The sequence below is a fragment of the Thalassospira sp. MCCC 1A01428 genome (assembly GCF_002115825.1).
Lineage (GTDB): Bacteria > Pseudomonadota > Alphaproteobacteria > Rhodospirillales > Thalassospiraceae > Thalassospira.
On the sequence record NZ_JFJZ01000003.1, the window covers coordinates 115,344 to 291,738 of the forward strand.

The following is a 176,395-nucleotide window of genomic DNA, read 5'->3' on the forward strand; positions in this document are numbered from 1 at the left end:
ATGACCGGGCAATGCCAGGTTTTGGCACAGGCCATGCCCAAAATGCCCGATCCACAGCCCATATCCAGCGCATTGCGGCGCGGGCCATATTTTGCCAGCCAGTCAATCGCGGCCAGGCACCCCTTGGTGGTTTGATGTTCACCCGAACCAAAAGCCAGCCCGGCATCAACCTGAAGGGCGGTTTTTGCCAGCGGCAAATCGCCTTCCCAATGTGATCCATGCACATAAAACCGGCCCACCGAAATCGGTTTGAAGCTGCGCAGATTGTCGCTGACCCAATCCTTGGGTTCGTAAATGCCAAATTCAACGTCCGGCGTTTCAGCACCCAATGCACTTGCCATTAAGGAAACAGCGGTTTCCACAGCAACTTTGTCAATCGCTTCACCGGCAAACCCTTCAACCCGCCAATCGGTATCGGGGTCGTTGGTTAGTTCGGAATGCGACAAGGCATCGCAATAGTCCGACAGGGCCTCGGCAAAGGCATCGACATGCGCACCTTTGGCAATGAAAGAAAAATTATAGCAGCGCACAGTTTCGGTCATTTTGCTTCTCGCTTGTCACAGTTGTGCGGCGGCACAACCGGTTTAAAAGTCGCGCCTCTGCGCGCCAGATTGAAATCTTGCCCCCGGCTTTAACCCGGCAAAATAAAGCTGTCGACCACCTTTTTGGTGCCGACCTCGTCGAAATGAATTTCCAGCTTGTTGCCATCAACAGACCGCACGGTTCCGGGGCCAAATTTGCGATGGCGCACCTGATCGCCGACCTTGTATTTCGACGACCCGCCGCGCGATGTAAAAACGGCTTCGCCGTCAGGTTTCACATCAATCACGTTTTTACGCACCCGGTCCTGCCAGCCCGAACTGGCAAATTTACGGTCGGAAAAATCGCGTTTTTGCGACTTGTAACCGCCATTATTATCGCCGTCATTGGCCCAACTGGGCGGCTTCATCCAGTCATCTGCCCCCCAGGCGCCGGGCGAAACATTGCCCTTGCCCTGCGACAGGCCGGTGTCACTGCTACGGTCAATATGGTCGGCTGGCAATTCGTCAACAAAACGCGATGGCAAGGCACTTTGCCACTGGTTATAAATGCGCCGGTTGGCGGCATAACACACCGTGGCGCGCTTACGCGCCCGGGTAATGCCGACATAGGCCAAACGACGCTCTTCTTCCAGCCCCTTAACCCCGCTTTCATCCATGGCGCGCTGATGGGGGAAAACGCCTTCTTCCCAGCCGGGCAAAAAGACATAATCAAATTCCAGCCCTTTGGCCGCGTGCAAGGTCATGATGGTGACCTTTTCGCGGTCATCGGACTGGTCATTTTCCATCACCAGCGACACATGTTCTAAAAATGTGGTCAGGTTTTCAAATTCGCCAATCGCGGAAACCAGTTCTTTCAGGTTTTCCAGGCGGCCTGGTGCATCGATTTCTTTCGATGCCCGCCACATATCTGTATAGCCGCTTTCATCAAGAACAATTTCCAAAACCTCGACATGGCTTTTTTCACCCAAAAGAGCCCGCCAGCGGTCAAAATCGGCCATAAAGCTGGCCAGATCCTTGCGCAGTTTCGGCTTTAATTCTTCGGTGTCGATCAATTCGCGGGTCGCCATAGGCAGCGATACAGATTGATCGCGCGAATATTGATGCAAGGTTTGCAAGGCCACCTTGCCGACCCCGCGTTTGGGCACATTAACAATGCGTTCAAAGGCCAAACTATCATCGGGCTGGGCAATCAGGCGGATATAGGCCAGGGCATCGCGAATTTCCTGGCGTTCATAAAATCGCGCCCCGCCCACAACCCGATAGGGCACGCCAAGCGTTATCAACCGTTCTTCGAATTCACGGGTTTGAAAACCGGCACGCACCAGAATGGCCATTTGCGAGGCCCCGATGCCGCGTGTTTGCAGGGTTTCGATGTCTTCGCCAATCAAGCGGGCTTCGGATTCTCCATCCCATACGCCCTTGACCTGCACTTTTTCGCCGGTATCAATTTCGGTCCAAAGTTCCTTGCCCAAACGGCCGGAATTATGGGCAATCAATTGTGAAGCGGCCGCCAGAATATGCGGAGTAGAACGGTAATTTTGTTCCAGTCGCACCACATGGGCACCGGGAAAATCGGTTTCAAAACGCAGAATATTGCCAACCTCGGCCCCGCGCCAGCTATAGATCGCCTGGTCATCATCGCCAACACAGCAAATATTACGATGCACCATCGCCATGGCGCGCAGCCACAAATATTGGGCTACGTTGGTATCCTGATATTCATCAACCAGAATATAGCGAAATGTTTGCTGATACTGGCGTAACACCTCGGGGTGTTTTTGAAAAATCGTCAGGCAATGCAGCAATAAATCGCCAAAATCGGCGGCGTTCAGAACCGTCAATCGTTGCTGATAAATCCGGTAGAGCTGCTGGGCACGGCCATTGGCAAAATCCATGCCTTCGGTGGCGCGATCCGGCGTCAGCCCTTTGTCCTTCCAGCGCTGAATAATCCCCATCAACTGCTTGGCGGGCCATTTTTTAACGTCGATCTGCTCGGCATCCATGATCTGCTTTAGCAAGCGCACCTGATCGTCGGTATCAAGGATGGTGAAGTTTGATTTCAACCCGACCAGTTCGGCATGGCGACGCAACAACCGGGCCGCCAATGAATGGAACGTGCCCAGCCACCAGCCTTCGACCGGGCGCCCCAGGGTGGCGGCAACCCGTTCCTGCATTTCCCGCGCGGCACGGTTGGTAAAGGTCACGGTCAGAATTTGCTGGGGGTGCAAATATTCCGGCGCGCCGCTTTTGGTTTCCAGCAAATGGGCCAAGCGGGTGGTCAGCACCCGGGTTTTGCCCGTTCCAGCCCCGGCCAGCACCAATAACGGCCCATCCAGCGTCGCAACCGCGTCACGCTGTTCGGTATTCAGGGTGGTCAGGTATCCCGGCTCGGGGCCATCTTCCAGGCGCATATCCGGGGCAGAGCTGTATTCGTCGATTTCAAAGGGATCATCAGTCATGGCGACCTATATAACATGCCTGCGCGTATGAACCAGTGGGCGATTGTATTTTTGACAAACAAATCATGAACACAGAACAGGTTTAAGCGCCTGGACGACACAGGTAAAGCCCTGCCTTGGCACAACACGCCCGGGCGGCAAAATTGGCCTGCCACAGCAAAAACAAAGTGCCGGATTCCGCACAGTATTTGGCGGATTGGTTTTGCAGGCACTGCACCATGCCGCATGTCGGCCCCTGTCGACCATTGGCCCCAAAATTGCTTGAATAATCAATGCCTAACCCAATTGTTACCGGCACCCGGCAAAACATGCCGCCCTTTGGCATGCGGATGTGGAAAACGGTTGGATATGGCAGTGTTTCCCTTGTCAAACGGGAGATTTAAATGACGAGTGGCATAAGTGGTCTTGGACTCGGCGGGCAGATATTCTCCAGCCGCAGTGCAGACAAAACGGCTGCCCTTGGTGCTATCGAAGATATCGCAGGTTTTAGCGCAGGAAGCGCGTCAACCGAGGACACAAAAACAGGCAACAGTACGTCTTTGGACAATCTGTTGAAATATACCCCGCAACTTTCCGACAGCCTTCAGGGCTTTATGGTTGGTTTGCAGGAAACGACCCAAAGTTCGCAATCAAATGGTGCGGTGAAAGCCAGCCAGATGTTTGCCGACCTCGACAGCAATGGTGACGGTGCGCTGAGCAAGGAAGAATTCCTGGCTGGCAAACCCGATGATGTGAGTGACGATCAGGCCGAAAATCTGTGGAACCGGATTTCCGGGGGCAGCAGCGACGCTGTAAGCCAGGATGATTTTGTCACGGCCATGCAGTCGGCTGCCGCAGCGCAGCCCGCCGGTAGTGGCGGTGGTGGATCGAGCGATGATAGCGAACAAAACTATGATGCCCGTGACACCAACAAGGATGGTGTTGTCAGCCTTCAGGAACTGATGGCGGCAAGTTCAGGGGCTGATTCCGTTTCGGATGACGACCTTGCCAACCTGATCAACGCTGACAGTGATGGTTCTGCTGTCAGTAATACCTCAAACACGACCGGCAACCTGTTTGCCAGTACGTTTGGGACCACAGGATCGAATGTGAATTTTGACAATCGCGTTCTGGCACAAATGATGACCGGCAACTCTGCCAGCTATCAGGCCGGTGCGGGTCTTGCCTAGGCAAACGTCATAATACCTGTTGATTTTCATCACAAAGGGCGCGTTTTTCGCGCCCTTTGTGCTTTATAAACCATATTCATACACCACGCCCCCTCAATCGGCGGGGGGCTTCGCAAATGCCCTTGCCTTTTGCGGCACTGGCCGCGCGGCGCCGTTACACCCGTCCACGTATCGATCCGTTCCTCGCATCGACGACCGGTCTTAAAACAGCTTGGGGGGCGCATCCCCACGGTCTTCGCTATGCAATTCCAAAAGACCGCGATTATAGGCCATCATGGCATCCTTTTCATGAACAAAGCCAATCATCAGCCGGTCATCATCACTGGCGACCACCGGCAAATGTTCATCGCCGGTTTGCTCCATTAACCGGATGGCATGTTCGATGCTGTCTTCGCGGCACACCACAGGCGGCTCGACCCGGGCCAGTTGAATTGCGGTTACGTCATCGCCAATATCGGGGTCAAAGGCCGCATGGCGCAAATCGGCCAAAGTAATGGTGCCAACCAGTTTGCCCTCGACATCCAGCACAAACAATTCACCATAGGGCGCATTGATCAGTTTTTCGCGCAATCGGCTAAGGGGTTCATCAGGCAGGACGGTGGCAAACTGCTTTGACATCACATCAACCACCTTAAGACTGCGCAGCAAATTAACCTCGCGGCCCCAACGATGGCTTAACCCGCGCTGGCGCAATTGCCAGCCAAAAAACGACCCGCCCTGGGCATGATCTGCAATCATGGAGGCAATCACCGATGCCACCATGACGGCAATGGTCAGTTCATAATCGCCGGTCAGTTCGAAAATGATCAGGGTTGTTGAAATCGGCGCACCCAGCATGGCCGCGGCCACCGCCCCCATCCCCACCAGGGTATAGGCCCCGTGCCCCGATGAAAGATGCGGCAACAGAGCCGTGGCGGTAAGGCCGAACGCCCCGCCCAGCATGGCCCCTAAAAACAAAGCCGGGCTAAACACCCCGCCACCAAAGCCCAGACCAAGGCACAGCACAACCAGCACCGCCTTGACCACCAAAAGCTGGCTTAACAGCGACCAGGAATAGACTTCATAAAGGGCGTCGTTAATCGCACCATAACCAACACCGACAATTTGCGGATACCCCACCGCCATTACCCCCACCGCCAGCCCCGCCAGTGCCGGTCGCGCCCACAATGGAAGCCTGGTTGAACCAATAAACTTTTGCGTAAGCCCGACAGAGCGCACAACCAGAATGCTGAGAATACCGGCACACACACCAAGCAATGCAAAGGCAGGAAATTCCAGAAAGGATGCTATTTCGTGGGCCGGGATCAGAAATGAAACATCATGACCAAAATACAGCCGGGTTAAAATGGTGCCACTCACCGATGCCAGCACAATTGGCGCAAAAGCCGTCAGCGCATAATGGCCCAATGCCACTTCGTGCGCAAAAAGGGCACCGGCCAGCGGCGCATTAAACGATGCGGCCACCGCCGATGCCACCCCGCAGCCCAGCAAGGTACGTGCGGCACTGCGGCGCAAATGCAAAACCCGGGTTAGCCACGATCCTATCGTTGCGCCCATATGCACAACCGGCCCTTCCCGGCCCAATGATGCGCCACAGCCCAGCGACACAACATTAACCAGTGCCGCCTTAAGGCCACCGGTAACCGACATGCGGCCATCATGAAAGGCTGCGGCATCGATCACGTCGGCCACGCCCAGCACCCGGCGTTCGGGCATAAACCTATAAACAAACAGCCCGATCACCAGTCCGCCCAGTGTTGGCACCACAATCAAATGCCAGGCAGGAAGGTTTTGCAAAAAATAATGCACCGCCTCGTCGGACGAACCAAAACCCAGTTTCTGGATAAAAAGCAGGGCTTCGCGAAATACAATTGCCACGGCCCCCACCAGGGACCCCACCACCAGCGCAAGCAGCGACAAAATCAGCTGTTCGCCTTTTAACGCCCGGCGCAAACCCGTAAAAATGCGCCGATTTCGCAACCTGATATTTGCCAATATCCTGTGTCCCTGCCCCGCTTTTGATGTGGCTTGTCATTTTCGCCCATCACAACCCCGGCGATTATATCGCACCCCGCCATTATTATGGTCAAACCTTCAATCATCTTTTCAACCACCGCTCAATGCAGGTGGCGGGCTTTTTCGGCCTTTTTGCCCTCTGCTGACATGTCATGGCGTAAATTAAAAAAACGATCATTGATCTTTGGCGCTGCGATGCCCCATTCTTACAACCAAATCAGATGCATATAATATGCACCCTATAATTCGTTTCAGGACATTTAATTAATGACCAGCAGTCAACCGGCGGACACGTCTTTGTCCCGGCCCATACCGCCTTTTGCCGAATTTGTCGCCCTTATGGCCCTGACCATGGGCATGGTGGCCCTTTCGATTGATAACCTGTTACCGGCCTTTGGCCCGATTGCCCGTGATTATAGCCTGACCGATCCCAATGAAATCCAGTTGCTGGTTTTCATTTTCATGGTCGGCTTTGCCCTGATGCAAATTGTTTATGGACCGCTGGCCGATGTCTATGGCCGCAAACGCACCCTGATGATGGGCCTGGTCATTTATACCATCGGCACCGTCATGGCATTTTTTGCCGACAGCTTTGAACATTTGCTGATTGCCCGTTTTGTTCAGGGGCTGGGGGGCGGCGGCCCCGCGCGTTCTGACCCTGACCATCATTCGCGACTGTTTTAATGGTCGCGATATGGCGCGCGTGATGTCGCTGGTGATGATGGTGTTTATTATTGTGCCGGTCTTTGCCCCGGCCAGTGGCGGGTTGATCCTGTCGTTTGGCAGCTGGCATCTTATTTTCGGCTTCATGCTGCTTCTCGCCGTCGTGGTCGCCCTTTGGTACAAGCTGCGCATGCCCGAAACCCTGCACCCGGAATACCGGCATAAACTATCGATCCGGCGCATTTTTCGCGATTTTGGCGTTACCGCCACCACCCGCCAGACAGTGGGCTATGCCAGTGCGATGGGCCTGTGTTTTGGCTGTCTGATGTCCTATATCGGATCGGCAGAACAAATATTCGATTCATCGATCTATGGGCTGGGCACCATGTTTCCGGTGGTTTTTGGCCTGATTGCGGCCGCCATGAGTGTCGCATCCCTGGTCAATGCCCGGCTGGTACGCAAAATCGGCATGCATAAATTATCGCATTTTGGCCTGTGCGTTTTCATTGCCATCAGCGCGGTTAACCTGGTTGTCGCATTGTCCTATGATGGTGTGCCACCGCTTTGGCTGTTTGGTGTCGGCCTGACGATTGCGCATTTTGCCTTCATGCTGACCATGCCGAATTTTAACTCGCTGGCGATGGAACCGGTTGGTGCCATTGCGGGTACGGCATCGTCACTGATCGGGTTTTATACCACCCTGATCGGGGTTATTTGCGGCACGATAGTCGGGCAAAACTTTAACGGTACCGTTATTCCGCTGGTGGGCGGTTATCTGACACTGGGCGTTGTTTGCCTGATCATTGTGCTGACAACCGAGCGGGGCAAACTGTTTCATGCGACCCACGGGTCGTAAATACCCCAACAGTTGGCAATATCCACCCCAAACATATGAAATCCCCCGCCAGAAATATCTGACGGGGGATTAATTTTGCGCACCAAACCAGAAACCGGTATTGCCAAAAAAGCAGGATCACCCCCGCAGCGGGCGCGGATCATAGTTCAGGTTCGGGGCCAGCCAACGTTCGGCAACGGCGAGGTCCATGCCTTTACGATTGGCATAGTCTTCGACCTGATCGCGTTCAATTTTACCAAGGCCAAAATATTTGGCATCGGGGTTGGCGAAATAAAAACCGCTGACCGAAGCCGTTGGCGTCATGGCAAAGCTTTCGGTTAGTGAAACACCGGTGTTTTCTTCGGCATTCAGCAACTTCCAAAGCGTGCCTTTTTCGGTATGATCCGGGCAGGCCGGATAACCCGGTGCCGGGCGTATGCCCTGATATTTTTCACCAATCAAATCGTCATTGGTAAGGTCTTCGTCACGGGCATAAGCCCAAATCTCGCGACGGACCTTTTCATGCATGGTTTCGGCAAAGGCTTCGGCAAACCGGTCCCCCAACGCCTTGACCAGAATGGCGTTATAATCGTCATTCTCGGCTTCGAGACGCTTGGCAATGGTTTCCACTTCCGGCCCGGCGGTAACGGCAAAGGCACCGATATAGTCGGTTTTACCGCTTTCTTTGGGCGCGATATAATCGGCAAGGGCGCGATTGGGGCGCTTGTTGTTTTCGCGAAACATTTGCTGACGCAAGGTATGAATAACCACCGGTTCGTTGCCATCAGGGGCCGGAGTAATTTCAATATCGTCCCCAACACTGTTGGCTGGCCAAATGCCAACCACGGCGCGCGGCGTAAACCATTTTTCTTCGACAATGCGTTTTAACATCGCCTGGGCATCGGCAAACAGGTTACGTGCCGTTTCACCGACAACTTCGTCATCAAGAATGGCCGGGAAACGACCATGCAATTCCCAGGTTTCAAAAAACGGTTTCCAGTCAAACCGGGCCAGCAAATCTGCCAGGTCAAAGTCGTCAAACACCGTCAAGCCCGGTTTCGCCGGGGCAACTGGTGTATAATTTTCCCAGTCAAGCTGCGCCTTGTTCGCACGGGCATCGGTCAGGGCAAAGCGTTTTTTCTGTAATTGCTGGGCGGCATGGCGTTCGGCCATTGCCACATATTCATCGTGCAATTCCTTGACAAACACATCGCGGCGGGTTTCAGACACCAGATTGCTGGCAACCCCCACCGCGCGCGACGCATCAATAACGTAAACCACCGCCTTGTTATAATTTGGCGCGATTTTAACCGCTGTATGCACCTTTGACGTGGTCGCCCCGCCAATCAGCAACGGAATATTCAACCCTTCGCGCTGCATCTCGGCCGCAACATAGGTCATTTCTTCCAGCGACGGCGTAATCAGGCCGGAAAGGCCGATAATATCGACTTTTTCCGCCTTTGCCGTTTCAATGATTTTTTGCGTTGGCACCATCACGCCAAGGTCCAGCACCTCGAAATTGTTACATTGCAGAACAACGCCGACAATGTTTTTACCAATATCGTGAACATCACCCTTAACGGTAGCAAGCAGGATTTTACCGTTGGTTTCGCGCTTGCCCTGCTTTTCTTCCTCGATAAACGGGATCAGATAGGCAACGGCCTTTTTCATCACCCGGGCCGATTTCACCACCTGGGGCAAAAACATTTTACCGGCGCCAAACAGGTCGCCCACAATGTTCATACCATCCATCAGTGGCCCTTCAATTACATGAAGGGGTTTGTCGGCCTGCAGCCGGGCTTCTTCGGTATCTTCTTCAACAAATTCGGTAATGCCGTTAATCAGGGCATGGGCCAGGCGCTCGTTAACCGGCTTTTTGCGCCATTCCTGGTCAACTTTCTTTTCCGGGCCGCCGGTCCCCTTGTATTTATCGGCAATTTCCAGCAACCGGTCGGTCGCATCGGACCGGCGGTTCAAAATCACATCTTCGACACGTTCGCGCAGTTCCGCCGGGATTTCTTCGTAAACCACCAGCTGGCCGGCATTCACAATCCCCATATCCATGCCGGCTTTGACGGCGTGGTATAAAAACACCGAATGCATGGCTTCGCGGACCGGGTTATTCCCCCGGAACGAAAAGGACACGTTGGAAACACCGCCGGAAATTTTGGCGTAAGGCAGGCGTTCCTTGATCAGCTTGCAGGCTTCGATAAAATCGACCGCGTAATTGTCGTGCTCCTCGATCCCGGTGGCGACGGCAAAAATATTGGGATCGAAAATAATGTCTTCCGGCGGGAAACCCACCTGGTCAACCAACACGCGATAGCTGCGTTCGCAAATTTCGATTTTGCGCTTTACCGTATCGGCCTGGCCTTTTTCATCAAACGCCATCACCACCACAGCGGCCCCGTAACGGCGCAACAGGTTGGCCTGACGAATAAACGGTTCGTCGCCTTCCTTAAGGCTGATCGAATTGACGATACCCTTGCCTTGCAGGCATTTCAAACCGGCTTCAATCACGTTCCATTTGGAACTGTCCACCATGATCGGCACACGGGCAATGTCGGGTTCGGCTGCGACCAGATTGATGAAATTAACCATCGCCGTTTCGGCATCCAGCATCGCATCATCCATGTTGATGTCGATGATCTGGGCACCGTTTTCGACCTGCTCGCGGGCAACATCAAGGGCTGCTTCGTAGTTTTCCTCGACGATCAGCTTTTTGAATTTTATCGAACCTGCGACGTTGGTACGCTCGCCGATATTGATGAATCTGGATATTTGGGTCATCGTTTTTTCGATCTCTCTCGGCTTACTTAGGCGGCATCAAACGGTTCAAGCCCGGACAAACGCATTTTCGGCGTCAATTTAGGGGCCTTACGCGGCGCACAGCCCTTAACGGCATCCGTAATCGCCCGGATATGAGGCGGCGTTGTTCCACAGCAGCCCCCCAGCAGGTTGATCAGGCCGCTTTCGGCCCATTCGCGCACCAGGGCCGCCATTTCGCTGTCGGTCTGGTCATATTCGCCAAATTCGTTGGGCAGGCCCGCATTGGGATAAACCGAAACACGGCATTCGGCAACACGTGAAAGTTCAACCACATACGGGCGAAGCTGGGCTGCACCCAATGCGCAATTAAGACCAATGGAAAACGGCTTGGCATGGCGGACCGAATTATAAAAGGCTTCGGTGGTTTGGCCCGAAAGGGTTCGGCCCGACGCATCGGTGATGGTCCCCGAAATCATGATCGGCACATCTTCACCACGTTCTTCCAGAACTTCGGATATGGCAAACAGGGCCGCCTTGGCATTTAACGTATCAAAAATGGTTTCCACCAGCAGCGTATCCGCCCCGCCGTCCAGCAAGCCATTGGCAGCTTCCTTATAGGCCGTGCAAAGCTGGTCAAAGGTCACACCGCGATAACCGGGGTTGTTGACATCTGGCGAAATCGATGCGGTACGGTTGGTCGGCCCGATAGCACCATTGACAAAACGCACATCACCGGGGTGGGCAGCTTCCCATTCATCACAGGCCTGGCGCGCCAGTTTGGCACTTTCGTAATTGATTTCATATGCCAGGCTTTCCATGCCGTAATCGGCCTGGGCAATGGTGGTGGCACTAAAGGTATTGGTGCCATTCAAATCGGCCCCGGCCGCTATATATTGCAGATGGATATCCTTGATGATGTCCGGGCGGGTCAGCGACAAAAGGTCGTTATTGCCTTTAATGTCCTGTTTCCAGTTGGCAAACCGTTCGCCACGATAATCTTCTTCTTCGAGTTTGTGTTTCTGGATCATGGTGCCCATTGCGCCATCCAGAATCAGGATCTGTTTTTCGGCGCGCTGTTTAAGCAGGGCAATACGTTGCTTGCGATCAGTCATGATGTTTATCCTGTTCCTAAAGGCCTGGTTTCTCGCGGCGCGACAAGCACCTTATATCGGATCGTTAGGCAATGGCGGCAACCGGTGTTGCTCGGATACCCAACGCATGGCAAATGGCATAGGTCAGTTCGGCGCGGTTCAGGGTGTAAAAATGGAAATCGGTTACCCCTTCGGCCATCAGGCCCTGAACCTGGGAAATGGATTCGTGAAACGCCACCATACGGCGGGTGTCGGGGTCTTCATCCAGCCCGTCAAAGCTGTGATGCAGGCGCTGTGGCACATTTGCCCCGCACATCCCGGCAAATTTCAGCAACGCGCCAAAATTGGTAACCGGCAAAATACCCGGCACGATGGGGGCGGTAATACCGGCCTTGTCGCATTTGTCGCGAAAGCGCAAAAACACGTCGTTGTCAAAAAAGAACTGGGTAATGGCCCGGTCGGCCCCGGCATCAAACTTGCGTTTCAGATAATCAATTTCAAAATCGGCATTCGGTGCATCGGGGTGGGTTTCGGGATAGGCCGATACCGAAATATCAAAATCCTCGATCTTTTTCAGCCCCGCAACCAGATCAACGGCATAGTCATACCCGCCCGGGGTTGGCACATAGGTATCACCGGCATCGGGCAAATCGCCGCGCAGGGCCACAATGGAACGAATACCTTCATTCCAATAGGTGTGCGCAATACGTTCAATTTCATCGCGGGTATGACCAACACAGGTTAAATGGGCGGCGGCCGGAATGCCGGTTTCGCGTTGAATACGGGTGACACTGGCATGGGTGCGGTCCCGGGTGGAGCCACCAGCCCCATACGTTACCGACACAAAAGATGGTGCCAAAGGTGCCAGACGGTGGATCGAACGCCACATGGTTTCTTCCATTTTTTCCGTTTTAGGCGGAAAAAATTCAAAGGAAACCCGCAAATCACGCCCGACAGGGGCGGTTTTTTGTGTGTTCTGGTGTTGAACCGTCATCATCGTCTACCTTGTGTTCTGTCGCCCCTGGCGGGCACTACGCGTTCTTGTTACCGGGTTGGCACCGGTAAATTGGCGCCCATCCCGGAAAATTCCATTCAAGCCATCAGATCGAATAATTTGACTGATGGCAGGTTTCGATTAAATTCGGACTTCATTCTGCGGCCTCGCCCGCTGCATTTTCGCGAGCCTTACCCGTCACAACAGCGGGCTTTTCCGCCCCGGCATGACCACACCACAACCGCACGGTCAGGGGTTTGCCAGGTAAATTCACTACGTTATCCATGTTAAGATGCGATTTTACAAACCAGTCCTTCATCGCCGCATCATCAAAGCCCAAACGGCGATGGGCGTGCTGTTCGCGCAATTCTTCCTGATCATGGGTGGCAAAATCAACCACCAGCAATATCCCCTCCGGTGCCAGCAAACGCGCGGCTTCGGCGATGGCAGTTTCGGGTTTTTCGGCATAGTGCAAAACCTGATGCAATGTAATCACATCAAACGTCCCGTCCGGGTAAGGCAACTGATACATATCAGCCTGGCGCACCAGGCAATTTGCCAGCTCGGCCCGTTGCAGGCGCGCGCGCGCCACGGCCAGCATCTCGCGCGACATATCAACACCAACGCCTTCGGCAGCCGTCTTGCCCAGCAATTCCAGCACCCGCCCGGTGCCAGTGCCAATATCAAGAATGCGTTTCCCCGCAAGGTCGCCCAGTGCCGACAAAAGGGCGGTTTCAACTTCGGCCTCATCAATATGCAAGGACCGAATCGTATCCCAGTCGGCAGCGTTGGCACGGAAATATTCGGTCGCCACCTGTTCGCGCTGCTTTTTCACCTGATCAAGGCGGGTTCGATCCAATGACAGGGTTTCGTCATTTTCGGGCAACAGCCGCAGCACCGGCGTTACCAGTTCCGCCCCCGGACCACTGTGCGGGGTTCGATAAAACACCCATGTACCTTCGCGAAACCGCACCAAAAGCCCGGCTTCACATAATAACTTCAAATGGCGCGAAACCCGCGGCTGGCTTTGGCCTATGATCTGGGTAATTTCGCTAACGGTAAGTTCGCATTCGGCGCAAATGGCCAGCAGCCGCAATCGCGTGGCTTCTGCCGCTGCGCGCAATCCTGCCAATACCTGATCCATAACGCCCTCCTGCTTCCTCATGCAGATATAAAGATATGTTTATGTCTTATCAAGAGATAAATCACCCCTAACCTAAAGAAGTGTGACTTAAATGCCATAGCCCGGAGGATAGTCTGCTACAGTTTTTTTTGATGTATGGTGTTTAAAGGCTCCATATGCTAACCACATGATATACGGGGCATATGCGGTATCGCAGGATGCAGATTTACAGGGGCCGGGGTTGCAAGAGCAACAACCTCGCTTAAATCAGTATCCGGGGATACAGCCGGGGGCCTTCAAATTGGTATTGTAAACCGTTGGCGAAAAGAATGAATCTGAAAAGCATACGGGCACTTTGTGTTGGGGCATCGCTGTCCGTTTTGACGGCGTGCGCGTCCACCCAACCGGCGCAAGACCAGACGGTATTTGATCCGATCGAGCCGGTTAACCGCGTCGTTCATAACCTTAATGGTGCTGTCGATTTCCTGATCCTGTATCCGGCAGCAATGTGGTATGGCGATATTGCACCACAACCTGTTAAAAATTCCGTCCGAAGTTTCGCCAATAACCTTGGCGAACCGATTAATGCTGTTAACGCATTGTTCCAGGGCGACCCGGACCAGGCAGTAGCCTCGTTGCAGCGTTTCATCGTGAACTCGACGATCGGGCTTCTGGGCTTTAACGACGTTGCCACCGAATTTGGCATTCCCTATCGCGACGAAGATTTCGGCCAGACACTGGCCCATTACGGTGTCGGGGCTGGCCCCTATATTGTATTGCCGCTGTTTGGTCCGTCCAACCTGCGCGATACCACAGGCCTTGTCACCGATTACCTGATGAACCCGTTCACCTATGGCGCAGATAACAGCGACAAGATTGCTGTTGGCTATTATGGTGGTATGGTTGGTGGCGCCATTGATTCGCGTTACCGTAACAACGAAAATATCGAACAGCTGAAGCAATCTTCGCTGGATTATTATGCGGCCCTGCGCAGCCTGTACCGTCAACACCGGAACAGCGTTATTCGCAATGGTGGCCCCGTCATGAATGACGATCAAAATAATGCCATGAATGCCTCGTTTGATTTCGATGACTCAGACGCCCCGGCAGGAGACAAATGAAACACATACATGGACGAATTCTGGTCGCTGGCCTGATGATGGCTTCGGCAGCGGTTTGCATTCCTTTTGGGCAAACCGCCCAGGCAACCGCTTCGCAGCCCGCAGGCACCCAGAACATTCTGGAAGTTGCAGCAACCCAGGACCCCAGCGATTTTATTCGCGGGCTGGGTGACGAAGCCATTTCAGAACTGGCAGGCGACAAGGTTGACGATAGCAGCCGTCAGGACCGCTTTATCAACCTGATGGACAAATATTTCAAAATGGACCAGGTGGCCCGTTTTGTCCTTGGCCGTTACTGGCGCAATCTTTCTGAACAGGAACTGGGCGAATTTGCCAGCCTGCTTCAGAAATATCTGGCCCTGAACTATGCCAGCAAGTTTAAGGATTTCGACGGCGAAAAATTTGTCGTTGGCGATTCCAGCCAGAACAAAAAAGACATTTTCGTCAATTCGCAGGTCGTGCGCCCCGACGGGCCGCCCGTCAAAATCGTTTGGCGCCTGCGCGAATTTGACGGCAATCTGCGCATCATAGATGTGTCGATTGAAGGCATTAGCATGGGCATCACCCAACGCGACGAGTTCGCCTCGGTGATCCAGCAAAATGGCGGCAAGGTTCAGGCCCTGACCGACCTTTTAAAAGAAAAGACCGGCAGCAATTAATCCTGTTGCAGGCTGCTTTCGGCCCGCGCGTGATAATTTTCTGTGGTTTCGATCAAAAGGCTCGCCCGCTTTCATGCTGGCGGGCCTTTTTCACAGGCGACGGCTAAAACGTCGTCCGCGCACATTTGACAAGGCACTGGCCGGACGGCAAACTGTGTGGGCAGAAGGCTTAGGTTACTACGAATATTGCGGTTTTAGCTGGCGGTTAATATTCCCATGGCACGGGCATATTTCGACGACAGACGTTGCGCTTCTACAGGGTTTACGGCGCGCAAGGCGTCAAGTTTTGCCATATTGTGGCGCATATCCGCGACTTTAACGATTCTGGCCAAATCATTTTTCTGCACACGCGGCAAATAATCATCGAAATAATCTTCACCCTTGCGCCGCGTCATTCCTTCAACCCCGCCGCGGATAGTCGAACCAAACGTTTCTTCAATCTGCTCAAGCGTAACAGAAGTATCCTCAACAATATCATGAAGCCACGCAACGATTTCAGCTTCTGTTCCATGGCTGCTGGCGCGTTTTGCCACATCAGAAACATGGTCGATATAAGCGCGCCCCAGTTTGTCGACCTGCCCTTCATGGTGGCGTATCGCCCATTCCCGCGCCACTGCGACCAGATTATCGGCCGAAAGCATATTTAGCCTCCTTTCCACAAAAAGATATTTCCGTGCGGCCCTTGATACCAAAGCACGTTGATCAAAACCGATCAACGTGGCCCTCGTTCGGCACGCGGTACCGGTATGCCCGATATCTCAACAAGTTATTGGCTTAGAATACCCCGTAAATACAGGCACCCTTATCACCATTCATCTTGCATAACCTTCGGTTAGGGCAAATTGATGGTCAATCCCCCCTCCCCAAAAGCCGTCCGGCACATTCCCCAAACAAAAAGGCCACCCGGTGATTTCCGGGTGGCCTTTAAAGCGTAATACCGTTTGAAACGGAATTAACCTCGCGTCAGCGGCTTGTATTTAATGCGGTGCGGGCGGGTGGCCTCTTCACCATAACGGCGTTTGTAATCGGCTTCGTATTCCTGATAGTTGCCTTCGAACCATTCGACATGCGAATTGCCTTCGTAAGCCAGGATGTGGGTTGCAATACGGTCAAGGAAGAACCGGTCATGCGAGATAACCACAGCGCAACCGGCAAATTCCAGCAAGGCTTCTTCAAGCGCACGCAAGGTATCAACGTCAAGATCGTTGGTCGGTTCGTCAAGCAGCAGGACATTCGCGCCAGTCTTGAGCATCTTGGCAAGGTGAACACGGTTACGTTCACCCCCTGAAAGCTGACCGACTTTTTTCTGCTGGTCGGCCCCTTTAAAGGCAAACTGCGAGACATACGCCCGCGAGTTCATCGGGCGTTTGCCCAGCAAAATTTCGTCAAGCCCGTCGGAAACTTCCTGCCAAACGGTTTTGTCGGGGTCCAGCGCATCACGCGACTGGTCAACATAACCAAGTTTAACGGTTTCACCGATTTTCAACGTTCCGGCATCCGGGGTTTCTGCCCCGGTGATCATTTTAAACAGGGTGGTTTTACCCGCCCCGTTCGGGCCAATCACCCCAACGATACCACCCGGCGGCAGGCGGAAATCAAGGCCTTCAAACAACAGTTTGTCTTCAAACGCCTTGCTTACGCCCTCGGCTGTAATAACTTCATTGCCCAGACGTTCAGAAATCGGAATGGCGATTTTGGCCGAATCCGGTGCCGCATTGGCCGCCTGTGCAACCAGTTCGTCATAAGCACGGACACGGGCCTTGGATTTCGCCTGACGCCCTTTGGGGTTCTGACGGATCCAGTCCAGTTCCTCGGCCAGCTGTTTCTGGCGGTTCCCTTCCTGGCGGCTTTCCTGCGCCATGCGCTTCTGTTTTTGTTCCAGCCACGAAGAATAGTTGCCTTCGTAAGGAATGCCCTGCCCGCGATCAAGCTCAAGGATCCAGCCCGTGACGTTATCAAGGAAGTAACGATCGTGGGTGACCAGCACAACAGTGCCTTCGTAATCTTCAAGGTGACGTTCCAGCCACGCAACAGATTCGGCGTCCAGATGGTTGGTCGGTTCGTCAAGCAGCAGCATGTCAGGCTTGGAAAGCAACAAGCGACACAGCGCAACACGGCGACGTTCCCCCCCCGAAAGCAGGCTGACATCGGAATCCTTGGGCGGGCAGCGCAGCGCATCCATGGCAATTTCCAGGGTCCGTTCCAGATCCCAGCCATTGGCGGCATCGATACGTTCCTGAAGTTCACCCTGCTCGGCCAGCAGGTTGTTCATTTCGTCATCGTCCATCGGCTCGGCGAACCTGGCGCTGATTTCATTGAACCGCGCCAGATCGTCAACAATCTGGCCGCAACCTTCCATCACATTGCCCAGCACATCCTTGTCCGGGTTCAGATGGGGTTCCTGTTCCAGGTAGCCAACGCGCACGCCATCGGCAGCCCAGGCTTCACCGCCATATTCTTTTTCAATGCCGCCCATGATCTTGAGCAGGGTGGATTTACCGGCACCGTTGTTACCCAAAACGCCAATTTTGACGCCTGGCAGGAAGGACAGCGTGATGCCCTTGAACAATTCACGCCCGGCAGGAAGGACTTTGGTCAGGTCCTTCATGACGAAGATATACTGATAGGATGCCATTAAATTCCCCATCCAAAATGAACCGCGCCCCACACGGGTGGGGCAAATATCGTGCGCCGTTTGTAACCGAGCTGCCATCGACAAACAACGGCAAAGAAGCAAAACCGCCCTTTTGCGCCCCCATAGCAGACATGTGCGGCGACAAAAGACCGATTCCCGAACACATCAGGCCACAAAACTATGCCTGATCTGGTATTTAAGGGCCAATGCGCAACCATACTGGCCATAAATTGCCCGAACCGCCCCTGCGCGGCCCCCTTCCCCCACCAGACTTTGGTCGCATATCCATCCCTGCCTGGCACATCCTGTATCAGCGCAAACCGCATAATTCCGCCGCTTTTACCCAGCCTGCGCGCCCGGTACCGGCAGTTAACCCGGGTTATTCGACTAAGGGTTATCTTATGAGGGCGACACAAAGCTGATAGGAAAATTTCGTGGCACGTCGCGCAACCTGCGCGATTGCCCCGACAAATTTCAAAAAGTCCGGGTGCGCAAAATTTGCGGCCAAACCCGGCGCGGGAAGGTTCACATCCGAGGAAGGAGACGCGCAATGGACGACAAATCCGGCGCAGAATACTGGAGACGCAACGTCAAACTGGTTCTGACCCTGCTGGTCATCTGGTTTGTGGTCTCTTACGGTTTTGGCATTCTGTTTGTTGATGCCCTCAATACCATCACGTTCGCAGGTTTTCAGCTTGGTTTCTGGTTTGCCCAACAAGGATCGATCTATGTGTTTGCGATTCTGATCTTCGTCTATGTCCGGCAAATGAACAAACTGGACCGGGAATTCAACGTTCGAGAAGACGAATAGGCCCATATCGGCTGTTTGTATTGGGGAGCTTTCAAATGGATCTTACGACCCTGACATATATTGCCGTGGGGCTTAGCTTTGCGCTTTATATTGGTATTGCCATCTGGGCAAAGGCCAGCACCACGGGCGAATTTTACGTGGCCGGTTCCGGGGTAAACCCGGTTGTGAACGGCATGGCCACCGCAGCCGACTGGATGTCGGCGGCATCGTTTATTTCAATGGCGGGCCTGATTGCGTTTCTGGGCTATGGCGGATCGGTTTATCTGATGGGCTGGACAGGCGGCTATTGCCTGCTGGCAATGTTGCTGGCGCCCTATTTGCGCAAATACGGCAAATTCACCGTGCCGGAATTTATTGGCGACCGGTTTTATTCCAGAACCGCCCGTATCGTTGCCGTGGTTTGCCTGATCTTTATTTCCTTCACCTACGTTGCCGGGCAAATGCGCGGCGTCGGTATTGTGTTTTCCCGCTTCCTTGAAGTCGACATCCTGACCGGCCTGATCATTGGTATGGGCATTGTCTTTATCTATGCCGTTCTGGGCGGGATGAAGGGCGTAACCTATACCCAGGTCGCGCAATATTGCGTGCTGATCGTGGCCTATACTGTTCCGGCAATTTTCATTGCCTTTCAGCTGACCGGCAACCCGATCCCGCAATTGGCATTTGGTTCTACCGTTAATGGCACCGGCGATTTCATGCTGGAACGTTTAAACCAGGTCGTTACCGAACTGGGCTTTCTGGAATATACAACCACCAGCAAATCCACGATCGACATTTTTGCCATTACCCTGGCATTGATGGTGGGTACAGCCGGTTTGCCGCACGTTATTGTTCGCTTCTTTACCGTACCAAAAGTGCGCGATGCCCGGTCATCCGCCGGTTGGGCGCTGGTTTTCATTGCCATTTTGTACACCACCGCCCCGGCAGTTGGCGCAATGGCCCGCCTGAACCTGACGCAAACCGTGCAAACCGGCCCGGTTGGTGCGGAAGACGGCAACCTTGTTTTCGAACAACGCCCGGACTGGATGAAACGCTGGGAATCCACCGGTCTTTTGTCCTTTGAAGACAAAAACGGCGATGGCAAAATTCAGTATTACAACGATGCCAATGCCGAATTTGCCGCCAAAGCCGAACAATATGGCTGGAAAGGCAATGAGTTAAAGGTCGATAACGACATTATGGTGCTGGCCAACCCGGAAATTGCGCAGTTGCCCAACTGGGTGATTGCCCTGGTGGCAGCCGGTGGTATTGCCGCCGCCCTGTCAACCGCAGCCGGGTTGTTATTGGTGATTTCATCCAGCATTTCGCATGACTTGCTTAAAAGCACCTTCACCCCCGATATGACCGAAAAACAGGAACTGTTAACCGGCCGTATTGCCGCCGCCGTTGCCATCGGCATTGCCGGGTATCTTGGCTATAACCCGCCCGGCTTTGTGGCCCAGGTGGTCGCCTTTGCCTTTGGTCTGGCCGCTGCTTCGCTGTTCCCGGTTATCATCATGGGGATTTTCTCGAAGAAAATTAACCGTGAAGGTGCCATTGCCGGGATGCTGACCGGGCTTGTTTTCACCATGGGGTATATCATTACCTATAAGGGTGTTTTCATTGCCCCGATCCTGCCCAATACCGCTGAATACTGGCTGCTTGGCATTTCGCCCGAAGGTATCGGCGCGGTTGGCATGGTGCTTAACTTTGCCGTGGCCTTTGCGGTATCAAAAGTAACCGCCGAACCGCCGCAACGCATTCAGGATATGGTCGAACATATCCGCGTTCCCAAAGGGGCCGGTGCCGCAATCGACCATTAATCTGACTGGCTGAAATTTTTTAACCAGATCCATCAGGACCCCCGGCATGTCAAAGACGGCCGGGGGTCTTTTACATTAGGGTTTAACGGAACAATCTGGCATCCTTGCCAAACCGTTTTGCAACCGGGGAATGACATGAGCCTTGAACTTAAAGATATCCGCGATTTTCTGGCCGCCCATCACCCGTTCGATCTGCTGCCTGATGCCGACCTGGACCAGATTCCGGCCCGGTTGACTGCGCGGTATTTTCGCAAGGGATCTGTCATTTTACAGCCCGATATTACCTGCCTGCATTTACACATTGTGCGTACAGGCGCGGTTGAAACGCAGTCCCCCGACGGGCATTTGCTAGCCCGGTTGTCAGAAGGCGAATGTTTTGGCGTACGCGCCATGTTTCGCGGCGGCAAGGCGGCCAACCGCATTACCGCGATTGAAGACACGCTAGTTTACCAGTTGCCCGAAAGCGATTTCCACGAACTGGCGCGCAAACACCCGCAATTTGCCTATTTCTTTGAATTGATGGGCGGCGCACGGTTGCGTGGCGGCATGCAAATGGCCGAGGACCGCGACGAAGACCAGCTAAAACTGATGAGCCTTCAAGTCAGCGACCTGATTGCCCGCGATGTTGTCAGCCTGCCGCAAAGTGCAACCCTGCGCGAAGTTGGCCAGCATATGAGCAAGGAACGGGTTTCCTGCCTGCTTTTAACCGATGATAGCGGCAAAATTGCCGGGATCATCACCGATCGCGATTTGCGCAACCGCGTGGTTGCGCTGGGCATGGATTATGCCACTCCTGCCGCCGATATCATGACCCGCGACCCGATTTCAATTACCCCCGATGCCTATGCCTTTGATGCATTACTGACCATGACGCGGCATAACATTCGCCATTTACCGGTGGTTGCTGCCGGGGGCGACACCCCGGTTGGCGTTATTACCACCACCAACCTGTTAATGCGCCAATCCCTGTCTGCCGTTTATATGGCCGGGCAAATCAGCAAAATGGATACCGCCGATGACATGGCAGGTGTTATTGCGCAAATCCCCGAATTACTGCGCCAGTTAATTGATGCCGGGGCAACATCGCAAAATGCCGGGCATATCGTGACCACCCTGGCCGATACAGTAACGTCACGCCTTCTGGAACTAGCCGAAAAGAAATTTGGCCCCCCGCCTGTTCCCTATGTTTGGCTGGCGGGTGGATCACAAGGGCGACAGGAACAAACAGCAATATCGGATCAGGATAACTGCCTGATACTTGATGATTCGTACGATGCCGGGCGTCATGGCGATTATTTCCGAGATCTGGCCAATTTTGTCTGCGATGGGCTTAACACCGCAGGTTACGTTTACTGCCCCGGCGAGATGATGGCAAAAACCGACAAGTGGCGCCAGCCGGCGGCAACATGGCACCAGTATTTCACCAACTGGATCCAAACCCCCGAACCCAAAGCCCTGATGTTATGTTCGGTCTGGTTTGATTTGCGCCCGATCTATGGCAAGGCGTCGCTTTACGAACAGTTACACCGCCAGGTTGTACCAATGGCATCGGGCAACCGCATTTTTCTGGCTTTCATGGTTGGCAACGCCCAAAGCCATCAGGTGCCGTTGGGGTTTTTCCGCAATTTTGTCATGATCCGGGGTGGCGAACATGACCGGACGTTGGACATGAAACACAGTGGTGTGGTGCCAATTGTTGATATTGCCCGCATTCATGCGTTGGGCAATGGCATTGCGGCAGTTAACACCAGCAGCCGGTTACAGGCTGCCATTCATACCTCCTCGATCAGTGCGCAAGGGGCGCGCGATTTGATGGATGCCTATGAATTTATCAGCATCACGCGGTTAAAACATCAGGTTGCGCAAATTCGCTCTGGCGACCGGCCCGATAATTTTTTGCGCCCCGAAAGCCTGTCGGCGTTCGAGCGAAGCCACCTGAAGGATGCCTTTAACGTGATAAAAACGCTGCAAACTGCCCTTGAAAGCAGCTTTGGCAAAAGTGGCACCTGACAAGCAGCGCAAAGCACACAGGATACAATATGGGTCTGCACGAAAAGATACTCGACAGTCAGGTTTATCGCCGCTGGAACCGCAAGCGCGCAACCGGCCCGCTGGCGCAATTTTACGATATTGCCCCGGTCGCACCGGAACGACGAATTTCCGATATTGAATTTGTCGCGCTGGATCTGGAAACCACCGGGCTGAACCCGAAACGCGATGAAATTATCAGTGTTGGCTGGGTATTGATCCGCAATCGCGGGGTTGATTTTTCAAGCGCGCAGCATTTTCTGGTGCGCCCGACCAAAGATGTGACCGAAAGTTCTGCTGTTATTCATGGTATTCTTGACAGTCACCTTGCCGATGCCCCCGACATTGAAACCGTGCTGCGCCAGCTGTTGCCGGTTTTGGCCGGGCGCGTATTGCTGGCCCACCACGCCCCCATTGAACTTGGTTTTCTGGGGCGGGCCTGCAAAAAACTGTATGGGGCATCGCTGCAATTACCAACGGTGGATACACTGGTATTGGCGCTACGCGATATTCACCGCCAGGGCATCCCGTTTAAAAGCGGGGCGTTAAAGCTGCAAAACCTGCGCAAATTGCACAATTTACCGCCCTATCGCGCCCACAATGCCCTGACCGATGCCATCGCCACCGCCGAGCTTTTTTTGGCCCAGATCAACAAGCGTGATGCTAAAGGCGAACTTGAGCTGGACCGTGTCCTGAGATAACCCATAAGGACAAATTCACCCTAGCACCAAAGGGCGCGGCATTATGTTTGTCTTTATCTTTACCACCATTGTGGTTGGCTTTGCCTGTGCCGGTTTTATCATGCTGGGGTTTCGTCTGGGCGGGCGCAAGGCGCCAAAATACCTGATCCCGCTGACTGCGGCCCTGGGTATGTTTGGCTATATGATTTGGGATGATTACAGCTGGTTTGACCGGGTGTCATCGCGCCTGCCGCAACAGGTGGAAATCACCCAAACCTATGTCACCACCGCACCTTACAAACCCTGGACCTTGCTGGTCGCGCCGGTAAACCGGTTTAGTGCCATTGACGGTGATAAAACCATTACCAACCCGGCCAATACCGCCCAAAAACAAATCACTACAATTTATCTGCAAAAAGGCCACCTTACCAGGGCCACCACCCGCCTGATCGATTGCGATAGCGGACTGGCAAGCTTTATCACCCGCGACACAGCACTTGATAGCAATGGCTTTCCAACACAGATTGACGATGCAAAACCGTTGGAAAGCAACGACCCCGCCCTGATTTATACCTGCCAGTAATGGACGCGAATGTTATATCCCAACCCGATTTTATGGCATCTCAATCACGATCTTGCCAAACGCCCCCTGGTTCAGCCGGTCCAGGGCGGCGGGTAAATCGTCAAGCTGGTAACGTTGATCTATGACCGGTTTGATTTTTGCCTGATCGACCGCGCGGACAAGTTTTTCCAGGGCAAGTCGATGCCCCGTGCCGATCCCGTGGACCGTCAGGTCTTTTAGCAAAATCGGCATAAGGGGCGAAGAAATCTCGAACCCCTCCAGCGCGCCGATCTGATAAATATGCCCGCCAACCGCTGCCAGTTCAACAGCACAGCCAAGGTGCGATCCACCTACCATTTCCAGCACATGGTCTGCGCCATAATCGCCGGTAATGTTCAAAACGGCCTCAACCAGATCGTCGTTATGCCGGTCAATAACATGGTCGGCCCCCAATGCCTGTGCGCGGGCAAGTTTGCCCGCACTGCCCGAAACAATGACATTCGCCCCGTGCAATTTGGCGATTTGAATACCAAACAGTGCCACCCCGCCCGTTCCTTCAACCAGAACAATATCGCCTGGCTTTACACAGCCCCGACACGTTAGCGCAAACCACGCCGTAAGTCCGGCGCAGGGCAAGGTGCTGGCCTGTGCCGCGTCAAGGCTGGCAGGTGCTGCCACAAACCAGTCCGCCGGAAGCGCAATATATTGTGCCAGCACACCGGGATAATACCCGCCCAGCGTTTTATAGGATGGTGTCCGGGCATTGCCACTGCGCGTGCCATCTTTCCAGTCCGGGGTGAAGGTGGAAATAACGGCATCGCCCACATCAAAGCGGTCAACATCCTGCCCCACCGCAACGACGCTTCCGGCCATATCGGACCCCGGCGTAAACGGAAAAGAAAGCGGCAACCCGCGGCCATTTTCCATCACCATTTTATCGCGATAGTTCAGTGAAACCGCTTTCACTTTTACCAGAACCTCGCCACGCGCCGGTTGCGGAACCGGAACATCGCGCAGTTCCAAAAACTGCCGCCCGATCTCGTCCATTTCCCAGCGCTTCATTGTTTCTGCCATCAGGTGCTCCATGTTCATAATCACTGAAATGCTGTTGTGTTGCGGCGACAACAGCAGGGACCGAACAATTTTGCACAATTGATTATAGGCGATAATCCGTTATAATTTTTACTATTTACTGAGCAGGATTCATCAATATGAAAGGCACCGAATTTGCGGAACTGAACGCCTTTATGGCCGTTACCCGCGAAAGAAGTTTTCGCAAGGCAGCACAGTTGCTTGGTCTGACGCCCTCTGCGTTAAGCCATACCATTCGGTCGCTGGAGGAACGCCTTGGTGCAAGGCTGTTAAACCGGACAACCCGCAGCGTCGCCCCGACACAGGCCGGTCAAACCCTGTTTGAGCGACTGGGCCCCGCCTTTCAGGACATTGAAGGGGCGGTTAAAGACGTAGGGGCGTTTCAAACACAGCCCCGTGGCACAGTTCGTCTTAACCTGCCCCGGTTGGCGGTTCATCGTGTTATCACCCCTATATTGGGCGATTTTACAACTGCGTATCCTGATATTCAGCTTGATTTGGTGATTGATGACAACATCACAGATGTGGTGGCAAAGGGGTTTGATGCGGGCATTCGATCCGGCGAGCTTATATCGCAAGATATGATCGCGGTTAAACTGACACCGGATTTACGCATGGCCGTTGTCGGATCAGCGCACTATTTTCAAAAGCACGCTATTCCGCAAAAACCGGCCGACCTTAACAATCATTCCTGTGTCAGCTATCGCTGGAACGAAACCGGCACCCTTTATCCGTGGCGATTTAACAACAAAGAACAATCTGTTGACGTTAAGGTTTCGCAATCGGTTACCGTGAATGACATTGACATTTTATGTGAAGCGGCCCTACAGGGTGTCGGCCTTGCCCTGCTTCCTGAAAGTTTTGTTCAACCCCACATTAACAATGGCAACCTTGTCAGAGTCCTTGAGGACTGGTGCCAGCCCTTTGCCGGTTTTTACCTTTATTATCCCGACAAACCGCACATGCCGGCTGCCCTGCGGGCTTTTATTGATTTTGTAAAATTATCGCGCCGCCTGGATAAACCCGCCTGACACATCGTCATGGAAAAATATGAACCGCGACAATGATGGCTTACCGGTTTTAGGTTCTTGACGCATCGTTATATTCAATGAAATATAGCGATGCGTTTTTATAGTGGAGTTATCCGATGTCGTCGTATCTGCCCCGTTTCATCGTACGCGTTACCGCCGCCATCGGCCTTTTGACGTTACCTGGCATGGCCCAGGCCGAAGATATTACCGTATTCGCCGCCGCCATCGGCCTTTTGACGTTACCTGGCATGGCCCAGGCCGAAGATATTACCGTATTCGCCGCCGCCAGCCTTACAGATGCGATGGGCGAAGTTGCCAAAGCCTATGAAAAACAACACCAGAACGACCATGTGAGGCTGTCATTTGCCAGTTCTTCCACACTGGCCCGCCAGATTTCAGCAGGAGGACCGGCTGAGATTTTTATCTCGGCCAATGAAAAATGGATGGACTGGTTATCGGACCAGGACATGATCGAAGCAAACACCCGTCGCGACCTGTTGGGGAACTCGCTGGTGCTGATCGCCCCAACTGATGGCGACACAAGTGACGTGACCCTTGAAAACGGCAGCGACCTGACATCGTTGATCGGCCCGGATGACCGCATTGCCATTGGCGACCCGGACCATGTACCAGCCGGAATTTATGGCAAACAGGCCCTGGTGCATTTGGGGATGTGGGACAAAACCGAACCCCGCCTGGCGCGCGCCGACAATGTGCGTGCAGCCCTGGCCCTGGTGGAACGCGGCGAAGCGCCGCTGGGCATTGTTTACGGCACCGATGCCGCGATCAGCAAGGGCGTGAAAGTCATTGCGACTTTCCCGGCAAACAGCCATCCTGCCATTACATATCCGGTTGCAATAACAAAAGACATGGAAAGCCCGGCTTCTACCCGCCTGATGGCATTTTTAAAATCATCAACGGCAAGCACCATTTTTGCCAATTACGGCTTCACCTTGCCAAAGAAATAACACACAGGCCCATGACGACCATGATGCTGTCGCCTGCCGAAATTGATGCCTTGATGCTAAGCCTGAAAATTGCAGCGGTCGCAGTGACGGGGGCGTTACCTCTTGCCATTGCGGCGGCCTGTCTTTTGACATTCGGGCGCTTTCCCGGCCGTTTTTTAATTGATGCAATTGTGCATTTACCCCTTATTTTACCGCCCGTGGTAATGGGGTATTTGCTGCTTATCAGTTTTGGTACTCGCGCGCCAATCGGCGCATGGTTGTTGCATAACTTTGACATTCGCCTTGTTTTTAGCTGGACGGGCGCAGCATTGGCCGCCGGAATTGTCAGCTTTCCCTTTCAGGTCCGCGCCATTCGCATTGCCCTGGAAAACATCGATCCCGGCCTGCATCAGGCCGCTGAAACACTGGGGGCCGGGCCGGTTGACCGGTTTATCAATTTAACACTGCCCCTTGCCCTGCCCGGCATTATCGCCGGCGCCATTACGGCTTTTAGTGCCAGTCTGGGCGAATTTGGCGCCATTATTACCTTTGTATCCAACATTCCAGGCGAAACCCGCACATTACCCCTGGCAATTTATACCGCCATTCAAACGCCGGGGGGTGAATTGGCGGCTGCACGGCTGGCGGCCCTATCCATCGGCCTGGCATTATGCGGGTTGATCATTTCGGAAATGATGATGCGGGGCATTCGCCAGAAACTGATGGGCCTGGCCCGGCCATGACACTGCAAATCGATATTCGCCACAAAATTGGCGCGCTGCACCTTGATGCCTGTTTTAATGTGGATCGCCCCGGCATTACCGCCCTGTTTGGACCATCGGGCAGCGGTAAAACAACGCTGATCAACGCTATTGCAGGGCTGATCCGCCCCGATCACGGCACCATAACCCTTAATGACAACGCGGTTTTTGACCGTAAAAACAACATTCATTTACCGCCACGCAAACGCCGCGTCGGATATGTGTTTCAGGATGCACGGCTGTTTCCCCATTTATCGGTGCGCAAAAACCTTTATTTCGCCCATCGTCGATCGCCCAGCCCGCTGCCCGATAGCGAAATAGACGCGATTATAACCATGCTGGGTATTGGCGGGTTATTGTCACGACGGCCGGCAAAACTGTCTGGCGGGGAAAAACAGCGCATATCACTCGGTCGGGCCTTGTTGGGAAACCCCGATATTCTGTTGCTTGACGAACCATTATCGGCGCTGGATCAGGCCCGCAAAAACGAAATCCTGCCTTATCTTGAAGCGCTTCGCGATCAGCGCCGCCTGCCAATTTTATATGTCAGTCACGCAATTGATGAAGTCGCCCGGCTGGCCGACAATATGGTGGTCATGGAAAATGGGCAGGTGCGTGCAAGCGGATCTGTGTTTGATATTCTCGCACGTACCGACCTTACCGCGCTGACCGGACAATTTGATACAGGTGCCGTTATTCCCGCAACTGTCACCGGGCATAACAAACAAGGCGGTATTTCCTATCTCGGATGTGCGGGGCACCAGTTGATTGTGCCGTTATTGCCCCCGTCCCCGCTGGATCGGGATGCGGCACCGGACATGATTGCAAATCTGCCGCCCCGACAAACCCGGCTGCACATCCGCGCGCGCGACGTGATGATTGCCACAACCATCCCCGACGCGATAAGCGCCAATAATATTTTGCCAACCACCATTTTCGCCCTCACCCCGGTTACCCCTGACGGCATTGATGTGGCCTTGCGCCTTGGCCATAATCACAGCAATACAGAAAAACCCCTGACATCCCCTGTCATTCATGCCCGCATTACAGCATGGTCGGCACAAAGGCTGGATTTACAGTTAGGCCAGCAGGTTTATGCCATTATCAAATCGGTAACGGTTGATGGCAAAATGCGCGAAACCGACGCCTGAATATTTAAAGCACTTTTCCTTTCCAGGCGGCAGACTGCGCTGACAAAATCGATCATATTAAAGGAAAAGTGTTTTAGTCCCGCCGTGGTTGGCTCAACCCGGTTTGATGGTGCCAGATGGCACATCTTCATGACTGCTGTCCGGCCCGCAGGCAAGGCAACCGGCCAGTTCTGAAAGGCTGTCGGCAAGGGCCTGTTCGGCCTTTTTTTCCGCGGCAAGATAAATCGCAATAACCGTTTCGCCCATTACCGTCAGGGTTGCACCGCCATGCGCCTTGCCGCCAATGCGGGTTTCGATAACCGGGCTGGAAAAACTTTTGTTCAACTCGTCAATCAACAGCCATGCCCGGCGATAAGACATGCCCATCGCCCGTGCTGCTGCCGAAATCGACGCCTCCCTTGCGACAGCACGCAAAAGATCGACCTTGCCGTAACCAAGGCGCACGCCCCCCGGAAGGTCAATTTTGAGGCGAATTTTCAAGTCATCAGCGCTTTTCATACGCACAGATTACCCGATCAACAAACCATATGCCAGATGGCAAAAGGGGCCGGTTTCCCGGCCCGCCAACGTTAGTTCACCGGGGTTATCAGGGACTTGCCGGCAAAAAACGCGATCAGGTTATCGACAACAAGCTGCCCCATCGCATCGCGGGTTTCGACCGTACCGCTGGCATGATGCGGATAAATCACAACGTTATCAAGCTCGGCAAAGGCCGGGTTCATGTGGGGTTCGTTATGGAAAACATCCAGCCCCGCGCCACCAACGATACCATCGCGTAACGCCGTGATCAGGGCGGGTTCGTCGATCACGCTGCCGCGCGCGATATTAACAACATAACCTGTCGCCCCCAAAGCGGTTAACACATTCATATCAATCAGGTTACGGGTTGCATCCCCGCCCGGGCATGCCACCACCAGCACATCGGCCCATTCTGCCAACGCCAGCAAATCATTAAAATACTGATAGCCAACATCACCTTGCTGACTGCGGCCGAAATAACCCAGTTCAACACCAAACGGTTCGGCCCGGCTGGCGATGGCCTTGCCGATACGCCCCAAGCCGACAATGCCAACCTTTTTGCTGTGCAAGGTTGTGGTTAACGGCATGGCACCGTTTTTTGACCAGTTGCCGCTGCGTGCCCAACGGTCACCAACCACAAGGCGGCGCAAGGTCGCCAGCATCAGCATGATGGCAGTATCGGCAACATCGTCGTTCAAAACATCCGGGGTATTGGTTACCTTAATGCCACGTGCTGTGCAGGCCGGAATATCGATTGAATCATATCCGACGCCAAAACTGGTAATGACTTCAAGGTTTGGCAATTGATCAATCAAACCGGCAGGAATCCCCACCCCCGCCGTCGTCATCACCAGCCGGATTTTATCGGCAACAGATGCAACCAGCCCTGAACGGTCATCACTTTGGTCATAACGGTGCAAAGTATATTCCTGCGCCAGCTTTTCCATCTGGTGCGGGCGCGCGGGTGAAACGACAAGAACGTCACGGGGGGCAGACATATGATGACTCTCCTGGAAATGGCAGCCAAACAGCCAGAGCGGCTGAATTGCACAATATTATTGGTATTACCAATAATGCACTTATCCGGGGCCAAGATGCAATGGCTGTAAGGACTTTTCATAGTTCTTTGTGCTGGTGCGTATTCTGTCCACCCTGAAACACGCCACCGCAAACATGGAAACTCCTGCACATGAATCCTCACAGCCTATCTTTACCGGCAAATTTATACAGATGCCGACTTATCGCCGCTCAAGGGTCAAAGAACCAACCATGGCGGAAGATTATGTGTAAGTGGAACCGATTAAATATCCTTCAAAAGCCGGAGCGCGTCGTAAATCGCGGCATGGGTATTGCGTGCCGAAACCGCATCCCCGATGCGGAACAACTGAAACGCCCCGTGAGGGTTCCGTACAACAGATTGCCCCTGCCCCGACAACAGCTGATCATGAGACATTTCGCCGTGATTTGACGATAAGGGTTTAAGATCAAAATAGATGTCATCAAGCGGAATGGTACCGTGATTGACAACCACCTGATCAACCACCCGCTGTTGGCTCACCCCTCCATAATCGCTTCCGATATGCGCCACCAGCTCGTTCCCCTTCCTTTCCACGGCATCAAGCCGGAACGTCACGGTAAATGTCGCATCGCGCTTTTGCAGCGAACGCATATAGGGAACAAGGTTCATCGCCATGACTTCGGGTGCAAATGCCCGGTCCGGCGTCATGATTTCCACCCTGGCCCCGGATTGCGCAATCACCTCGGCCGCCTGAAGGCCGGCATGATCCCCCGCATCGTCATAAACAAGCACGTTGGAACCGGGCTTAACATCGCCCGATATAATATCCCAGGACGACACAACCAGGTCGTTCCCCTGTGACAGCACATCCGTATGGGGCATGCCCCCGGTTGCAATAATCACAACATCCGGGTTTTCGGCAGTGATCATGTCTGCCTCGGCCCAGCTGTTGAAATGAAATTTAACACCAAGCTTCGCGCACTGATCGGCCCGCCATTCAATAATGCTGATCATTTCCCGGCGACGTTCGTTTTGCGCAGTTAGCAAAATTTGTCCGCCTGCTTTTGCCGCCGCTTCATACACAACCACCTCATGGCCGCGCTCCCCGGCAACACGGGCGGCCTCCATCCCGGCGGGCCCCGCGCCAACAATCACCACCTTTTTGCGTTGGGCGGCCTTTTCAATGATTTGCGGCATCGAAAGTTCACGCCCCGTCGCCGCGTTATGAATGCAATAGGCCGCCCCGCCCTGATAAATCCGGTCAAGGCAGTAATTTGCCCCAACACACGGGCGAATATCATTTTCGCGTTTCTCGATAATTTTGCGCACAATATGCGGGTCGGTCATATGGGCGCGGGTCATGCCCACCATATCGACCTTGCCCGAGGCAATGGCATGGCGCGCCGTCGCCACATCGGGAATTTTGGCGGCATGAAATGTTGGGAAACGGGTGGCTGCGCGAATTTCACCGGTGAAATCCAGATGCGGTGAATTGGCCATGCCCTGAATGGGGATCACATCGGTCAGGCCTGCATCGGTATCGATATGCCCGCGAATGACATTTAAAAAATCAACCATGCCGCTGTCTTTAAGGCGCTGCGAAATGGTCAGTCCATCATCCCGGGTCAATCCGCCGTCCAGTTGCTCGTCAGCGGTATAACGCACGCCAACGATGAAATCATCACCGACCCTTTTGCGAATTTCACGCAGCACATCAAAGGTGAATTTCAGGCGGTTATCCATACTGCCCCCATAAGGGCCATCAAGTTCATTGGTCAGAGGGGACCAGAACTGGTCCATCAAATGCCCATAGGCCTGCAATTCAATCCCGTCCATCCCGGCTGCCTTCATGCGTTCAGCGGCATCGGCATAATCGGTGATGATCCGTTCAATATCCCAGTCTTCCATTTTCTTGGGAAAGGCCCGGTGGGCTGCCTCTCGCTTATGCGAGGGCGATACCACCGGCAGCCAGAATGCCTTGTCCCATCGTGTGCGACGGCCCAGATGGGTCAACTGGATCATGACAGCAGCACCCTGTTCATGCACCGCATCGGTCAAATCTTTCATCCACGGCACAACTTCGTCTTTATAGACCAGAAGGTTATTGAAAACAGGCGGACTATCCTTTGATACCGCTGCCGACCCTGCCGTCATGGTCAGAGCCACCCCGCCTTTCGCCCGTTCGACATGATAAGCGCGATAACGATCCTTTGGCATCCCGTCTTCGGGATAGGCCGGTTCGTGCGACGTCATCATGATGCGATTACGCAGTGTGAGATGTTTAAGTTGGTAGGGCTGAAGCAGCGGATCATTGGACATTTGCGGGACTCCTGATCAGGTGTTTGAAAAACGGTACCGGAAAATGTACATAACTGTCAATTTTAAGTTCATTGATGTATATTTTGAAAACATGACTGTACATAACGCTTGTCCGCCCGGGGCCGGTTTGCTAAGGACAGAAGCATGGAACAACAAACGCAAAATGGTGGCTGGCGCGGATCACCCGACATATGGCTGAACGCGGCCTATGATGCGCTGCTGGAAACGGGCGTGGATGGTGTGAAAATCCAGCCACTTGCCAAGCGGCTCGATTTATCAAGAACCAGTTTCTATTGGTTTTTCAAAGACAGGCAGGAATTGCTGAATGCGCTGATTGCGCGCTGGCGGCAAAAAAACACCGGCAACCTTATCGCCCAAACCGAAAGCTATGCCGAGACAGTGACCGAGGCGATGCTGAATGTGTTTGATTGCTGGTTAAAGCCGGACCTGTTTGACGCCCCGTTTGAATTCGCCATTCGAAGCTGGGCCGTGCAATCGCCCAACGTTTTAGCTGAAATCCAGACGGCCGACCAACAGCGCCTTGACGCCCTTAAACAGATGTTCTTGCGTTTTGGCCAGAATGAGAAACTGGCCGATGTGCGCGCACGAACGATCTATCTGGTTCAAATTGGCTATATTTCGATGCAAACACAGGAAGCGTTGGCAGACCGCCTGCAACGCATTCCTGAATATGTCGAAATTTTCACCGGGCAACCGCCAGAACAGCGCGAGCTTGACCGCTTCTTTGCCCGCCATTCCTGAGACGACCAAAGGACACAACCATGCCTGCTGCGCCATTGAAAATCGGCATTATCGGGGCTGCAGGCTGGCTGGGGAGCAGCTTTGCCAGCGCGTTACTTGATAGCAGGATAACCAATCTCGAAAATCTGACGCTTAGCTATCGAACGGCCCGCCCTGAAATTTTGCCAAAAGCGAATTGGACAACGGATAATCAGGCGCTGGTGGATGACAGCGATATCATTATCGTATCTGTGCGCCCCGCAGACTTGTCGGCTCTACGCATCCGCATTCAGGAAAAACTTATCATTTCTGTTCTGGCCGGCCCTAACCTTCAGACCCTTAAAACGCATTTTGGCACAAACAAAATGATACGCGCCATGCCAAATGCCGGTGCAGAAATAGGTCGATCCTATACCCCTTGGATAGCCACCTCTGACATTCACGAAGCAGATCGCACCGCCGTTCGCCAAATCCTTCAGACCTTCGGTATCGAGGATGAAGTACAAGATGAAACACTCATGGATTATCTGGGTGGCCTTACTGGCACCGGCCCGGCTCTGCCGGCATTATTGCGGGCTGCAATGATCAAAGATGCAATTGCGTCCGGCGTCCCCGGTGACATTGCCAAACGGGCTGTAAATCAGGTGCTGATTGGCGCGGGATACCTGACCGAACAGCATAACGACGATGCCGAGGCCACCATCGCGACATTCATGGAATATCGTGGCGTAACCGCCGCAGCCCTAAAAACCCTGAGGAAAGCCGGTTTTGATCAGCTTGTCGCCAGGGGATTAGGTGCCGCCCGGGACAAATCGCGCGAGATGGGCAACGACCTGGCGCGATAGAATGGTGCATGAAAGCAAGCGAGTCTCAGAACCGCTAGCTGCCAATATAAACGGCCAGCTCATCGGGCGTTCCATCAGGGAATGCCTGCTTTAGAAAATCCAGAAAAGCCGACACGCGCGCACTTAGCAAACGTCGGGACGGGTAAAGCGCCCACAGGGCTATGTCGGATCCCTCGATATCGCCCCAATGCTGCAATGTACCGTCTGCCAGATCGTGGCTTACCAGCGATATTGGTAAACATGCCGCACCAACCCCGGCGCGCACGGCATCCCGAACCATAATAAGTGACGACAGGGCAAGGATTGGCTCGATACTAATCGCCAAAGGCCCGTTAGCGGTCATCACATCCCAAACCTGCCGATGGCCAGCCCCGCGCACAACCCCGGGCACAGCAACGTCTACCGCCGGGGCGGGAAGATCGGGGCTTGCGACAACAACCAGACGATCATGAAGAAAGGCCCGACCAACAAGACTTTCATCCGGATCCGGATTAACCCGGATCACCAGATCGTAACCTTCCTCGATCATATCAACGGGCCGATCCTCGGTGGTAATTTCCAGCCTGACGTCCGGGTGTTTCAGGGCAAAACCCGCCGCGATCCTGCCCATAGCCGTCTGCGAAAAAAGCAACGGTGCGCTAATCTTCAATCGCCCGCGTGGTTTCTCGGCACCCGAAGCAATCATGGCGGCTGTTTCATCAAGTTCCGTCAAAAGAACAGATGTCCGTTCGTGAAGCGCACCTCCTTCCTCCGTCAGTTTCAGGTTACGTCCGCCACGTTCAAAAAGCCGAAGCGCAAGACTTGCCTCTAACTCCGCCACCCGCCGCGACAAGGTCGCCTTGGGGCGGCCGGTCGCCCGTGCCGCTTTGCCAAAGCCGCCATGACGGGCAACAAGATTAAAATCAGCAAGCGCCAGAAGATCCATAATCGTTCCAAATATGAGACAGTTTGTCTAAATTAACAGGCTATTGGATCATGATTGGGTCAGACATATTCGGGTTGTCAAGTAAAACCAACCGGAGATACCCCAATGACCATTCTCGTTACCGGCGCCACAGGCAATATTGGCAGCCAAGTCATCGACCATCTTGTCAAGCGCGGCGCTGATGTTCGCGCTCTTGTTCGCGATCCCGCCAAAGCAAACTTCCCTGCAGGTGTTTCTGTCGTGAAAGGCGACTTTCTGGATGTAGCTTCCCTGCGCAGTGCCTTTGAGGATGTGTCCACCCTTTTCCTGTTAAACGCCGTCGTGGCCGACGAATTCACACAGGCCCTGATCGCGCTTAATGTTGCGCGCGCAGCGGGCATCGAACGGATTGTTTATCTGTCGGTCATTCATCCCGATATTTATGTGAATGTGCCACACTTTGCCGGCAAATTTGGCGTCGAGCGAATGATCGAACAGATGGGCATGCATGCCACCATCCTTCGCCCGGCTTACTTCATCCAGAACGATCTGACGATCAAGGATGCCATCACCGGCTATGGTGTCTATCCGATGCCTGTTGGCGACAAGGGGCTGGCTATGATCGACAGTCGCGATATCGCGGAAATTGCAGCCCTTGAGCTGCTGCGCCGCGAACAGGCGGCCCAACCGCTGCCAATCACCCGCCTTAACCTGGTTGGCCCCGATACTTTAACGGGAACGGCAATTGCCGCCATCTGGTCAGATGTGCTGGCGCGCCAGATTAATTATGGCGGCGGCGATATCGACGCCTTCGAACAAAACCTCGCACAGTTCATGCCCGCATGGATGGCCTACGACATGCGCATGATGGGTGAACGCTTCCTGACCGATGGCATGTTGCCTGACAGCGGCGATGTTAAATATCTGACGGCACTTCTGGGCCGCCCGCTCCGCTCCTATCGCGACTTCGCCTCGGAAACGGTTGCTTCTGCCTGAAGCAGCCACCCCATAGCCCAAAGACCAGGGACATTTATCATGATCTATTCAACCGCCACGGTGCCGGTAAACCCGGAAAACGAAACCAGACTTACAAGAGAGCAGGTCTGGAAAGGACTGGAGCTAAAGGCGCGTGATGCGCGCCTGTTCCTCCCGCCGGGACTGTGTACCCGCTGTGACGTTACAGAGGAAAGCAAGACCCACTTTGTACGTGACGCCACCATTGCCGGTGCTGACCTTCGCGAGATCATCACCCTTGAGCCACAAAGCAAAGTCACCTTTTTCCAAGCCAGCGGCCCCCGCGAAGGTGCCATCGTCAACGAATTGTTCGAGGATGACGACGGTATGCTACAGCTTCGGTTCTACTGCTATATTGGTCTGCGTGGACAGAAGCCGAACGGCCCCGAAGAACAAGCCGAACAGGCCCGGTTCGACAGCGACACAGGCTACAAATCAGCCCTTCTGTCGACGCTGAAACGGACCCGTGAACTGCTTGCGGCAGGACAATTGTAATCAATCTCGGCACCACGGGAAATTGTCAGGCGCAACGAATGCCAGATAAGTTGACATCGATTGGCACAAAACCTGACATTTCCCGACATGCCGATTTCTAACAACTGTAACTTCACACCAGCAAAACAAGACGACAAACACGCAAACAAAGCACAGGACACATATCGACATCCTGAACATCTAAACCGGATCAGGCGATGGCCTGATATCCCCGTCGGGACGTGTTCCGTTTAATATCCAAAAAGACTGAATATATCGGGATAATTATATTTCCAGTGGTATCGGTGCCTATCATATCCTGAACTTCGGATCGGAATGAGCAAGGAAATCGCCATGTCTTACAATCGAAGGTCAAAGACGATAACCGACGGAATAGAGCGGTCCCCGAACCGCGCCATGTTCTATGCCCTGGGATACAAGGAAGAGGATTTTGGCAAACCGATGATCGGGGTTGCCAACGGCCAATCGACCATCACGCCATGCAATGCCGGGCTTCAACCGCTTGCCGATGCCGCCATTGCCGCCATAAAGACCGCAGGGGCCAATGCGCAGACATTCGGTGTTCCGACGATTTCAGATGGCATGTCGATGGGCACCGAAGGCATGAAATATTCCCTTGTCTCGCGCGAGGTGATTGCCGATTGCATCGAAACGACCGTTCAGGGCCAGTGGATGGACGGGGTCCTGGTCATTGGCGGTTGCGACAAAAACAAGCCCGGCGGCATGATCGGCATCGCACGGGCAAATATTCCGGCCATTTACGTTTATGGCGGCACGATCAAACCGGGCCGTTGGAAGGGTCAGGACCTGTCGATCACTTCCGCGTTCGAGGCCGTCGGCGCCTTTCGCGCCGGACATATGAGCGAGGAAGATTTCACAGGAATTGAGAAAAATGCCTGCCCGACAACAGGGTCCTGTGGGGGAATGTATACCGCCAACACAATGAGTTCATCCTTTGAGGCACTGGGCATGTCGTTGCTTGGTTCTTCGACAATGGCGAACCCGGATGCGGAAAAGACCGTTTCAGCCGCAGACTCCGCACGCGTTTTGGTCGAAGCCGTTAAGAAAAATATCCGCCCGTCTGACATTATCACCCGCGAAAGTGTGGAGAACGCCATTTCCCTGATCATGGCGACCGGCGGCTCGACCAACGCCGTTCTACATTATCTGGCGATCTGCGATGCGGCCGGTATCGAATGGACGCTCGATGATTTTGAACGGATCAGACGAAAGGTGCCCGTATTCTGCGATCTGAAACCGTCGGGAAAATATATGGCAGTGGACCTGCACCGCCAGGGCGGCGTGCCACAGGTGCTCAAACAATTGCTCAATGCCGGGCTGCTCAACCCTGACTGCCTGACCATCACCGGCCGAACAATCGGAGACGAACTCGCCAAAGTACCGAACCTCCCCCCGGCCGGGCAGGACGTGATACGAACGGTCTCCGATCCCCTTTACGCGGAGGGACATCTTGCCATCTTGCGAGGAAATCTTGCCGAAGACGGGGCGGTTGCGAAAATCACCGGCCTGAAATCCACTGCCATCACCGGCCCGGCCCGCGTTTTTAATGATGAACAATCGGCATTAAATGCCATTCTGTCGGGCGGAATAAAAGCAGGCGACGTTCTGGTATTGCGTTATCTCGGTCCAAAGGGCGGCCCGGGAATGCCGGAAATGCTCGCGCCAACGTCGGCAATTGTCGGCCAAGGTTTAAGCGACAAGGTCGGCCTGATCACCGATGGACGGTTTTCCGGTGGTTCGTGGGGATTACTGGTCGGGCATGTGACGCCCGAAGCTTTCGAGGGCGGCACCATCGCTCTTGTTAAGGAAGGCGACATCATTACCATTGATGCCCCTGCTGGTCTTCTTGAACTCAAAGTCGACCTTGACGAGATAGAACGGCGACGCGAAAAGTGGCGTCAGCCTGCCCCGCGCTATACGCGCGGCGTCCTGGCGAAATTCGCCCGTCTCGCCCGCCCTGCCAGCAAGGGGGCTGGAACCGGTTAAAGCCGCTTGCTTGGCACGTTTTGAACCAAAGCAAGACTCAATCGTCGGAACTTCCGAGGCGCACACAATGCCCATAGAAGATGATGAGGCAAGCATGCTTGCTGCTCTGGCAATATATATCGTCGCAGTCGCCGAATTGTCTTCGGTCCTAATTGTCAGTCCCTCAGCTATGCACCGGATCGACCTTCCCGGTGGCCTCTATCTACTATGGCTGACAGTCAGACCGTTTCCTGAACCTCATTACCGGCAATCGCCAACGGTTTTGCCAGATCGATCAGGCGTTCAACGGCGGGGGACGCATCTTCCCGCCGCCAGACAAGGCCCGTTTCAATGATCGGCGGCTTTCCTTCAAGCGGGATATAGCACGTACCGGTACGATCCAGATTGCGCAGCGCTTCAGGGACAAGGGCAATCCCCAATCCGCTTGAAACCAGACTGACGATGGTCTGCATCTGGATTGCTTCCTGACCGATCTCGAGCTGATAGCCAGACTGCGCAAAATATTGGGTGATGGTATCATAAAAAGCCGGGGCGATGCGGCGCGGAAAGATAATGAGGGGATGTTTCGCAATCTCCGCCAGAGGGAGTTTTCCGTTCACACAGGTAATGTTTCCGTTCTCAAGCCAGGTCTTGGGAACCGTTGCCACCAGTTGCTCCCGCAACATCGGCAGATAGCCCAAAGAACAGTCAAACGTTCCATGTGGAATGATCAGGCCGGCATCGATTTCGCCTTGCAGGATAGCCTCTGCCTGCACATCACTGGTCATTTCCGCAAGTTCGAGTTTCACATCGGGAAAATTCAGCCGAAAATCGGCAACCAAGCTGGGTAAAAGACTATAAGCTGCCGTCGAGACGAACCCGAACTTCAAAACACCGATTTCACCATCCGCAATCTGCCGAGCCAAAAGCGGCAATTGCTCGGCATTGTCCAGAACCTTGCGCACGCATTCAAGCCAATGCTCCCCAACAGGGGTGAGTTCGACATGTCTTTTTGTGCGATTGAACAGGGTAACGCCCAGCTCCTGCTCAAGCGCAATGATCGCCTGGCTGAAGGGCGGCTGCGTCATATTCATGCGTTCGGCAGCGCGACTGAAATGCAGTTCTTCTGCCAATGTGACGAAATAACGAAGTTGTCGTAAATTCACTGCCAACCTCTGCCACTAAACACAGACAATCCTGCCCCACAGATGCGGCAACGATAACGCAGCTCAAGATTGTTGTCTATCTACAGCAATATCACGCGCCAATTTCATTTATTCTGGCACAACTTTCGCTTTCTCTGGCGAAAATGTCATCTTTTGTGGCACGGGACAATTTTGGAAAAGTGGTAGGCCCGGAGGGACTTGAACCCCCAACCAGACCGTTATGAGCGGTCGGCTCTAACCAATTGAGCTACGGGCCCCCGAGGGGAAATAGAAAAGACCGCGCCAATGTTTGGCGCGGTCCCGAAAACTAGCGATTTTGACGCAAAGGTCAAGCCCCGTATCGCGGCTATCCCTGCTATTTTTCTTAATAATCCAGGAACGACCGCAACTTGCGCGAACGCGACGGATGTTTAAGCTTGCGCAATGCTTTTGCTTCGATCTGACGGATACGTTCACGGGTCACCGAAAACTGCTGACCGACTTCTTCCAGCGTATGGTCGGTATTCATGCCGATACCAAAACGCATGCGCAAAACACGTTCTTCACGCGGCGTCAGCGATGCCAGAACCCGGGTGGTGGTTTCACGCAGGTTGGCCTGGATCGCCGCATCAAGTGGCTGAACGGCGTTCTTGTCCTCGATGAAGTCACCAAGATGGCTGTCTTCCTCGTCCCCGATCGGGGTTTCAAGAGAGATTGGTTCCTTGGCGATCTTGAGAACCTTGCGCACTTTTTCAAGCGGCATTTGCAGTTTTTCGGCCAGTTCTTCCGGGGTCGGTTCGCGACCAATTTCATGCAACATCTGGCGCGACGTCCGAACCAGTTTGTTGATGGTTTCGATCATGTGAACCGGAATACGGATCGTACGGGCCTGGTCGGCAATAGAGCGCGTAATCGCCTGACGAATCCACCAGGTGGCATAGGTCGAGAATTTGTAACCACGGCGATATTCAAACTTATCCACGGCCTTCATCAGGCCGATATTGCCTTCCTGGATAAGGTCAAGGAACTGCAAACCACGGTTGGTATATTTTTTGGCAATTGAAATCACGAGACGCAGGTTGGCCTCGATCATTTCTTTTTTCGCACGGCCCGCTTCACGTTCGCCCTTGTTGACCACACCGTAAACACGGCGGAATTCGCCAATCGGCAAGCCGACTTCGGCTGAAACGCCACCAATGTTTTCGCGCAACTGGGCAATTTCATCGGGATACCGTTCAATAAACAGTTTCCAGCCCTTGCCTGGCAAAGCCCCAACCCGTTCCATCCAGTTCGGATCAAGTTCGTTGCCCTGGTAATGCTTGACGAAATCAGGCCGTTTAATTTTGCAACGATCGGCAAAACGCAGAAGTTTACCTTCAAGGCCGAGCAGCCGGTTATTGAGGCCGGTCAGATGATCAAGCAATTCTTCGATGCGGAAGTTGTTCAAATGAACATCTTCCATCAAATCGACCATTTCCTGTTTCAGCTTGCCATAACGTTTTTCGGTGGCCGCCGGAACAGATTCACCCTTGTTCATGGCCGACAGGCGCTGTTCCTGCGCCTTATGCAGCTTTTCATAGGTTTTGGCGATTTTTTCGAATTTTTCCAGAACCTGCTCGGTCAGTTCCTCTTCCATTTTGGAAAGGGAAACGTTGACCTGCTCGTTCTCGTCGTCTTCGTCATCATCATCGTCACTTGAACGGCGAACTTCGCCGTCTTCATCTTCGTCGTCGGTATCTTTTGCTTCGGCGTCCTTGCCTTCTTCGCCGTCGTCATCTTCAACATCGACGTTACGCTCGCGCGAAGGAGAGGCAATAACAGGCTGAACCGGTGCTTCAACTTCTTTTTCGTCGTCTTCGTCATCATCATCAGACGTGACAGGCGGCGTCAGGTCACCGTCAACTTCTTCCTCGGCATCGTCTTCAACCTCTGCGCCAATGGCCGCAGCATCGGGGCCGCCACCATAAGTCGTTTCAAGGTCGATCACATCACGAAGCAGAAGTTTGCCTTCCTGCAACTGGTCGTGCCAGTTCACAATGGCCTGAATGGTCAGCGGGCTTTCGCAAATCCCGCCAATCATCATTTCACGGCCAGCCTCGATACGCTTGGCAATGGCGATTTCGCCTTCGCGCGACAACAGCTCGACACTACCCATTTCGCGAAGATACATGCGCACCGGATCATCGGTACGTCCAACGTCATCTTCGGAAATGTTGCCCTTGGGGTCGGCCTCGGCATCATCATTCGACTCGTTGTCGTCGCCTTCCTCGTTCTCGACAACATTGATGCCCATCTCATTGAGATTGGTCATCACGTCCTCGATCTGCTCGGAGGAGAAATGCTCGGACGGCAGGGCCGCATTGAGCTCGTCAACGGTGATGTGACCCTGCTCCTTGCCCTTGGCAATTAGCTTCTTGATCGCTGTTTTATATGTATCGAGAAGAGGTCCGTCTGCGTTTTCAGAAGAGGTCTTTTTCTCTTCAGCGCTCGAAGTCTTAGACGACATCTATTCCCCGTTTCCCGCTTTGGCACCTGAGGCACCAGTTTATCCCGCACGCTACACATGGTAACGCAAATCACAAATAGCCCGAACACTGATCCCGCGAAACCGCATCGATCAGTCGTCGAGCTTGAACACATTTTCCCGGCGCCGGGCCAGATCATCGCGGCGATGCGAAAATCTTTCCCATTCTTCATCGCTGACATCTGCTGCCAACTGTCGGACGGCATATTTCGCCTCTTCGTCCGCCAGGGAGCTTACAGCCATCGAAAAAACCTGTTCCCAACCCGCAAGGGCCCGCGTAAGCGGCGTTTCGGGTCTGGCGAAAGCAGCGTGAGCCATAACATCGCTCTCTACCGCCCGCAAAACTGTTTCAGACAGCCCGTCGCGCTTCAAGTGGCCCTTAAGTGTTTCAGAGTCAAGTCCAGGATCACCATCAAGCAGCTTTAAGACTGCGCGCCGCAGAATGTCAAGGTCCGAGTCATCGCAAACATAAACACCAAGCCTTTCGCCGATATCATCGAGCAAGGCCGGATGATTGATCAGGGTCGCAATCAGGATGCCATCCTGAAGGTGACGACGGTTTCCCGTTGCAGGCCGCGCCATACCCGGCACCGCTTTACCGGCCGGTTCCCAAACATAGTTTTTATTTCCGCGTTTGCCATAGGAACCGGATTTTTTATTTCCACCGCCACTTTTTTGCCAGTTCGACCGCGCCGGGCGTGCTGCATCATCCCGAGTCCCGCGAAACAGTTTCCACACCCGGTCCTTGAACATGGTCTGATATTGGTGACGTACGGCCTCGTCGCCAATCGCACCAATGCGCGCATGAATGGCAGCTTCCAGGGCAGCACGGCGTTCCGGTGTATCGGTGGGCTTGCCAGCTGTATCAAGCCGCCAGACCAATTCAGCCAAAGGTACTGCCTGATCAAGAAGTTTACGAAACCGCGTCATGCCATCCGCCGCCGCCATCAGGCTGTCCGGGTCATCACCTTCGGGTAAGATGGAAAACAGCAATGATTTCCCCGGGCGCAAAATGGGCATGGCCCGCTCGGCCGCGCGCACTGCTGCGCGCTTGCCCGCCGCATCGCCATCAAGGCACAGGATCGGTTCATTGGCCATTTTCCACAATTCGCCAATTTGTTCTTCGGTCACCGCGGTACCCAACGGCGCAACGGCACCGCGATACCCCGCACGGTGTAACGCGATCACATCCATATAACCTTCGGTCACAATAATTTCGGCACCATGTTGCGATGCCTCTCGCGCCTGCGGCAGGCCATATAGCAACTGCCCCTTGTGAAACAGGGGGGTATCCGGGCTATTTAAATATTTGGGTTTCCCATCGCCCATAACGCGGCCACCGAAAGCCACCACACGTCCGCGTCGGTCCAGAATGGGAAACATCACCCGGCCGCGAAAACGGTCATAGCTTTGCCGATTTTGATCTTCGGGTTCGATCAACAAACCAGCCTCGATCATGGTGCGCTCGTCGATATCTTCGCGTTTCAGGGCTGCCTTCAGCGCGGCCCGGTTATCAGGCGCATATCCCAGGCGAAAATCGGCAATGGTTTTGTCATCCAGCCCACGGGCATGAAAATAATCCAACCCTTCGCGGCCCTCAGGCATCCGCAGATTGCGTTCAAAAAAGACACAAGCCACTTCCATCACGTCATAAAGGGTTTTGGCCTTTTTTTCGCGCTCCTGGGCTTCGCGAGATGGTTTGGGCACATCCATACCGACCTGGTTTGCCAGCACCTCGACGGCCTCGACAAAGGTCAGCCCACGGGTATTCATGACAAAACTGATAACATCGCCATGCGCGCCGCAGCCAAAGCAATGATAAAAACCCTTTTGCTCGTTCACGGTGAAAGATGGCGATTTTTCATTATGAAACGGGCACAGTCCGGAATATTCCCGACCGCGTTTGATCAGCTTTACCGATGACCCGACAACGTCAGCCAGATCAACGCGTGCCCGCAGGTCGTCAAGAAACGACTGGGGAAAGCTCATAATATGCCCATCCGTGAAATGTGAAGATCAGAAGACAGCTTAAACCAGCATAACAGATTATGCATGACAAAAGCCGGACGCAAGGCATCCGGCTTTTTATTCTCGTGTCGGGTTCTGTATCTTAACCCAGCAGCCTTTTCGCAACCAGACCGGCTTTGCCAAAATCCATGCAGCCGCTGTATTTTTCGCGCAGGGTTGCCATTGTCCTGCCCATGTCTTTCAGGCAGGTCGCCCCCATGTCCGAAACAGTGCCCTTAACAGCCACTTCAATTTCAGAATCGCTCATCTGGCGGGGCAGGAATCGCTCGATCACTACGATTTCCGAGGCTTCCTGGGCAGCAAGCTCCGGGCGATTGCCCTTGGAATACATCTCGATGCTTTCGCGGCGCTGTTTGACCATTGCCTGAAGCAGCCCCTGAATCTCATCGTCAGAAATACCATCGGTATTGCCTTCCCCGCGCGCAGCAATGTCGCGCTCCTTCAAAGCAGCCAGGATGAGGCGGATGGTAGTCACCGAAACGGTATCTTTTGAAAGGACGGCTTTTTTCAAAGCATCTGTAAGCTGCGGTCGCAGCATGGCGCATCTCTGATTCTATGGAAGAAAGGAGTGAACATACCCCAAAAGTACAGTGAGCGCAAAGAAAACATATCCGAATAACCCATTGAAAACAAACAACGAATAAAAGTTTTGATCGGTTCTTGACAGCGGCATCCCCTTCCCGTAGACATCCGCCAATTTGCCTGTCGGGACATATGTAAATCATTCTTTTCGCATAAAATGCTGATGCCGGATTGGTATTTGCGCATTTATGCGGGGTGCTACATGTGTCTGCATGGCTGCCATGATGGCAGTTTGGGCTGTTTTTATCGGCTTGCCGGTAATTTTATATATTATAAAGACTCCGTGTCTCACCGTGGATAGATCGAAAGGACATTCGCCAATGTCAGCGCCCACGCACACCCCGCCCCCTGGTGCCACTGCCGTTCTGGTTCTTGCCGATGGTTCAGTTTTCTGGGGACGCGGTATTGGCGCCCGAGGCGAGGTGGTTGGTGAAGTATGCTTCAACACCTCGATCACCGGTTATCAGGAAATCATGACTGACCCGTCTTATGCCGGGCAAATGATTACTTTCACCTTCCCCCATATCGGCAATGTCGGCGTCAATGACGAAGACATCGAAAACACCAGCCCCGTTGCCCTTGGCTGCATCTTGCGCCAGGACATAACCGAGCCGTCAAATTACCGGTCCACGGGCCATTATGGCGACTGGCTGGCCAAACATGGCCGTGTGGGTATTGCCGGGGTTGATACCCGCCGCCTGACCAAACGCATTCGCGATGAAGGGGCGCCGAACGGGGTAATTTGCCATAACCCTGACGGAACCTTCGATATTGATGCCCTGATTGCCAAGGCCAACGCATGGCCCGGCCTTGAAGGCATGGACCTGGCAAAAGAACTTAGCTGCACCGAAGGCTATGAATGGGATGAAACCCTGTGGTCGATCAAGGGTGGATACGGCAAGCTGGGTAATGCCAAACACCATGTTGTCGCGATTGATTACGGCATCAAACGTAACATTCTGCGCAATCTGGCATCGCTGGAATGCAAGGTATCGGTGGTACCGGCAAACACATCGGCCGAAGAAATTCTGGCGATGGCGCCCGATGGTATTTTCCTGTCCAACGGCCCTGGCGACCCGGCTGCAACCGGCGAATATGCCGTGCCCACCATTAAAAAGCTGATCGATACCGGCAAGCCTGTTTTTGGCATTTGCCTGGGTCATCAGATGATGGCACTGGCACTGGGGGCGAAAACCCGCAAAATGGAAGTCGGCCATCGCGGGGCCAACCACCCGGTCAAGGATGTGACAACCGGTGTTGTTGAAATCACCAGCCAAAACCATGGCTTTGTGGTCGACAAGGATACCCTGCCTGAAAATGTTGAAGCGACCCATTTCTCGTTGTTTGACGGATCGCTGGCAGGTCTGCGCGCCAAGGACAAACCGGCCTTTGCGGTGCAATATCACCCCGAAGCATCGCCCGGCCCGCATGACAGCCATTATTTGTTCAAACGTTTCGTTACTTTGATCGAAGACGCGAAATCCTGATCATTGCTGGCAACAGCGACCCTTCATGATGCTGGCGGCACCCCTAACGTGCCGCCGCCACGCCAAAAGCGGAAAAAGACATGCCGAAACGTACAGACATCAAATCGATCCTTATCATCGGTGCCGGCCCGATTGTCATTGGTCAGGCTTGCGAATTTGACTATTCCGGCGCCCAGGCCTGCAAGGCTTTGAAGGAAGAGGGTTACCGCGTTATTCTGGTCAATTCAAACCCGGCCACGATCATGACGGACCCGGACCTGGCCGATGCCACCTATATCGAGCCGATCACCCCGGAAATGGTCGCCAAGATCATTGAAAAAGAACGCCCCGACGTGCTGCTGCCGACCATGGGCGGGCAAACGGCGCTGAACACTGCGTTGTCCCTGTCGGATGATGGCACGCTGGAAAAATACGGCGTTGAAATGATCGGCGCGAAAAAAGACGTGATCCGCAAAGCTGAAGACCGGCTTTTGTTTCGCGACGCCATGGACAAGATCGGCCTGGAAAGTGCCCGTTCGGCCATGGTGCGCACCTATGAAGAAGCGCTTGAAGCGGTTAGCCATACCGGCCTTCCCGCCATTATTCGCCCCAGCTATACCCTGGGCGGCGAAGGCGGCGGCATTGCCTATAACCGCGAAGAATTTGAACAGATTGTTCGCAACGGCCTGGCGATTTCACCCAGCCACGAAGTGCTGATTGAAGAAAGCATTCTGGGTTGGAAAGAATATGAAATGGAAGTTGTTCGCGACCATGCGGATAACTGCATTATCATTTGTGCGATTGAAAACGTCGATCCGATGGGCATTCATACCGGCGATTCCATTACCGTCGCCCCGGCCCTGACCCTGACAGACAAGGAATACCAGATCATGCGCGACGCATCGCTTGCGGTGCTGCGCGAAATTGGTGTTGATACCGGCGGATCGAACGTGCAGTTCGCGGTTAACCCCGAGGACGGCCGCCTGATTGTCATTGAAATGAACCCGCGTGTGTCGCGGTCCTCGGCACTGGCATCAAAGGCAACCGGTTTCCCGATTGCCAAAATTGCCGCCAAACTCGCCGTTGGCTATACGCTTGACGAACTTGATAACGACATTACCGGTGTTACCCCGGCCTCGTTCGAGCCGACCATCGATTACGTCGTAACCAAGATCCCGCGCTTTACCTTTGAAAAATTCCCCGGCGCACAGGCCCTTTTGGGCACCGCGATGAAATCGGTTGGCGAAGCCATGTCGATTGGCGGTTCCTTTGCCGAAAGCCTGCAAAAAGGCCTGCGGTCGATGGAAACCGGCCTGACCGGCCTCAATGAAGTTAAAATCGAAGGCGCACCGGACAAAGCTGCGATCCGCGCAAAGCTGACCCAGCCTGTGCCGTTCCGCATTCTTTATGCCGCACAGGCCTTTCGTCATGGCCTGACGCTGGAAGAAATCCAGTCGGCAACCAAATTTGACCCGTGGTATCTGCGCCAGCTGGAAATGCTGGTAGACGAAGAAGAAAAAATTCGTGCAAACGGCATCCCGCGCGACAAACACGCATTGCTGCGCCTTAAAAAACTTGGCTTTTCCGATGCCCGCATGGCCGAACTGGCCGGTATGGAAGAAGAAGAGGTTCGCGCCATTCGCCATGGCCTGAATTTACGTCCGGTTTACAAGCGCATTGATACCTGTGCTGCCGAGTTCCCGTCACGCACGTCATATATGTATTCGATGTATGAAGGTGATGGCTTCTTTGATGCGGAAAACGAAGCCGAAGTGACCGACCGTAAAAAGGTCATCATTCTTGGTGGTGGCCCGAACCGGATCGGCCAGGGTATCGAGTTTGATTATTGCTGCGTTCACGCCGCCTATGCCCTGCGCGAAGTTGGCATCGAAGCGATCATGGTTAACTGTAACCCCGAAACGGTTTCAACCGACTATGACACCTCCGACCGCCTGTATTTCGAACCGTTAACCGCCGAAGACGTGATCGAGCTGTGCCAGCTTGAACAAAGCAAAGGCGAGCTGATGGGCGTAATTGTGCAGTATGGCGGGCAAACCCCGCTGAAACTCTCGGCTGCGCTTGAAACAGCAGGCATCCCGATTTTGGGCACCAGCCCCGACAGCATCGACCTTGCCGAAGACCGTGACCGGTTCCAGGAACTGATCAACAAGCTGGGCTTAAAACAGCCTGCCAACGGCATTGCCCGGTCGGTTGACCAGGCCATCGCGATTGCCGAAAATATCGGTTATCCGGTTGTCATCCGCCCCAGCTATGTTTTGGGGGGCCGGGCAATGGAAATTGTTCATACCACCGAAGATTTGCTGCGTTACATGGCCGAAGCCGTGCAGGTTTCGGGCAAAAGCCCGGTTCTGATCGACAGCTTCCTTCAGGATGCCATCGAAATTGATGCCGATGCGGTTTCTGACGGCGAAAACGTTTTTGTCGCCGGGATCATGCAGCATATTGAAGAAGCCGGTATCCATTCAGGGGATTCGGCCTGCTCACTGCCGCCCTATTCGCTGGGGCAGGACATGATTGACCGGCTAAAAGCCCAGACGGTTCAACTGGCAAAGGCCCTGAACGTTGTGGGTCTGATGAATGTTCAGTATGCAATCAAGGGCGACGTGATTTACCTGATCGAGGTAAACCCGCGGGCCTCGCGTACCGTACCGTTTGTTGCCAAGGCCACTGGCAATCCGATTGCCAAAATCGGCGCGCGGATCATGGCGGGCGAAAAACTGGGGGATTTCAAACTCAACCCCGGCCCGTTCAAGCATATCGCGGTTAAAGAAGCGGTCCTGCCGTTTAACCGTTTCCCCGGCGTTGACACCCTGCTTGGGCCGGAAATGCGTTCAACCGGTGAAGTCATGGGGCTTGATACCGATTTTGGCCGTGCCTTTGCAAAGGCGCAGATGGCTGCGGGCCACGACCTGCCGCTGTCAGGTAAAATCTTTATCTCGGTCAAGAACCACGACAAACCCGCTGTGGTTGAGCTGGCACGCGAAGCCATTGCCCTGGGCTTTTCGATTGTGGCCACACGCGGTACCGCCGATACACTTGAAAAAGAAGGGCTGGACGTTACCCCGGTCAATAAGGTACAGGAAGGTCGTCCCCATATTGTGGATATGATGAAGAACGGCGATATCAACCTGGTGTTTAACACCACGGAAAGCAAACAGGCTGTGGTCGACAGTTTTTCGATCCGTCGCACAGCGCTGACCAATGATATCCCTTACTACACCACCATTGCCGGTGCCCGTGCAACCTTGCGGGCCATCGACAACCTGAAACGCGGAGCGCTTGCAGTGCAGCCCGTTCAGGCTTATCTTGGGGATGAATACTAAGGTTTACGGCAAAAACCGTAACCGGCAGTAAACGAGTTTAAACCGCCCGGCGGTCCAGGCCGGGCGGTTGATTTTGTAATGTCGACTTGTAACGAATAGGCTGTGAGCGCGATGGAAAAAGTACCAATGACCCCGCAAGGGCATCAGCGCCTCGAAGAAGAACTGAGACACCGTAAATCGGTTGAACGCCTTGAAATCATCAAGGCGATTGCCGAAGCACGCGAACATGGCGATTTGTCGGAAAATGCCGAATATCATGCGGCACGCGAACGCCAGAGCTTCTCCGAAGGGCGCATTGCCGAACTTGAAGATGTTCTGAGCCGCGCCGAAGTCATCGACGTGCCGTCGCTGGCCGGGTCGATTGTCAAATTCGGGGCGACTGTTCGCCTGGTTGATGAAGATACCGATGGTGAAACGACCTATCAGATTGTTGGCCCGATTGAGGCTGACATCAATAAAGGCCGTATTTCAACCACGTCACCAATTGGCCGTGCGCTGATTGGCAAGGCTGTTGGTGATTCAATCGAAGTCAGTGTTCCTGGCGGCACCAAATCTTACGAAATCCTTGCGGTCAATTTTGCCTGATACCTTTTATTGAGCCAAATCGGACCCGGCGCTTGGATCATCAGAAACTTTTAAGTTTGAGTCCTTGCGCCGGGCCGATACTTTGCTTTCGATTGGGAACGCCTAATGAGTAAAACGATTGCATCCTTCTTGGTGCACCTCGTACGTGGATCAACATTTTTCATGACGGCATCCCGCAAAGTCATGACCCATGGCAAGGTGATGGAATTTCTTGATCCAACCCTCACCGTCAACTGTCCCAATAGCTCGCTCCACTTTAGCTGCCCAACAGCGCGTGCGGCACACGATCCTGATCATTTATTTAATGGCGAGCCCGAAACCATACGATGGATAAATTCCATTCCTCGCGACGAGGTTTTATGGGACATAGGTGCCAATGTCGGCACTTATGCAATTTATGCCGCCGTAGAACGCAAATTGAATGTCGTGGCCTTCGAACCTAATGCCGCAACTTATGCAGTTCTGGCGCGTAACATTGAAATGAATAAATGCGGCCATCTTGTTTCGGCCTTTCCGATTGCCCTTTCAGAGCACACATGTGTTGATCATTTATATATGGCCAATAGTGCGGCAGGACACTCCATGCATGCATTTGGCACGAGTGAAAATGCTTTGGGACATATCGAAAATGCAATAAAACAATCTGTTCTCGGATATTCGATTGACGATTTCATCCGGACGTTTGATATCCTCAAACCCGATCACATCAAACTGGATGTCGACAGCATTGAAGACCTAATCATCAAAGGTGGGGAAAAAACCCTCTCTGAAAATGTTAAAAGCATCCTGATCGAGGTCATAGGTAACGATTTGTCGGCACGAGAAAAGATGCTGGCCAACCATATCGAATCCCTTGGCTTGAAACACGACCCGGAATTCTCAGCTCCCGGTGACACACGCAATATTCTGTTCCGTCGTTTTGATTAAGGTGCCGAGGAGACAAGAGGCGTTAGCAATTCTCTTGGTTGAATGATGCTTGTGCATCATCTTTCTATGGATACCCTCAATCGTTTAACTTCGACGAGCCATGTGCGTTCTGAATTGAAGGATAAATTTTGATTTTTCAATTTTTTTGCAAGTCAAAGCTGAATGGCCCGGTGTTTTGCATCGGGCCATTTTTCGTTTATAGGACCTGATAATTCCATGACTGAAATGTTTGATATCCGCCTGGCGACATTAACGGACTGTGCCAGTGTTGCCGACATGTCAAATAAGCTGCATGTCGAACTCGACTACGACAACCCGCCGCACAGCCCCCACAGCATCGAACAAATGATGTTTGGCCCCCGCCCCCTGATCGAAAGCCTGATCGCCTTTGACGGGGAACATCCGGTCGGACAAGCCATTTTTCAACCGTTCTACAACCCGGACCATTCCCTGCCGGGTTTATGGATGACCGAGCTGTATGTTGTGCCAGACTTTCGATCTGCCAAAGTCGGCAAACAGCTTATGGCCGCGCTGGCGACACTGGCGCTGGAACGCGGTTATGTTTCGATCTGGTGGAGTGTTTTGCTTGGCAACGAGGCCGCTTGCCGGTTTTATCAGCGCCTTGGTGCGCGTAATTCCGGCGCTGTGCAATATGAAATCGATGGCGAGGTTCTGACCGCGCTGGCCCATGGCATCGACCTTGAAACATCGTCAGATCTGGTATCTTAAAACAACAGCAGACAAAACAAACCCCGTCAGTTCATTTCCTGACGGGGTACACACGGGGCAATGTCTGTTCAAAACACCCCTTATTGGTCTTCGACGTCCACATCAATCGGCACGCCGGGCTGGCTTTTGGCGGTACGAATCGACAAGGCTGATTTCACGTGGTTTACATTTTCAGCCACAGTGAGTTCGGTCGTCAAAAATTTCTGATATTCATCCCAGCTGTGCGAGACGATTTTCAACAGAAAATCCATATCACCCGCCACCATGTGGCATTCGCGCACTTCGGGCCAGTCAGTGGCGCGTTTTTCAAATGCGCGCAAATCATGCTCGGCCTGGCTGGAAAGACCAACCAGCGCAAACACCGTCACATTATAGCCCAGCGCCTGTGCATCGACATCGGCGTGGTAACCCTGGATGAACCCGGCTTCCTCAAGCGCACGCACGCGGCGCAAACAGGGAGGCGCCGAAATACCGGCACGGCGCGCCAGCTCAACATTGGTCATCCGGCCATCTTCCTGTAGATCGCGCAAAATTCTGCGGTCGATCCTGTCGAGTTTGACCCGTTGCATCTATTCCTCGATTCTGTGCGCTGATACCACCCCGAACGAAACAATATTACAGCGGGGCCAAAGGCTGGCAATAATATATTCGGGCAAATTTTGCAACTTTCCGCAAACGTAAAGCAGCTGTCACGCACGAAAATAATAACGTTTTGGTGGAAAAAAAAACCTGCGGCACACTTTTGGGCTGAAGGCTCACTATGAATGCATGTCTGCCATTCTCGTTATTGTACTGAAAAATGGTCAACTGGCGTGTTCCGCCTGTTGCACAACTCCGCCTTCATCCATATGTTCGTTCCCCAATCCCGATTATTGTTTCACAACATCTGGCAATGGCGAATCTCATATGGCCCAGGAACACCACGTTAACGTCCTTATCATCGGGTCCGGCCCGGCTGGCTATACCGCTGCAATTTATGCTGCACGCGCCAATCTTGCACCCATGATGGTAATGGGCCTGCAACCCGGCGGTCAGCTTACCATTACCACCGATGTTGAAAACTACCCCGGCTTTGCCGACGTCATTCAGGGCCCTTGGCTGATGGACCAAATGAAAGCCCAGGCTGAACATGTTGGCACAACGATGGTCCACGACCTGATCACCAACGTTGATTTTTCCAAGCGTCCCTTTGTCTGCAAGGGCGATTCCGGTGCCACCTATATCGCCGATAGCGTTATCATATCGACCGGGGCACAGGCACGCTGGCTGGGCCTGCCGGGCGAGGAAAAATTCAACGGGCGCGGCGTTTCGGCCTGTGCCACCTGCGATGGTTTCTTTTATCGCAACAAACCGGTCACGGTGGTCGGGGGCGGTAACACTGCCGTCGAAGAAGCCCTGTATCTGGCCGGTATTTGCAGCAAGGTCACCCTGATCCATCGCCGCGGTGAATTGCGCGCCGAAAAAATGTTGCAGGACCGCCTGTTCAAACACGAAAAGATCGAAGTGGTCTGGGACAGCGTGATCGAGGATATCCTCGGCGGTGACGGCCCGATGGATGGGGTTGAAGCCGTCAAGGTTCGCAATGTCAAATCGGGCGAAACCCTTGATATCCCGTGTGACGGTTTCTTTGTTGCCATTGGCCATGACCCGGCAACCAAGGTGTTCCAGGGCCAAATCGATATGGATGACGAAAACTATGTGCTGGTTCAGCCCGGCACCACGCGCACCAATATTGCCGGTGTCTATGCCGCAGGCGATGTGACCGACAAAATTTACCGTCAGGCGGTAACGGCGGCGGGCATGGGCTGCATGGCCGCCCTTGAAGCAGAAAAATTTCTGGCCGAACAAGGCGAATAATCGTCCCCTGTTGTGGACAGGATCACAACAGGCGCACTTTAATTAAAAGGCCAAGGACGGGAAACTGTCTTTGGCCTTTTTTGCGTTGCAATGCGCTAACGCCCCGAAAACCGGCAAAAATGGCATGATTACATGCAATTTGACGATAAATATCACGGTATTTTCATCAATGCGGGCCGCGATAAAATGCTGCAAACGTGAATGCTTGCTTGCACTCCCTACACAAGCCCTCATATTACTTTGATGACGGCCTTGTAAAAGCAACAAATAGTTTCGGTTAACCAGCTGGAAACCAAATGCTTTTAAAAACGGAATGCAATCAGGGGACCATTGTGCCGACCAAACGATGGTGACAAAGGAGCAGGTCAATGGATTGGGACAAGCTGCGTGTCTTTCACGCTGTGGCCGAGGCAGGAAGTTTTACACACGCAGGTGAAAACCTGAATCTAAGCCAGTCTGCGGTTAGCAGGCAAATCAGCGCACTTGAAGAAAGTGTGAAGGTGCCGCTATTTCACCGCCATGCGCGCGGTCTTATTTTAACCGAACAGGGTGAATTGCTGTATCGCACGGCACATGATGTGTTTGCGAAACTGTCAATGGCCGAAGCGCGGATTCGCGAATCGAAAGAACGCCCGTCTGGCCCCCTTAAAATTACCACGACCGTTGCCTTCGGGTCGATCTGGCTAACACCACGGATCAATGAATTTCTGGAGCGTTACCCGGAAATTGAATTGTCGATGGTTTTGAATGATGAAGAACTCGACCTTGCCATGCGCGAGGCCGATGTTGCCATTCGTATGCAGCCGCCCCGCCAGGCCGATCTGGTTCAGCGCCAGTTGATGACATTGCGCTATCATATCTTTGCCTCGCCCGACTATATCAAGGCGCACGGCATGCCCAAAAAACCCGAAGACCTTAAAGATCATCGCCTGATCATTTATGGCGAAGACGCAAGGCCGCCGGTGTCGAACGTTAACTGGATGATGAACGCCGCGCTGCAATTCAAACCCGACATGCGGCCAATTTTGAAACTGAACAATATTTATGGCATCTACCGGGCTACCGAATCGGGCCTGGGGATTTCGGCCCTGCCAGATTATCTGGTGCCGGCAGATAGCACACTGGTCCGAATCCTTCCCGAACTTGAAGGGCCAAGTTTTGATGCCTATTTCGTGTATCCCGAAGAATTGCGCCATAGCAAACGAATCGGTGTTTTCCGCGACTTCCTGATCGACAAAATCAGCGAAGTAAAGGCACGGCTGGCGGCCAACGCCTGAAGCAACGCGCCACAGGCGACATTTTGCACCAAAACCTTATGCCCCCGTCAAACCTGTTTGGCGGGGGTTGTTTTATAGCTGCAAAACAACACCGGGTTTATCTGCCAGGTTTTGACAAAAGCCGGATTATCGGATTTGCAATGCGAACACCCCGCCGCACTGCACACAACATCATCTCGCCGCGTCATAATAGCTTCATTTTACTGACACTTTTTTGCCATGCGCCCTACGCATGGTTGAATTGTATCTTTTCTATTTTTAAACGAAAAATCAGATGCCTATATTTGCATTTATGGTTGTTGTTAATCACAACACCGATGCTTTTTTTCATCTTTTTCGATCCCCGTTTCGGGGCGTCTGACCAAAACGTCATTTGGTCTGGATTCCTAGTGATTCCGCGTCTCCCAGACGTAAAAGCCTCCCTGTTGAGACTCCCGGCAGCCCCCAAAGGCTGCCGTTTTTTTTGTTTCGGTAATGGACACAAATGCGTGATGCCACTGGAACTTTTGAAACATTATCGGAAAGTCAGCACCCAACCCCATAAGTTTTATTTACTTTCAATGACTTGAACTATTTCGGGAACCTATACAAGAAATATGCGTTTTACGCATGGCAGAAAAAGCAATTTGACAGTGGTATTCGCCCGGTAAATCGCTATTTTCTCAATCGAACCGCAGCGGTGAACGCCGCACCGCGGTACAGAGTTTTCTCCCTGACCGTTTTTCGGTCTTAGCCGGGCGCCCTGCCCGGCTTACCCAGGGCCCCGAGAGGGGTCCTACGTCTCCCAGACGTGAAGCCTCCCTGATAAACTTGCCGGATACCCTGTGTATCCGGCTTTTTTTTGCCTTGTTACTGCCTCTGGGGACTAGCTGGGGACTAATTTGCAGAAACTCGGTATGGTTTCCGAGGCAATCGCACAGGCCGCTTAATGCTACGCTGGCAACCGTCCCGCTCTCTCACATACGATGTCGGAAAACCCTTCCGGCCCGGATTGTCGCCCCTTTTTTACGGATACGAAAAATTCCCCCGCAAACCGGATAACCGCCCTTTTTTTCGGTTAATCGAAATTATCTGCTCCCCTGTCGCTCGCATGTGACTATGGAAAAATCTTCTCCCCCCTTTTTACGGCTTCCGAAAATTCGACGTTTCAACCGCCCCGCCCTTGCGTACCGCTTCTAAAAATTCGGCGCGTCCCCACATGGTAAACTATATGTGTCGCAACAGGTGATACCGTCAAAGCAGCAGTTTCGCGGTTTCAGTATTAAACATTAAGACCGTAAGGGCCGATTTGCGGGGAGAGATAATACCGGCTGTCTCAACAGGTGATACCGACAGTATTAAAATTTGATACCGTGTCTTAATTTTCCGGTCGCCATCTTGCGTACTCTTTGGTTGGCAATTCATCCCCCAATGGCTGATTAGTCAGAATCCATGTTGTCGCGTGACGGTTTTTGCGCGTGAATGTGCCTTTGACGGCTGCCTTGATCCAGCCAAGTCGTTCCAGTTCCTTAATCGCCTTGTGTGCCGTATTGATCGAACAATTCAGACGCCCGGCAAGTTCCCGGACGGAGAAACTGATTTCGCCATTATTTCCGCCATCGTATCGGCGGCGAAATTCCATTAATGACACTTTCCCCGCAAGGGACATTTCGCGATAGGCGGGGCAGTTCATCTCGAAATGCTCCAGCTTCACAAAACGGCCTTGCTGATTGCGGCCATTAGGCAAAAGCTTCCGGCGTGTCCTGCTACCCATTCTGCCACCCTCCAGCATGACCGGAAAGGTGGCGGGGGCAATCACGCCCCCACCGCCAGACAATCATTCCACGACCTCGATACGGGATTTCAGGACGTACCGGGCATGTGTGCCGGGATAAGGTCCGCCGTGCGGCTCATTCACCGTCTCGATATCAAGACCATATTCGGTCCTAAGGGTGAATATGTAGGCAGACCAGCGGGGGCCAGGATTGTCTATCGGCGTAACCCCGCGCTTTCCAGCCCTTAGCAACTCCGCAAGTGCCCATGCCACCCGGCCATTGGCAACACACGCCCAGCCTGCACCGGGCAAGCGAAAGCGGATAGTTTGCTTTGGATGTCTCATTTCACACCCTCCAGCATTGCCCCGGCTATATCCGCCAGCGGAAACAGGAATTGTGCAAACGGGTAAGCTGCGTTAAACTGAGATTGTCTGATAGTTGAAAGACCCGTAGCCCGGATATCGCCCGCCAGCGATACCGGGCTTTTAATTTGAATCGCCATTAGCTGCCCTCCTGATTTTCAGAAAGGCCTGCAAGCGCATACACCGATTGGCGTTTGATCAGGGTGCGACAGCCAATCTTGACCGCCTCCAGCTTCCCAGACTGAATTAGAAGATATGCTGTCGTACGACCGATAGATAGCAGCCGACATGTATCTGGAATTGAATATAACAACGTCATCTCGTTACCTCATGTTTGAACGCATCATTGCGTGAACAAGAGGACTTTGACGGATTCAATTCGCAGCAAAAACTTGGGAAAAAGGGATTAATTAAATAATTTCGGGATTAATTATTTGAGTAATTTTCCCCTCATTTCCCTTGCCGCTTTTATCAGCTCATCAACCCCGTAATCTCTTCGGATAGTGTCTTCCCTGAGAGGCATTCCTGCATCACTCAAATCTTCGGCAATAACGCTATAAATCGCTTTGTCACGTCTTGGCTCGTCGAGGTGCTCGTCAAGCCTTCCCGACATTGCTAATATAATAATCCGCTTATAGACAGGTGTTTTATCTTTTTTAGGGCGACCGATTTTCGACACCTCAGACACCTCCGACACTCCACAGTATTGATAGATATCGTTCTCGGCACCGACACAATCTCTATGAACGCGGCTACTGATCGGAAACATTGCAATCACAGCATCTGTTTTGAACTGGACATGCCCATACCAACCGCAAAAACCAAAATTTACTCGGCTGTATGGTTGCTGATAGCTCCACCCTTCGAACAACTCCCAAAATGTTTGGTCAATATCAATCAAGTCTTTTTCTGAAGGCCCCCACTCACCGTCACATGCAATGTCGGCATCATCTAATCCACGTGCGCCCAGCCTTCCCATAACAAGCGCTTTTTTCAATTCTGCTTCTTCATCGTAGAACATTTTGACAGTTGCCAATTCAGGAATCGGACCCGCTTTTTCTTCCCGACAGGCAAGAACATCATCATAACGAAACATGTCTTCCAACGCTGGCGTTTTTAGAGGCGGCAACCCAAAAGCAATCCAGCGCAAGGCCTCATATATATTCATTGTCGGCTTAATAAAATTCTCTGCACTGGTTTCGTCGTAAAGAAAATTACTACCAGCTTGCGTATCATTCGTCATTTGATGTCCCAATCAAACACTTGCCCCAGAACGTAACGGCACAACATTGTCCGATCCGCCCTCAAGCATCATCGACAGCCGATCCGCCCACCGCTGCAAGGCATCGCGTTTTTCCGGCCAGTATTCATGGGTGTTATAGGTGCCTTCCAGTGACGGGGTGGCATGGTTCAACACCCGTTCGGCCACCTCTCTTGATACCCCCAGTATGGCAAAATTTGTCCGCACCGTCCGGCGGATATCGTGAAACACCCAGCCGGTCACACCACTTTCGCGGTCTATGATTTCCTTAAGCCGCCGGGTTCCCGCATAGGGCTTTTGTCCGTTGGAAGTAAAGACCGGGGCGGTGGGTGCATCGGACAGGCGCGGCAAGTCTGCCAGAAGGCTTTCAAACAGGCCGGAAACCGGCACGATATGGTCGCGCTTGGATTTATTGCGTTCGCCGGGGATAACCCATGCCATGCCACCCGCCGCTTGTGCCCCGTCCCGGCATCCTGCAAGTGCTGCATGACGGATTTCGTCCCATGTCATGCACCGGACTTCATCACGACGCTGCCCGGTCAGCATAAGCGTTTTCAGATAAGGCCCGGACGGATAGGGCAATCTGTCCGCCGCCTGCCAGATTGCAATCAGTTCGGCGTCCGAAAGGGTCCGGTTGCGCGGCTTTTCAATCTTGCGCCGTTTCACCGCCGCCGCCGGATTGGCATCAAGATATTCCCGTTCAATCGCCCAGTTGAACGCGGCAATCAGATTGCTACGTACCCGGTTCACTTGTGCGGTAAAGCCCTTGTCATTTTGCAAATGGTCCAGAAGAGCGACAATATCGGCACGGCGCAAATCCGAAAGCGGCAATCGCCCGATTATCGGGTAAACATGATTTTCAAACATGCGTTCGGTTTCAAGCCATTTGCGCTGGTTTTGCTTGCAATAGGCATCGACATAGCGACGCAAGAGGGACTCGACCGTCTGGGGGCGCTTGGCGGCTTGTTCGGCCTCTGCCCGCTGGCGGGCTTCCTTATCGGGCAGGTCGGTGCCTTCCTTGGCGCTTGCGGTGATTTCCGCCGCCTTTTTCCGGGCACTGGCAAGGGTCATGCCGATTTTGGGGTCTGCCTGCACATAGCGGCCCAGTGTGACGCGCTTTTGATTTCCGGCAATGGAATAGCGTACCGCCCACGAACAGGCCCCGTCACTCGACATTCGGAATACCAACCCCGCCCCGGAATCGTCGGTGACTTCCAGACGCCCTTTGGGCGGTGGTTTCAGGGTCGCAAGGAAACGGTCGGTAAGGCGCTTTCGCATGGCCGGTCACTCCTGCCCCGTCTCCGGGGACTAGCTGGGGACTAATTTGCATCCGTTTCGCGACAATTGCATACAATTTCTGGCGAACGATAACGAACACTAAAGCCATGATATATTTATTTAAAACCGAACAAAAGCGAATTTTGACGTGAAGCCTCGAACGTTATATTTCATCACTCCCAGACGTGAAGCCTCCCTGATAAACTTGCCGGGCACATTTGTTGCCCGGCTTTTTTTTGTCCGGATTTTACTTACCTTCCTAATAGCCCTTTTATCCAGCGCTTCCCATGATCCGCCATGTTTTGCCCCGCACCTTATGACACGTAAGCGTGACCGTCTGTGTAAATGTCTGACTTGGCAGGCGCAGCAAGACCGATCACTATGGCGTCGCACATGGACAGGGCACAATTATGAAGCATAACATTGGCGAATTCCTGTTTGGCAGGGCACCGGAAAGCAGCTTGCCCGAACGGGTCAGCGACGCCATTACGCGCCAGCAACGCGACAGCGAACAGTTGATTGGCTGGGTACAGCTTTTACTGGTGACGATATTTGGTACACTTTATGCCGTCGCCCCGAAAACAGCCATGAGCGACGGTTTCCACCCTGTACCGTGGGCGTTGGCACTCTATTTCCTGTTTACGTTTACCCGCCTTGCCCTGTCTTACCGTATTTTGTTGCCTGCCCCGGTTTTAACCCTGTCGGTGGTTGCCGATATCAGTTTGCTGATGGTGCTGATCTGGAGCTTTCATATCCAGTATATGCAACCTGCCAGCTTTTATCTGAAGGCACCGACAATGATGTATGTGTTCATCTTCATTGCCTTGCGCACCCTGCGGTTTGACCCGCGCTATATTTTACTGGCGGGCGCGACAGCCGCCATTGGCTGGCTGGTACTGGTTTTATATGTGCTGTGGAGCGAGGGCGGCCACAGCATGATCACCCGTAATTACGTCACCTATCTGACATCCAATTCAATTTTGATCGGGGCCGAGATCGACAAGATCATTTCCATTGTGATGGTTTCGGGGGTATTGGCGATTGCGGTTTTGCGGGCACAACGGTCGTTTAAGCGCGCCGTAAGCGAAGAAATCGCCGCACAGGATCTATCACGGTTTGTATCGCGCGAGGTCGCAGACAGAATAACCCATTCCGAACATCAAATTCGCCCGGGCGACGGGGAAGCGGTAAATGCCACGGTCATGTTTACCGATATCGAAGGTTTTTCAACCGTATCAGAAACCCTGAGCCCAACCGAACTTGCCCATATGCTTAACGATTATTTCGGCGCCACCAGTGCCGTGATTGAAAAGTTTGGCGGGGTGATCACCCAGTTTCAGGGCGACGCCATGCTAATTACATTTAACGCGGTCAAACCCGATGCCGATCATGGACAAAACGCCATTAATACAGCCCTTGAAATTCAACGCCTGTGCGAAACCACAACCTTTTGCCATGGCGGCAAACTTAAAACCCGCTGCGGCATTAATACCGGCGACATTATTGTCGGTGCCATCGGATCGGAAAACAGGCTGACATTCACGGTTCACGGCGACACGGTAAATATTGCTGCCCGGCTGGAACCGCTAAACAAACAGTTTGGCACCTATATCCTTGCGACCGAAGCGACACTGGCCCATTGCGGCAATAATGCATCAAGCAATACGCGCTGGAGCCAGCGCGGCGACGTTACGGTCAGGGGGCGCAGCCAGCCCACACCAATTTTCAGCACCGATTACCGTGAATATGGTGATGTTTTCGCCCCAAATCTGTCCGGCGTTACCACATCATAAATCCCATAGCCTTGCATACCAGGTCACTTACCTGATGATGCAACGGCCAAACGGCCCTACATCACCGTGCAAAATTTGAACAGGCACTGGCGATCTGGCATCTCCGTACCCCCCGCCGCCCAATCCTTCCGCTCGGCTATCCTGTGTCAGGCTGAAACGAACCCGACATAGCAACAGGGGCGACGTCATCGCCCCATACATGCTGTGGCGGTGTTGATTTTTCCCGGCATACCGTGATTTGCACCTGTGGGCACATAGCCCTGCACATTTGTATCAATGTCAGACTTGGCACGACGTACAAGACCAATCACTATGTGCCGATATTTCAGGTGGGATGGAATGGGATGGGAATATAATATGACGAACAACATCGCCGAATTTCTATTTGGCAAGACATCAAAAAACAGCCTGCCAGAACGGGTCAGCAATGCGATTGCCCGCCAGCAAAGCGATAGTGAACAGCTGATTGGCTGGGTGCAGCTTTTACTGGTAACGATATTTGGCACACTATATGTCGTGGCCCCCAAAACAAACCTGCATGAAGGCATACAGCCCCTGCCCTGGGCCCTGGCGCTATATTTCCTGTTTACCTTTATCCGCCTTGCCCTGTCTTATCGCGTTCGTCTGCCCGCCGCGGTACTGACCCTTTCGGTCATCGCGGATATTACCTTGCTGATGATATTGATCTGGAGTTCACACATCCAGAATGATCAGCCTGCCAGCTTTTATCTGAAGGCACCGACGATAATGTATGTGTTCATCTTTATCGCGTTGCGCGCGCTGCGGTTTGATCCACGCTATATTTTGCTTGCAGGTGCCGGTGCCGCAACCGGCTGGCTGGTACTGGTTTTGTATGCCGTGCAAAGCAAGGGTGGCCAAAGCATGATCACACGCGATTACGTCACCTATCTTACATCCAATTCGATTTTGATCGGGGCCGAGATCGACAAGATCATTTCCATTGTGATGGTTTCCGGGGTATTGGCGATCGCGGTTTTGCGCGCACAACGGTCGTTTAAGCGCGCCGTAAGCGAAGAAATCGCCGCACAGGACCTGTCACGGTTTGTATCGCGCGAGGTTGCAGACAGAATAACCCTTTCTGAACATCAAATTCGCCCGGGCGATGGGGAAGCGGTAAATGCCACGGTCATGTTTACCGATATCGAAGGTTTTTCAACCGTATCCGAATCCCTGAACCCTGCCGAACTTGCCCATATGCTTATCGATTATTTCGGCGCCACCAGTGCCGTGATTGAAAAGTTTGGCGGTGTGATCACCCAGTTTCAGGGCGACGCCATGCTGATCACATTTAACGCGGTCAAACCCGATGCCGATCATGGACAAAATGCTGTCAAAACAGCCCTTGAAATTCAACGCCTGTGCGAAACCACAACCTTTTGCCATGGCGGTAAACTTAAAACCCGTTGTGGCATTAATACCGGCGACATCAATGTCGGTGCCATCGGATCGGAAAACAGGCTGACATTCACGGTTCACGGCGACACAGTAAATATCGCCGCCCGGCTGGAACCCCTGAACAAGCAGTTTGGCACCTATATCCTTGTATCCGAGACGACAATGGCCTGCTGCCAAACAACACCCGATGCGCCTCGCTGGACCCCGCGTGGTGACGTAACTGTGCGGGGCCGCAGCCAGCCCACACCAATTTTTAGCACCGATTACCGCAGCCTTGATGTCGCGTTTCACCCTGTCCCGTCGGGAATAACCACATCATAAACAAAGCGGGTTTCATCTGGCCCTTGTAACCCGGTTCCGGCACTGCCTGTTCCTGTACAAATCGCGATTTCGCCACAAAAGCACAAAAAAGAAAACGGGGTGGGTCGGGGGAACCCACCCCGTCAGGGGACAGATGGTCTTGGGGAGACCGGTCAGCACGCTTTACGATCTGCCAGAATGAAAACCGTTGGGGGAACGGCTGATTGGGCAGATGCCGATTGATGGTGAGGGAGGGGCACCACATCGGCCATGCGTTGCTGACAGGTATGAATATGCCGGCAAAATGGGGCGGGAAATTTATCGCCAAAAGGCCATTTCGCGTCATTTTCAGCCCAAAGCTGCCACATTCCAGACCATTGAAAAATATGTGATTTTGGCAAAGAAAACGGGGTGGGTCAGGGGAACCCACCCCGTTGGGGGACAGATGGTCTTGGGGAGACCAATATCGAACACGGAAATAACCGTGGGGGTGAATACCATCAGGGGGGTGGTATTCCGGTTCCGGTGGTTGGTGAGGGAGGGCACCGCACCGGTACATCGTGTTCGATAAAGATGAATATGCCCTGTGAATACGGCAGGAAAACCGGGCGCTTTGGGCCATTTCATGCCCTTTTGCGGCAACTTTGTGCCCCATTTGAAATTTGGCTTATCGCAATTATCCCCAAGGATATGTTTTCAGTTTAAATCTATCGTGAAACATTCCTGTTTGGCTGTCCCTGGCCGATATGTCGGTAACAGGGCAAGTTGTGCATAGCACGACACGACATAAACGCGCGCCAAACGCAAGGACTCCAGCATTCCCCCGCAACGTTATGCGCTTTGACCAAAACAGGCGTCCCTTGCCGATGCAAAATCATTTCAGCCCTGGAAAGCCGTCATCCCCCTTTTCCCGACGAACCTGCATAACGCCCCCGCGTAAAAGAAAAGGCGAAGCAGGTGGGGGACCTGCTTCGCCTTTTCTTGGGGACAGATGGTCTTGGGGAGACCATGCGAACGCGGAATTTTTGACCTTGGGAGCGATGTTGTTGGGGGAACAAACATCAGGTCACCGGTGGTTGGTGAGGGAGGCACCGCACCGGATGTCATCGCGTCCGACAAGTAGGAATATGCCGACAGATTGCGGCAGGAAATTCGGCCAGTCGGGGCCATTTCGTGTCAATTTAAGTCGAAATTATGTCACATCACCAATCAGCCTACAGGTGACCGGAAAACAAAAAACGAGACAGGTCGGGGGAACCTGGCTCGCTTTTTTGGGGGACAGATGGCCTTGGGGAGACCAGTCGAACGCGATATGCAGGGGCCTGTGGGGTGCAGAGCGTTGTTGGGGACAACGATGTCAGGCCTTGGCGAATTACGAGGGAGGGGCGCATCGCCAATTGATGCTGCGTTCGACAAGTAAAAATATGCCGCTCAAATACGGCATGAAAACCTGCCACATAAGGCAATTTCAGGGCAGATTAAGGCATTATGAACAAAATTCAAATTGTTATGAAACCCCGTCATTACCTCAAAAAAAAGAGGGCGGGGAATGCCCGCCCCCATTTTGGGGTCTAATGGTCTTGGGGAGACCTTTGTCAGCTTTTGGCATTCAGGCTCTCGTACGGGGGGACGAAGAGAGCAAGCCGGAGACGATTGAGGGGGGACAGAATGTTCCGACCATTTGCCGCTGACAATGTTGAAACTGACAGATGATTAAGGCTGGAAAGCAGGCCGGTTATGGCAATTCCAAGGCGAATTAAGGCTTTAATATGGCATTCGCCCGCAAAGCTAAAAATGGAAATGCTGCTGCTTTTGTATTACCATAACATAACAAAACCGGTGATTAAAAGCCCCTTTGACCTGCAGTATCACCTGATCACCGTCAACACCGCCATGCTCCTGTCTTTATAACCGACCCGGCGGATAAAACACATGTCAGGCGCTGCCCCCTGCCAGCTTTGTACCATCCTTTTGTGGCTTCACCTGACTTTCGGCATGAAACAGAAATCACCTGATGCGAACCCGCAAAAAGGAGAAGCCCGTGCCCCCGTCATCCCAAACCACCCCCCCGAACAGCCCTGACAAACCAAGCCCGGAGGGGGCCCAACCGCCCCACCTTCATGCGCCAAGATGTGCTGCCATTGTCGGCCCTTATTCATCGGGTAAAAGCAGCCTGCTGGAAAGTTTGCTGCTGGCAACCGGCAGCTTGCATCGCAAAGGGTCGATCCGCGATGGCACCACCGTTGCCGACAGCAGCGTTGATGCCCGCAACCATCAGATGAGCACGGAACCAACCATCGTTAAAGCCAGCTATTTACAGGAAGAATGGCACTTTATCGATTGTCCCGGATCGGTTGATTTTGCCCAGGACAGCCGGGACGCGGTAATGGTGTGCGATGTTGCCATTGTCGTGGTGGAAGCGGCCCCCGATAAAATGATAACGGCAGCGCCAATCCTGCAATTTCTGGACTATAATCGCATTCCACATCTGATTTTTATTAACAAAACAGACACTGCCAACAGCCGTATTCGCAACAGTTTAAACGCCCTGCAAGACCTGACAACCCGCCCTCTGGTCTTGCGCGAAATACCGATCCGCGACGATGCCGATAATGATACGATTACCGGCTTTGTCGATCTGGTATCCGAACGGGCCTATGAATATCACGATGATGGCACGCCATCTCGCCTGATCGCCCTGCCCGGCCCTGCTAAAACCGACGAAAACACCGCCCGCGATGCCCTGCTTGAACAACTGGCCGATTTTGACGACACCTTGCTGGAACAAATTCTGGAAGACCAAACGCCGGCTAACAGCGAAATTTATGCCAGCCTGGGCCGGGATCTGGCCAACGACCTGATTGTACCGGTGTTTTTCGGCGCCGCCGAACGCGACAGGGGAATTCGTCGCCTGCTAAAAGCCCTGCGCCACGAAGCACCCGCACCCGATATTGCGGCGTATCGACTGGGAATTGACCCAACCCGGGATAGCCCCTCCATCCAGATTTTCAAGACATTTCATCTGCCTCATGAAGGGCGGTTTTGCGTGGGTCGGGTTTTGTCAGGTATGCTCAGGAACGGCGAGTCGTTATTAAACGATCATGCCAACGGCATTTGCACCCTTTTTGGCAACCGCCACGACAAAATCGACAGCGCCCCCACCGGCAGCATTGTGGGTTTACCCCGCATGAACCACGCCCGTACGGGAATGCTGCTTGGCAACCACGACAGCACCCCCGCCGATTTATGGCCCGCCCCGTTACCGCCCCTTTACCAACTGGCACTGGTCGTAAACAAACCCGGTGATGATGTAAAACTGACCGAGGCCCTGCGCTATATCTGCGAACAGGACCGATCCCTGTCGGTTTACCATCACGACCGCACCGGCCAGGTTATTTTACAAGGCCAGGGTGACATCCATTTGCAAATGGTTTTAGGCCAGCTTGGCGAACGCTATCATCTTGATATTGGCACCACCGCCGTTGCCACCGGCTTTGAAGAAACAATCCGGTCGGGTTTTAATGCTCATGGGCGATACAAAAAACAAAGTGGCGGGCACGGCCAGTTTGGCGACGTTAAAATTTCGGTCCGCCCGCTTCCCCGTGGCAGCGGGTTTGACTTTACCGATGCCATTGTTGGCGGGGCAATTCCCCGACAATATATTAATGCAATACAAAAAGGCATTCTCGATGGATTACGCACCGGCCCCCTGGGGTTTCCGGTAACCGATTTGCACGTGACCGTAACCGACGGGGCGTTTCATGCCGTGGATAGTTCCGATCAGGCATTTCAAATGGCCGGACGCCTTGCCATTAGCGATGGCTTAAAACAGGCTGGCACCTTGTTGCTTGAACCTGTTGACGAGGTAACCTTTGTCGTACCAAGCGAATGCACATCAAGGACCCAGCGCCTGATCAGCACCCGCCGGGGCCAGATTTTAGGCTTTAACCCCCGGCCGGGCTGGCAGGGATGGGATGAAATACAGGCGCGGATGCCCAGTTGCGAAACCCGCGATATGATTTTGGAATTACGATCCGTCAGCCAGGGAACCGGTTTTTTCACCCGGCAATTTTCACATATGCAGGAACTTTCAGGCAAAGCCGCTGAAACGGCAATTCAGGCATGACCCGCCCCGCACCAGTAATAGATTTGATCTATCTTCAAACATTAAACTACTGATTGGCATTATCTTTTGTTCTGAAGGATAATGACGCCATCAACAGACAACATCGTTGGCGCAAGCCAGATTTTAGTGCCAGGAGAGCATCATGCAAATTGACATTGGTATTAACGAACAGAACCGTACTGACATTGCATCGGGGCTTGGCCGTGTTTTGGCTGATTCCTATGCGTTGTATCTGAAAACCCATAACTTTCACTGGAACGTGACCGGGCCGATGTTTCAGACCCTGCACACCATGTTCGAGCAGCAATATACCGAACTGGCGATGGCAGTTGATGAACTGGCTGAACGTATCCGGTCGCTGGGGGCTTTTGCGCCGGGCAGCTTTTCGGCCTATTCCGAACTTAGCTCCATTCCCGAGGAAAAAGGCGTTCCCGCCGCCAAGGAAATGATCAAGCAGCTGGTTGAAGGCCACGAAACCGTAATTAAAACCGCACGCGCCCTTTATCCGCTGTGCGACGAAGCCGACGACGATGCCACCGCCGACCTTTTGACCCAACGCATTCAAATCCACGAAAAAACCGCATGGATGTTGCGTTCCTTGCTTGAAGGCTGAGTTCAGCGTTCCTGCGGACCAAAACCGAACCGATATGTGCCAGACGGCCCTGTATGTGCAGGGCCGTTTTTGGTGATCGGACATATGTTTTTTTGCGTATCAGACAAGGTAAAAACAAATCCATCACCACCCCCTCACCGAGGCGTGACTTGCCCAAATCGGTTTTTGGCGGAATTCTAGAACACACACGGCGCACGCCATTCGTAGTGAACAGGAGAAAACCACATGCTGATCAAACGCAAGCGCGGCTGGGAATTACCGGAAAGCGCGGCGACGCCGGAATCCATTTATCGCAACCGCCGCAATTTCATCAAAGGCATTGCCACAGGTACCCTTGGTGCTGCCGCCGCAACCCTGCCGGTTGGGCGCGCCTTTGCCCAGGCTGCTGGCCCCAATGCCGACCTGTACCCGGCCAAACATAACGATGCCTATACCGTGGACCGCGCCATAACCCCCAAGGCCAAGGCGACCACTTATAATAACTTCTACGAATTCGGATCGCACAAATTCATTTCCGATGCCGCCCAGGCGATGAAGATTACCCCCTGGACTGTCAAAATTGATGGCATGGTTGAAAAACCGATGGAAATGGATTTTGACGATCTGATCCGTAAAATGCCGCTGGAAGAACGGGTTTACCGGTTCCGTTGTGTGGAAGCCTGGGCGATGACCGTGCCCTGGACCGGTTTTCCGATGAAGGCCCTGGTCGCTTTTGCCAAGCCCACATCAGGGGCAAAATACATCCGGATGGAAACAGCGTCGCAAGAAGACACCATGCCGGGCCTTAAACAGTTCTGGTATCCGTGGCCCTATGTTGAAGGCCTGACCATGGCCGAGGCCACCAACGACCTTGCCATGATTGCAACCGGCCTTTATGGCGAACCCCTGCCCAAACAGAACGGTGCGCCATTACGCCTGGTAACCCCTTGGAAATACGGGTTTAAAAACATTAAATCCATCGTCAAGTTCACCTTTACCGATGAACGCCCGGTCGGATATTGGGAACGCCTTGCCGATAACGAATATGGTTTCTGGGCCAATGTGAACCCCAAGGTTCCCCATCCCCGCTGGAGCCAGGCCCAGGAACGGTTATTGTCGAACGGGGAAGAAGTACCAACCCAGCTGTTTAACGGCTATGCCGACTATGTCGCAGACATTTACAAAGGCATGGACGACCAAAAACTGTATATGTAATCACATGCTCGCGTTTTAAACGCATGGCTGCTTTGTCAGGGTCGGCTTTGTGCCGGCCCTTCGTTTTGGTTTATGTTGCGCGCAATTTGCACAACCTGAACGGAGGGTTCCATCTTGCCCGACGCAACATTTGCCAACCTGTTTTCCGCCCTTCCCGATGCCACAAAAGGCGAAGTTTTTGACGAAATCCTGCGATCGCCGTGCTTGCGGATCGAACGCATTGTGTCGCATGGCCAATCATCGCCGGAAACCGGCTGGTATGACCAGCAACCTGCCGAATGGGTTATTTTGCTTACGGGCAGTGCCGAAATCCTGTTTGAAAACGAAAATACTGGCCGGGTTTTAAAACCGGGCGACCATTTATATATTCCGCCCCATTGCCGCCACCGCGTGGTCTGGACCGAAAAAAACACCGAAACCGTATGGCTGGCTGTGTTTTTTGATGGACGTGGCGTGCATTACTCAACACCCTAAAAACTAAGCCGCACCTTCAGGGGACAAAAAAGACAAACAACGAACAAAGGCATTAAAATCAAACTTTCGGTATAATTAAAATTAAAAATATTAATTATGTTTTTGCCAACCTTCGAACCACCTCACCACGTATTTCCATAATTTCACTTAGAGTATCTTCAGACAGAAGCCCCCCATAAAACACCTCACTATCGACATTATATTCAGGCGTAAGATTAAGACGTTTTCTTAGCCCAGAAATATAGTGTGTATCATATGGCTGAAATCCTTGAATTCCACGCTTCAGTATTGTCTCAACATGAGACCCATCCTTATAAATGTTTATGCGCTCCCCAGATGGAGGGTCGACATCAAACCCAAATGAAGAAAGAATATCCCTTAACTCATTGAACTTAAGCTGCTTTTCCATTTTAGTTCTTTTTCTTGAATTTTTCTCAAACCAATCAGAGATAATAGGAACTTCTTCTGTTCGATTTTCACACAATTCATGCGCAGCAGTCATTCGTGTAAACTCAAACAACTCCTCATCCGAGCACTTCTCAAGCCAATGTCCATACGAGTCCAGCGTAACGCACGCCGCAATCAAACCCGTGCGCTTGTTCCCATTATGAAACGAATGGTTATTTATAATCGAATGAAACAAAGCAGCTGCTTTTTCGAATGGGGTAATATACTGATCTTTACCCCCTGCGCTTTGCGATGGTCGGGCAACTGCCGACTCAAGAAGATCCATATTCTTAATTCCGGGAGGAGAGATTGGATCATCTGATCTTTCAAACCATTCAGTCAGATACTGATGAATATGTAAAATTTGCGACGTCGTAAGTTGTTTCGCCATGCCCCACTCCTAGCAACACTTGATATAATATCAATATATATCCAAAAAAAAAATCAAACCAATAAAAATGAATATCATTGATACTATAAGCATATTTAGGGACCTGTCAGGCTCCTAATTTCGTCTCTGTAAAACACACTTCCCTCTGGAAGGTTTACATTCCAACAAGCGCGATTAAATTTACAATCATTTACGCTGGCGACCCTTGTATTTAGGCTTGTTAGCCGATTTGGAACCGGGGCCGGCAGAGCCATCTTTGGGTGTAATGTCACGCGCCATTGGCCCGGCCTGCGACAGGCCCAATTCCTGGCTTTCCAGCCGTTTAACTTCGTCGCGCAACCTTGCTGCTTCCTCAAACTCCAGATCGCCAGCCGCCTGACGCATCCGTTTTTCAAGGTCTTCGATATGGGCACGCAAATTATGCCCAATCATCACATCGCCCGAAACGCCGGTATCAACCGTGACATAATCGTGTTCGGCAACACTTTCGATGACATCGTGAATACGGCTGCGGATCGAGGCCGGAGTAATGCCATGGGCCTCGTTATAGGCCACCTGTTTTTCGCGGCGGCGGTTGGTTTCGCCAATCGCATAATCCAGGCTGTCAGTCATTTTATCGGCATATAAAATAACCCGACCGTCAAGGTTACGCGCAGCACGGCCAATTGTTTGCACCAATGATGTTTTGGACCGTAAAAACCCTTCCTTGTCGGCATCGAGAATGGCCACCAGCGCACATTCGGGAATATCCAGCCCTTCGCGCAACAGGTTGATACCGACCAAAACGTCAAACACGCCCAAGCGTAAATCACGAATGATCTCTATGCGCTCTAACGTATCAATATCGGAATGCAAATAGCGCACCCGCACGCCGTTTTCGTGCAAATATTCTGTCAGATCCTCGGCCATGCGTTTGGTCAGAGTCGTTACCAGCACGCGCTGGCTTTTCTGGGCGCAATCCTTGGCTTCGGCCAGCAGATCATCAACCTGGGTTTCCACCGGGCGAATAATACATACCGGGTCGATCAGGCCGGTCGGACGGATCACCTGTTCGACAAATGTACCGCCGGTTTTATTAATTTCCCACGGGCCAGGGGTGGCCGACACAAACACGCTTTGCGGACGCATGGCTTCCCATTCGTCAAACTTCAAAGGGCGGTTATCGACACAACTGGGCAGGCGAAACCCATGTTCGGCAAGGGTGAATTTGCGATTATAGTCACCCTTGAACATGCCGCCAATTTGCGGCACGGCAACGTGGCTTTCATCGACAAATAACAGGGCATTTTCGGGCAAATATTCAAACAATGTCGGGGGCGGTTCGCCGGGGTTACGGCCCGACAGCCAGCGGGAATAGTTTTCAATCCCCTTGCAGTGGCCCACCGTCTCCATCATTTCAAGGTCAAAGGTTGTCCGCTGTTCAATCCGTTCGGCCGCCAGCAATTTACCTTCATTTTGAAACTGTGCCAGCCGGTCTTTCAGCTCCTGCTTAATCCCGTACATTGCCTGTACCAGGGTTGGGCGCGGGGTGACATGGTGCGAATTGGCGTAAACGGTGACGGAATCCATATTGGCAAATTTGTGCCCGGTCAGCGGGTCAAACTCGGTCAGTTCCTCAACCTCGTCGCCAAACATCGATACCCGCCAGCCGCGGTCTTCGGAGTGGGCCGGGAAAATTTCCAAAACGTCGCCGCGCACCCGAAAGGTGCCACGGGTAAAGGCGGCATCGTTGCGGGTATATTGCAGTTCGACCAGGCGTTTCATAATGTCGTTGCGGTCAACTTCATCGCCCACCGAAATGCGCTGCGTCATTTCCAGGTACGTTTCCACCGCGCCAATACCGTAAATGCACGACACCGACGCCACGATAATACAATCGTTACGTTCCAGAATGGCACGGGTGGCCGCGTGGCGCATCCGGTCGATCTGTTCATTGATCGAACTGTCTTTTTCAATATAGGTGTCGGTCCGTGCCACATAGGCTTCGGGCTGGTAATAATCGTAATAGGAAACGAAATATTCCACCGCATTTTCCGGGAAAAAACTTTTCATCTCGGAATAAAGTTGGGCGGCCAGCGTTTTATTCGGGGCCAGCACAAGTGCCGGGCGCTGGGTTTTGGCTATCAAATTGGCAATGGTAAATGTCTTGCCCGACCCGGTAACGCCCAGCAAAACCTGGTCGCGTTCGCCCTGTTCTATCCCGTCATAAAGCTCCGCAATGGCCTGAGGCTGGTCGCCAGAGGGTTCATACTCCGTCACCAGCTTGAACTTGCGCGATCCTTCGACCGGCGGGCGGCGTTTTAACAACATTTCGGGTAGTGCATTCATCGGGCAGACCCCTGTTATATCCTTCCCTAGTTATAGGGAAGATATGCCCAATCGCAAGCCCTGCTCCTGACAGGTCCTGACAGGGGTTGTCATTATGTTGAAAAATCAGGCATCCCCGAAAGTGGCACAGCCCGCTTTCGGGGATATAAGAGCAGACCTCTATGAGAAGGACTCATGGAGGTCTGGTTAGGCGCGACGACGCCGCCGCGGCGCGTGCCGCGAAAGACAAGGGCTTTTACGAAGCCCGCCAGCCGATTGAGGGGCGCGTTGGTCGGTTTCGATCAACGCGCTTTGGCATAAAGTGTTCAACCCGCTTTATATCGTTTGGCGATAACAGAACTGCCCACTGTCGTAAGAATGACCGTGACCATCAGCAAGATAAAGGCCAGTGCCGCACCAAAAGGCCAGTTCGATGCCTTTGCAAACTGTTCATAAACAGCAGGTGCCATCATTTGGAATTGCGGCCCCCCAAGCAACAAAGGCGTTGCATAGGCGTTCATGCAAAGGATGAACACCAATGAAGCCCCGGCCAAAACACCTGGCAATGAGAGCGGAACAAGCACCCGAAAAAACGCGGTTGCCGGACGTGCCCCCAGATTGGCAGCCGCATCTTCGACCTGGCGGGGAATACTTTCGATCACCGATGCAAGCGTTAGGATCATATAGGGCAGCACAATGCCAACTGTCGCAAAGATCACTGCGCCGGGCGTATAGAGCAACGTTAAAGGCTCGGAGATAATGCCTAGCCCCAAAAGCGTTGCATTGATCAGCCCGGTTGTACTTAAAAGCGCAAGATACCCTGCCGAACGCACCACCCCGCCCACAAGCAACGGAAACATTGTCAGAATAGTCAGCTTGCTCTTCCAGCGGCTTTCCATTCTTGCCAGCCAATAGGCAGGGCCATAGGCAAGAAGTGTCGTTAACACCGTACATGTCAGGGCCACAGTGATCGTCGTCATCAGGATTTTTTGATAGTACGGATCGACAACAGCTTTGGCGTAATTCTCGAATGTGAAGGCCTGCTGCATGATATAAAGCGGATCATATTCGTTAAACGAATACCGCAACATCAACAACATGGGGCCGCCCAAAAGAAGAAGAACGAGAAGTCCCGCCGGAAGAACAAGTTTTGCCATTTTGTTAGCCTTTGAGCACACGGTTCCAGGTATCGAGAAGCTTGGCCTGATTTTCCAGAATAAAGTCGAAATCCGGTTGCCATAGGCGATTTTGTTCTGCTTCGGAAAAGCCGATTTTCTCTTCAAGTTCCGGGCTGATATGGCCGTTTTTCACGGTGGGTAAATAGCCCATCTTTTCGGCAAAGGCCTTTTGGACTGAAGGTTCAAGCAGCGCATTCATATAGGCCATGCCGCCTTCCGGGTTGCGGGCATTCTTCGGCACAGTAGCCTCGTAAACGGCAGGGAAAGCGCCTTCTTCGGGCACAACCCATCCCAGATCAATTCCGGATTTGGACCAGCTGTAACCGCGCGCAGCAGAAATGATTGTTATCCAGATGTCACCAGATGCCAACGCCTGACCGACGGCCTCTGTCGACGGCAAAAGTTTCGCATCAAGCTCTTTCCAGGCGGCAACACCCTTTTCACTTCCGTCAAAGTCCGACAGCGTGCCGCCATTGTGGATCGCCGCATACGCCATATTGGAGGTATAGAGAAAATCGCTCAGCCCGATCTTTCCCTTATATTTCGGATTCCAAAGTTCCGCGATCGACTGAGGCGGGGTCGTGATCAGATCCTTGCGATAAACAATCGTATGCGCGGAATAAATCAAAGGTACCGAGTGTGCCTTTTTCAGAAACGGAAGAATGTTGTCGTAATTGGGAACATTCGCAGCATCAAGCTTCTCAACTGCGCCAACTTTGGCCGCAGCATACATGTCAAAATCGGCCAACAAGGCGGCATCCATGCTGCCACGACGCTGCATCCGTTCGGAAATCAGCTTGGTGCGGCGAGGTACCGGACCAGATATTTCCTGAAGAATATTGTAGCCCGCAGGCTGCATAACGGCTTCGTCGACATTTACCTTAAGCAAATCACCAAAAGTGCCGCCCCATGTGCCGACAACAACATCGTTTGTTTGCGCCATCAGGTTCTTGGGAAAAACTGAAACAGCCGACAGTGCAGCTGCTGTAGCAAGAAAAGAACGACGGGTTAAATTAGGCATAAGTCTCTCCTGATATATGTATTTGATATTTTGGTGTTTTTTATTGTTAGTTATTAAGAAGCCGTACCGACGCGACATCCCACGCAAGCCGAACCGCATCCCCGACACGCAGACCAGCACGCATGTCGTCAGGTCCGGGAGTTGCTGTGACGACAGAGATAGAAGTTTCACCAACCCTAACCGTGTATTCGGTCTGCGCACCGAGATAGAGGCGCTCAAGCAGGGTCCCTTCGACCCCGTCGCCTTCGCGCGACAAGCTGATCTTTTCGGGCCGCAACGTGTAATATTGCGCATCCGCCACCGCCCCTGGCAGGGTCGGCATAAAGGTGCCGTCTGTGGTTCGGAACTTTCCGTCCTCGATACGGCCCTTGATCACATTCGAACGCCCGACAAAATCTGCGACAAAGGCATCGGCTGGCTGCTCGTAAAGATCTTGTGCCGTGCCTGATTGGCGCACGCTGCCTGCTTCCATCAACACCAGTTTGTCGGACATGGTCAGCGCTTCTTCCTGATCATGGGTAACCATCAGGGTGGTAAGTTCCAAAGATTGCTGAAGTCCGCGAATTTCGCTGCGCACTTCTCCGCGCAACTTGGCATCAAGGTTGGAAAGCGGTTCATCTAGCAAGAATATATCCGGGTTCAAAACAAGCCCGCGCGCCAAAGCTGCCCGCTGTTGCTGCCCCCCTGAAAGCTGACGCGGGTAACGATCCGATAAATGATCGAGCCTGACACGCTTAAGTGCTTCGATACTTTTTTCTTCGCGCTCCGCCTTGCCAACCTTTCGCATTTCCAGGCCAAAACCAACATTCTGCGCAACTGTCATGTGCGGAAAAAGCGCATAGGATTGGAAAACCAATGCGGTATTGCGCTCATAGGGGGCCAGTTTTGTAACGTCTCGACCGTTGATCCGTATGGAGCCAGAACTTGGCTCGACAAATCCGGCGACCATACGCAGCGTTGTTGTCTTGCCACATCCCGATGGCCCAAGAAGCGATACAAGCTCGCCCGTCAGGATATGCATGCTCATGTCGGTCACAGCCACCGCTTCGCCAAATTTCTTGCAGACGTTTTCAAGTTCTAGAGATTTCATAGGTTCTGTCTCCAATGTCAGACGATGCGCGAGAGTTTTACGTAACGGTCCGTGATCAACATCATTGCGGCAATAACAACGACCTGAATGGTCGCAACCGCAGCAAGCGTCGGGTCGATCTGGAACTCAAGATAGTTCAGCATCGCGATTGGCAGAGTGCTCATTCCCGGACCAACCAAAAGCAGGGTCAGTTCAAGGTTTTCAAAACTCTGGATAAAGGAAAACATCGAGGCGGCGACAATCGCCGGGCGCATCATGGGCAGAGTAACCCGCATAAACACGGTCCAGGGACGTGCCCCAAGATTGGCGGCTGCCTCCTCAACACTTTTGTCCAAGCCCTGTAAGCCTGCGGTTGCAACACGCACTGTCCAGGGTATCGTCAACAAAATATGCGCCGCAACCAGGCCCGGCAAAGTGCCGACGATATCCATATCCAACTGGTTTTGAGCCACAAGAAAAGTAAGATAAAGTGCCGTGCCCGCCACAATCCCCGGCACAATGATCGGCCCCAAAAGAAAGGTCGTGATTGCCTGCTTGCCCCGGATCGCACTGCGTGTAAGTGCCAGCGCTGCCGCCATCCCCAACGGCACACCGATAAGGGTTGCCAATGCCGCCACCTTGAAACTGACGATGAATCCGCTCAGGAATTCTTCGCGATCAATCGCGTTCGCATACCATTCAAGTGATAATCCCGAAGGTGGAAACGTAATGATGGTGTCTTTAAAAAAGGATGTCACAACCAGCAACAACACCGGAAGCAGCATGACAAGATAGGCGAGAAAAATCACGCCCCGGTAGGTCAGGCGTGTCAACCGCATCAGAGTATCTCCTTTGAAGTCTGATCCAAAAAACATGACGCATTTTGATCTGCGATGACTTGCAGGCGGGCAAGGCTTTCCGTGGGGAAACATCCTGCGCGCGCCATCAGATTAAGTTGACCCAGCACTTCGCCAGATGGTGCCCGCACCGGGATATTGATGATAGCATCACAACCGCCCTCAAGAATTCTTTGCCAGTCGGGAAAGCCTGCACGAAGCGCCTCTGCCCCATTGGTCAACACCGCAGCATTGGCGTCACGCACACGGGCCATCGTCGGTGCATCCTCAAATCGCTTGAAACCGGCATCGGGAAAACGATCCGGGTGGGTCGAATAAATCCGTTCACCGCCATCCGGGTGATAGCGCAGGGCAGTTGCCGCGATAATCTCAGTTACATCGCGCATCTCGCCAAGCATCATATCGATCCCCTTTGCCATGGCACTCATATCGCGGACCTCTCCTGGTCCAGTGGCAAAACAAGCCGGGTTTCCGACAATTCAAGCGTGATGTTGGCCATTTTGCCGTGGGGCACTTTTTTAAAGTGATCCTTGTCTGCGCCCGAAATCGAAAGGCGCAGTTTACTGCCTTTCGCCAATGTCCAGGCCGTTGGTAACAGGGGAATACGAATGCGCTGTACTTCGTTTAGCGGCAAGGGGCGCGCACTCTCACGACGATAGCTTCGGAAAGGCCAGTTGATGCGGATATTCTCCGGTGCGGCTTCTTCACCACGGAAAAGCGCCCGCAAAATACCTTCGGTGATGTAACGCTCTGTCCCGTCGGCTTCAATTTCGGTCAAATAAATGAAAAGCCCGGCGTCCGGTGCATCGAAACGGGCTGCCATATCAAGCAAAGCATGCCCTGAGATCGTCGTATCTTCCGTCATCGGCGCACTGTCAAACGAAAGCATAAGATCGGTTCGGCCTTGCCAATCACAGTAATAATTTCGCGAATCCATCCCGGCGATCCGCTCATAACGTGTTTCAAACCCGGTGCCAGTTTCGGGCACACATTGATAGTCTGCCGTCCCGGTTACGCTTTGTGCGCCTAACCCGCCAGCCTGATCGGGGTACAAAACAAGCTGGGCTGGTTTGGGCGGCCAGGTTTCCGCCTCGCCCCATGCTTCTTCGTGCATTTTAAAATAGGCAACGGGCGGCTCGGTGCGCAATCCGGTATTCATGTCCATCAAATAGGTATCAAAAAACCGCAAAACGGCGCCCAGCATCGAAAACGTTGGGGTTTCAAAAGCGCGCCAGGGCGAAACATCAATTCGCGCACCATGGTCCCACGGGCCAAGCAAAAGGTGGTGCGGGTTTTTATCAAGCGTCAGAAACCGCGAAATCGCACCGTTGGCATAGCCTGCACCATCCATCCAGCCAGACATGGACAGAATTGCTACGTCCTCTTTGACGCCATCACAATATGAATAAGGGCTGATCGACGCACTGGAATAGTCCGGATCATAAGGAAGCCCCTGTTCGCGATAGCACAAGTCAGCCATAAAATCGGTCTGGCGGAAATTGGCCTGATGCTCTGCCACCGCAGCCGCGACCAGCGCACCGGACGGATCCTCGTCTACCGGCTGCGGACCAAGATAATCCGGGCTTGCATAGTATTTATAATCCTTGAGATAGGCCCGCTGATCCAGATCGAGACCTTTCATCAGGTTATCATAAATCTGGGTCAGCGAGGCGCACTGCATGCCACCAGGAAAATAGTTGTCCGAATACGTATCCCAGACAGAAAACAACGGTGCGATGGCCTTTACCGCCCGATGACCCGTGGATGCCAGAAAGTCTGAAGCCGCGCCAAGATACGAAATCCCGGTGGCCCCGATCACGCCATTGGACCATTTTTGACCGACCACCCAATCGGCAACCTCAGCGCTATCAAGGCGCTCAGAGGGGGAGCGAAATCCGTCTCTTGTTCCAAAACTGGCACCGGTACCGCGCACATCGATCACGATGACGGCATATCCGCGAGGTACAAAATAATCGCTGAATTTACCGGTGTTCGGGTTCGGGATTGTTGTAGAATCAGGGGTAAGCTTAAAACGGCGAAAATACGGTGTGAACAACATCAATGCCGGAAATTGCACCTCTGGATCCGCCCCTTGCGGCAGATAGACATCGACGGCAAGTCGGCATCCATCGCGCATCGTCACATACCTGGAAACAGGCACGTCGGGCAATGTGTAGGGCACAGGGCGCTCTGCCTCATAGGCGGCGATGCGGCTTTGCAAGTCAGGGAAAGAGGTCATCAAAATGCGTCCGTGTTTGTTATTCTTATAATTAGACAAGCGAATAAATTTACTTGCGTAAAGTGAATTATTCTTCACTTTAGTTACGCTTTACGAAAGTGTTTACATTTCGATCGATGCGGAGACGGGTATGCCGATCAATCATAAATCTCTGGAGGCACTGCGCGCCTTCGTCGAAACCGGCTCTGTCAGTGGAGCATCGGATCGCCTTTTCAGAACGGCCCCCCAAATAAGCCGTCTGCTTTCTGCACTGGAAGACGAGGTTGGTTTTCCCGTGTTATCACGTCGTGGGAGGCGGCTTCGTCTTACCAAAGAAGGAAAGGAATTTTATCAAGAAGTAGAAAGACTTATGCTTTGCCACGATGATCTGAACTTGCGCGCAGATCAAATCCGGCGGGGCAAAACCGAGCATATTCGTATCCTTGCTGCACCGTTTATTTCACATGCCGTCATTAACCAGACACTGGCGCAGATCATGATGCGCCGCCCCGATATGACAGCACAAATCGACTCTCGTGTGCGCCTTGATATTGATGTCTGGGTTACAGAGGAAACCTTTGATCTCGGCATTGCCCCCCTGCCGATTAAAGAGGGCGTTTTTAACATCGAACCCTTTCTGGAACTGCCAATGGTCGCGGTTATGAACCCGTCTCACCCTCTTGCAGCCAAAAAAGTCGTCACCTTCGATGATTTTTCCAGTCATCAAATCATTGCGACTCATGCCCGCTCTCTCCTCGGACAGCACCTCCAGTCTCTTGTTAAAAGGACGGGAAAACGTCTCAATGTCCGCGTGGAGGCGCGCAACGGGGTTATCGCCTGTCAAATGGCAGGGCTAAATCTCGGCTGCTGTCTTGCGGACCCTTTCGTCGCATTATCGAGCGGCGTTGAGGATTTGGTGATCCGCCCTTTTGAACCCGGCGGCATTTTAAAATACGGGTTTTTGTATCCGGCCGGACGGAACCGAACCGAAATCGTCGATGAAGTCGCCACCGAAATTCGACACAGAACAACCGAACTTGCACGTCACATTTTCGATGACGACGTCAGACTGTCTTTACGACTGTAAAACGCGGTGCCATCGATACCTTTCGCGCAAGTCAGATTCCACACGCCCGGTACGACGGCGAGCCCTCTTGGGCGAATGTCATCAAAACTTTTACGGAACCCACAACGGCCAACCGCGTTTAAACGACCGAATCATCGCCTAACCCGCAATTGAGGCATTAAAACATCCCAAAGAACCCGCAAAAGCACCTAAACCAACTTGAATTGCATTAGAACCGGGCGTAGGGTCCACCCGAAAGAACAAGAGTCTTTCCATTTCTCATTTCATTCCAGGGAAACAGACCAATGGCGTTTATTGCCGATCGTTTGAGCCGTATCAAACCTTCTCCTACCATTGCTGTCACCACCAAGGCCGCAGAACTCAAAGCTGCTGGCGTTGATGTCATCGGCCTTGGCGCAGGCGAGCCGGATTTCGATACCCCCGACAACATTAAAGACGCTGCCAAAGCTGCCCTTGATGCTGGCCAGACCAAATATACTCCGGTCGCTGGTACTCCGGCGCTGCGCAAAGCGATTGTCGCCAAGTTCAAACGCGAAAACGACCTGGAATACACCATCGACGAAATCACCGTTGGCTGTGGTGGCAAGCAGACATTGTTTAATGCCCTGTTTGCAACCCTGAACCCGGGCGACGAAGTTGTGATCCCGGCACCGTATTGGGTTTCTTATCCCGACATGGCGCTGATGGCCGAAGGCACCCCTGTCATTGTTGAATGCCAGGAAGAAAACGACTTCAAGATTACACCTGCCGAACTTGAAGCCGCGATCACGCCGAAAACCAAATGGGTGGTCCTCAACTCGCCATCAAACCCGACCGGTGCGGCCTATTCACGCGCCGAACTGCGCGCACTGGCCGACGTTTTGCTGAAGCACGAACATGTTTATGTCATGTCCGACGACATGTATGAACACTTGGTCTATGACGGGTTTGAATTCACCACCATCGCCCAGATCGAACCGAAACTGAAGGCCCGCACCCTGACGTGCAACGGTGTGTCCAAATCCTATGCCATGACCGGCTGGCGTTTGGGTTATGCCGCTGGCCCGGTTGAGCTGATCAAGGCGATCAACAAGGTTCAGTCGCAAAGCAGCACCCATACCTCCTCGATCAGCCAGGCGGCTTCGGTTGAAGCCCTCAATGGTCCGCAGGACTTCCTTGCTGAACGCGCCGAAGTTTTCAAATCGCGCCGTGATCTGGTTGTGGCAAAGATTAACGAATGTGAAGGCCTGAGCTGCAAAAAGCCGGAAGGGGCATTTTATGTCTATCCGTCTTGCGCCGGAACCATTGGCAAAACCACGCCAGATGGCAAAAAAATCGAAACCGATACCGATTTTGTGACCTACCTTCTTGAAGCTGAAGGCGTTGCTGCGGTTCAGGGAACGGCCTTTGGTCTGGCACCGTATTTCCGCATTTCCTATGCCACATCCACCGAAGCCCTTGAAGAAGCCTGCAAGCGCATTAAACGCGCCTGTGCTGCGCTGAAATAAGCTTCGCACCTTTACCAGTTTCCGATCAAAGCCCGGCAGTCTTGCCGGGCTTTGTTTTTTGGCGCATGATAAATCCCATAAATCAGTACCAAATAACCGATAAATCAGGAAAGCCATGCCGGTTAGCAATTTTAGCATCACCATCGACGGGGTGCGCCTTGCCTGCCAGTCCGTCACGCCAGAACCACCCGCACCAGCCGCCCCGCCGCCTGTGATGTGGGCGAATGGCGACGCCCCGACCATTGTCATGCTGCATGAAGCGCTGGGCACCATTCGCATGTGGCGCGATTTTCCGCAAAGGCTGGCAAATGAAACCGGGCTTACCTGCCTGGTTTATGAAAGGCGCGGTCACGGCACATCGGACCCGCAAAAGGTTGTGCCGCGCCCGGTTGATTTCCATAACGAGGAAACCGACCGCTTTTTGCACGGCCTGATCACCCAGCAAAACCTGAAAAATCCCATCCTGTTTGGTCACAGTGACGGGGCGACCATTGCACTTAAATATGCCGCGCGTTTTCCCACCGTGCCACGCGCGGTGATCAGCCTGGCCGCCCATGTATTTGTGGAGGATGTAACGATTAACGGCATTGAAACGGCCGCACAAACCTATGCAAGTACCGACTGGAAGTCGCGCCTGGAACGCCACCATTTTGATCAGACCGACACCGTTTTCCGGGCCTGGGTCGATACATGGCGGCAACCGGATTTCAAAAACTGGCAAATGATTGATGAACTGCCTGCCATCACCTGCCCCGCCTTAATATTGCAAGGCGATGAAGACCCGTTTGGCAGCGATCAACAGGTCACCACCATTCGCGACCATACTGGTGGCCCGGTAACAGCCCATATTATCAAGGGCTGCGGCCACATTCCCCACCTTGAAGCCCCAGATGATGTCCTCGAGTCGGTTCGTCACTTTCTGGACACTTTTTGAAAGGTTGGAGCATGTCCTGCGGCAGAAGCCGCCCCGGCAAAATAAAAAACCCCAATGACCGGGGAAAGGTCATCGGGGTTGAGGCTTAAGGATAACGGATGTTTCAGCCATCATCCTAGCTGTCCTGGGGGAGAAAGACAGGGTCGTTGCAACTTAACCTTCAAGCGCGTCTTCAGCATCGAGCACAGCGGCAACGGCATGGATAACTGACGCAATGCGCACAGCGTTCTGAACAACTTCCTTGTTCAGGCCTGCCTGTTTGAGAACCTTTTCGTGGCTATCAATGCACATGCCGCAGCCATTGATGGCCGATACGGCCAGCGAAAACAGCTCAAAATCGGCTTTGTCGATGCCCGGTTTACCAATGATGTTCATGCGCAGGCGGGCGGGCATGGTGGCATATTCTTTTTCCGACACCAGATGCGTGAACCGGTAATAGATATTGTTCATACCCATGATCGCAGCGGCCCCCTTGGAGGCTTCCAGTGCTTCGGCAGACAATTTTCCTTCGGCTTCGGCGACCACAGCACGCAGCAATTTTGCATTGCGCGACGCATAGGCACACGCCAGTGCCGTTCCATAAACCTGCTGATCGGTCATGCCGGGGTTACTGAAAAGAGTACCGAGGTTCAGCTTCAAGTCCTTGGCATAGGCCGGTAAGCTATCTTTAATTTCAGCGATAGACATCGGAAACATCCTGAATTTTGTGAAAAAATTAACGCTAATTTCCGGCGCGCCTTTGGCGAACCGGCGCAACCCGATATCAGGCAGCGCAGGGACCCTGCCACAAATTCGGCTGGCACGTTAAATTCCGTGCGGGTCAAAGTGGACCGGGCAATTTGCCCGGTCCTGAATTCAAGCCAAATCCAAGCCAGTGGCTTAGAGGGTGGCTTCACCCTTGTTCCAATTGCACGGGCAAAGTTCGTCTGTCTGCAGTGCATGAAGAATACGCAGGGTTTCCTGCGGGTTACGACCAACAGAAAGATCGTTCACCTGAACGTGGCGAATGATGCCTTCCGGATCGACGATGAAAGTGGCGCGCAGGGCAACGCCTTCGCCTTTGGCAATAACGCCAAGTGCATTTGCCAGTTCTTTCTTTTCGTCAGCCAGCCACACGAACGGGCTATCGCCCAGATCTTCGTGGTGGGTGCGCCAGGCGGCGTGGACGAAATCGGTATCGGTCGAGCAGCCGAGCAGAACGGCATCACGGTCTTCAAAATCACCGTTCAGTTCGCCATAACCCACGATTTCGGTCGGGCAGACAAAGGTGAAGTCTTTCGGCCAGAAGAACAGGATCTTCCACTTACCTTCGTGGGATTTATCGGTAACCGGCGCAAAGCTGGCATCGGTTTTGCCCGAAACACCGGTAAGATTGAATTCAGGAAGGGTATCACCAACTGTAAGCATGTCTGTACTCCTAACGCTTCTTTACTAAAATCCCTTAAGGCCCCCGATGGGCCCTCTTAAATTTAGTGTGCATGTGCAAAAAGCAACATCGCTGGTAGCGATTTGTAGATAATTGCATTACCTATGACCAATAAAATAAATCTGGTTTTTCGATAGGAAAAATTTATGGCCGCCCAACCCAGCATCAAACAGCTAAAATATCTGGTCGCGCTGGCGGAAACCGGCCATTTTGGCCGCGCAGCCGAAGCCTGCTTTATCACCCAGCCCAGCCTTTCCGCCGCCATTAGCGAGCTGGAAAACCTGTTGGGAGCGCAATTGGTGGAGCGAAACAAGCGCCAGGTACTGATAACGGCGCTGGGACAGGAAGTTGTTTCGCGGGCGCGGCATATTCTGCGCGAGGTCGATGAACTTGCCATTGTTGCCCATGCGGCCAACCAACCCCTGGTTGGACCCATCAATATTGGTGTTATCCCGACCATCGGCCCCTATCTGCTGCCCGATGTCATGGCAAGGCTGCGTAGCGGCTTTCCTAAAATGCAGCCGTTTTTGCGCGAAGACCAAACAGCAAAGCTGGTTGATCTGCTATTGGCAGGCAAACTGGACCTGGCCCTGATCGCACTTCCGATCGAGGAAAACGGCCTGGAAGAAATGGACCTGTTTGAAGACCGGTTTGTTTTTGCCTGTAGCCCGGAAAACCCGCTAACGGCGAAAAAACACATCAATATCGACGATATCAAAGACGAAAAACTGTTGTTGCTGGAAGACGGGCACTGCCTGCGCGATCAGGCGCTGGAAATTTGCCAGCGTGCCGGATGGAGCAAATCGGCCGATTTTCAGGCCAACAGCCTGTCCACCCTGGTGCAAATGGTCGCCGCCGGAATTGGTTCGACCTTGTTGCCGGAGATGGCGCTGGAAGTCGAAGCACGCCGCCGCGACTCGATTGCGATTTTGCCCTTCGAAAACCCGGTACCGGTTCGGCGTATCGGGCTGGTCTGGCGGCGCAGTTCGGCACGCAAGGCCGAATATCGCAAACTGGGTGCCTATTTGCGCGGGGCATTAAACCCGTGCCGGGCCGCTGACGTGGCATGAAGTCGTTTGGCGCGATAACCCGCCATAACCGTGTTTAAAAGCGATTTAAGCTGGTTGTACGTTCACACATCAGGTTGCTGTCATACGGGCTGCCATTCCGGTCATGTTTATGAACCGGCACACAAATCTGCTAACCTGCCGCGATAACAGGAACCATAACGGAAAAAACGCCGATGCTGCCGATCAAGGATAACAACCCCACCACCCTCACACCCTGGGTCACATGGGGATTGATTGCAGTGAATGTCGTGGTTTTTGTGATGACCTTGTCACTGGGCCATCGCGGCATTATTCGCGCCAATATCGAATTTGGTGCCATTCCCGCCGTGCTGTTTGGCAATATTGAATTGCCGCCCGAATTTTCGGTATTTCCACCCGGATTCGAATTTTTGACCATCTTTACTGCCATGTTCATGCATGGCGGCTGGATGCATATTGCCGGAAATATGCTGTATTTATGGGTATTTGGCAACAATGTCGAAGATGCGATGGGGCATTGGCGATTTCTGGCCTTTTACCTGCTGTGCGGGGTTGCCGCGGCCCTTGGCCATGCCGTGGCCGATACCACATCGCAAATCCCCATGATCGGGGCATCCGGCGCATTGGCTGGCGTTTTGGGGGCCTATTTTCTGCTGTTTCCCAAGGCGCGGGTATTGGTATGGTTTTTCTGGGTGCTGATTTTCTATGTCCCTGCCGTTGTCGTTTTAGGATTCTGGATTGGTATGCAGGTAATCAACCTGTCCACCGGGGTAAATGATGGCGTGGCATGGGCCGCCCATGTCGCAGGTTTTGCTGCCGGGTTACTGCTGATCCCGTTTTTCAAATACCGCCATGTCCCCTTGTGGCAGGGTGGCCCCAAACAACAGCCGGTTTTTGGTGTTTACCGGCCCGGTCGCCAGCGCCCGAATGCCGATGGATCGACACCGCAATTCAGTTTTAACGCTCCGCCCTGGGCTGCCGCCTATGAGCGTGAAAAAGCTGCAAAAAGAAATGCGCGACGCGGGTTTAATACCGGATCATCCAACAACAGCCAAAACACTCCCAAAAACGAACAGCCCGAAACCTGGACCTGGCAACCTGGAAGCACCATTTACGGCCATGACCTGAGCCAGACGGAAAACAAGCCATCGTCCCGCCCGGCCCGTCCGTGGGGCGAACCGCCGGCCCAATCGCACGGGCAATCGCCCGATACCGGGCCTAAACGGCATGGTATTGGCGTTCCTGGCGTACCCCGTTCACACCGTAATAACGACGAAAATGGCAACAACACCTAAATACCTGTAATCAGGACGATGACCGAACAGCAATAGACGCGACAGCCGTACAGAAACTTTATGATCAATGTTTTGCCGATTGACCAAAGCGCATTACGATATTGAAATTACGTGACTTAACCGGAAACAGAATGTATCCGGTCGATACCAGATTTTGTGGAGAAACCCGATGCTTGCTGCCTGTTTTGAAGAGTTCCAGGGCCCGATCGAGATTCAAAAACTGCAAGACCCTGAACCGGGCGATCATGGTGTTGTGATTGAGGTGGGTGCCACCGGCCTGTGTCGCAGTGACTGGCACGGCTGGATGGGCCACGATTCCGATGTTCATTTGCCCCACGTACCGGGCCATGAATTTGCCGGTAAAATCGTTGCAACGGGCAAACACATCCAGCGCTTTAAAATTGGTGACCGGGTAACAGTGCCATTTGTTTCAGGGTGCGGGCATTGTCCGCAATGCCATAGTGGCAACCAGCAAATTTGTGATCAGCAATTTCAGCCCGGTTTTACCGCCTGGGGCAGCTTTGCCCAATATGTTGCCATTGATTATGCCGACGGCAACCTGGTAACCCTGCCCGACAGCATGGATTACGTCACCGCTGCCAGCCTTGGCTGCCGGTTTGCCACCAGTTTTCGCGGGGTGATTGACCAGGGGCAGGTTCGCGCCGGGCAATGGGTCGCGGTGCATGGCTGTGGCGGCGTCGGGCTTTCTGCCATCATGATTGCACAGGCGGCCGGGGCCAATGTTATTGCCATTGATATTGACGACGAAAAACTGGATTTTGCCAAAACCATTGGCGCCAATTACACACTTAATGCCAAAAGCATCGTCGATATCCCCGCTGCCATTCGTGATTTGTCACATGGCGGCGCACATGTTTCGGTCGACGGGCTGGGCAGTGCGGTTACGTGTTTTAATTCGGTTTCATGCCTGCGCAAGCGTGGCAAACACATCCAGATCGGCCTTATGACCGGTGATCATGCCCATGCCAAAATACCAATGGACCGGGTTGTTGCCCATGAACTGGAAGTTTTAGGTAGCCACGGGATGCAGGCATTTCGCTATGATGCGATGCTCGATATGGTGGCAAGTGGCAAAATCGCGCCGCAAAAGCTGATTGGTGATCGCGTTACATTGGCCGAAGGTGCAACTGCCCTTATGAATATGGACAGCTTTGTCGGCACAGGTGTTACCGTGATCGACCGGTTTTAAACAACACATTTCCCTGCCAAACACCACACATGCAAAATGCCGAATACCGCCAGATAACGGTATTCGGCATTCAACATTTACAATCGATATTTCCGATTAAAAAGTTCAGTTAATGTCTAGCTTGGGCTGATTGAATTCAGCGCTGCGGTAAAGCCGGTCAGCGATGCCTTGATGACCTGGGTTTGCTCATTACCCCAGGCACGGAAACCAACAAACAGGGTGGCGCCAGCCTTCATTGCCGCAACCAGGTCATCGGACATAACCAATGCCGCATCACAGCCCGCATTGGTGCATTTACCGTAAATAACCTTCATTTCGCTGCCATCATCCACCTTGATAACAATACCCGGGCGCAAATCAACGCCAAGTGGTAATTGCATGGTCAAAATCGAGACTTCGGCTTTGGTTTTTGGGTTAACCGCCTTTTGCACGGTTACGGCCAGAATACGGCCAACCGTTTCCTTTTTGCCCTCGACGTCCTTTTGCAGGAAAACCTGTTGGCCAATCTGGCAACGATCAGGGTTTTTGTCGTCGCATTCCTTTTTCCACAACGGGCCTTTGCTTGCCGCCGGGTCAGCATTTTGTGCCATTGCCGGGGCTGTACCCGCCGCAACCGCCATAAACGCGCCAACAGCCGCAAACACACAACGAACCATCGTCGCCTTGCCAAACAGCATTCCTAATTCTCCCGCTATCATGAAAATGGCGCATTCAGATGAGGGGTATAGATTTCCCACACCCTGCGCACTTGAGACTTATCCTATGGTCTATCCAACTAACGATCCTGTGTCGAGAGACTTGATATCCCGACACCAGGTGAAAGAACCTTACGCGCGAAACCAGCGAACCATTCGCCAAATGCAGCATCAAATGCCTGGCGTCCGGCACGTTGCTGGTCGGGGTTTTGCGCATTAGGGCGATTTGTTTTTTCTGCCGCACGTTCCAGCCAGCTTTCATGAATATCATCGTCAACTTCGGGGTGAAACTGAATCCCCCATATCCGGCGATCAACATGATAGGCCTGGTTGGGAAACACATCACCCGTCATTAACAATTCGCCCCCCGGGGGCACGTCAAATCCTTCACTGTGCCAGTGATAGACCATCATATTGGCAGGAAAAAGGTCACGTCCCGCATCGGTCGCATAAGCCGGATAATACCCGATTTCGGTTTTTTCCCCTTTATCGGGCTGAACAACCGCGCCCAGATTGCGCGCCATCATTTGCGCCCCCAGGCAGATCCCCAAATACCAGGCATCGGACTGCACCACATTTGGCAGCCATTCCATGATGCGCGCTACATTGGGTTCATGATCGTCATTGGCACTCATGGGGCCACCAAACACGATGACGCCCTGCCACGGCGACAGATCAGCAGGCAAAACATCACCTTCACCCGGACGACGAATATCAAACTCGTATCCAAGTTCGGCCAGAACCCGGCCAACCCGGCCAGGGCGACCATGGGCAGAATTAAAAACCAGAAGAACCTTTGCCAGCCCCGAAAAACAATTCACTGCGAAGTCCCTATCTTTATCCGTCCTGTCGGTTTCTGATGCAAACTGGTCATCCCGCCCGGCGCACAAGGTTCAAACACCGGTACCGGTCTGTTTGGTTGCCTACGCCATTGTCACCCATCGGGCAGTGTTAAGGCTTTGCATCATTCCAGATAAATCAGGGTGACGGGTGCGTTGCACAAACGCAAGCAGGGAATGGTAAAAAATGCCCCTTTCGGGCCATTTTGCGCCGTTTCGCGATCGCCAGATACAAAAAGGCCGCCACGCATAAACGTGACGGCCCCGAATTTTGATCACCCGAGAACGGGATCAGACATTGAATTTAAAGTGGAAAATATCGCCATCCTTAACGATATAGCCTTTGCCTTCCTGACGCAGCTTGCCCGCATCGCGCGCGCCCGATTCACCATTGCAGGCAATAAAATCGTCATAGGCCATGGTTTCGGCCTTAATGAACCCGCGTTCAAAATCGGTATGGATCACACCGGCCGCATTGGGTGCCGTTGCACCGTTAAACACGGTCCAGGCGCGGGCTTCTTTCGGACCAACCGTAAAGAAGGTCAGAAGATCGAGCAATTTATAACCTTCGCGAATAACGCGGGTCAGGCCGGTTTCTTCAAGGCCAAGGCTTTCGAGGAATTCCTGCTTTTCTTCGGCACTTTCAAGCAAGGCAACCTCGGATTCAATCGCGGCAGACACCACAACCGAACGTGCGCCCTGTGAGGCGGCCATTTCGGCAACCTTGGCCGAAAATTCGTTGCCTTCAGCAGCACTGTCTTCATCAACATTGCAGGCGTAAAGCACAGGCTTGCTGGTCAGAAGCTGCAACATGCGAAATGCCTTGGCTTCATCGTCATTGTTGATTTCAACAATACGGGCCGGTTTGCCTTCGCGCAAAACAGCAAGGGTACGCTCAACCATTTCAAGGGTCAGCTTGGCGTCCTTGTCATTGCCTTTGGCCCGCTTTTGCAAACCCGTAACGCGCTTTTCCAGGCTTTCCATATCAGCCAGCATCAGTTCGGTTTCGATGGTTTCCGCATCGCGAACCGGGTCAACCGAGCCTTCAACATGGGTGATGTCGCCATCTTCAAAGCAGCGCAAAACATGCACAATAGCGTCGGTTTCGCGAATATTGGCCAAAAACTGGTTCCCCAGCCCTTCACCCTTGGATGCACCACGCACCAGACCGGCAATATCAACAAATTCCAGCTGGGTCGGAATGATGGTTGCCGATTTGGAAATGGCAACGATTTTGTCCAAGCGATCATCAGGAACGCTGACACGGCCCGTATTGGGTTCAATCGTGCAGAACGGAAAATTGGCCGCTTCGGCGGCTGCCGTCTGTGTCAGGGCGTTAAACAGGGTCGATTTGCCAACATTGGGCAGACCAACGATACCACATTTGAATCCCATCTTTCCGGGCTCCGTCACATCTGAATTTTACATATCACCAAGGATGCCGCAGCGCGACCAACCCATGGCACTTATAATCGTGTCGTCGAATTCTTATTTCTTCAGGCCAAAGGCCCTGGCAAGGGCCTGCGCCATTGTTGAGGGCGCACTATTTTGTTTGTCTCCCTGGGCGACCATTTCAGCACGGCGGACAGCCCCGTTACCAAGATCATCCATCGTCGGGCCGGCATCATCACCCGTTGCCCCGGGCTGAGCCGCATCGCCTTTATTTTTTCCGGCGCTGCCTGCTTTGCCTGCCTTGGGCGGTTTGGGGGCCTTTGGCTTGGGCGGGGTTACCAGATTGGCAACCTTGCTCATAAATGCGCTATCATCACCCGCGATAAGGCGCGGCAATTCCTGCGCGACCCCGTCGATCAAAGCTGATAACCAGCCGGTTTGTTCGGATTTCGAAAAATCCCCCAACACATGCCCATGCACACGCGCCTTGTCGCCCGGATGACCAATGCCCAACCTTACCCGGCGATATTCCTTGCCACAATGGGCGTCGATGGATCGCAGGCCATTGTGGCCGCCGTGCCCGCCTGCCCGTTTGACCCGCAATTTACCCGGTGGCAAATCAAGCTCGTCATGCAGGACAATCACGTCTTCAATCGGAATTTTGTAAAATCGCAGCACCTCGCCGACCGATTGCCCGGACAGGTTCATAAAGGTTTCCGGCTTTAACACCAAAACTTTGGTGCCGCCAATGTCGCCTTCGGCCACTTGCCCCTGAAACTTGCGTCGCCAGGGGCCAAAAGAATGGCGGCGGACGATTTCGTCCGCCGCCATAAAGCCGATATTGTGACGATTGCCGGCATATCCCGAACCCGGGTTTCCCAGTCCAACCACCAAAAACATCGCAAGTCCCCGATTTTATTCTTCGGTTGCTTCTTCTTCATCGCCAGCGGCGTTATCTTCGGATTTCAAAGATGACGGTGCAGCAATGGTCGCAACGGTGAAGTCACGGTCGGTAATGGTCGGCTCAGAACCAGCCGGCAAGGTCGTTGCCGAAATGTGAACCGAGTCGCCAACTTCGAAACCGGTCAAATCGAAGACCAGCTCTTCCGGAATTGCCTTCGGATCGCAGTTGAGTTCAACATCGTGACGAACGATGTTCAGAACGCCACCGCGTTTCAGGCCCGGAGATTTTTCTTCGTTGATAAAGCGAACCGGAACTTCAACCGTCAGCTTGTGATCTTTTGCGAAACGCAGAAGGTCAACATGCATCGGTTCGTCGGTCACTTTGTCAAACTGAACATCGCGCGGCAGAACGTCGTAAGACGTGCCAGCAACATCAATGGTCAGAACGTGCGAGAAGAAACCCGGCTTGTGCAGCAGTTTCACGAGCGGACGCGGGTCAATCTGGAACATAACAGGATCCTGTTTTGCACCATAGATGACACCAGGGACCATACCGGCACGACGCACGGCACGGGCGGCCCCCTTTCCAGCCCGTTCACGGATTTCCGCAGTAAGAGTGGCATTTGCCATCGGAAAAGCTCCTTGAACTAAGACAGTATCGTTTCCGCAGGTCGGTGTGATTCACCGCTGAAAGCCCACGAAAACAAGCGCGCTGGCCTCCAGGGGTGCCAGCGCTGCGAGGGCGTTATACCCTCAATCGAAAAGAACGGAAACAGATTTTTCTTCAGAAATCCGCCGAATTGCTTCTGCCATCAGCGGAGCAACCGGTAACTGACGAATTTTGCTGCACCCACGTACCGCATCCGATGCCTTGATCGAGTCGGTTGTGACAACTTCGCTCATCGGGGAATTGGCAATACGTTCAACTGCCGGGCCAGACAAAACACCATGGCTGACATAGGCCGCAACCGATGACGCGCCACGTTCTTTTAACGCCGTGGCGGCGTTGCACAGGGTACCTGCCGAATCAACAATATCGTCAACCAGAATGCAGGCCGCATCCTTGACATCGCCAATAACATGCATGACTTCGGAAATGCCTGCCTTGGGGCGACGTTTGTCGATAATCGCCAGTTCGGCATCCAGGCGTTTTGCCACCGAACGCGCACGGGCCACACCGCCCACATCAGGGCTGACGATCACCAGTTTCTGGCCATCAAACTTTGCACGAATGTCGCTGGTCAAAACCGGGGATGCAAACAGGTTATCAAGCGGAATATCGAAAAAACCCTGAATCTGGCCTGCATGCAAATCCATGGTCAGAACACGGTCGGCACCGGCAACTGTAATCAGGTTGGCGACCAGCTTGGCCGAGATCGGCGTGCGGGGGCCAGATTTACGATCCTGACGGGCATATCCGAAATAGGGCATGACAGCCGTGATACGACGTGCCGAACCACGGCGCAGCGCATCAAGCATCACCAACATTTCCATCAGGTTGTCGTTGGCGGGGAAAGATGTGCTCTGAATCACAAAAACGTCCTCACCGCGGACGTTTTCCTGAATTTCACACCAGATTTCCTGATCGGAGAATCGTTTAACATCTGCACGGGTAAGCGGCAGATTCAAATGATCCGCAATCGATTCGGCAAGGGGAAGATTGCTGTTACAGGCGAGGATTTTCATTGTGGGGCCTCGGTTTATGGGTGCCGGGAAAGCGAAAAAATGCCTACGCAGCCCCCCATAGGGACCGCGGCGGCTTTATACCCAGACCTTAACAGTCTGTAAATGGTCGCTATGGCTAACAGCGCGGTCTTTTCACGCATGAAAGATATGCGTTGCAGCCCTTATCCATTGCCTGCACATCTTATGGGGGCCAGGCAGATCGCATACAACACCGCAGGTGGTATTTCATTTCTTTTAAAATACCACGAGATTTCAAACACCGATTGCCCCGGCACAACGGCACGGCGGCACAGCAAGGCCCAAAGTATTAATGTCGATTGCGAAACCTGCGCGACAAAACGCCGCAATCATCAGCAGGCACGACCACCAGGATGGCGTTTTATTTATCGGCCCGAAGCAAAAGCCCCCTGTCACGGGCGATTTGGCCCAGCGCCCCTTCAAGGGCATCAACCGCCGCCTGGGCGGCAAGAGATGCAATACTGCCCCAGCGATGGTCAAGTTTGCCATGTGGTACGGCATTATCCTGCGTCATCTGGCCCAGTTCATGGCCACTATCGTCTAGCAACACCCAGTCGATGGTCACGCGGTCCAGCTCGGGGGGGCTGTTTCCTTTTTTCACCGGCTGCACATTAATCGACGCCGACAGCACAATGCTTTCCGGGTCGATATCGGTGCTGATCGCAATTCCCTTGGCCTGCAAAAAGGCCCGGGCGGACCGTTGCAGGGCTTCATTGCCATCACCCGGCGCCCCGGCAAAATCAACAAGGGCCACCTTTAACGGCTTGGCCATCACCATCGATGTGCGGTCACCGCTAACTTTACCGACAACCCATTTGGCAGGGGCGGTTACCAGTTGGTCAAATTCCTGCTCCGCCGGGCTTTCCTTTATCCCTTCCGGTGTCAGGGCACTAAGTTTGCGGGCAATATCGGGCGGCACATTCATGGTGCCGTCTTCGGGTGACTTTGGCGCATCGGCAAACCAGCTTTGCGCTGTGATCTGGCCGTTATTGGCGGTCGAATCAATTGCCAGTCCCTGATTGTTATACAAAACCCAGGTTACATCCACATGTGCAAACCGGGCATCATCAAGACGGGCAATAACATTGGGATGTAAAACATAAGTCCCTTCTGACGGGTCTTCCGAATAGGCGGCAATATCGCTGGCGCGCAAGGCACGAACCATTGCCCGGGCCAGATGCCGTGCCGCCCCGTCGGGCAAATCATTTGCAACATCAACCTTGATCGTTGCAGCATCGGGCACATCGATCAATTGCGGGTCGCCCTCGCGCCCGGCACCTTCAAACGGACGCGGTAATTTGCCACAGGCAGCAAGGGCAAAAACCAGCACCATCACAGTTACGAAACGCACGGTCATCAACTTACACATGGGTCACATTATCGCGACACAGCCAATCATCGAGGCAACGATGATAAAGGCAAACAACATGATCATATGGGGCACGCGCAGAAACCTCCTGCAATCGAGGGTGGGCAGTTCAGGATAAAGCCCGGGTTAACATGATCGCCGAAAGCTGGCGGCCGTAATCGGGCTCACCGCGCAATGTCGTGCGGCGGTAACTGTAAAACAGGTCTTCTTCGGCCAGTGTATCACGCGCCAGCAACTCAACCGTCGCAATCCCTGTATCCAGCGTTCGGCGATAAACATATTGCGGCAAATCGAACATATAGTGCCCGGCGCGAACAGATGGATCAAACAGATCGGCATCCCCGCGCGGCCCTGTTAGAATTTTATCGCGAAAGCCGCTATCGACCTCGTAGGAAGCGCGCCCGATACAGGGGCCAATGGCGGCGATAATATTGTCGCGTGTTGCCCCCAGTTTTTCCATTGCGCAAACGGTGCTTTCGGAAATACCGGCAAACGACCCGCGCCAGCCCGAATGGGCAGCACCAATAACGCCTTTAACCGGGTCGCAAAACAAAACCGGCGTGCAATCGGCTGTCAAAATACCCAGCATCACATTTGCACGGTCTGTTACCATGGCATCGGCACGCGGGGTTTCCGCGCGCGACAGGGGCCGGTCAAGATGGGCCACATCAACACCATGCACCTGATAAACCGTTGTCAGCCTGTCCGCCGTGGTGCCAAATGCGGCCGCGGCACGGTTACGGTTTTCAGCAACAATGTCATGGTCATCATCAGACCCGAAACCCACATTCAACCCGGCGTGAATACCATTGCTGGCACCGCCCTTACGGGTAAAGAAACCGTGCTTTAACCCGCTCACCGTCCCTAGGCTTTCAGTTTCCAGAAATGAAACACCGTTATTGGCCCCGGCACGTTTCGTATTCTCAGTCACCCTCATCCTCCGCCCGGCTCTTTCCGGTTACAAACAGGCAATATCAACGATCAACCTTCAACACCACTCACACAAGGGGGTGGTGCCGTTTCCCGACCATAGGCGATCAACGCTTTAAAAAGTGTTCCCATCTGGTCCGCATCAATCAGGCGCTTTAAGGCGGCATCAATGGCAATCGCCTGATCGGGTGTTGCAGACTGTTTTAAAAGTTCTGCCCGGGCGTCGATGCCCAGCATTTTTAAAAAGGTACCCTGCCCCAACACCGCCCCCGTGCGCGCATCAGCCTGCTCGAATGTGCGTGACAATGCACCAAAATCGACATGCGTGGTTAAATCGGCATCGCCGGGATTGGACAGAACCGGGTGAAATTTGTGCTGGCGTAACGCCTGCAAGGTATCGCCAAAGCCGCTATGGGCGTGCCCGTAATCGATCATAAGGGCCGCCCCGCCATCGCGGTTAATGCGCTTCGCAACCTGATCAGCAATCGAAATGGCCAGTGAGGATGTTTCAAAAACATCATTGATCTTGGCCATGCCACGCAAGGTAACCGGCACCAACGCATCCGTCATCGGGGCCAGCCCGCCGCTAACAAAGCATAATTCATCGGTTTCGCTGGCAATGGCCACCAGCCGTTCACGCCAGCCATCCTTGCCAAACTGAAACTGACGCACCGGCAAGGCATCAAAAAATTCGTTGGCAATGACGATCATAGGGGCATTTTGCGTATCGGGAATATCGTCAAAATTATCGTGCCAGACAGCCGGAATACCATATTCCATAATCGCGGTTTGCTGACGGCTGCGCAAAACCGGGCTGGTTTCGACAAACCGCACTGTCACGGCATCGGCAAAGCCGGGCACGTTGCGCACGGCACGCAAGGCATCCGCCATCAGGGTGCCCCGCCCCGGCCCCATTTCCACCAGATGCACCCGCGACGGACTGCTCATTTGTTGCCAGGTAACGGCGGCCCACAGGCCTATCAGTTCGCCAAACATCTGGCTGATCTCGGGGGCGGTCACGAAATCACCGGCCTGACCAAACGGGTCCTGCTTGCGATAATATCCCCATTGCGGATGAGCCAATGCCTCGGCCATGTAATCGGCCACGGTTATCGGCCCGGAAATGGCAATCCGGCGTTTCAAATGGTCGAGAAGCGGGCTGGATGCTTTGTCTTTGTCGGTCATAATATCAGGATTTTGCCGTTTTGGTTTTGGTGTCGTCTTCGGGCTTTGTGCCAACCAGTGCCGGGCGGCTAAGGCCATAAATGGCAACCCCTGCCCCGACCAGAACCATTGGCACCGACAAAAGCTGCCCCATTGTCGCACCAAACATCAGATACCCAAGTTGCTGGTCAGGCTGGCGGAAAAATTCGACGATGATGCGGCAAATGCCGTAACCAGCCAGGAACGTTCCCCCCACAACACCAGGGTGGGATCGCATTTTTTCGCTGCGGGCCAGAGCAAACAAAATACAAAAAAGCGCGATGCCTTCCAGCCCGGCTTCGTAAAGCTGGCTGGGATGGCGCGGTTCCGGCCCGCCCCGCGGAAACACCATGCCCCAGGGCACATCAGTGGTGCGACCAAACAGTTCACCATTAATGAAATTGGCGATACGACCAAAAAACAGGCCAATGGGTGCCGCGGCTGCCACGGCATCAACCACACCCAAAAACGAAATGCCGCGCAATCTGGCAAAACAGAAAACTGCGATGATTACGCCCAGCATTCCGCCATGGAATGACATACCGCCTTCCCACACCTTAAGGATATGCGACGGATTGGCGAGATAAAAATCCAGGTTATAAAACAGAACATACCCTGTCCGCCCCCCCAGAATGACCCCCAGGGTTGCCCAGAACAACAGATCATCGACCTGGTTTCGCGTCATCACATAGGGCGGCTTGTTGATATAAGCCAGGGTATAACGCCAGCCGATAATCAGCCCGGCAATATAGGCCAGGGCATACCAGCGGATTGCCAGCGGGCCAATGGCAATGGCGATGGGATCGATTGCCGGAAAGGCAAGACTGAGCATCGAGGCGCACTCCGTTCGGATGGCAGGTTTGCGTTAACGCCCTGATCAATCAGCACAAGGCGGCAGGAACATGGCACTGTCACACCACCATGCCAGAAAATCCCCTGACCAGGCGTGACAGTATTTAAACTTATCGGGATTTAACGAAACGGGTCGTCCGTCGCAAGGAAGTCCTGCACATATTGACGCACCCCTTCTTCAAGCGGCGTCATCGGCGCATCATAACCACACGCCCGCAGCTTGGACATATCAGCCTGGGTAAAATACTGGTATTTATCGCGAATGGCTTCGGGGGTTGGCACAAATTTAATGTCGGGTTCCTTACCCATGGCAGCAAATACCGCCAGGGCCAAATCCTTGAAACTGCGTGCTTCACCCGTACCAATGTTAAACAGGTCGGAAACATCAGGATGGTCGTATAACCACATAATGATGTTCACCACATCCCCAACCCAGACAAAATCGCGCAGTTGCCCGCCATCTTCATAATCGGGATGATGCGATTGAAACAGGGTTGCCTGTTCACCGGCCGCCAGTTTGTCATGCATTTGCGACACAACAGATCGCATCCCGCCCTTGTGATATTCATTCGGGCCATAAACATTGAAAAACTTCAGCCCGGCCCATTGCTTGGGCCGAAATCCGTTTTGATCGAGGATTCGGCGAAACCGGCGATCGGTCGCATGTTTGGACCAGCCGTAGGCATTTAACGGCTGTAATTTTGCCAGTTCGTCCTGTTCAAACACATCGGCAAAGCCCTGTTTGCCATCGCCATAGGTGGCGGCAGACGATGCATAAATCAAACGTGCGCTGTGGCGCGAACACCATTCCCACAAAAACGTGGTCAGTTTAAAATTATTGGCAACGATCTTGTCGGCGTCACGCTCTGTCGTGGCAGAAATAGCCCCCATATGAAATATCGTATCAATGTCATTGGGGTGCGCTTCGAGGAATGCAGGCAATTCATCGGGGTGGATAATATCGCGCAATTCGCGTTTGGCGATATTGCGCCATTTAATGCCATCGCGCAGGCGATCGACCACCACAATATCGGTTTCACCGCGATCTTGCAGGGCTGCAACAATATTGGACCCGATAAACCCGGCCCCGCCTGTAACGATAAGCATCGTGTTCTCCTGCTTTTGCTGCGCCCCGCTGGTGAACGCCTTGCGCATGCTATAAACTGTTTTTCCGGTTGCTTTTATAGGCATGCCCGCGCAACAGGGCAAGGTAACTGCACATCACAAAACAGCTATGTCATACAATATGTCTTCGTTGCTTGCCCCAACCGGGCATCGCACCATATTATGGTAAATCAGATTAAAACCGATTTACCAGCCGGAGCCCGAAATGCAGATCAACAATCGCCTTCTTGATGACCTTACCCGTGTAACCAACAGTGCCCTGGGCACCATGACCGGGGTTAAGGGCGAGGTTGATGCACTTGTGCGCCAGCAATTTGAAAAAATCCTGATCAATATGGACCTGGTCACGCGCGAGGAATTTGACGTGGTGCGCGATATTGCCACCAAAGCCACCCAGCGCGCCGACGCCCTTGAGGCACAGGTTACCACCCTTGAAGACCGGCTGGCCAAACTGGAAGCTGCCAGCAAACCGGCGGCAAAAACCACGACCAAGGCCGCAAGCAGCAAACCGGCAAGCAAATAAGATAAACCACACGCGCAAACCCGCCCTACGCGCGGGGACGGGCCAGGAACCGATACGCCACACACCCAAAAGACCCTGTCGCCCTGGGACGTTAACCGCATCGCCGGGCAATTCAACTAGCGGGTCTGTTCATGCCGGGTGACAAATGCCGTTCAGCCCTGTATCCACAGTGGTTGCAAGCGAACGGCGAGCGCCCTATAGTGCGCGCCCTTTGGCGATACAAACTAGATTGAATTTATATGAACGACCTTATGCAGGATAACGGCGAAATCGACGACGACAACCCGCTGTTGCTTGTCGAGGATATTGCCCAGACCAACCAGTGGAACCTGGAACGGCGCAGCGCAGACGAAATCGTTGTCGAAATCCCCGGTCACTGGTGTACGTATCTTGTGTATTTCACGTGGCGCGACGATGCCGAAGCATTGCACATTGCCTGCTGTTTCGATCTGTTTGTGCCCGACCCGATTCGCCCGCGCATCTACGAGTTGCTGGCCAAATGTAATGAGCAATTGTGGATTGGTCATTTCGGATTATGGCTGGACGAAAACATGCCGCTGTTTCGCCACACCCTGTTATTTGGTGGCGATGTGCCCCCGGCAACCGAGCAGTTTGAAGAACTGATCGAAATCGCAATTTCCGAATGCGAACGCTTTTTTCCGGCCTTCAACTTTGTTCTTGGCGAAGGCAAAAGCCCCGATGAAGCCCTTGCCAGTTCAATGCTGGAACCTGTCGGCCAGGCATAGGGCTTTCTGTTTTCTTCAAAAAACGCCTTGTTAATCACCTCGCCCCCGGCGAGGTGTTTTGCTTTTGCTATATATTAGGGCCATGCCCTTTCATCCGCTTGTGGCAAAATCTTCATTTTTTCAGGATTAGACCCATCAGATAAAATGAACGCCAATCTCGATGCCTGCAGGATTTTCTCCATTGCCACGCGCTAAATTCAACCAATTATCGCGCCAAAGGTTTTTGGGCGACACCATGACGGGGCTTTGCATCAGAACCTTGCAAACCCGGCGACTTGACCCACCTTCATAACAACGCTACGGCTTTTGGCTGGCCCGTTCACCGGGCATTCGTCCAATTTGCGCCAGACAGGCGACATCGTAACGGAGCAAGACAAGACATGAAAACACGGTTGTTGCTGGTAGGCTGCGGAAAAATGGGTGGCGCCATGCTCGAAGGCTGGCTGGCACGCGGCCTGAACGCCGACAATGTATATGTGATCGAACAGGCCGACACTGCCGAAAACCTGGAAACCCGCCTGGGTATTCACGGCATCACCGACCTTGCCGACATGCCCGACAGTTTTATCCCCCAGGTGGTTTTACTGGCCGTAAAGCCACAGGTCTTGCCCGACATTATTGACCTTTACAAACCACTGGTGCGCGCGGAAACGGTGTTTCTTTCGGTTGCAGCGGGCCGCACGACCGCATTTTTCACCGAACACCTGGGCGAAACCGCCCGCATTGTGCGCGCCATGCCCAATACGCCCGCCTCTGTTTCACGCGGCATGACCGTGATGTTCCCCACCGACTATGTCAGTGCTGCCCAGCGCGACATGTGCGAAGTTTTATTGCAGGCTGTTGGTGAAGTATCCTGGATTAACGATGAAAACCTGATGGATGCGGTTACCGCCGTTTCCGGCAGCGGCCCGGCCTATGTTTTCCACATGGTTGAAGCCCTGGCACAGGCAGGCGTCACGGCCGGGCTGCCCGCTGAGCAGGCCATGCTTCTGGCGCGGCAAACAGTTGTCGGCGCAGGATTTTTGCTTGATAGCAGCCCTGACACCGCCGAAACCCTGCGTAAAAACGTCACCAGCCCCGGTGGCACCACCGCAGCCGCCCTTGATGTATTGATGAACCCGGAAGACGGAATGCCCGCCCTGTTTGCCCGCGCCGTCGAGGCCGCCCGCAAACGGTCGGTCGAACTGGCGGGGTAACGCATTCATGTGCCGGGCGCGCCGCATCACGCGACGGCCCGGCATGTTTCAATATATATGCCGCCCAACACGCCAGGGACCCAACACTGCCCCGAAGCTGCTTTCTTTTTCTGATACGGGTTTCCCTGCCCGGCCTATCACAACAACAGGAGCCTTCGATGCCCGCAAAAAAAGATCCGAAAACGACCGTGATCACTGCAGCGCTCGCCCTTGCTGCCGAAAAAAGCTGGCATCAGGTAACCCTGATCGACATAGCCACCCGGGCGGACATGTCGTTGCATGACCTCTATCAGCATTTCAAAAATCGCAGCGATATCCTGCGCAGTTTTACCCGCCAGATTGATCAGCAGGTATTGGCCGACCTTGATACCGCCGATTTTGACCAACCCCGACACGACCGCCTGATAGACGTCATCATGGCCCGGTTTGATGCCCTGGCCCCGCACAAGCCGGCACTGAAATCCATTTTACGGGCCGGTGGTGATTTGGGCCCGGCCGATGGCGCACGTGCAGCAAAAAGCATTTTTTCCTCAATGCGCTGGATGCTGGACGCAGCCGGCTTTGAAACCGGGGGCGTGCATGGCAGCTTGCGCGTGGCGGGTATGACGGCAATCTACGCCCGCTGTTTTCGCCAGTGGTTAACCGACGATACCCCCGATTATGGGCCAACAATGGCAATTCTTGACGGTAGCCTTATTCAGGCAGGAGGGTGGGACCAGCACCTGGGCAAGGGGCTTAACCGCCTTGCACGACTGGGAAACCGGACCTTTCAATGCTGCCCCAAAACGGCCACAGATAGTACCGATGATGAAACTGATGGTGGTTCTGCCACCGCCACCCCAACGTCCCGGCCCGTTTCTGGCACCGGGGCTTCATCATCACCGGCCTGAATTTAACCATCCTGGTATCTGCATATGCCTTCCTTGGCAAAATGCGTCTTGCATCCTGTGGTTACAGCCTGACATAAAAATATAACCCAAGATTTTTTGTGCAGTGCAAAATAACCCTTGACCCGGACGCAGCATTCAGGCACATTGCAGTTGAAATTGTGCGGCGCACAATAGCGCCTCATTAGATACCCGTCGCATTGAAAAATGGAGTGCCACTCAATGACCGCCGCAAAAAAAGCTACCAACCCGTTCTTCGACGTTGATTTCACCAAATTCGCCACCGACTTTAAAATGCCGGGCGTTGATATCAACGAAATGATGGCTTTTCAGCGCAAGAATATGGAAGCCCTGACCAAAGCAAACAAGATTGCTTTTGATGGCTTTCAGGCTGTTGCACAGCGCCAGAGCGAAATCTTCAAGACCATGATGGAAAAAGCAACCACTCAGGGCAAAGATTTCTCGACCACTTCGGGCGAAACCCCGATGGCTGCTGCTGCCAAACAGACCGCTGCTGCGAAAACCGCTTATGAAGACGCGCTGGCAAATGCCAAGGAACTTTCAGGTATTGTAAGCAAATCCCAGGAAGAAGCTCTTGGTCTGCTGCAGACTCGCTTCACCGAGTCGCTTGACGAATTGAAAGTTGCGATCGAAAAAACCGAAACCGCAGCGAAATAAGTTTCTGATAACTTCCCGTTATCAAACTTCCGGCAGGGCCTTCTTGGCCCTGCCGTTTTTCTTTGCGCCCCCCAAACTGACCTTCACAAATTGCCGGGGCACGTCATTGCCTGCTGCATTCCTTGTGCATCAAACTTGCCGCACCTCTCCTTTGTGCGGCCATCGTCAAAACCAGCCCCATTCCGGCCTACACTATTTTGCCCAAACTCCTGTTTTAAGCTCGGCGGTCGTCTCCGCTTTGCGCGGTGCCTGGGATCACGCTATTTTGCCAGCACAGTAAATGGAGGTCCGTATGAGCGAAATCAGTTTTGATGATTTTCTGAAAGTAGATATTCGGGTTGGCACAGTCATTGATGCCCGGTCTTTTCCCGAAGCCCGCCGCCCGGCCCTTAAATTGTGGGTCGATTTTGGCGAAACAATCGGGGTTAAGAAAACATCAGCCCAAATCACCAAATATTACACACCGGAAAAACTGATCGGTCTTCAGGTGGCCGGGGTCGTCAACTTCCCGCCCCGTCAAATTGGCCCATTCATGTCGGAATTTTTATGCCTGGGTTTTGCCGATGGCACCGAAGATAACGGCATTGTTCTTGTTCGTCCGGACCAGAAAGTTCCCAATGGCGAACGCCTTTGTTAATCGCAAGGCAGGCTGAAACAGGGTAAATCCCGTTTCAGCCTGCTTTCTTGCGATTCTAATTGCGACACGACAATAGCTAGCGAGCAAGGATCATCGCAGCTTCCCGTGTGCGGCCAACCGCCCCGGCCACCATTGTCGAGGCATATTTGATCTCGTTAAGGGTACCTGAAAAACTTTCAACCGAAACAGCCATTGCCTGCATATTGATCGACACTTCGCTGGTGACAGCACTTTGTTCTTCTACCGCCGATGAAATACTGGTTACGTTATTTACAACGCCTTCCACGTCCCCGCGAATAGAGCCCAAAACATGGCTAACCTCGCCGGCAATCGCCTGAACCCCTTCGATTTCAGCCGAAATCTGCTCGGTCGCCCGCGCTGCCTGATTGGCAAGGTTCTTGACCTCGGTCGCAACCACGGCAAACCCCTTGCCAGCCTCGCCCGCCCGGGCAGATTCGATCGTGGCATTCAACGCCAACAGATTGATCTGGCTGGCTATGTTCTGAATAACCTCGACAATATTCCCCATCGATGACACCACCGAATTCATTTTTTCCGTCGAGGAATTTGCCTGAACCGCCTTGTCAAAAACATGGTCGGTCGAACTGCGCGCCGCAGCCATGCTTCGTGAAATCTCGTTAATAGATGCCAGCAACTCTTCGGCACTGGCAGCAACAGCCTGAACATTGGCCGATGTTTCTTGCGACGTTAACGAGGCAAAGCCGGAACGTTCGTCAAGCTGGTCCAAACTTTCGTCAATCTCGGCAAAATTGGTATCAATCATCGCCTTCAGGTCAATCAGAAGGCGCACCTGATTTGTAACATCGGTCGCATATTTCACCACTTTGCAAGGAGTGCCATCGACATCAAAAATCGGGTTATAGGATGCCTGGATCCAGACTTCGTCACCATTTTTTGCGATCCGTTTAAACTGCCTGGCAACAAAATTTCCCCGCGCCAGCTCGTCCCAGAATTCTTTGTATTCTGCGCTGTTCGCATAGCCACGTTCAACAAACATCCGGTGATGTTTTCCTTTTACCTCGGCCAGCGAGTACCCCAGAACGGACAAAAAATTGTCATTGGCGTCCAGAATATTGCCCTTAAGGTCAAATTCAATCACCGCCTGGCTGCGACTAATGGCGTTTATCTTGCCATCCTGATCGGCAAGGTGTTCCTGTCGCGCGGTGATATCTGTGGCAAGTTTAACAACTTTCACAACTTTGCCTGTGCGATCAAAAACAGGGTTATATGTCGCCTCGATCCATACCCGTCGCCCATCTTTGGTCTGACGGGGAAAGGCTGCCTGCTGAAACTCGCCAGCGCGCAAATCAACCCAGAACTGTTTATAATCCGGCGACTTAACAATTTTTTCCGCAACAAACATCGAATGGTGTTTGCTCTGAATTTCTTCAAGGTTATAGCCCATCAATCCCAGAAACTTGTCATTCGCCCGAAGAATCCTTCCTTCGGGATCAAACTCGATCACCGCCAAAGACCTCTCAAGGGCATTCATCGTTTCCACGGCCAAACTGCTTTTATCAGATGAGAAGAAATTAAAGTAAGACATGATGATCCAATCAATTGTCTTGCCAGACTTTCGATCCTGTTCGCATCTGGCGATTGCGCCTGAAAACAAACTAATACGTTCGTATATTACACCATACCCCCATATAGGGATAAGAAATAAAAACAGGCATCAAAAATTGCGCGTGAAATAATATTTATATTTCAAATACTTATACAAAATCACTCATGTCCTACTCGCCAAAACCCTTACAATAGAAAAAGGGCATCGTCCCAAAACGATGCCCTTTTATATTTTTTCGACAGGAGTCAGATTTACCGCGTTATTTCTCGACAAAAGCCTTTTCAATAACAAAATGACCCGGCTCGTTCATATTGCCTTCCTTCCCGCCCCACTCAAGCAGCATCGCACGGGTATCGGCAATCATTTCGGGATTACCGCAAAGCATGAAACGGTCATTTTCCAGGGTCGGTTTTTCCATCCCCAGATCTTCATAAATCTTGCCCGATGCCATCAGTTCGGTAATCCGGCCCTGATGGGTAAATTCTTCGCGGGTTACCGTCGGGTAATACAACAGCTTTTGCTGCACTTCCTCGCCGAAAAACTCGTTATGGGGCAATTCATTATGAATGAATTCCTGATAGGCCAGTTCGCGCACTTCACGGCAGCCATGAACAAGAATAACTTTTTCATAACGTTCATAGGTTTCATAATCGCGAATGACGCTCATGAACGGGGCAAGTCCGGTCCCGGTTGAAAGCAGCCACAGGTTTTTACCCGGCAACAAATTGTCGTGGATAAGCGTCCCGGTCGGCTTGCGCCCGACCAGAATTTTGTCCCCAACCTTGATATGTTGCAAACGCGAGGTCAAAGGACCGTTCGGAACCTTGATCGAAAAGAATTCCAGCTCTTCATCATAATTGGCACTGACCATCGAATAGGCGCGCAACAGCGGCTTGCCTTCGACTTCGAGTCCAATCATGGCGAACTGACCATTCAGAAACCGGAAGCCCGGATCCCGCGTGGTTTTAAATGTGAACAGGGTGTCCGTCCAGTGATGGACGTAAGTGACGGTTTCTTCGTTAAAATTGCTAGCCATAGTGCTGGATCAATCCGTTTCGACAGAAGCTTTCAATCAGACCGTGGCGGGAAAGAAATTCACGGTTCCCGGCACAGTATGGATGCCAAGTTGCGGCGATTTAACATCAATCTGCCGTATATCGCAAGAAAACATTCAAGTTCTGTGTATTTTTATCAAATTCAACTTTGATCTATATCAAATTTGTGTAAAATATTGTCTGACAATATTGCTATCCATATCAACCAAACCTGCACTGCAATATGTAACCCACCCCGCCCAAAGGCAAGCCAAACACCGCTTTGGGGACCAGCAAAACCGGAAAAACACCCATGCCCGTGCAGAACAACGCCCCTGCGGTACAACAAGTATGCCATGCCATTACCCGGGCCATTCGGGACGGGCGACTGGCCCCCGGACAACGCCTGACAGAGGCCGAATTTACCCAAAAGCTGTCTGTAAGTCGCCCCACCGTACGCGAGGCCTTTCGCCAGTTATGCAGTGACGGATTGCTTCTGTCCGAACCCCATCGTGGTGTGAGTGTACGGCAACTGACCCGGCGTGAACTTGATGATCTGTTCGTTATTCGCGCCACGCTGGAGGCACTGGCAGTCCGTCTGGCCGCCCCTGCCCTGCAATCGGCCCCGGCAGAGCTGATCCGCATTCAGGACGCCCTGGACCAGGCACAGCGCACCGCCGACCTTACAGAGATGTCGCGTCATAATCTCGCATTCCACCAGCTATTTGCTGAAACCAGCGGCAACACCCTGTTGCAATCGCTGCTGCATCGTCTGACCAATTCCGTATACTGGTTGCAATTTCGGGTGCTGGTTGCCGATGACAAAGTATTGCACAGCAATAGCCAGCATCAGGAAATTACCGCCGCGATCCTTGCGGGGAACGCCAAAACAGCAGCGGACATCATGGCAGCCCATATCGACCAGACCCGCCTTTTGGTTCAATCGCTCGACGATTTCTATTTCGCCCCGCCGTTATAAGGCCCCAGCCCGACCAACACCTGCTGCCCCGATATTCACAGACGATAGCAGTTCCTGAAACAGCAGCAATTAGCAGAGGGAGCCAAAGCCTGTGCGCCAGCCCGGCAAACCCTTGCCGGACGCCAAAGGCGTTATACCGGCCATAGTGCCATTTATGCGCCACCTGATGATTTCCCCATCGCGATAACAATTGCCAGAATTACCATTGCAACAGAACTAATTGCATGTCGCATCAAACCCTGTAAAATTGTCTGACAAAATTAACTGACAATTTTACAGGGTTTGTTATGTCTGCGTCCGCACCGATCACTGCCTATCGCCCCATTCCCCTACCCGATTATCAGGAAAAACCTTTGGATCAGATGCGGGCCGATGCGCACGCCTTTTACGACGACATCCGCACCCGTCACACCATTCGCGAATTTTCCGACCGGCCAGTACCGCGTGATATCATTGAAACCTGCCTGCGGGCTGCGGGCACGGCCCCCAGCGGGGCCAACCATCAGCCGTGGCATTTTTCGGTTATTGGCAATGCCGACATGAAACGTAAAATTCGCCACGCCGCCGAAGAAGAAGAACGGGCCTTTTATGCCGGGCGCGCCGGGGACGAATGGATACAGGCGCTGGCCCCCTTGGGCACGGATGACAGCAAACCGTTTCTGGAAGTTGCCCCGTGGCTGATTTGCATTTTTGGTGAACGCAAAAGCAAATCAGCCGATGGCGAAATACGTAAGAACTATTACGTTCCCGAATCCGTCTCCATCGCGACCGGCTTTCTGATCGCCGCCCTGCATCGCGCCGGTCTTGCCACCCTGACCCACACCCCGAACCCGATGAGCTTCCTAAGCGAGATTTGCGGCCGCCCGGCACATGATAAACCCTATATCCTGCTGGTCACCGGGTACCCGGCGGCAAATGCAACAATTCCCGAACATGCCACATTCAAACGGGATCTGGACGATATTGCGACATTCTTTTGATGCTGCAAAAACTCGTTTCAAACTGCACCGGCCAAAACCGGCCCGCAAAACACCGGATGGATGGGCGGACGGGCATTTTAAAAGCCCGTGCTTTCCCCAATAAACCGTTCGCATAGAACTGAAGATATCAAGCAGATTTCAATAAAAAGGCACGATCCGCTAACGGATCGTGCCTTCTATATTCTGCTTGATACCTATGGGGGATCAACAAAACCACCCCAAAAGCTGCAAGGCCCGTTATCAATTACCGTAATTGATGGCCAATTGGCAGCACAAGGCGCACACGCAAACCACCGCCCGGTGCATCTTCCAGCAAAACTTCGCCGCCATGCCCACGGGCAGAGTCGCGTGCAATGGTCATGCCCAGGCCAACACCGCCAGTCGCCTGATTACGCGATTCCTCAAGCCGGAAAAACGGTTTGAAAACGTCCTCCCGTTTATCGGCCGGAATACCGGGGCCATCATCATCAAAGATAATTTCAAAGTCATTGCCACGCCGCCCCGCCCGGATCGACAGGTTGGCGGCATATCGCCCGGCATTGCCAATAATATTGGCAACACAGCGGCGAACAGACTGGCGGCGCAGTTCCATCATCTGGTTATCTTCGATATGCAAATCTATCTGCTGGCCATCCCGCAGGGCCTCGCCCACAAGGTCGGTCAGTAATTTGCCAATATCGGTTTCAACGGCCTGCTCACCTTCCTCGCCGCGGGCAAATGCCAGATAGGCATCGACCATGCGCTCCATATCGAGCACGTCCTGCTTAAGCGCATCTACCCCCGGCGACATGCCCTGCATCGCCAGTTCCAGCTTCATGCGCGTTAAGGGCGTGCGCAAATCGTGCGAGACCCCGGCCAACAGGGCCGTTCGTTGTGACAAATGACGATGGATACGATCGCGCATCGATATAAAGGATGCTGCGGCAAGCCGCACCTCAGACGCCCCTTCAGGTTTGAACTCGTCGACATTTACACCACGCCCGAACTGGTCGGCCGCCTTGGCAAGGCGGCGGATCGGGCGCACCTGATTGCGCATGAACAACACCGCAACCCCATATAAAATCAGGGCTGTGCCCGCGATCCACATAAAGAAAATATATGTGGTCGAGGTATAAAGGCGCTTGCGCGGGGCCACAATTGATAACACCCCGTCACGCAGTTGCACCCGAATTTCAAGTAAACGGTCATCTATTTCCAGATCAAAATAGAAAGGCCGGTCAAGGCGTTCCTTAAGGGCGGTAAACAATTCTTCCGATACCAGGCCATAAGGCGGTTCGGTGATTTGTTTTTCCAAAATGGCGTCGGGTTCAAAAACCACATCAAGCTGCATGCGGCGGCGCACATTGTCGACCAATGCATCAAAATGCGCCTGATCCGGATATTGGCCGATATAATCGACCACATAGGCAACATCCCCCGCCAAACCCCGGCTAAGCTGACGGGCAATAGTATCCCAGTGCCGTTCAAAGAAAATCAGCACCGTAACGATCTGCAACAAAAGCATTGGCGTCATCAGGATCAGCAAGGACCGGCCCAGCAAGCCTGTCGGCAGCAAAGATTTGATCCATCCGGAATAAGCGTTGCCCAAAACCGTCACCCTTTATCGATTTGATCGGTCATTAATCGCGTTCACTGCAATGCAGCAGTTCAATCTGTATAAAGGACATATCCCCGACCGCGTACTGTCTGCAAGTATCTTGGCTGTTTTGGGTCATCTTCAAGTTTGCGGCGCAACCGGGTTACCTGCACATCAATGCTGCGTGAAGCCGCAGGATCGCCGCTGCCGTTGCCTCCGATCAAATCAAAAAGCTGTTCGCGGGTTGTGGTTTGCCCGGTGCGTCGCGCCAGCGCCATTAACAAATCCTGTTCAGCTGTGGTCAGATAAACATGTTCGTCATCGCGTTGCAAAACCATGCGATCCATATCAAAACGGAAATCACCAAATGCCACCGCCGATATTTCCTGTGCGGGCGATATATCGGTTTCAGGCTGCACACTATAGCGGCGCAAAATCGCCTCTATGCGCAAAACAAGCTCGCGCGGTTCAAACGGCTTTGCCAGATAATCATCGGCACCGGCTTCCAACCCTGCAATCCGGTCTTCGGTTTCGGACAGTGCGGTTAACATCATGATCGGCACTGTCATGCCCCGGTCACGCAACGATCTTGCCAGGTCCACACCGCGTTCGCCGGGCATCAAAACATCGATCACCAGCAAATCAAATTCCAGCCCCTCAAGCCGGGCCCGGGCTTCTTGCGCGTCCCGGGCAACGGTTACCATGAAACCGTTTTCCCCCAGATAGCGCTTTAGCAAATCGCGCAACCTGTCATCGTCATCCACCACCAGAATATGCGGCGACCCGATTTCGTCCATTCACTTCACCTTGTCGTATCTGCCATATCAACAGTGCCATATCGATAGGTATGAACCAATGCCACCCCATGCCCGATACGCAACAATATACCCCTGAAACCGGCACCGGCAAAACATCCGGCACAGGGGGCCAAACCCGCCCCTGGCAAAAGGAAGCCTAACCCTGACGCCGTCGCAACCCGTTTGGCAAAAATTCATCATCAAAGCGCGCACGGTCACTGGCACCGAGCATTCCCAGCATCACCTTGCGGAACCCTTCGACTGCTTCTGCCCCGGCTTCGCGATAGGCATTGGCAATCAGGGTGCGCTGATTTTCCGATAGCTTGCGTTCAAGTTCCTCGCCTTTTTCCGTCACGGTCAAAAGGCGCTGGCGACGATCCTGCACACCGGTTTTCTGCTCGATAAAACCTTCGCGTACCAATTGGCTTAGCACGCGTGACAGCGATTGTTTGGTGATTTGCAAAATCGCCAGAAGATCGCTGACATTGATGCCGGGATTGCGGCTGACGAAATGAATAACCCGATGATGGGCGCGCCCGAAATTATATTGCTCCAATAGCAAATCGGCTTCGGCCGTGAAATCACGATAGGCATAAAACAACAGTTCCATGCCCTGACGAAGCTCTTCCTCGCGGAGGAAAAGCGGATTGACCTTGCGTGTCGAGATATCTGCCATGCTGTTCCGTTATGTCAGTTATATTGACATATTAATCTATGAATGTTACTTCGGCTACATGTTTAGGGACATAAAGTTACGTTCAAGCGACCCTTTTAAATGGAATTTGGCAAATGACGACTCCCACCTTTGATAACCGCGACGGTTTTATCTGGTTTAACGGCGAACTCAAACCCTGGCGTGACAGTACCCTGCACGTCCTGAGCCATGCGCTGCATTATGCCAGTGCTGTGTTTGAAGGGGAACGTGCTTATAACGGTAAAGTTTTCAAACTGGCCGAGCATGGCGAACGCCTGATCAAATCGGGCAAAATCCTTGATATGACCATTCCCTACAGTTCAACCGAACTTGACGCAGCCGTGATGGAAACGCTCAAAGCCAACAACATTGTTGATGGTTATGTGCGCCGCATCGCATGGCGCGGTAGCGAAATGATGGGTGTTGCCGCCCAAACCACCAAAATCAATGTTGCCATCGCCACCTGGCAGTGGCCCAGCTATTTCAAACCCGAAGAACGCCTGAAAGGCATTCGTCTGGACCTGTCAAAATGGGCACGCCCGGCACCGAACACCGCGCCAACCGATGCCAAGGCCGCCGGCCTTTACATGATTTGCACCCTGTCCAAACATGAAGCCGAGCGCAAAGGCTATGCCGATGCCATGCTGCTTGATTATCGTGGTCATGTTGCCGAAGCCACCGGCGCCAATGTGTTCTTTGTCAAAGAAGGCAAACTCCACACCCCGACCCCGGATTGCTTCCTGAACGGCATTACCCGCCGTACCGTGATCGATCTGGCCAAGGCCCATGGCATCGACGTCATTGAACGCACCATTCTGCCAGAAGAAATGGCGGAATTTGAAGAATGCTTCCTGACCGGCACCGCCGCCGAAGTCACCCCGGTTTCCGAAATCGGCCAGTATAAATTCACCCCCGGCCAGATTTCCAAAACCCTGATGGAAGACTATATGGCGCTGGTGACCGGGCAAAAAGAAGCCGTCGCCGCCGAATAATTCTGCCAAATTCCATTCGGCCAAAGCCCGACGCTTACACCGTCGGGCTTTTTCCTTGTCTGCACGGGGTTATGAAACACGCCAGTGCCCTCAACTCGCCACGGGATCCGGGCCAACATACACCGCGCGTGGCCGTATCAATTGCCCCTGGCGTCGCTGTTCAAGTGCATGGGCAATCCAGCCAACCGACCGCCCCAGCGCGAAAACACAAAATGCCGCCCCTTCGGGTAAACCAAGATAACGCCGCATCGCCACCAGCGCGAAATCGATGGAAGGTGCCTTGCCGGTCAAGGTGCCCATGGTCTCGACAATTTCATTTGCAAAATCAAATTGCGGCAGGATCGCTGCCAGCAGGGCGTTGGCCCGTACATCCCCTGCCGGATAAAGCGGATGACCAAAACCCGGAAATTCAACACCTGCTGCCAACTGACGCCGCATATGCAAGGCCATGTTGTGCGGATCAATCGCCAGCCAGGCGGTTTCGATCCGCTCGGTCATGCCACCATGTCGACCACCACTTAACGCCGCCAGACCGCCAATAATCGCCATCCGTAAACTGGCCTGGGTCGAGGCGACACATCTTGCCGTGAAACTTGAGGCATTCAATTCATGATCAGCGCACAGAACAAGCGCCTGGCGCACCAAATCCGCCCCAACCGCATCCAGCCCCCACGCCGTCGCCAACTGAACATGTAAAGGATGATGATCCGGACTGCGCCCCGTGACACAGGCAAACAAGGCGCCTAACAACGTTGCCGCACCCGTGGCAAGGCGGGCTTCATCACGCTGCCAAATGCCCGTTTCACCATCTTCCGATGTGATAGCAAACAACGGCAACAGCGCCTCAATCACCGGGATTTTTGCATAGTGGGTTTTTAACTGGTGCCAGCCATCAGGCAAAACCAAAGGCTGAATTTCCGCCTCTGCGGATCGCGGCAGATCCCACAGCAAACTGGCAACATCCTCCAGAGTGGCCCGTTCTGACAAATCAACAGCGTTATTACTGCGATAATAAAGCTGCCCGTCCCGAATTAACGTGATCGCCGATTCGAGAACAGGCGTCCCCCAATCCAGTGTTGATTTGGCAATATCAACCGGTTTGCGCCCGCGTCGGCGTTTGCCCGCCAGTTCGGTAACATCGTCACGCGCATAGCGGTTACGGCGGCTATCACCATCGGTGGGATGTGCCCGCAAAAGCCCGCGGCTGACATAGGCATACAGCGTTGCACGCGACACACCTAACTGATCGGCGGCCTCTTCTGCGGTGATGAAATATGATGTTTCAGGGTGTTGGTTTTTCATCGTCAATATACATTGATTTATATAATCAATATTGACGATATATTTAAAATGGCCTGCTGTATAGCCCTGATTGACAGGCAAGGAGGCCGCAATGGCACACACATTTTCCTTCGACGGTTTTGTGGACGAAATCTGGCATGCTCTTGATGGTGATCCGGCGTTTTCACCGGCCATTAAACAGACAAGCCCCGGCGCGCTACCCTCGGCCTTCGCCGTGACCGATCTGGCCACAGCATCCATTGCCACGGCGGGACTAGCCATCGCCGAATTGGCCGGCCTTCTGCAACACAAAGATACTCACCCGCCGCAAGCCGACATGCCCACCAATATTCCGCAAGTCCGCGTTGACAGACGGCTTGCCTCGGCTTGGTTTTCATCGAGCTATCGTCCCGTCGGCTGGACGCCCGCACCGACCTGGAATGCCATTGCCGGGGATTATCAAGGCGAGGACGGCTGGATCCGTCTGCACACCAATGCCCCCCATCATCGCAAAGCCGCCCTTGCCGTGCTTGGCATCGCGCCGTGCGATGCAAACCGGGAAACCGTTGCTGCCACGGTTGCAAACTGGCCGATCAATGCCCTTGAAACCGCGATTGTCGAAAAAGGGGGCTGTGCTGCCGCGATGCGTTCCATTCGCGAATGGCAAACCCATCCTCAGGGACTGGCTCTCTCCAATGATCCGCTGATACATGTTACCAAAACAACAAACTTGCCCGCGCCCAAAACACCTGGCACGTCACAGTACGGTTTAAGCGGTTCTGTCGAACGTCCACTGGCCGGGGTCCGGGTTCTCGATCTGACGCGGGTTTTGGCCGGGCCTGTTGCCACCCGGTTTCTTGCCGGGTTTGGGGCCGACATTTTACGAATTGATCCCCCCGAATGGGACGAACCCTCAGCCCTCCCCGATGTGGCCCTGGGCAAACGGTGCGCACGACTTGATTTGCACGAAGATCATGATCGGGACCTGTTTCGCACGCTTTTGGCTAAGGCGGATATTCTGGTTCATGGTTATCGCGCGGACGCACTTGATCATCTGGGATTTGGAAGCGAGGCGCGACGCGCCCTTAATCCCGGCCTGATCGATGTTGCCCTGAACGCCTATGGCTGGCGCGGACCATGGCAATTTCGGCGCGGCTTTGACAGTCTGGTTCAGATGAGCAGCGGCATCGCCGACGCAGGTATGCAGACATATAAATCCGATCGCCCCCGTCCCCTTCCCGTACAAGCCCTTGATCATGCGACTGGTTACATTCTGGCCGCCTGCGCGATACGCGGCGTGATCGAACGCCACCGTAATGGACACGTCCATCAATACCGCACCTCGCTTGCGCGCGTAGCCGCATTGCTGTGCCAGCACCGCGCAAAGGCCGACTTTAAGTCCCCCTCAAACAGCTCATTTTCTGAACTTGGGGATGCAGATTACAGGCAAGCTGTTGAACAAACAGGCTGGGGAAAAGTGCAAAGGCTGCTGCCACCACTGGAAATCGACGGGGTCTCAATTGGCTGGACCATCCCGGCCAAACACCTCGGCTCCAGCCCACCGCAATGGTAATCCGCAGCGATGCCTCATAAATATACAAGGCCTGTTTGAAACAGGCCTTGTATCGAATTTAACATTTATCGCCGCGTCCCCTAGGGCCAGTTCGCCATAGGGGGCAATGACATCAGGATCGCTTCGGTATTGCCACCGGTCATCAGGCCAAAACGTGTTCCCCGGTCATGCAACAGGTTAAATTCAACATATCTGCCGCGTTTAACCAGTTGTGCCTCGCGCTGGTCCATCGACCAGTCATCGTTGTAATGACGTTCAACCAACCTGGGATAAACATCCAGAAATGCCTTTCCGACATCCCTGGTAAAGGCAAAATTGGCATCCCAGTCATCTTCCAGATAATCGTAAAAAATGCCGCCAACACCGCGGGCTTCGTTGCGATGCGGCAGCCAGAAATATTCGTCGCACCATTTTTTAAAGCGATCATAATAATCTTCGCCATGCGCATCACAGGCAGCCTTAAAGGCACCGTGAAAATCGCCGGTATCAGCATCATCGGGGAAAACCGGGGTAAGATCGGCCCCACCGCCAAACCACGCCTTTGACGTCACAATATGGCGGGTATTCATATGCACGGCAGGCACCAGCGGCGAACAGGGATGTGCCACCAGTGAAATACCCGCCGCCCAAAAATTGGGATTTTCATCCGCACCGGGAATTTCCTTGCGGAATTTTTCGGAAAATTCACCATGCACCGTTGAAATATTAACGCCGACTTTTTCAAATACCCGGCCCCGCATGACCGACATTTCACCGCCCCCCTGGCCTTCTCCGCGTTCCCAGCGTGTCCGCTCGAAGCGTCCGGCAGGGCGATCGGCCAGCGGGCCGGCATAGCTGTCTTCAAGCTGTTCAAACCGGGCGCAGATTTGGTCGCGCAAGGATTTAAACCAGTCGGCGGCCTGTGATTTATGGCGTTCTGTTTGACGTGCGGTTTCGTCGGTCATTCAGGGGTTCCCGGAAAACTGTGGGTTTGACGCATGGCTTCACCCAAGGTCATAGCTGCGGCCATGGCGACATTCAAGGACCGCATTCCCGGCTGCAACGGAATAACAACACGGGCATCGGCACTTTCATGCACCTGGTCTGGCACGCCGCGGCTTTCGGCACCCAGCATCAAAATATCGTCGGGGCGAAATTCAAAATCACAATAGGGCACAGCCCCCTTCGTCGTCATCAACACCAGACGACCGGGCAAGGCCCCCGTCTGGCGGGCTTCTTCAAAGGCCTGCCAATCGGCATGGCGGTGATATTGGGCGGCATCAAGATAATCCATCCCGGCCCGTTTCAGACTGGCAGATGTCAGCAGGAAACCACATGGTTCGATAATATCGACACCAACCCCCAGGCAGGCCGCCATACGTAAAATGGTGCCGGTATTTTGGGGAATATCAGGTTCGAACAGGCAAATTCTCATGATTGATCAACAGACTCGCGCAATTTTGTGTAAATCCGTCCGAAAAAATGTTACCAAAAGTTTCATAGCGTTACAGGAGTTTCCCGCTTCTGGAACCGGACTTTAACTTAAGCTGCTTGTTATAGCGGGTATCTGAAACCGGTACCAGCGCTAGGAAAAGCCTTGTTTGCCGTAGGGTTTTTATAATGCTTCCAAAACCACAGCGTTTATTAATACGCACCTTTCCCGCCAACTTCTCCTTAACAAAGACCATTATTGTTAGTATACGAAATTCGATTCAGGCCTGAAGGCCACGGGGACAGATAACTTTTTTCAATTTGAAATAAGTCAATGATCCCTGCGGTAAATTCAGGCATTCCGCATGCCTGTTTTGGGGGCAGAAAGAGGAATACATCATGTCGCAAACGGTGCAATCATCCGGGGATAAGCCGGACGAGAACCGCAGGGATTTCCTGACCCTTGCGACCACAGCTGTCGGTGTCGTTGGCACCGGTATGGCACTGTGGCCGTTCGTGGACAGCATGAACCCGTCCAAGGACGTTCTGGCGCTGGCCTCGGTCGAAGTTAACCTGTCCAATATAGCCGTCGGTCAGGCCATCAAGGTCATGTGGCGCGGTAAACCCGTATTTATCCGCCATCGTACCGAACGGGAAATCAAAGAAGCTGAAGACGTGGCATTGAACCAGCTGGTCGATCCCGAGACCGACGATGCCCGTGTGAAGAAAAAAGAATGGCTGATTGTCGTCGGCGTTTGCACCCACCTGGGCTGCATCCCGATGGGAACCGCAACCGGGGAACCACGCGGGGACTTCGACGGCTGGTATTGCCCGTGTCACGGGTCGCACTATGACAGTTCAGGTCGTATCCGCAAGGGTCCGGCACCGAAGAACCTGCATGTGCCGACCTATACCTTCCTCACCGACACGTCGGTCAAGATCGGCTAAGGGAGTGTAAGATGAGCGCGCCTGTATGGAATAACAAAGTGGTAAAGTGGGTCGATGATCGTCTTCCGATCATATCGATGGTGCATCATGCCGCTTATGAATATCCGACACCGAAAAACCTGTCCTATATGTGGAACTTTGGTTCCCTTGCCGGTTTTGTTCTGGTGACCATGATCCTTTCGGGGATCTTTCTGGTGATGAACTATACGCCGCATGCCGACATGGCATTTGATTCCGTTGAACGCATCATGCGTGACGTGAATTATGGCTGGCTGATCCGCTATTTGCATGTCAATGGCGCATCCATGTTCTTCATCTGCGTCTATATCCACATTTTCCGTGGTCTTTATTACGGGTCATACAAAGCCCCGCGTGAAGTTCTGTGGTGGATCGGCATCCTGATCCTGCTCGCCATGATGGCAACGGCATTCATGGGCTACGTTCTGCCCTGGGGCCAGATGTCTTTCTGGGGTGCAACGGTTATTACCAACCTGTTTTCTGCCTTCCCGGTGATTGGCGATCCGCTGGTGACCTGGCTTTGGGGCGGTTTCTCGGTTGGCAACCCGACGCTGAACCGCTTCTTCTCACTGCATTACCTGCTGCCGTTTGTCATTCTGGGCCTTGTTGTCCTGCATGTCTGGGCGTTGCATGCGGTACGGTCAAACAACCCGACCGGCGTTGAAATCAAAACCCCGCAGGACAGCATTCCTTTCCATCCCTATTACACGATCAAGGATCTGTTCGGGATGGGCGTGTTTTTGATCATCTATCTGTATTTTGTGTTCTTCGCGCCAAACTTCTTTGGCGAGCCGGACAACTACATTATGGCGAACCCGTTATCGACCCCCGCACATATCGTGCCGGAATGGTACTTCCTGCCATTCTACGCGATCCTGCGTTCGATCGATTTCGAATTCCTTGGCATTCCGGCAAAACTGCTGGGCGTGCTGGCAATGTTTGCCGCGATCATTGTTCTGTTCGTTATTCCCTGGCTTGATACATCAAAAGTCCGCAGCTCGCGGTTCCGTCCGGTTTACAAATGGTTTTTTGTCATTCTGGTCATTGATTGCTTCATTCTGGGTTATTGCGGTGCGAAATCGCCAGCCGATCCGTTCATGGGCCTGCACGGGCTTCAGGTGATTACAGTGGGCCAGTTGGCGACATTGTATTACTTCCTGCACTTCCTGGTTGTGATGCCTGTGGTTGGCAAAATGGAACGCCCCAAACCGCTGCCGGCAAGTATCAGCGAATCTGTCCTCAAGGGAGGTGCAAATGCGTAAATTTGCTCTCACCGCAATTGCTGCTGCATTCGCGCTGACCGCTTTTGCCAACAATTCAAAGGCATCTGAAGGTGTGGTTCCGCCTGCAATGGACTGGAGCTGGCAGGGCCTGTTTGGCACCTATGACCGTGCGCAACTGCAACGCGGTTTCCAGGTGTTCAAAACGGTCTGTGCAAGCTGCCACAGCATGCGGTATCTCGCATTTCGCAATCTGGAAGGCATCGGTTTTAACGATGACCAGATCAAGGCGATTGCTGCGGAATATGAAGTCCAGGACGGCCCCAATGACGATGGTGAAATGTTCACCCGTACGGCAAAACCGTCTGACCACTTCCCGCACCCGTTTGCCAATGACAAGGCAGCTGCCGCTGCCAATGGCGGGGCAACACCGCCCGATCTGTCACTGATGGCAAAAGCCCGCCCGCATGGCCCGGATTACATCCATGCCCTGCTGACCGGCTATGAAGAAGAGGCACCGGCCGGTGTCGAAATGGCTGAGGGCAAGTATTACAACCATTACTTCGCCAGCCATCAGATTTCGATGCCACCGCCCCTTTACGGTGATGACGTTGAATATACCGATGGTACGGAAGCAACCATTGATCAGGAAGTCCAGGACGTTACCGCGTTCCTGAACTGGATTGCCGAACCGGAGCTTGAAGCCCGCAAGGCAATGGGCATGAAAGTGCTGTTGTTCCTGATCGTGCTAACCGCGATGCTATATGCTGTAAAACGTAAAATCTGGGCCAAAATCGAACATTAATCTGTTTGGTTCCAACCCGTTATCAAAGGCCGCCGAAACAATTCGGCGGCCTTTTTATTTGCTTTTAATTTTTGCACGTCGTGATAGAGAGAAAACATCATCGAGCTAACAATAATATCATCGTGCCTGCGAGCTGAAATATGATGGTTGCTCACCGTTCGCCACCGACATATCTGATGTCCGCCATCACATGCCACTGGCCCCCACCACCTTGCTGCTGGATGCTGTTTATGCTGCTGGACCAATATGGCCTGTATCTGATTGCCGTTCTAATCGCTGTTCTTACACCCGGCCCGGCTGTGATGCTGGGCATTACCAACAGCATCCGCCATAACCTGACCACATCGATGGTCGGGGCATTGGGTTGTGTGACGGCAACCGGGTTAATGGGGGCACTTTCGGCTATGGGGCTGGGGGCCATGATTATGACATCGGCGATCCTGTTTGATGTTATTCGCTTTGCCAGTGCCGCCTATCTGATCTGGCTGGGCATTAAAATGTGGAAAGCCAGCGGTAAGGTTGCAATGGATATTGCGCCAGATCACATCCCCGTTCATTCTGGCTACTTGCGCTGCTATATGCGCGGCTTTCTCATTTCGGCCAGCAACCCCAAGGCAATTGCCTTTTTTACCGCCCTGTTCCCCATGTTCCTGGACCCCAACGCCCCGCTGATGACGCAGTTTGCCGTCCTCGACACCACATTTATCATACTGTCGTTTTCATCGATCATGGGGTATTCAATGCTGGCCGCACGCAGCAAGGATTTCCTGCTTGGCTCCGCGCGCAAATGGTTTGACCGGGTTGCCGGCAGCATTTTTGTCAGCTTCGGCCTGGCGCTTGCCGCCAGCCACCGGTGATTTGCACGTGCCGGAATCCGGTATCAGTATATCCGGTAACTCTGCAATATCTGGTCGATAACACCATCCTTGTGCATTTGCATCAGCACCGCATCCAGTGCCCTGGCAAATTCATCGCGATAAGGCCATTTATCCGCGTCAAACGGCGCATAGGCAATGGCCCCCTGATGGGCCCCCAAAACAGCCGTTTCCACAATTTTCCCGGCAAGGTCGGCACGATCAAACCCAAGTTCCGCCAAAGCGGTTGCCGTTGCCTGCCGATCATTGACATAACAGTCAATCCGCCCGGCAAGCAGACGCTTTAAATTGATCCCGGTGCTATGGGCTTCTTCAAGGGTAACCTCGTGCAGGCGCGCCATCTCAAACAAATCTTCGCCCACCAGCTTATAGCCCGAGGTATTGCCAAACCGTGCGCCGATATAATCAAACGGATAATCGGTCAAAACCCGGTTACGAGCAAACTGGTCTGTGCATATCACCACAACAGATTCGTCTAGAATTGGAACTGAATACCGATCCACCCAGCTTCGTTTCGGGTCCAGATACGGCGGATAAAACGCCATGATCTCGCCCCGCTGCAACATCTCAATACCGCGTTTGAATGGTACCCCGGCAAATTCGATATCATACTGGGGCAACCGTGCCGCTGCGTGACGCAAAATATCGGTATAGGCCCCCGTCATGACCGCCCCGGTCAAATAGGCATAGGGTGGATCATTTTCCTCGCCATATAAAACGATATGCCGACGCGTACCGCCAATGTCGTTCGCGGTCTGACTTTGCAACAAGGGTTGAGACGGAGAACGGCGACCGGTCTGAGCCCACACCGGCCCGGATCGTATTAGAACAATTCCAGAAAATAAAATTGCGGCAAGCGCAAAGCGCATCGACATAACGATGTCCGAACCAATGATCAATGATGGGGAAAGCGGCGCCTGAAATAACAGCAAAGCCCGGTCATGACCACTGCGATAGACGAAACCGAGACATGCACAACCATAACGCTCTGTGCGGTGATATTTGCATAAACCGCATTATATTCAGGGCAAAACGGCCTTGAACCTTACCACCATAATCAAAACGGAGCAAAAGCCCCACTGGCAACAGGAAGGCATGAGCAATCCTGCTGCTTTAACGAAGCAAGGATGCCTCGCCATTTCTGATCCCGGCCATTTTTAACCCCGTTATCACGCCCGGGTTAAAAGCCATCGGTCCCTGCCAGGTTTAAAATTGTGACTGATCCGTCACCGAGGCCGCATCATCTGTTGTGTTTTCAGGGTCAGTATGCCGGTCATTGTTATTGCCAACATGGTTGCCATCGACCGGGCGCATTGGTGGCACGGTAACCGGAATATGCACCAGCCGCCTTTTATGTTGCGGTGTCCCGGTGCTGGCATAAAGCTGCTTGCCTGCCTCGACAATACTGACACCGGCAAAGGCCTTGAACAGACGTGACCCGACATTTTCAATACCTTGCGACCAACGCAGCAAAAACCGGCTTCGCGTCGGGGGTAAAAACAGCGCCCGGCTATGTTGCACGGGCAAAAACATGTTTTCCCGCATCAGGTTTTGAAGCTGGCTGACAGTATAAGGGTGCCCAAAACCAAACGGCGTATTTTCCGACCAGCTCCATAACGAGCTGCGGTTTGGTGTTAGCACCACAATACGGCCATTTGGCGTTAGCACACGCCAGCATTCACGCATCAGGCGGCGCTGCGAGTCGGAATGTTCCACCAGATGCACCAGCAAAATCCGGTCAACCGAACTATCGGGCAGCGGCAACATGGTTTCTTCGGTCAGGGCGACACGGTTGGCTTCGCCAGCCGGCCAATGCACACAGCCCTGCGGGGCGGGCATAAATGCCATCACCCGTTCGGCTTCGCCCAAAAACGGCCGTAAATACGGCGTGGCATAGCCAAACCCAAGCACACGCATGCCCCGCACATCCGACCACATCAGGCGCAACCGGCGGCGAATAAGCCGGCGGGCGGCCTGACCCAGGCTGGTAGCATAAAACCGGTGTAAATCGACAACATCCTGACGCATGGTCAAACCCTATCATTGTCCGGCGATTGCGCGAAACAAATTGCAGCGCAATTGTTTCCTTGCCACCACCCTGTTAGGCTTTGGCATATTTTCAAACAAATGAGGCCAAAAATGTCGGCAGGTGACATCATCCTGATCCCGAACCGGTCAGACAATTACATTTATCTGCTGCGCTGCGCCACAAGCGGCGTTACCGCCGTCATAGACCCCGGCGATGCCGCCCCGGTGATTGACGAACTGGCAAAGCACGGCTGGCAGCTTGATACCATATTAAACACCCATCATCATAATGACCATGTGGGTGGCAATGCCGAGCTTAAGGAAAAGTTCGGGGCAAAAATTATTGGCCCCGCCGCCGAAGCCGATAAAATTGGCGGACTGGATGAAACCGTTGCCGAAGGCGACACCGTTAAGGTCGGCGAGCTTGAAGCCGACATATATGATGTACCGGGCCATACCGCCGGGCATATCGCCTTTTATTTCCCGGCAGTTTCGGCCCTGTTTTCCGGCGACAGCCTGTTTGCACTGGGCTGTGGTCGCCTGTTTGAAGGCACAGCCGAACAAATGTGGCATTCGCTGATCAAATTTCGCACCTTGCCGGTCGAAACCCGGCTTTATTGCGGTCACGAATACACCCTGACCAATGCTCGCTTTGCCCTGACGATTGAGCCGGAAAATGCCGCCCTTCAGGCACGCGTCAGCGCCGTTGAAACCCTGCGCAAGGCAAACCGTCCCACCATTCCCTCTACTCTTGGGGAAGAAATCGACACCAACCCGTTTTTACGGGCCGATGTCCCGCTGGTTGGTGAAGCCCTGGGGATGTCAGGTGCGCCCGCCGAAATTGTCTTTACCGAAATTCGCTATCGAAAAGATAATTTTTAGCAATTCTGTGCGGGCGTGTCGGGGGATCATCCCTCGACCTGCTTGAACAACACGTTCTGGTCCAGCAAATAACGTGAAAACAGCGGCAGGCTGGCAGCACCAATTGCACGCGCACCATTGCCAACCACCCCGGGTTCTACCCGGGGCATGGCGATGCCTTGCAAATCCAGCCCGGTAACGGCATCGCGAATCGCGGCGACCACGCGGTCGCGCACATAGGGGGGGAAGCCGCCATCAACAATGACGGTTTCAAAATCGATCACGGAACAGACCGATGTTATCGCAACAGCCAGACTGCGGGCAGCCTGGGCAATCCAGAGGTCAAGCTGCGGGCCAATATCGCCCCAGCTTTCCGGGTCGCGCCATAACTGGTCAGGGTTGATACCGTCCGCATTAAGCATTTCTTCCAAAACAAATAACGATGCCTGATCAATCAATTGCGACGGGTTACCGGCCCTGTCCCCCACTGGCATGGACCCGAACGCCCCGGCATTTCCCGTGCGCCCGGCATAAACGGCCTGGTTTAAAACAACCCCGCCCCCGATAAATGAACCGATAAAAAAATAGGCAAAATCGGCGTAATTGGCACCTTGGCCAAACACCAGTTCAGCGCCGCAGGCGGCAGTGGCATCATTTTGTAAAAACACCGGAAACGAAACGATTTCGCCAATATCTTCGACCAGGTCAATATCGCGCCAGGCATTCATGTCCTGTTCCGGGGCGCCCATTTCATCAACCCAGTTCCACAGTTCGAATGGCGCAGCAATACCCAGCCCGGCAATGCGGGCACGCTGAACCGGCGTCATTTTCGCAACAAGGCTGTCAATCGCAGTTCGCACAAACTGGCGAATGGTTTCCGGCGTTGGGTATTTATAGGTTTCAATACGCCGTTCACGTACCGTACCGACAAAATCCATCCATACCAGATCAGCACTGCGCCGCCCGATCTTAAGGCCAAATGAATAGGCCCCATCGGGATTAAGGGCCATGGGCACCGACGGTTTTCCGACCTTGCCACGCACGGGATCACCGCGCATCAAAAGCCCGTCCTGCTCTAGCGCGCGAATAATAACCGATGCGGTTTGCGCCGATAACCCGGATAAACGGGCGATATCGGCCTTGGACAAACCCGCAGTGCGCCGCACCAGCGATAGCAACAATCGTTCGTTATAAGCACGCACCCGTATCTGATTTGCACCACCGCCATGCGGTCCGGCATAAACCGGCACAGCACCGCTCGGATCAGCGCCGGGGCTCTGACTTTCAGGCATATTGTGTCCTCCCATGCGGCACTTTCGCCTTTTTCATTATGGGATACAAGATCGTCAATTCTAATTAATAAATCAAATGGATTTATTAATTGACAGCGATTTGATTTTGGTGTGGTGTAGAGCCAGACAGCCCCATTCAAGGTTGCAAAAAATAGCAGCCACGGGCGTCGTCGAGGTCAATAATTGGCGAAATGCCGCTTAAATCAGGGAAATCCCTGGGAGGAAACAGATGAAAAAAGCACTTCTTGGCGCAACCCTTGGTGCGCTTGCCCTTTCGATTGCCGCCCTGCCGGTTCATCAGGCCAAAGCCGACGAAATTGGTGCCTGCCTGGTCACCAAAACCGACATCAACCCGTTTTTCGTGAAAATGAAAGAAGGCGCGACAGCCAAGGCAAAGGAACTGGGCATCAATCTTTCGACCTATGCCGGCAAAATTGATGGCGACCATGAAACCCAGGTGCAGGCGATTGAATCGTGCATCGCATCGGGTGCCAAAGGCATCATGCTGACAGCATCGGACACCAAGGCGATTGTGCCAGTGGTTAAAAAAGCCCGCGATGCCGGTATTCTGGTTATCGCGCTTGATACCCCGCTAGAACCGATCGATGCTGCCGATGCCACCTTTGCCACCGACAATTTCAAGGCAGGCGAACTGATTGGCGAATGGGCCAAGGCCAAAATGGGCGACAAGGCCGACGAAGCCAAAATCGCCTTTCTTGACCTTTCGGCAAGCGCGCCATCGGTTGATGTGCTGCGCGACCAGGGCTTTATGAAGGGATTTGGCATTGATATTAAAGACGAAAACAAAATTGGCGATGAAGACGATGACCGTATCGTCGGCCATGACGTAACCAGCGGCAACGAAGAAGGCGGCCGCAAGGCGCTTGAGAATTTGTTGCAGCGCGATTCCGGTATCAATGTGGTTTACACCATTAACGAACCGGCCGCCGCTGGGGCATATGAAGCCCTTAAATCCTTTGGCATGCAGGATGGTGTTTTAATTGTTTCGGTTGATGGCGGTTGCCCCGGCGTCGAGAACGTAAAAGACGGCGTTATCGGTGCCACATCACAGCAATACCCGCTTTTGATGGCATCCAAAGGAATCGAAGCCATCAAGGCATGGGCGGATTCGGGTGAAAAACCGAAAAACAGTGACGGCCTGAATTTTGTGAATACCGGCGTTAACCTGGTCACAGACCAGCCGGTAGACGGCGTTGAATCGATCAGCGTTAAAGAAGGCCTGGATCGCTGCTGGGGTTAATCCCGAACTGGTAGCAAAATGTTTCGGGGCGGGCACTGCCCGCCCCGAACCCGCACACCTAAATCCTTACCATGTCAAACGGCCCTGCCCCTGAAAACCGGGGGAACCAGCCAAAGCGCCCCGTGTCCCACACATCTGGCGCAGGCAAGATAACAGGGCCCCGGAGGAAGCGATGAGCGACGACACCCGTACGCCACGCAAGCAGCAGGAATTTGAAGACACATTGGGGCGCAGCGACAAAAATGTTGCAGCATTCACGCCACATAAACGCTCTTTTCTGCAATCAGCCCAGCATCTGTTGCATGGTCATCCCACAATGATCCCGGTCATTGTGCTGATTTTATCAATCATCATTTTTGGCGCACTGGCCGGACCCAAATTTTTCTCGCCGTTCAACCTGTCGCTGATTGTTCAGCAGGTATCAATTATTGGCATTCTGGCAGCCGCCCAAAGCCTTGTGATTTTAACCGCCGGGATTGATCTTTCGGTTGGTGCAATCATGGTTTTAATGTCGGTCGTGATGGGCCAGCTTGCCGTTTCAGCCGGCATCCCAACGCCGCTTGCCATCCTGATCGGTTTTGGCGGCGGTGCGCTGGCGGGCGGCATGAACGGCTTTCTCGTAACACGGATAAAGCTGCCCCCGTTTATTGTCACCCTGGGGTCATGGAACATTTTCTTTGCCCTTAACCTGTGGCTTTCAAATGCCCAATCCATTCGCAGCCAGACCCTTGATGAAATCGCCCCGCTGCTAAAACTGTTTGGTGAAACCATCGCCATTGGGGGCGCCCGGATTACCTATGGGTCCATCCTGATGCTGGCGATTTTTGCCGTTCTTTGGTTCATGTTGAACCATACCGCCTGGGGTCGGCATGTTTATGCCATTGGCGATGATAAGGAATCTGCCGAACTTTCCGGCATTCGCACCAACCGTACGCTGATATCGGTTTATATTCTGGCTGGTGTGGTATGTGCCATTGGTGGCTGGGCCTCAATCGGGCGTGTCGGGTCTGTTTCGCCACAAAGTTTTCAGGAAGCCAATTTGCAGTCCATTACCGCTGTGGTGATCGGGGGCATTTCGCTGTTTGGCGGACGTGGTTCCATTGCCGGGCCGTTGATTGGCGCGCTGATTGTGGGTGTGTTTAATTCCGGCCTGCGCATGGTTGGGGTCGATGTGCTGTGGCAGTTGTTTGCCATTGGCTGGCTCACCATCATTGCCGTTGCGATTGACCAGTGGATCAGAAAGGTATCGTCATGAACACGACATCTCCTTCCCCCCAGCCGGTTCTGTCCGGGCGTGGCCTGGTGAAACGTTATGGCCGAGTCACCGCCCTTGATAATGCTGATTTTGACCTTTATCCCGGCGAAATCCTGGCCGTGATTGGCGATAATGGTGCTGGCAAGTCATCCCTGATCAAGGCCTTGTCCGGTGCGATTTCGCTTGATGAAGGTGAAATTCGCCTGGAAGGCAAACCGGTTGATTTTTCATCACCAATGGATGCCCGTGAAGCGGGGATTGAAACGGTTTACCAGACACTTGCCCTCTCACCAGCCCTGTCGATTGCCGATAACATGTTTATGGGCCGTGAAATTCGCCGCCCCGGCTTTGCTGGCAAGTTCCTTAAAATGCTGGACCACCCGGCCATGCAACGCATCGCGCGTGAAAAACTTACCGAACTGGGCTTGATGACCATTCAAAACATCAATCAGGCGGTGGAAACCCTGTCGGGCGGGCAGCGCCAGGGGGTGGCAGTTGCCCGGGCCGCGGCCTTTGGTTCACGCGTGGTAATCATGGATGAACCCACCGCCGCCCTTGGCGTTAAGGAAAGCCGCCGGGTGCTAGAACTGATACAGGATGTGCGATCGCGCGGGATGCCGATTGTGCTGATTTCGCACAATATGCCCCACGTGTTTGAAGTAGCTGATCGCATTCACATTCACAGGCTGGGCAAACGCCTTTGCACCATCAAACCCGATGATTACACCATGTCAGATGCGGTTGCCTTCATGACCGGCGCACTTGAGGCCCCGGAAACATCAGCGGTCGCAACAGCCTGAAATACAAACCCGGAATTTCGGAATTTCCCCAGAAAAATGCATCACGACCTTGATCATATTGCTTCCCTTATTGCTGCCCGCCAGACGGAAAACACCCGTCTGATGGTGGCAATCGCTGGCGCCCCTGCTTCGGGCAAGTCAACCCTGTCCGAACGGCTTCATCACCATCTGGGGGGTGATGAAGCCGGGGTGGCCATCGTACCAATGGATGGTTTTCATTTTGATGATGCCATTTTACGCGCCCGTGGCGATCTGGCCCGCAAAGGGGCGCCGCACACATTTGATGTTGGCGGTTTTGCCCGCTGTCTTACCGCCCTGCGTGCCGATAACGATGATATTTATGTACCGGTTTTTGATCGCCAGCTGGAACTTTCACGCGGTTCCGCCCGGTGCATATCCCGTCATCACCGTACCGTCCTGATCGAAGGAAACTATCTGTTACTGGAACAATCACCGTGGAACAGACTTGCCCCGCTGTTTGATTTAACCCTGTTTCTTGATGTTCCCATTGCAACATTGGAACAACGCCTGATCACCCGCTGGATCGATCATGGTTTTGAGCACGCCATAGCAACCCGCCGGGCGCTTGATAATGACATCCCCAATGCCCGCCTTGTCCAAAGCCAAAGCAAAACGGCCGACCATACCTTGCCATCCGCAACCTGACCCCCGCCATCAATAGCCAAACCCGGCAGGCTTCAGTGCCGCATCAACCCGATGATCCAGTTCATCACTGCCCGCACATGGGCAAGATGGGCCATGTCCTGATGCACCAGCAACCAAACCTCGCGGTACGCTGTTACCTGGTACGGGTTTAACCGATGCAAACCGGAAACCTGGTCGCCGACACAGCCTGGTAACAAACAACAGCACTCTGCTTGCACGGCCATCTGCCCCATCATCGCCGACCGATTGGCCCGGCCAACAATGCGGCGACCTGCAAAATGCCGGTTTAGCCATTGCTGTTCCGGTTTGTCGGCAAACCCGTCCACCAGGTCAATCCAGTTTGACGTTGCCGGGTTCATGTCGGCACGGGTGCCATAAATGCCAAATTTTAGTGTACCCACCCGACGCGCACGAAACGCGCCGCTTTCCGGCCTTGCCAGACGAAGTGCCAAATCCGTTTCGCGCCGGGCAACATTGAGGTTGCGATTACCACCGCTAAGGTCAAGTTGCACACCGGGATGGCGATGGCAAAAATCGGCAAATGCCGGAACCAGCACCCCCTCAAGCAATGCATCCACCGCCGTGACCCGCACTGTTCCGGCAAGTTCGGCAAGTGCTGGCTGTGTATCGGGTTCCATCCCCATGAACCCGGCAACATTTGCTTCCATTTCCTGCGCCATTGCCAACAGGGAGGCGGCCTTTTGCGTTGGGGCCATACTGCCATTGCCCCGCTGCAACACCGTGTAACCCAGCATATCTTCCAGCCGGGCAATACGGCGACTGACCGTTGTCTGGTTAATGCCCAGTTCACGGGCAGCGGCACTCATGTTTCCAGCCCGACATAAAACCACAAATGTCTTAAGGCCTTCCCAGTCTGGCGTATGCATCCTTCAACCCCACATCTGCATTAACGCAGATCATAACCGAAAAAATGCATATTTTAATTGCAAATTCGCAGCCCCATAGTGGCATCACCCTACCGCACACCACACAGGAAACCGTTCATGTCTGCTCAAACATTATTGTCGTTATCGGGTGTTACAACGGCTATTGGAAATGCAAATAATGCCGCCCTTATACTGATAGATGCCCAGGAGGAATATCGCAGGGGCGCACTTAAACTTGACGCATTAGACGCTGCCTTGACAAATGCAGTCCGACTGCTGGCACACTGGCGCAAAAGCGGTGGCACAGTTATTCATGTTGTTCATCACAGTGCGCCGGGTGCGGCTGTCTTTAACCCCGATAGCCGCCTTGTCGATATCATGGATGAAGTTGCCCCCGTGCCGGGTGAAACGATTATTACCAAGCATGTGCCCAATTCATTTGGAAACACCAACCTGCACGAACCCCTGCAAAAAACGGCAACTAAAAATGTGGTTCTGGCCGGGTTCATGACCCATCTATGCGTTTCAACCACGGCCCGCATGGCCCATCAAGCCGGATATGGTGTTACCGTTGCCAGCGATGCCAGCGCCACCCGCGCCCTTCCAATACCTGCCAGCGTCGCAGCCCTTGCCCCGACGACCACGCCAGATATCATGCCTGCCAGCACCCTGCATCAGGCGGAACTTACTATGCTGGCCGACATTTTCGCCGCAATTGCCACCACGGCACAAATTATTGATGCCGGGTAACAAGCCCCAAGGTTACATGATCGCTATCTTATAAAGCCCTGACAGGATAGCGATCCTGCCTGACATCCCGTTTCAGACACACTAAACCAACAGCACGCAGATACCGAAAACACCCATGTTCAAACCGCCAACCCTGGCTGTTATCACGGGAAAATCTAAATTTTAGGGAAGCGCAGCCCTGGCTGGAAATGCCGGATTTCAGGTGCGATGCCTTAACTGGCGGCACCGTGTCAGACAGGCAATTTTCAAGCCAAATTCAAAGATATGCAGGCGGCACGTAAAGACAACAGCGGCACCCTACATCACCCAGCAAAGATAGAATGATCGTACCGCAAGGGAAGCATCCGGTTCAGGATCAACCTGCGCAAACGCCAGTCATTTTATCCGCTGTCAAATGCTTACCCTTGGGACGCTGGAATTATGCCTGATTTTCGGCCAGCACCAGATCGTCGGAATGAATAATGGCATTACCACGGCTATAGCCCAAAATAGGTTCAATGTCGTGGCTGTTATGTCCCAACAACTGGCGGGTTTCCTCGGCGGAATAGGCCGAAAGCCCACGCGCCACTTCGTGTCCGTCACAATCGAGCACACGCACAGCATCGCCCTGCTTGAAACTGCCCTGCAAAGTGGTAATCCCCGGTGCCAGCAGGTTTTTTCCCGCCCGCAAGGCCTTAACCGCACCGGCATCGATCACAATGGCTCCACGCGCCGAAAGCGACGTTGCAATCCAGTGACGCCGTGCGGCAAGCGGTGTTTCCGATGGCGTGAACAAAGTGTGTAACCCGCCGTCAAGCTGGGCTTTTAGCGGATGATAAATCGTGCCCCGCGCGATCATCATCCGGCAGCCGGATTTCATGGCAATCTCGGCAGCCAGCAATTTGGTAACCATGCCGCCAGAGCTATACATGGTCGGGGCTGAACCGGCCATGCTCATAATTTCCGGGGTTAGTTCACCCACCTCGGGGATCAATTTGGCATCGGGGTTTTTACGCGGATCAGCGGTATAAAGCCCGTCAATGTCAGACAGCAACACCAGCATATCTGCCGAAATCATGTGCGCGACCTTCGCCGCCAGCCGATCATTATCACCAAAACGGATTTCAGCCGTGGCAACAGTATCGTTTTCATTGATAAGCGGAATGGCCCCGCGATCAAGCAACGCATTTAACGTGCCACGCGCATTCAGGTAACGCTGGCGCGATTCCATATCTTCCAGCGTTACCAAAACCTGCGCCATGATCAGGCCATTGCGATGCAGGGCTTCCTGCCATACTTGCGACAGCGAAATCTGCCCGGTGGCGGCGGCGGCCTGTTTATCAGCCAGGCTGATGGTGCGGTGATCCAGCCCCAACAGGCGACGCCCCATGGCAATGGCCCCGCTGGAAACAATGATAACTTCGGTGCCACGCTCCCGCAGGGCGGCAATATCATCGGCCAGGGCTTCCAGCCAGGCGCGGCGCAGCTTGCCGGTGGTTTCATCCACCAGCAAGGCCGAGCCAACTTTAACAATCAGTCGTTTTGCGTCGCCAAGGCTCAAGGCTGGAACCCTTTAAATTCGGCGTTTTCCATCGCCCGGTGTTCACGCTCTTCGACAATATGCTTACGCAATTGGCGATGGACGTCTTTCACACCCTGACCGGTGGCACCGGAAACGATATAAACCTTTTTACCGATCCCTTTTTCCAAAATCTCACGCTGTTCTTCCACCATTTCAGGCAACAGCGTATCGGCCTTGGACAAGGCGATGACTTCGGGTTTATCAACCAGAATATCGGCGTAGTTATCAAGTTCCTCGCGCACAGTGCGATAGGTTGCAACCGGGTCTTCTTCCGCGCAATCAATCAGGTGCAACAGCACTTCGCAGCGTTCGATATGGCCCAAAAAGCGCGTGCCAATGCCCTTGCCTTCCGATGCACCCTCGATCAGGCCGGGAATATCGGCCAGCACAAATTCATTATCATCAACCTCGACCACACCTAACTGCGGATGCAGGGTGGTAAAGGGATAATCGGCAATTTTTGGCCGGGCAGCAGATGATGCCGCCAGGAAAGTTGATTTACCGGCATTGGGAAGGCCCACAAGCCCGGCATCGGCAATCAGCTTAAGACGCAGCCAAACCGACATTTCCTCGTTCGGCCAGCCTTCTTCGGCGCGCCGCGGGGCCTGGTTGGTCGATGATTTGAAATGGGTATTGCCCCGGCCCCCATCACCGCCCCGGCACAAAACAATGCTTTGCCCGGCTTCAAGCATATCAAGGATAACGGTTTCGCGGTCATCCGCCAAAATCTGAGTGCCCACCGGCACCTTGATCGTTACTGATTTACCGGCCGGACCAGTGCGGTTACGGCCCATGCCATGCATACCGATCTGGGCCTTGAAATGCTGCTGATAACGAAAATCAATCAAGGTGTTCAGGTTATCAACGGCTTCAACAATAACGTCACCACCACGACCGCCATCGCCGCCATCGGGACCGCCATATTCAATGAATTTTTCCCGCCGGAAGCTCACCGCTCCTGCGCCGCCGCGGCCGCTTTGCACATGAATTTTTGCTTCGTCGAGAAACTTCATAACCAGTCCTTTGGGATCAATTCGTCCGGGGGTATTTCCCCAATGCCGTGCGGCTATCCGCACCCGGCATTATTTTGCCTGAAACATACAAAACAGGGGAGGAATGATTGCTCATTCCTCCCCTGCAAATTCTTGACACATCGTGTCCGGAACGGGAGGCTTACGCCTCTGCCGGAATGATGTTCACATAGGTACGACCTTTGAAACCTGACTTGAACTGAACGCTACCGCCCGCAGTTGCAAACAAGGTATGGTCTTTGGCGAGGCCAACATTTTCGCCCGCATGGAATTTTGTGCCACGCTGACGTACGAGAATGTTACCTGCAACAACCGCTTGGCCGCCGAATTTCTTAACGCCGAGGCGCCGACCTTCGGAGTCGCGACCGTTACGGGAGCTACCACCAGCTTTTTTATGAGCCATGAAACCCTCCTAAAACCTGCATCCGTCTGAAAATCAGACGTTGATGCCCGTGATGCGCAGAACGGTCAGGTTCTGGCGATGACCATTTTTGCGACGGTAATTGTGCCGGCGCTTTTTCTTGAAAACGATCACTTTGTCGCCCTTGGCCTGTTCGAGAACTTCTGCAACAACAGAAGCACCAGAGACCAACGGAGCACCAACCTGCGGCGCACCGTCGCCAGCCACCATGAGAACCTGATCCAGGGTCACGGTTTCACCAGCTTGGGCAGCGATCTTTTCGACCTTGATAACGTCGTTGGCGGCAACCTTATATTGCTTGCCACCAGTTTTGATGATTGCATACATCGAATATAGTTCCTGAATAAAAGACTTCGGAAACGCAAACGCGCAGACCGGTGTCGCTGCAAACTGAGACCGGACCGCTGCGAGAGACGGGTGAATTACCGTTTCCACCCTCAAATGTCAACTCCAAAGCGGGCAATCCGCGCCATACGGCCCTGTTTGGCACGCATGGCAAGCCTGCATTGTTCAACATCGGCGCGACACCGCATCAAAACCCGCTTCCACCATTGTCATGCCTAGCCCCCGGCACGCCGACTCCTGCTTTCCCGGCAAACGAGCGCACATTCACTCTCAAAATGCCCAAACGGCCCAGTCCGTCCCGGGCCCCGACACCGTAACCTGCCATTCCGGTCCTCTCTGAGGGTTATCTTAATAATAGGGTGATACCAAACAGCTGACAAAACACCCCCCTCCCGACCCTGCCAAATCCGCGTCGAACCGCTCCCAAACAGCAATTTCAGAGTCAAAATCAAACGTTTTGTTTTTTCCCTCTTGCAATCTGGCGCACAGACCGTTAAACAGCGCCTCGAACGCCAGACCACACATGCGGAGAGGTGCCGGAGTGGTCGAACGGGGCGGTCTCGAAAACCGTTGTACTAGCAATAGTACCGTGGGTTCGAATCCCACCCTCTCCGCCAGTCCCGTCGATCACCGCACACCACCATACGGTATAGCGAACCGCCGTTTCCAGGCAATTCTCCGATACTTCCGTGCCCAGGCCGACAGCGCGTTAGCTTTCGACCAGATCAAGACCTCCCTTTCCGTCCGAGCGAACGACCTCTTCTGATGAAACCGGTCGTCCGTGCCTTGCCGCCCCCCGCCGCCCCCCCGGTCGGTTGACGCCAAATATGAGCCAACAGCTTAGCCTTTCCCCAGAGCGGATGTAGCGCGCCACATGGATTTGGAGTGGTCGCCACATAAAATTGGAGCATAGCAGTTTCACCTGCTGTGCTTCTTTTTTTGTCTGGTTGTAGTGCAATCGAACTTCGCAAAATTGTTGCTCTCTTTCGACTGGCAATCCCCGGCGAACCGAGCGGTACTGTCCTTACCGCAAACGATAAAGACCAGCGACCAGGAGCACAAAGATGAATAATTTAAACCAGCTTTTTGAACAGATCGCCCGCGACGAGCTGTTTATCAACACGCTCGAAACCAAAGGCCATGACAGCAAAGATTTTCATGATGTTGCTGTATGGGGCTTAAGAGCCGCCTTGCGCCGCGCCTATGAAGCAGGGGCGCAGAGCACGGCCAAAGGCAACTAACCCGATTTACAATGAGAAAGAACCGCCGGGGCATCATCGCCCCGGCTTTTTTGTGTCAGGTGTTTGAGATGATCAATTCACCAAAGGCGCGCCTGCTTTCGGCCTGTCTCGCAATCGAATAATTGACCTCGGCTGCTTGCATTGAGAAGCCAGCGAAGATTTGGCGGATCTCTGGCACATCGTTAAGAGACAGAATAAAACGCCCTGAGAGGCCTCTTAGAAGCTCTGATAGCCTCTCAAAATCAGCCCGTTCAAAGACATTTTTGCCATAGTCATTCTCGCCGCCAAAATAAGGCGGGTCGAGGTAGAATAACGTCTCTGCCCGGTCATAGCGCGTGATGAAATCACCATAGGGCAAACATTCAATCACCACGCCCGACAGGCGCGAATGCAGATCATCGAGCATTGGCCCCAGCTTGGTAATATCAAACCGCCCCGGTCGTTCGACCGATACCCCGAAATTGCGACCAGACACCTTGCCGCCAAACGCTGTGCGCTGAAGGTAAAGGAAACGGGCTGCCCGTTCGAGGTCGGTCAATGTGGTCGGATCGGTTTTGACCAGGCGTTCGAACTCCGCACGGGTCGTGATCTGAAACTTCATCATCTCCATAAAGGGCACGTAGTGGCGCTGGAGGATGCGATAAAACGTGGCCAGTTCCCGGTTGATGTCGTTGATCACCTCGGCCTTTGGCTGGCGGATTCGACGGAGAAAAACCCCGCCCATACCCACAAAAGGCTCTGCATAGGTGGTGTGATCGATCTGATCAATCATCACCACCAAACGCTTGGCGAGGTTGCGTTTGCCGCCCAGATACGGGGCGACGGGAAGAACAGGCGCAACTATTTGAGTCGACATAGCTAAACAAGTCTTTCTAATCTGTACCCGCCGTTGCAACGGTGGCGGGGCGATTTATTCGTGGGAGCTGATCTCTCCCGGTTCAAGGTGCGTCAACACCTTGGCCCCCGCCTTCAAAACAGGGGTGTTCTATGACTGTGCGCATTTCGATCTGGCAACGTATCAAATGGCGCTTTGGCCATTGGACATGGCAAAATTTCAAGAAACAGTTTCAGGTAGTTGAAGGCATTTCGCCCCACGAATGGGAAGACTATTACTATCAAAACCATAACAAAATAGAATACGAAGACGAACGAAAGCGCACGACTGTGCCCGTTGAAGAGGCATGGGACAAATTGCGCGAATGGCTAACCAAAGGCTTGTCTGGAGGGCTCATATCTTCTCTTACGCTTGCTGGCTCGCAAACCTATTCCAATGGCTTAAGTCGTAATGTGTTTTGGTTGATCGTTATCTTCGTTGTGGGTTTATTCGCCTTGTTCTTTAGACAACTTTCAGTCATTTACCAACGAGCTTTTGATCGATCTGGGAGCTTGTCAGGCTACGCTGCAGATGAGCCCTATTGCGCGCCCCCGTATCTTGAAAAGGTTGCCAGGATCATGGATTGGGTCGCCCTGTTTTGCCTGATCTGTGGTGGGGTTTCTGCAATTCTTGTTCTCTACATTTTGACTAACCACATTGGCCACACATCGTTGCCGTAACAACTCACACATCCTCAATCCTGACCCACTCCTGATCCATCGGTTTGCCCCACTGGCTTTGGGCGATGAAGTGATAGGTGCTGGCGAGATCGGCGTAGCCTTTGACGCTGTCCTGGCGGTTATCGAGGATATAGACGCCGCGATCTGTATTGATCATGAGAACAAGATGCGCGCCGCCGGTTTCGGTCAGGCAGTAGGCGACTACCTGGTGTTCCCAGGCGATCCCTTGTTTGATCAGTTTTTGTGAGCACCACAGCGCAAAATCCTCACAATCCCCTTCGGGCCTTTTGTCATCGGGAATGCACCAGTATTCCTGCTTGCCGTGCAGATCGATGTCAGCGCGGTAATCAAAGCCGGTGCGGGCCTGCCAGTGAATATCGCGGATGATGCCCCATAGTGGCCGGGTGAGCTTCAGTGGCATTGGTCGGCCTCCGGGTTGCGGGCGCAGAAATCAACCGCGCCATGCAGCGGGGCGTGGCTGCCCGAAGTGCTGGGCCGTCCGCCGGGTGGTGGCAGTTCCGGGTCGCAGCCAGCAAGCGCCATCAGCCCGGCCATCAACCCGCACAGCAGGATGCAAGGGGCAAAAAAGTGGCCAAGGGATGTGACTGTCATTTCTGCCCCCTAAGCCGTGCGTTTCCAATGATAGACGGTGGTTTCGGTGGTGTCTGCCGCCGTTACCGTGGTGGCGCCGATCTTCTCCCATGTACCGGGAGAGGCTGGCGCGGTGTCGTTTACTGTCGCCAGCACCTGACCCGGTTCAGATTGAACCGCACCATCGGCCTTTATCCCCTGTGCTTTTGTGGCGAATTTTTTAAAGCACAGCTCAAGCGTCTTTCGGAGTTCGCTTTCCATCATGCCCACCTTACGAGTTGATTTCCGGGAGTAATTAGCAAGCGCTCTCCGGTCGCATCGAAATGCGCCTGATCAAATGCGGTAATGATTGCGTGAATGCGGTCATTGCAGAGCACATTCATATGGAAATGGTCGTCGATCTGCGCGGGTGTCACGATGTTTCCGGTGTCATCCATTTCCGGCTGAGTGATTTGTAACCTGCCAATCGGCACCAACTGCCATTCATGGGTAGCTGCGATCCAGTTCTGCCCGTCGTGAAACAGGCTGTTTGATTGGGTTTCGCCGGTCTGTTCGTTTGTGGTTACGGTAGACAAGGCGGCAATCATTGCGGCCTCGCTGGCCGCAACAAGGCACAAATCATGGTTCAATGGGGTCATTTCGTCACCATTGCGTTGAGATCAGCATCAGGGAGATAGCGGTTGTAGACGGCAAACCGTTTTAAGATCAGCGGCCAGCCATAGAGGTAGCTATTGTGCCCGAACCGCATTTGACACAGGCCAGCGGGCATTTTTTCTGGCGTGGCAGTGTTAATGTTCGTAGCATCTGTCTTATTCAGACGCAAAGTGTCCGTGTTAAATTCAAATATGGAAAGTACGTTCGTCACACCAGTTCCGCCGCTGTAAGCTGATGTCTGCCCACCATTTGCATGGGGTAATACCGTTAGCGCTCCTGAATTGGGAGATTGATACATCCGGTAGATATTATTGGTCGTACCGTCATTAATCTCAAAAACAGACGTGACCCCACCGTACTGACCGGCAAGCGGGTTTTCGGTGTCCAGCAGGATCGTGTGCCCTTCAGCGTCACTATCCCACCCTTCAAACGGGATCAGTTCGGTTAGCTTTAAATCGCCCCAATAAACGTCAGTATTTGACGGAACGCTGTCTGCGCGCAGGTGCAACGCGACCGTACCGTAGGGGATGGTTATGTCGCCTGCGTAGCCGGGATTAATTTGACTTAATCCTAAAGAAACACCACCGGCACCGATAAAATAGAACGACCTGGGATAGCCATTATCTGCGTGGAACAGCAGACGAAAACGCTTTCCCTGCCATGCTTCAGGGACATCAACCCCCGAGATGACCGCCCCCACGGTGGGGCTTGAGACAACAAGCCCGTGCGTTGCGTCTTGTGAAATCACACAATCATTTTTCGGATAAAAACCACTAATAGATGCAGTGAAATCCTGTTCAAAAATGACGCCAGCCTCAATCGGCCCAATGGTTAAAACATCCGCTGCCAGAGCCGCCGATGCCCCATCAGTGTCTGCCCCGACGAAACGACCGGGGAATGATGATTTTTCGACCTGTGGCTCGGTAATTCGCAACGTCAGGTCAATCGGAAGCATTTCCGGAACATAAAGAGACAGCCAGAAAAAGAGCGACGGGTTTGCCTCTACGATTGTGCGTGAGGCGACCACATGTTCAAATTCTGTCGATAGCTCTTTTTGCATATACCCGTAGGTCCCTACGTGAGCGCCAATCGCCTCAACAACCCCACCACCGACTGTACTGATATTGGTGAAACTCCCAGCTATGGCCTTAATTTTGAATTGGCTGATCCATGTTTCACCCTGATTTGCCCCATAGATGAATGGGTTTGCTAACCGAAAAATAGTCGTGCTAGGCGTGCCAAAAAAGCGAATATCAAGGTACTTGAAACCTTTATCATACCCAGTGCCGACAATTTCTGTCTGCACGTCGCCAACGTTAGAAAGCGACCAACCTGTCGGTAAAACCCCGCCTTCACCAACAACCCCCGGCACCGCACCTGACCACATCTGCCGTGTTAGGTATGTTGTCGTTGCCGCGCCATAAACCTGCTTACCCTGATACGACAGCGTTGCAGGGTCATACTCGTCAGCCGGTCCATCCGGGCCTGTCCATGCACGGTGGCCTAGCGCATCAATATAAGGTGCTGACTTTCCGCCCCGCGAAAACACAAAAGGCGCGCCCAGTGGTTGCCCCGGAACAGCCAGATCAAACAAGGCCGGTTCGGTTTCGCTCCGCCACGCCGGTTCTGTCGGAATGGCTTTAAGCAGGGCTTCCTCATAAAGCACCTCCCCAAGTGAAGCCAAACCAATCAGCACCGAGGACAGGGCCGGTGTCAGCAATGACAGCTGAAGGCTGACTGTCGTTTTATCGGTCCCGGCCACGTAAGACGCCACCGACACCACGCTATGAATTTGGTTGGTTCCGTGCATCAACCGCAATACAAGACCCGACAGGTATTTGGCCGTCTGATCGCCCGGTACGGTGAAGCTCTGCGCGTTGACGTAAGTCGGCACATCACCCGAGGCGATCCATGTCATGTTTTTCAGGCTGTCAAATTTGAGACTGCCATCGTCATTTATTGCCACTGCAAGCCGGTCTTTGACGGTCGCTTTCGAGCCGCGCGCCGCCACAACCTCGTTTTTCGTGCTGGCCAGCGCAAGGTTCTCCTGCGCTTTCAGGCGGTCGTTAACATCATTAAGGTTGGATCGCGTCGCATCCAGTGCCTCGCCAAAGGTGCCCTCACTTGCACTGGGTTTTGTGGGGTCAAAGGTCATTTTTTACTCCTGATGCGTGCCAGACGAATTTTGATCCGGCAGTGCCTGTAATTTGAAAACCCGTTTTGGAAACCGATGCCGTCACCAGGGCAGCACTATCGCCGTTCTCCGCCGTGACTGTCACAGCGGGGATGACAGCAAAGGTGCGGTTGAATGTCACGGTATCAGGCGGTGTGCCGCTGATGGTGCCGGTCCCGGCGTCGATCTCGTCCGGGGCATCACAATGGATGGTGATGTCCGACGCATAGGCCTCAATCACCCAGCTTTGTGCTGTAATCCGCACCCGAACCCGGCCATAACGCGCCGTGCCATCCCAGTGCCCGGCCACGGCAGTAGCGTCTGAAAGGTCGCTTTGCTGGCCAAGTTCCAGAACCACCCCGATTGTTGCCGCGCCATCCGCCCTTAAAAGCCGGTTATCAACATTCTCAAGCACGCTGGTGGGCACATCGTTCCAGTTGACGATGGCAGAATAATCAAGGATTTCCGCCTTTTGATCCGACCACCACACGCCGTGCAAATCTTCCCCAAAATCAACAATTTCCGATACCCATTCCGCGATGTCGGTTAATTGCGGCCCGACAAACCAGCTGACCGGCAAACTGGCCAGCTCGCCGGTCGGCACATCGGCCAAATCCCAAAGCCCGTTAAACAGTTCAACATCATTGGCACTTTCCGGGTCGGACCACGCGGCACCAACAATAGAGGGCCGTCTGATCTGCCCGCTATCGGTGCGCCCGATAGACCCGTTAAAACTGCCCCCTGTGGTCGGCACCGCAAGCGACGCTACCGCATTGGGTGCCCATGCGCGGTTTTGCGTCAGGCGGCGTGTGACGGGGGCAGATCGCGTGCCCTGAAAGTTGGCGGCCTGAAGCGTAAAGACATATTCCCCCTTAAGCGGCACCGGAACCGTGGTCGCCGATCCGGCAAACTCGATCTCCTGATTAGCCGCCAACGTTCCGCCAAGGCTGGCCCCCGCGCTTACCGGCGTTGCTATCGTTAGTACAAATTTATCAGCGTCATTCTGCGGGTCGGTCGCGATTGTCGCCATGCCAGAGGCAAAGGATAATTTGACATTGCCCGGAGTGGCCGGTGCGGCGAGCTTGCCTGAAACAAAGATGGTGCCAAAGCTGCTCTCGCTGACCGCCAGCCGGTTGCCAGAGGGGGCCACCGCCACCACCCAAACCCGGTATGACCGGCCTTGAAGCTCAACCGGGATCGTGATGTTGCGCGCAATCACCGGGGCATAGAAAACCGCGCTGTCATCACCCATCGCGATATGCACCTGATAGCTGGCAACCAATTGCCCTTCGGCGGGACGCCAGGACACCAGCAAGGTGGACTGGGTTTCATTGCCAATCCGGGTGACTTTTTCCGTAATCACAAGGTCCGTCACCGGTCCCGGCGGGGCGGCTAACCCCGGTGTCGGTGCCGGTTCGGGATCGGGGATGGCCACCTGATCGGCGAGGTGGATTTCGGGGGCGGCATCCACCAGTTCGACCAGGGCATGGAAATCATCACGCCTGGCGATATTCTTGACCAGCATGTCCCGCAGCTCATAGCCGACAATGCCGAACTGGAAGTAATTGCCGGCGACCGGAGCACTCTCCGGGTCAGCAAAGTCACGCGGGGCGACCGGGTTATCAAGTGTCAGCGTCAGATATTCACCCGCCTCATGCGTGACGGTGCTATAGGCCGTGCCGCCTTTGGCCAGCCACATGCGAACACAATAATCATGTTCCCCGTCAAAGGGGACGGGCTGATCAAGCGTGATAGTGACAACATTGCCATCCTCATCATGGCTCACCGCCTTGATGCGCCCGCTAGCAACGCCAATTTTAGGCACGGGATGCGAAACCCCCACCATGCTGCCGAGCCCGAAACGCAAATGCTCATAGCCGACAATGGCCGTCGTGGTTTTTTGCCGCAACTGGGCGACCGCAAACCAGTAGCGGCCCTCGCGCCAGGCAAGGTCATCGCCATCGCAGCCTTCCAGTTCGAGGGTTTCAAACAAGGTGGCATTGGCGAATGAAAACCCGTCCCGATAAACAATCAGTTCCCGGTCGTTTTCAGCTGCGTCACGCCATTGTACCCGCAACCCGTGCGGCAAATTCACGAAGGTGCGCTTGCGGGTTAGCGACAGGCAGTTTTCCGGGCCTAAATATGAAACCCGCACCGGGTCCGGGTCTTCCCAGATCACGCTATATTTGCCCGCCACCATAACCAGCTGCGCCCGACAGGAAGATAAAATGTCCTGGGCGCGCCGGGTCGCCGCCCGACGGTCGCGAAAATACCCGCTATAGCGAAAATAGGGCGTGTCCGATGATTCCGGGTCGATATGGTCCGGCAAATCGCTTTGCGGCGGCTTGCGGGCACAAAAATCAGCCAGCGCCAGCCACATCGGCAGATCAATCTTTTCAACCCCGCAGGGCTGCGCCACCGCTTCGCCCATCAGACACCAAAGGGCAGCCCATGCCGGGTTTTTGGTTTCATGCCAGTCCCATGTTTGCGTATCGCGGTCATAAACCGGCAGCAACCGGGTTGCCCGTGCGCTAAACCTGTCCAGCAGCCCTTGCAACTGGTCGCCCGCCTTCGCGCGGAAGCTGATCGTGGCAATGCCTTTCTTGTTCAAAGGCTGCTGATGGATGATGCTTTTAACAGCGGTGATATACAAATCATCGCGCACGCGGGTGCTGTCGCTATCGGCGGTCAACCGCCTTGTGCGAATGGCGTAGCGCCCATGTGACGGCAAAGCAATCCGTACCGACCGGCGCACGGAATTTTCGCTCGCCGCCGTGATGCTGAGGCTGACGCGCTCGACATTGGCGGCTGTCGTCATGTAGGAAATTTCCGGGTCGTCATACATCAGCCATGTCGGATCAGCCGCCGGGAAATTGTTCGGTATCCATTTCGGATTGCTGCCCGAGACCCAGTAAATATCGAGCAACACCGCAATTTCGATACGTCCGCCTAACGGCGGTGTAATCGTCTGTGTTTGCGAAGCCCCCGGCGCAATCTTGCTGCTTTGCCAATACAGGGCAAAACTCGATGGTGGCTGGTTATCCGCCGTCAGCTCCGCGTGGTCAGGGTCATAGCTGCGCACGAAAACCTTATATTGATAGCCCGATAAGGGGCTGGAGCCGAAATAAGACCCGGCACGGGAAAACAGTGTAATCGTGACCGGCCCGTTGACCGCATAATCGCTGCGATAGACCACCCAGCGTTTACCGACCGGGGCGAAAACACGGGTGAGAAAGCTGCTGGCTTCAAGCGGTGCTGCCGAACTCGGCGCAGAGACAAACTCTTCATCGACATCAAGGCGCTTGATGTCGATCTTGGCTTCCACCGTGCGGTTTTGCCGGTTGCCATTGTCATCGAAATAGACCAGCCCGGTGCAGGCATAATCAATCACCAGCTCATCAGCTTCGCGGCTTTCAACAATCACCGGGCTTTGGTTGGTAATGCGGATATTGTAATTGTCGGTCTGCGGCTGATCGGCAAACAATGCCGATGGCGCGTCATCCATCCAGCCTTCGCGATATTCCAGCTCAACATCTTCAAAATTCTCGACCGGCGTTGTGCCAAAGCGCGGTTCGGAAAACCGCATCGGGCCATAGCCACAGCCCAGCGTCACCCGCGCATAAACATCGTCGCCGATATTCTCGGTATAAAACTCCGTCACGCGCGGCGGCGTGATCCGCTTAACGCCATAAAGCTGCGGGATCGGGCCGTAAGGATCGGGGTCGTTGGCAATGCCATCCAGCGACCAGGTGGGGCTTTCGCTATCGCGGGCAAAATCACCACGGGCGGCAGAGATATTACCGGTCGGCGGCGGAACGATGGAATTGATCAACACATTGCCAATCGCCGTGACGGCGGCACCGGCAGCGGCACCGATGGCAGCAGAGGCTGCGGCACCGTACCCGGCTTGACCCGCAGCAAACGCTGCCGCACCACCCGTATAAATCGACACTGCGATCACAACGATGGTTAGCAAAATACGCACGGCACTTTTGCCGCCACCACCGCCGCCGCCATAGGGCTTAATGGCAATCGCCAGCGACGTGCCGGGCTTGACGCGCACGCGGTGCCAGTTCACAACCGGAATTTCGATCTGGTTATGGTGCATGTTCCAGTCACTGACCCAGACCGTCAAGGCGAGCTGACGCAAGGGCAACCCCTGATCGTTGATATAATGCGGGTTAATGCCCCCTGTTGCGCGCAACTCCAGCAGAATGTCGGTAATGGTTTTGCCCTGTGCAGGCAGAACAACCTCAATCGGTGTCGGGTCAAAAAGCGACCTGCCCGCAAGGATGCGAATGGAACCATCTTCTACACTGTTCAACGGGACGAGCATTTTAGACATGACAGCCCCCGCAACCCTGAATAGTCTTTGAAAACAAGTTTAGAAAAGGGGCGTTGAAATGCGAAATCTGATTACTGTTATGTGTCTTTTGATGCTGACAGCCTGCGGGGCAAATAGCCTGCAAGAACTGAAAGCAAGCTCTTATCACCGAACAACTATTGTCGATGGTGGATATCAGGATGTTTTCAGGTGCTACACGCCGTACATGTTTGGCGGTCGCGGGCACATATACACTGATCGAAAGGTTGCCGAGCACGTTTATGCGACTGATGGCACATGGTACGGAGTTGCTCAATTTACCGAGGTTACGCCAACCAGCACCAAAATCGAGATGTGGCACAAAATCGAGAGCATCATTGATCGCGATTATGCTTGGGCGGTAGGTTGTGCACAAAAGCCCTGAAACCATCACACACCCCTATAGGCATAAAAGCCTTCAATCCGGCTGTCCGGCCATGCCGGGGCGGCCAGACGCTCACAAACGACGATGCCCGCATCGCTATCGGCATGAATGATCAGGCCATCGCCGCACACCACGCCAACATGGGAGGGCACCCCGCCGGTCAGCAACATCACCACACAGCGATCTTGCGGGACATCCAGTTTGCGCCACAGCGGCATTTCCCCGGCGAACAAACGGGAAATGCCGCGCACATCGCGGGGCTCGAAGGTGTAATCAAGCAGGGGTAATTCATTCCCGGCCTCGGTTTTTTCCACCAGCCAGTGCAACCCGTAACAATCCACCCCGTCAAAACCCCGTCCGCGCCTGGCAAAGGGAATGCCGACATATTTCCGTGCCCAGGGGCTGATCCCGACAATCATGCTCAAACCCTCCGCGTGAAGATGTTAGGCGCAATCGACGCATCCCAACTGTCTTTAGGGTGCGGTTCGCGGGTCATGTGAGGGTCCATTACCAGCGTGCCCTTGATCTCGCCCTGGTCATAACTCGCACTTTCAAGCTCCAGCGAGATCGGCCCGTATTCCGTCACATCCGGGCGCGAATCCGAAAACACCGACAGGTCAAACACGGGTGAAACCGACATGGTTTCAATTGCATCGGCAATCGGGGTTTTGCCGTCCTCATCCGGGAAGTTCGACATACCCAAGTCAAGCCGCGGCATCTCGCCTGCTGTCTCATCAGGCAGATTGAGATCAAACGGCAGTGCCACATAGGTTTTGCCCAGCCGCTGCAAATTCTCGCTGTTATTGATCACATGCAGCGTCTCGGGCATTTCTGGATGCGAAATATCGAGCGCGGTCAAAAAGACCTCGTCAATATCCTGTTGCTGTACGGCCTTTGTTGCTTCCGGGCTTAACCGGCCAATGTCATCAACCACGTTCGAACTCCAATTCGTAAACAACCTGCCATTCCTTGCCGTTCTTGATCGGCTTGGGATCAGGGTTAGCGTCCTTACGAAACCAGAAGGTCAGTTCTGTATTGCGGCGCGGATGAAGAAAGGAAAACGGCTTCAAACCACCCTCCAGCGTCTCCCAGAACCACGTATCGAAAATCGCGACCTCGGCCCGTGTCATCGGCACGGTGACATTCAGGGTCTGGCGTGGTGGTTTTGTGTACCGCTTCATCCGGCGCGGTTTGCCGCTATCGGTCGCACTTTCAAAAAAGTTCAAAACGTAACTTTCACGATACCCGTTAATCAGCGGGTCTTCGGGCAGCGATGCAGGATAAGGCTCAACCATGTGCGCTACCTCCTGATCAGGGCTTGAGAGGCGTTAAATTGCGAACCGATCTGCTTGCCGAGCGACCCATTGGCAATGTCGTTCGAGATCATCGGTTTGAGCAGAATATAAAGCTGTTGAACCCCGTTCTTGCTGCCCCGGCTTTCAACGCTGGGCTGCCCCATTTCCTGCCCGGTCTGGTTATCGAGTGTGATCTCGAATTTCGGCTCCAGCATAATCATGCCAGCATCGCCATTGCCCGATGACGTGCTGCCCTTGCCCGCATTGAAAATGTGCCGGGGATTGTTGCGCGTCAGAACTTCCTCGTCATCCTTGATCACCGCAGCAAGCTCGCCCGGTTTCAGGCCGGGAATGCGCCCGGTATGGAATCGCGGGGCAGCATCAAACAGGCTATTGGGCAAAACGCGCGGGTTTTCCCCGCCGGTGCGGCCCAACCCGCCCGAATGAAAAGACCCGACCGCCGATGTGTTAACGCCGGTTCGGCCAGCGCCATTGTAATGCGCGGCACTGCTACCGAAACCCGTGGTACCGCCAAAGCTGAAACCACCAATAAAACTGGTCAGAAAATCACTGGCAAACCCGGCAATCGGCTTGGCGATTTGCTGCTGATACATCATGCGCAAAATGTCGTTGATGATGCTATTGGCCATGTCGCCAAAGGCCTGCGAGAAGGTCTTGGTGCCGCGCGTCAGGCTTACAAAAGCATCCTCACCGGCCTTATTGAAATTGGTTAAAGCGCGTTCGGTCTGGCTGGCCATGTCGCTGGCCTCTTCGCCAATCTCGCGCAGGCCCCGCTTTAACCCCGCCTGCCAGTCAGTCGAGCCTTGCTCAATCAGGTGCTGGTAAACTTCGTCGGCTTCTGCCTTGAACTCGGCATAGCCTTTCTGATTGGCATCTAACCCCTTGATCGCTTCTTCGTACCAAAGTTTGGCCGCAGCAATATTGCGCTCCTGGGGCGGCAGCAGGTCCAGATAACCCTGCTTGATGCGCTTGATCGCATTGGCGTGCGCCGTTTGCTGCTGGGCGGTGATGACCGGCGTGTTTTTACTGGCATTCGGATTGTTTTCGATGCCGGTCGCGGGCTCTGGCTTGGAAACGGGGGCAGGTTTTGCCGCTGCAATCCGGTCCTGATAAAGTTTTCCAGCACGGGTGCCAAGATCATTAATCACCGGCTCGGCCACCTTTCCGCCAGCCTTCCATATATCGCCCAGCCAGTCGCGAGGCAGATTGCGATCGACGATATTCTTGATCTGTCCGCCAAGGTCGGAGCGGCCCAGTGCATCGGCAGCAGCAACGCCGATTTCCTTTAGCGATTCCTTGGCGAAGTTGGTGGTCTGCCCAAAAAACTCGCCGATCTTGTCGGCCACCATCGCAGCGGTTTTAAGCAGCCAGGTGTAATAGTCGCCAATCGCGTCAAACAGCCATTTGAAGTTTTTATACAGGTCATCAACCAGCAGGCTGCCGATCTCGCCGATACTGACAAAGGCCCCGATCATGCCGTTGATATTGTTCCTGGCGATTTCGGCAATTTGCTGCCAGATGCCCCCCAGTTTCGACGCCCACGGGCCGTTGGCATAGTCTTCGGCGGCTTGCCATGCCGTCGCACTGGCCTCCGCCATCCAGCCATAACCGGCGACAACTGCATCACGCGTCATCTCCCACGCGGCCACCACGTAATCGGTCACGGTGGCGGTTTTGCCGTTAATCTTGACCGTCTCATCGCCAAAGGCGACAACAGCCGCCGTTGCCACCCCCAGCGCAATGGCAATCGCCCCGACCGGTGTAAAGGCAAAGGCCGCCAGCCCTGCCGCTGCCTGCAAAGCCGCACTGCCAATGCTGATCAGGGTTGATGCGGTTTTGACCGCCGCGATACCGGCCAGAACCGATAAAACTTCATGCCCGTTTTGAATTACGAACTGCAATCCATCGCTGGCAAGTGCCGTGCCCTGTGCCAGCAGTTCACCAAAATTGGCAGCGGCCTGCTCGATCTCCGGGCCTTTAAGCAAAGCCGTAATATCGCGGATTTCCTTTGCCAGCGTCTGACCAAAACCCGATGTGTAGGCGGTGTTGGCGCGATCTGTGATGACATTCATCATACGGTTCCATTCGGAACTCGCCCGCCGCGTGGCCGATGGCAAAGCCTCGCCATATGTCTTGCGCAATTCGGCGGCAAATTTCGGCAGGAAGTCTTCCGCCGTCACCTGACCCAGCTCCAGCATCTTGCTCAATTGCTGGGTCGAAACGCCCATCGCCCGCGATGCAATCTGAAACGCACCGGGAATACGCTCACCCAGTTGGCCGCGCAGTTCTTCAGCCTGTACGGTGCCTTTAGACATCACCTGGGTAATCGCCGTCAGCGCGCCCTGGGTATCGGCAGATGATTTATTTAAAACCACCATCGATTCCGAAACGGCCTCGAAAATGTCGCGCGCCGGTTGCCCTTGCAGGACGGTGCCCTTGGCTGCCGCAGCAACCTGGCTATATTGATCGGTGGTGGATTTAAGCGCCAGGCCCAGCCGGTCAGCCTGGGTTCGCACATAGTCCATTTCGGCAGCGGCTTTTTCATGCGTTCCGGCAACCGAGAGCAAGGTGCTTTCATAACCATCAAACGCATTGCCGGTTTTATAGATATCGCCGACCAGCAAGCCCAGACCCAGCGTTGCAATCGCATTGCGCATGTTCAAAAACATGCCGGTGACATTGCGCCCGTTGGCAGCTAATCCGGTAAAATCTCGCCCGGCCTTGCGGGCTGCCCCGCCCATGCGGTCAAGGTCACGACCCGCGCCCGTGGCCTTGTTTCCCGCTTTGGTGCTGGCATCGCCCAGTTTATCCACCTCGGCCTTTGATACGCGGATATCACCGATAAAACCCTTGGCGTCGGCTTTCAGACGTGCGGTAAGGATCAGATCACTCATAACCTACCTCGCCCGCAACTCGGCAAATCTTCCAATCGCGGCCTGTTCCATGATCCGTAAATCCGCGAACAGCTCGGGCGTGATGTTTAATTTCGCCCATCGCGCCGCCAGCTCGACCCCGGCATAATCCAGCCCATAGGGCGCGCCATTCGCCGCTAACCGCCATTGTGTCGCAGCAACCAAGAACAGCTCTACCGCAGGCCAGTTTTCGGGCCGCACGGCGAATTCCTTGTTTTGTTTTTGCTGCTGTGAAAGCCATTGGCTGATCTGGTCCTCTGACGCGCCAAGGGCGCGCATGTCTGCAATCAGGGTTTCGGTGTCGTCGCTTGAATGCTGCTCGCCCGCCGCCCAGTGGCGCGCAGCATCGATCAGTTTTTTGTTTTCTGACCCGATAACCCGTTCCAGAACGCGGTAATCAAAGGCAACGCCACATAGGGAATTTTTGACAGCATCTCGCGCAAGGATGCCGTATCGGTCTCATCGTTGCCGTCTTCGTCCTTGATGCCGTCACAGCCGATAAAGACGCGATCCAGCAAAACGCGGTCCTTGTTGGTATCTTCGGCCTCATACAGTTCTTTGGCTTCATCGCTATCAATCGCGGCAAAGGTGGCGGTAAAGCTCTCGGCCTTGAAACCGGTATCGGTCGGCACCTTGACCTCAATCTTGCGTTTGAAAGTGTGGTTTTCGCGAAGAACAAAAGACATGGGGAAACTCCGTTAAAAGCGGTCTGAAAGCCCTCTCAAAGGGCAATGAGAGGCCAGTTAATCAGGTGAATGTCAGGTGAATGTGAGGGTGATTTCGTCGTCGCCTTCATCCGGCGTTGGCGTCAAAGTCAGCGCCATCATGACGGTGCCGTCCTCATTGCTCTGGCTCGGCGTTTTAAGCTGAACTTTGGGCATGTCGACTGTGACGATATTGCCTGCCGTGATGCCGTGAACCAGTTGCAGCGCATCAAGCGTCGCAGCCTTGACCAGACTGTAAAAGTTCTTGGCCGAGATAAGCGGTTCTTCAAAAGTGACGGACCCGCTCATCTTACGGTCGGAAAACTTCACTTCCTCGGAATTCATGCGGTCCCGGTGATTGATCGTATTGCCGAGGTTAAACGTGAATGCCGTTGCAACAGCGCTAAAGCCATGCAGGGTGAAGGTTGGCGTGTTGGCATTGGTGACGGGCAAAGCCGGAATAAAGCCCGAAAAATCGGTTGTTGGCAGGGATGCTGATGCGGGCTGTGTCCACAATCCGACGAAGCTGAATTTAAACACCGGCAAGTTGTTGGCATTCATTTCAACAGTGACATTGCCGCGCGCACCCACCAGCTTGAACAGATTGCCGTCACGATTGAAATACAGGCTGGCCGACTCTTCATCTTCCGACACCGGATTATAAGCAACCGATACACCCGCATCGACCACTTCGGCCATCGCACAGGCCCGTAACAAAGGACCAAAGGCCGGGGCCGTGCCCGCAACACCGGACCCGGCAATTTCCACGGTAAAATCACAAGTGACGTGTGTGTTCACCGGCACCGAAGGGTCGGCACCCAACGTTGGCCGTAGCAACCCGCGCTCAACCTCGTCCCCGGCCAGCGGCGTAACCGTGGCTTCCGAAATCTGGATCGCGTTTGCCGCCCCGGTCGGGGTGGCATCGGTGCCATAAGTCGTTTCCAGCTTGGCCAGAATAACTGTCTTGCGCCATTTGAGGCTCATCGAACCTACTCCTTGTTCTTGGCAGGCTTCGCAGCCGGCTGAATTTTTTCAGAGGTCACCGGTTTGCCCATATGCTCGGTCCGCGTGACCACGCCGGTTTTCTTGTCAACTTCGTAGCGACCGCCCTTCATGACAGGCTCCTTTCCCTAAAAATCAGGCGCGAAATTCATCCTTCGCCTGGTACGTGTCCTGCCAAAAGGCGACACCGTCTTTAAATCCCAGAAGCTTCCCCTGTCGCAGGCCGACCGGTTCAAATCCATTGTCCGGTTCCCAGCCGATCAGGGTGGTGCGGATTTTGGCGCGCAAATCTTCCAATTCGTCCGATGTCTTTTCGCCAGTGGGGTCATTCGCACCCTTCACACACAGCACCACGGCAACATCGACCGTTACATTCTGCACAAAGGCCCCGACCGCTCGGGTGTTGGGCGTGGCACTATCGGCGGCAAGAAAAACAAATGTGGCTGGAAACGTGATCAGGTTGCGCCCGATCGCGGCAAAATCGACCGTACCCCGCACATCACGAAGCGCGGGAATTTCAGCCTTCAACCGGGCGCGGATCAACGGGGCCAGGTCCGCCATGATTTAAAACCCCATCTTGCGCGGATCGGCCATAACCGGCAGCGCATCGCCCCATTGCGGGGTGTCTGTGCTGGGGGTGCGACCATCAAGAACCAGTTTGCCATCGGCAATCGATTGCAGCATTTTGATCGCGTCATTCTTGCGGTTGCGTATGCCCTCGGGGGGTTCGACCCAATGCAGGGCATACAGGATCAAATCACAGGCAATGGTTTTTAAAAGGGCCGGTGGACTGGAAAGCGGCAGGTCATAACGACCTGCCAGATATCCATCAATCACGCCATCCGCCTCGGCAATCGCCGCATCGATCACGCCGGTATCGGCAACATCATCACCATCGCGGTCAGCCAGCCGGGTAAGCTGATCCGTCCCGATACGATTGCCAAGGTCGGTTGCGTTGACATAGGGCATGTCAGGCTTCCTGAACCACGAGATTAGGTTCAGCAAAAATGGCCCCGATCTGATCATCGGTCAGGTCGCAAGTTTTCAGTGTGACTGGCTCCCGGCCAAAGCGCAGACCAGCCCGACGGAACGTCGTCAGACCGCGCCGGGTTTTGACCATGATCTCCTCGGGCAACAGGAAGTCCCGGTCATCCTCGCTGTCCGTGCCCTGTTCGTCTTCGCCACCCGTCTGAGCGGCGGCCTGATCGACGACGTTTTCGGCATTACCGTCACCCGCCGACTTGTCCTGGCTATCGCCGGTGTCGGTTTTCACCGCCATCGGGTCGGCGGAAGCTGGTTTTTCAGCTTCCTCCTGGTCTTTCTTTTTCGCCGAAGATGCAGGTGCCTTCGGTGCTGCATTCCCGCTTTTGCGCGCTGCCATGCTACTCTCCTATGGGGTCTCGTCATCCTGAAAGGACGCTGGATCAGGCCGCAGCAAGACGGCGGTTAAGAACAATTTTGGAGGTGTTAAACCATTTATTGGTGCCGCCTCCTGCAAGCGCCGAAGTATTGACAACCTGTAGTGCATCACCTTCAAGCGTGCTTGGTACCATCGTATGCGTGTGGGCAAGGCCCAGCGGGCGACCATAATCCCCCAGTAGGCCCTGAAGGCGCTGACGGGCGGCTTCATAATTTTCTGCGTTCAGTTCCTGCTTGCTGCGCACGGCCAATTGCCAAAGACCGGCACCGGCATTTGCACGGGCGTCAACGCCGAAAATGAAGTTGTCGGTCATAAAGACATTTGAATCATTCAGGTTCGTGATCGACCGGAAATCATAGTCGCGGCGTTTTTGAAAAATGAACGGCTTGATAAAGCGCGACAGATCCATCACGTACCAGGCAGGGCCAGCCCCGCCCATATCGTTTGAAACGCTGGTTTCCTTGCCGTCTGCATCGAGCACCGGATGGTCCGTATCAAACAGGTTCTGCCCGTCATAGCAAAGCGGGTTGCTTTCGATCAGTTCAACAATAAGTTTATTGGGATGCACCTTGGCTGATCGGCCTTGTTCCTGAAAAACCGGCGCATAAACCCCATAGGTGTCATCTTCGATGCGATCACGCGAAACGCCGTGGGTCAATTCAAACTTGCGGTTCTTGATCGCAAATTCAGCCGCCTCCAGGGAATGAATAACACGGTCGCCGATCCATTCACGCAAATCTGCCATCGATTTGAGCCACGGATAAACCTCAACCGCCGTGGTACTGGGCACAGTGGTTGCGATCATACCTGCAATATCTTCTTCCGCGCCGACCGAAGAAAAACCCTGCTGAAACGCGGTTTTATAGCCCTTGAAAACCGCTTCAAGATTGGAGGACGTTAAATCCATAATAAAGATCCTTTCGGGGGGTAATCGATTACGCCAGGACGCCGCTGGTCGGATCGACCAGGACCCAGACACCGCTGTCATCGACATCGTCGACAATGCCGACAATACTGCGCGTGCTTGTGCCGCTGGTCTTTGCGACCGTCAGATCATCGACCGCGTAGCAAGCCTTGCCGATTTCGCCGGTCGTGATCGCATCGGTCGAGGTTGAGTTGGCAAAGCGGTAAATACCGCGTTCAACAGCCGCGACCATGTCGCCATCGCCACCTGCCGAGTTGTCACATTCAGCGCTAAACACCCCAACCGCGATCAGGCCGGTGGCTGTGGTGGCCGGTTCGACAAACCCGCCATTCAAAACCGCAATCGTGCCTGCGTAGGCGTGGGTGGCCGCCGCCATGCCATAGCCGCGTGACAGACCAAGGCGATGCGGCGTATTTGTGTTTTTGGTTGCTGCGGTCATGATCAAATCCTTTCCGCTTTAGCTGTTAAAACCCGGAGCGCCTTACGAGGCGTTCGCTTTGGCGTAATCTTCGGGGGAAAGACCCATCTGCTTGCAGACAGCCAGATCCGCATCATTCAGGCCGTTGCCATCCGTTGCTTTCTTTTCCGGGGCCTTGCCTGCCGTCTGAAGCCCCTTTAAGGCCGCAAGCGGGGCCGCGTCCGCCAGATGCGATTTCAAAACCGCAACGGTCTGGCCGCGCAGCCAGTCAGCTGTCGCCTTACCGGCAATGCGGCCATCGGCAACACCTTCTTCAATAAGGCGGTCCCGCTCGCTTTCTTCACCACTTGCCTTCAGCACGGCCAACTGGGCTTTCAGTTCGTCATAGACCGGCTGGGGAACACCCACAGCCGGTGCGGCTTTCAACGCGGCAATCGCCGGTTTGGCGTCCTCTCCGTCTTTCAGGCCAAGCTCGGCCCGCAGGGCGGCCATCTGGTCATTGCCGGTTTTCAGGGCCGCAACCGCCTTGATGGCATTGGCTTCGGTGGTGTCTTCGGGAAGCCCAAGGGCTTCGAGCAGGATTTTGAGGTCCATCTCATCGGTCTCCGTTTGGGAATGTTCGATATCAAAGGGAAGGGCCGCACGGGCTGCCGCTAGCGCCCGCTGATCCAGCCCGTGAATGGCCGGGGTGTTCGTCAGTGCAATTTGCAACAGGTCAAGCGGGGTGCCGCTCCCGTCATAGGGAAAGACCGGCGACAGATACAAATATTCATCCGCATCGACCATCGCCTGTGCCGCAGCTGTCCATTTGACCGCGCCATAAAGGCCGTCTTCACGCCATTCCAGCGTTTTCGGGTCAACCCAGCCCGCCGCAGGGGCCGGTTTCCCGTTTTGTGCCGACATCAGGGTCTGGTGTTCGTAATCGATCACGATATTGGTCGAACGGTTTTGCGCATTTGCGATCAGCACAGCAGCCGATGCCTGGTCAAGATGCCACGGCCCCTGACCAGACATTGCCCCGCGCGGAGCGGAGAATGTGCCCGCAGGCATCAGACGCTTTAAATCACCCTGCGTCCGGTCAAGCGACACGGCACAAATGGCGATCTTCGGCATATGTTTTTTGGATAGCTGATGCGTTTTCATGCCGACATCTTCGGTCAAACGCGCACAGGTCATAAGGGCGTAAGGTTGCGCCCTCAATGCCGGTTTTGATGATTTTGGGGAAAGTGCCTTTCAAGGCAGGACTGACGCTACCCCGGATCGCCCTTTAACGCAAGACCGCCAAACAGGAGCGAACCCGACCGCCCCTTGAAGTTTAAGAGGCATTTAAGAGGTTTTAAGAGCTATATCAGGCGACGCACCCGCTTTCAGAGCCACAACGGGGCAGCTTTAATGCCAAAACGCACCACGGGCGAAAAATCGGAACGCTGGTCAGAGATGTTGTTAAAGCCCGATATAGTCCTTCACAATATCCTCAATCACCGAAATATCTTCGGACGAAAAGCCCAGCCAGGTGCGCGCCGGGATGCCGCGATCCTCGTCGCCAAATTGCTGGGTCGCGCCGTAAATCCGGTCGGTGCCAAATGCCAGCTCATTACCCGTGATCTGATAGCGCAGCAAATCGCGTAAATCGCCGCTTTCAATCAGAATGCCGCGATCACGGCCTTTGCGCTGCTTGCGCTTTACAGTCGATGCCTTCAGGGGCTTCCACGGCTCGCCGTCGGGCGATGTCTGGTGATCCCAGCGTTCGCGATGCGCCAGATCAAGATATTCACCAATATCTGCCAATAACGGGGCAAGGTTTTCACCGCGCGCAATCAACTGCCGAAACCGCCTTTGGGCTTCGCGGTCATCCAGTGTGAAGTCAAACTCTAAACTTGCCCCGGCCATGTCTGTCTCCTATAATTAATCCAGCGCCATAGGGCAGGCAGTCTCTGACCAGACCACCAATCCCATGCTCTGGCGAACCACGACGGGTCAGCGCCGTGGTTTCTTATTGCCCGCGCCGATAAAGCCTGACACCGGCCCTGAAGGCGTCAATATGCTCGTCGTCGGTTTGAAACGTCGTCACACCGGCCCAGCCATCGCGGCCCCATTCAAACACTGCAATACCGGGCTGGGCTTCGCCCTCAATCATGAAGCTGGCGATGTAGCGACGCCGTAAAACCGGTTTATCCGTCGCACCGTGAAATTCACCTGCCACCCATATCTCGTCAGGCTCTTTAATCGCTCTGGCCAGCATCGGCAAAAACCGGGCGCGGTCGCGCTTGCCGACTTTCAGCTTGCCTGTGCCAGGATGACGAAACAGCGCATCGGAAATCGCCAAAGGTTCACCCGCTGCATCCTTGAAGACCTTGGGGGTATCAAGCGTTGCGCCAAATTCCTTCAAAAAGCTGTCAATATAAGCCTCCGGTGCCAGACCATTCTCCAACAACGCACCGGTAAAATCCTGCGCATCGGGTAAGGCATCAACCGCACCCCGGTCCGGGAAGTGCCGACCGGGGACAGATTTCAACGGCTGCTCAATCTCGGGCGGCGACATCGATCTTACGCGCCCCGCACCGGGCCGATGTTCAAACCCCGGATCAATCCCTTCAGGTAAAGTCACCTCACGCGGACTGGGACCATTCACACCAATGGTTTTATCCACCATCGGAATATCAGGGGCCTGCTCCATCACGGTCAGCCCCATGCGCTCCACATCGCGGGCAGAAATCGCAAATTTCTTGCAGGTACAGCCCCAACCATTTTGCGGCGACCAGGTATCCCAGAACGGATCATCAAGCGGAATAACCCAGCCATCCTTTGCCAGATGATGTGGGCGCGGATCAGATGATCCGCCGTGCCGGTAAAGCCCATAAGGGCGGCGCGCGCGCAATTCGGGGTCCGCCATCTGCGCTTCGCGCCCCGCATGATAAGACTGGCGCAGATTGGTTTCATAAATCACGCGCGTCCGCCAGTTGCGGCCCCCTTTGTAATCCCAGCCATGCCGGGCGACAATCTCGTCAAAATCCTTGCGAAACTGCGCGATGGTCAGGCCGCCCTCAATCATTCTGGCGATGGATTGTTGCAGATCCTCGACCAGCGCCATCTTGCTCGCCCCGGCCACCATAAAGCCGTGATCATGCTCTCCTGCATAAAGGTCAGTCCAGGTCCTGGTCGGCATGGCCAGCTTGGATCGAAAAAAATCGATCTGCTGTTTAAAGGGAACGCTGCCATACTGCGCCGATGACGCCATGCTAGAGCCCCTCCATCAGATCAAAGCGCCCTGCCAGATGTGCCGCCGCCATTGCCTCGGCCAGCGCATCAGCAAGGCTTCCCGTATCAAGCTCGGCGGTCATTTCCACCAGCCGGTCACGTAAGGCCTCAAGGCTATCGGCCTCATCCACAACCTTGCGGATCTGCTCGATCCAGCCCGCTGTCGGATCGTCCTTTAGCGCGGTCTCGATTTGCCCTGATACCGCATCGCTGGAAAGCGCAGTACCAGACTTCAGTGCCGCAATTCGCGTCGCCGCAACATCGGTTTTATCAGCCGGGGTGGTTTCACCCGGGGCGAAGGGCGCAGGCTTCGCTTTTGCCTGCAAAACCTCGTCCTCATCCGTCGCAGTCGGAATGCCGGTTTTTTCATGCACCCACCACATCGGGATCTTCATGCCCATATCAACAAAGGTTGGTAATGTGTCTGACAGCGCCTTGTAATCCTCGGTTTCGTCGGTATCGAGCCAGAATTTCGGCGCGCGGCGCAAATCCTCGATGCCGAAATTAAGCGCTGCCATCGGCCACAAAATATCGCGCCGGATCGTCCCGGCATATTGCCGCACGTCAGACCGGATCAGGCTGTTTAAGCCCCGCTCATGCACATTACCCAGTGCATTGGTATTGGTCCCTTCGCCGGTACCACTGGTCAGCGTCCCACCTAGAATAACCTTGGCCTTGGCCCGTTCGCACCAATCGAGCATCGCCTGGTAAACATCGGCACGACCTTCGGCAGCATTTAAAAAATCAATCTTCATGCCTTCGGGGATGATGCCCGCTGCCGACCGGCCAAGGCTGGTCACAGCCCGCAAAAGAGCGGCTTTTTCCGCATTGGTTGCCCCGCGCGGATATTCCCCGATCCGCGCAGGCAACCCGTAAATTTCCAGCAATTGCGCCAGATCGCCCAGCGCGTAATTCTGAAATAAATACGGCCATGCCAGCATCCGGTGCAGCCCGGTGCGCGCCACATAACCCGGTTTGGCGCGATGCCGGTGCGACACCCAGCCTAATGGCCACAACTGCGCTTCATCATTCTGAAGGCCCTTGATCACGATCCTGTTCTGATCATATTGATCAAGCGCGAACCAGCCATGCGGGCGCAATACGGGCTGGCAAATTCGCCGCGCCGTTCCTTCACGGTCCCACGGCAGTTCCAGTTGTGCCCAGCCATGCCCGACCGCCGATCCCATATCGCCAATCAGATCCTCTACCTCAATGCCACTAAACACCTCCGAACAAAACTCGGTGGCTTTGGTTTCTGCGGCAGATGCGCCGTCCGGTGCCGAAATCTGCCATTCGAGCTCGGACGCCGCCTGGCGACGCTTGGCCATATCCGCACCGATCTGCGGGTCTTTTTCCTCCATATCCTCAAACAGCTCGGACTGTGCTGCCAGATCGCCCTGTTCGGCGGCTTCTAAAATGCGGTGCAGCTTGTCTGGCGTCAGCCCTTTGGAGGGGTGATTGGCAAATTCCTGTTTAAGCTGGCCAACCCGCGCCTCGGCATCGGACTGCAACTCATTTAATGCAGGTTCCTTGACGTTCGGCTTGATGAGTTTCTTTGTTTTCTTGTTGCGCTTCATCTGTCGTCTCCTTACCAGGCACCCGATGCAGCAAAACCTTCGTCAGCGTCATCGTCGAGTTCGTCATCGTCATGCACGCCTGAGCGACCAAACGGCCCGCCTTTGGGCGCTGACGTAAATTCTATCGGCGCACTTTCCCCATCGGCGGCACTGTCCGCCATTGCCAGGGCAATCGCCGCATCTCCGTGGCGGTTTTTGTTATCGCCGGTTTTGGCATCGGGAATTTTGGGAATGCCTTTAATCACCTGAATCGCGCGCACGTCATCAACCACATCGCGATCACGCGGGATCAAAATCAAATCATCTTCAAAGCGCGCCTTGAATTTTGGCATCACATCGAGATACCAGGCCTGACTGATCATCACCGCCTCGATGCGCGATGCGCCATAGCGGTAAACCGCCTGTTCAGCCAGATATTGCCCATTGCCGCGCGCATCAAGCCGACCGGCGCGCAAACGCGGCAACCGGTCAACAATATAAAACAGGATCTGCTCCTGGGATCGAAACGGCACATTGCGCAACTCAACCAGAAACGGCACCACACGCTTTAACGCCGGTTTTATTGCCATTGGTGCAATAACAGTCAAATCGCCAGACCGGCCAAAATCCTCGCCAAACACATGCTCATCTGTCGGATCAAGGGTGGCGAGCACGGGGGCAAGATACTGTTCGCACCATGCTGCCACCTCGATATCGCGTTGTGCTTCCACCAACAGATTAAAGGCGTCATCCCCGTCAAACCGGATAACCGGCGCGTCATGCATGCGGCTTTCAATCAGGGTGCGTGATAAATAAGCCCCGCCGCCTGATTTCGGCACGCAGTAGTATTCCTCAAACGCATCTTCGCGCGATGCGGTCCCGGCCAGCAGCTTTTTCTTCCATGCCTGTTCGGCCTGCGGGCTCCACTCGACACCCCGGATCTGACAGATGCGCTGGTAAAGACCCTGTTCGCAAGCATCGTCCAGGGTAATACGATGAATACTGTAGGGCTTCTTTCCCGCGCGCGTGTCCTCGATTAGTTCGTTAAACAGATGCTCGACACCGTTATGCGTCGAAATAATGCGGATCTTCGATCCCCACATCGTCAACGCGAGGGCCGCTTTCAGCACCTCGTCCAGATGATCGTGGAAAGCCGCCTCGTCGATCGTCACATTGCCCTGGCGACCACGCAGATTGCTGGGGAGTGACGACAGCGCCTGAATTTTGAAACCGCTGGCGAACCGGATATTGAAGGTCAGGATATCCTTGTCACCATCCTTCAGAACCTCTTCCTCGATCTCGCCAGCCGCCTGATCGAATGCCTTGGCCCACATCGCACAGGCATCGATAAACTCGACTGCCATATCGCGGCCCGAACCGACATAGAAATGGTTGTCGCCACCGGCTTTCTTTGATGCCCCTGCGGTTAAAACCGCGTCGGCGGCTTCCGCCCAGGTCAAACCGGTTCGGCGCGATTTTTCGGCAATCTTGATTTCGGCTTTATCGGCAATCCAGTCGCGCTGATATTTCAGCAACACCTCATCCGGATTAAAGACGGAAGGATCGAATGCCACTGGTTCCAGACGGGTTTCTGCCAGTTCCATCATTTCACCTAATTACTTACGCCAAGGATCTCGGCCTTGATGGCACTGACAGCTTCTTTTGACAGCCCTTTGGCGGTTTTCGCCGCAACCTTCTCGACCATGTCAGCCGCGCGTTTGCGTTCCTCGGCGGCAATGTGTTCGCGCAGCCTGGTCTCAAAATCCTGATCATTGCGCAAAGCCTTGCCAAGGTCGGCCAGCCCTTTACCAAGCATCATGACATCCTTGGTCTCAAGGTCAGCTTCCTCGTCTTGCAGCTTCATCAGCAAATCAAACACCATCGACCTGGTCATTTCGACCAGCAGGCGACCTTGCTTGCCCTGAATAGCGGACTCGCCCAGTTCAGTCGCAATCGCCTCGGTAATCTGGCGCGATTCCCGCAGCCGTGCCGCAACCCGTTCAAAGTTTTTACTATATCTGCCGACCGAGGATCGTGAGATTTCGTAATCGCGCTTCGCCAGCCATTCGACCAGACTGTCAATCGAGCACCGACCCGTCGCCATCAAATGCCGAAAATCCTTCAAGTCATCCTGCGACAACTCGGTTTCAATCTTTGATTTAACCGCCATGATCAGGCCCCCGGACCGGGCCGCGCGATCCCGGCCACCTGTACCCGGCCAGCGGCGACATCAAGGCCGCGCTGGGTAATAGTGGCGGCATGCACAGTGGTGGAAATCTCGTCAACAGTAACCATACCCATATCGCGCAACCACGCGTAATCCCCGCGCACCATGTCGCGCGAACATCCGAACCCGAAATGCTCAACCACCGAATGCATCACGCTATCATTGGCGGAATAGCCGTTTTCTTCGGCAAGGTACCGCAAGATGGTCAGGCGGCGCTTTTCGGCAACAAAATCACGGTAGCTCACGGCATGCCTCCCTTCGCATTCAGCAGATAGGTTTCAACACGATCAAGAACACGTTCGACCCGTTTCTGGTTTTCGGCATCCGCCTCAACACGCTGCACGATCCCGCCCAACCGCCCCGACAGCCGTTCGATTGCAATGCTTAATTCATGAAACTCCGACTGCGATGGCACGCCAGCAAACCGGCTCTCCATCAAATTGACCTTGTCTGTCGCATGATCAATCCTCATGCCGATGTCGCCGAGGTCGCGCGAAAACACGTCTGCCAGCTTTTTCATGTCAGCTTCAAAATCCTCGCGTGTGACGAACCGCTTTTTAAGCGACCAGCCCGTCCAGGCAAAAAATCCTTGCAACACCAACACGCACGCCCAGCCATAATTCGATAGCATTTCCAGCGTCACAACCGGCTCCCTGTTTCCAATTCACTTTGACACCCAATACAGCGCAATGCCCCGCGCAGGGCCTTGCGCCGCGCATCTGGTATCGGCTCCCCGCATTCCACACAGTTTTCCAAAACCAGTTCGGCAGCCCGTATCCGGTGACAGGCCAGCGATTGCGTGCGCAGCCGGTATTCAAGCTCCTGCGCGTCATCAACGATGTCCCCCATCACTTCCTCCACGCCTTGATCACGCTCGCCACACCTTCGCTGGCCGCTGCAACAGTGGCCGCGCTGGCATCCAGTGGCCGACCGGCGCGAATTTCCGCCTCAATCGCCTTGTCGCGTTCCCGGCAGCCCATGTATTTTTTAATCACGCTTACACAGGCCCAAAAGGCCCCCAGCGCCGGTGCCCAGATCATTTCCGCAACGGGTTTTGCCTCGGCAATGCTGGCCCATACCGAAAAGCCCGGCAGCTGATAACCAAAATAAAACCCGCCGATTTTCATCGCCCAATCGGCGACTGCGAGAAAAAACAGCGCCGAAATTGCATAACCAAACAGGCGAATAACCCCCATCGCCTGCAGGGCAATCTGCGGGCGGGCCGTGGCGCGCACATGGTCGGCATCGCCTGCGGTCAGGTTCATAAACCGCTGGGTGTCGAACTGCTGAAGCTGAATGACGCTGGCAATGATGCGGTCGCGCTGCTCAGGCGGCAGTGCATCAACCTGTTGTGATAACTCCTGCGCGGTCTCCCCGGCATCATCGCTGCCGGTGACCGCATTATAAACCGCGCGCGCCCCGTCAAACAGGGCGGGTGCGGCGGTTAAGGCAGCAAGCAAAGCCCCCATCATCCCCTCACGCGTAAGCGCGGCTTAACCAGCCGCCGCGATATTTTTCAAATTTCGGCTTGGCAATAATCAACCCGCGATAAAACCCGGCAGTTTCAGAGCGAAACGCCGTCATCGCCCCCCACTGGTCAACGTCAAACAAAACCCGTTTGGTCAGGGGGCCAATCACACCATCATCAGGGATGTTTTCGCCACACGCGCGACAGGCACGTTGCAGCAACTTATGTGCTTGCAACGCCCCCATATTGACAGCCAGGTCAAAAACCTTGGGGGCAATACCGCCCGGCAGGCTGTCATAGCCATATTTCGCCCACCAGTTGTCATGGTAGATCGTGATCGCGGTTTCACGCGGCATCTGGCGCATGTCATCGGCATCGACATCGCCGTCACGGTCAAAATCGAAATCATTAAACCCGTCATGATCCAGATCGATCTCGCCCAGCGAGATCAGATAACGCAGCGAAATCCCGTAGCGGGTCGCCCCGCCGGGATCGGTGGCGTCATTAACAAAACCGCCCTCATGCAAAAGGACGGTTTTAACAGCCTCTGAAAAGGTTCTGGAATACATGAAATCCCGCTCCAACAATGTTGAAAGCAGGATGCGCGATCCGCTTAAATCATATCAGGGCGCAACACTTGCGCCCCTGACAGTTGCGGAATTTTGGTACGGGATTTTAAAGTGCGGAAAACAGGTCCGTCTGCCGGGTCGGCGTGGTACCGGACTGCCAGTATTGCACGGTACGACGGCTGACCTTTAACCGCATCGCAATCCGTTCCTGGCTCCAGCCCTGATCATAAAGCCAGGCCGCGACAATCTTTTTGGCCAGCGGAATTTCAATGCGCTCGTCGGCGAGATCCTTCACAATTTTTTGTGCCGCGTCAAGCCCGACAATTTCAGCAAGCAAAGACCCTTCAGCGCGTTGCGGAATCCGAAACCGCGATCCGCCGCGCGCAAGGGTCAGGGTCAGGGCCGCATCAGTACCTGCAACCTCGGCAATCTGGGTCAAACCATGCGGCAGCGGGTGATTAGACATTTCCCTCGCCCTTGCTCAAGCCCGGTATTCTATCAGCTTGCGCCGGGCCAGATTCAGGGGCGCGGTTCGGCTTTTGCGGATTTTCCGCAACCCCGCTACCGCCGCAAATATGGCACGCCCAGATCCACAACAATCCCGTTCCGTCACATGCCGGGCAATCCTGCTTTTCCATCACCGCACCCTTTTCTCATCGCGCCAGATGGTCACGAGAACATGCAACCGCGCATCATAGATCGCAATCAGCCAGACCCCGTGATGGCGGACAGGAATGCGATACCGGCTGCGATCAGATACAAACACCGGCTCCAGCCTGCGCAGGGCATCTTGCAGGCTTTCGGCCTCGCGCATTGAAAGCGCAATCTGGCGCGCGCGGGCACGCTTCAACACATGATAAAAACAGTTGTTGCGGTGAAGGGTCCGGGCATTGAGCGGCGCATTAATATTCATTTTGCACCGCCCTTCAGGGCGCGCACCCGTCGCCCCAGTTCCTCAATCGCCCGGTCTGCTTCCCTATCTGAAAAATGCCAGTGTGACATATTGGTGGAACTACCAACAAAATCCTGCGCCCACCACGCCAGCGAACTTTGCGCCCCGTTCGGGTTTAAAATCCGCCACTGCGCCTCGATAATCCGGCAACGCGGGTTTTCAACGGTTTCGCTATACCCGATCTGATAAGGCGACCAGTTCACACCCGCCGCCCGCGTTGCCCAGGCCTTCAGCGCCTCAATCACCTTGTAACTGTCACCGGGCGACATAAACCCCACATCATCAACATTCGCCTGGCGTTTTACAAACCCTCCCAGAGCCTTCTCAGAAGGATCTGAGACAACACCAAGATGATAAAGCGATATCCAAAGTGCGCGAACTTTACGTTGCGCGTCGCCATCCGCCAAACGCGCCCGGCCAGCACGGGCGGGAACCTTCCTTTTCGGCTTGAAACCCAGCGATTTGAAATGCTCGATCAGCCCCACCAGTTGTGCTGTGCCAAGCTGGGTGCGGCTGGTTTTACCGGGATACAGGGCTGCAATAATGTCGCGATAGGCATCATCATCCAAACCAAGCTCTTTCTTGGCCACTTCGATTTTGCCATACAGGCGACGGCGATAGGGATCGACCAGCTTTTTCGGTTTTGCTGCGGTTTTGCGAAGAGCGGTCATGACTGATCACCTCCACCGGTCAGCGCCTGCTGGCCCTCACCTGCAACACCTTGACGAAAATCAACCTTGCTGCCATCGGCCAGACCATCCACCAACGCCCCGTAATCATGATTGCGCGCCTTGGTGCTAAGGTCTCTGCCTTTCATGCTCTGCAGGCTGTCGCCAAATTGCTTTGCCTCATAGGCTTCAATGGCTTTAATTTCCGCCTCTGTCGCGCAATGCGATAAGACCTTGTCAGCCACCGCGCGAACCCAGCCACTGGCATACATGTCGCCCCGGCGCACCTTGGTGCTGCGTTTCAGGCGTTTATTCAGGCCGCCAATATAGGCCGTGCGGCTTTTTATCAGCTGCCGCTCAAGCACTTCATAGGTATAAGCCGCGACCTTGGGGCCGACATCAATCCCGTAAAACTCGAAACGCGCCCGCCACCTGTCGCCGCGATAATACGCGCGATACACCGTCTCAACCCCAAAAGCGCGCGCCACCATATTGGCAAGCATAACAATATGCTTCGGGGGCACCCGGCCAGCACTGCTGTTCGCGGTGCTGCTGTTAACATCGCTGATCACAACATCATCATGGCTGACCCCGTATTTTTCCATCAAGTCCTGGGCGCGCGACAATGCCGCAGCCGCCTCGTTCGGGTTGTCAGATTGCGCCAGCGCCAAACAGGATTTGATTTTGCGCAGGATATTTTCATGCTCGGCCATTGCTATCTCCTGACGTCCCGGAATGAATTGATGTTTCAATGAACTGCTCTAACGGCGTCAAAGGCAGATTTTTCGGGCGCTGATCCGCTGTCACAAACCGCGCCAGATAGTCCCGCTGTGCTTTGCACCACGCCTTGTAGGGCCAGCGCTGTCGCTCGCTGTAGGGATAGGCATCGCGCACTGCCCTGACCCGATCCTTGAATGGCAAATCCGCCGGGAGCGTTGCGTGCAGTTCTCTGATCGTGGCCATCGCATCGTCGTACCAGGTACCGCTCATGCCACATCTCCAAACTTGTCGGTCTGGTTGCCCCATGCGGCCCAGCCCTTGCGCGTCTGGCGGGCAAACATTTCCAGATAAGGTCCATCGAACATCGTTTCAATGCGGTCATACTGTTCGTCGGGTTTGCGGGAATGCTCACGGCGCGGCGCGCGGATTTCGTCTTCGGGCCACCATTCAATCCAGTCGCGCACGGAATGAACCCCGGTAGGTATGCGGCCCATCCCGAACAAATCATCGGGCAAGGCGGATTTAAGCGATGGATTGCCCTTCGTGCACATCAGGCAGGGTTCAAGGTTTTTGCGGGTGCCATAACCGGGGCCAAAGGCATATTTGCCGGTTTCAGGGTTGAATTTGCGCCATTCCCAGGCAAGCCCGGCAAAGGTGAACCCCCAGCCGGTAATCATTTCCTGCCAGTGCGGCATGGTGGGCCACGTCACCCACAAAAACAGCACGCAATCATCGGCGCACAGGGCACTGACCGGCATTTTGGCAATCTGCTCAAAGCTCATGCAGTCATAATGCGCCTTGGCGTTTTTCGCTTCGCCCTTGGCTGACCAGTTGTCAAAGCTCACCGCCGGGTCCGCAAGGATCACGCGAAATCCCCCCGTTGGCCGCAAATTGACAAACTCTTTGATCAACTGGTTATTCATGACGACGGGTCGCTCCTTCAAGGGATAGGCGGCTCACGGTGGCGACAAGTTTCTGCCAGTTCCCACCGGCCTCGATGTAAGCCCGAACCAACTGTTCAGGGTCGGCAAAGGCGTCGGCGCTAAAAGCCTCTTCCTTACCGGCACTCAACACTTCATTCGCATGATGCAGGGCTGTTAAGAGACGGCCCCGTGCGGTTGCCCCGCGTGGTCGATCCCCACGCACAAACCCGGCAGCAACCATCGCCAGATCGGCAAGGGCAGCGTGTGCATCCGGGTTATGTGCAGGGGCTTTGGTCATTTCAGGCGGCTTTCTCTTCTTCCGGGATATAGAGAAAGTCGAGGATGGCGTCGTACCAGCCGATGCCCTCAAGCTCTTCGCGGGCACCATCGAACATTTCCCCGTCCGGCGATTTGCCTATGAACTTGCCGTTCCAGCTTGAATAAATGATCCGCAGATCCTCATTGGCGAACCGGCCAAAGATCGTGATCCAGTCCCCGCCATCATCGTAGCGGGAGGTATCAACCCCAAAACCGGCGTTGGCGCAAGCCGCCAGAACTTGTGTGTGGTCCAAATGGTCTTTGAATTTTTTCATTTTCCGTTCCTCATTTCAGGGGTGGTACGGGCCGGGCGCTACCCCGGCGTCGGCTCGGCACCCGTTTCCGCGTGCTGCATCGTGATCCCGCCTGGAACCTCTCGGTTTTCAACCTTTGGGCAACCGCACGTCGTACTGTGGTTTTTCCCGTCCGGCCCTTTAACGCGTGTCCAACTTCCACGCCGCCGCACCAAGGAACAGGCCGCAACCTGTTCGTTGCTAAGGCGGTGAACCGGGGCCAAACCAAAAGCTCGTAACAGGTTTGGGTGGCCCCGGTTTCTCTTCAAGCCCCCCGCACTTTCCGGCGCGGTGCCTGAAGAAACCTTTTGAACTGGGCAATCGCCTGCTTTTCACCGGCATAATCTTCGGCGGGGATGCCAGGCACCCGCCGTGTGTTGCCGATGCGCCAGCGCAGGATCGATTCCGGTCCCGACATCAAAAGCGTTGCCTCGACCGGCATATCGGGCGCGATGTGAATATCACCGCTGCCATAGCAATAGGCATACATCACGCAGCCTCCGTTTTTGGGGGTTTGCGATTGATCGCCCGTTCGGCGAACAGCGCATCAACCAGACGGGCTTTCTTGCTGCGATCCGGGGCAAAACCGCTTTGCGCGGCAACGCTCACCGCACCTTTGGCCGACCGGGCGATCACGTAAATCAGAGCCTGATCAACCAGCTCGACACAAAACACATCCCGCGCTTTACGCTTGCTCATGATCAGGCTCCGCAAAGAAATCCACCGGCAGGACCAGTTGAACAAACGGTTCCGAACGCCCCGGCACCCCGTCGATCTGTTCGGCGGTAATACGCTTGCCCGAGAACTGCTTGCCCTGGTAACTGGCGGGCAGGCGCGAAAAGGTAATCTGGGCAATTTTGCTGCGTTTGGGCAGTTTCAGTTCCCAGCCTTTGGAAACCTCGCTTAACCGCAGCTTCCCCTGATGTTCGTTTGTCCCCCAGCGTGCCATATAATAATGCCCGGGGCGCAGCTTCAGGCGCTTGACGGCATCCTCGCCAAAGCGCAGCACCAGCATCTGACACTTGCGCACACAGCGGGTTGAAATCATGATTTCATCGGGATTGACCGCCACAGTGCTGTATTTCTGCGGCGGGGCGATTTCCTCGAAAGACATTTCATTCCTCCTCACTCATCAGCGCCGCAACCAGCTTGTCGACATCACTGTCCTGCGGCTTGACAATGACAATGTCCGTGGCATCAACCACCGACACACCAAGGCGTTTCAAATCCTTGGCGGGCATGTTCGAAAGGGCCGTTTTCACCGGCTTTTCCGTGACCTTGATCAGCGTTTTGACACTGTCAGGAAACAGCTTGCGGATCGCGTTGATCAGCTGGTCATCATCGGGGCATTCAAGGCGACCGGGCTGTTTGGCATACCCCACCTTGATCCCGGCAAAAGTACGTGATTTTGGTTTTTCAAAAAGACCAGGTGTTTTAAGGATCGCGTCCTGCAAATCCTTTTCATGGCCGCGCAAAACCTCAACCTGCTTGCGGATCATGCCCATATAGCGAGCTTTCACCTTGTCAAGGTCTTCCTGCAAGGCCGTCACAGCCTCGGCAAGCTCGATCCGGGCGGCAGCATAGCCCTGGGTTTTCTGTTCAATATCGGCCATTGTGACCGGCAGGGATGATACTGGTGATAATGACGTCATGAGGGTTTTCCTTGCAGGGTCCGCAAAAAGCGAACCTGTTGAATGAGAAATCGGATGAAGGGAATGCGGGACCGCCTCATGCTGCGCTCCCCCCGTCATCAGGGCCGGAAAACCGCCGCGCCATCCGCCGATCCGCAAGATTGACGACTTGCCCGCGCGCTACCGCCCGCTCAATTGCCAGCAGGCTCGGCTCCCCCACCGACACCGGCCCGTTTGCGCGCTCATAGGTGCCCAGGCGGTCGGCAAGCTCCTGCAAATTGGTCAGCAAAATGTCGGTGGTTGAGGCATCGAGGTTCAACTTGCCGCCGCTCCGATGCGCCATTTTGCGCAAGGCCCCGGTCACGTTTGAAAGTTTCTGACTAAGCATCATTCCCTCCTTACGCCGCCGGTGAAACGAACGAGGACGAATGCTTGTCCCAGGCCATCTTGATATGCTCAATCGAGCGCGGCATCCCGGCACCGGCGGCAAGCATCGTTGCCAGTTGCAAGGTTTTCGTCATGCCACGCAACGCGCCGGGTTTGCGCCCGATGGCCTTAAGCAGCTTGATTTCTTCCTTGTCGGTAATGTCCCAGGCTTTGATCAGAACACACATGTCCTCGGCCTTTGGCCGCGACTGGGTGATACGCACCCCGACGCGGGAAAAAAGCTGGGCAAACTCGGCTTTGCGCCCGTTGCCTTCAAGCCGGGCATAAACCTGCTCATTACCAACCAGCGCAACGCCAACGGTGCCGCGCGCCCGATCATAGATCGACCTGATCTGATCAAGCGCCTCTGTCGATAATTGCTGCGCTTCATCGATAATGATCAGCCCTTGGGTGCCCTCAACCCGGCGGCAAATCGCGCGCGCCAGTTTCGCGGCATGCTTCTCTGTCACATCCATGACCTCGGCCAGTTCGACCAGAAGGCCATGCGTGCCCTTGGAACTGGGGTCCGCCGTTGCCAGCCACACATTGCGATTGGTGCGCGCATAATGTTCGCACGCAGTCGTTTTGCTGATCCCGGCACCCCCGGCAATAATCACGATTTCCGGTAATAGATGACCAAACGCAAGCGCATCAATGAACTCGCGTGTGGATGGCGTTTCAATATAGTCTGGCAGTTTAGGCGCACGCGCTGCGGCCTGCTTGCGTTCCCCAAGGCCGGAAAGCCAGATCTGCACTTCCCCGGCAATTCGCGAATTGTTGCCTGCGTAAGTGCTCTTAATCCACGCGGCAAATGTCGTGTATTTAACCCCGGAAAGCCGCGCGGCCTCCGTCTGGCTATAGCCCTCGGCTTCCATCACCGACTGGCAGGCAAGGCGGATTTCTTCGATCTCCGCATCGCTAAAGGTATGTTCTGTCGTGACTGGTCTGTTCATGCTATTTTCCTGTTGATCCTTGTTGGTCACGAGGGCGCGCTATGCTTGGTCGCGGCGCGTCCTCACTCTTCCAAACCACCCTGATAAACCTTCAGGCCAGCCCGGAAATTCCGTGAAAATTCGTTCTTGAAGTCCTGTTCTGAAACTGGTTCCGCCTCGACCTTGGCCGCAAGATTGCCCGATACCATGCGAACAGCAGCGGGTTGCGGGGCGGGTGTTGCGTCATCCATATCGGGCAACAGCCGCATATATTCGTCGATTGAAAGGGACCGTTCGATTTCGGCGGCCTGTTTGGTCAGATTGACAAAACTGCGCCGTTTGCGGCCATGATTGCGCGCGGCACTGCGGTCAGGAAAGCCGCTGGCCTCCCAAAGTTCAACCTCGCCGATAAAGCTGCCATCAAGGCGATAGGCATAAACACTGTCATGCAGAAAATCGGGGTCAAACCGCACCATGATCGGCTTGCCAACATGCTCAAGCAGGCAGTCGGACCAATAGGTATTGCCCATCAACTCAACTCGGCCACTGCGCTTGTCGGTACGAATTTTTTCCGCCGCCAGCAAACACATGCGCAACTGTTCAGGTGCTGCCTTGCGGATCACCGCATTGACATAGCTTTCATCAAATGCCTGATCAAACGACCGCAATCCACCGCAAACCCGCGTTTTGCGCTTGGTCCGCGCATTGTGGGCGCGAATGCCTTCGCCAACCACTTTCAGAAAATCGTCCAGCGGAACAGCACGGCTCGCGTAATTTTCCGGCTTGGCCATCGGGTTATTGCCGGTATAGGCCCCGGCAAATGCCGGATGTTTGGCGATATGATTACAAAAATCGCGAAACATGCGTTCAATTGGCTTTGACTGCCCCGAATACGGCTTTGTCCAGTGAATGCCGATGCCAAGGGCGGTCAATATCCCGCTTGGCTCCTCGGGTTTAACCTTGAACCGGTATCTGTTCGGGGTGCCGCCGGTGATGCATTTCGCCGCAAAACCGCGCCCGTTATCCAGCCAGCAATGATCAGGAATGCCATAATCACGAAACAGATCGCCAAATGCCAGCCGGACAAGGTCAGAATTTTCCGACTTGTCCACCCGCCACGCGACACATTTGTTTGAATACAAATCCTGTATCGCCACCATCAGCGGGCGGGTTATTGTGCCATCCGGGAACCGCACAAAAACGTCCCATTTATGACCGTCCACATTGACCGCTTCCATCGCATGAAACTCACTGCGATCACGTATCTGCGGCGGATACATCATTTTCAGCTTTTCATTGCCTTCACGCAGCAACACCCGCACCGGCGCGGGAATTTCCGTTTCCAGCCGCCGTTCCAAAGTGCGCCCCGCCGGGATTGACCAGCCATGTTCCTTTGCCGCCATTTCAAGGCGCAGGTAACAGGCGGTAAAAGGCGGCTTTTCCAGCCGCAGCCAGTCCGCCTTGATAAACTCCCAGGCACGCGGGTCGCATTCCACCGTTTTGGTCCGTCCGGTATGGCGCGGGCAAAGGGCGGGCAGCCAGTCTTTCCGGTCCAGCCCCTCAACCATCTTGAACCAGTTAAAAATCGTCGATTTGCCAACCTTTTGCTGATCGGCCACCGCATAAACCGCCCGGTCCTTTGACAGCGCCCCGCGCTGCAACCCGCACACCGCCTCTAAAATAGACAGCCGGTACCGTGCCTTGCTTTTGCGCGCATCGGGCTGGCGCTCAAACCAGTCCCAGTCAACCCGGCTGGCCGTCGCCCCGCGAATGGCAGGGGCACCATCCTCTTTCTGCTTGCGCGCAATTTCGCGCTTATGCAGGGCGCGCTGGGCGGCAACCGGAAACAGCGACCAGTGATATTCCCAGCCGCCGCCTTTAATGCCCTGGCATTTACGCGCCAGCGGCTCGCCACCAACCGTTAAGGCCGTACGCCAGCCTTCTCTTCCCGCCAGCCTCGTGATATCGCGGGCTAGCGCCGGAATAGCAGGTAACCTCATACCTTCAATCTCGGCTGGCGAATAAAACTCTTTCATCACGCCAGCCCTTTCCACATCTGATATTCCGCATCCGCCATCGCCTGCGCCTTGCGCGACCGTTCCTGCCACGCCAGATGCCGCAATCCGTGCAAATCGCGACGCGGCACCACCGCAAGGCCCAGTGGCTCAAGCTCGCTGCCAATCACCCGCGCATCTTTCGTCGCCGCCACCAGCGCCACCGCCCGCGCCAGACTGATATTATGATCGCCGCGTGCCTGCCCGGCATAGGCATCGAGCATCGCCTTGCTCACCGGCTTACCTAAAAATTCCCCCATCGCGCCCGCAATATCCGCCCGGCTCATCTCCGCATCGCGCAAAACCTCGGCCACCATCCGGCTGACGCGCTCAGCCACACTGTTCGCCCGCACCCGCGCCTCATCCTCAAACCGCACCGCGATTTTGGGCGGCGTCCAGTCGGTGAACAAATCCAGCGTCCCGTCATCTTTGCGTCGGCTCATCACGCAGCCTCCCGGGATTGGCGGGGGTTCCCGGCTTCGCTATGATCGGTGGTGTCAACCATTCCAACCAGCAAAGGGAAACCCCCATGAGTGAAGAAAAAGGAAATACCGCCGCCGACCAGAAGGCGCTCGCGTTGAATGTGGCAATGACGGCGCTGGTCAGAAGTCTTGTGATGCAAAACCATCTCGATATAGACCTTTATCTTAGCCAGCTAGGAAGCGCGCGACAGCGCCTCGAACAACTTGAAGAAACCGAAGCGGCTGCCTTGCTTGGCGGATTTGCCGAATCTTTGCAGGCGACTTGACACCCCAGCCGGGCGGGACATCCCACGTGTACCAAAAATCATTTTCCTGCCCGGTATTTTTCGAGCCGTTACTCATTACGCAGCCTCCTCAATATTGGGTTCCGTTACGCTCAAAAGCTCTCTTAACAACCGCCGATCAGCCTCTGAAAGCTCGTGAACAAAGGCCCGGCGCGCCAAAATCCCTGCATGCATCCACGCATTAACCAGGTGGCGCGTCTGCGCTTCGTTCCTGTCCGGCACGGCGGCAACCTTGCCGCTCACCCGTTCAATCGCGGCTTTAACGGATTTAACCGGGGCGTTTTCCCCCAGCATTAAACCCACAATCTCTGCTTGCTGCTCCGGTGGCTGCTTGGCCAGCAACAAAAGCTCTTTCTGGTTTTTTGAAAGTATCGTACCCGTCAGGGACCGGCGGATTTCCGGGGAAATCTTGCTGACAATCGTCACCGCACGTTGAATGGTGCGCGGGTTAAGGCCGGTTTTCTCCGCAGCATCTTTTGCAAACGACATCGTGTCGTTTGCAGAATCGTGCCGGGCCTTTGCGCCCGCAACGCCAGCCTTCGTCTCAGGATGTAAACCTTCATAAACCGCCTTGCGCTCGGCCAAAAACACCGCCCGGTCCAGCGGATTAAGCTCGTGGCGCAACAAATTCTCGTCAATCTCGATCAACCGCGCTGCAAGCGGGCTTAGTCCCTCATAAACTTCCGCCGGTATCTCGCTTAAACCCGCCAGTTGCGCCGCCGCAAGCCGGTGCGCCCCCGCAACCAGCACATAATTGGGCCGCAACGCCTTTTCGCGGTAAACCATACTCACCGCAATCGGTTGTAAAATTCGCCCGCATTCGCGGATCGAACCGGCAATCACCGCAACATGGTCCGGGTCAACGGCACGCAGCCGCTCACCAACCTCAATGGCCGATATTTCAATCATTTTCGACATTCAGGGCCTCATAAATAACGAAAAAAATCACAAAAGAAAAAAAGGCGGCGACGCTCGCAGGGGGAAGCGGGGGATAGCGTCGCCGCCACTTTCCCTCTAAACTCGGAGTTGCAAACCCAACCGAGGAGGGAAAACACGATGGATAAAGAAGAGACCTTTCGTATGGCCATCTCACTGACCGAAAAGCTGATTGAAACGAAACAGCTTCGCTCGACATCCCCGAAAAGCGCGGGGAAGGACGTTGAAGACTACGCTTCGGAAATACACGCCGCGATCCGGCGCGCCTGGGTCAAAGCCCAGGATGACGGCACCTTGCATTCCGGCAAATAAACCTTTCCGCCCATCATTAATCCGGCAACAAGTTCCCGAATGAAGGCTTTGCCACCAAAATCCTTCACCACCACATGCGCAAAGGTGGCAATAGCCTCGGCCTGTTCTGCGTTGGGCTGAAGCGCCTTAATCTCGGCAACCAGATCAACAGGTTCGATCTGGTTGCTTTTTTCACCAACGATTCCCAAAACGCTTTTCTTAATCGCCTCAATCTGTTCTGACGAAAGACTAAACCCTTTGGGCTTAATCACGATCCGCTCAAAATTGACGCCGCTCTGGATGCAGACTTCAAACTTTGTTGCATCCAGAGTCGTCTGGCCCGGTTTTTCTGCGTCAGGCGCATTAGGTCCAGCCCCTTCAACAATCCCGGCGATAAACTTAAGGGCACCAACGTCCAGAAGACCGCTCGCCAGGGCCGATGCAAAAGCAACCACTGCATCGGCCTCGCTTTTGCTCAGCCTTGAAATGCGACGCACACAAGTCCCGTCGCTCGTTTCAACATCAAGGCCGCAACATGCTGCGCCCTCATCATCCGGATCAACCCCCTCCGGTGCAGGAAAACCTTTCACCATAACAGCCTCCTTATCGCCGCGCCGACCGGCGCGACAGGTTAAAAACAGTGCCAATATTTTGGGAAATCGGCCCGTGGCAGCTCAAATCCCCAACCATCATTTCGGTCAGGGCGCGGCGCAATTGCCCGGCATCCGACAACATCCGGTCCACATGCGCCTGCCGCTCTTTTGCCTGGGCGCGCACAAGGTCAATATCATCGGGTTCTGTCGGTTTTCCGGCGATAGGGTCATTCTCAAGCGGCAGCGCATGTGCCGCCCGGATCATCCCCTCGAAAAAATCACTGGCGTCGGCCTTAAGGGGCAGCCCGACAAATTTGGATGCAAAAACAAAACGATCCAGATACGCCTGCCGGTTTTTGGCATCGGCCCGCGCCGCGTCAACATCGGTAAAGCTGCACGTTTCTTTCCCATCAGGCACATGCGTGTCACGCCCCTCAAGCGCATCGGCAATCTGGCGAAAAAACGCCGCATGAACCCCGTTTAGCTTGAGATGCACGGCAAAAACCGTCACCGCCGCCAGTTCCTTTTCATCAAGAAAGGAAAAATCGGGCACCGGCCCTGCTTCCCCGCTCTTCGCCTTATCACCACCGTTCACGCTGCTTCTCCTTTTAAACAGTGACGCAGGCGGGGTGTGTGGCTATAGTTTTCAGCAGGTTGAGGCTTAAGGCGTGCGCCTGTTTCCATATCGAACCGCGATGGCCATATCTGGCGGGGGCTAAGCCCCAGCACCTCGGCAATCGCCATTTCACCGTGGAAATACGGCACAACCGCTGCCTTGCAGGCTGTCCGCGCCGGTAAACCATATTGCCGCTCAACATCGGCATAGGTATAACCACGTTGTTCCAGCTTGTAGCGGATCATGCCAGGCGGCATGTCTCCCGCAACGGCAAGCGCATCGCTCATAAGACCATCCTTGTCGCCGCCGACCCCGCCAGGTCGGTTTGTTTTGTAATTCGGTTTTCGTAGGTACGAAAAGCACAATGCTACAAAAATCGACCATCGTCAATCAAGAAAACGGGCGAAAGTTCGCCCATTGCTATATTAATAGAGCATTTCCCATAAGTGATTGTTTAAAAATAATTTTTATTGAACTTTCGCAGCTTGGAACAAGTTTCGCTGCCGTGCGAAAGTTGAAACCCGGAACTTTCGCCCATGTCTGACACATTAGGCTGCCGAATGCGTACCGCTAGGAAATGGTTGAATATTAGTGCATCCGAAGCTGCGGACCTGGCGAAGGTGAACCGCAACTCTTGGGAGCGATATGAAAACGACAAAACCGAACCAAAACCTTCAGCACTATCTGTTTTGTTGGATCGCGGGATTAACGCTCAATGGCTACTGACCGGTGAAGGGTCGATGATGCGCGGGGATGAGGGCGTGGCGCCGACGGCGCCGGCAGCACCAGCTGACGCCGGGCGGCTTGATAAAAAGCTGGTCGGGCGACTGACCGATAAAATCGTAAGGACTTACAAGGACCTGGGAATGGGCATCGCCATCCACGAAGCCACCGAAATGGCGATAGACGAACATAACCGCATCGTCGCCACCGTGGATGATCCCGCCGATCGCATGGTCTGTGTCGGCGAATATGCCGCCGATCTGCGCCACAGGCTGTTAACGCAACCCGCCAAAACTGATACCGGCAAACGCCAGGCATAAGACTTGTAAAAATGTAACATCGCGGGCCACCCGCAGGCCCGGCCCACCCTTTTCAGAGATCCCCTAAGAGGCTACAATCCCTTTCAGAGTTTCATAAGAGCCCGTTACAACCCAAAGGCCCTAACTCCAAAATCATCTGTCAAAACCACCCGAAACCACCCGCACTCCAAAAACAAAAAAGCGCGCCGCACAATCCCTGCACAACGCGCCTAAAACCCCGGTTCTCCGCCATCCATCCCGCCACATCCCCCCAAATCCCACCCAGTCCCGCCTTCCTCTAAGAACAAGTGTCGGTTAACAGCGGAAATGTTCTGGGCAGAACGCGACGGCGGGACAAGACTTGTAAAAATCTCGATCCGGCCGCTCGCTTCATCCGTTTGCAACGGGGCGGCTGGATCGAGAAGTCTGCCTCGGCAGAAGCCTCAGCCGAGAGGCGGGTAGTCCGTGTAACCCTGCTCGCCACCCGCATAGTGCGTCGCAGGGTCGGACGGCGCCAAGGCGGCGTCGCGGCGGAAGCGTTCGGGGAGATCAGGGTTGCTGATGAAGAGCGTTCCGAACGTCACCGCATCGGCCAGACCGGTGGCTATCGCCCGTTCGGCAGTGTCGCGATCATATCCAACGTTCACGATGAACTGACCGGTAAACCGCTTTCTCGCTTCGGGTGCCAGCAGCTTGAGACCGTCCGGAAGCTGGGCCGGCTCCATGAAGTGGAGCATCCCTACCTTCCTCGCCTCAAGGGCTTCGACGGCAAACATATAGGTGCCTTCCAGATCGCTATCGCCCATGTCGTTATAGGGGATCCGCGGCGAAAGCCGGACGGACACGCGGGATGGCCCAAAGACACGGATGGCGGCATCAGTCGCTTCGAGCAAGAAACGGGCGCGATTTTCGACAGGGCCACCATAGGCGTCGGTTCGTTTGTTGGGCCCGTCTTCGAGGAACTGGGCGGGTAGAAAGCCATTGGCACCATGCACCTCCACGCCGTCGAAGCCCGCATCTTTTGCTGCGCGTGCGGCGGTCTCATAGTCCAGGATCGTGCTCTGGATCTCCTCCAAAGTCATCGCCCGGGGGGTGACGCTAGGCTCAGGACTCATTAA

Annotated in this window: 176 protein-coding genes, 2 tRNA genes and 1 pseudogene (1 of these 179 running past the window's edge); 64 read left to right on the forward strand and 115 right to left on the reverse strand. The window is 54.1% G+C overall.

Going from position 1 to position 176,395, the window contains the following annotated elements; genetic code table 11:
* Window positions 1-542, reverse strand: partial view of a 50S ribosomal protein L11 methyltransferase gene (locus THS27_RS03525; RefSeq protein WP_085587929.1) — the 5' portion only. It extends 340 nt beyond the left edge of the window; only the first 542 of its 882 coding nucleotides appear in the window; it begins with the start codon at window positions 540-542; the stop codon falls past the left edge of the window.
* Between the two features lie 89 nt (window positions 543-631).
* Window positions 632-3,001, reverse strand: coding sequence for an ATP-dependent helicase (locus THS27_RS03530; RefSeq protein WP_085587931.1), 2,370 nt, complete (start codon window positions 2,999-3,001; stop codon window positions 632-634).
* 383 nt (window positions 3,002-3,384) lie between these two features.
* On the opposite strand from THS27_RS03530, the gene THS27_RS26850 reads away from it, so the two are divergent.
* Window positions 3,385-4,170 (forward strand): EF-hand domain-containing protein, encoded by a 786-nt coding sequence (locus THS27_RS26850; RefSeq protein ID WP_085587935.1) that lies wholly within the window; start codon window positions 3,385-3,387, stop codon window positions 4,168-4,170.
* A 201-nt stretch (window positions 4,171-4,371) separates the two neighbouring features.
* Here THS27_RS26850 and THS27_RS03545 read toward each other — a convergent pair whose 3' ends face one another.
* Window positions 4,372-6,165, reverse strand: a complete 1,794-nt coding sequence (locus THS27_RS03545) for a chloride channel protein (RefSeq protein ID WP_085587937.1) — start codon at window positions 6,163-6,165, stop codon at window positions 4,372-4,374.
* A 288-nt stretch (window positions 6,166-6,453) separates the two neighbouring features.
* Between THS27_RS03545 and THS27_RS27555 the strand changes: the two genes are divergently transcribed.
* Together THS27_RS27555 and THS27_RS03550 are read left to right on the forward strand one after the other, a co-directional pair.
* A complete protein-coding gene (locus tag THS27_RS27555; protein WP_256376735.1) occupies window positions 6,454-6,870 on the forward strand; it encodes an MFS transporter in 417 nt (138 codons plus the stop codon).
* Complete coding sequence (locus tag THS27_RS03550; RefSeq protein WP_256376737.1) at window positions 6,803-7,705, forward strand: MFS transporter; 903 nt, start codon at window positions 6,803-6,805, stop codon at window positions 7,703-7,705. Before THS27_RS27555 ends, THS27_RS03550 begins: the two co-directional genes overlap by 68 nt.
* A gap of 117 nt (window positions 7,706-7,822) precedes the next feature.
* Here the strand turns inward: THS27_RS03550 and metH are convergent, their stop codons facing one another.
* The 4 genes from metH to THS27_RS03570 all read right to left on the reverse strand — a co-directional run bounded on the left by metH (window position 7,823) and on the right by THS27_RS03570 (window position 13,682).
* On the reverse strand, window positions 7,823-10,474 hold the full coding sequence (metH, locus tag THS27_RS03555) for a methionine synthase (RefSeq protein ID WP_085587939.1): 2,652 nt from the start codon (window positions 10,472-10,474) through the stop codon (window positions 7,823-7,825).
* Window positions 10,475-10,500: 26 nt separating this feature from the next.
* Window positions 10,501-11,565: a homocysteine S-methyltransferase family protein gene (locus THS27_RS03560; protein ID WP_085587941.1), complete on the reverse strand. Its 1,065-nt coding sequence runs from the start codon at window positions 11,563-11,565 to the stop codon at window positions 10,501-10,503.
* 64 nt (window positions 11,566-11,629) lie between these two features.
* Window positions 11,630-12,541, reverse strand: coding sequence for a methylenetetrahydrofolate reductase (gene metF / locus THS27_RS03565; RefSeq protein WP_371455036.1), 912 nt, complete (start codon window positions 12,539-12,541; stop codon window positions 11,630-11,632).
* A gap of 151 nt (window positions 12,542-12,692) precedes the next feature.
* Window positions 12,693-13,682 (reverse strand): metalloregulator ArsR/SmtB family transcription factor, encoded by a 990-nt coding sequence (locus THS27_RS03570; RefSeq protein ID WP_085587945.1) that lies wholly within the window; start codon window positions 13,680-13,682, stop codon window positions 12,693-12,695.
* A gap of 308 nt (window positions 13,683-13,990) precedes the next feature.
* On the opposite strand from THS27_RS03570, the gene THS27_RS03575 reads away from it, so the two are divergent.
* A complete protein-coding gene (locus THS27_RS03575) occupies window positions 13,991-14,782 on the forward strand; it encodes a VacJ family lipoprotein (protein ID WP_085587947.1) in 792 nt (263 codons plus the stop codon).
* Window positions 14,779-15,441, forward strand: a complete 663-nt coding sequence (locus tag THS27_RS03580; RefSeq protein ID WP_246832825.1) for a phospholipid-binding protein MlaC — start codon at window positions 14,779-14,781, stop codon at window positions 15,439-15,441. Before THS27_RS03575 ends, THS27_RS03580 begins: the two co-directional genes overlap by 4 nt.
* A gap of 194 nt (window positions 15,442-15,635) precedes the next feature.
* On the opposite strand, the gene THS27_RS03585 is transcribed toward THS27_RS03580, so the two are convergent.
* The gene (locus THS27_RS03585; protein WP_085587949.1) at window positions 15,636-16,082 is read right to left on the reverse strand and encodes an HD domain-containing protein; all 447 of its coding nucleotides are present in this window, start codon (window positions 16,080-16,082) and stop codon (window positions 15,636-15,638) included.
* A gap of 311 nt (window positions 16,083-16,393) precedes the next feature.
* Window positions 16,394-18,076, reverse strand: a complete 1,683-nt coding sequence (gene ettA / locus THS27_RS03590) for an energy-dependent translational throttle protein EttA (protein ID WP_085587951.1) — start codon at window positions 18,074-18,076, stop codon at window positions 16,394-16,396.
* Between the two features lie 550 nt (window positions 18,077-18,626).
* Between ettA and THS27_RS03600 the strand changes: the two genes are divergently transcribed.
* The 5 genes from THS27_RS03600 (at window position 18,627) to THS27_RS03620 (ending at window position 23,980) form a co-directional block, all read left to right on the forward strand.
* On the forward strand, window positions 18,627-18,887 hold the full coding sequence (locus THS27_RS03600) for a DUF4212 domain-containing protein (RefSeq protein WP_085582639.1): 261 nt from the start codon (window positions 18,627-18,629) through the stop codon (window positions 18,885-18,887).
* 35 nt (window positions 18,888-18,922) lie between these two features.
* Window positions 18,923-20,689 carry a sodium:solute symporter family protein gene (locus THS27_RS03605; protein WP_085587955.1) on the forward strand — a complete coding sequence of 589 codons (1,767 nt, stop codon included), beginning with the start codon at window positions 18,923-18,925 and terminating at the stop codon, window positions 20,687-20,689.
* Window positions 20,690-20,824: 135 nt separating this feature from the next.
* Window positions 20,825-22,699: a DUF294 nucleotidyltransferase-like domain-containing protein gene (locus THS27_RS03610; RefSeq protein WP_085587957.1), complete on the forward strand. Its 1,875-nt coding sequence runs from the start codon at window positions 20,825-20,827 to the stop codon at window positions 22,697-22,699.
* Window positions 22,700-22,728: 29 nt separating this feature from the next.
* Window positions 22,729-23,418, forward strand: coding sequence for an exonuclease domain-containing protein (locus tag THS27_RS03615; RefSeq protein WP_085587959.1), 690 nt, complete (start codon window positions 22,729-22,731; stop codon window positions 23,416-23,418).
* A 43-nt stretch (window positions 23,419-23,461) separates the two neighbouring features.
* Entirely contained in the window at window positions 23,462-23,980 is a 519-nt protein-coding gene (locus THS27_RS03620; RefSeq protein WP_085587961.1) for a hypothetical protein, read from the forward strand.
* Between the two features lie 30 nt (window positions 23,981-24,010).
* Here the strand turns inward: THS27_RS03620 and THS27_RS03625 are convergent, their stop codons facing one another.
* Window positions 24,011-25,033, reverse strand: a complete 1,023-nt coding sequence (locus tag THS27_RS03625; protein WP_168184814.1) for an NAD(P)-dependent alcohol dehydrogenase — start codon at window positions 25,031-25,033, stop codon at window positions 24,011-24,013.
* Between the two features lie 137 nt (window positions 25,034-25,170).
* On the opposite strand from THS27_RS03625, the gene THS27_RS03630 reads away from it, so the two are divergent.
* The 4 genes from THS27_RS03630 to modC all read left to right on the forward strand — a co-directional run bounded on the left by THS27_RS03630 (window position 25,171) and on the right by modC (window position 28,941).
* On the forward strand, window positions 25,171-26,082 hold the full coding sequence (locus THS27_RS03630; protein WP_085587963.1) for a LysR family transcriptional regulator: 912 nt from the start codon (window positions 25,171-25,173) through the stop codon (window positions 26,080-26,082).
* A 116-nt stretch (window positions 26,083-26,198) separates the two neighbouring features.
* Window positions 26,199-27,050: a molybdate ABC transporter substrate-binding protein gene (gene modA, locus THS27_RS03635; protein WP_246832826.1), complete on the forward strand. Its 852-nt coding sequence runs from the start codon at window positions 26,199-26,201 to the stop codon at window positions 27,048-27,050.
* Window positions 27,051-27,061: 11 nt separating this feature from the next.
* Complete coding sequence (gene modB, locus THS27_RS03640; protein WP_246832827.1) at window positions 27,062-27,772, forward strand: molybdate ABC transporter permease subunit; 711 nt, start codon at window positions 27,062-27,064, stop codon at window positions 27,770-27,772.
* A complete protein-coding gene (gene modC, locus THS27_RS03645) occupies window positions 27,769-28,941 on the forward strand; it encodes a molybdenum ABC transporter ATP-binding protein (RefSeq protein ID WP_085587967.1) in 1,173 nt (390 codons plus the stop codon). Before modB ends, modC begins: the two co-directional genes overlap by 4 nt.
* Window positions 28,942-29,034: 93 nt before the next feature.
* Here the strand turns inward: modC and THS27_RS03650 are convergent, their stop codons facing one another.
* The 3 genes from THS27_RS03650 to THS27_RS03660 all read right to left on the reverse strand — a co-directional run bounded on the left by THS27_RS03650 (window position 29,035) and on the right by THS27_RS03660 (window position 32,797).
* Window positions 29,035-29,439, reverse strand: a complete 405-nt coding sequence (locus THS27_RS03650) for a winged helix-turn-helix domain-containing protein (RefSeq protein WP_085587968.1) — start codon at window positions 29,437-29,439, stop codon at window positions 29,035-29,037.
* Window positions 29,440-29,510: 71 nt separating this feature from the next.
* Window positions 29,511-30,458 (reverse strand): 2-hydroxyacid dehydrogenase, encoded by a 948-nt coding sequence (locus THS27_RS03655; protein ID WP_085587970.1) that lies wholly within the window; start codon window positions 30,456-30,458, stop codon window positions 29,511-29,513.
* Window positions 30,459-30,760: 302 nt separating this feature from the next.
* The gene (locus THS27_RS03660; protein ID WP_085587972.1) at window positions 30,761-32,797 is read right to left on the reverse strand and encodes an NADH:flavin oxidoreductase; all 2,037 of its coding nucleotides are present in this window, start codon (window positions 32,795-32,797) and stop codon (window positions 30,761-30,763) included.
* A gap of 144 nt (window positions 32,798-32,941) precedes the next feature.
* On the opposite strand from THS27_RS03660, the gene THS27_RS03665 reads away from it, so the two are divergent.
* Together THS27_RS03665 and THS27_RS03670 are read left to right on the forward strand one after the other, a co-directional pair.
* The gene (locus THS27_RS03665; RefSeq protein ID WP_085587974.1) at window positions 32,942-33,559 is read left to right on the forward strand and encodes a TetR/AcrR family transcriptional regulator; all 618 of its coding nucleotides are present in this window, start codon (window positions 32,942-32,944) and stop codon (window positions 33,557-33,559) included.
* A gap of 20 nt (window positions 33,560-33,579) precedes the next feature.
* Complete coding sequence (locus THS27_RS03670) at window positions 33,580-34,383, forward strand: pyrroline-5-carboxylate reductase (RefSeq protein WP_085587976.1); 804 nt, start codon at window positions 33,580-33,582, stop codon at window positions 34,381-34,383.
* A 34-nt stretch (window positions 34,384-34,417) separates the two neighbouring features.
* Here the strand turns inward: THS27_RS03670 and THS27_RS03675 are convergent, their stop codons facing one another.
* Window positions 34,418-35,308 (reverse strand): LysR family transcriptional regulator, encoded by an 891-nt coding sequence (locus tag THS27_RS03675; RefSeq protein ID WP_085587978.1) that lies wholly within the window; start codon window positions 35,306-35,308, stop codon window positions 34,418-34,420.
* Window positions 35,309-35,413: 105 nt separating this feature from the next.
* Between THS27_RS03675 and THS27_RS03680 the strand changes: the two genes are divergently transcribed.
* From THS27_RS03680 to ilvD, 3 genes are all read left to right on the forward strand, one after another.
* Window positions 35,414-36,283 carry an SDR family oxidoreductase gene (locus THS27_RS03680; protein WP_085587980.1) on the forward strand — a complete coding sequence of 290 codons (870 nt, stop codon included), beginning with the start codon at window positions 35,414-35,416 and terminating at the stop codon, window positions 36,281-36,283.
* Window positions 36,284-36,322: 39 nt separating this feature from the next.
* Window positions 36,323-36,796, forward strand: a complete 474-nt coding sequence (locus THS27_RS03685) for an AtaL-like protein (protein ID WP_085587982.1) — start codon at window positions 36,323-36,325, stop codon at window positions 36,794-36,796.
* Between the two features lie 333 nt (window positions 36,797-37,129).
* Window positions 37,130-38,803: a dihydroxy-acid dehydratase gene (gene ilvD / locus THS27_RS03690; RefSeq protein WP_085587984.1), complete on the forward strand. Its 1,674-nt coding sequence runs from the start codon at window positions 37,130-37,132 to the stop codon at window positions 38,801-38,803.
* Between the two features lie 218 nt (window positions 38,804-39,021).
* Here the strand turns inward: ilvD and THS27_RS03695 are convergent, their stop codons facing one another.
* The 5 genes from THS27_RS03695 to THS27_RS03715 all read right to left on the reverse strand — a co-directional run bounded on the left by THS27_RS03695 (window position 39,022) and on the right by THS27_RS03715 (window position 45,017).
* A complete protein-coding gene (locus THS27_RS03695; RefSeq protein ID WP_085587986.1) occupies window positions 39,022-39,948 on the reverse strand; it encodes a LysR family transcriptional regulator in 927 nt (308 codons plus the stop codon).
* Window positions 39,949-40,128: 180 nt separating this feature from the next.
* Window positions 40,129-40,205: transfer RNA gene (locus THS27_RS03700), tRNA-Ile, on the reverse strand.
* A gap of 107 nt (window positions 40,206-40,312) precedes the next feature.
* Complete coding sequence (gene rpoD / locus THS27_RS03705) at window positions 40,313-42,433, reverse strand: RNA polymerase sigma factor RpoD (RefSeq protein WP_085587987.1); 2,121 nt, start codon at window positions 42,431-42,433, stop codon at window positions 40,313-40,315.
* A 111-nt stretch (window positions 42,434-42,544) separates the two neighbouring features.
* Window positions 42,545-44,440 (reverse strand): DNA primase, encoded by a 1,896-nt coding sequence (gene dnaG / locus THS27_RS03710; protein ID WP_085587989.1) that lies wholly within the window; start codon window positions 44,438-44,440, stop codon window positions 42,545-42,547.
* Between the two features lie 121 nt (window positions 44,441-44,561).
* Window positions 44,562-45,017 (reverse strand): GatB/YqeY domain-containing protein, encoded by a 456-nt coding sequence (locus THS27_RS03715; RefSeq protein ID WP_085587990.1) that lies wholly within the window; start codon window positions 45,015-45,017, stop codon window positions 44,562-44,564.
* A 364-nt stretch (window positions 45,018-45,381) separates the two neighbouring features.
* Between THS27_RS03715 and carA the strand changes: the two genes are divergently transcribed.
* From carA to THS27_RS03740, 5 genes are all read left to right on the forward strand, one after another.
* Complete coding sequence (carA, locus tag THS27_RS03720; RefSeq protein ID WP_085587992.1) at window positions 45,382-46,548, forward strand: glutamine-hydrolyzing carbamoyl-phosphate synthase small subunit; 1,167 nt, start codon at window positions 45,382-45,384, stop codon at window positions 46,546-46,548.
* Window positions 46,549-46,628: 80 nt separating this feature from the next.
* Window positions 46,629-49,871 carry a carbamoyl-phosphate synthase large subunit gene (carB, locus tag THS27_RS03725; RefSeq protein ID WP_085587994.1) on the forward strand — a complete coding sequence of 1,081 codons (3,243 nt, stop codon included), beginning with the start codon at window positions 46,629-46,631 and terminating at the stop codon, window positions 49,869-49,871.
* 111 nt (window positions 49,872-49,982) lie between these two features.
* A complete protein-coding gene (greA, locus tag THS27_RS03730) occupies window positions 49,983-50,456 on the forward strand; it encodes a transcription elongation factor GreA (protein ID WP_085587996.1) in 474 nt (157 codons plus the stop codon).
* A 105-nt stretch (window positions 50,457-50,561) separates the two neighbouring features.
* Entirely contained in the window at window positions 50,562-51,383 is an 822-nt protein-coding gene (locus tag THS27_RS03735; protein ID WP_085587998.1) for an FkbM family methyltransferase, read from the forward strand.
* 216 nt (window positions 51,384-51,599) lie between these two features.
* Entirely contained in the window at window positions 51,600-52,112 is a 513-nt protein-coding gene (locus THS27_RS03740) for a GNAT family N-acetyltransferase (protein ID WP_168184815.1), read from the forward strand.
* 80 nt (window positions 52,113-52,192) lie between these two features.
* Here THS27_RS03740 and THS27_RS03745 read toward each other — a convergent pair whose 3' ends face one another.
* Complete coding sequence (locus THS27_RS03745) at window positions 52,193-52,681, reverse strand: Lrp/AsnC family transcriptional regulator (RefSeq protein WP_085588002.1); 489 nt, start codon at window positions 52,679-52,681, stop codon at window positions 52,193-52,195.
* Window positions 52,682-53,018: 337 nt separating this feature from the next.
* Between THS27_RS03745 and trxB the strand changes: the two genes are divergently transcribed.
* Window positions 53,019-53,969 (forward strand): thioredoxin-disulfide reductase, encoded by a 951-nt coding sequence (trxB, locus tag THS27_RS03750; RefSeq protein WP_085588004.1) that lies wholly within the window; start codon window positions 53,019-53,021, stop codon window positions 53,967-53,969.
* Between the two features lie 368 nt (window positions 53,970-54,337).
* Window positions 54,338-55,246, forward strand: coding sequence for a LysR family transcriptional regulator (locus THS27_RS03755; RefSeq protein WP_085588006.1), 909 nt, complete (start codon window positions 54,338-54,340; stop codon window positions 55,244-55,246).
* 1,357 nt (window positions 55,247-56,603) lie between these two features.
* Here THS27_RS03755 and THS27_RS03760 read toward each other — a convergent pair.
* From THS27_RS03760 to THS27_RS03780, 6 genes are all read right to left on the reverse strand, one after another.
* A complete protein-coding gene (locus THS27_RS03760) occupies window positions 56,604-56,999 on the reverse strand; it encodes a helix-turn-helix domain-containing protein (RefSeq protein WP_168184816.1) in 396 nt (131 codons plus the stop codon).
* Window positions 57,000-57,062: 63 nt separating this feature from the next.
* Window positions 57,063-57,344, reverse strand: a complete 282-nt coding sequence (locus THS27_RS03765; protein ID WP_085588011.1) for a hypothetical protein — start codon at window positions 57,342-57,344, stop codon at window positions 57,063-57,065.
* Window positions 57,341-57,502 (reverse strand): hypothetical protein, encoded by a 162-nt coding sequence (locus tag THS27_RS26855; RefSeq protein ID WP_168184817.1) that lies wholly within the window; start codon window positions 57,500-57,502, stop codon window positions 57,341-57,343. Before THS27_RS26855 ends, THS27_RS03765 begins: the two co-directional genes overlap by 4 nt.
* Complete coding sequence (locus THS27_RS03770; RefSeq protein WP_085588013.1) at window positions 57,502-57,681, reverse strand: helix-turn-helix domain-containing protein; 180 nt, start codon at window positions 57,679-57,681, stop codon at window positions 57,502-57,504. Before THS27_RS03770 ends, THS27_RS26855 begins: the two co-directional genes overlap by 1 nt.
* Before the next feature lie 111 nt (window positions 57,682-57,792).
* On the reverse strand, window positions 57,793-58,605 hold the full coding sequence (locus THS27_RS03775; protein ID WP_085588014.1) for a hypothetical protein: 813 nt from the start codon (window positions 58,603-58,605) through the stop codon (window positions 57,793-57,795).
* A 12-nt stretch (window positions 58,606-58,617) separates the two neighbouring features.
* Window positions 58,618-59,901: a site-specific integrase gene (locus THS27_RS03780; RefSeq protein WP_085588016.1), complete on the reverse strand. Its 1,284-nt coding sequence runs from the start codon at window positions 59,899-59,901 to the stop codon at window positions 58,618-58,620.
* Window positions 59,902-60,311: 410 nt separating this feature from the next.
* On the opposite strand from THS27_RS03780, the gene THS27_RS03785 reads away from it, so the two are divergent.
* The 6 genes from THS27_RS03785 to THS27_RS03815 all read left to right on the forward strand — a co-directional run bounded on the left by THS27_RS03785 (window position 60,312) and on the right by THS27_RS03815 (window position 69,817).
* Entirely contained in the window at window positions 60,312-61,694 is a 1,383-nt protein-coding gene (locus THS27_RS03785) for an adenylate/guanylate cyclase domain-containing protein (protein WP_085588018.1), read from the forward strand.
* Window positions 61,695-62,051: 357 nt separating this feature from the next.
* On the forward strand, window positions 62,052-63,431 hold the full coding sequence (locus THS27_RS03790) for an adenylate/guanylate cyclase domain-containing protein (RefSeq protein WP_085588268.1): 1,380 nt from the start codon (window positions 62,052-62,054) through the stop codon (window positions 63,429-63,431).
* Window positions 63,432-65,451: 2,020 nt separating this feature from the next.
* Window positions 65,452-67,536 carry an elongation factor G gene (locus THS27_RS03800; protein ID WP_246832828.1) on the forward strand — a complete coding sequence of 695 codons (2,085 nt, stop codon included), beginning with the start codon at window positions 65,452-65,454 and terminating at the stop codon, window positions 67,534-67,536.
* Between the two features lie 142 nt (window positions 67,537-67,678).
* Window positions 67,679-68,149, forward strand: coding sequence for a Dps family protein (locus tag THS27_RS03805; RefSeq protein ID WP_085588024.1), 471 nt, complete (start codon window positions 67,679-67,681; stop codon window positions 68,147-68,149).
* Between the two features lie 225 nt (window positions 68,150-68,374).
* Window positions 68,375-69,343: a protein-methionine-sulfoxide reductase catalytic subunit MsrP gene (gene msrP, locus THS27_RS03810; RefSeq protein WP_085588026.1), complete on the forward strand. Its 969-nt coding sequence runs from the start codon at window positions 68,375-68,377 to the stop codon at window positions 69,341-69,343.
* 114 nt (window positions 69,344-69,457) lie between these two features.
* Window positions 69,458-69,817: a cupin domain-containing protein gene (locus tag THS27_RS03815; RefSeq protein ID WP_085588028.1), complete on the forward strand. Its 360-nt coding sequence runs from the start codon at window positions 69,458-69,460 to the stop codon at window positions 69,815-69,817.
* A 94-nt stretch (window positions 69,818-69,911) separates the two neighbouring features.
* On the opposite strand, the gene THS27_RS03820 is transcribed toward THS27_RS03815, so the two are convergent.
* From THS27_RS03820 to THS27_RS03855, 8 genes are all read right to left on the reverse strand, one after another.
* Window positions 69,912-70,655: a type II toxin-antitoxin system death-on-curing family toxin gene (locus tag THS27_RS03820; RefSeq protein WP_085588029.1), complete on the reverse strand. Its 744-nt coding sequence runs from the start codon at window positions 70,653-70,655 to the stop codon at window positions 69,912-69,914.
* A 186-nt stretch (window positions 70,656-70,841) separates the two neighbouring features.
* The gene (uvrB, locus tag THS27_RS03825) at window positions 70,842-72,983 is read right to left on the reverse strand and encodes an excinuclease ABC subunit UvrB (RefSeq protein ID WP_085588031.1); all 2,142 of its coding nucleotides are present in this window, start codon (window positions 72,981-72,983) and stop codon (window positions 70,842-70,844) included.
* Between the two features lie 305 nt (window positions 72,984-73,288).
* The gene (locus tag THS27_RS03830) at window positions 73,289-74,119 is read right to left on the reverse strand and encodes an ABC transporter permease (protein ID WP_085588033.1); all 831 of its coding nucleotides are present in this window, start codon (window positions 74,117-74,119) and stop codon (window positions 73,289-73,291) included.
* Between the two features lie 4 nt (window positions 74,120-74,123).
* Window positions 74,124-75,260 carry a PotD/PotF family extracellular solute-binding protein gene (locus THS27_RS03835; protein WP_210402818.1) on the reverse strand — a complete coding sequence of 379 codons (1,137 nt, stop codon included), beginning with the start codon at window positions 75,258-75,260 and terminating at the stop codon, window positions 74,124-74,126.
* Window positions 75,208-76,251, reverse strand: coding sequence for an ABC transporter ATP-binding protein (locus THS27_RS03840; protein WP_085588037.1), 1,044 nt, complete (start codon window positions 76,249-76,251; stop codon window positions 75,208-75,210). Before THS27_RS03840 ends, THS27_RS03835 begins: the two co-directional genes overlap by 53 nt.
* Before the next feature lie 17 nt (window positions 76,252-76,268).
* Window positions 76,269-77,069: an ABC transporter permease gene (locus THS27_RS03845; RefSeq protein WP_085588039.1), complete on the reverse strand. Its 801-nt coding sequence runs from the start codon at window positions 77,067-77,069 to the stop codon at window positions 76,269-76,271.
* Window positions 77,069-77,515 carry a hypothetical protein gene (locus THS27_RS03850; RefSeq protein ID WP_085588040.1) on the reverse strand — a complete coding sequence of 149 codons (447 nt, stop codon included), beginning with the start codon at window positions 77,513-77,515 and terminating at the stop codon, window positions 77,069-77,071. Before THS27_RS03850 ends, THS27_RS03845 begins: the two co-directional genes overlap by 1 nt.
* The gene (locus tag THS27_RS03855; protein WP_085588042.1) at window positions 77,512-79,326 is read right to left on the reverse strand and encodes a CocE/NonD family hydrolase; all 1,815 of its coding nucleotides are present in this window, start codon (window positions 79,324-79,326) and stop codon (window positions 77,512-77,514) included. Before THS27_RS03855 ends, THS27_RS03850 begins: the two co-directional genes overlap by 4 nt.
* A gap of 130 nt (window positions 79,327-79,456) precedes the next feature.
* Between THS27_RS03855 and THS27_RS03860 the strand changes: the two genes are divergently transcribed.
* The 3 genes from THS27_RS03860 (at window position 79,457) to THS27_RS03870 (ending at window position 82,813) form a co-directional block, all read left to right on the forward strand.
* Window positions 79,457-80,392 carry a LysR family transcriptional regulator gene (locus THS27_RS03860; RefSeq protein WP_085588043.1) on the forward strand — a complete coding sequence of 312 codons (936 nt, stop codon included), beginning with the start codon at window positions 79,457-79,459 and terminating at the stop codon, window positions 80,390-80,392.
* Between the two features lie 284 nt (window positions 80,393-80,676).
* A complete protein-coding gene (locus THS27_RS03865) occupies window positions 80,677-81,879 on the forward strand; it encodes an aspartate transaminase (protein WP_085588044.1) in 1,203 nt (400 codons plus the stop codon).
* Between the two features lie 115 nt (window positions 81,880-81,994).
* Complete coding sequence (locus THS27_RS03870; protein WP_085588046.1) at window positions 81,995-82,813, forward strand: alpha/beta fold hydrolase; 819 nt, start codon at window positions 81,995-81,997, stop codon at window positions 82,811-82,813.
* Between the two features lie 153 nt (window positions 82,814-82,966).
* On the opposite strand, the gene THS27_RS03875 is transcribed toward THS27_RS03870, so the two are convergent.
* Together THS27_RS03875 and THS27_RS03880 are read right to left on the reverse strand one after the other, a co-directional pair.
* Complete coding sequence (locus THS27_RS03875) at window positions 82,967-83,500, reverse strand: carboxymuconolactone decarboxylase family protein (RefSeq protein ID WP_085588048.1); 534 nt, start codon at window positions 83,498-83,500, stop codon at window positions 82,967-82,969.
* Window positions 83,501-83,692: 192 nt separating this feature from the next.
* On the reverse strand, window positions 83,693-84,220 hold the full coding sequence (locus THS27_RS03880; RefSeq protein WP_085588049.1) for a peroxiredoxin: 528 nt from the start codon (window positions 84,218-84,220) through the stop codon (window positions 83,693-83,695).
* A gap of 165 nt (window positions 84,221-84,385) precedes the next feature.
* On the opposite strand from THS27_RS03880, the gene THS27_RS03885 reads away from it, so the two are divergent.
* From THS27_RS03885 to THS27_RS03895, 3 genes are all read left to right on the forward strand, one after another.
* Window positions 84,386-85,309, forward strand: a complete 924-nt coding sequence (locus tag THS27_RS03885; RefSeq protein ID WP_085588051.1) for a LysR substrate-binding domain-containing protein — start codon at window positions 84,386-84,388, stop codon at window positions 85,307-85,309.
* Between the two features lie 173 nt (window positions 85,310-85,482).
* Entirely contained in the window at window positions 85,483-86,583 is a 1,101-nt protein-coding gene (locus THS27_RS03890) for a rhomboid family intramembrane serine protease (RefSeq protein WP_085588053.1), read from the forward strand.
* A 169-nt stretch (window positions 86,584-86,752) separates the two neighbouring features.
* Window positions 86,753-87,793 (forward strand): zinc-dependent alcohol dehydrogenase family protein, encoded by a 1,041-nt coding sequence (locus THS27_RS03895; protein WP_085588055.1) that lies wholly within the window; start codon window positions 86,753-86,755, stop codon window positions 87,791-87,793.
* A 116-nt stretch (window positions 87,794-87,909) separates the two neighbouring features.
* On the opposite strand, the gene THS27_RS03900 is transcribed toward THS27_RS03895, so the two are convergent.
* From THS27_RS03900 to rfaD, 11 genes are all read right to left on the reverse strand, one after another.
* Window positions 87,910-88,470, reverse strand: coding sequence for an invasion associated locus B family protein (locus THS27_RS03900; protein WP_168184818.1), 561 nt, complete (start codon window positions 88,468-88,470; stop codon window positions 87,910-87,912).
* 98 nt (window positions 88,471-88,568) lie between these two features.
* Window positions 88,569-89,309, reverse strand: a complete 741-nt coding sequence (locus tag THS27_RS03905) for a GMP synthase (RefSeq protein WP_085588059.1) — start codon at window positions 89,307-89,309, stop codon at window positions 88,569-88,571.
* A gap of 309 nt (window positions 89,310-89,618) precedes the next feature.
* Window positions 89,619-90,722, reverse strand: coding sequence for a redox-regulated ATPase YchF (gene ychF / locus THS27_RS03910; RefSeq protein ID WP_085588061.1), 1,104 nt, complete (start codon window positions 90,720-90,722; stop codon window positions 89,619-89,621).
* 93 nt (window positions 90,723-90,815) lie between these two features.
* Window positions 90,816-91,619 carry an aminoacyl-tRNA hydrolase gene (gene pth / locus THS27_RS03915; protein WP_085588062.1) on the reverse strand — a complete coding sequence of 268 codons (804 nt, stop codon included), beginning with the start codon at window positions 91,617-91,619 and terminating at the stop codon, window positions 90,816-90,818.
* Between the two features lie 15 nt (window positions 91,620-91,634).
* On the reverse strand, window positions 91,635-92,252 hold the full coding sequence (locus THS27_RS03920) for a 50S ribosomal protein L25/general stress protein Ctc (protein ID WP_085588064.1): 618 nt from the start codon (window positions 92,250-92,252) through the stop codon (window positions 91,635-91,637).
* Window positions 92,253-92,375: 123 nt separating this feature from the next.
* Window positions 92,376-93,308: a ribose-phosphate pyrophosphokinase gene (locus THS27_RS03925; protein WP_085588066.1), complete on the reverse strand. Its 933-nt coding sequence runs from the start codon at window positions 93,306-93,308 to the stop codon at window positions 92,376-92,378.
* Between the two features lie 379 nt (window positions 93,309-93,687).
* Window positions 93,688-94,683, reverse strand: coding sequence for a hypothetical protein (locus THS27_RS03930; protein WP_085588068.1), 996 nt, complete (start codon window positions 94,681-94,683; stop codon window positions 93,688-93,690).
* Between the two features lie 121 nt (window positions 94,684-94,804).
* Window positions 94,805-95,626, reverse strand: coding sequence for a peptidoglycan editing factor PgeF (gene pgeF, locus THS27_RS03935; protein WP_246832829.1), 822 nt, complete (start codon window positions 95,624-95,626; stop codon window positions 94,805-94,807).
* Between the two features lie 50 nt (window positions 95,627-95,676).
* A complete protein-coding gene (locus tag THS27_RS03940) occupies window positions 95,677-96,810 on the reverse strand; it encodes a class I SAM-dependent methyltransferase (protein WP_085588072.1) in 1,134 nt (377 codons plus the stop codon).
* A gap of 4 nt (window positions 96,811-96,814) precedes the next feature.
* The gene (gene lgt, locus THS27_RS03945) at window positions 96,815-97,660 is read right to left on the reverse strand and encodes a prolipoprotein diacylglyceryl transferase (protein WP_085588074.1); all 846 of its coding nucleotides are present in this window, start codon (window positions 97,658-97,660) and stop codon (window positions 96,815-96,817) included.
* A 140-nt stretch (window positions 97,661-97,800) separates the two neighbouring features.
* On the reverse strand, window positions 97,801-98,787 hold the full coding sequence (gene rfaD, locus THS27_RS03950) for an ADP-glyceromanno-heptose 6-epimerase (RefSeq protein ID WP_085588270.1): 987 nt from the start codon (window positions 98,785-98,787) through the stop codon (window positions 97,801-97,803).
* A gap of 223 nt (window positions 98,788-99,010) precedes the next feature.
* On the opposite strand from rfaD, the gene THS27_RS03955 reads away from it, so the two are divergent.
* The 6 genes from THS27_RS03955 (at window position 99,011) to THS27_RS03980 (ending at window position 103,472) form a co-directional block, all read left to right on the forward strand.
* The gene (locus THS27_RS03955) at window positions 99,011-99,328 is read left to right on the forward strand and encodes an accessory factor UbiK family protein (protein ID WP_085588076.1); all 318 of its coding nucleotides are present in this window, start codon (window positions 99,011-99,013) and stop codon (window positions 99,326-99,328) included.
* 239 nt (window positions 99,329-99,567) lie between these two features.
* Complete coding sequence (locus tag THS27_RS03960) at window positions 99,568-100,074, forward strand: YbjN domain-containing protein (RefSeq protein ID WP_246832830.1); 507 nt, start codon at window positions 99,568-99,570, stop codon at window positions 100,072-100,074.
* Window positions 100,075-100,454: 380 nt separating this feature from the next.
* A complete protein-coding gene (proC, locus tag THS27_RS03965) occupies window positions 100,455-101,270 on the forward strand; it encodes a pyrroline-5-carboxylate reductase (protein ID WP_085588078.1) in 816 nt (271 codons plus the stop codon).
* Window positions 101,271-101,428: 158 nt separating this feature from the next.
* Window positions 101,429-102,160 carry a TetR/AcrR family transcriptional regulator gene (locus THS27_RS03970; RefSeq protein ID WP_085588080.1) on the forward strand — a complete coding sequence of 244 codons (732 nt, stop codon included), beginning with the start codon at window positions 101,429-101,431 and terminating at the stop codon, window positions 102,158-102,160.
* 219 nt (window positions 102,161-102,379) lie between these two features.
* Window positions 102,380-102,835, forward strand: coding sequence for a phasin family protein (locus THS27_RS03975; RefSeq protein WP_085588082.1), 456 nt, complete (start codon window positions 102,380-102,382; stop codon window positions 102,833-102,835).
* 292 nt (window positions 102,836-103,127) lie between these two features.
* The gene (locus THS27_RS03980; RefSeq protein ID WP_085588083.1) at window positions 103,128-103,472 is read left to right on the forward strand and encodes a tRNA-binding protein; all 345 of its coding nucleotides are present in this window, start codon (window positions 103,128-103,130) and stop codon (window positions 103,470-103,472) included.
* A 76-nt stretch (window positions 103,473-103,548) separates the two neighbouring features.
* Here the strand turns inward: THS27_RS03980 and THS27_RS03985 are convergent, their stop codons facing one another.
* Both THS27_RS03985 and THS27_RS03990 read right to left on the reverse strand, forming a co-directional pair.
* Window positions 103,549-104,985, reverse strand: a complete 1,437-nt coding sequence (locus THS27_RS03985; RefSeq protein ID WP_246832833.1) for a PAS domain-containing methyl-accepting chemotaxis protein — start codon at window positions 104,983-104,985, stop codon at window positions 103,549-103,551.
* A 334-nt stretch (window positions 104,986-105,319) separates the two neighbouring features.
* The gene (locus THS27_RS03990) at window positions 105,320-106,096 is read right to left on the reverse strand and encodes a ferredoxin--NADP reductase (RefSeq protein ID WP_085588087.1); all 777 of its coding nucleotides are present in this window, start codon (window positions 106,094-106,096) and stop codon (window positions 105,320-105,322) included.
* 311 nt (window positions 106,097-106,407) lie between these two features.
* Between THS27_RS03990 and THS27_RS03995 the strand changes: the two genes are divergently transcribed.
* Window positions 106,408-107,073, forward strand: coding sequence for a GntR family transcriptional regulator (locus THS27_RS03995; RefSeq protein ID WP_085588089.1), 666 nt, complete (start codon window positions 106,408-106,410; stop codon window positions 107,071-107,073).
* A gap of 287 nt (window positions 107,074-107,360) precedes the next feature.
* Window positions 107,361-108,053 carry a nitroreductase family protein gene (locus THS27_RS04000; RefSeq protein ID WP_085588091.1) on the forward strand — a complete coding sequence of 231 codons (693 nt, stop codon included), beginning with the start codon at window positions 107,361-107,363 and terminating at the stop codon, window positions 108,051-108,053.
* Window positions 108,054-108,297: 244 nt separating this feature from the next.
* On the opposite strand, the gene THS27_RS04005 is transcribed toward THS27_RS04000, so the two are convergent.
* The 3 genes from THS27_RS04005 to THS27_RS04015 all read right to left on the reverse strand — a co-directional run bounded on the left by THS27_RS04005 (window position 108,298) and on the right by THS27_RS04015 (window position 111,102).
* Window positions 108,298-109,608, reverse strand: a complete 1,311-nt coding sequence (locus tag THS27_RS04005) for an ATP-binding protein (RefSeq protein WP_349596604.1) — start codon at window positions 109,606-109,608, stop codon at window positions 108,298-108,300.
* A gap of 92 nt (window positions 109,609-109,700) precedes the next feature.
* A complete protein-coding gene (locus THS27_RS04010) occupies window positions 109,701-110,426 on the reverse strand; it encodes a response regulator (RefSeq protein WP_085588094.1) in 726 nt (241 codons plus the stop codon).
* A gap of 157 nt (window positions 110,427-110,583) precedes the next feature.
* Window positions 110,584-111,102 carry a MarR family winged helix-turn-helix transcriptional regulator gene (locus THS27_RS04015; RefSeq protein ID WP_085588096.1) on the reverse strand — a complete coding sequence of 173 codons (519 nt, stop codon included), beginning with the start codon at window positions 111,100-111,102 and terminating at the stop codon, window positions 110,584-110,586.
* Between the two features lie 113 nt (window positions 111,103-111,215).
* Here THS27_RS04015 and THS27_RS04020 point away from each other — a divergent pair, with 113 nt between their 5' ends.
* Window positions 111,216-112,112 carry a branched-chain amino acid aminotransferase gene (locus THS27_RS04020; protein ID WP_085588097.1) on the forward strand — a complete coding sequence of 299 codons (897 nt, stop codon included), beginning with the start codon at window positions 111,216-111,218 and terminating at the stop codon, window positions 112,110-112,112.
* A gap of 90 nt (window positions 112,113-112,202) precedes the next feature.
* Here THS27_RS04020 and THS27_RS04025 read toward each other — a convergent pair whose 3' ends face one another.
* Window positions 112,203-113,414 carry a citrate synthase family protein gene (locus THS27_RS04025; protein WP_085588276.1) on the reverse strand — a complete coding sequence of 404 codons (1,212 nt, stop codon included), beginning with the start codon at window positions 113,412-113,414 and terminating at the stop codon, window positions 112,203-112,205.
* 91 nt (window positions 113,415-113,505) lie between these two features.
* Between THS27_RS04025 and THS27_RS04030 the strand changes: the two genes are divergently transcribed.
* The gene (locus THS27_RS04030; RefSeq protein WP_085588099.1) at window positions 113,506-114,966 is read left to right on the forward strand and encodes a CoA transferase; all 1,461 of its coding nucleotides are present in this window, start codon (window positions 113,506-113,508) and stop codon (window positions 114,964-114,966) included.
* Between the two features lie 80 nt (window positions 114,967-115,046).
* On the opposite strand, the gene hemF is transcribed toward THS27_RS04030, so the two are convergent.
* Together hemF and THS27_RS04040 are read right to left on the reverse strand one after the other, a co-directional pair.
* Window positions 115,047-115,910, reverse strand: coding sequence for an oxygen-dependent coproporphyrinogen oxidase (gene hemF, locus THS27_RS04035; protein WP_085588101.1), 864 nt, complete (start codon window positions 115,908-115,910; stop codon window positions 115,047-115,049).
* Complete coding sequence (locus tag THS27_RS04040; protein ID WP_139835463.1) at window positions 115,907-116,380, reverse strand: tRNA (cytidine(34)-2'-O)-methyltransferase; 474 nt, start codon at window positions 116,378-116,380, stop codon at window positions 115,907-115,909. Before THS27_RS04040 ends, hemF begins: the two co-directional genes overlap by 4 nt.
* Window positions 116,381-116,775: 395 nt before the next feature.
* Here THS27_RS04040 and petA point away from each other — a divergent pair, with 395 nt between their 5' ends.
* The 4 genes from petA (at window position 116,776) to THS27_RS04060 (ending at window position 120,224) form a co-directional block, all read left to right on the forward strand.
* Window positions 116,776-117,324 carry a ubiquinol-cytochrome c reductase iron-sulfur subunit gene (gene petA, locus THS27_RS04045; protein ID WP_085588105.1) on the forward strand — a complete coding sequence of 183 codons (549 nt, stop codon included), beginning with the start codon at window positions 116,776-116,778 and terminating at the stop codon, window positions 117,322-117,324.
* 11 nt (window positions 117,325-117,335) lie between these two features.
* Complete coding sequence (locus tag THS27_RS04050) at window positions 117,336-118,604, forward strand: cytochrome b N-terminal domain-containing protein (protein ID WP_085588107.1); 1,269 nt, start codon at window positions 117,336-117,338, stop codon at window positions 118,602-118,604.
* Window positions 118,597-119,367 carry a cytochrome c1 gene (locus THS27_RS04055; RefSeq protein ID WP_085588109.1) on the forward strand — a complete coding sequence of 257 codons (771 nt, stop codon included), beginning with the start codon at window positions 118,597-118,599 and terminating at the stop codon, window positions 119,365-119,367. Before THS27_RS04050 ends, THS27_RS04055 begins: the two co-directional genes overlap by 8 nt.
* A gap of 230 nt (window positions 119,368-119,597) precedes the next feature.
* On the forward strand, window positions 119,598-120,224 hold the full coding sequence (locus THS27_RS04060; RefSeq protein ID WP_168184819.1) for a LysE family translocator: 627 nt from the start codon (window positions 119,598-119,600) through the stop codon (window positions 120,222-120,224).
* A gap of 23 nt (window positions 120,225-120,247) precedes the next feature.
* Here THS27_RS04060 and THS27_RS04065 read toward each other — a convergent pair whose 3' ends face one another.
* Window positions 120,248-121,117, reverse strand: a complete 870-nt coding sequence (locus THS27_RS04065; protein ID WP_139835464.1) for an ABC transporter substrate-binding protein — start codon at window positions 121,115-121,117, stop codon at window positions 120,248-120,250.
* A 331-nt stretch (window positions 121,118-121,448) separates the two neighbouring features.
* Window positions 121,449-122,270 carry a class I SAM-dependent methyltransferase gene (locus THS27_RS04070; protein WP_085588114.1) on the reverse strand — a complete coding sequence of 274 codons (822 nt, stop codon included), beginning with the start codon at window positions 122,268-122,270 and terminating at the stop codon, window positions 121,449-121,451.
* Between the two features lie 111 nt (window positions 122,271-122,381).
* Here THS27_RS04070 and gloB point away from each other — a divergent pair, with 111 nt between their 5' ends.
* A complete protein-coding gene (gene gloB, locus THS27_RS04075; RefSeq protein WP_085588116.1) occupies window positions 122,382-123,152 on the forward strand; it encodes a hydroxyacylglutathione hydrolase in 771 nt (256 codons plus the stop codon).
* A gap of 26 nt (window positions 123,153-123,178) precedes the next feature.
* Here gloB and THS27_RS04080 read toward each other — a convergent pair whose 3' ends face one another.
* On the reverse strand, window positions 123,179-124,423 hold the full coding sequence (locus THS27_RS04080) for an ROK family transcriptional regulator (RefSeq protein ID WP_085588118.1): 1,245 nt from the start codon (window positions 124,421-124,423) through the stop codon (window positions 123,179-123,181).
* Between the two features lie 229 nt (window positions 124,424-124,652).
* Between THS27_RS04080 and THS27_RS04085 the strand changes: the two genes are divergently transcribed.
* The 4 genes from THS27_RS04085 (at window position 124,653) to THS27_RS04100 (ending at window position 128,405) form a co-directional block, all read left to right on the forward strand.
* On the forward strand, window positions 124,653-125,684 hold the full coding sequence (locus tag THS27_RS04085) for a sugar ABC transporter substrate-binding protein (protein WP_085588120.1): 1,032 nt from the start codon (window positions 124,653-124,655) through the stop codon (window positions 125,682-125,684).
* 172 nt (window positions 125,685-125,856) lie between these two features.
* Window positions 125,857-126,939: an ABC transporter permease gene (locus THS27_RS04090; protein WP_085588122.1), complete on the forward strand. Its 1,083-nt coding sequence runs from the start codon at window positions 125,857-125,859 to the stop codon at window positions 126,937-126,939.
* Window positions 126,936-127,739: an ATP-binding cassette domain-containing protein gene (locus THS27_RS04095; protein WP_085588124.1), complete on the forward strand. Its 804-nt coding sequence runs from the start codon at window positions 126,936-126,938 to the stop codon at window positions 127,737-127,739. The genes THS27_RS04090 and THS27_RS04095 overlap by 4 nt, the downstream gene beginning before the upstream one ends.
* Before the next feature lie 36 nt (window positions 127,740-127,775).
* Complete coding sequence (locus tag THS27_RS04100) at window positions 127,776-128,405, forward strand: nucleoside triphosphate hydrolase (RefSeq protein WP_085588126.1); 630 nt, start codon at window positions 127,776-127,778, stop codon at window positions 128,403-128,405.
* Window positions 128,406-128,437: 32 nt separating this feature from the next.
* Here THS27_RS04100 and THS27_RS04105 read toward each other — a convergent pair whose 3' ends face one another.
* On the reverse strand, window positions 128,438-129,292 hold the full coding sequence (locus THS27_RS04105; RefSeq protein ID WP_085588128.1) for a LysR family transcriptional regulator: 855 nt from the start codon (window positions 129,290-129,292) through the stop codon (window positions 128,438-128,440).
* A 117-nt stretch (window positions 129,293-129,409) separates the two neighbouring features.
* Here THS27_RS04105 and THS27_RS04110 point away from each other — a divergent pair, with 117 nt between their 5' ends.
* Window positions 129,410-130,042, forward strand: coding sequence for a cysteine hydrolase family protein (locus THS27_RS04110; protein WP_085588130.1), 633 nt, complete (start codon window positions 129,410-129,412; stop codon window positions 130,040-130,042).
* A gap of 418 nt (window positions 130,043-130,460) precedes the next feature.
* Here THS27_RS04110 and proB read toward each other — a convergent pair whose 3' ends face one another.
* From proB to rplU, 4 genes are all read right to left on the reverse strand, one after another.
* Window positions 130,461-131,582, reverse strand: a complete 1,122-nt coding sequence (proB, locus tag THS27_RS04115; protein WP_085588132.1) for a glutamate 5-kinase — start codon at window positions 131,580-131,582, stop codon at window positions 130,461-130,463.
* A complete protein-coding gene (obgE, locus tag THS27_RS04120) occupies window positions 131,579-132,616 on the reverse strand; it encodes a GTPase ObgE (RefSeq protein ID WP_085588134.1) in 1,038 nt (345 codons plus the stop codon). Before obgE ends, proB begins: the two co-directional genes overlap by 4 nt.
* Window positions 132,617-132,776: 160 nt before the next feature.
* The gene (gene rpmA, locus THS27_RS04125) at window positions 132,777-133,037 is read right to left on the reverse strand and encodes a 50S ribosomal protein L27 (protein ID WP_085588136.1); all 261 of its coding nucleotides are present in this window, start codon (window positions 133,035-133,037) and stop codon (window positions 132,777-132,779) included.
* A 33-nt stretch (window positions 133,038-133,070) separates the two neighbouring features.
* Window positions 133,071-133,382, reverse strand: a complete 312-nt coding sequence (gene rplU, locus THS27_RS04130; RefSeq protein WP_085582812.1) for a 50S ribosomal protein L21 — start codon at window positions 133,380-133,382, stop codon at window positions 133,071-133,073.
* A 545-nt stretch (window positions 133,383-133,927) separates the two neighbouring features.
* On the opposite strand from rplU, the gene THS27_RS04135 reads away from it, so the two are divergent.
* Both THS27_RS04135 and THS27_RS26860 read left to right on the forward strand, forming a co-directional pair.
* A tRNA-Ser gene (locus THS27_RS04135) sits at window positions 133,928-134,017 on the forward strand.
* Window positions 134,018-134,464: 447 nt separating this feature from the next.
* Window positions 134,465-134,641: a hypothetical protein gene (locus tag THS27_RS26860; RefSeq protein ID WP_168184820.1), complete on the forward strand. Its 177-nt coding sequence runs from the start codon at window positions 134,465-134,467 to the stop codon at window positions 134,639-134,641.
* 55 nt (window positions 134,642-134,696) lie between these two features.
* Here the strand turns inward: THS27_RS26860 and THS27_RS04140 are convergent, their stop codons facing one another.
* Complete coding sequence (locus THS27_RS04140) at window positions 134,697-135,497, reverse strand: DNA adenine methylase (RefSeq protein ID WP_085588138.1); 801 nt, start codon at window positions 135,495-135,497, stop codon at window positions 134,697-134,699.
* Window positions 135,498-135,628: 131 nt separating this feature from the next.
* On the opposite strand from THS27_RS04140, the gene THS27_RS04145 reads away from it, so the two are divergent.
* Window positions 135,629-136,195 carry a hypothetical protein gene (locus THS27_RS04145; protein WP_085588140.1) on the forward strand — a complete coding sequence of 189 codons (567 nt, stop codon included), beginning with the start codon at window positions 135,629-135,631 and terminating at the stop codon, window positions 136,193-136,195.
* A gap of 4 nt (window positions 136,196-136,199) precedes the next feature.
* Here the strand turns inward: THS27_RS04145 and THS27_RS04150 are convergent, their stop codons facing one another.
* From THS27_RS04150 to THS27_RS04175, 6 genes are read right to left on the reverse strand one after another with little or no spacing between them, the layout of a single operon-like run.
* On the reverse strand, window positions 136,200-136,616 hold the full coding sequence (locus THS27_RS04150; RefSeq protein ID WP_085588142.1) for a transglutaminase-like cysteine peptidase: 417 nt from the start codon (window positions 136,614-136,616) through the stop codon (window positions 136,200-136,202).
* Window positions 136,607-136,807 (reverse strand): hypothetical protein, encoded by a 201-nt coding sequence (locus tag THS27_RS04155; RefSeq protein ID WP_085588144.1) that lies wholly within the window; start codon window positions 136,805-136,807, stop codon window positions 136,607-136,609. Before THS27_RS04155 ends, THS27_RS04150 begins: the two co-directional genes overlap by 10 nt.
* A gap of 9 nt (window positions 136,808-136,816) precedes the next feature.
* Window positions 136,817-137,050, reverse strand: a complete 234-nt coding sequence (locus tag THS27_RS04160) for a hypothetical protein (RefSeq protein ID WP_085588146.1) — start codon at window positions 137,048-137,050, stop codon at window positions 136,817-136,819.
* On the reverse strand, window positions 137,047-137,424 hold the full coding sequence (locus tag THS27_RS04165) for a hypothetical protein (protein ID WP_085588148.1): 378 nt from the start codon (window positions 137,422-137,424) through the stop codon (window positions 137,047-137,049). Before THS27_RS04165 ends, THS27_RS04160 begins: the two co-directional genes overlap by 4 nt.
* Complete coding sequence (locus THS27_RS04170; RefSeq protein ID WP_085588150.1) at window positions 137,421-139,595, reverse strand: hypothetical protein; 2,175 nt, start codon at window positions 139,593-139,595, stop codon at window positions 137,421-137,423. Before THS27_RS04170 ends, THS27_RS04165 begins: the two co-directional genes overlap by 4 nt.
* On the reverse strand, window positions 139,585-143,958 hold the full coding sequence (locus tag THS27_RS04175; RefSeq protein WP_139835465.1) for a hypothetical protein: 4,374 nt from the start codon (window positions 143,956-143,958) through the stop codon (window positions 139,585-139,587). Before THS27_RS04175 ends, THS27_RS04170 begins: the two co-directional genes overlap by 11 nt.
* Before the next feature lie 58 nt (window positions 143,959-144,016).
* Here THS27_RS04175 and THS27_RS04180 point away from each other — a divergent pair, with 58 nt between their 5' ends.
* The gene (locus tag THS27_RS04180) at window positions 144,017-144,361 is read left to right on the forward strand and encodes a hypothetical protein (RefSeq protein WP_085588154.1); all 345 of its coding nucleotides are present in this window, start codon (window positions 144,017-144,019) and stop codon (window positions 144,359-144,361) included.
* Between the two features lie 5 nt (window positions 144,362-144,366).
* Here THS27_RS04180 and THS27_RS04185 read toward each other — a convergent pair whose 3' ends face one another.
* The 40 genes from THS27_RS04185 to THS27_RS04380 form a co-directional block, all read right to left on the reverse strand.
* Window positions 144,367-144,780: a C40 family peptidase gene (locus tag THS27_RS04185; protein WP_085588156.1), complete on the reverse strand. Its 414-nt coding sequence runs from the start codon at window positions 144,778-144,780 to the stop codon at window positions 144,367-144,369.
* Between the two features lie 2 nt (window positions 144,781-144,782).
* Window positions 144,783-145,295: a DUF1833 family protein gene (locus THS27_RS04190; RefSeq protein WP_168184821.1), complete on the reverse strand. Its 513-nt coding sequence runs from the start codon at window positions 145,293-145,295 to the stop codon at window positions 144,783-144,785.
* Window positions 145,288-145,656 carry a hypothetical protein gene (locus tag THS27_RS04195; protein ID WP_085588160.1) on the reverse strand — a complete coding sequence of 123 codons (369 nt, stop codon included), beginning with the start codon at window positions 145,654-145,656 and terminating at the stop codon, window positions 145,288-145,290. The genes THS27_RS04190 and THS27_RS04195 overlap by 8 nt, the downstream gene beginning before the upstream one ends.
* Window positions 145,657-145,661: 5 nt before the next feature.
* Window positions 145,662-148,571 carry a tape measure protein gene (locus THS27_RS04200; protein ID WP_085588162.1) on the reverse strand — a complete coding sequence of 970 codons (2,910 nt, stop codon included), beginning with the start codon at window positions 148,569-148,571 and terminating at the stop codon, window positions 145,662-145,664.
* A 3-nt stretch (window positions 148,572-148,574) separates the two neighbouring features.
* Window positions 148,575-148,868 carry a DUF1799 domain-containing protein gene (locus THS27_RS04205; protein ID WP_085588164.1) on the reverse strand — a complete coding sequence of 98 codons (294 nt, stop codon included), beginning with the start codon at window positions 148,866-148,868 and terminating at the stop codon, window positions 148,575-148,577.
* A 71-nt stretch (window positions 148,869-148,939) separates the two neighbouring features.
* On the reverse strand, window positions 148,940-149,275 hold the full coding sequence (locus THS27_RS04210; protein ID WP_085588166.1) for a hypothetical protein: 336 nt from the start codon (window positions 149,273-149,275) through the stop codon (window positions 148,940-148,942).
* A 72-nt stretch (window positions 149,276-149,347) separates the two neighbouring features.
* Window positions 149,348-150,277 (reverse strand): phage tail tube protein, encoded by a 930-nt coding sequence (locus THS27_RS04215; RefSeq protein WP_085588168.1) that lies wholly within the window; start codon window positions 150,275-150,277, stop codon window positions 149,348-149,350.
* Between the two features lie 5 nt (window positions 150,278-150,282).
* Complete coding sequence (locus THS27_RS27560; protein WP_256376746.1) at window positions 150,283-150,408, reverse strand: hypothetical protein; 126 nt, start codon at window positions 150,406-150,408, stop codon at window positions 150,283-150,285.
* Window positions 150,409-150,430: 22 nt separating this feature from the next.
* Entirely contained in the window at window positions 150,431-150,856 is a 426-nt protein-coding gene (locus THS27_RS04220; protein ID WP_085588170.1) for a hypothetical protein, read from the reverse strand.
* 3 nt (window positions 150,857-150,859) lie between these two features.
* Entirely contained in the window at window positions 150,860-151,264 is a 405-nt protein-coding gene (locus tag THS27_RS04225) for a gp436 family protein (protein WP_168184822.1), read from the reverse strand.
* 1 nt (window position 151,265) lies between these two features.
* Window positions 151,266-151,676 (reverse strand): HI1506-related protein, encoded by a 411-nt coding sequence (locus THS27_RS04230; RefSeq protein ID WP_085588174.1) that lies wholly within the window; start codon window positions 151,674-151,676, stop codon window positions 151,266-151,268.
* A gap of 43 nt (window positions 151,677-151,719) precedes the next feature.
* Entirely contained in the window at window positions 151,720-152,622 is a 903-nt protein-coding gene (locus tag THS27_RS04235) for a Mu-like prophage major head subunit gpT family protein (RefSeq protein ID WP_168184823.1), read from the reverse strand.
* 28 nt (window positions 152,623-152,650) lie between these two features.
* The gene (locus tag THS27_RS04240) at window positions 152,651-153,079 is read right to left on the reverse strand and encodes a hypothetical protein (protein WP_085588177.1); all 429 of its coding nucleotides are present in this window, start codon (window positions 153,077-153,079) and stop codon (window positions 152,651-152,653) included.
* A gap of 42 nt (window positions 153,080-153,121) precedes the next feature.
* A complete protein-coding gene (locus tag THS27_RS04245) occupies window positions 153,122-154,201 on the reverse strand; it encodes a phage protease (RefSeq protein ID WP_210402819.1) in 1,080 nt (359 codons plus the stop codon).
* Between the two features lie 300 nt (window positions 154,202-154,501).
* The gene (locus tag THS27_RS04250) at window positions 154,502-154,948 is read right to left on the reverse strand and encodes a phage virion morphogenesis protein (protein WP_085588179.1); all 447 of its coding nucleotides are present in this window, start codon (window positions 154,946-154,948) and stop codon (window positions 154,502-154,504) included.
* Window positions 154,949-155,051: 103 nt separating this feature from the next.
* Window positions 155,052-156,296: a PBECR2 nuclease fold domain-containing protein gene (locus tag THS27_RS04255; protein ID WP_085588181.1), complete on the reverse strand. Its 1,245-nt coding sequence runs from the start codon at window positions 156,294-156,296 to the stop codon at window positions 155,052-155,054.
* 1 nt (window position 156,297) lies between these two features.
* Window positions 156,298-157,893, reverse strand: a complete 1,596-nt coding sequence (locus tag THS27_RS04260) for a DUF935 domain-containing protein (protein WP_085588183.1) — start codon at window positions 157,891-157,893, stop codon at window positions 156,298-156,300.
* A gap of 11 nt (window positions 157,894-157,904) precedes the next feature.
* Complete coding sequence (locus tag THS27_RS04265) at window positions 157,905-159,479, reverse strand: terminase large subunit domain-containing protein (RefSeq protein ID WP_085588185.1); 1,575 nt, start codon at window positions 159,477-159,479, stop codon at window positions 157,905-157,907.
* Window positions 159,480-159,484: 5 nt separating this feature from the next.
* Entirely contained in the window at window positions 159,485-160,042 is a 558-nt protein-coding gene (locus THS27_RS04270; RefSeq protein WP_085588187.1) for a DUF3486 family protein, read from the reverse strand.
* A gap of 2 nt (window positions 160,043-160,044) precedes the next feature.
* Complete coding sequence (locus THS27_RS04275; RefSeq protein WP_085588189.1) at window positions 160,045-160,344, reverse strand: hypothetical protein; 300 nt, start codon at window positions 160,342-160,344, stop codon at window positions 160,045-160,047.
* The gene (locus THS27_RS04280; RefSeq protein ID WP_085588191.1) at window positions 160,341-160,742 is read right to left on the reverse strand and encodes a hypothetical protein; all 402 of its coding nucleotides are present in this window, start codon (window positions 160,740-160,742) and stop codon (window positions 160,341-160,343) included. Before THS27_RS04280 ends, THS27_RS04275 begins: the two co-directional genes overlap by 4 nt.
* Window positions 160,739-160,948, reverse strand: a complete 210-nt coding sequence (locus tag THS27_RS04285; RefSeq protein ID WP_085588193.1) for a TraR/DksA family transcriptional regulator — start codon at window positions 160,946-160,948, stop codon at window positions 160,739-160,741. The genes THS27_RS04280 and THS27_RS04285 overlap by 4 nt, the downstream gene beginning before the upstream one ends.
* Window positions 160,948-161,571: a hypothetical protein gene (locus THS27_RS04290; protein ID WP_139835466.1), complete on the reverse strand. Its 624-nt coding sequence runs from the start codon at window positions 161,569-161,571 to the stop codon at window positions 160,948-160,950. Before THS27_RS04290 ends, THS27_RS04285 begins: the two co-directional genes overlap by 1 nt.
* Window positions 161,572-161,575: 4 nt before the next feature.
* Window positions 161,576-162,136, reverse strand: coding sequence for a glycoside hydrolase family 108 protein (locus THS27_RS04295; protein ID WP_085588197.1), 561 nt, complete (start codon window positions 162,134-162,136; stop codon window positions 161,576-161,578).
* A gap of 106 nt (window positions 162,137-162,242) precedes the next feature.
* Window positions 162,243-162,602, reverse strand: a complete 360-nt coding sequence (locus THS27_RS04300; RefSeq protein WP_085588199.1) for a helix-turn-helix domain-containing protein — start codon at window positions 162,600-162,602, stop codon at window positions 162,243-162,245.
* Window positions 162,603-162,773: 171 nt separating this feature from the next.
* Entirely contained in the window at window positions 162,774-163,049 is a 276-nt protein-coding gene (locus tag THS27_RS04310) for a hypothetical protein (RefSeq protein WP_085588203.1), read from the reverse strand.
* Window positions 163,046-163,759: a gp16 family protein gene (locus THS27_RS04315; protein ID WP_085588204.1), complete on the reverse strand. Its 714-nt coding sequence runs from the start codon at window positions 163,757-163,759 to the stop codon at window positions 163,046-163,048. The genes THS27_RS04310 and THS27_RS04315 overlap by 4 nt, the downstream gene beginning before the upstream one ends.
* Window positions 163,756-164,469 carry a DUF2786 domain-containing protein gene (locus tag THS27_RS04320; protein WP_085588206.1) on the reverse strand — a complete coding sequence of 238 codons (714 nt, stop codon included), beginning with the start codon at window positions 164,467-164,469 and terminating at the stop codon, window positions 163,756-163,758. Before THS27_RS04320 ends, THS27_RS04315 begins: the two co-directional genes overlap by 4 nt.
* Window positions 164,456-164,746: a hypothetical protein gene (locus tag THS27_RS04325; protein ID WP_139835468.1), complete on the reverse strand. Its 291-nt coding sequence runs from the start codon at window positions 164,744-164,746 to the stop codon at window positions 164,456-164,458. The genes THS27_RS04320 and THS27_RS04325 overlap by 14 nt, the downstream gene beginning before the upstream one ends.
* The gene (locus tag THS27_RS04330) at window positions 164,743-165,399 is read right to left on the reverse strand and encodes an MT-A70 family methyltransferase (protein WP_085588208.1); all 657 of its coding nucleotides are present in this window, start codon (window positions 165,397-165,399) and stop codon (window positions 164,743-164,745) included. The genes THS27_RS04325 and THS27_RS04330 overlap by 4 nt, the downstream gene beginning before the upstream one ends.
* A complete protein-coding gene (locus THS27_RS04335) occupies window positions 165,392-165,697 on the reverse strand; it encodes a hypothetical protein (protein ID WP_085588210.1) in 306 nt (101 codons plus the stop codon). Before THS27_RS04335 ends, THS27_RS04330 begins: the two co-directional genes overlap by 8 nt.
* Window position 165,698: 1 nt before the next feature.
* Window positions 165,699-165,992, reverse strand: a complete 294-nt coding sequence (locus THS27_RS04340; protein WP_085588212.1) for a hypothetical protein — start codon at window positions 165,990-165,992, stop codon at window positions 165,699-165,701.
* 283 nt (window positions 165,993-166,275) lie between these two features.
* Window positions 166,276-166,503: a hypothetical protein gene (locus THS27_RS04345; RefSeq protein ID WP_139835469.1), complete on the reverse strand. Its 228-nt coding sequence runs from the start codon at window positions 166,501-166,503 to the stop codon at window positions 166,276-166,278.
* Window positions 166,500-166,709, reverse strand: a complete 210-nt coding sequence (locus THS27_RS04350; RefSeq protein ID WP_085588216.1) for a hypothetical protein — start codon at window positions 166,707-166,709, stop codon at window positions 166,500-166,502. The genes THS27_RS04345 and THS27_RS04350 overlap by 4 nt, the downstream gene beginning before the upstream one ends.
* On the reverse strand, window positions 166,696-167,124 hold the full coding sequence (locus THS27_RS04355) for a hypothetical protein (protein ID WP_085588218.1): 429 nt from the start codon (window positions 167,122-167,124) through the stop codon (window positions 166,696-166,698). The genes THS27_RS04350 and THS27_RS04355 overlap by 14 nt, the downstream gene beginning before the upstream one ends.
* 1 nt (window position 167,125) lies before the next feature.
* A complete protein-coding gene (locus tag THS27_RS04360) occupies window positions 167,126-167,662 on the reverse strand; it encodes a host-nuclease inhibitor Gam family protein (protein WP_085588220.1) in 537 nt (178 codons plus the stop codon).
* A 76-nt stretch (window positions 167,663-167,738) separates the two neighbouring features.
* Window positions 167,739-168,032 carry a hypothetical protein gene (locus tag THS27_RS04365; RefSeq protein WP_139835470.1) on the reverse strand — a complete coding sequence of 98 codons (294 nt, stop codon included), beginning with the start codon at window positions 168,030-168,032 and terminating at the stop codon, window positions 167,739-167,741.
* 7 nt (window positions 168,033-168,039) lie between these two features.
* Window positions 168,040-169,020, reverse strand: a complete 981-nt coding sequence (locus tag THS27_RS04370; RefSeq protein WP_085588224.1) for an AAA family ATPase — start codon at window positions 169,018-169,020, stop codon at window positions 168,040-168,042.
* A gap of 62 nt (window positions 169,021-169,082) precedes the next feature.
* Entirely contained in the window at window positions 169,083-171,035 is a 1,953-nt protein-coding gene (locus THS27_RS04375; protein WP_085588226.1) for a transposase domain-containing protein, read from the reverse strand.
* On the reverse strand, window positions 171,035-171,496 hold the full coding sequence (locus THS27_RS04380) for a hypothetical protein (RefSeq protein ID WP_085588228.1): 462 nt from the start codon (window positions 171,494-171,496) through the stop codon (window positions 171,035-171,037). Before THS27_RS04380 ends, THS27_RS04375 begins: the two co-directional genes overlap by 1 nt.
* 86 nt (window positions 171,497-171,582) lie before the next feature.
* Between THS27_RS04380 and THS27_RS04385 the strand changes: the two genes are divergently transcribed.
* Window positions 171,583-171,801 (forward strand): hypothetical protein, encoded by a 219-nt coding sequence (locus THS27_RS04385; RefSeq protein ID WP_085588230.1) that lies wholly within the window; start codon window positions 171,583-171,585, stop codon window positions 171,799-171,801.
* 75 nt (window positions 171,802-171,876) lie between these two features.
* On the opposite strand, the gene THS27_RS04390 is transcribed toward THS27_RS04385, so the two are convergent.
* The 4 genes from THS27_RS04390 to THS27_RS04405 all read right to left on the reverse strand — a co-directional run bounded on the left by THS27_RS04390 (window position 171,877) and on the right by THS27_RS04405 (window position 174,542).
* A complete protein-coding gene (locus THS27_RS04390) occupies window positions 171,877-172,737 on the reverse strand; it encodes a ParB/RepB/Spo0J family partition protein (RefSeq protein WP_085588232.1) in 861 nt (286 codons plus the stop codon).
* Between the two features lie 248 nt (window positions 172,738-172,985).
* Window positions 172,986-173,639, reverse strand: a complete 654-nt coding sequence (locus tag THS27_RS04395; RefSeq protein WP_085588234.1) for a hypothetical protein — start codon at window positions 173,637-173,639, stop codon at window positions 172,986-172,988.
* Between the two features lie 10 nt (window positions 173,640-173,649).
* A complete protein-coding gene (locus tag THS27_RS04400) occupies window positions 173,650-174,234 on the reverse strand; it encodes a hypothetical protein (protein ID WP_085588236.1) in 585 nt (194 codons plus the stop codon).
* Window positions 174,231-174,542: a helix-turn-helix domain-containing protein gene (locus THS27_RS04405; RefSeq protein WP_085588238.1), complete on the reverse strand. Its 312-nt coding sequence runs from the start codon at window positions 174,540-174,542 to the stop codon at window positions 174,231-174,233. Before THS27_RS04405 ends, THS27_RS04400 begins: the two co-directional genes overlap by 4 nt.
* Before the next feature lie 249 nt (window positions 174,543-174,791).
* Here THS27_RS04405 and THS27_RS04410 point away from each other — a divergent pair, with 249 nt between their 5' ends.
* On the forward strand, window positions 174,792-175,298 hold the full coding sequence (locus THS27_RS04410) for a helix-turn-helix transcriptional regulator (protein ID WP_139835471.1): 507 nt from the start codon (window positions 174,792-174,794) through the stop codon (window positions 175,296-175,298).
* 422 nt (window positions 175,299-175,720) lie between these two features.
* Here THS27_RS04410 and THS27_RS04415 read toward each other — a convergent pair.
* Window positions 175,721-176,395 (reverse strand): annotated as a pseudogene (locus THS27_RS04415) (alkene reductase); the annotation flags it as partial.

Coding starts and splice junctions, on each gene's coding strand:
- THS27_RS04170 (WP_085588150.1), bottom strand. CDS start 139,595: ATGACCTTTGACCCCACAAAACCCAGTGCAAGTGAGGGCACCTTTGGC.
- THS27_RS03900 (WP_168184818.1), bottom strand. CDS start 88,470: ATGCTGTTTGGCAAGGCGACGATGGTTCGTTGTGTGTTTGCGGCTGTT.
- THS27_RS04160 (WP_085588146.1), bottom strand. CDS start 137,050: ATGATGGAAAGCGAACTCCGAAAGACGCTTGAGCTGTGCTTTAAAAAA.
- THS27_RS26850 (WP_085587935.1), top strand. CDS start 3,385: ATGACGAGTGGCATAAGTGGTCTTGGACTCGGCGGGCAGATATTCTCC.
- THS27_RS03660 (WP_085587972.1), bottom strand. CDS start 32,797: ATGTCCAATGATCCGCTGCTTCAGCCCTACCAACTTAAACATCTCACA.
- THS27_RS03830 (WP_085588033.1), bottom strand. CDS start 74,119: ATGGCAAAACTTGTTCTTCCGGCGGGACTTCTCGTTCTTCTTCTTTTG.
- THS27_RS03620 (WP_085587961.1), top strand. CDS start 23,462: ATGTTTGTCTTTATCTTTACCACCATTGTGGTTGGCTTTGCCTGTGCC.
- THS27_RS04320 (WP_085588206.1), bottom strand. CDS start 164,469: ATGGCCGAGCATGAAAATATCCTGCGCAAAATCAAATCCTGTTTGGCG.
- THS27_RS04175 (WP_139835465.1), bottom strand. CDS start 143,958: ATGTCTAAAATGCTCGTCCCGTTGAACAGTGTAGAAGATGGTTCCATT.
- rfaD (WP_085588270.1), bottom strand. CDS start 98,787: ATGCTTATCGTTACAGGCGGGGCCGGGTTTATCGGGTCCAATATTGTT.
- THS27_RS04230 (WP_085588174.1), bottom strand. CDS start 151,676: ATGGCAGCGCGCAAAAGCGGGAATGCAGCACCGAAGGCACCTGCATCT.
- THS27_RS03985 (WP_246832833.1), bottom strand. CDS start 104,985: ATGAATGCCCTTGAGAGGTCTTTGGCGGTGATCGAGTTTGATCCCGAA.
- THS27_RS04055 (WP_085588109.1), top strand. CDS start 118,597: ATGCGTAAATTTGCTCTCACCGCAATTGCTGCTGCATTCGCGCTGACC.
- THS27_RS03675 (WP_085587978.1), bottom strand. CDS start 35,308: ATGGATCTTCTGGCGCTTGCTGATTTTAATCTTGTTGCCCGTCATGGC.
- THS27_RS03895 (WP_085588055.1), top strand. CDS start 86,753: ATGCTTGCTGCCTGTTTTGAAGAGTTCCAGGGCCCGATCGAGATTCAA.
- THS27_RS03925 (WP_085588066.1), bottom strand. CDS start 93,308: ATGAAAATCCTCGCCTGTAACAGCAATCTTCCCCTTGCCGAATCGATT.
- THS27_RS04140 (WP_085588138.1), bottom strand. CDS start 135,497: ATGTCGACTCAAATAGTTGCGCCTGTTCTTCCCGTCGCCCCGTATCTG.
- THS27_RS03970 (WP_085588080.1), top strand. CDS start 101,429: ATGCCCGCAAAAAAAGATCCGAAAACGACCGTGATCACTGCAGCGCTC.
- THS27_RS04270 (WP_085588187.1), bottom strand. CDS start 160,042: ATGGCGGTTAAATCAAAGATTGAAACCGAGTTGTCGCAGGATGACTTG.
- THS27_RS03875 (WP_085588048.1), bottom strand. CDS start 83,500: ATGTCTATCGCTGAAATTAAAGATAGCTTACCGGCCTATGCCAAGGAC.
- THS27_RS03930 (WP_085588068.1), bottom strand. CDS start 94,683: ATGACCGTGCGTTTCGTAACTGTGATGGTGCTGGTTTTTGCCCTTGCT.
- THS27_RS03920 (WP_085588064.1), bottom strand. CDS start 92,252: ATGGCAAATGCCACTCTTACTGCGGAAATCCGTGAACGGGCTGGAAAG.
- THS27_RS03665 (WP_085587974.1), top strand. CDS start 32,942: ATGGAACAACAAACGCAAAATGGTGGCTGGCGCGGATCACCCGACATA.
- THS27_RS04090 (WP_085588122.1), top strand. CDS start 125,857: ATGAGCGACGACACCCGTACGCCACGCAAGCAGCAGGAATTTGAAGAC.
- THS27_RS03600 (WP_085582639.1), top strand. CDS start 18,627: ATGGACGACAAATCCGGCGCAGAATACTGGAGACGCAACGTCAAACTG.
- THS27_RS04165 (WP_085588148.1), bottom strand. CDS start 137,424: ATGACCCCATTGAACCATGATTTGTGCCTTGTTGCGGCCAGCGAGGCC.
- THS27_RS04250 (WP_085588179.1), bottom strand. CDS start 154,948: ATGGCCGGGGCAAGTTTAGAGTTTGACTTCACACTGGATGACCGCGAA.
- modB (WP_246832827.1), top strand. CDS start 27,062: ATGACGACCATGATGCTGTCGCCTGCCGAAATTGATGCCTTGATGCTA.
- THS27_RS03585 (WP_085587949.1), bottom strand. CDS start 16,082: ATGCTTTCGGCCGATAATCTGGTCGCAGTGGCGCGGGAATGGGCGATA.
- THS27_RS27560 (WP_256376746.1), bottom strand. CDS start 150,408: ATGAAGGGCGGTCGCTACGAAGTTGACAAGAAAACCGGCGTGGTCACG.
- THS27_RS04300 (WP_085588199.1), bottom strand. CDS start 162,602: ATGTCTAATCACCCGCTGCCGCATGGTTTGACCCAGATTGCCGAGGTT.
- THS27_RS03685 (WP_085587982.1), top strand. CDS start 36,323: ATGATCTATTCAACCGCCACGGTGCCGGTAAACCCGGAAAACGAAACC.
- THS27_RS03845 (WP_085588039.1), bottom strand. CDS start 77,069: ATGCGGTTGACACGCCTGACCTACCGGGGCGTGATTTTTCTCGCCTAT.
- THS27_RS04220 (WP_085588170.1), bottom strand. CDS start 150,856: ATGGCGGACCTGGCCCCGTTGATCCGCGCCCGGTTGAAGGCTGAAATT.
- THS27_RS04360 (WP_085588220.1), bottom strand. CDS start 167,662: ATGACGTCATTATCACCAGTATCATCCCTGCCGGTCACAATGGCCGAT.
- THS27_RS04110 (WP_085588130.1), top strand. CDS start 129,410: ATGTCTGCTCAAACATTATTGTCGTTATCGGGTGTTACAACGGCTATT.
- THS27_RS04350 (WP_085588216.1), bottom strand. CDS start 166,709: ATGAGCAAGCGTAAAGCGCGGGATGTGTTTTGTGTCGAGCTGGTTGAT.
- THS27_RS04200 (WP_085588162.1), bottom strand. CDS start 148,571: ATGAGTGATCTGATCCTTACCGCACGTCTGAAAGCCGACGCCAAGGGT.
- modA (WP_246832826.1), top strand. CDS start 26,199: ATGTCGTCGTATCTGCCCCGTTTCATCGTACGCGTTACCGCCGCCATC.
- metH (WP_085587939.1), bottom strand. CDS start 10,474: ATGACCCAAATATCCAGATTCATCAATATCGGCGAGCGTACCAACGTC.
- THS27_RS04295 (WP_085588197.1), bottom strand. CDS start 162,136: ATGTATTCCAGAACCTTTTCAGAGGCTGTTAAAACCGTCCTTTTGCAT.
- THS27_RS03880 (WP_085588049.1), bottom strand. CDS start 84,220: ATGCTTACAGTTGGTGATACCCTTCCTGAATTCAATCTTACCGGTGTT.
- rpmA (WP_085588136.1), bottom strand. CDS start 133,037: ATGGCTCATAAAAAAGCTGGTGGTAGCTCCCGTAACGGTCGCGACTCC.
- THS27_RS04065 (WP_139835464.1), bottom strand. CDS start 121,117: ATGTCGATGCGCTTTGCGCTTGCCGCAATTTTATTTTCTGGAATTGTT.
- THS27_RS04145 (WP_085588140.1), top strand. CDS start 135,629: ATGACTGTGCGCATTTCGATCTGGCAACGTATCAAATGGCGCTTTGGC.
- THS27_RS03955 (WP_085588076.1), top strand. CDS start 99,011: ATGCAGATCAACAATCGCCTTCTTGATGACCTTACCCGTGTAACCAAC.
- THS27_RS04285 (WP_085588193.1), bottom strand. CDS start 160,948: ATGGGGGACATCGTTGATGACGCGCAGGAGCTTGAATACCGGCTGCGC.
- THS27_RS03790 (WP_085588268.1), top strand. CDS start 62,052: ATGACGAACAACATCGCCGAATTTCTATTTGGCAAGACATCAAAAAAC.
- THS27_RS04105 (WP_085588128.1), bottom strand. CDS start 129,292: ATGCATACGCCAGACTGGGAAGGCCTTAAGACATTTGTGGTTTTATGT.
- THS27_RS04205 (WP_085588164.1), bottom strand. CDS start 148,868: ATGCGCGCCCTTGGCGCGTCAGAGGACCAGATCAGCCAATGGCTTTCA.
- THS27_RS03805 (WP_085588024.1), top strand. CDS start 67,679: ATGCAAATTGACATTGGTATTAACGAACAGAACCGTACTGACATTGCA.
- THS27_RS03975 (WP_085588082.1), top strand. CDS start 102,380: ATGACCGCCGCAAAAAAAGCTACCAACCCGTTCTTCGACGTTGATTTC.
- THS27_RS04080 (WP_085588118.1), bottom strand. CDS start 124,423: ATGCCTGAAAGTCAGAGCCCCGGCGCTGATCCGAGCGGTGCTGTGCCG.
- THS27_RS03630 (WP_085587963.1), top strand. CDS start 25,171: ATGAAAGGCACCGAATTTGCGGAACTGAACGCCTTTATGGCCGTTACC.
- THS27_RS03610 (WP_085587957.1), top strand. CDS start 20,825: ATGAGCCTTGAACTTAAAGATATCCGCGATTTTCTGGCCGCCCATCAC.
- THS27_RS03740 (WP_168184815.1), top strand. CDS start 51,600: ATGACTGAAATGTTTGATATCCGCCTGGCGACATTAACGGACTGTGCC.
- THS27_RS03530 (WP_085587931.1), bottom strand. CDS start 3,001: ATGACTGATGATCCCTTTGAAATCGACGAATACAGCTCTGCCCCGGAT.
- carB (WP_085587994.1), top strand. CDS start 46,629: ATGCCGAAACGTACAGACATCAAATCGATCCTTATCATCGGTGCCGGC.
- THS27_RS04290 (WP_139835466.1), bottom strand. CDS start 161,571: ATGATGGGGGCTTTGCTTGCTGCCTTAACCGCCGCACCCGCCCTGTTT.
- THS27_RS04225 (WP_168184822.1), bottom strand. CDS start 151,264: ATGCCCTATGTCAACGCAACCGACCTTGGCAATCGTATCGGGACGGAT.
- THS27_RS04325 (WP_139835468.1), bottom strand. CDS start 164,746: ATGAGCGGTACCTGGTACGACGATGCGATGGCCACGATCAGAGAACTG.
- uvrB (WP_085588031.1), bottom strand. CDS start 72,983: ATGAATGCACTACCCGAAATGTTGTTAAAACGCCGCCCGCCGGTCGAA.
- THS27_RS03715 (WP_085587990.1), bottom strand. CDS start 45,017: ATGCTGCGACCGCAGCTTACAGATGCTTTGAAAAAAGCCGTCCTTTCA.
- THS27_RS04235 (WP_168184823.1), bottom strand. CDS start 152,622: ATGGATTTAACGTCCTCCAATCTTGAAGCGGTTTTCAAGGGCTATAAA.
- THS27_RS03855 (WP_085588042.1), bottom strand. CDS start 79,326: ATGACCTCTTTCCCTGACTTGCAAAGCCGCATCGCCGCCTATGAGGCA.
- THS27_RS04040 (WP_139835463.1), bottom strand. CDS start 116,380: ATGAGAATTTGCCTGTTCGAACCTGATATTCCCCAAAATACCGGCACC.
- THS27_RS03680 (WP_085587980.1), top strand. CDS start 35,414: ATGACCATTCTCGTTACCGGCGCCACAGGCAATATTGGCAGCCAAGTC.
- THS27_RS04380 (WP_085588228.1), bottom strand. CDS start 171,496: ATGAGCCGACGCAAAGATGACGGGACGCTGGATTTGTTCACCGACTGG.
- THS27_RS03865 (WP_085588044.1), top strand. CDS start 80,677: ATGGCGTTTATTGCCGATCGTTTGAGCCGTATCAAACCTTCTCCTACC.
- THS27_RS04365 (WP_139835470.1), bottom strand. CDS start 168,032: ATGATGCTTAGTCAGAAACTTTCAAACGTGACCGGGGCCTTGCGCAAA.
- THS27_RS03670 (WP_085587976.1), top strand. CDS start 33,580: ATGCCTGCTGCGCCATTGAAAATCGGCATTATCGGGGCTGCAGGCTGG.
- THS27_RS03990 (WP_085588087.1), bottom strand. CDS start 106,096: ATGGCTAGCAATTTTAACGAAGAAACCGTCACTTACGTCCATCACTGG.
- THS27_RS04255 (WP_085588181.1), bottom strand. CDS start 156,296: ATGGCGTCATCGGCGCAGTATGGCAGCGTTCCCTTTAAACAGCAGATC.
- THS27_RS04330 (WP_085588208.1), bottom strand. CDS start 165,399: ATGAATAACCAGTTGATCAAAGAGTTTGTCAATTTGCGGCCAACGGGG.
- petA (WP_085588105.1), top strand. CDS start 116,776: ATGTCGCAAACGGTGCAATCATCCGGGGATAAGCCGGACGAGAACCGC.
- THS27_RS04405 (WP_085588238.1), bottom strand. CDS start 174,542: ATGAGCGATGCGCTTGCCGTTGCGGGAGACATGCCGCCTGGCATGATC.
- ettA (WP_085587951.1), bottom strand. CDS start 18,076: ATGGCATCCTATCAGTATATCTTCGTCATGAAGGACCTGACCAAAGTC.
- THS27_RS03995 (WP_085588089.1), top strand. CDS start 106,408: ATGCCCGTGCAGAACAACGCCCCTGCGGTACAACAAGTATGCCATGCC.
- THS27_RS04355 (WP_085588218.1), bottom strand. CDS start 167,124: ATGTCTTTCGAGGAAATCGCCCCGCCGCAGAAATACAGCACTGTGGCG.
- proC (WP_085588078.1), top strand. CDS start 100,455: ATGAAAACACGGTTGTTGCTGGTAGGCTGCGGAAAAATGGGTGGCGCC.
- THS27_RS04335 (WP_085588210.1), bottom strand. CDS start 165,697: ATGACCAAAGCCCCTGCACATAACCCGGATGCACACGCTGCCCTTGCC.
- THS27_RS04070 (WP_085588114.1), bottom strand. CDS start 122,270: ATGCGTCAGGATGTTGTCGATTTACACCGGTTTTATGCTACCAGCCTG.
- THS27_RS04410 (WP_139835471.1), top strand. CDS start 174,792: ATGTCTGACACATTAGGCTGCCGAATGCGTACCGCTAGGAAATGGTTG.
- ilvD (WP_085587984.1), top strand. CDS start 37,130: ATGTCTTACAATCGAAGGTCAAAGACGATAACCGACGGAATAGAGCGG.
- hemF (WP_085588101.1), bottom strand. CDS start 115,910: ATGACCGACGAAACCGCACGTCAAACAGAACGCCATAAATCACAGGCC.
- THS27_RS03770 (WP_085588013.1), bottom strand. CDS start 57,681: ATGACGTTGTTATATTCAATTCCAGATACATGTCGGCTGCTATCTATC.
- THS27_RS03870 (WP_085588046.1), top strand. CDS start 81,995: ATGCCGGTTAGCAATTTTAGCATCACCATCGACGGGGTGCGCCTTGCC.
- ychF (WP_085588061.1), bottom strand. CDS start 90,722: ATGGGATTCAAATGTGGTATCGTTGGTCTGCCCAATGTTGGCAAATCG.
- THS27_RS03650 (WP_085587968.1), bottom strand. CDS start 29,439: ATGAAAAGCGCTGATGACTTGAAAATTCGCCTCAAAATTGACCTTCCG.
- THS27_RS04185 (WP_085588156.1), bottom strand. CDS start 144,780: ATGATTGTCGGGATCAGCCCCTGGGCACGGAAATATGTCGGCATTCCC.
- THS27_RS03625 (WP_168184814.1), bottom strand. CDS start 25,033: ATGGCAGAAACAATGAAGCGCTGGGAAATGGACGAGATCGGGCGGCAG.
- THS27_RS04265 (WP_085588185.1), bottom strand. CDS start 159,479: ATGATGGAACTGGCAGAAACCCGTCTGGAACCAGTGGCATTCGATCCT.
- THS27_RS03840 (WP_085588037.1), bottom strand. CDS start 76,251: ATGAAATCTCTAGAACTTGAAAACGTCTGCAAGAAATTTGGCGAAGCG.
- THS27_RS04390 (WP_085588232.1), bottom strand. CDS start 172,737: ATGTCGAAAATGATTGAAATATCGGCCATTGAGGTTGGTGAGCGGCTG.
- THS27_RS26860 (WP_168184820.1), top strand. CDS start 134,465: ATGAATAATTTAAACCAGCTTTTTGAACAGATCGCCCGCGACGAGCTG.
- THS27_RS04030 (WP_085588099.1), top strand. CDS start 113,506: ATGGCACACACATTTTCCTTCGACGGTTTTGTGGACGAAATCTGGCAT.
- metF (WP_371455036.1), bottom strand. CDS start 12,541: ATGATGACGGTTCAACACCAGAACACACAAAAAACCGCCCCTGTCGGG.
- THS27_RS04085 (WP_085588120.1), top strand. CDS start 124,653: ATGAAAAAAGCACTTCTTGGCGCAACCCTTGGTGCGCTTGCCCTTTCG.
- rpoD (WP_085587987.1), bottom strand. CDS start 42,433: ATGTCGTCTAAGACTTCGAGCGCTGAAGAGAAAAAGACCTCTTCTGAA.
- THS27_RS04245 (WP_210402819.1), bottom strand. CDS start 154,201: ATGAAAACGCATCAGCTATCCAAAAAACATATGCCGAAGATCGCCATT.
- THS27_RS03775 (WP_085588014.1), bottom strand. CDS start 58,605: ATGACGAATGATACGCAAGCTGGTAGTAATTTTCTTTACGACGAAACC.
- THS27_RS03575 (WP_085587947.1), top strand. CDS start 13,991: ATGAATCTGAAAAGCATACGGGCACTTTGTGTTGGGGCATCGCTGTCC.
- THS27_RS03615 (WP_085587959.1), top strand. CDS start 22,729: ATGGGTCTGCACGAAAAGATACTCGACAGTCAGGTTTATCGCCGCTGG.
- THS27_RS03890 (WP_085588053.1), top strand. CDS start 85,483: ATGCTGCCGATCAAGGATAACAACCCCACCACCCTCACACCCTGGGTC.
- THS27_RS04375 (WP_085588226.1), bottom strand. CDS start 171,035: ATGAAAGAGTTTTATTCGCCAGCCGAGATTGAAGGTATGAGGTTACCT.
- THS27_RS03835 (WP_210402818.1), bottom strand. CDS start 75,260: ATGCGGTTCGGCTTGCGTGGGATGTCGCGTCGGTACGGCTTCTTAATA.
- THS27_RS04370 (WP_085588224.1), bottom strand. CDS start 169,020: ATGAACAGACCAGTCACGACAGAACATACCTTTAGCGATGCGGAGATC.
- THS27_RS03940 (WP_085588072.1), bottom strand. CDS start 96,810: ATGACCGACAAAGACAAAGCATCCAGCCCGCTTCTCGACCATTTGAAA.
- lgt (WP_085588074.1), bottom strand. CDS start 97,660: ATGCTCAGTCTTGCCTTTCCGGCAATCGATCCCATCGCCATTGCCATT.
- THS27_RS03655 (WP_085587970.1), bottom strand. CDS start 30,458: ATGTCTGCCCCCCGTGACGTTCTTGTCGTTTCACCCGCGCGCCCGCAC.
- THS27_RS04000 (WP_085588091.1), top strand. CDS start 107,361: ATGTCTGCGTCCGCACCGATCACTGCCTATCGCCCCATTCCCCTACCC.
- THS27_RS04395 (WP_085588234.1), bottom strand. CDS start 173,639: ATGGTGAAAGGTTTTCCTGCACCGGAGGGGGTTGATCCGGATGATGAG.
- THS27_RS04215 (WP_085588168.1), bottom strand. CDS start 150,277: ATGAGCCTCAAATGGCGCAAGACAGTTATTCTGGCCAAGCTGGAAACG.
- THS27_RS04385 (WP_085588230.1), top strand. CDS start 171,583: ATGAGTGAAGAAAAAGGAAATACCGCCGCCGACCAGAAGGCGCTCGCG.
- THS27_RS03745 (WP_085588002.1), bottom strand. CDS start 52,681: ATGCAACGGGTCAAACTCGACAGGATCGACCGCAGAATTTTGCGCGAT.
- THS27_RS04195 (WP_085588160.1), bottom strand. CDS start 145,656: ATGGTTGAGCCTTATCCTGCATCGCTGCCCGAAGACCCGCTGATTAAC.
- THS27_RS04050 (WP_085588107.1), top strand. CDS start 117,336: ATGAGCGCGCCTGTATGGAATAACAAAGTGGTAAAGTGGGTCGATGAT.
- modC (WP_085587967.1), top strand. CDS start 27,769: ATGACACTGCAAATCGATATTCGCCACAAAATTGGCGCGCTGCACCTT.
- THS27_RS04025 (WP_085588276.1), bottom strand. CDS start 113,414: ATGAAAAACCAACACCCTGAAACATCATATTTCATCACCGCAGAAGAG.
- THS27_RS27555 (WP_256376735.1), top strand. CDS start 6,454: ATGACCAGCAGTCAACCGGCGGACACGTCTTTGTCCCGGCCCATACCG.
- THS27_RS03980 (WP_085588083.1), top strand. CDS start 103,128: ATGAGCGAAATCAGTTTTGATGATTTTCTGAAAGTAGATATTCGGGTT.
- THS27_RS04020 (WP_085588097.1), top strand. CDS start 111,216: ATGACGACTCCCACCTTTGATAACCGCGACGGTTTTATCTGGTTTAAC.
- THS27_RS04310 (WP_085588203.1), bottom strand. CDS start 163,049: ATGAATATTAATGCGCCGCTCAATGCCCGGACCCTTCACCGCAACAAC.
- THS27_RS03580 (WP_246832825.1), top strand. CDS start 14,779: ATGAAACACATACATGGACGAATTCTGGTCGCTGGCCTGATGATGGCT.
- THS27_RS04180 (WP_085588154.1), top strand. CDS start 144,017: ATGCGAAATCTGATTACTGTTATGTGTCTTTTGATGCTGACAGCCTGC.
- THS27_RS04015 (WP_085588096.1), bottom strand. CDS start 111,102: ATGGCAGATATCTCGACACGCAAGGTCAATCCGCTTTTCCTCCGCGAG.
- THS27_RS03960 (WP_246832830.1), top strand. CDS start 99,568: ATGAACGACCTTATGCAGGATAACGGCGAAATCGACGACGACAACCCG.
- THS27_RS26855 (WP_168184817.1), bottom strand. CDS start 57,502: ATGGCGATTCAAATTAAAAGCCCGGTATCGCTGGCGGGCGATATCCGG.
- THS27_RS04340 (WP_085588212.1), bottom strand. CDS start 165,992: ATGAAAAAATTCAAAGACCATTTGGACCACACACAAGTTCTGGCGGCT.
- dnaG (WP_085587989.1), bottom strand. CDS start 44,440: ATGAGCTTTCCCCAGTCGTTTCTTGACGACCTGCGGGCACGCGTTGAT.
- trxB (WP_085588004.1), top strand. CDS start 53,019: ATGGCCCAGGAACACCACGTTAACGTCCTTATCATCGGGTCCGGCCCG.
- THS27_RS03785 (WP_085588018.1), top strand. CDS start 60,312: ATGAAGCATAACATTGGCGAATTCCTGTTTGGCAGGGCACCGGAAAGC.
- THS27_RS04315 (WP_085588204.1), bottom strand. CDS start 163,759: ATGACCGCTCTTCGCAAAACCGCAGCAAAACCGAAAAAGCTGGTCGAT.
- pth (WP_085588062.1), bottom strand. CDS start 91,619: ATGTTTTTGGTGGTTGGACTGGGAAACCCGGGTTCGGGATATGCCGGC.
- THS27_RS03755 (WP_085588006.1), top strand. CDS start 54,338: ATGGATTGGGACAAGCTGCGTGTCTTTCACGCTGTGGCCGAGGCAGGA.
- THS27_RS03885 (WP_085588051.1), top strand. CDS start 84,386: ATGGCCGCCCAACCCAGCATCAAACAGCTAAAATATCTGGTCGCGCTG.
- msrP (WP_085588026.1), top strand. CDS start 68,375: ATGCTGATCAAACGCAAGCGCGGCTGGGAATTACCGGAAAGCGCGGCG.
- THS27_RS04240 (WP_085588177.1), bottom strand. CDS start 153,079: ATGACCGCAGCAACCAAAAACACAAATACGCCGCATCGCCTTGGTCTG.
- THS27_RS03850 (WP_085588040.1), bottom strand. CDS start 77,515: ATGAGTGCCATGGCAAAGGGGATCGATATGATGCTTGGCGAGATGCGC.
- THS27_RS04095 (WP_085588124.1), top strand. CDS start 126,936: ATGAACACGACATCTCCTTCCCCCCAGCCGGTTCTGTCCGGGCGTGGC.
- gloB (WP_085588116.1), top strand. CDS start 122,382: ATGTCGGCAGGTGACATCATCCTGATCCCGAACCGGTCAGACAATTAC.
- THS27_RS04155 (WP_085588144.1), bottom strand. CDS start 136,807: ATGACAGTCACATCCCTTGGCCACTTTTTTGCCCCTTGCATCCTGCTG.
- THS27_RS04260 (WP_085588183.1), bottom strand. CDS start 157,893: ATGAAGCGCAACAAGAAAACAAAGAAACTCATCAAGCCGAACGTCAAG.
- THS27_RS03605 (WP_085587955.1), top strand. CDS start 18,923: ATGGATCTTACGACCCTGACATATATTGCCGTGGGGCTTAGCTTTGCG.
- carA (WP_085587992.1), top strand. CDS start 45,382: ATGTCAGCGCCCACGCACACCCCGCCCCCTGGTGCCACTGCCGTTCTG.
- THS27_RS03820 (WP_085588029.1), bottom strand. CDS start 70,655: ATGGCGAAACAACTTACGACGTCGCAAATTTTACATATTCATCAGTAT.
- greA (WP_085587996.1), top strand. CDS start 49,983: ATGGAAAAAGTACCAATGACCCCGCAAGGGCATCAGCGCCTCGAAGAA.
- rplU (WP_085582812.1), bottom strand. CDS start 133,382: ATGTATGCAATCATCAAAACTGGTGGCAAGCAATATAAGGTTGCCGCC.
- obgE (WP_085588134.1), bottom strand. CDS start 132,616: ATGAAGTTTCTCGACGAAGCAAAAATTCATGTGCAAAGCGGCCGCGGC.
- THS27_RS04100 (WP_085588126.1), top strand. CDS start 127,776: ATGCATCACGACCTTGATCATATTGCTTCCCTTATTGCTGCCCGCCAG.
- THS27_RS03860 (WP_085588043.1), top strand. CDS start 79,457: ATGCCGATCAATCATAAATCTCTGGAGGCACTGCGCGCCTTCGTCGAA.
- THS27_RS04010 (WP_085588094.1), bottom strand. CDS start 110,426: ATGGACGAAATCGGGTCGCCGCATATTCTGGTGGTGGATGACGATGAC.
- THS27_RS03735 (WP_085587998.1), top strand. CDS start 50,562: ATGAGTAAAACGATTGCATCCTTCTTGGTGCACCTCGTACGTGGATCA.
- THS27_RS03570 (WP_085587945.1), bottom strand. CDS start 13,682: ATGGATCAGGTATTGGCAGGATTGCGCGCAGCGGCAGAAGCCACGCGA.
- THS27_RS04210 (WP_085588166.1), bottom strand. CDS start 149,275: ATGTCTTTTGTTCTTCGCGAAAACCACACTTTCAAACGCAAGATTGAG.
- THS27_RS03760 (WP_168184816.1), bottom strand. CDS start 56,999: ATGGGTAGCAGGACACGCCGGAAGCTTTTGCCTAATGGCCGCAATCAG.
- THS27_RS03560 (WP_085587941.1), bottom strand. CDS start 11,565: ATGACTGATCGCAAGCAACGTATTGCCCTGCTTAAACAGCGCGCCGAA.
- THS27_RS03765 (WP_085588011.1), bottom strand. CDS start 57,344: ATGAGACATCCAAAGCAAACTATCCGCTTTCGCTTGCCCGGTGCAGGC.
- THS27_RS04150 (WP_085588142.1), bottom strand. CDS start 136,616: ATGCCACTGAAGCTCACCCGGCCACTATGGGGCATCATCCGCGATATT.
- THS27_RS04060 (WP_168184819.1), top strand. CDS start 119,598: ATGCTGCTGGACCAATATGGCCTGTATCTGATTGCCGTTCTAATCGCT.
- THS27_RS03780 (WP_085588016.1), bottom strand. CDS start 59,901: ATGCGAAAGCGCCTTACCGACCGTTTCCTTGCGACCCTGAAACCACCG.